Raw genomic sequence first — 227,104 nt, forward strand, 5'->3', positions numbered from 1 at the left:
GCAAAACCAATCGCGCCGTCGGCGATCCGGCCGCCGAACTTGATGGCGAGCGGCTTCTTGTTCAGATAGAGCGCGCTGGAAAAGATCAGCAGCAGCACGCCGATGCTCAGCTTGAACACTTTTGGATCGGCGGAGGCGACCATCATGATCCCGAGCGGTACGCCGATCAGTCCGCCGATCAGGAACGGCCACACCAGCGAGAGGTCAAAGCTCTTCCACATCGACGGCAGGGTCGAGATCTGCGCGATCACCGAGCAGATCAGCACCAGGGGCACCGCGAGCGAGGGCGGCAGCACGTAGAGCCAGATCCCGAGCGCCATCAGTGCCGTGCCGAAGCCGGCGAGCCCCGAGACGAAGCCGCCGGCCAATGCGCCAAACAGCAGCAGCGCGTAGGTGAGCGTTTCCAACAGATTGTCCTTGTCGCAATGGGCGATCCCGAACTGTTGATCGCCACTGCCCGCATAGCACAGCCACGGCCGTGGAGGTCAATTTCGAAACCGCACGCAAGCGTGATCCTCAACGGCGGGCGTTCGGGAAACACAGACCTACATGATGATCGTACTTCGATCTGGGGGGCTACTTGACGCAATTATGCGCTCCGAATGGCCTGTTCCCCGTACGAGATGATGGAGAAAGACCATGACCCGCAAGACCATTGCAATTGCCGCCGCGCTGTTGTCGGCCGCCGTCCTGATGCCGGCAGTGGCGCAGGCACAGCTTTCCGAGCCCGCGGCCTATCAGGCCGCCCATCCCGACCGCGATGTGCTCAATGGCGGCCAGCTGACGCCCGCAGGGCGTGCGGCCCGTGGCGAGACAGTGGCGCCGAGCGAAGCCTATGCGGCCTATCCGTCAGCTGTGACGCCGGTCGTTCGCCCGCGCCATCGCCGCCACCACCAGTAATTTGCGCCTAAACGATCTGCCTTGTGTCGGCGGGCTTGTGCAGCGCGCTGACCAGGATCCGCAATGCTTCCGTCAATTCGGATCTGTTGCGTGCCGCGCCCAGCGAGACGCGCGCCGCATGCGGCGGCGTCCCGTCCACGGCGAAGGCATCGCCGGCGACGATCGCTAGCCCATTGCGCAACAGATGCGCTGCGACGTCGGGCCGTCCTTCCGGCAGCCGTAGCCAGAGATGATGGGCAGCCGGTTTGGCCTGGAACTGAAAGCCTTTCAGTGCGCGCTGGGCGAGCTGCTGGCGGCCGATGGCCTCGTTGCGGATGGCGGTGATGATGCGATCGGCGATGCCGCTCTCGATCCAATGCGTCACCAGCGCGACCATCAGCGGCGCCGGCATCTGCACGGTCGCCTGCAAGCAGGTTCTCATGTCCTGCTGTGCAGCGTTGTCGGGCGTGACGAGATAAGCGACGCGGAGCGCCGGCGCGATGCATTTTGACAGCGTGGTCGCGAGATAAGTCCGCTCCGGAATGAGGTTGGCGATTGGGGATGCCGAACGATCGAGCAGCCCGTAGGCGTCGTCCTCGATCAATATCGTATCGGCATCGCGAATGATCTCAGCGATCGCGCGTCGCCGCTCGGCGGACAACGTCGCTGTGGTCGGATTGTGCAGCGTCGGAATGAGATACACGGCCTTGGGCTTGTGCGTGCGGCAGGCCTTCGCCAATGCATCGGGCAGGATGCCGCCGTCATCCATGGCGACGCTGACGAGCCTGACGCCGAGCTGCGCTGCGGCCGCCTTGATGCCGGGAAAGGTGAGGGCCTCCGTCAGCACGACGTCGCCGGGACGCGCGAGATATGCGAGCAAGTTGAACAGGATCGTCTGCGCGCCCGGGAAGATCACGAGCCTGTCGGCATGCGCGTGCGGAACGCGTGCGCGCATCCAGCGCGCCGCGACCTCGCGCTCATGCGCGCTGCCGCCGGGCGGCTGGTAGTTCAGGAATGCGGTCAACCCCGATTGCGCGCGAAGGGCTTCCATCCCGGCGATGATGCGCTCGTCGAGCTGCGCTTCCAGCGGATGCGGCGGCACGTTCATCGAGAGGTCGATCGCCACGGGATGCGGCAGGTCGACCGCGCGGCGCGCGCTGGTCTCCGACACGAAGGAGCCCTGGCCGACGCGGGCTTCCATGATGCCGCGGCGCCGCGCCTCGGTGTAGGCGCGCGTCACCGTGGTGAGGTCGATGCCGAGCGCTTTTGCCAGTGCGCGCTGCGTCGGCAGCTGCTGTCCCCGCACCAGCCGGCCGGCGGCGATATCGGCCTCCATGGCCTCGACGATGCGCTGATAGCGCGGCCCTGATAGCTCCGAGATTGTAGGAGTCCAATCCATGCAATTTAGACCCATATCCTTTGAATGTATGGATGCAAGATATTATTGTATGGATCAGCGAAAAGGAAGAGGTGCTGTGATGGCAACCGGTTCAGTCTCTCTCTCGAAGGCGATGTGGCGCGGTTTTCTTGGCAAGTGCCCGAACTGCGGCGAAGGACATCTGTTCGGCCGTTTCCTGAAGGTCGCGGATAGCTGCGATCATTGCGGCGAGGAGCTGTTCCACCAGCGCGCCGACGACTTCCCGGCCTATCTGGTGATGGTCGTGGTCGGCCATCTCGTGGTGCCGGCGATCCTCGCGGTCGAGACCGCCTATGCGCCCGCGGTCTGGCTGCAACTGGCGGTGTGGTTGCCGGTGACGCTGTTTGCTTCGCTCGCGCTGCTGCAGCCGACCAAGGGCGCCATCGTCGGCCTGCAATGGCAGATCGGCATGCACGGCTTTGAGGCGGGCAAGCTGCGGCGCGAGGCCGGTGGGTTTGCGCCGGTGCTCGTGAAGGCGGACACGCGCACGGCCTGAGCGGCCGCAGCGTTTACATCGCGCGCGCGGCCGCTACACTCCATCGTACAAGCAAGAACGATGGAAACGCCGATGGCCGCACGCGCGAAGACCTTTCTGCTCTGTCATGGCGCATGGTCCGGCGGATGGGCCTGGAAGAAGATGCATCCGCTGATGGCGCAGGCCGGCCACCGCCTGCTGGCGCCGACCTACACCGGGCTCGGCGAGCGCGCGCATCTGGCTAATCCCGCGATCGATCTGGACACGCACATCCAGGACATCCTCAACGTCATCAAGTTCGAGGATCTCAGCGACATCGTGCTGCTCGGCCACAGCTATGGCGGCATGGTCGCAACCGGCGTCGCCGATCGCGCGCGCGAGCGCGTGACGCAACTGATCTATCTCGACGCCTTCGTGCCGCGCGACGGCCAGTCGCTGTTCGATCTCCATGAGGGCGGACGCGAGCCGATGCGCAAGGCAGCAGGCTCGGGTGACGGCTACCGCGTTCCGCCGAACCCACCGCCGCCGGACACGCCGCAGGCCGATCTTGACTGGCTCAATGCGCGCCGCATCAACATGCCGATCAAATGTTTTGAGACGAAGCTGAAGCTCCAGCACGGCGAACCCGCGATGCCGCGCAGCTATATCTACTGCAAGCGCATCCCGCCGGGCGACGTGTTCGGGCAGTTTGCGAAGCGGACGAAGAGCGAGGAGGGCTGGCGCTATTTCGAGCTCGACGCGAGCCATGCGCCGAACGTGACGGCGCCGGAGGCGCTGATGGGCGTGTTACGGGAGGTTGTAGGTTAGCACCGTCGTCATTCCGGGGCTCGCGAAGCGAGAGCCCGGAATCCATTCCGCCACCGGATCTGCCGCCCGATGGATTCCGGGTTCGTGCTGCGCACGCCCCGGAATGACGGCGGTGAAAAATGGTGAGGGGTCCGGTGCGTTAGCATCGAACCCCTCGTCGCAAGATATCAGCCGGCCTGTAAGCCGGGTTCTGTAAGGCACCGTCCGCTTGCGCGAACGATACGTGACGGCCATTCCTCTGGGACCATGTTTGCACATGGCCTCGAGCAACCTACCCGGACGGCGGGTCTGACATCACCCCGCGGCGTTATCGCTTGCGCGAACAGCCCGCTACGCCGTCCCTATTCGGTTTTGCTCCCGGTGGGGTTTACCATGCCGGCTCCGTTGCCGGACCCGCGGTGCGCTCTTACCGCACCTTTTCACCCTTACCTGCCTATGCAGCTTGCGCTGCGAAGGCGGGCGGTTCGTTCTCTGTGGCACTTTCCCTAGGGTTGCCCCCGCCGGACGTTATCCGGCACCGTATGTCAAGGGAGCCCGGACTTTCCTCCCCGGCGGCCTTTCGGCCCTTGCCGGAGCGGCCGTCCGGCCGACTGACGGATAACGCATGGATCATTTGTGACGGTTCCGTCAAGCCGGTATCGCCGCGCACGCTTTGCCCGAATAATTTATCCTGAAGATGTCGTTTGGTGCGTGCCCGGTTCGACTGGATGTCGGTGATCCCCCGAACAACAGGAGTTGAGCGATGCAGTATCTGCTGCTGATCTATCGGAACGAAGCGGAATTGAGCAAGATGACCCCCGCAGACCGTCAGGCGATGTCGGCGGAGTATGGCACTTACACCCAGTCCATCGTCCAGAGCGGCCATTTCAAGGCCGGTGACGGGCTTCAGCCGACCACGACCGCGACCACCGTGCGTGTCCGCGACGGCAAGATCCTGACGACCGACGGTCCATTCGCAGAGACCCGCGAGCAGCTCGGCGGCTATTATCTGGTCGAGGCCAAGGATCTCGATGCCGCCATTGCACTGGCGGCGCGGATTCCCGGAGCCAGGGACGGGTCGATCGAAGTCAGGCCGGTCATGATCTACAAGTGATCTCTTCCTCGGACATCGAGACGATCTTCCGCGACGAGGCGGGGCGGGCGCTGGCCACGCTGATCCGCCTCGTCGGCGATTTCGATCTCGCCGAGGAGGCGCTCCAGGATGCCTTTACGGTGGCGCTGGAGCGCTGGCCAGCGTGCGATGTGCCCGACAATCCGCGCGCCTGGCTGGTCAATGTCGGCCGCAACAAGGTGATCGACCGCATTCGTCGGCAGGCCGTTTTCCGCGGCAAGCAGCAGGCGCTCGTGCATGAGCTCGAGCTGAACGCGCAAGCTGCCGACGAGCCGGCATTGATGCTCGACGATGACATGCTGCGGTTGATCTTCACCTGCTGCCATCCTTCGTTTGCACCCGAGGTCCAGGTCGCGCTGACGCTGCGCACCGTCTGCGGCCTCTCCACCGCGCAGGTCGCGCGTGCTTTTCTGGTCAGCGAGGAAGCGATGGCGCAGCGGCTCGTCCGCGCCAAGCAGAAGATCAGGCTCGCCGGAATTCCCTATGAAGTGCCCGAGCGCGACGCGCTGGTACCGCGGCTCGACGGTGTGCTCGCCGTGATCTATCTCGTCTTCACCGAAGGCTATGTCGCGACCGAGGGTGCGGATCTGATGCGGCCCGATCTCGCGGCCGAGGCCATCCGGCTCGGCCGCTTGGTCGACCGGCTGATGCCTGACCGCACCGGCATCAAGGGCCTGCTGGCGTTGATGTTGCTACACGACGCGCGCCGCGCCGGCCGCGAGACGTCGGCGGGCGACATCGTGCTGCTGGAAGAACAGGACCGCGCGCTCTGGGATCGCGCGCAGATCGATGAGGGTCTGCGCCTGGTGGACGACGCCCTGCGCATGCCCGGCCGGCCGCAACTCTATGCGGTCCAGGCCGCGATCGCAGCGCTGCACGCGCGTGCGGCGAGCTATGAACAAACCGACTGGCCGCAGATCGCCGGTCTCTACGAGGTCCTGCTGCGTATCAACCCGTCGCCGGTGATCGAGCTCAACCACGCCGCGGCGGTGTCGATGGTCGACGGGCCCGCGCGCGCGCTCGATCTCGTCGATGCGACCGCCGCGCGCGGGGGCTTGCGTGGCTATGAGCTGCTGCCCGCAGTGCGCGCGGATTTGCTGCGGCGGTTGGGCCGCAAGGAGGAGGCGCGCGAGGCGTATCGTGCGGCGACAGAGGCGACGCAGTTGGACCCGTTGCGAAGACTGTATGCGCGGCGCGTGAGGGAGATGGAGTAGCCGCCACACACTCCGTCATTGCGAGCGCAGCGAAGCAATCCAGAATCCCTCAGCGGAAAGACTCTGGATTGCTTCGTCGCAAGTGCTCCTCGCAATGACGGAGTACGTGGCTCGCGCCGTCACTTCGTTGCGACAGTTGTCGCTTCTTGAGGCAAGCTCGCCAGCAGCGCCTGCAAGGTCGACAGCGTCGAGTGATCCGCGACGCCATCGAGGCGCGCCGGGCGGAAATGGCGCTGGAAGGCGGTGACGACTTCCATCGTCGCGGCGTCGTATTTGCCGGTCAGCGGCACGCCATAGCCGTACCTTGCGAGTGCCTGCTGCAGGCTCAACACCTCGTCGCTGATGGTGCCGAGCATCAGGCTCTCGCCGCGCACGACCGGCGCCGGCGTCACCCAATGTCCGACGCCGGAATTGGCCAGCGAGTGCCACGGAAATTTTTCGCCGGGGTCCTTCTTGCGCGCCGGCGCGACGTCGGAATGGCCGAGCACCCGGTGCGCCGGCACTTTTCGGCGAAGCATGATGCCGCGGCACAGCGCGATCACGGCCGCGATCTGGCGCAGTGGATATTCCGGATAACCCCAGTCATGGCCGCGATTGACGATCTCGATGCCGATGGAACAGGAATTGATGTCATCCTCGCCGGCCCAGGCCGAAACGCCGGCATGCCAGGCGCGCCTCGCCTCGGGCACGCTCTGCACGATGCGGCCGTCCTCCAGCACGATGTAATGCGCCGACACTTCGGTGCCCGCCGTGCACAGCCGCGCCAGCGCGCCCTCGACGTCGGGCATGCCGGTATAGTGCAGCACGATCATGTCCGGCTGCCGTGCCCTGTTGCGCTCGCCATGGTTCGGCGAAGGGATGATGTCGGAGACGGTCGAGGAATCCGGTTCGAACGTCCGCATGCTCGCCGCGGCCTTGGGAACCGGGAGAACGCGTTGACGCTTCGAATCAGTTCCAGATGGCGTGGACGGACCGGACGACATAAACAGCTCAGAGTGGGACAGAAGGGTGGGGCCAAGCCCTTCTCTTTACTATTCCTTTACCCTCCCCCGCGCGCAATCGCGCGTCAGGGTTAACGGGTGCATTTTGGCCGGGTGTGTGGATGGGGCATCACCGGAGCGTCACCTTTTCGACTTGTAACGAGGCGATCAACGTTTTCTTAACGCTAAGGGCCGTTACTGAGAGATGAAGAGCCGACCCGCGTCCGGAGGCGGCCAAAGCGTATTTTGGCTCGAAATCCCATGGCTGCCCGACAAATTCCAAGGGGAATACTGGGTTGGCGGCCCGGGACCACCGGGCTCGGTCATCATGCTGGACAGGGGTTGGGTCGTGGAACCGCCGCGACGCGGAATTATTCGAGGCGTTATGGGCTCGCTCGTCTCCGAACTCGCATGTGCGTTCGGCAGGCGTTACGCATGAGTTCGGCTCCGCACATCCCCGTTCTCGGCCGCGAGGCTGTCGACCATCTCGCTCCGCGTGAGGGGGGCATCTATGTCGACGCCACTTTCGGCGCCGGCGGCTATAGCCGCACCATCCTCGATGTTCCCGGAACCCGGCTGATTGCCATTGATCGCGACCGCACCGCTATCGCAGGCGGCGCCGAGCTGGTCGAACACTCCGCCGGTCGGCTGACATTGGTTGAAGACCGCTTCTCCAATCTCGCCGAGGTCTGCGCGGCGCAAGGCGTCGATGGCGTTGACGGCGTCGTGATGGACGTCGGCGTGTCCTCGATGCAGCTCGACCAGGCCGGTCGGGGCTTCTCGTTCCGTCTCGACGGCCCGCTCGACATGCGGATGGGGCAGGCGGGGCCGACCGCGGCCGACGTGGTCGCGCGTGCCTCGGAAGGCGATCTCGCCGACATCATCTATCTCCTCGGCGAGGAGCGGCATTCGCGCCGCGTCGCCCGCGCCATCGTCGCGGACCGGCAGGAGACACCGTTCACGACCACGCGCGCGCTCGCCGATCTCATCGGCAGAGTCGTGCGCTCAAAATTCGGCGAGATTCACCCCGCGACGCGGACGTTCCAGGCCCTGCGCATCTTCGTCAACGAAGAGCTCGAGGAACTCCAGACCGCGCTGGCTGCGGCCGAGCGTGTGCTCAAGCCTGGTGGCCGCCTCGTCGTGGTCTCGTTCCATTCGCTGGAAGACCGCATCGTCAAGAATTTCCTGAGCGAGCGTTCGAAGACCGGCGGCGGCTCGCGGCATCTGCCGGAAGTGGCGCAAACTGCTCCAAGCTTCCAGCTGCTGACGCGGCGGCCTGTCATCGCCGGCGAAGAGGAAGTTGCAAACAATCCGCGCGCGCGGTCCGCAAAGCTGCGTGCCGCCGAGCGCACCGACGCGCCCGCGCACAAGGACGATGACTCCTCGTCCTGGCCAAAACTCTCCGACGTGATGAGGGGAAGCTAGCGCATGCGCTTCATCCACCTCCTCGTCATCGGCGCACTGATTTTTGCCGCGGCCTATGTCTACCGGATCAAGATGGATTCCACGGCGCGCACCGAGAGGGTGCTGCGGCTGCATGCGGAGATCCGCGAGCAGCGCGATGCGATCGCATCACTGCGCTCCGAATGGGCCAAGCTCGATGCGCCGTTGCGCCTGCAAGGCCTGTCCGAGCGGCATCTGCCGCTCAAGCCGGTCAACGGCACGCAATATGACACGCTGAAGAATTTGCCGGAGCGTCCGCCGCGGATGTTCAGGCCCGGCGAGCCCGATCCGATCGGAGCCATGCTCAACACCATCGAAGCCGCAAGCGATCCAGACACCGTAACGGGCTCGGTGCCTCAGCCCGAGGGCAAGCAATGAGCGCTGCGACTCCGGCCAAACCTGGTGAGAAGCCGACCGAGCCTTGGCGGCAGCGGCTGATCCGCAGCCTGCTCTATGGGCGCAATGTCGATCGCGCCGCGAAGGCGCGCGCGCGCGTTGGCCTCGCTATGCTGGCCTTCGCCTCGGTCTACGCCCTGATCGGCGGCCGGCTCGTGATGTTTGCGATCGGCGCCGACGCTCACAGTGCGCGCCGTGCGGCGTCGCAGGAGGTGGTTGCGACCGCGCGCCCCGACATCGTCGACCGCAACGGCGCTATCCTTGCGACCGACGTCAAGGCCGCGAGCCTGTTCGGCGAACCGCGCCGCATTATCGACAAGGACGAGGCGATCGAGCTTCTGACCGCGACGGTGCCCGACCTCGACGAGGTCGAGGTGCGCGAGCGCCTGTCGGGTCGAAAGGGCTTTGTCTGGCTCAAGCGCGAGATCACTGCGAAGCAGCAGCAGGACATCCACAAGCTCGGCATTCCCGGCATCGGTTTCCTGCGTGAGAACAAGCGCGTCTATCCGACCGGCAACGAGGTCGCCCACCTCATTGGTCTCGTCAACATCGACAACCAGGGCATCGCCGGCATGGAGAAGTGGCTCGACAACAACGGGCTCGCCGATCTCCACCGCGCCGGCTTCGCCACCGACCGGTTGCAGAAGCCGATCGAGCTCTCGGTCGATCTGCGCGTCGAGCACGCGCTGCGCGACGAGCTTCAGAAGGCCAAGGAAAAATTCCACGCCAAGGCGGCCTCCGGCATTATCTCCAACGTCAAGACCGGCGAGATCGTGGCAATGGTCTCGTTGCCGGATTTCGATCCCAACAATCCGAAGGAAGCGCACGATCCTGATCGCATCAATCGCCTGACCACCGGCGTCTACGAGATGGGCTCTACTTTCAAGTCGTTCACGCTGGCGATGGCGCTCGACTCCGGCAAGATCAATTTGAACTCGATGTGGGACGCGCGGGGAAATCTGCACTACGGCAAGTTCACCATCCATGACAGCCACTCGCTGGGACGCTTCATCAACACCAAGGAAGTGTTCACCTACTCGTCCAACATCGGCGCCGCCCGGATCGCGCTCAGTCAGGGCGTCGAGGCGCACAAGGCGTTCCTCGCCAAGTTGGGTCAGTTGACGCGGTTGCGCACCGAACTGCCGGAGAGCGCAGCTCCCCTGTTGCCGCGCCGCTGGAGCGAGCTGAATACGGTGACCATCGCGTTCGGTCAGGGCCTGTCCGTGGCGCCGCTCCAGGCGGTGATGGGCATCAACGCCCTGATGAACGGCGGCTACCTGATTCCTCCGACGTTCCTCAAGCGTAGCGAGGAAGAGGCGGCGGCGATGGCCAAGCGCGTGATCAAGCGGGAGACCAGCGACAAGATGCGGTACCTGATGCGGCTCAATGCCGAAATCGGCACCGCCAAAAGCGCCGACGTCAAGGGCTATTATGTCGGCGGCAAGACCGGCACGTCCGAGAAGGTCATCAACGGCCGTTATGCCAAGAAACGCGTGCTCAACTCCTTCACCGCGATCATGCCCTCCGACGATCCGAAATATCAGATCCTGATCATGCTGGACGAGCCGCAGCCGCTGAAGGAGACCTACGGCTTCATCACGTCCGGCTTTAATGCCGTGCCGACCGGCGGCAAGGTGATTGAGCGGATCGCGCCGCTTTTGGGCATCGAACCGCGGTTCGACCTGCCGCCGTCCGACCGCCTTATTCTTGCAGCATCCAGGACAACCCAGTAATCAACTGGGTGCGCCTTTACCGCGGCTGAGTCGGGGGTTTCCCCGAGATTCGGCTTTCCGGCACGGCATGTCGACTGGACAACCATGAAGCTGCGCGACCTCATAGGTCAGGACGTTCTGGGCAATGATGCCGCAATCGAGCCCGCTGTCGCGGCGCTCGAGGTGACAGGCGTTGCGCTCGATAGCCGCGTGGTCAAGCCGGGCGATCTGTTCTTCGCGCTGGCGGGCAGCAAGACCGACGGCGCGCGCTTCATCGATGCGGCGGTCGCCGCAGGCGCGGTGGCAGTCGTCGGCGACCATGCGCCCGCGGGCAGCAGGGTGCCGTTCATGACGGTGGCCAATCCGCGCCGCGCACTGGCGCTGGCCGCGGCAAAATTCTTCCCCGCTCAGCCCGCGACGATTGCCGCGGTGACTGGCACCAGCGGCAAGACCTCGGTCGCCGCCTTCACGCGCCAGATCTGGGAGCGGGTCGGGCATGCCTCCGCCAGCATCGGCACCATCGGCCTCGTCTCACCCAAGCGCACGGTGTACGGCTCGCTGACGACGCCGGATCCGGTCGCGCTGCATCGGCAGCTGGATGAGATCGCACGCGAGGGCGTGACGCATCTCGCCTTCGAGGCATCGTCGCACGGGCTCGACCAGTATCGCCTCGATGGCGTGCGTGTCTCCGCGGGCGGCTTCACCAATCTGTCGCGCGACCACATGGATTACCATCCGACCGTCGCGCATTATCTCGGAGCGAAACTCCGGCTGTTCCGCGAACTGGTCGCGCCCGGCGGCGCGGCGGTGATCTCGGCCGATCATGATTGCTCGGCGGAAGCGATCGAGGCGGCGAAGTCGCACGGCTTGCGCGTGATGGCGGTTGGCCGCAGCGGTGATGGGGCAGGCGAGGGTATTCGCCTCGCCGGTGCCGAGGTCGAAGGTTTCTCGCAAAAGCTCACGGTCGAGCATCACGGCAAGCGTCATGCGATCCGGCTGCCGCTGGTCGGCGAATTCCAGATCGAGAACGCGCTGGTGTCGGCCGGTCTTGCCATCGGCACCGGCAGCGACGCGGCAAATGTGTTCGCAAGCCTCGAACATCTCGAAGGCGCCAAGGGCCGGCTCGAGCGCGTCGGCGAGCGCAATGGTGCGCCGATCTTCGTCGACTATGCCCACAAGCCCGATGCATTGGCCAAAGCGTTGCAGGCGCTGCGTCCCTATGCGAAGCGCAGGCTCATCGTCGTGTTCGGCGCCGGCGGCGATCGCGATGCCGGCAAGCGTCCGATCATGGGCGAGATCGCGGCCGACAACGCCGACGGCATCATCATCACCGACGACAATCCGCGCAGCGAGAAGCCGGAAGCCATCCGCGCCGCGATCCTCGCCACCGCAAAGGGCGCCCGCGAGATCGGCGACCGCGCCGCGGCGATCCGCACCGCGATCGAGGAGTTGCAAGACGGTGATGCGCTGCTCGTCGCCGGCAAGGGCCACGAGACCGGGCAGATCGTCGGCGCAGAGGTGCTGCCCTTCAGTGATCACGAGGCGGTCGCCGCCGCATTGACGTCGAGGGTTGCATGAGCGGGCCGTTATGGACGGTTGCCGAAGTGGCGCGCGCGCTGGGCGCTGCCGGATCTTTCCCGGACACGCCGATCGATTTCGTCACGCAGGACAGCCGGCTGGTGAAGCCGGGCAGCCTGTTCGTTGCGCTGAGCGGCACGCCGAGCGGCGGCTTCATCTCGGCCTTCGCCAGCGTGCGCGACGGCTGGGAGTTCGCGGACAAGGCGGAGGCTTCGGGCGCCGTCGCGATGATCGTGCCGCACGAGATCGCGGGTATCCGCGTCCCGCAGATCGTCGTGAAGGACACGCTGATCGACGGCCTCTGGGGCCTCGCGCGTGCCGCCCGCGCCCGCTTCAACGGGCCGGTGATCGGCCTCACCGGCAGCGCCGGCAAGACCAGCACCAAGGAATTCCTCGCCGCTTATCCCAACGCCTATGCCAGCCCGTCGAGCTTCAACAATTTCTGGGGCGTGCCGCTGACGCTGTGCAATGCGCGGCCCGATGCCAGCCTCTGGGTCGTCGAGATGGGCATGAACCAAACCGGTGAGATCGCGCGGCTCAGCGAATTGACGCGGCCGACGGTCGCGCTCGTCGTCAACGTCCAGCCGGTGCATCTGGAAAAGCTCGGCTCGCTCGAAGCCATCCGCCGCGAGAAAGTGTCGATCGCGCTCGGCCTGCCCGAGGGCGGCGTGCTGGTGCTGCCGGCCGGGCTCAAGGCGTCCGAGTGGAAAGGCAAGGTGGTGCGCTTCGGCGAGCGTGCCGAGGTGCACGAGGTCAAGCATGCGCCGCATGGCGAGAGCTGGCAGGTCGTCGCCGCGATCGGCAAGAAGGAGATTGCCTTCAGCCTGACGCCGGGCGCGCCGCACCGCGTCCAGAATGCGCTGGCCGCGCTCGCCTCAGTTCATGCCGCGCGTCTCGACGTCGCGACCCTCGCGATCAAGCTCGACCGGGTCGGCATCATGACCGGCCGCGGCGTCGAGCAGGCGGTCGGCGGCGTCACCGTGATCGACGACAGCTTTAACGGCAATCCGGCCAGCGTCGCTGCTGCGCTGCAAAGCCTCCAGTCCCGCAACATGAGCGGCGGCCGCCGCATTGCGGTGCTGGGCGACATGCTGGAGCTGGGCGACGACGCGCCCGGCTATCACACTGGCCTTGCCAAGCATCTCGACGGCATCGACGGCGTCTACTGCGTCGGCCCCCTGATGCGTCATCTCTATGACGTATTGCCATCGGGCAAGGGCCTCGGCTGGCACGACGATCCGGCGACGCTTAAAGCCGGCGAGGTCGCAAATCTGCTGAAGGCAGGCGATGTCGTGGTTGTCAAGGGCAGCAAGAAGATGTTCTGGGTCAACAAGTTTGTGCCGGGCCTAGTGGCCGCCTTGCAGGCAAAGGCGTAAACTGCTTGGAAGGCGCTGCTCCCGAATCCCACCCCAGGATCAAGGCCAAGATCGAGGCCAAGCGCCGCGTGCATAGGCGCGATAGGACCGTCTGAATGTTTTACTGGCTGATCGAGCTCTCCAACACATTTCCGGGCTTCGGTGCCGTTCGCACCGCCCTCAACGTCTTCCGCTACATCACCTTCCGAACCGGCGGTGCCGTCGTCACCGGCGCGCTGTTCGTGTTCCTGTTCGGACCCTGGATCATCGACCATTTGCGCCTCCGCCAGGGCAAGGGGCAGCCGATCCGGGCCGACGGTCCCCAATCGCATCTCGCCAAGAAGGGCACGCCCACCATGGGCGGGCTGATGATCCTGTCCGGCCTCACGGTCGGCACGGTGCTGTGGGCCAATCCGCTCAACCCCTATGTCTGGATCGTGCTGGCGGTGACGCTCGGCTTCGGCTTCGTCGGCTTCTACGACGATTACCTCAAGGTGACCAAGCAGACCACGACCGGGTTCGGCAGCAAGCTTCGCCTGCTGATCGAAGCCGCGATCGCGCTGGTTGCCTGCTACGCGCTGGTGCGGCTGAACCGCGATCCCGCGTCGACCGCGCTGACGATTCCTTTCCTGAAGGACACCGTGCTGCATTTCGGCTGGTTCTTCGTCATCTTCGGCGCCTTCGTCATCGTCGGCTCCGGCAACGCGGTGAACCTCACTGACGGTCTCGATGGTTTGGCCATCGTGCCCGTGATGATCGCGACCGCGAGCTTTGCGATGATCGCCTATCTCGCCGGCAACGCGGTGTTCGCCGACTATCTCCAGATCAAATATGTCGCGGGCACCGGCGAGCTCGCCGTGCTCTGCGGCGCATTGCTGGGCGCGGGCCTCGGCTTCCTCTGGTTCAATGCCCCACCGGCCTCGATCTTCATGGGCGACACCGGCTCGCTCGCGCTCGGCGGCATGCTCGGCGCGATCGCGGTCGCGGTGAAGCACGAGATCGTGCTCGCGGTGATCGGCGGCCTGTTCGTGCTGGAGGCGGTCTCCGTCATCGTGCAGGTGGTGTCGTTCAAGCTCACCGGAAAACGCATCTTCCGGATGGCGCCGATCCATCATCATTTCGAGCAGCTCGGCTGGACCGAGCCGCAGATCGTGATCCGGTTCTGGATCATCTCGGTGATGCTGGCGCTGGCCGGCCTGTCGACGCTGAAGCTGCGCTGATGATCCCGGTCACCTCCTTTGGCGGCAAGACGGTCGCGGTGTTCGGCCTCGGCGGCTCGGGGTTGGCCTCCTGCCACGCGCTGAAGGCCGGCGGTGCCGAGGTGATCGCCGCCGACGACAATGCCGAGAACGTCGCCAAGGCCGCGCAGGCCGGTTTCATCACCGCAGATCTGCGCAACGTCTCCTGGGCGAATTTTGCAGCCCTCGTGCTCGCGCCCGGTGTGCCGCTGACTCATCCGGTGCCGCATTGGAGCGTGCTGAAGGCGCGCGAAGTGGGGTGCGAGGTGATCGGCGACATCGAGCTGTTCTGCCGTGAGCGCCGCCGGCACGCGCCGAACGCGCCGTTCGTCGCCATCACCGGCACCAACGGCAAGTCGACCACGACGGCGCTGATCGCGCACCTGACGAAAGTTGCCGGCTACGACACCCAGATGGGCGGCAATATCGGCACCGCGATCTTGTCGCTGGAGCAGCCAGGCATGGGCCGCGTCCACGTCATCGAGATGTCGTCCTACCAGATTGACCTCACGCCTTCGCTCGATCCCTCCGTCGGCATTTTGCTCAATGTCAGCGAGGACCATATCGATCGCCACGGCACCATCGCGCATTACGCCGCGGTGAAGGAGCGTCTCGTTGCCGGCGTGCAGGCGGACGGCACTGCGATCGTCGGCGTCGATGACGGTTTTTGCCGCGACATCGCCGACCGGCTCGACCGGGGCGGCAAGAACGTGGTGCGCATCTCGGTCAGGAATCCGCTCGCGAGCGGCATCCATGTTGAGCACGGCACCATCGTGCGCACCTCGGGCGGTGCCCGCAGCGAAGTTGCAAAGCTCGGCGGCATCGGCTCGCTGCGCGGCCTTCACAACGCGCAGAACGCGGCCTGCGCCGCCGCTGCCGCGCTCGCGATGGGCATCAGCCTTGAGGTGCTCCAGAACGGCCTGCGCAGCTTTCCCGGCCTTGCGCACCGGATGGAGCAGGTCGGCCGCCGCGGCAATGTGCTGTTCGTCAACGATTCCAAGGGCACCAACGCCGATGCCACCGCGCATGCGCTGTCGTCCTTTGCCGACATCTTCTGGATCGCCGGCGGCAAGCCCAAGGCGGGCGGTATCACCGGCCTCACCGGCTTCTTTCCGCGCATCCGCAAAGCCTATCTGATCGGCGAGGCGGCATTGGAGTTTTCGGGAACGCTGGGCTCGGTCGCGCACGAGATCAGCCAGACGCTGGACGTCGCGGTCGAGCACGCCGCGCGCGATGCGGAGGCCTCAGGTCTCACCGACGCGGTCGTGCTGCTCTCGCCCGCCTGCGCCTCGTTCGACCAATACCGCAACTTCGAAATCCGCGGCACCAAGTTCCGCGAGCTGGTGCAGGCGCTGCCGGGTGTGAAACCGGTGGTGTGAGGATGTCGCGGCGACGCTGGATCGGAATTGCCGTCGCTGCTCTTGCTGTTCCCATTGCCGCCGGTTTCTTCCTTGTTGTCGTCGTTGACAACGTCATGCGCGGATTCGGAGCGTGCCGCGTCGTTCGCCAGAAAGCATTCGCCTCCCCAAGCGGCAGTCAGCTGGTTGTCGTGGTCTGGAAGGCGTGCGGAGCGACGGTGCCCGACAGCACGCAAGCCAGCATCATGCCTCGCGGTCGGACGTTCTCGGCTGAGAGCACGCCGACCTTTGTCAGCGTGCGCGGGCATCTCGATGTAGTCGTTGCCTGGAGTAGCGAGCAGGCCGTCAGGATCGGATTCATTCCCGGGGCAGGCCAGATCTACAAGCGCGATCAACGCGCGGGGGATGTCACGATCAATTACGAATAAGGTTCTCGTGTCCCGGACGCGGTGCGGCACGAAGTGACGCTCCGCAGAGCCGGGACCCAGAATGCCGCAATCATGGGCCCCGGCTCAGCAGTGCACCGCAAGGGCGCTGCGCTGCGTCCGGGGCACGTACTATCGAAAACTTCATCAATTCCTTAACCCCCCGTAAACCAACCTCGGCGACCAATGGACCGACCTCTGTCCGAAAGCGGCCGCCCATGCTCTCCCGTGAAGAACGCACCCCCTTTTCCGAGTGGTGGTGGACCGTAGACAAGCCGCTGTTCGGCGCGATCCTCTTGCTGATGCTGACCGGCGTCATTCTGTCGCTGGCGGCGAGCCCGTCCGTCGCGACCCGCATCGGGCTCGATCCCTTCCACTTCTTCAGCCGCCATGTGATGTTCCTGGCGCCATCCTTCATGGTGCTGCTCGGAGTCTCCTTCCTGTCGCCGCGCGCGATCCGCCGCAGCGCGCTGATCATCTTCGCAGCCAGCATCATCCTGATCGTGCTGACACTCGCGCTAGGCCCCGAAGTGAAGGGCTCGCGGCGCTGGATCACGCTGCTCGGCGTCAACATCCAGGCCTCGGAAATCGCAAAGCCCTCGTTCGTCGTCGTGGCGGCGTGGCTGTTCGCGGAATCGACCAAGCGGCCCGAGATGCCGGCGACCTCGATGGCGCTGGTGCTGCTCTTGATGCTGGTGTCACTGCTGGTGATGGAGCCGGATTTCGGCCAAACCATGCTGATCCTGATGGTGTGGGGCTCGCTGTTCTTCATCGCGGGCATGCGCATCATCTGGGTCTTCGGCCTTGCCGGGATCGGCGCGGCCGGTCTGTTCAGCGCCTATCTCTTTGTTCCTCACGTGGCAGGACGCATCAAGCGCTTCATGAACCCGGCCTCCGGCGACACCTTCCAGGTCGATACCGCGATGGAGGCCTTCTACAACGGCGGCTGGTTCGGCCTCGGGCCGGGCGAGGGCATCGCCAAACGCAGCCTGCCGGACAGCCACACCGACTTCGTGTTCGCGGTCGCAGCCGAAGAGTTCGGCATCATCCTGTGCCTCGCCATGCTGGCGCTGTTCGCCTTCGTCGTCATCCGCACGCTGTCGCGCGCCTATGCCACGGAGGATATGTTCTCGCGCTTTGCGGCCTCCGGCCTAGCGATCCTGTTCGGCGTGCAGGCGGCGATCAACATGTCGGTCAACCTCCAGCTCATCCCCGCCAAGGGCATGACGCTGCCGTTCATCTCCTATGGCGGCTCCTCGATCGTGTCGCTCGCCTATGGCGTCGGCATGATGCTGGCCCTGACGCGCCTGCGCCCGCGCACCGAGGTTGAGGCAACCGGCCACGCCGACGCGATGCGCAGCTACGCGTAACCGCTCTCGTGTCCCGGACAAGCGAAGCGCAGAGCCGGGACCCAGAATGTCGCAACCATGGGCCCCGGTTCAGCAGCGCACCACGCCGCGGAGGGCGGCGCACTGCGCTGCGCCCGGGGCACAAACACCTTTGTTGCCGCGCTCGCAATGGCGAAAAACTCCCTGTAAAACTCCCTCACCATGGACAATTCCCCCCTGATTCTTCTCGCCGCGGGCGGCACCGGCGGCCATCTGTTTCCCGCCGAGGCGCTCGGCGTCGAGCTGATCCGGCGCGGCTTCCGCGTCCGCCTCGTCACGGATGATCGGGCGCTGCGCTATAGCGGGCTCTTCAGCAAGGACATGATCGACGTCGTCGCAAGCGAGACCGCGCGCGGCCGCAATCCGTTGCAGCTCGCCTATGCCGGTCTCACGCTCGCCACCGGTACGTTGTCCGCTTACAGCCTGATCAAGCGATTGAAGCCCGTCGCCGTTGTCGGCTTCGGCGGCTATCCGACGCTGCCGCCGCTGGTCGCCGCGAAATTTGCCGGTGTGCCCAGCATCATCCACGATGCCAACGCCGTGCTTGGCCGCGCCAACCGGTTTCTGTCGAGCCGCGTCCGCGCCATCGCGACATCCTTGCCCGGCGTGCTCGACCGCGATCCTGCGCTTGCGGCAAAGACCACGACGGTCGGCACGCCGATGCGTCCGGCGGTCCTCGCCGCGGCCGCTGTGCCATATGCCGCGCCCGAGGTGAATGGTCCGCTGCGCCTGCTCGTCGTCGGTGGCAGCCAGGGCGCGCGCATCATGGCCGACATCGTGCCAGGTGCGATCGAGCGGATCGAGCCTGCGCTGTGGAGCCGACTGATCCTCACCCAGCAGGTCCGCGACGAGGACATGAGCCGCGTGCGCGCGGTCTATGACAAGCTCAAGATCAAGGCCGAGCTGGCGCCGTTCTTCACGGATTTGCCGGCGCGGCTTGCTTCCAACCACCTGATCGTGTCGCGCTCCGGCGCGGGTACCGTGGCTGAGCTTGCCGCGATCGGCCGGCCCTCGATCCTGGTGCCGCTACCGGGGGCGATCGACCAGGACCAGTTCGCCAATGCCGGCGTGCTGGCCAAGGTCGACGGCGCCATCCGCATCCCGCAGACCGAGTTCACCTCCAACCGGCTGGCGTCCGAGATCTCCGCCTTCGCCGCCGAGCCCGCGCGCCTCGCCGCCATGGCCGCGGCCGCGAAGGGAGCAGGGCGGTTGGACGCCGCCGAGCGGCTCGCCGATCTGGTGGTCAAAGTCGCGGGAATCTGACGCGAAAAAGCCCTTGTCTTCGCCTTCTAAAGCGGGGCATCCAGTAAGAACGGCGCGGCTGATTTGGCCGTGACCTTTGCCAGATGCCGCCCGCGCAGGGCGGCGAGGTCAGGGAACAGAGCATGAGACTGCCGCGCGAGATCGGACCCATCCACTTCGTCGGGATCGGCGGGATCGGCATGAGCGGGATCGCCGAGGTGCTGCTCAATCTCGGCTATGCCGTGCAGGGCTCGGACGCCTCCGACAATTACAATCTCGACCGCCTCCGCAAGAACGGCGCAAAAGTCTCGGTCGGCCACAAGGCCGAGAATGTCGACGGCGCCGAGGTTGTCGTCGTCTCCACCGCGATCAAGCGCGACAATCCGGAACTGATGGCGGCGCGCGAGCGGCGCATTCCGGTGGTGCGCCGCGCCGAGATGCTGGCCGAGCTGATGCGGCTGAAGAGCTGCGTCGCGATCGCCGGCACCCACGGCAAGACCACGACGACCACGATGGTCGCGACGCTGCTCGACGCTGGTGGCCTCGATCCCACCGTCATCAACGGCGGCATCATCAACGCCTATGGCTCCAACGCGCGCCTCGGCGCCGGCGACTGGATGGTGGTGGAAGCCGACGAGAGCGATGGCACGTTCTTGAAATTGCCGACCGACGTGGCGATCGTCACCAATGTCGACCCCGAGCATCTCGATCACTTCAAGACTTTCGAGGCGGTGCAGGACGCGTTTCGAAATTTCGTCGAGAACCTGCCGTTCTACGGCTTTGCAGTGATGTGCATCGATCATCCCGTCGTGCAGAGTCTGGTCGGCAAGATCGAGGACCGCCGCATCGTCACTTACGGCGAGAATCCGCAGGCCGATGTGCGGTTCGTCGATATCACGCCGATGGGCGGTGGCTCCAAGTTCAAGGTCGCCTTCCGTGATCGCAAGACCGGCGCCGTGCACGAGATCCCGGATTTGATGCTGCCGATGCCGGGCCGCCACAACGCCTCCAACGCCACGGCCGCGATTGCGGTGGCGCGCGAGCTCGGCGTCTCCGACGATGCCATCCGCAAGGCGATCGCCGGCTTTGGCGGCGTCAAGCGCCGCTTCACCAAGACCGGCGAGTGGAACGGCGTCACCGTGATCGACGATTACGGCCATCACCCCGTGGAGATCGCAGCCGTGCTGAAGGCGGCGCGGGAATCCAGCAACGGCAAGATCATCGCCGTGGTGCAGCCGCACCGCTACACCCGCCTGCAATCGCTGTTCGAAGAATTTTGCACGTGCTTCAACGATGCCGATGCCGTGATCGTCGCGGATGTCTATGCCGCCGGCGAGACCCCGATCGACGGCATCGATCGCGATCATTTCGTCGTGGGCCTGCGTGCGCATGGCCATCGCGAGGTGGTGCCGCTGCCTGCAGCGTCGGAGCTTGCGGGCATTGTCAAAGGGCTCGCCAAGTCGGGCGATCTCGTCGTGTGCCTTGGCGCCGGTAACATCACGCAATGGGCGTATGCATTGCCCGGCGAATTGAAGGCGCTGGGGTAGCGAGCGGATGTCGTGCCATCGTCGATCACCGCCCGTGTGGCCACCCCTCTCCCTAACCCTCCCCCGCAAGGGGGGAGGGAACCCATCCGCCGGTGCCCCGCTGACTCTCGCAAAGGATCAGAGCGCAGCCGTGATGCTGGGTGAGGTGAGCACGCTGGTCAGGCTCCCTCCCCCCTTGCGGGGGAGGGTTGGGGAGAGGGGTAAGCTCCGGGCTCTGGCGGACGACGTTACGCGACGCAATCTCAACTCAGCTCGCATGTCGGTCGGCGCGCCATGAGCTTTCCCGACATCACGCCCGAGCTCAAAGCCGCGATGCCGCAACTGCGCGGCCGGCTGCTCGCCAACCAGTCGCTGGCCGAGCTCACCTGGTTTCGCGTCGGTGGTCCCGCGCAGGTGCTGTTCACGCCGGCGGACGAGGATGATCTCGCTTATTTCCTTGCGCATCTCGCGAGCGACATCCCGGTCTATGTCGTCGGCGTCGGCTCCAACCTCATCGTGCGCGACGGCGGCATTGCAGGCGTCGTGATCCGTCTCGCACCGCGCGCCTTTGGCGAGGCTGCCGCGAGCGGTGACATCGTCACGGCAGGCGCGGCCGCGCTCGACAAGCGCGTGGCGGAAGTCGCCGTGAGCGCCAATATCGGCGGGCTTGAATTCTACTTCGGCATTCCCGGCACCATCGGGGGTGCACTGCGCATGAATGCCGGCGCCAATGGCGGCGAGACCAAGGACGTGCTGATCGAGGCGCGAGGTGTGGCGCGCGACGGCAAGACGCATACGTTCTCCAATGCCGAGATGAAATTCGTTTATCGCAACAGCGGCGTCGATCCCTCCATCATTTTCACGTCGGCGCGCTTTCGCGGCGAGATCAGGGATGCTGACGCGATCCGCGCGCGCATGGCGGAGGTGCAGAGCCACCGTGAGACCGCGCAGCCGATCCGCGAAAAAACCGGCGGCTCGACCTTCAAGAATCCGCCCGGTCATTCCGCCTGGAAGCTGGTGGACGCCGCCGGCTGCCGCGGCCTGCGCGTCGGCGGCGCGCAGGTGTCGGAGATGCACTGCAATTTCCTGATCAACACGGGCGACGCCACCGCGCACGACATCGAGACGCTGGGCGAGACCGTACGCGAACGCGTGAAGGCGAATTCCGGAATTGAGCTGCACTGGGAAATCAAGCGGATTGGAATTCCCGGCTAATTTGGACAGGCGACGAGAGAACATGCGCATCACCATCCTCTTCGGCGGCTCCAACCGCGAGCGTCTGGTTTCGGTCGCCTCGGCCCAGGCGCTGCATCAGGCGTTGCCCGAGGCCGATCTCTGGTGGTGGGACGTCGAGGACAAGGTGCATGTGGTGCAGTCGAAGCAGCTGCTCGAACATGCCCGTCCGTTCGAGGACGAGTTCAAGCCCGGCACATCGGGCATTGCGCTTGCGCAGGCGCTCGACCAGGCCAGGGCGGAAGATCGCGTCCTCGTGCTCGGCCTGCATGGCGGGCGCGCGGAGAACGGCGAATTGCAGCTGATGTGCGAGGCGCGCGGCGTGCCCTTTACCGGCTCGGGCTCGGCCTCCTCGCATCTCGCCTTCGACAAGATCGCGGCCAAGCATTTTGCCTCGCTCGGGGGCGTGACGCCGCCGGCCAACATTGCGCTGGATCATATCGACGAGGCCTTCGCCGAATACGGACGGCTGATCGCCAAGCCGGCGCGGGACGGGTCGAGCTACGGCCTGATCTTCGTCAACGCGAAGCAGGATCTCGTCGCCGTCCGCAATGCCGCCAAGCACGAGGAGTACGTCATCGAGCCCTACATCGCCGGCGTCGAGGCGACCTGCGCCGTGCTGGAGCGCACCGACGGCTCGATCATCGCGCTGCCGCCGATCGAGATCATTCCGGGCGAGGGCAGTTTCGACTACGCCGCAAAATATCTCCTGAAGTCGACCCAGGAGATATGCCCCGGGCGTTTCGCCCCCGAAATCACCGCCGCGCTCAAGGCGCAGGCGATGCTGGCGCACCGGGCGATGTCCTGCACCGGCTATTCGCGCTCGGACTTCATCGTCTCGGCCAAGGACCTGATCTATCTCGAAACCAACACGCTGCCCGGGCTGACCAAGTCGTCGCTCTACCCCAAGGCGCTGAAAGCCGAGGGCATCGACTTCGTCGACTTCCTGCGCGGCCTGATCGAGCTCGCCGGACGGGGTGTGCGGAAATAATTAGGACTGGTTAACGGCCGCAGGGGCGAAACGGCCGGTTTTGGAACCCAAAACCGGTAAAATGCCGGAGATCGCGGCATAAATGCCTCACATGCCTGGGCAAAACGCATTCCGCGTTAACGAACTTTACCTTTTGTTTACCAGGACATCCGAAGGTTAACGCTGGCGGCGCATATGGCGTTTTGGCTGCCGGTGCGTGAGCTGTTTTGGGTGATGTCACCTGCAGCGAGCGCTTTGATGGGGAGAGGCTTCTTCTGCTGAAGACCAGTACCCGGCCCGGCAAGACCGAGACGTCATGTTCGCCAGGACCCGCGCGGTGTCGCGGGCAAACTGTTGACGAGCTCGTGCAATGGATCGTGCAGGAAGCCTCACCCGATCGGTTTTGAGATCGTTGAGGCCCCAAGCTGACCTGAAGGCGGCCGCTATCGGAGCGGTCGTGCTTCTGCGCGAGTGGGTCCAGGACAAGCGCGACGCCAAGCGCGACCAGAAGCGCGCTGCCGCTCAAGACAAGATCAAGACCAAGTTGAAGGCCAAGCCCGTCATCGAGCGGGAGCCGCCGCCGCGCGTGGTCGCGCTGGTCGAGCGCTATGCGCCGCGCCGGGTCGGGATCACCATGACCGTGCTGCTGCTGCTCGGAAGCTGCGGCTTCGGCATCGTCAAGGGCGGCCACCTCCAGGATTTCATCACCGCGGTCAGCGACGCCCGCAACGCGATGGCCAATTCCGCCGGCTTCCGCATCACCTCCGTCGCGATCAACGGCCGCAAGCAGCTCAGCCAGGACGAGATTCTAGCGATCGGCGGCGTCAGCGGCCGCTCCTCGCTGCTGTTCCTCGACGCCGACGTCGTGCGCGAGAAGCTCAAGGCCAATCCCTGGATCGCAGACGCGACTGTGCTGAAGCTTTATCCGGGCCGGCTGATGATCGACATCACCGAGCGCCAGGCGTTCGCGCTGTGGCAGGAGGCCGGCCGGCTCTCCGTCATCGCCGATGACGGCGCCGTGCTCGAACCCTATGTCTCGCGCCGGTTCCTGTCGCTGCCGCTCGTGGTCGGCAAGGGCGCCGACACGCAGGCGCGTGATTTCCTGGCGCTGCTGGCGCGCTATCCGCAGGTCAATGCCGTGACCAAGGCCGCGATCTATGTCGGCGAGCGGCGCTGGAACCTGAGGCTCAAGGACGGCCTCGACATCCGCCTGCCCGAGCAGGACGTCGGCAACGCGCTTGCGATGCTGTCCAAGCTCGACAAGGAGGACAGGCTGTTTTCTCGTGACATCGTCGCCGTCGACATGCGCCTGCCCGATCGCCTGATGGTGCAGCTGTCCGACGACGCCGCCAAGGCGCGCGAAGACCTGTTCAAGGACAAGAAGAAAAAGAAGGCCGGGGACGCCGCATGACCGGTCTTGATCGCACCCAGACGCCGAAGACGCGCCAGATGCCGCACAAGCGCGGCGGCCTCGTCGCCTGCCTCGACATCGGCACCAGCAAGATCGCCTGCATGATCGCGCGGCTGAAGCCGTCGGCGCCGAGCGATGCGTTGCGCGACCGCACCCATGCGGTGGAATTGATCGGTTACAGCCAGATCCAGTCGCGCGGCATGAAGGCCGGCGCGGTGGTCGATCTCAGCGAATGCGAGCAGGCGGTGCGCCAGGCCGTCGGGCTTGCGGAGAAAATGGCCAAGGTTCGCGTCGAATCCGTGCTGCTGTCGGTCTCCGGCGGCCGGCTCTCCGGCCAGCTGGTCGAGGCTGCTGCCGACATCCGCGGCGGCGCCGTGACGCCGGCCGATGTCAGCCGCGTCACCTCTACCGGCATGCGCCACGCCACCGGCGAGGGCCGCACCGTGCTGCATGCGCTGCCGGTCGGCTACACGCTCGACGGCGTCAAAGGCATTCGCGATCCCCGTGGCATGGTCGCCCATCAGTTTGGTGTCGACATGAACGTCGTCACCTGCGACGCCACCGTGGCGCGGAACCTGATGCTGGCGGTGGAACGCTGCCATATCAACGTCGAAGCCATGGCGGCGAGCCCCTATGTGGCTGGCTTGTCGGTGCTGACCGACGACGAGGCCGATCTGGGCGCTGCTGTCGTCGAGATGGGCGCGGGCACCACCACGATCGCGGTCTATGCCGGCGGTCGCTTCGTGCACGCGGCCGGTTTTGCGGTCGGCGGGCAACACATCACGATGGATCTTGCACGCGGACTCTCCGCGACCATTGCCGATGCCGAGCGAATCAAGACGTTATACGGGACCGTCATCACCGGCGGATCGGACTCGCGTGAGCTGATGTCTGTCCCGACAGCCGGTGACGAGCAGGATCTGCCGCAGATCGTCTCCCGCGCCACCATCGCCAACATCGTCAAGCACCGTGCCGAGGAAGTCTTCGAAATGGTTCGGGACAAGCTGAAGGATTCGCCCTTCGCCTCGGAGCCCAACGGCCGCGTCGTGCTCACCGGCGGCGCCTCGCAGCTGACCGGTCTCGTCGAACTCGGCACCCAGATTCTCGGCCGGCCCGTGCGGGTCGGTCGTCCGCTCGGCTTCGGCCGGCTGCCCAACGAGGCGAAGAACGCCGCGTTCGCGGTGCCGGCCGGCCTCCTCGTCTACCCGCAATATGTTCACCAGGAACATGTCGAACCGCGGCATACGCGGCAGCAGGTCAGGACAGGAACCGGCGGATATTTCGGAAAGGTCGGACGATGGCTACGCGAGGGCTTCTGATGACCGCTTTCCGCAATCTTCGATTTTCACCAACTCCCGCGGCCGTCGGCCGGGGCGAACCCACGCGCGCGTGATCGAGAGGCAAACATGACCATCAGCATCAATGTTCCTGATATTCACGAGTTGAAGCCCCGCATCACCGTGTTCGGCGTCGGCGGCGCCGGCGGCAACGCCGTCAACAACATGATCACGGCGGGCCTCCAGGGCGTCGACTTCGTGGTCGCCAACACCGACGCGCAGGCGCTGACGATGTCGAAGGCGCAGCGCATCGTGCAGATGGGCACGGCCGCGACGCAAGGCCTGGGCGCAGGCTCGCAGCCGGTCGTCGGCGCGGCAGCGGCAGAAGAGGTGATGGACGAGCTTCGCGACCATCTCTCGGGCGCCAACATGGTGTTTGTCACCGCCGGCATGGGCGGCGGCACCGGCACCGGTGCTGCTCCCGTCATCGCCAAGATCGCGCGCGAGATGGGCATTCTCACCGTCGGCGTCGTGACCAAGCCGTTCCACTTCGAGGGCGGTCGCCGCATGCGCACCGCTGAAGCCGGCATCAACGAGCTGCACAAGGTCGTCGACACGCTGCTGATCATCCCGAACCAGAACCTGTTCCGGGTCGCCAACGAGAAGACCACCTTCGCCGATGCCTTCGCGATGGCCGACCAGGTGCTCTACTCCGGCGTGGCCTGCATCACCGACCTGATGGTCAAGGAAGGCCTGATCAATCTCGACTTCGCCGACGTGAGAGCGGTGATGAAGGAGATGGGCAAGGCGATGATGGGCACGGGCGAAGCCTCAGGCGACAAGCGCGCGCTGACCGCCGCTGAAGCCGCGATCGCCAATCCGCTGATCGACGATAGCTCGATGAAGGGCGCCAAGGGCCTCCTGATCTCGATCACCGGCGGCAAGGACCTCACGCTGTTCGAGGTCGACGAAGCCGCGACCCGCATCCGCGAGGAAGTCGATCAGGACGCCAACATCATCGTCGGTGCGACCTTCGACGAAGCGCTCGACGGTCTGATCCGTGTGTCGGTCGTTGCCACCGGCATCGAGCAAGACGCGATCGCCCGCAACAGTAAGGGCACCAGCGCTCCGATCGCGAACGCGGCGCCGCAGCAGGTGCAGCAGGCTCCCGCTGCTCCGGCCGTTGCCGCCGAAAGCCGTCTCGCCGACCTGACCGCGCGCCTCCGCGCTGACAACCAGCGTTTGGCCGAACGTGCCCAGAAGCTGGAAGCGCAGATTCCGGCTGCCGCGCCGGTCGCGCCGCGTCCGAATGTCGAGCGCGCTGCGCTCGCCGCCATCGCCGCTGCCGTTGCCGAAGTCCCGCACGCGCCCGCGCCGATGCAGACCTATGGCGACGTCACCGTTCGTCCGATCGCGCAGAAGCCCACGCTGTTCCCGGAGCCTGAGCAGGCGCCTATGGCGATGCACGAGCCGATGACACCGGAAACCTTCATCCCGCCGCAGGCCGAGCGTGGGCCGATGCGTGCGCCGCGGATGCCGCGGATCGAGGAACTGCCGATGCCGGCCCAGGCCGAGATTCGTCAGGCCCGCGGTGAGATGGAAGAAGAGACCCCGCAGAAGAGCCGCCTGTCGCTGCTCCAGCGCCTCGCCAATGTCGGCCTCGGCCGCCGCGACGAGGAGAGCGAGCCGCCGATCGCCGCCCGCACCGCCGGTCCTGCGATGCCGCCGCTGCCCGATCGCCGCCCGCAGAAGTCTGTGGCGCAGCAGATGGCAGCCAGCGAGCCGGTATCGGAGTATGCCCGCCGTCCCGCGCCTCAGGGCCTGGACATGCATGGCCGCCCGGCGCCTGTTGCGCCGGCGCCACAGGGCGACGACCATCTTGATATCCCGGCCTTCCTGCGGCGTCAGGCGACCTGAGGATTGTTACAATAAGGCAGACGAAAAAAGGTCCCGGCAGCAAGCTTGCCGGGACCTTTCCTTTTGTCCCGTGCATATCCGGGTTGCGCGACCAAGCAACTGATTTTAAATCATTAATTACGTATTCAATGGTTCAGTAAAACTGCCGGAAGCGGCTCCAAAACTCGGCGCAATTTGGTTAAGCCTTGGCGCGAATACGGCAGGTTTGGGGTAACAATCGGTAAAAAAGCGTGAGTTGGCGCTGTTTGAGGCAGCAACTATGGTTTGCCGTGACTTGGGGATACGGATTCGGACGGCGGCCTTGGCCGCATGGTTCGGGTGAGTATAAGTCGCAGTGGTCGTAGTGGGGCGGGTTCCTGATGAAATTTAGCCGGCAAACAACGCTTCGTGCGCAAGCCACCGTGGCAGGCGTGGGCGTTCACTCCGGTCTTCCCGTCACTCTCACGCTTGGGCCTGCGCCTGTTGACGCAGGTTTTATTTTTGTCCGCACCGGGCTTGAGGGAAGTGACCGCGAAGTTCAGGCGATCGCCGACCAGGTGATCGCAACCGATCTCGCTACCGTCCTCGGTGATCGCAACGGTCCGCTGGTTTCCACCGCCGAGCACGTGCTTGCTGCGCTGCGGGGCATGGGCGTCGACAACGCCACCATCGAAATCGACGGTCCGGAAGTGCCGATCATGGACGGCAGCGCCGCGGCCTTCATTGCGGCGATCGATCAGGCCGGCATCGTCACCCAGCCGGCGCAGCGCCGCTTCATCCAGGTTTTGAAGCCGATCTCGGTCAAGATCGGCGACTCCTTCGGCGAGATCCGGCCCTATGCCACCGGTTTCCGCGCAGAGGTCGAGATCGACTTCACCAATCCCGTCATCGGCCAGCAGAGCTACGCTTTCGATCTGAGCGCGGAACGTTTCCGCCGCGAAGTCGGCCGCGCCCGGACTTTCGGCCTGATGAGCGACGTCGCCCGGCTCTGGAGTGCGGGCTACGCGCTCGGCGCCTCCTTCGACAACACCGTCGTGTTCGACGAAGAGCGGCTGCTCAACACCGAGGGCCTGCGCTACGCCGACGAATGTGCCCGCCACAAGGTGCTGGACGTGATCGGCGACCTCGCACTGGCCGGTCTGCCGCTGCTTGGCGCTTACCGTTCGGTGCGTGGCGGCCACAAGCTGAACCACGCCGTCCTGACCGCGCTGCTCGCCGACCGTACCGCGTGGCGGGTGGTCGAGGGCGAGGCGGTCCGCCGCACCACGCGCCCAGTGGCCGAAACCGGTCGCAGCATCGTCGGCGGCCGGATCGCGGCGGCCTACGGGCCGGACGTGTCCTGACCGGCTGCTCAAGGCCCTTGGCCGGCGCTTTCTCCGGGAAACTCCTGGTAACGATGATCGGCTAGGATTGCGGCGCATTCGCCTTAATCCGGGCGGAATGCCTGCCTATCCGGTTGGTTCAAGATCGTTTTTCGGTTACACCGGCGTGGTCGCATGGCAGGCGCCACGGCTACATTTCGCGCCCATGACGGGATTCATGGGCTGGCGGGCACCGCATCACATGGCGTCAGGGCTTAAACTCATGTCGGCACAGCGTAAGGCGCGCGGATATCTTCAGGTCTCGTCCCGAGTCCGCGGGCTGCTTCACGCCGCCGCCTTCGTCATGCTCGCGCTGCCGCTGGCCGGCTGCGGCACCGGCGCGCTCTGGGACAAGTTCACCGCCAAGGACGACACCTTCACCGAGGAGCCCGCCGACAAGATCTACAATGAGGGCCTGTACCTCATGAACGAGAAGAAGGACATGAAGGCGGCGAACAAGAAGTTCGAAGAGGTCGACCGCCAGCATCCTTATTCCGACTGGGCCCGCAAATCGCTGCTGATGTCCGCTTACGCCTCCTATCAGGGCGGAGACTTTGACGGCTGCATCGGCGCCGCCACCCGCTACGTCACGCTGCATCCCGGCAGCCCGGATGCGGCCTATGCGCAATACCTGATTGCCGCCTCGCATTACGACCAGATCCCGGACATCAGCCGCGACCAGAGCCGAACCGAGAAGGCGATCGCCTCCCTGGAAGAGGTGGTGCGCAAATATCCGACATCCGAATATGCGACCTCCGCCAAGGCCAAGATCGAGGGTGCTCGCGACCAGCTCGCCGGCAAGGAAATGAACGTCGGCCGCTATTACGCGCAGAAGCGCGACTACACGGCGGCGATCAACCGCTACAAGACCGTCGTCACCCAGTACCAGACCACGCGCCATGTCGAAGAGGCGCTCTACCGGCTGACCGAGTCCTATATTGCGATCGGCATCGTCGGCGAGGCCCAGACCGCGGCCGCCGTGCTTGGCCACAATTTTCCTGACAGCCGCTGGTACAAGGACGCCTATAATCTTGTAAAATCGGGCGGTCTCGAGCCGAGCGAGAATCAGGGGTCCTGGATGAGCAGGGCCTTCAAGAAGATAGGCCTCTAGTCTCGGCTAGGAAATTTGGTTCCATGCTGGCCCGTCTGTCGATCCGCGACATCGTCCTGATCGAACGGCTCGATATCGAATTCGCAACGGGCCTCGCGGTTTTGACCGGCGAGACCGGTGCGGGCAAATCCATCCTGCTCGATGCCTTTGCACTGGCGCTTGGCGGCCGCGGCGACGCCGGTCTCGTGCGCCATGGTGCGGAGCAGGGGCAGGTCACTGCCGTCTTCGATATCCCCAAAAATCACCCCGCGGCGAAGATCCTCGCCGAGAACGGTCTCGACGACACCGGTGAGATGATTCTCCGCCGGGTGCAGCTCGCCGACGGCCGCACTCGCGCCTTCATCAACGACCAGTCGATCAGCGTGCAGACGCTGAAGGCGGTCGGCGCCGCCCTGGTCGAGATCCACGGCCAGCACGACGAGCGCGCGCTGGTCGATGCCGCCACCCACCGCCGCCTGCTCGATGCCTTCGCCGGCCTCGAAAAGGACGTCGCGGCCGTCGAAACGCTCTGGGATGCCCGCCGGACGGCGAACACGGCGCTGGAAGAGCATCGCGCCGGCATGGAGCGCGCCGCGCGCGAAGCCGACTATCTGCGCCACGCCTCCGACGAGCTGAAGCAGCTCGCGCCCAAGGACGGCGAGGAGACCTCGCTCGCGTCACGCCGCACCACGATGATGCAGGGCGAGAAGATCGCCTCCGATCTGCGTGAGGCGCAGGAAGCGGTCGGCGGCCACCATTCGCCGGTCGCAACCCTGTCGGCTGCCGTGCGCCGGCTGGAGCGCCGGGGCGCCAGTTCGCCGGCGCTGGTCGAGCCCGCGGTCAAGGCGATCGACATCGCCATCAACGCGCTGGAGGAGGCCGATCAGCATCTCCAGGCTGCCTTGGCCGCGACGGACTTCGATCCCTCAGAGCTCGAACGCATCGAGGAGCGCTTGTTCGCGCTGCGCGCGGCCTCGCGCAAACATTCGACGCCGGTCGACGGGCTCGCCGCGCTCGCCGCCAAATATGCCGCCGAAATCGTGCTGATCGATGCCGGCGCCTCGCGCTTGAAGAAGCTGGAGCAGGCCGCGATCGAGGCCGATGCCCGCTATGCCACTGCCGCCAAGAAGCTGTCGCTGGTACGGCAGAAATCGGCCGAAAAACTCAACAAGGCCGTCAATGCCGAGCTTGCGCCGCTCAAGCTCGAACGCGCCAAGTTCATGACCCAGGTCGCGACCGATGAGGCAGCTCCAGGGCCGCAAGGGTTCGACCGCGTCGAGTTCTGGGTGCAGACCAATCCGGGCACCAAGGCGGGGCCGATGATGAAGGTCGCTTCCGGCGGTGAGCTCTCGCGTTTCCTGCTGGCGCTCAAGGTCGTGCTGTCCGACCGTGGCTCGGCGCCGACCCTGGTGTTCGACGAGATCGACACCGGCGTCGGCGGCGCGGTCGCGGACGCCATCGGCGCGCGGCTGGCGCGCCTTGCCGGCAAGGTGCAGGTGATGGCCGTGACCCACGCCCCGCAGGTCGCCGCGCGTGCCGACCAGCATCTGCTGATCTCCAAGGACGCCCTGGACAAGGGCAAGCGCGTCGCCACCCGCGTCAACGCGCTGGCCGCCGACCACCGCCGCGAGGAAATCGCCCGCATGCTCGCCGGCGCCGAGATCACGGCGGAGGCGAGGGCGGCCGCGGACCGGCTGCTCAAGGCGGCGACCGCGTAGGCCCCGTGTTGCAGACGCGGCGCGCTGCGCCGCATCCGTGGAACAAGCCCCCAACGTGCCTTTACCCTCCCGCCCGCTCCGTCGTATCCAAGCACCATGGCAAGAGCAGCAAAATCCAAACCGCTTCGTGACGTCACTGAGCTCACCAAGCCGCAGGCCAAAATCGAGCATATGCGGCTGTCGCTCGAGATCGAGGGGCACAACGAGCGCTATTATCAGGACGACGCGCCTGTCGTCACCGATGCCGAATACGACGCGCTGCGCCAGCGCTTCAACGCCATCGAGAAGCGCTTTCCTGAACTCGTCAGCGCGGAGTCGCCCTCGCAGAAGGTCGGCGCAGCACCGTCGGGGCGCTTCAGGAAGGTCCGGCACTCGGTGCCGATGCTGTCGCTCGACAACGCCTTTGCCGAAGAGGACGTGCGCGACTTCGTCGGCCGCATCGTGCGCTTTCTGAAGCTCGACGATGACAAGGTCGATTTCTCCGCCGAGCCGAAGATCGACGGCCTGTCGATGTCGCTGCGCTATGAGGGCGGCGAGCTCGTCACGGCGGCGACGCGTGGCGACGGCGCGGAAGGCGAGGATGTCACCGCCAACATCCGCACGCTCGAAGACGTGCCGAAGAAGCTGAAGGGCCGCAACGTCCCCGAAATCTGCGAGGTGCGCGGCGAGGTCTACATGACCAAGAAGGCGTTCCTCGCGCTCAACAAGAAGCAAGTCGAGGCGGGCGAAGCACCGTTCGCCAATCCGCGCAATTCGGCGGCGGGCTCCTTGCGGCAGAAGGACCCGACCATCACCGCCTCGCGCCCCCTCGGCTTCTTCGCCTATGCCTGGGGCGAGATGAGCGCGATGCCCGAAGAGACGCAGAGCGGCATGATCCACTGGTTCGAGCGCTGCGGCTTCACCACCAATCCACTGACGAAGCTCTGTCACTCCGTCGAGGAGTTGATTGCGTTTCACCAGAAGATCGAGGAAGAACGCGCAAAGCTCGACTACGACATCGACGGTGTCGTCTACAAGGTCGATCGCATCGACTGGCAGGAACGCCTCGGCTTCGTCTCGCGCACGCCGCGCTGGGGCATTGCGCATAAATTCCCGGCCGAGCGGGCCATGACCGTGCTGCGCGACATCGAGATCCAGGTCGGCCGCACCGGCTCGTTCACGCCGGTCGGCAAGCTGGAGCCGATCGGCGTCGGCGGCGTGATCGTGCAGAACGTCACGCTGCACAACGAGGACTACATCAAGGGCATCGGCAACAAGGGCGAGGTGCTGCGCGAGGGGCGCGATATCAGGATCGGCGACACCGTCGTGATCCAGCGCGCCGGTGACGTGATCCCGCAGATCGTCGACGTGGTCCTCGACAAGCGGCCCAAGAGCGCCGAGGAGTTCTCTTTCCCCAAGAAGTGCCCGTGCCCGCTGCACACCGACGTCGTGCGCGGGGAGACGGCCGCCGGCGAAGAGGAATCCCGCGCCCGCTGCACCGGCGAGTTCGCCTGCCCCTACCAGAAGATCGAGCACTTGAAACTGTTCGTGTCGCGGCGCGCCTTCGACATCGACGGTCTCGGCGAGAAGCAGCTCCAGTTTTTCTTCGACGAAGGTTTTGTGAAGGAGCCCGCCGACATCTTCACGCTGGAGAAGCGCAATTCAAAACTCAAGCTCGAGGAGATCGAGGGCTACGGCGAGACCTCGGTGCGCAATCTGTTCGGCGCCATCGAAAGCCGACGCAGAATCGCGCTGGAGCGCTTCGTCTATGCGCTCGGCATGCGCCATGTCGGCGAGACAACGGCGCTCGCACTCGCGCGCGGCTATGGCTCCTGGGATGCCTTCCACGATGCCTGCCTCAAGGTCGTCAAGGAAGACGAGGAAGCGATCGCGGAAATGGACGCGCTGGACCAGATCGGCGAGACCGTGATCAGGAGCATCGCCGATTATTTCGGCGAGAGCCACAATCGCGGCATCGTCGAGCGGCTGACGAGAGAAGTCGAAATCATCGACGCCGAGAAGCCGAAGAGCAATTCGGCCGTCGCCGGCAAGACCGTGGTGTTCACGGGCTCGCTGGAGAAAATGACGCGCGACGAGGCCAAGGCGACGGCGGAGCGGCTCGGAGCGAAGGTGTCGGGCTCGGTGTCGAAGAAGACGGATATCGTCGTCGCCGGCCCCGGTGCGGGCTCGAAGCTCGCGGAAGCCAACAAGCATGGCGTGACCGTGCTGACCGAAGACGAGTGGTTGAAGCTGATCGGGGAGTGAGCTCTCTCCCCGTCATTGCGAGGAGCCCTTGCGACGAAGCAATCCAGACTGCCAGCTCGGAGAGATTCTGGATTGCTTCGCTTCGCTCGCAATGACGGGGAGAGGGCGTACCGCCCCTCACGTCATCCCCGTCTCTTCCTCCTCGGCCTGCTCGATCAATTCCTCGCTCACCACCAATTCGCGGCGGGGGACGACGAAGATCATCGTGCAGGCGCAGAGCAGCGAGATCGCGAGCACCGCGGAGGTCAGCGGCAGCGTCGTTGCGGAATGGCCGCCGAGATAGGCGCCGAATTGCGACATCAGCGCGCCGATGCCCTGTTGGAGAAAGCCCATCGCGCCCGAGGCGGTGCCGGCGGCTTCGGGGCGGATGCTGATGGCGCCGGCGGCGGAATTCGCCATCACGAAGGCGTTGCCGACCATCACGATCATCTGCGTGCCGAACAACCAGCCTGGTGCCTCGTTCCAGCCGGTAAAACTCCAGAGCAGGTTCAACAGGCTGCCGCACAGTTGCAGGCCAAGTCCAAACCAGATCAGCCTTTCCAGCGAATGCCTGGGCGCAAAGCGCACGCAGAGCAGATTGCCGACCAGATATGCAAATCCCGTCGTCGCGAACCACGCGCCGTATTCGGCGCTGCTGCGGCCCATTTGCGTCACGACGATGTAAGGACCGCCGCCGGCGAAGGTGAAGATGATTTGCGAGGCCAGCACCTGGCACATCACATAGCCGATGAAGGCCCGGCTCTTGATCAGGGTGCCGACGTCACCGCGAAAGCCGCCGCTGCCGGCCGCGCGGCTGCGACGCGTCTCCGGCAACGCGATCGCGATGCCGACAGCAACCGCAAGGGCGCCGATCGTGACGGCGTAGAAAATGGCCCGCCAGCCGAACGCGGTCTCGATCAAGCCGCCGGTGAGTGGCGACACCATCTGCCCGATCATCAGGGCTGCGATCACGAGGCTGATCATCGAGGCGACGCGTTCGCGCGGATAGATGTCGCGAATGATGGCGCGGCTCACGACCATGCCGGATGCACCGCCGAGCGCCTGGAAGAAACGCGCGGCGATCAGCTGTGGCAGGGTCTCCGCGAAGATGCAGGCGATGCTCGCTGCGACCATCAGCGCGAGGCCGGACAGCAGCACCGGGCGCCGGCCGAATTTGTCCGACAGCGGCCCCATGATGATCTGCGACATCGCGATGCCGACCATGTAGAGCGACACCGTCATCTGCGCGATCGAGATGTCGCGGCCGAATGTCGTCGCCAGCACGGGAAGGGCGGGAACCAGGATGTAGAGCGAGATCGGCGCGATCCCGGTCATGACGACCAGCAGCAGCAACACCACGCGCGAGGTCGCGATGTTGGTGGCCGCTCCGGGCGGCTTGCTGATCATGCCGTGCATAATTGTCCGTCTCGTTGAAATTCGAATCGGACTGTAGCGTGCTCGCACAAGACGGATATCGGTGTTTCGGAATGCGGCTATACCGATTCCGGGACGGTTATGATGAGGGCACGTTGGCGACCGATTGGGCGCGTTGCCCGGAGCACAAATTCGGTGTCATCGCCCGGCTTGATCGGGCGATCCAGTACGCCGCGGCTTCTCCGCGTACGTTTGCTGTTTCTGGAATACTGGATTCCCCGCTTTCGCGGGGAATGACAGCGGGGGTGGAGAAAGAGCCTTGCGCAAATCGCGTAGCGCTATGCGCGGTAGAGCGACGACCTTATGCCTTCAGCTCTGCCGTTGCCTGATCGAGCCACGCCTTCGTCGCCTCATCCAGCGCCGGCCCTACCTCGGCCCTCACGCGCGAATGGTAAGCATTCAGCCAGGCGAGCTCGTCCTTGCCCAGCATCGTGACGTCGATCAGCCGGCGATCGATCGGCGCCAGGGTCAGCGTCTCGAATGCGTTCATCGGCTTCTCGGCGCCCTTGATACTGGCTTCGACCACCAGCTCGAGGTTCTCGATGCGGATGCCGAAGCCGTCGGTCTTGTAGTAGCCGGGCTCGTTGGAGAGGATCATGCCGCGCTTCAGCGGCGTGGTGCCGAGTTTCGAGATCCGCGCCGGCCCCTCGTGAACGCTGAGATAGCTGCCGACGCCGTGGCCGGTGCCGTGCTCGAAATCGACGCCGGCGGCCCAGAGATATTGCCGCGCCAGCGTGTCGAGCTGCGCGCCATTTGCGCCGTCGGGGAACACCGCGCGCGCGATCGCGATATGGCCGCGCAGCACGCGGGTGAAGCGGTCGCGCATCTCGTCCGTCGGCTCGCCGACGGCCATCGTCCGCGTGACGTCGGTGGTGCCGTCTTCATACTGCGCGCCGGAATCGATCAGCAGGAGATCGCCGGGCGCGATCCGCCGGTTGCTCTTGCGGGTGACGCGGTAGTGCACGATGGCGCCGTTCGGCCCGGTGCCCGAGATGGTCGGGAACGAGACGTCCTTCAGCGCGCCGGTGTCGCGGCGGAATGTTTCGAGCGCCTCGACTGCGTCGATCTCGGTCAGCTTGCCGCTCGGCGCCTCGCGATCGATCCATGCGAGGAAGCGCGCCAGCGCCACGGCATCGCGGCGATGCGCCGTCTGCGTGCCCTTGATCTCGGTCGCGTTCTTGACCGCCTTGAGCAGCGCGATCGGATCGCTGCCGCGCACTGGCTTGCCGCCGGCGCCCGCGATCAGCCGGCTCAGCGCATCGGCCGCGGTGGCATTGTCGAGCGCGATCGCGGCGCCGCTTTTTGCCAGCGCCATCAGCGTTGGCGCCATCGCATCGGGCTCGCGCACGTCGGCGGACTGCTCGAGGTGGTCGCGCGCGAGGTTGGAGAGCTTGCGATGGTCGATGAAGACGGTCGGACGTCCCTCCTTCGGCACCAGCGCGTAGGACAGCGGCAGCGGCGTATGCGCGACGTCGGCGCCGCGGATGTTGAAGGTCCAGGCCACGGCGTGGCTGTCGGAGAGCACCAGCGCGTCGACGCCGAGCTTGCCGATCTCGCCTCTGATCTGCGTGATCTTCTCGGCCTCGGCGACGCCGGCATTTTGCAGGCTGTGCACGGCGACCGGGGCGAGCGGCGGCTGCGGCCGGTCCTGCCAGATGGCGTCGACCGGATTGCTGTCGACCGCGACCAGCTCGGCGCCGGCCTTGGCGCAGGCCGCGGACAGGCGCTCGGCTGCCGAAGAAGTGTGCAGCCACGGATCAAATCCGAGGCGGTCGCCGGCTTTCAGGTGCACGGAGACCCAGCTCTCCGGCGGCGGATCGATCAGCGATTCCACCGCCCAGGCCTTTGCATCGACCTGCTTGGCGGCCTGGATCGTATAGCGGCCGTCGACGAAGACGGCGGCCTCATGCGTCAGCACCACGGCCAATCCCGCCGAGCCGGTGAAGCCGGTCAGCCAGGCCAGCCGCTCTTCCGATGGCGGGACATATTCATTCTGCTGCTGGTCGGCGCGCGGAATGACGAAGCCGGTCAGCTTGCGGCGGGCGAGTTCTTCACGGAGCGCGGCCAGCCGCGCCGTCAATGCGACGCCGGCCTCGGGCTCCTCGAATGTCTGGAAGTGTGCTTCGAACATGGCTCAGTTTAGGATCACGAGGATCAGTCCGCAATGTAGACGCATTTGAGGTCGCAACTGGCATGGACTGTGCTTGAAAAGGTTCCATTCGAATTGAGTGGAGTACAGGATGCAGCAGTTGCGCTTCGTCCGGATAACAGGGAAATTCGAGCAGGTGGTTCATCTCAATGGCGAGGGGACACACGATGCCAGCGTTCACGTTTGAGAAGATTTCGCCGCCGGCGCGCCGCGCCCCGGCCGCGGCACTCCCCAAGAAGCCGCGTGGCCTTATCAGCCAGATGATCAATCGTTTCGCCGAGCGACGCGCAAGGCGCGCCTTGCAAGGTGAGCCCGCGATGCCCCGGGACGAGAAGCCGGCGGAGTAGCGCGCTTACCCCATCTTCCGCAGCAACAAGCTGCTCCACCCCTCTATCCGCTGATGCCGCAGCGGCACTAGGCCACGCGCGCGGTAGGCGGCGATCACGGCTGGCGCCTGTTGCGTCAACAGGCCTGAGAGGATGACGCGCCCGCCTGGCGCAAGGTGCCGCGTCATCGGGCCCGCCAACTGCCGTAACGGATTGGCCAGGATGTTCGCCAGCACCAGGTCGAACGGGCCGCACCTCGCAAAATCCGGCGCGGCGAAGCCGGTGGCGCAGATCACCCGCACATGTTGACCTGTTTCATTCAGCGCCGCGTTCTCGGCCGCCACGCGCACCGAGAGGGGATCGATGTCAGAGGCCAGCACCGTGCGATGCAGCGCCTTCGCCGCGGCGATGGCCAGCACTCCGGTCCCGGTGCCCAGGTCGAGCAGGTTCCTCGGGTGGGAACTCTTCAGGACATGGTCAAGCAACAGTAAACAGCCGCGCGTGGTGCCGTGATGGCCGGTGCCGAAGGCGAGCGCCGCCTCGATCTCGATCCTGAGCTTGTTCGGCGCGACGCGGTCACGGTCATGGCTGCCGTGGACGACGAAGCGCCCGGCCGGGACCGGGACGAGATCTTCCAGGCTGGCCCTGACCCAGTCCCTGGCCTCGACCGTGTCGAAGGCAAGCGTCCCGGCGATCTCATTTCCTGTTGAAGTTGCAACGAGTTCGCGCAGCAATTCCTGGTCCGGTGCCTCGGCGAAATGCAGGGCGACGTCCCATTGTCCGTCCGGCCGCTCGAACGCGGCGACCGCCGCATCGCCTTCGAAAAAGACCTCGGTGAGCACGTCGACGACGCGCCTCGCCGCAGCCTCGGTGCCGATCGAAAAGCTGGCGCGATGGGTTGGAGAAGGCTGCATTTAGGGTTCCGTTGAGTTCAATTCGTGGAACTTTTGTTCCCAATTTTTCGCATAACTTGCAATTGCGGGCTTAACCTGACCGCAGGTTGTGCTCCGTATATTTCCGGATGTTGGAACTAACCAATACACCTTGGAATGGAAATGGAGGCGAGTCTTGAAGCGCATGGTTTTGAAGTTCTGGTCCGACGAATCAGGTGCGACCGCTATCGAATACGGCCTGATCGCGGCCGGTATCGCGTTGGCGATCATCACCGTGGTGAACAGCCTGGGCAGTACGATGAACGACAAGTTCGGTTCGATTAGCAGCTCCTTGAAGTAATTTCCGCCCCCCATTTCCCAGTGGGACTGATTTCTTCATAGGCTGTTCCTGACGATCGCCCGCACGGGGGAATTGGCCCCCGGCGGGCGAGGTCGTTTGGGCGGGCGTTTTCACAGGGATGCCCTGTAATGCTCAGTCTGAAATTTCCTTAGCCCAAAGCCTACCATCGGCAGTCATCGGATGACGGTAGTTGAACAAAAGTCTTGCCTCGACAGTGTGGTCTCCACAACCAGGCTCCCAAAGCAGCACAAGATCTCCGTCCTTTAAGCCGAGGTCGTTGATCTGATCGCTCAGATTTCGCCCTTCATGGAGAAGCACGAAATAGTAGCCGTCGCCGGGCGTGTCCTGAAAGCTAGTTTGAATGTGCAACATAGTGGTGTTGCCTCTCTTGCAAGGTTGGTCCCTTCCAGACTTAGACACACCGAATGCCCGCTAGGGTCTCAGTTCGAAATCTCGTCGCGATTTTGATGATTCGCATTTTTGCTATGGCGCGCATAAACCGGGAAGCGGATAGCAGCAAACGCTACCGCCCCTAAGGGAATGGCAAAATACCAATCCAGGCTCCCAAAGCGGGTGGCAGCCATAGCAACCGCTGCGCCAACCAGAATCGCGGCAGCTTGATTCCATCGGGCACCGATCTCGCCCACTTGCGTGGATGAGCGCAGGTAAATGGCGCCCGTCAGCGAAATGATCGCCACCGCTCCCGCACCAATAACTGGAATCCACGCGTCTTTCATCTCTCAGTACCCCTCCCTGGCGAAGCTTACCGCCAAGCCAACTGAGACACTACCGAATGCCCGGTGGTGCCTCAGTTCGAATTTGGTGGCCTAGAGCCGGAGATCGGCTGGATATGAATGTCTTGGGCGACGATCTGGCGCGCCCACTCAGCCTGATCTTCCGATATCAGTTTCGCGACCAGCAACTCGTCTACGATCGACGCGGCAACCTGCTCGCTCCAGCGGATGTCTTCTGCATTTCTCTTCTCGTCGATCATGCGATTCACTACCGGACGTCTACAGCCTGTCCACTCACTGTTCGGGTGCCATCCACCGTCTTATACCCTGCTTATCCCGCGCCTTTTCCACAGCTTGTGCCGGGGTATCTAGCCCGACAAGTCACCGCTTTCCGCACCGCTCTGCCAACAGCCGGTGCACAGCCCATCCACAGACCTATCCACGGCTTCCGAACAGCGAGCGGTGATCCCGCAAGATCGTCTGCGCGGCGTTGTGGCCGGGGGCGCCAGTGACGCCGCCGCCGGGGTGGGCGCCGGAGCCGCAATGATAGAGGCCCTTTAGGGGGCCGCGATAATCGGCATGGCCCAGCATCGGCCGCGCCGAGAACAGCTGGTTCAGGCTAAGAGCGCCGTGAAAAATGTCGCCCCCTAACAGGCCGAACTGCCGTTCGAGATCGAGCGGGGAGAGGATCTGACGGCCGAGCACGCTTGACGCAAAACCCGGTGCGTATTTGTCCACCGTCGCGATCATGAGATCGGCGACCTCGTCGCGATGATCGTCCCAGGATTTTCCATCGGGAAGCTCCGGCGCGACGTGCTGGCAGAACAGGCTCGCGACGTGTTTTCCTTCCGGAGCCAGCGTGTCGTCGAGCGTCGAGGGGATCAGCATCTCCACGATAGGTGACCTGCTCCAGCCTTGCGCGCGCGCATCGAGATAGGCGCGGTCCATGTAGCCGAGGCTGGGCGCCAGGATGATGCCGGAGGAGAGATGATCGCCGTCGCCGGGCAGCGCCGTGAAGGAGGGCAGGCGGTCCAGCGCCACGTTCATGCGGAAGGTGCCGGAGCCATTCTTCCAGTGCCGGATGCGGGTCAGGAAATCCTGGGGCAGGGCGTCGGCCGCGATCAGCCGCGTATAGAGCAGTTTTGGATTGACGTTGGCCGCGACATATTTGGCGCGGATCGTCTCGCCGTTTTCCAGCACCACGCCGACCGCACGGTCGCGCTCGACGATCACCTCGCGCACGCCCGCATCGGTGTCGATCGCGACGCCACGGTCGCGCGCGGCGCGTGCCATGGCTTGCGTGATCGCGCCCATGCCGCCGATGGCGTGGCCCCAGACGCCCTTCTTGCCGTTCACCTCGCCGAAGGCGTGGTGCAGCATCACATAGGCCGAGCCCGCCGCGTAGGGGCTGGCATAGTTGCCGACGATGGCATCGAAGCCGAACAGCGCCTTGACCAGATCGTGCTCGAACCGCTCGTCCAGCATCTCGCCGGCCGAGCGGGTGAAGAGGTCGAGCAGGCTGCGGCTTTGCTCCAGCGTCAGGCCGCGCAGGATGTTGGCGCTCTGCAATGCGTTCATGCCCTCGCGGATCGCATTCGTGCCAAAACCGTCAATGAGGTTCGGCGGCGCCCGCAGCACGAATTGCCTGAGCACGTCGGCGATCTCTTCCAGCTCGCGCGAGAAGCCGTCGAGCGCCTCCGCATCATGCGCGCTGAGCCGCGCCACCGACGCTTGCGTTCGCCCCTCGCCGGTGAGGAGGTAGGTGCCATCCGGCGCAGGCAAGAAATTCTGGGCGCGCCGTTCGACGACACGCAGGCCCTGTTCGGCGAGCTTGAGGTCACGGATGACCTGCGGATTGAGCAGGCTCACCGTATAGGCCGCGACCGAATTCCTGAACCCGGGATGAAACTCCTCGGTGACCGCGGCCCCGCCGACCACCTTGCGGCGCTCGACCACGCGCACGCGCAGGCCCGCCATCGCGAGATAGGCCGCGCAGGTGAGGCCGTTATGGCCAGCGCCAATGATGATGACGTCGGTTTCGGTCATGATGGATTCTTGCTGTTCCGCGGTCATTCCCGGCTGGTCCAAAAAACCAGACCCTGAATGACATCTGTATATCAGGCATTCCCCGCTGCAACATCACGAGCCCCTTTATTGCCCGTTCAGGCGCCGTGTGCTCCATTGCGCCCGTCCGGCGCCCGCCGGGGTTTTGCTGGAGCTTCCATGGATTCGATCGTGCAACCCGCCGCCGCGGAGCAGCCGTCCTCGTCGCGCAACCGGCTGCTGCTGACGGTCTACACCGCTGCGATCTTCGTCAGTGCGCTGCTGCTGTTCTCGGTGCAGCCGCTGTTCACGAAGATGGTGCTGCCGCGGCTCGGCGGCTCGCCTGCGGTGTGGTCGGTGGCGATGGTGTTCTTCCAGTCGCTGTTGCTGGCCGGCTACGCCTACGCGCACCTGCTGATGCAGGTCAGGAATCGCGTCGTTCCTGTCGTGGTGCATCTTCTGTTGCTGGTGCTGGCTTTCGTTACGCTGCCGCTCGGTGTCGCCACCGCCTATGGCGATCCGCCGGCTTCGGGCTATGCGTTCTGGCTGCTCGGTCTGTTCGTGGTCTCGATCGGGCTGCCGTTCTTCGCGCTCGCCGCCAACAATCCGCTGCTGCAAGCCTGGTTCGTCCGCACCGGCCATCCCGCCGGCCACGATCCCTATTTCCTCTATGCCTCCTCCAACATCGGCAGCTTCCTCGCGCTGTTGTCCTATCCGTTCCTGCTGGAGCCGATGTTCACGCTGCACACGCAGAACCGGTTCTGGACCGGCGGCTATGGCCTGCTGATTCTGCTGATTGCCGCTTGCGGCGTGCTGCTGCTGCGCTCGCCGAAGCTGGCGGTGGCCGATGCGCGAACCGAGGAGATCAACGCGCCGGCGCCAGGCCTCGTGACGCGGCTGCGCTGGATCTTCCTCGCCGCAGTGCCGTCGGGCCTGCTCATCGCCGTCACCGCGCACATTTCGACCGACGTCGCCGCTGCGCCACTGCTCTGGGTGCTGCCGCTGTCGCTGTATCTGCTCACCTGGGTGGTGGTGTTCCAGTCGCGGCCCTTGCTGCCGCACAAATGGATGCTGATGCTCCAGCCGGTCGCGATCGCGGGCGTCATTTTCCTGCTCGCCTTCGGCGGCGAGCAGAATCTGCTGCTGACGCTCGGCGGTCATCAATTGTGCTTCTTCGTCATCGCCATGGCTTGTCACGGCGAACTGGCGCGGACCCGCCCCGCAGCCAAATATCTCACCGGCTTCTATGTCGCGCTGTCGTTCGGCGGCATGGTCGGCGGCCTGTTTGCCGGCCTCGTCGCGCCCTTCACCTTCTCGTGGATCGCCGAATACCCGATCCTGATCGCGTTCGCGGCGCTGTGCCGGCCGTCGCAGAACGAGCGCCTCGCGCGCTTCATCAACGGCTACTGGCTCCTGCTCGTCGTGCTCGTGATCGCGCTGGTCGCGCCGTCCTATTCGACAGGCACTCTTTCGACCTGGTTCGAAGATCACCGCGTCTGGGTCGCCGGCTCCGTCGGCGTGCTCGCCGCGCTGCTGACGCTGGCGCTCAATGCCGGGCGCTGGAAGATTTTTGTCACCGTCGCGCTGGCGCTGGCGCTGATCCGGATATATCCGGCGGACGAGGGGCGCGTCACCACCGTGCGCAGCTTCTTCGGCGTGCACAAGATCGTGGAGACGCCCGGCGGCTATTTCCACGTGCTGATGCACGGCACCACGATCCACGGCGCCGAGCGCTTCCGCAACAACGACGGCACGCCGGTCACCGGCCGGCCCGAGCCGATCACCTATTACCACAAGGACGGCGGCATTGGTCAGGCCATCACCGCGATCCGCGAGCGCAAGGGCGCACCGCTCAAGGTCGCGGCGATCGGCGTCGGCTCCGGCACGCTCACCTGCGCCGCTGAGCCTGGCGAAAGCTGGACCTTCTTTGAGATCGACCAGTCCATGGTCGACGCCGCAAGCGACCCGAAGAATTTCCGCTACATCTCGAGCTGCATGCCGGGCCTGAAACCGGTGATCGGCGACGCCCGTCTCACCTTCGCCAAGGAGCCCGACGGCGCCTATGATTTGATCATCGTCGATGCCTATTCGTCCGATGCGATCCCGATTCATCTTGCCACCGAAGAGGCGATGAAGATCTACAAGGACAAGCTCGCGCCCCACGGCGCCGTGGTGATGCACGTCTCCAACCGGCACCTCGATCTCGAGACCGTCGTGGTCGGCATTGCCGACGCCAACGATTTGAAGAGCTGGGTCTACAACGAGGATTCCGGGCGCGACGCGGACTACATCTTCTCGACCGACGTCGTCATCTCCGCGCGCGAGGAAGCCGATGTCGGCAAGCTCGCCTCTTCGAAGGTCTGGGAGCTGACCGAAGCCGACGACAGGGTGCGGGTCTGGACCGACGATTATTCCAACATTCTTGGTGCGCTGTATCGGCGCTTGAGGGACGGGGAGTAGGCTTCGCGCCATTAACGGTCTCGTGCCCCGGACGCAGCGCAGCACGAAGTGATGCGCTGCAGAGCCGGGGCCCATCGCGGCTTTCTGGGTCCCGGCGCTGCGGAGCAGCGTTGCACGCTGCACCGCGTCCGGGACACGAGACCGAAGCTTACGGCTCGACCGGCGTCGCCGCCGGCAGCGCAATTCCCTTCTCGCCGGCGACCTGTCGCAGCAGGTCCGGCCTGTCCGAGATGATTCCGTCGACGCCGAGATCGATCATGCGCGCGATGTCTTCGGGCTTGTTGACCGTCCAGACCACCACGCGCAGTCCGAGCCCGTGGGCTTCAGTGATCAGCGCCGCCGTCACATCGCCGAAATAGGGCGACCAGATCGCGCCGCCCGCAGCCTTGATGGTGGCCGGCAGCGAGCCGCCGTGATCGGCCGGACTGAAACCCGCCGTCCAGTTGGTCGCCTTGTCGAGCGCGACGGTTTGGCCCGGGCCGCGCTGGAGTGTCAGGTACACCGTCGGCATATCAGGGGCCTGCTGCTGGACCAGCTGCAAGGTGCGCCAGTCGAACGACTGGATCATGACGCGGTCGGAGAATTTTTCGGTCTCGATCAGTCCCAGCAGCTTCGTGACGAAAGCTTGCGGGCCGAGCGACTCGTCCGGATGGTTCGGATCGATCTTGGTCTCGATGTTGAAGCGCACGCGCGTGTTGCCGGACTTGCGCACCAGCGCGAACAGCTGCTCCAGCGTAGGAATGCGCGTCCCCGGCACGGCGCGCTGTTCGGGGAATTGCTTGGCATAGGCGCTGTCGGGCCGGATCTGGCCGACGTCATAGCTCTTGATCTCTTCGAGCCGCAGCTTCACGAAGGGCGTACCGGGTGGCGCGATATAGCTACCGTTCACGTCCCGTGCGAGATCGGGATTGAGCCCGCGTTCATGCGAGATGACGACCCCGCCATCGGCGGTGATGGCGACATCGAGCTCCAGCGTGTCCACTCCCATCGACAGCGCGTTGGCGAAGGCCGGCAGGGTGTTTTCCGGCAACAGCGCCCGCCCGCCGCGATGGGCCTCGAGATCAAAGGCCACAGCTTGTAAGGTCATGGCTTGTCCTGCAGTGAGAACCGAGAGCACGGTCAGGATTGTCGTGGCACGTGACGGCATCAAGGTTCGGAGCCCAAATGAGAGGACGTGAAAGGAGGAGATTATGAAATGATTGCCGGGTTCGTCCAGCTTCGTAGTCGACAGGTGGTTGACGGCGGCCGTGGAAGGCGGAAACTAGCTCTCAAAAAAGAGCATCGGTTCAGGGAGCCATTCACATGCGGCACATCATCATCGCGATCATGACGGTTCTCATGACGGTTCTCATGGCCGGACAAGCAGCAGCCAAGGACGTGCTCTCCGGCGCCAGTCTCTACGAGGACGTGGCGCGCTATGCCTCCTTCGGCCTGCACCGATTCGGCTCGCCCGGTGACCGCGCGACCGCCGACTGGATCGCGGGCGAGATGAAGCAGGCCGGGTTCGACGTCAGCTTCCAGCCCGTCGTCCTCGGCCGGCAATATGTCGTCGAGCAGGCAAGTGCTGAGGCGACTGGCACGAGCGTCGAGGCGACGCCGTTCTGGTGGCCGCCGGAGGACAGAGCGAGCTTCCATCTTGCCGCGCCGCTGGCGCGCGACGGCGATGTCGCCGGAAAGATCCTTTTGCTCGACCTGCCGTTCGATCGCGGTGCCTATCTCGGCCCAAATCATCGCGCGGCGATCACGGAAGCCGCCGCGGAAAAGCCCGCGGCGATCCTCCTGATGATCGGTAATCCCGCCGATGAGCGCTTCGCCTACAATGTCACGCAGGAGGATGCGCCCTGGCCGGTGCCGGTGATCGTGGTCGGTGCCAAGTCGCGCGGTACGTTCGAGCGCGCGCTTGCGTCAGGCGCGGCAGTGACGTTGGACGTCAAGGGCCATTACGCGCGCGATGTCGCTAGCCGCAACGTCGTCGCAGAGATCGGCGCCGGGCCAGTCATCGTCGTCTCCACGCCGATGACCGGCTGGTACACTTGCGTTTGCGAACGTGGCCCCGGCATTGCCAATTTCCTCGCACTTGCGCGGACCGCCGCCGCCGAAAAATGGCCGGCCCATTTTGTCTTCATCGCCACCGCCGGCCACGAGATCGGCCATGGCGGCATGGAGCTGTTCCTGAAGAACGGCGCACCGGCGCCGAAGAATACGCTGGCGTGGATCCATTTCGGTTCATCGAACGCCTGCTATGCCTTTGCGGAAGGCGCCCGCATTGATCGGCCCGAGGAGGAGCGCTATCTCGTGCTGAGCAAATCCGCGGTCGCTCTGACCGATGAGGCTTTTGCAAAGGTCGCCGCAAAACATCTGGTGACGGAGAAGCAGGCAGTCGGCGAACTGCGCGACGTGCACGCGGCCGGCTACACCAATTTCCTCGGCATGGCGGGCCGCCATCGCACGTTCCACACGCCGTCGGACGATCTCACGGCGACCGGACCGGAAATCCTGGAGCCGGTCGCCCGTGCCTTCGTCGACGTTGTGCGAAAAATCGTCGAACGCGGCGACGCCGCGTTCAGATAGAATCAGTTCTGGTAGTAACCGCGCGGCTGATAAAACTGCCGGGGCTGGGGCTGATAATAGGTGCCCTGCTGGCCATTGCCCTGATTGTAGTACTGCTGCGGCTGCTGCTGTTGATAGACCTGCGCGTCATAGAGCGGGCGGCTGCCGCGCGGTGCCGGATAGCGCGCGCCGGTGTCGCTGCCGTCGGCGGGATAAATGTAGTTATCGTCCTGCGGCATGTAGCGGCGGGCGGGTGCGGCCTGCGGCGTCAGGTTCACGGGATCGCCTGATGTGGCGTACTGCTCTTCGGCAGGCTGCTGCGGGGCGCGGGCGACGGCTGTGGGGTTGCGGCCGCGCGGATTGCGGGCGAGCGCGACCTGCGCCGAGCCGGTCAGCGTCACCGTGGTGTTGAGCACGCCCTGCTGCTGCACCAGCGCGTACAGCGTCGAGGCATTCTGGCGCGACAGCCGTACGCAGCCATGCGAGGCCGGCGTGCCGAGACGGCCAACCGAGTCGGTGCCATGGATGGCGTGCCCGACCTTGGTGAAGAAGATCGAATGCGGCATCGGCGCGTCGTCGAATTCCTTGGAGTAGTGATCCTCTTCCATGCGGAAGGTGCGGAACGAGCCGCCCGGGGTCTCGCGCGAAGGGATGCCGGTCGACACCGGCCAGTGATAGCGCGCGACGCCGTCGACGGCGACGGTCATCTGCTGATTGTCCTTGTCGACGGTGATCTCGACCTTGGCCTGCGCGGTGCCGGCGCTCAAAAGCATCAGGGAGGTGAAAGCTATGAAATATGAACGCATCTGGAAACGCATTTGAGTTCTGGCCTCCGGCCTGTTCGTGCAAGGCGCCGCGGCTCTCCGTCCCCCGGCGTGCACTATGCCTGCAATCCGGCTTTCGTTCCAGCGGCCCGCAAAGCTAACCTTATTGCCATCGTTAACGCGATGCCGGGCGTAAGCAAGGCCGCTTTGTGCCGCGTGGCCGGCGGCAATGCTGACATTTTCGCGAGCGCGTCCGTTCATGATGGCGGCAATTTGTCATGAACACGCAACCAATTGGCCGCATAGGCGTTGAAAGCGAGCCCACCTTTGCCGGCGGCTTTCGCCGCGGGCTTACCCCTTAGGAAACGTGATGAACAAAGTTCGTGTCACCGCCGCGTCGTTGCCGGCCGGTTTACCCGGCCGCTTGCTCCTTGCAGGCGCCGCTATCGTTCTGACCCTGACGTGCCTGCCGCGTCCCGGCCACGCTCAAGGCATCGTGCGCGGCGCTCAGGATGGCGCCTATGAAGGCAACCGCATCGCCGGACCGGTGGGCGGCGCTGTCGGAGGCGTGGTCGGGGCCGGTGTCGGCGGAGCCGTAGGTGCCGTGGATGGTATCCTCGGCATTCCCTATCACGGCCATCGCCGCTGCCGCGGCTTTTACGACGGCTACAACCGCTTCCACTGTTACCGGTAACTTCCCGTCATTCCGGGCTCACGCATCGCGTGCCCCGGAATGACAATCAATTCTTCAGCCGGTACCCCGTCCGGAAAATCCACCAGATCACGGCAAGGCAAATCACCAGGAATGCCGTCGTCATGCAGATGCTGACGGCGACGCTGACATCGGCGATCTCGTAAAAGCTCCAGCGGAAGCCGGAGATCAGGTAGACGACCGGGTTGAGTAGCGCCACCGAGCGCCAGGTAGCCGGCAGCATGTCGATGGAATAGAAGCTGCCGCCGAGGAAGGTCAGCGGCGTCACCACCAGCATCGGGATCATCTGCAGCTTCTCGAAGCCGTCGGCCCAGATGCCGATGATGAAGCCGAACAGGCTGAACGTCACCGCCGTCAGCACCAGGAAGGTCAGCATCCAGAACGGATGCTGGATGTGCAGCGGCACGAACAGCCCGGCGGTCGCCAGGATGATCAGGCCCAGAATGATCGACTTGGTCGCGGCGGCGCCGACATAGCCGAGCACGATCTCGTAATAGGAGATCGGCGCCGACAGGATCTCGTAGATCGTGCCGGTGAATTTCGGGAAGTAGATGCCGAACGAGGCGTTGGCGATGCTCTGGGTCAGCACCGAAAGCATGATCAGGCCCGGCACGATGAAGGTGCCGTAGCTGACGCCCTCGACCTGGCTGATGCGCGAGCCGATCGCGGCGCCGAACACCACGAAATAGAGCGAGGTCGAGACCACAGGCGAGACGATGCTTTGCAGCAGCGTGCGCCAGGTGCGTGCCATTTCGAACAGATAGATGGCGCGGATGGCGCGGTGGTTCATGACGTCCTCACGAGGTCGACGAAGATGTCCTCGAGCGACGATTGCGTCGTATCGAGATCGTTGAAACGGATGCCGGCGGTGCGCAAATCGCTGAGCAGGCTGGTGATGCCGGTGCGCTCGCCCTTGGTGTCGTAGTCGTAGACCAGCGTCGCGCCGTTGTCGCAGAGGTCGAGCTCGTAATGGGCGAGGCTCTCCGGCAGCGCGGTGACCTTGCCCTGCAGATGCAGCGTCAGCCGCTTCTTGCCGAGCTTCGACATCAAGGTCGCCTTGTCCTCGACCAGCACGATCTCGCCCTTGTTGATGACGCCGATGCGGTCGGCCATCTCCTCGGCTTCCTCGATGTAGTGCGTGGTGAGGATGATGGTGACGCCGGATTGCTGCAGCGTGCGCACCACTTCCCACATGCCCTTGCGCAGCTCGACGTCGACGCCGGCGGTGGGCTCGTCGAGGAACAGGATCTGCGGCTCGTGCGACAGCGCTTTCGCGATCATCACGCGGCGCTTCATGCCGCCGGAGAGCGTGATGATCTTGCTGTCCTTCTTGTCCCACAGCGAGAGGTCCTTCAGCACCTTCTCGATGTGCGCAGGATTCTTCGGCTTGCCGAACAGGCCGCGGGAGAAGCTCACGGTCGCCCACACGCTCTCGAAGGCGTCGGTGTGCAGTTCCTGCGGCACCAAGCCGATCAGCGACCGCGCCTTGCGATAGGAGGTCTGGATGTTCTCGCCGCCGACGAGAACCTTGCCCTCGCTCGGATTGGCGATGCCGCAGATGATCGAGATCAGCGTGGTCTTGCCGGCGCCGTTGGGCCCGAGCAGCGCAAAGATCTCGCCGCGCTTGATGTCGAGATTGACGTTCTTGAGTGCCTTGAAGCCGGACCCATAGGTCTTCGACAAATTGGCGACGGAAATGATGGAGGACATGATGGCCGGTCGGGTGGGGAGGGGGAGGCTGGAACCTGCCCGGGCGGGCAGGTCAGCGGAGCCCTGAGATAGGAATGCCCTTGCCCGGTCGCAATTGGCCGGAGGAAAATGGTCTCAAAACAGGCCCTTCGGTGGCAGGTTTCGGGCAAGTGTTGCGCGATGGTCACGGGCTGTGGCTAAGATTGCCGTTCACGCGCCTCTTTGTTGCGTCTGCGAGCAGGCCATGGCTACGATTCCGGCCAATCGCAAAGCGTATGTCCCCAGGGAAAAGATCGATGAGACCGAACGGCCGTCACACCGCCGGCGCCAGCCAATTGCCCGCCCTCCGGATGTGGGCGATCTGCCTGCTCCTGCTGTCAGCTGTTGCCATCAGCCCGGCCCCTGCCAAGGCAGCGCCGAGCCAGGCTGCGGCCGCGACCACGCATGTCTACCTGCTCCGCGGCGTGCTCAACATCTTCTCGCTCGGGCTCGACACGATCGGCTCCCGCCTCCAGGCGCAGGGCATTCCGGTGACCGTCGCCAACTTCGTGTCCTGGTCCTCGCTCGCAAATGAAGCCGCGGCCGACTACAGGGCCGGCCGCGTCAGGACCATCATCCTGGTCGGCCATTCCTCCGGCGCGACCGCGCTGCCGGACATGATCGCCAAGCTCAACCAGCTCGGCGTTCCCGTGAAGCTCGCGATCGGCCTCGACTCCGTGTTCAAGACCAAGCTGTCGACCGGCGCCGAGCGCTACATCAACATCTATATCGGCGACGGCCCTGGCGAGCCGGTGCGGGCCGCGGCTGGCCTGCGCGGCAAGCTCGACAATGTCGACGTGCGCGGCACCGGCGTCGGCCACATCTCGATCGACAAGAACGAGACGATCCAGCGCCGCGTCATCGGCGAAATCGACGCCGCCATCATGCGCTCGCGCGCTCCGGCAGCTCCGATGGCCGAACCCGGCGCACCCGCCGCCCCGCGGCAGGCCCGGTCGGCGGCAGCAACCGCTCCGCGGAACTGAGCACTTCGCCGATAACGGCTGACCTCAACATGCCGCCGTCGACTCGATTGTCGACGGCGGCATTGCTTTATGCGGTCGAACTTATTTCTTCTCGGGCACCCAGGTTGTGCTGGCCTTGTCGTACTTGAAGCCCGGCGCCTCTTTGAGCGTGTCCTTGCTCTCGTCGATCGTCAGCCACCATTTGTCGTTCTTCTTGGTGGTCTTGACCGCGGTAAACGGCACGATGACGTCCTTTTCGCCAGCGCCCAGGAATCCGCCGACACCGAGAACGAGGCCAGTGATCTTGCCGGACTTGTCGACGAGCACGTCGTCGACGTCGCCGATCTTGCTTTCCTTAGGGTCGTAAACGGCCTGCTTGTAGTAATTGGTCACCGTCCAGCTTTCCGACGGCGCCGACTTCACAGTGGTTGTCGCGGCATGCGCGGCGGTGGCGGCTGCAACCGCAAGTGCACATGTGAGAGCGAGCTTTTTCATCTTGGTCCTCCTCAATCATCGATCGCGGTGCCAACAGGAAAATGCGGCAAAGGTTCCTCGATCGAGAACAAAGGAACCCGCCGTTCAATCCAGTGTTGTTGCACATGGATTGACGGCGGATCGCCTCGCGCGACTTTCGTTTTGGGACTGCGACGTATGAGAGAATTCCAGTGCCCGTCGTGTCGACATGCCGTGACGTTCGAGCACGTCGTGTGCGCGAACTGCGGCGACGGATTGCTGTTCGACCCCTCATGCATCGAGATGACGGAGCTTTCGCTCAAACAGTCCTGCCGGAATCGCGACGTCATCGGTTGCAATTGGTGCGCCGAGGAATCGGATCCGTATTGCGGCTCCTGCCGTCTCACGCGCACCATCCCGAATCTCGGCAGCCCCAGGAACATCATGCTGTGGCGTCGGATGGAGGAGGCCAAGCGCCGTCTTGTCTACGATCTCGCGCGTCTTCGGCTCCCGCTCACGCCGGGTGATGGCGCGCCGGTGGCATTCGACATCCTCTCGGATGAGACCAGTCCTATTCTCACCGGGCATCTTTCGGGTCTCATCACGCTCAACCTCGCGGAAGCCGACGATGTCGAGCGCGAGTCCCGCCGTGTGGCGTTTCGGGAGCCGTACCGCACTCTGCTGGGGCACTTCCGGCACGAGATTGGTCACTTCTATTGGGAGCTGCTCGTCAACGGCACGACACTCCAGGCGCCGTTCAAACTGATCTTTGGTGACGAAACGCAGGATTACCAGTTTGCGATCAACAGCTATCATGGCCGCTTCGATCGTTCCTACGATCGGATGGGGTTTATCAGCGAGTACGCGACGTCCCATCCCTGGGAAGATTGGGCGGAGACGTTTGCGCATTTCCTGCACATCGTCTCGACGCTCGACTCGCTCGCAGGTCTGCCGTTGTCGCTCGATGAGCGCTCGCGGCAGACCTTGACCGATCCTTATCTGGAGAGCGACTTCGAAGCGCTGCTCGCTTTGTGGATGCCGCTCGCCCGTGGCCTCAACGAGCTCAACCGCTCGCTGGGGATGAGTGACGCCTACCCGTTCGACATTTCGCCCGCAGTGAAGGGCAAGCTGCATCTCGTGCACATGGCGATCAGCGCGTTTCGCGAGCAGCAGAAGTCGGCGGGAGCGAGCGTCGCCAAAGTTTTCGCTCACGCGCAGTAGGGCGGGTCACCACGCATCTCATCCCAGGAACGTACGCATGGCGTTGGCAATCTCCCGTGCGTGCGTCTCCAGCGCGAAATGACCGGTGTCGAAGAATTGGACGACGGCGTTGGGATTGTCGCGCTTGAACGCCTCGGCGCCGGGCGGAATGAAGAACGGATCGTTCTTGCCCCAGACCGCGAGGAATGGCGGCTTGTGGGTGCGGAAATAATTCTGGAATGACGGATAAAGCGCCACGTTGCTCTTGTAGTCGCCCATCAAGTCGAGCTGCACGTCATCCGAGCCCGGGCGCGCGAGATAGAAATTGTCGAGGTTCTGGCCGTCCGGCGACACCAGGGCCGCGTCGGTGACGCCATGCGTGTATTGCCAGCTCGTGGCCTCCGGCGTGAGGAAGGCGCGAAGCGCCTCGCGGTTGGCTGGTGACGGATCCTGCCAATAGGCCTTGATCGGAGTCCAGCCGTCGCTCAGGCCATCCTCATAGGCGTTGCCGTTCTGCGAGATGATTGCCGTGATCCGCTCGGGATGGCTGAGCGCAAGCCGGAAACCAGTCGGCGCGCCATAATCGAAAACGTAAACCGCAAAGCGATCGAAGCCGATGACCTCGGTGAAGCGCTCGATCACGCGCGCGACATTGTCGAAGGTGTAGCGGAAGCTTTCGCGCGCGGGCATGTCGGACTGACCGAAGCCGGGAAGGTCCGGCGCGACGATATGGAATTTGTCCGCGAGCAGCGGGATCAGGTCACGGAACATGTGGCCGGCGCTCGGGAAGCCATGCAGCAGCAGGAGCTTCGGCGCACCGGCGGGGCCGGCCTCGCGATAGAACACCTTCAAGCCGTCGACGTTGGCGGTGCGATAGGTGGTTCGGGTCATGATCATCTCCACTGCTGGACGTAACCTGTTATCTCGTTCAGACAGGTTACTTATCTACCTAGTAACTTGTCAATTGCAATTTTACAGGTTACGTAAGTGTGCCGCTTTCAGTCCGGCCAGGGACCGCTCATGGACAGACCGCCCGCCATGTTCATCGCCGACTCGCCCGGGCTCGATTTCCTCAATTCGATCGCGACGCCGGTCGATACGCCCGTCGATTGGATCAATGATGGCGATGGCCTGATCGACTGGCTGGACCAGGCCAGGTTCGTTCCGTCTGACGAGCTCGATGCGATGAAAGCGCGGGCCTTGCCCGGCGAACTGGACAAGGTCGCGGATCAAGCCCGGGCCTTGCGCGAATGGTTTCGAGGCTTCGTTGTGCAGCATGCTGGCCGGCCGCTCACTGCGAAGGCGCTGCACGAGCTCGGGCCGCTCAACAGCCTCTTGGCGCGCGACGAGTCGTTTCGGCAGATCGTGCCACGTCACGACGAGGGCGGGCTTGCGCTGCAAAGGATGCGGCGCTGGCGATCGCCGGAATCCCTGCTGCTGCCGGTCGGCGAAGCGCTGGCGAAATTCGTCTGCGAGGAGGATTTTTCCGACGTGAAGGCGTGCGAAGGCCACAGCTGCACGATGCTGTTTGCCGATCACACGCGCAGGCGCGCGCGGCGATGGTGCATCATGGCGGTCTGCGGCAACCGTGCCAAGCAGGCAGCGCATCGCAGCCGGCTCAAGAGCAAGCAGTGATCGGCCCGGGGAGCGAGACTGCCGCACCTGGGGTACGCTCGGTGCGGTGGTGGCGGGCTGGGAGGCGGCGCTGATCAGGTGCCGCCGGGGCGTTCTGGGCGCGGCGTTGCCTTCCATCAGCGGATGGCGGCGCTCAGTCCTCGGATGAGTCCGCCTTCATGTCGCCGACGACCATGTCTCGCAGGGCGCCCCGCAGCACTGCGACATTCTTCGCGCCGTTCAACTGCTCGAATTCGCGCTGGGCACGCTGCCAGAGCGGGGCGGCCTTGCCGTGAAGACGCCGGCCGGCATCGGTGAGCTCGATGAGGCGGCTTCGGCCATCGGTGGGCGAGGGCCGGATTCGGACCAGGCCGTCGCGTTCCAGAAAGCCGACCATCTTGCCCATCGCCGTCCGCTCGATGTCGAGCCGCTCGGCGAGAGCATTGACGGCGGCGCCACCGACCTCGTTCAGCGCCGACAGGGTGAGGAATTGCGTGATGCGCAGGCCCGCCGGCTCGAGATGGGCGTCATAGAAGCGAGAGATCTGCCGGTTGGCCTTCCTCATGGCGGAGCAGTTGCATTGATCGATTCCCAGAGGCTTGCTCACCGGCAACATCTCCTTGTCCCGTCCATTTCCATCGAAGGCCCGCGCCACCAATATACGCGTGGCGCGGGCGCACCAGTATTCTCAAAGTCCCGGCGGCGGAGTGATATAGCCGGGCACCTCAGCTGCGAGCGTGCCCTTCAGCACCACCGTACCCTTGTCGGCCATCACCTCGCTCTTGCCGGCGATGAGGGCGTCATAGGTCTGGCGCACCACGTCCTCGGGGCTCGCTTTCGGCACGTCAATGCCGTTGGTCAGGTCGGTATCCACGAACCCGACATGCAGGCCGAGAACCTGGATGCCGCGCTCGCGCAGATGAAGACGAAGCTGGTTGGTATAGCTCCAGGCCGCCGCCTTTGACGCGGCATAGGGCGTCAAAATCGGCCGCGGCAGCCACACGATGTCGGAGAGCACGTTGATGATGGCGGCGTCAGGCTTCGCCGACAGGATCGGTTCGAAGGCCTGGGTGACGCGCACGACGCCATAATAATTGGTATCGAACATGCGCGCCGATTGTGCCACGACGTCGGCCGACAGGGGCCCGTCGATCAAGGCGGCGATGCCGGCGTTGTTGACGAGCAACGTCGTATCGTTGGCGATCTTGGCAGCAGCGTTGATCGAGGCCGGATCCGTCACGTCGATCTTCACCGGGATCATGCCGGGCTCGTTGAAGCCATCCGTGTTGCGCATGCCCGCGTAGACTTTCGCGGCCCCGCGGCGACGTGCCTCGCGTGCAAAGGCCAGACCCAGGCCGCGATTGGCACCGGTGATGAAGACGGTTGCGTTCTTGATGTCCATGATAAGTTACCTTTCCAGAGCCTCATGCCGCAGCGGGCTTATTCCCGCCGCCGGTCCGAGGACGTTCAGTTCACAGAAAAAGATCTGCCGGCAATTGCTTCGCGAGCTGGTCGCGCAGGCCGGCGGCAAGCTTCAGCACTGCGTCAAGCGGGCTCATTCGCACGCTGACGCGCGTCACCGATCCGTCGGGATTGTGGTCGACGATGACGGTTGCGCTCAGGCCCTCGCCGCTGGTCAGGGCGGCCTGGTATTCGAGCACGAGCCGCGAGCCGACATTCTGCCCATCTTGAGCAGCTCGTCGACGGCGGCGCCCCCGGTTCGTCCGGTCGCACCGCTGACCAGAACGGTTGCTTCGCTCATGACGCCGTTCCTTTGATCTATATGAGAGCATATGCTCTTACCAGCGTCAAAGTAAGTGCATATGCTCCTAAGTCAAGGCGTTTCGTTCGGCGCCTGGAGTGGGGAGGTTCACATCGCCGTGTGGCCGTCGCGTTGGCTGCCGTCTAGCGCTTCCTGACCAGCTTGAGCGGACGGCCGGTCTGCCTGCTTGGCTTGCTCGTGGCGCTCCGGGCTTCCGGCGGGCTCAGGAAGCGGACGAGCATCTTCTTCAGATGCGCCACGCTCTGCTTGATATCCAGCTTGGGATTTCGGATCGGCATCGCGCGGGATCCGTCGATCAGGGCGATCAGGATGTTCGCCGTCGCATCCGGGTCCAGTCCCGGATCGACCCGCCCCTGGCTTTGTGCCTGGCGCAGGAAGTCGCCCCACATGCGGCGTACCGCATCGGTGTGCCGCGCGATCATTTTAGCGAATTCCGGATTGCGGGCGGCTTCCGCGAGGCCATCGAGGTTGAGGGCCTGGGCGGGACGGAAACGCAGGCTGGTTTCCTCGATATCGGCGAGCAGCGCCTCGATCACGTCGGGGGCGGCCAGGATCTGCTCGAACCGTCCTGCCGCACGCGCGAGACCCATGTCGATCATCGTCTCGATGATCGCCTCCTTGCTCTCGAAGTAGTGATAAAGGTGGCCCGGGCTGATCCCGGCCTCGGTGCAGATGTCCGTCGTGCTGGCGCCGCGGAAGCCGTCCCGGGTGAAGCAGCGCAGCGCTGCGCCGATGATCTCGCCGCGCTTCAACTCGTGCTTGACCGGGTCGACTTTCCTCAAAACGCGCGTCTCCCATCCTCTTGAAGCCTCATTTAGCACGGGTGTCCGCCTCGATAAAATCAAAATTAGATAGTTCCATCTAATTATGTTGACGGGGTGCAGAGGGTGTGGGAGTGATTACTAGAGTGATCTATCTAATAACTCATCCGAACGTGAGTGGGACCATGCGCTTGCAACGGGCGGCCCTGATGTGCGTCACGTTCGCGCTGGGTGGGTGTGCAACTGCGCCGCTCGAACGAGCCGGTTCGCTCGGGAGCTACGACCGGATGTCGGACGCCAACGGGCTGGTCACCAAGTCCCGGATTCGCGTCAACAAAAAGGATTTGCTGGCGGCGAAGACGGTCCGGATCGCGACGACCGTCTTTCCCGCGCGCGGCGACGTCGCCCTGAATGAAAAGGAACGGCGCCTGGTCGCGAATGCCATCAGCCGCGAACTGTGTCTGCGCCTGAGCGAACGCTTCCGGATCGTTGCCGCCGAAGACGACGCCGACCTCACGGTTCAGGCCACGGTGACCCATGCAACGCCGACCAGCCCGACCGCCTCGGGCGCATCGAGAGCGCTGTCGATTGCCAAGACCGTTGCCCTCCCCGGCGTGCCTGTGCCCGTGCCGAGGCTTCCCGTCGGGCTCGGCACGCTCTCGGTCGAGGCGGAAGCGCGTGACTTCGCCGGATTTCAGAAGGCCGCCATGGTCTGGGCGCGTGGCGCCAACTCCATCACGAATTCTGCGCGGATTTCGGACGAGGGCGATGCCTACGATCTGGCCGCCGATTTCGGTGCCGACTTCGCCAAGCTGGTGACGACCGGGGAATCTCCGTTCGGCGGCATGCCTGCGCTGCCTCCGATGGACACCATCCCCGTGCGGCTCGGCGGCGCGCCGAAATATGTGGCGTGCGAGGCGTTCGGGCGGTTTCCCGGCCTGACCGGCATGGCGGGGCAGGGGCTCGGCCTGCCGCCCGGCTGGACGGATTCCGGCGCGAAGGGCAGTCCGGCCCCGGCGCCGGAGCCGGCTGCGAATTCAGAGCAGACGCTGACGCAATGAATTGGACGCGCTCCTGACTGGGTTCCTCGTGGCGTCCGTACTCAACATATTCGTAACCGACCAGAGTCATGACATGCTGACATCCCGAACAATTGGTCTCTCACAGCGCCCTCTGCGCGAAAGCGCCGCGCGCTCCGAAGCTCGCGCGAGCGCGGGGAGCGTTCCGCTGTTCACGGCCGACGAGACGTGGAGCCGAACCAAGTTGGATCGCCGTGTCGCCGGCGAGAAGGATGACCCGATCCTCGAGCCCGGCTTCTGGATGACGGCCCTGATCGCGTTCCTGCCCACGGTCGCGGGCTGTTTCTATCTCTTCCTGACCCAGGGGTGAGGCGCGCGGCGTCGGGGCAAGCGATGTATTTGCGATTTGAACTGGCGCGAAGGTCGGCCTTCGGCCGCCGCAGACCCCTGCAAGCCTTGTCCACTGTCTTGATACTCTTGTTGGCGGGGTGTGCGTCGAGCGCGAATCTGCCTCCCGCCTACCGGCCTGCGCACGCACCGAGCACCAAGGCGGTGCAGGAGGGCGTCAGGAAAGGGGCCACCGAGGCCAAGCTGACCGGGGGAATGGAGACAACCGCCGTCCGCCATACCGACCACGGGCCGGGATCGTATTTCGTCTGCCTGAGGCAGCACGGCCCGTCAGCCGGCAAACGCCCCGCCTATTCGGTGTTTTTCGACGATGATGCCTACAAGGGAATCCAGAGCTCGGTGATCTTCGACGCCTGCGAAGCCCAGCCATGGGTTCCTTTCAGTTGAATGGGTTCCGTTCAGTTGATGCCGGGCTGCCGCGGGGAGACTACGGGCCCCGACCGACGGGGTGTCGGCGGCTGGTTCCGTGCCCCAAAATCCACCCAATCGGTGGTCACTAAGCCCGCGGGGGAGGCGGCGGCCTCCCGTGGTGGGACTGCTGAACTGATGCTTGATCCAAGGCGAATTGTGGTGCTGGCAGCAATTGTGCTGTTCGCCTTGAGCACCGGCATGGCTGTTGCCTCACCTGCCAAGTCGAATGCCAAGTCGAAGCGCGCGGCGGTGACGGCCACCGCGCCGCCGCCTCCTGCTCCCGTCGAGCCGTTGCCGCCGCCAAAGATCTACCTGTTCCGCGGCGCCATGGGCCCGTTCTTCTCGACCGGCATGGACCGGCTCGAAGAGAAGCTGACGAAGGCCGGCTTCTCGGCCGACGTCAACGAATTCACCATCTGCCGGTGGATCGGCGATCGCGCCATCGCCAGCTACAAGGAAACGCCGGCGCCGATCGTGCTGATCGGCCATTCCATGGGCGGGCTGTGCTCGGTCATCATCTCCGAGATGGCGGCCAAGGAAAACATCCCGATCAGCCTCGTCATCACCATCGACCCCGCGCATGCGACCGACGACGTGCCACTCAATGTCGAGCGCTTCATCAATATCTTCCTCTCCGACAGCGTGCTCGGCGGCGGCAACGTGGTGGCGGTGCCGGGCTTCCGCGGCCATTATGCGAGCTACGACCTCAAGGAAAACAGCCGCGTCTCGCACATCAACATCGAGAAGTCCGACGACATCCATCGCCAGATCATCGAGATGGTGACGCAGCTGCCGCGCATTCAGCCGCAGGCCCAGGGCGACACCGTGCCGCTGCGCTATCTCGTGCCGGGGAATACGCTGGTGGAATTGTGGGACAGCGGCGTGCGGGTGCCGGTGCGTCCCGGCGACACCATGGAGAGCATTGCCGCCGCCAATCGCGTGCCGCTGTGGACGCTCGCGCAGAGCAATTCGCTGGCGGAGAACGCGACCCTCACGCCGGGCCAGTCCATCATCGTCCCGCGCCATCTGACCCCGCCGGAGCCGGCGGCCGCGATGGTGGTGCCGCAGGGGCGGCGATAGGAGCTCAGGAGCGAGGCCGGGATGCGCCGGCCAATGTCTGCCCCTGAGCGCAGTCGAGCCTCGTCCTGTCATCCACGTATCTGGTGCCGCGGCAGCCGCCTTCCAGCCGAGGTCGCCAAGGATGAGCGCGCCAAGGTCGGAGTCCGGCTCGCCAGGCGATAGGGCGCGGACAGGAGCATCAGAAACAGTGCTCTTTCAGCAGCATATTTCGCAGCCGGCCGACCGTTTTCCGATCCGTGCATGACGAGGCGCCCTTCCGTCGTGCACACGCGCCACCGCCAGGTCCTTCGGCCGCATTTCCTCAACGACATTTCGAAGGTCGGGAATTGATCAGGCATTGGATTGGCCGTGTCTGCTTGCTGCCTCTGGCATGGTTGCGTTCATGATCGCCCCGATCGGAATTTGAAAGGTCATGGGGAAGGTCGCGGCGGCGAGCTTTTCAATCGCGGACCGCTCCTCAGAGAGGCGCCTCTCAACGAAGCGCCGTTCGAACTCCGTCAGTTCGGTCTTGAGCAACCGGTGGTAACGGCTGATGTTGTTGCGGTGCGCGCGCAACAGGGCGAGCTTTTCATCCATCATCGTCGTCATCCGTTGAACAGTCGGTTTGCTAGGCTGCGAGGCCGGTCCGTGAGGTCGACCTCAAGCGTGCAGGCTTGCCACCGGGAGGGCCCTTCGGGTGGTGGTCCAGCATGGAGAGCGCTTCCAGAATCTCGTCGACGGTGACAATTCTGTTCGAGCCCGGCAGTTCTCTCAGCGCCGGGTTTGAGGCAACGCTGGCCGCGTCCGAAGCCCAGGATGCGAGGATCGCCCGCTTCTCGCCGATGGACAGAGCTGGATCCTCGACGACGTCGCGGGGATGATCGTAGACAGAACCGGGGTGCAATATCGCGTTCAGGTCGATGATGTTTTTGGCATGATCGATCATGAGAGGTCCTCCTTCTCCTTTCGCTAAAACCTCTGATTTGGATTTGCGCCGGGTGCGCGATCGAAGGCAATGGTCGATCCCGCCCGACGATAGGGCGGGATCACCAAGCCTCCGATCAATGAAGCTTCAGGCCGCCTTGCCCTCGAGTTGATGCACGACCCCGGACGGCGCGCCATTGATGGCAATTCGCCGCGGTTTCATCGCTTCGGGAATCTCCCGGATCAATTCGATCTTGAGCAGACCGTTCTCGAACGCGGCGCCCTGCACCTGAACATAGTCGGCCAGGTTGAACTGCCGCTTGAAGGGCCGCGCGGAAATGCCCCGGTAGAGATATTCGCGTTCGGCCTTGTCCGCCTTGTTGCCCTCGACGATCACCGCGTTCTGTTCGGCCGTCACCGAGATCTCGCTGGGCGAAAAGCCGGCGATCGCAAGCGAAATCTGGTAGCGATCCTCGCTGACGCGTTCGATGTTGTAGGGGGGATAATTGTCCTCGCCGGCACGCTGTGCCGTCTCCACGAGGTCGAAGAGGCGATCGAAGCCGATGGTCGAACGCCAGAGGGGAGAAAAGTCGTAAGTGCGCATAGCCAGATCCTCCAAGGAGCAAAATGGGTACGAGCGGCACCGGACAGGACCGGTGCCCGTCTCAGTCGTTCCCGACCCATCAGGCGCCGGGAACGCCACCTCTCGGCGGCAACGGAAAAATAAAAAAACACCGTTTTGGTTTCAAGAGGGGATGTCGAAAAATTTTAGACCCACCTGCGCCGCCTGGGAGGATCGACGCCCCTGAACCAAAAGGGGCGTCGTGTCTCTACCAAGGCTAATCGTCAGCTCCCGACAGCATGGTCGAGTGCAAGGCCGGTGTTGTTCGGCCTCCTACACATTCGCCCCATGGATCGCGTCGATCACGGCGTCCGTGACCTCCTTCGTCGTCGCCTTGCCGCCGACATCGGGTGTCAGCACGCCGGCCGCGCAGACGCGCTCGACCGCCGCCATCAGCCGCACCGCCGCGTCCTTCTCGCCGAGATGCTCGAGCATCTGCGCGCCGGTCCAGAACGTCGCGACCGGGTTGGCGATGCCCTTGCCGGTGATGTCGAAGGCCGAGCCGTGGATCGGCTCGAACATCGAGGGGAAGCGGCGCTGCGGATCGATGTTGCCGGTCGGCGCCACGCCGAGGCTGCCCGCGAGCGCGCCGGCGAGGTCGGAGAGGATGTCGGCGTGGAGGTTGGTCGCGACGATGGTGTCGAGGCTCTTCGGATGCAGCGTCATGCGCACGGTCATGGCATCGACCAGCATCTTGTCCCAGGTGACGTCAGGGAATTCGGTCGCCACCTCGGCTGCGATCTCATCCCACATCACCATGCCATGGCGCTGCGCGTTCGACTTGGTCACGACAGTGAGGAATTTGCGCGGACGTGATCGCGCGAGCTCGAACGCATAGCGCATGATGCGGGTGACGCCGACGCGGGTGAACACCGCGACCTCGGTGCCAACCTCTTCCGGCAGGCCCCTGTGTGCGCGGCCGCCCATGCCGGCATATTCGCCTTCCGAGTTCTCGCGCACGATCACCCAGTCGAGATCGCCGATTCCGACATTGCGCAGCGGTGAAGCGACGCCCGGCAGAATCTTGGTCGGCCGCACGTTGGCGTATTGGTCAAAGCCCTGGCAGATCGGCAGCCGCAGGCCCCACAGGGTGATGTGATCGGGTACATCGGGCGCGCCGACCGCGCCGAAATAGATCGCGTCGAACTTCTTCAGTTCAGCGAGGCCATCCGCCGGCATCATCACGCCGTGCTTCTTGTAATAGTCCGAGCCCCAGTCGAAGGTCTTGATGTTGAAGGCGAGATCGCCGCTGCGCTTTGCCAGCGCCTCCAGCACGCGGATTCCGGCCGAGATCACCTCGGGGCCGATGCCGTCGGCGGGGATGGCTGCGATCGAATGGGTGCGCATGAAGATGCTCCGTTTGAGATTCTAGCGGGATTGCGGGACGGGTTCGACGGGCGCGGTCTGCGCGCGCGACAATAGCAGGGTGATGACGGCCGAGAGAACGAGCAGGCCGGCAACGAAGTAAAGCCCGCCGACGAAGCTGCCGGTCTGGTCCTTGATCCAGCCGATCATGGCGGGACCGACGAAGCCGCCGAGATTGCCGATCGAATTGATGGTGGCGATGCCGGCCGCGGCCGCGGGGCCGGACAGGAACAGCGTCGGCATGCTCCAGAGCGGCGGTTTTGCCGAGGAGATGCCGATGTTCACGAGCGCCAGTGCAACCAGCACGGCAACGACGCCGGTCGCGAGGCCCGCATAGGCAAGCCCGGCCGCGGCGATCAGACAGGCGATGACGACGTGCCACGTGCGCTCCCCGGTGCGGTCCGAATGCCGTGCCCACAGCACCATGGCGACGACCGCGGCGGTTGCCGGCAGCGCATTGAGGAAGCCGACCTGGAGCGTCGACAATCCGAACTGCTTGATGATCTGCGGCGCCCAGACGCCGAGCGTGTAGAGGCCGGCCGAGGTGCCGAAATAAATCAGCGCCAGCGCCAGCACGCGCGGATCGGCGAGGCCGCGCCAGATGCTGTCGCTTGCGGTCGCGGCCTTGCTGGTGGTCTCGACGTTCATGGTCTCGACGAGCCAGCGGCGCTCGTCATCCGCGAGCCATTTCGCTTTCTCGGGGCGGTCGGTCAGGAAGGCCAGCACGACGAAGCCGAGCAGCACGGCCGGCAGCGCCTCCAGCACGAACAGCCATTGCCAGCCCTTGAAGCCGAGCAGGCCATCCATCTCCAGCAGCGCACCGGAGACCGGCGAGCCCAGCACGGTCGAGAGCGGTGCTGCGGCCATGAACAGCGCGGTCACCGCGGCGCGCTGGCGCGCCGGGAACCAGTAGGAGAGATAGAGGATGATGCCGGGAAAGAAACCGGCCTCGGCGACGCCAAGCAGGAAGCGCAGCGCGTAGAAGCTGGTTGGGCCCTTCACGAAGACCATTGCGGCCGAAACGATGCCCCAGGTGATCATCACCCGCGCGATCCAGATCCGTGCGCCGACCTTGTGCAGGATGATGTTGGAGGGCACCTCGAACAGGAAATAGCCCCAGAAGAAGATGCCGGCGCCGAAGCCGTAGACTGTGGGCGACAGACCGATGTCCTTGTTCATCGTCAGCGAGGCGAAGCCGATGTTGACGCGGTCGATGAAGGCCACGAAGTACAGCAGCATGATGAAGGGAACGATGCGCCAGGTGATCTTGCGCAGCACGCGCGTCTGAATCTCGCTCGCCACCCTGGCCTCCCAAGTTCCGGTTTGTTGTTGTGTCGGCGGCCCCGGAGGTCCACGCCGGTAATGAGCCTAGGCGGGCGGGGGAGGCATACTCAATTGGCGCTGGTTTATACAAAAAAATGATATAATCCGCGCCGGGCGAGACGAGAGGACCTTGGATGGAATTGCATCAGCTGCGATGCTTCGTGGCGGCGGCCGAGCAACTGCATTTCGGCCATGCGGCGCAGCATCTCCAGATGCTGCCCTCCGCACTCGGGCGCCAGATCAGGCTGCTGGAAGAGGATCTGGGCACGCGGCTGTTCGCGCGGACGACGCGCGCCGTCTCGCTCACGGAAGACGGTGCGACGCTGCTGCGCGATGCCCGCGCGATCCTCGCGCGGGTCGAGGCGGTCGAAAACAATCTGCGTAACCGTTCGCGCGCGAAGACCGCACGGCGGCTGCGGGTCGGCGCCATCGACAGCGCGGCGGCGGGGCTGCTGCCGCCGCTGCTGCGCGATTTCCGCGACAAGCATCCCGATATCGCGGTGCAGCTGCTCGAAGACAAGACCGTCCGGCTGCTGCCGAAGATTTTGACCGGCGCGCTCGATCTCGCCTTCGTCCGCCCGCCGGTTCAGCCGGACAAGCGGCTCGAATTCCGCGACCTGCTCCAGGAGACCGCCATCGTGGCGTTTCCGCAGCGCCACGCACTGGCCGAGCGCAAATCGATCACGCTGTCGCAGATTGCCGACGAGGCGATGCTGGTGCCGGACCGCCGCTCGCGACCGCATAGCCACGACCTCACCATAAAACTGTTCGAGCAGGCCGGCCTCACGCCGCGCATCGTGCAGGTCGCCGACGAGAAGCAGACCATCATCCATCTGGTGGCAACGAAGCTCGGCGTCGCCATCGTGCCGCGCTGGACCACGCGGATGGCGGTGACGGGCGTGCGCTTCGTGCCGCTGCGTCCGAAGCAGAGCGGCCCGGTTGGCCGGCTGCCGCTCGCCGCGGCATGGCTGCGCGGCTCGCGCGATCCCGCCCGCGATGCCATGCTGGCCGTGCTGGAGGCGCGCCTGCGCCGCTATGCGCGGGAGGCGTGAGCGGTTATGACATTGGCTTGGCGAGAGGGTGGGATGCGATGACTGCACAGAAAGCGTCGAACGAATTGCGCGTGGCTATCGCGGGCCTTGGCTCGATCGGCACCAAGATCGCAACCGCCCTCGATCAGGGCATCGAAGGCCTGACGCTGTCGGCGGTGGCCGTGCGCGATCCCGCCAAGCACCAGGCGTTTCTGGGTGGCCTGCGCCGCCCGCCGCAGATCATGCCCATCGATCAGCTCGGCGACGCCGCCGATATCGTCGTCGAATGCGCGCCGAGTAGTCAGCTGCGTGCGATCGTCGAGCCCGCGGTGAAGCGTGGCAAGGCCGCGGTGGTCGTCAGCGTCGGCGGACTGCTCGACAATTTTGATCTGGTCGATCTCGCGCGCGCCAATGGCGGCCGCATCATCGTGCCGACCGGCGCGCTGATCGGGCTCGATGCCGTCAACGCCGCCGCGGTCGGCACCATTCACTCGGTGAAGATGGTGACGCGCAAGCCAATAGATGGCTTGAAGGGCGCGCCGTTCATCGTCGAAAACAAGATCGACATCGACAATCTGCGCGAACCGCTCAAACTGTTCGAGGGCAGCGCGCGCGACGCGGCGAAGGGTTTTCCCGCCAACGTCAATGTCGCCGTTGCGCTGTCGCTGGCGGGCATCGGGCCCGATCGCACCCAGATCCAGGTTTGGGCCGACCCCACCGTGACGCGCAATGTTCACCGCATCGAGGTCGAGGCGGATTCCGCGCGCTTCTCGATGTCGATCGAGAATATCCCATCCGAAAATCCCAAGACCGGGATCATCACAGCTTTGTCCGTGATCGCGCTGCTGCGCAAGCAGCGCGCCACGCTCTGCGTCGGGACGTAACCTTTACGCGCCGGTGACGCGCCAGATCACGTTGCCGACGTCGTCCGCCATCAGCAGCGACTTCTTATCGGGGCCGATCACGACGCCAACCGGGCGGCCGTAAGATTCCTTCTCGTCCGGCGCCAGGAAGCCCGACAGGATGTCCCGGCCGGGGCCGGAGGGTTTTCCGTTCTCAAACGGAATGAACACCAGCTTGTAGCCTGAGAGCGTGCTGCGATTCCACGAGCCGTGCTGGCCGATCACCATGCCGTCAGGGAAGCCGGGCAGGGTCCCTGCGGGCATCCAGCACAGGCCGAGCGAGGCGGTGTGACCGCCGAGCGCGTAGTCCGGCGTCAGCGCCTTGGCAACCATCGCCGGATCCTGCGGCACGCGGTCGTCCACCGTCTTGCCCCAGTAGCAATAGGGCCAGCCGTAGAAGCCGCCGTCACGCACCGAAGTGAGATAGTCCGGCGGCGTCTCGTCGCCGAGACCGTCGCGCTCGTTGACGACGGTCCAGAGCACGTTCGTGTTCGGCTCCCAGGCAAGGCCAACGGGATTGCGCAGGCCCGCGCCAAAAATGCGATGCGTGCCGGCGGCAAGGTCGAGCTCGTAGACCGCGGCGCGGCCTTCCTCGACCTCCATGCCCATCTCGGCGATGTTGCTGAGCGAGCCGACGCCGGCATAGAGTTTTTTGCCGTCAGGGCTCGCGAGCAGGCTGCGCGTCCAGTGGCCGTTCGGCTTGAAGTTCGTGAGCCGCTTGCCCGGCGCGGTGATGCTGTCGGCATTGGCGACATAGGGGAAAGCCATCACGCCGTCGGTGTTGCCGACGTAAAAAGTTTCGCCGATCAGCGCCATGCCGAACGGCTGGCTGAGGTTCTCCATGAAGGCGCCGCGCACTTCGGCAACGCCATCGCCGTCCTTGTCGCGCAGCAGCGTGATGCGGTTGGCGCTGACGCCGAGCGCCGCGGCGCGTCGCATCGTTGCCTGCATCGCGTAGTGAAACACGCTCCTCGGCGCGCCCGCGATCTGCGTTGCCTCCGCGATCAGCACGTCGCCATTGGGCAGCACCTCGATCCAGCGCGGATGGTCGAGGCCGGCGGCAAAGGCATTGACCTTGAGGCCGGGCGCGGCGGTGGGTTTCTGGCCGTCGCTCCAGCCGCGCGCGGTCGGCATCTTCAGGGTCGGCAGAGCCCCTTGCGGTTTTGCTTCGGGAATAGCGGGCGCCTGGCCCCAGGCGGGGGCGGGCGCGGTGCCCGATAGCTTTCGCCATTGCAGCGCGACGCCGCCGACGAATGCGACGAACTGCGCAAAGATGCTGGAAAAATTCATGAAAATCACCTGTTGAACCCTGAGGCACAGTCCCACACCGGATCGCCCAAAGCCCCGCGCGGGCTCAGGCTTGTTCGTCGATCTCTCCAGATCCGCGATGGGATGTCGTCGTGCCTCGTTGCGCGCGCATCCAACTGGGTCGCGGCAAAAAGGTCAACATGCGCGGGCTTGCATCGGGCCGTTTGGACGTGCGCGGAATGGCAGCCGACCAAATTTGCATGGAGAGGAGATCAGCGGCCAATCTGGGCTCGTGCCCCGGACGCGGCGTAGCGCGTCTTCGCGGTGCGCTGCAGAGCCGGGGCCCATCTCACGGCATGCAATGAGTCGCCATCTGGGTCCCGGCTCTGCGCGGCAACGCTCGCGCGTTGCAGCGCGTCCGGGACACGAGAATGAGGGGAGCTGCTACGCCCTCAACGCGGCGACAAGAACGGAATGATCATCGGCACGCGGCGGCAGTAGGCGCCGTAGGCGTCTTCGCCGAGCTCCTTCGACAGGAACACCTCTTCCATCCGGCCCTTCTGCCACATGCCGAGCGAGATCAGGATGGCGCCGAGGATCGTCGTCACCAGGCCGATCGCAACGCCGGTCACCAGCATGCCGAAGATCAGCCCGGTGTAGATCGGGTGGCGCACGATGCCATAGGGGCCGGTGTCGATGACGCGATGGTCTTCCTTGTGGGTGATGGTGTTGGACCAGAACTTTCCGAGATGCAGCCGGCCCCACCATGCGAAGGCGATGCCGGCGACCGAGAGGACGGCAGCAATGGTGATGCCGGTGTTGCCGAGCACCCAGAGCGGCTTCCAGCCAAAGATCTCCGCAATAAAAGGCGTGTACAGGATGCCGCCGACCAGGATCGGCAAGCTATAGCGCTGCGACTCCAGCGTCATGACCTGCTTCTTGGTCTGCCCCTGCCAGAACGAGGCGCCGACCCAACTGGCGAGAAAAGCGAGCCAGATCAGGGCCAGGAGTTCGGTCGGCCAGGTCGTGGTCCAGCCGCCCCAGGCGACAGAGAGAAGCTTGCTGAAATCGAAGGACATGAAGGTTCTTTGCGTTGGGCGGCGGCTTTAGCTCGCGCGCGAGGACAGCGCGTGATGCTCGATGGCGCCGGAGGGCCGCTGGCCGTTGCGGGCGAGCAGATGGGTGATGGTTTCGCGCAAGACCGGTTCGATCGGGCGCGGCGAATAGCCGAGCTCGTTACGGGCCTTGCCGATCGAAAGATCGCTCGCGGCGAGCGCAATGCGCACGCCCTCGGCAGTGCCGTTGGGCGGACGGCGCGTGATGCGATCGGAGATGGATTCCAGCATGATCGCGGAGAGCTCGGCGATCCTGCCGGGCACGACGACTGGATACTGCCGGCGGCCGCTCATCGCCGACATCATCCGCAGGATGTTGCCGAGCGGCACGCAGTCGCCACCGAGGATGTAGCGCTGGCCGAGGCGGCCGCGCTCCATGGTCAGCACGAGCCCCAGCGCGACGTCGCGGACATCGACGAGATTGACCAGGAAGTTGAGATGCGGCTGCACCTTTTTCTGGAGGAAGTACCAAAGCATCGCCGTCGGCGGCGTCAGATTGTGGTCGGCAGCACCAATCGGCATGGTCGGCGTGCCGATGACCAGAGGGAAGCCCGCGGCCGCGGCCTTCGCGGCAAAATGCTCGGCGAGCGACTTCGACCGCGTATAGGCGCCGGGCATGGCGTCGGCCGGCTGCAGTGCCTCCTCGGCGGCAGCGCCGCCCAGGTCCGAATAGGGGAACAGGATCGATTCCGTCGAGCAGTGCAGGAAGCGCGACACGCCGCGCTTCATCGCGGCTGCGAGCACGATCTCGGTGCCGCGGCAATTGACGTCGTGAAAGTCCTGCTTGTTGGCGACCCACATGCCGGGCAGGCCGGCGAGGTGATAGACCTGATCGACACCGGCAAACGCGGCCTCGACCGCGGCACCGTCCAGCACCGAGCCGTAGGCATATTCAACGTCGGCATTGGCCGCGGCCGGGGGACGGACATCAAGTACGCGTACCCGCTGCCCACGGGCGCGGAGCGCTTCTACGAGGTGATGTCCGATGAAGCCGCTGCCACCGGTAACCAGTACGAGAGCCATGCAGAAGGTTTACTGTTTCGCTTCAGACTATCGGGTTGAAAGGGAATTGGCCGGAACAGGCGCCAAAATCGCGGCAAGGTCGCGACGGAAGCCCAGTGCAATGAATAATTTTGCCATGACAAACATTGGTCCAAGCAGGAAATGCGCGGGGTGGTCCACCATCGACGGCTGCCGTTCCTCGAAAACCCTGTGGCCGACGATCTGCGCTGCGACGCCAAACCCGATCAGCACCGCAAAAATCGACCACATCATGACCATCGAGACCTGATTGCCGATCGCGGTTGCGACCGATAGCAGCACGATCATCGCCGCGAGGATGCCGAGGCCAATCCCGGCGTCCAGCATCAGCCAGTAGACCAGCACCGGCAGGGCCAAAATTACCGCCAGGCTCACCTCGACCCCGAACACGGAGAAATGCACCAGGCTGAGCGGCAGCACGGCGCCGGTGAAGAGCAGGAGGATGCCGACCACGTGCATCGCGCAGTTCCAGGGATCGCGATGATATTCGACGTAATCGGCCAGTTGGCGTTGGAAATAGCCAGCCATCTCGGTCTCGTGCAGCGTGGGGGCGGGAAGGACGAACAGAGGCTATAGCACCGGATAGGGCAGTGCACAAACCGGCGCTATTGTCGCGCGAAACCATGCTGTCGCGCTGTGAGACAGGTCACAAAACGGTCAGAACTTCAAAGGGTTCCGTCAGACGCCGAGGCGTGTTTGCTCAGTGCCTTTTGGCGGGCTTTTTCGCCGCAGGCGCGGGAGCCGCAGCCGGATGCGCGGGCGCCTCGTCGGGGACCTTGGCAAAGGTTGCGATTTGCAGCTGGCTGTTGACGACGGAGGTCGGCTTCGCGCGGTCGAGAAACTGCTCCTCGCCGAGGCCGATCGGATGCAGCCGCTTGGTCGAGATCTTGAACGTATTCACCAGCACGTCGCGGATCGCGTCGGCCCGGCGCTGGCTCAGGATCGCATTGGCCTCGCGCGTCTTCGTGTTGGATTCGACATGGCCGACGATCAGGAACGTGTAGGGCAGCAGCGAGGCATGAACCAGCGCGTCCGCGATGCGGCCGACGGTCTGGTAGGAGCCCGGCTGGATGATCGGCGTATCGGCATCGAACTGGATCTGCGTGGTGAAGGTCGGCAGGTTGGCCAGATCAGGCGCGATCAGCGGACGGTTCACCGGACCGGGATCGTTCTTGATCCTGGCCTTGGCACGCTCCATCACCTGCGTCTTCAGGGCGGGAAGGTCGACCTCGGCGGCCTCTTCGAAATGGTTGAGCTTGCCGACGATGTCGTCGCGGGTTGGCGGCGTCGTCTGCGCGCCTGCTGCGCCCGCGAGCAGGGCAAAGCCAAAAGTAATACCAAGCGTGATGGCAATTCTGGTCGCGCGCATCAGCGGTACCCCGCGTCGTCGACGGCCTTCAGGCAGTTGTTGCTGATGCCCTTGGGCGTCGAGATCAGGCAGGGGATCGACTTGCTGGTTTCCTTGGTCGAGCCGCCGCAGACCTTGACGATCTCGCGCTGGCAGGCGTTCGCCACGGCGACGCGCGCGGCGACGCGCTTCTGGATGGCGTCGAAGGCGCCGAGATAGTCGCTCGCGCACTGCTGGGACAGCACGTCGCGGTTGCGCGACAGGCATTCCTTCAGCCGGGTCGAGTCCGGGTTGACGCCGCGGCAATTGGCGACGATTTCCGCGCCGCAGCTCTTGGCCAGCAGCCCGAGCGAATCGCCAAAGCTCATGGTCTCCGCCGCGCTGAGCGACGGCATCCCCAATACCAGCAAGATCAGTGTGATGGAGCCCCGGACCATGGGTGCATCTGATACGGGGAAGTTCGCGATGGTCAAGGGCTGTTCGGACCAGAACTGTCGAAGGTCCGGCCAGTGCGGCGAACAGTCCTCACTCCGTCGGGTCGGCGAGGGGCGGCCATTCGATCAGGGCGACCGTGTGGTTCCTGATGTCGTCGGCAAATTCGGGGTCGGCCTCAAGCTCAGCCAAGGTCCTCGGCGGAGGAAGCTCGCGACCGTCCTCGGTCAGCTCCTGCGCGTAGAACGCGATCGCCTCGGGCGCACTCTCCAGAGCCTCGTCGACGTCGTCGCCACCAGAGACGCAGCCGGGAAGGTCGGGAAACCACACGCCAACGGCATCGTCCGGGCCGGCGTCCTCAATGATGGCAATGTAGTGGGCCATGCAGGGCTGATGTCCTCGAAGGTTGTGCCGCCGGGTCTGATTCAATTATGACTACCTCATCTGGGAGGTCCGCAATTGAGCAAATTGACTCTGGCCGAAGGCGCCGGCTCATTCCTGTTTCGTGATGATGGTGCCGTCCCCTCGCCACGAACGATGCGGGTTTTCTCATTTTGTCCCCGATCGAGCAATCGGCACACACGCATCATCGTGGCGATGCATGGCGTTGATCGTGCCGCCGCGGCGTTTCGCGATCTTCTCGCACCTCAAGCCGAACGCAATGAGCAAATCGTGCTGGTACCGGAGTTCGATCCGGATCAGTTCCCGGGCGTCCACGCGTACAATTTCGGCGGAGTGCGATTGCCGCCGCCAGATAACACGGTTTTGCCGCGCGATCATTGGAATTTCGGGGGTATCGACCGGCTGTTTCACTATGTTCGACATGCGATCGGGTCGAGCCGGGACACCTTCGGCCTGTTCGGCAATTCCGCGGGCGCTCAATATGTCCTGCGCTATCTCGCACTCAACGAGGCCGCCTCCATCGATCTGGCCGTTGCTGCCAATTGCGGCTGCTACATGCTGCCGAACCTCACCACGGAGTATCCTGATGGCATGGGAGGGATTGGTCTCAGCGCAAGTCATTTGCGGGGGTATCTGGGACGCCCGCTTGTCCTCCTGCTAGGTGACGCCGACAACGATCCTGAAGCTCCCGACCTGCCTCGGTGGGACGAGGCGATGGCTCAAGGGCCTCATCGCCTTGCGCGGGGTCTCTGGCATTTCCAACACTGCACGGAGTTGGCCAAAAGCCTTGGCGTCGCGCTGGGCTGGAGACTCGAAATTGTGCCCGGGGCCGGGCACGTCGATCAGCCGATTTACGACCAGGGAGCCAACATCTTGGACAGTTGAGCGGAAGGCTTGCTCACGCCCGCTGCACGAAACTGTCCACGACCTTCTTCTCGCCGGCCTTGTCGAAATGGATCGTGAGCTTGTTGCCATCGATCCTGGTGACGTGGCCGTAGCCGAATTTCTGGTGGAAGACGCGGTCGGAGAGCGAGAATTCGGACGTCGTGCCGGTGGATTTGGCGACCAGCTCGCCCTCGATCGTCATCGGCCCGCGGCGGCGCGAGGCGAAGCTGCCGAAATCAGGGCCGGATGATGAGGAGGACGAGAACGTCGAAGCCTGCTCCTCGAACCCGCCACTTTCACCGCCGGTACGACCGCCGCCCCGGTTGCGGTTGGCTTGCGCGCGTTGCCAGCCCGGGGTCGAATAGGTCGAGCCGAACGCCTCCATGTCGTCGAAGCGCGAGGCGCCGTAGCCACCGGTGCCGCCCCAGGCCGAGCCGCCCTTGGATTCGGTGATCTCGACATTGGCCGCCGGCAATTCGTCGAGGAAGCGCGACGGGATCGTGGTCGTCCAGGTGCCATGGATCCGGCGGTTGGTCGCGAAATAGATCATGGCGCGGCGGCGGGCGCGGGTGATGCCGACATGGCCGAGCCGGCGTTCTTCTTCGAGGCCGGCGCGGCCCTGTTCGTCCAGTGTGCGCTGGCTCGGGAACAGGCCTTCCTCCCAGCCGGGCAGGAACACGTTGTCGAATTCGAGACCCTTGGCCGAATGCAGCGTCATCAGCGACACCGCGTCTTCATCGGCGCCGCTGTCGCGGTCCATCACCAGCGAGATGTGCTCCAAAAACCCTTGCAGGTTCTCGAACTCCTCCATCGAGCGCACGAGTTCTTTCAAGTTCTCCAGCCGACCGGCGGCGTCCGCCGAGCGGTCCTTCTGCCACATCTCGGTGTAGCCGCTCTCGTCGAGCACGATCTGGCAGAGATCAGTGTGCGCGGTGACCTCGCGCTGGGCGCGCCAGCGGTCGAAATTGGCAACGACATCGCGTAGCGAGCCGCGCGCCTTCGGCTTCAGCTCGTCGGTCTCGACCACCGCGCGCGCTGCCTCGAACAGCGGAATGCGGCGCTTGCGGGCGTGGTCGTGCAGCATCTGCACGGTGGCGTCGCCAAGGCCGCGCTTGGGCGTGTTGACGATGCGCTCGAAGGCAAGATCGTCGGCCGGCGAATTGATCACGCGCAGATAGGCGAGAGCGTCGCGGACTTCGGCGCGCTCGTAAAAGCGCGGGCCGCCGATGACGCGATAGGGCAGGCCGAGCGTGACGAAGCGGTCTTCGAACTCGCGCATCTGGTAGGACGCGCGCACCAGGATCGCGATCTCGTTGAGTTTGTCGCCCTTGCGCTGGATCTGCTCGATCTCCTCGCCGATGCCGCGGGCTTCCTCTTCGGAATCCCACGAGCCCGTCACCGTGACCTTCTCGCCGTCATGATCCTCCGTGCGCAACGTCTTGCCGAGCCGGCCTTCATTGTGCGCGATCAGATGCGAGGCGGCGGCGAGGATGTGGCCGGTCGAGCGATAATTGCGTTCGAGGCGGATGACTTTTGCGCCGGGGAAATCGTGGTCGAAGCGCAGGATGTTGTCGACCTCGGCGCCGCGCCAGCCATAGATCGACTGGTCGTCGTCGCCGACGCAGCAGATGTTTTTGACAGGGGCCTTTTGCTCCCTCTCCCCGTCCTTAACGGGGTCGCGACGAGCTTCGCTCGCGCTGAGAGGGTCGGGGTGAGGGGCTGCCTCCACGAGCGCGGTGCTGGGAGAGTCCCCCTCACCCGCCGCGCTCTGCGCGTCGGTCTCTCCCCGCGCGCGGGGAGAGGCGAAGGGAGCGGACGACGGCGCCTGCGACAGCAGCCGCAGCCACAGATACTGCGCGACGTTGGTGTCCTGATATTCGTCGACCAGGATGAATTTGAAGCGCTGCTGGTATTGCCGCAGGACATCCGGATGCTCGCGGAAGATCCGGATGTCTTCGAGCAGCAGATCGCCGAAATCAGCGGCGTTCAAGATCTTTAGCCGCTCCTGGTAGCTCGCATAAAGCTTGCCGCCCTTGCCGTTGGCGAAGACGGCGCCTTCGCCTGAGGGCACCTGCGACGGCGTCAGGCCGCGGTTCTTCCAGCCGTCGATCAGTCCGGCCAGCATGCGCGCCGGCCAGCGCTTGTCGTCGATGTTGTCGGCCTGAAGCAACTGCTTCAGCAGCCTGACCTGGTCATCGGTGTCGAGCACCGTGAAATTCGATTTGAGCTGCGCCAGCTCGGCATGGGCGCGCAGGATGCGGCCGCCGATGGAGTGGAAGGTGCCGAGCCACGGCATGCCTTCCACTGCGTGTCCCAGCATCTGGCCGAGCCGGTGCTTCATCTCGCGCGCCGCCTTGTTGGTGAAGGTCACCGACAGGATCTCGGCGGGGCGGGCGCGGCCCTGGCTCAGGATGTGGGCAATGCGCGTGGTCAGCACGCGGGTCTTGCCGGTGCCGGCGCCGGCCAGCACCAGGACCGGGCCGTCCAGCGTCTCGACCGCCTCGCGCTGCTCCGGATTGAGCCCGGAGAGGTATTTCGGGCCCACCGAGGCGCGCGCACGCGCAGCGATACCGCCGGCTGCGGGCTGGTGGTCGGGGACGCCAGTGATCTTGCTCGGTTCGGTCATGCGAATCATTTGGCCCCACGTTGGCACCGCGGGGTGGTGGAAGGGGAGCCTTCATAACAGGGATTGATGCCTATATGGGGCGCCGGCGAGGGGTTTTCCACGTGCGCGGCGGGACGATTTGTTCCTCGCAGGAGGACGAATTTCCGGCGGCAGGCGGCCGGAACCAATGTTCCGAGTTGGAGATTGTTTGGGCAAGTGAGGCGCGTCAGTCGCGCCGATCGTCACTCAAACAGAGGTTCGGATCATGCTTAGCTGGGTTGTGACGTTTCTGGTTATCGCCCTGATTGCCGCCATCTTGGGCTTCGGCGGCCTCGCCGGCGCATCGATCGAAATCGCCAAGATCATCTTCTTCGTCGCCATCATCCTGTTCCTGGTCTCGGCCGTGGTCGGCCTGGCCCGCGGCCGAAGAATCTAGCGCGGTTATCCTCATGGTGAGGAGCGCGGAACGCGCGTCTCGAACCATGCAGGCCCGACTGTGGCCTTGCATCCTTCGAGACGCCCGCTTCGCGGGCTCCTCAGGATGAGGGGTTAGAGCATCACCGCTTCGAGGGCATCGCGACGTTCCGGCCGATGCCCTCGGGCCGTGCTACGGCGCTGTGGGCTTTGGTGACCGTTGAGACGCGCTGCTGGACATCGGGCGGAAACGGCCCAACGCGCCGGGCCGTCATATCCATATGCAGCGACATGTTCTCCGAGGTGGCCGATAGCCAGCCCTCGGTGCCATGCCGCATCTCCTCGAACGTGTGCAGCCGCTTGTCGTCGGCCTCGAGTAGCCACACCAGAATCTGCACGGGATCGCCGAGATGGATCTCGCGCAAATAGCGCACATGGCACTCGGCGGTGAAGGTCGAGCCGTGACGCTCTTTCTTGTAGGCCGGCCCCATCCCGAGCTCGAGCCAGAGCTCGTCGATGGCACGGTCGAACATCACGTTGTAATAGGCCATGTTGAGATGGCCGTTATAGTCGATCCATTGTGGCTCGATCTGCATGATCGATGAGCGGAACGGCTCGGCCTTGGCGGCTGTGACGGCACTCTCCGGCATGTTTCATTCCCTGCTATGCGTCCGGTCGCTTGACTTGACCGGTGAGATGTCCTTTGCCACGGTTCATCTCGTCGGGAGGAATGACCGTGGGCACCACCATCACCAATAATCCGCCGCGGCCGGCGCCGAAAGTCCTCGCGAGCGCGCTGGAGCAGCTTGCCGCCCGCTTCGGCAACCGCCTGATCACCTCGCAGGCCGTCCGCGAGCAGCACGGCCATACCACCACATGGATCGTCAACCAGCCGCCTGATGGCGTGGTGATGGCGCAGGACACCGCCGACATCCAGGACGTGGTGCGGATCTGCGCCAAGAACGGCGTGCCCGTCATTGCCTTCGGCACCGGCACCTCGCTCGAGGGCCAGGTCAACGCGCCCGCCGGCGGCATCTCGATCGATTTGCGCGACATGAACAAGGTGCTCGCGGTGCATGCCGAGGACCTCGACTGCGTGATCCAGCCCGGCGTCACCCGCAAGGCGCTCAACGAGCATCTGCGCGACCAGGGCCTGTTCTTCCCGATCGATCCCGGCGCGGATGCTTCCCTCGGCGGCATGGCCTCGACCCGCGCCTCCGGCACCAATGCGGTGCGCTACGGCACCATGCGCGACAGCGTGATCGCGCTGAAAGTCGTGCGTGGCGACGGCGAGATCATCACCACGGGCACGCGCGCCAAGAAATCCTCGGCGGGTTACGATCTGACGCATCTGTTCGTCGGCGCCGAAGGTACGCTCGGCATCATCTCGGAGCTGACCATTCGCCTCCGCGGCATCCCCGAGACGATCGCGGCTGGCGCGGTGTCGTTCGAGACCGTGCAGGGGGCGTGTCAGGCCGTGATCCTGGCGATCCAGACCGGCATTCCCGTGGCGCGCATCGAGCTGCTCAACGCCGCGCAGGTGCGGGCCTGCAACGCTTATTCCAAGCTGACGCTGCCGGAGACGCCGCTGTTGCTGATGGAATTCCACGGCAGCGAGATCGAGGTCGCCGAACAGTCGAAGGCCTTCGGCGAGATCGCCAAGGATTGCGGCGGCGGCGATTTCTCCTGGACCACCAAGCCGGAGGATCGCACTAAACTCTGGCAAGCGCGGCACGATGCCTATTGGTCCGTCAAGGCGCTGCGGCCTGGCGACAGCATCGGCGTGGTCGCGACCGACGTCTGCGTGCCGATCTCGCGGCTTGCCGATTGCGTCAACGAGACCGAGGAAGACCTCAAGCGGCTCAATCTGTTGTCGCCGATCGTCGGCCATGTCGGCGACGGTAATTTCCACTGCTCGCTGGTGTGTGACACCAACGATGCGGACGAGATGGCGCGCGGCGAGGAATTCATGCATCGCCTGGTCGAGCGCGCCCAGGCGATGGACGGCACCTGCACCGGCGAGCACGGCATCGGCCAGGGCAAGCAGAAATATCTCAAGGCCGAGCTCGGCCCCGAGGCGATCGATGCGATGCGGGCGCTGAAGAAGGCGCTCGATCCGCAAAACATCTTCAATCCCGGCAAGATCGTGCCGGAGGCATAGCGCGCGCCGCTATCGCCGTTTATGCTCGATCCATCAAACGGAGCGGGCAATGCGCTGGTTCGCGCGAAAGACGCGACACGACATCTGGGATGAAGCGATCGAAGGACCGCTCGGTGACATCGAGGCGGCCGATCGCATCCGCGCGATCTGCGAAGCCGCGGCCGCGAGCGCGGCCGCCTGCAACGACAAGCGCGAAAGCGAGCGCTACGAGCGCGCGGCAAAAGTCGCGATGGAAATCGCGATGAAGATCTCCGACGCGCTGATGCGCGACGACGCGGTGCATCGCATCGTCGATCTCTGCATGAAGGCGGACGACCTCAAGACCGCGCAAATCCTGTTTCGCGCGATCCACGCCAGCTGGATCCGCGAGGCGGTCCAGCGGGATCACCCGACGCTCGCGCAGTGAAGGCGGTTATTTCGCCAACTTCCGCACGGCCTCGTCGACGCTGTGGAACACGTGCTCCCGGGGCAGCACATCGAACAATTTGAACCGCTCGAACGCGTCCTGCGCGCGGACTGACTCCAGCCGCGCCAGCGCGACCGTGGCGCCCTGTTCGCTGCACGCCTTGAACACGTCGAGCAGGATCTGCGCAGCGGTGAAGTCGATCTCGACCATGCCGCTGGCCTCCAGCACCAGCAGTTGCGGCGTCGATGTATTGAGCACCTTGGTCACGTCGCTGCGAAAGCCCGGCGCGTTGAGGAAGGACAGCGGCGCCTGCAGCCCGATCACGGCGACGCCGGCGATGCGCTCGCCGGTGATGTGCGGATGCGCCGGCCACCAGATCGTGGTGCCCGGCACGCGCTCGAACTCTATCAGCCTGGCGCGTGTGGTGCTCCAGATGCCGTGCAGCAGCGACAGCACGATGCCGAGGAATGCACCCTGCTGGATCGGCAGCACGATGATCAGCGCCGCGGTCGCGACGATCAGCAGGAATTCGCTGAAGGACTGCCTGTAGATCGTGACGATCTGCTTCACGCGGATGATGCGCAGCGCCACGAACAGCAGGATGCCGCCGAGGGCTGCGTCCGGAACGTGCTGCAACAATCCGGTGCCGAATGCGAGCAGCGCCAGCACGATTGCTGCGGCGGCAAGGCCCGCGAGCTGCGATTGTCCGCCGGTCTCGGCAACGATGCCCGTTCGCGGCGGGCTGGCATTGACGGGAAAAGCACCGAACAGGCCGGCCAGCACGCTGCCGGCGCCCGCGCCGAGGAAGTCGCGATCGACATCGGCGGGCTTGTCGGGATCGGATGGGAACGAGCGTGTCGTCGCCGCGGTCTGCACCATCACCACGACCGTGATGACGAAGGCGAGCGGCACGAGGCGTACCCATAATTCCGGCGCAAGCTCTGGGAAGGTCGGCCGCGGCAGCGTGCCCGGCACGGTGCCGACGACGTTGATACCCTTGCTTTCGAGGCCGAGCGCGATGGTGGCCAGCGTCGCGGCGACCAGCCCGATCAACGCGCCCGGAATCTTTGCGCTGATCTTCTCGGAGATGAAGACCACGGCCAGCACGCCGAAGCCGATGCACAGTGTGAACGGATTGCTGTGGCCGATTTCGCCGGCGAGCACGCCAATACGATCGAGCGTCGGGCCGCCCGGTGATGGAAGCCCGAGCACACCAGGCAATTGCGAGACGATGATGTGGACCGAGATGCCGGCGAGGAAGCCGACCATGACCGGCACCGACAGGAGGTTCGCGATACCGCCAAGACGGAAGGCGCCGCCGGCGAGCATCATCGCGCCGACCATCAGCGCCAGCGCAATCGCAAGGCCCTGATAGTCGGGTGAGCCGGTGGCAGCGAGCGCCGCAAGTCCGCCGGCAAAAATCGGCGTGATCGTGGAGTCCGCGCCGCAGGACAGGAAGCGGTTGCCGCCGAGCAGCGCGAAGCCGAGCGATCCGGCCATGAAGGCGAAGAAGCCGATCTGCGGTGCGAACCCGCCGAGCCGTGCGGTCGCCATCTGCTCGGGGATCGCGATCGCCGCCAGCGTCAGCCCCGCCATGAGGTCGCCGGGCAGGGAGTAGGACGCGAGCGAGCGGAATAGCGGCCAGGCATGCTTGGCGTGAGCGTCGTGCGGCATCGATGAGAAATCCCCGGAAAGGCTGGTGTCGGTGGATCAGACTACTGCAATTCCGGAAGGTGTGCGTGTCCCGGACGCGGTGCGGCACGAAGTGCTGCTCCGCAGAGCCGGGACCCATCATGCCACTCAGTTCGCTGTCGCATGGGCCCCGGCTCTGCAGCGCACCGCCGAAGTGGCGCTACGCTGCGTCCGGCGCACGAGAGACGAGCGAGCAATGAGCTCAATACCTGCTGCGATAATTGTCGCCGCGTCCGTAGCCGCCACCGCCGCGACCGCCCATGCCCATGCCGAGACCGATCCCGATTCCGATACCAACGGCTTCGGGCGGTGGGCCGGGGGGCGGCGCGCGCTCGTAGACGACTTCGTCCGGCGGAGGAGCCGCCCGGCGCTTCGGTGGCGCGTCGACGACCTTGCGCTTCGGCGGGGTGTCGTCGACGCGCTTCCTGATCACAGGCGCAACCGTTGGGTTGACCGGCGAGGCTGGCGGCGTGGGCGTCGAGCACGGGCAGGTCGGCGCCATGGCGACGGCGACCGGAGCAGGGATCGCAGCAGCTGCAACCGGCAAGGCATAGTTGCGGTTCTGCACGCGGAGCAGCAGCCGGCGCGCGGTTGCGGCGAGGTCGCTGTTGTCCCAGTTGGACAGATACGCCTCGAACGAGGCGCGGGTGTTGATCGCGGTGGCACGCTCCCAGGCCAGCATCTGGCGCCGGCGCTCCAGGATGGTGCGCAGGCGCGGCGTGTAGGAGGCTTGTGCGTAGAGCTCGATATAGGCCTGATAAGCCTCCACGGTGTCGTCGGTGATCACGAGCTCATAGGCGACCTTCGGCTCCTTGCCCTGCAAATCCTTGCGCCAGTCGGCTATGCTGCGCGCGCCGCTGGCGAGCGCCATGGAGGATGCGCCGGGAATGGGAGGCTGCTGGTTGCTGCTCTCGCCGCCGAAGAATTTGAAGTCGGTCGTCAGCGAGGAGCTTTCCCAGGGGATCTGGCGGCCGTCGGTCGATTGCGCAACCGAGATGCGGATGCGCTTGAACACTTCCTCGATCGGGATGTTCGGTTGTTTCGCGACGGAGAGCGCAGCGGTGGTGTAGGGGCTGTCGGCACCGGAGCCGTCTTCGGCCTCCGAACCGGGCGAGGTCGAATAGGAGATGAAGGAGCCGGGCGCGCCGGCCTTGGTGTCGACGATCGCAAGCCCGTGGCCGGCGCCGCTAAGGGCGGGGAACGGATTGTTGCGGCAGGCATCGAGCATGAAGATGCGCGCCCGCGTCGGCAGCGCACCGAGCGTGTTGAGCAAATCGTTCAGCCGCACGCCTTGCAGCGGAATGTCGGCCTCGCGCTTGGGATCGAGATCGACCGGAACCAGATAGTTCTCGCCGTCGATTTGCAAGCCGTGGCCGGCGTAGAACACCAGCGCGACCGTGTCGGCGCCGCTGGCGCTGACCTTGCCGGCGAAATCCGAGATCGCCTGACGCATGTCGTTCTGGCCGAGATTGGCCGCGCTGGTGACGGTGAAGCCGGCATTGCCGAGCAACTCCGTCATGCCTTTGGCGTCGTTGGCGGCGTTGGGCAGCTCCGGCACGGTGCGATAGGCGGATTGCCCGATCACCAGCGCGAGCCGCGCTTCGGCCGCGGCATCTGTCGGCGTCATCAATTGCGTAAGCGCAAGAAGGCTGGAGGCAAGGAATAAATTGCGAAGGACTGGACGGGGCATAGTGTCTCCTCCATCGGCAATGCGCGCGAGGATGTCACCTTTTCTAGATCGCCGCCACGAGTCTGTCTGTGCGCTATCTCACGCTGCGAGCTGCGGCAAAATGGGGCAGCGAGCCTGCCTGAGTTGGCGCGTCAGACCGTGCTTCGTCACAACAGTCCGCGGTCCCAGGGTGGATCAGGCGCAAAACGCGCGGCGAGAAAGTCGATGAAGGCGCGCACTTTAGCCGGTGGCCGGCGATCGGGCAGGTAGACGGCATGCACGGCCGAGGTCTGGATTTCCGGCTGGTCGAGCGGAAGCGCGACCAGCGTGCCGGCGTGCAGATCGTCGGCGATGATGAAGGTCGGCTGCCGCGCCAGCCCAAGGCCGGCCAGCGTCGCCGCGCGCAGCGCATCGCCATTGTTGGCGCGCAAGGTGCCGCTGATTTGGACGCGGATCTCGCCATCCGCGCCGAACAGCCATTCCGCCGCGCTCGCCTGCTGCGAGAGCGTGTAGCCGAGACAATTATGCGCGGCGAGGTCGGCGACGCTGCGCGGCGTGCCGTGCTTTTCGAGGTATGAGGGCGCGGCGCAGACCACCAGGCGGTTCGGTGCGAGCCGCCGGGCGACCATGCTGGAGTCGCGCAGCTTGCCGATGCGGATCGCGAGGTCCCAGCCTTCGTCGGCGAGGTCGACGAGGCGGTCGTTGAGGCCGAGCTCGACGGTGACCTCGGGATGCCGTTCCGAAAATTCGGCGATCGCAGGCGCGATCTGCCGCGTCCCGAATACGACGGGCACGTTGACCCGCAGCAGCCCACGCGGCTCGACGCGTTCGCGCGCGATCGCGGAATCGGCGGCCTCCATGTCGGCGAGGATGCGCTCGGAGGATTCCAGATAGCTCCGTCCGGCTTCGGTGATGGAGAGACGCCGCGTGGTGCGGTGGAACAGTTTGGTACCGAGCCGCGCCTCCAGCGCGGCGAGATGCTTGGTCACCATGGTCTGCGACAGGCCCATGGCCCGGGCCGCGCCCGAGAGGCTGCCGATCGCCGCCACCTTGGCGAAGACCTCCAGGCTGGTCAGCCGGTCGAGCATTCATCTCACTCTATTGGTGTGAAGTATAATTCCAAAATAGCTGATTATCATCTTAATGGGAATAGATCATAGCGCAGTGCAGCAAAGGAGACCGCCATGATCGATTCCCGTACCGCCCCCTACGCCGCGCTCGTGCTGCGCGTGACGCTGGGCGCACTCTTCCTCGCCCATGCCAGCCTGAAGCTGTTCGTGTTCACGCCCGCCGGCACCGCAAAGTTCTTCGGCAGCCTCGGCTTCCCGCCGGAGCTCGCTTATCTCATCATGACCGTGGAAGTGCTGAGCGGGTTCGCCCTGATCCTCGGCGTCTGGACCCGCTATGCGGCGCTGGCCGGCATTCCGATTCTGCTCGGCGCGATCTTCACCGTGCACGGCGCCGCCGGCTTCTTCTTCACCAATCCGAAGGGCGGCTGGGAATTCCCCGCCTTCTGGGCGATCGCGCTCGCGGCGCAGGCCCTGCTCGGCGACGGCGCCTATGCGCTGCGTCCCTCCCGCGATGTCGCGGCGGCAAGCGGGCAGCTCAGCGGCGCACATTCGCGCTGACGTCACCGCCTCGTTCGAACATGAGAGCTGCGGGGCACGAATCCCGCAGCTCTTTTTTTGCTGCGTCCAAATCCATCTGCGTTCGGCATTGATCCATACCGAAATTGGATCGATCTGCGTCAATCTTGCATGGCAGGCCTTGTCGCTGCCGTGCGGCATGATCGAAAACAGCTATAAATAGAGGCGTTCCGCTGCGGTCTCTGCCGATGCGCCGGCTGCTCGCGCTATCGTGGCACCCCGGCCGCGTCCCTTGCCTGTGCCGTCGCTTTGGCCATACAGTCCGCGCAACAGGCCACGGCAACGATCGCGGCCGTAAACAAAAATATCGGGGAGAGACCGCACCATGACCATCGTGCCCGTGAACCGTCGCGCGTTCATCAAGTCATCGGCGGCGGTCACCGCCGGCCTCGTGCTCTCTCCCGCGATCATCGGCCGCGCCGAAGCTGCGACACTGAAGCTGAAATGCTCCTCCTCGCTGCCGAACGATCCGAAATTCGCCAACGGCCGCGTCTATTACGACAACCTCGTCAAGAATTTGAAGGGCAACGGGCTCGGCGAGCAGGTCGAGGTCGCCTTCTTCCCGGACAATCAGCTTGGCCAGGAGATCGACGTCATCAATTCGGTGAAGCTCGGCGTCATCGACCTCATGGTGTCGGGCTCGTCGATCTCGGCCAATCTGGTGCCGCTGGTCGGCACCTTCGATCTCGGCTTTCTGTTCTCGAGCTTCCCGCAGCAGACCAAGGCGTTCGATTCCGGTGCCGCCAAGCCGATCGAGGACGCGCTGCTCAAGGGCAGCAACATCCGCATCATCGCCTGGGCCTACAATTTCGGCTCGCGCAGCGTGCTGGCGAGGAAGCCGGTGAAGACGCCTGAAGATCTCGCCGGCCTGAAAATCCGCACGCTGCCCAACCCCGTCATCACGGAATGCCTGCGACTGATGGGCGCTGCCGCGACGCCGCTGGCGTTCGGCGAAATCTACACGGCATTGCAGGCCGGCGTGCTGGATGGCCTGGAGCATGATCCGCCGACGATCCTCGCCAGCAAGTTCTTCGAGACGGCAAAATTCTATGCGCTGACGCAGCACAATTTCTCGCCGCTCGCGATCTACTTCAGCGACATGACCTACAACCGCATGGACCCGAAGCTGCGCGACGGCTTTCTCGATGCCGCCAAGAAGGCTGCGGTCGACACCCGTGCGCATGGGCTCGCGGTCGAGAAGGAAGCGCTGGCGGCCTTGACCGAGAAGGGCGTGACCGTGGCTGAATGCGACCGCGAAGCCTTCAGGAAGCGCGTGGCGCCGCAGCACGAGAACTTCATCAAGGCGCGGCCGGACTCCAAGGCCGTCATCGACATCATCCGCGCGACGCAAGCTTGAGATGACGATAACAGCCACCGTGCCGCTCTCGGGCGGCCGCCACGGGAGCATTGCGCTGCTGCTTCGCCTCTGCGACGCGATCGCGGCCATTCTGCTGGCCGCCGATCTCGCGGTCGTGTGCGGCTCCGTGCTGCTGCGCTTCTGCTTCAATGCGCCGGTCGAATGGTCGGATGATGTCGCGCGCGGCCTGATGGTCGGCTCCGCATTCTTTGGCGCTGCGAGCGCACTCGCGCGCGGCGAGAATGTCGGCGTGTCGTTCTTCCGCGACCTGTTGCCGCTACGGCTGCGCGCCCTGGTCGATGCCGCCGGCGCGCTGCTGATCGTGCTGATCTCGGGCTATGTCGCCACTAACGCGATCAAGCTGGGATCGCTCACCGCCGGCCAGACCACCGGCTCCGGCCTGCCGCTGGAATTGACCTTCTATCCGATGGGCGTCGGCGCGGTGTTCATGACGGTGTTCGCGATCGACCATCTCTGTGCGCGGCCGCTCCCCGACATCGTCAGGGGCCTCGTTGCGATCGTCATCGTCACCGGCCTTTATCTCACCTGGGATTATCTGTCGCCGTCGACGGTGCCGTCGGCGGGCACGCTGATGCTGATCGGATTCTTCGCAACCCTGTTCGGCGGATTGCCGATCGGCTTTGCGCTGGCGTTGGCCGCGCTGGTCTTCATCTGGGTCGAGGGCGCGCTGCCCGGCGTCATCTTCGCCCAGCAGATGGCGCGCGGCATCGACAATTTCGTGCTGCTCGCGATCCCCTTCTTCATCCTCGTCGGCTATCTGATGGAAGCCAACGGGATGTCGGTGCGCCTGATCGAGCTGTTGCAGCGCGGCGTTGGGCGCATGCGCGGCGGTCTGAACGTCGTGATGGTGGCCTCGATGGTGCTGTTCTCCGGCATCTCAGGCTCGAAGATGGCAGACGTTGCCGCGGTCGGCTCCGTGCTGATCCCGGCCGCGCGCCGCTCGAAGCAGAATCCGGGTGGCGCAGTGGCATTGCTCGCCGCGTCCGCGGTGATGGCGGAAACCATTCCGCCCTGCATCAATTTGATCATCCTCGGCTTCGTCGCAAACCTGTCGATCGGCGGCCTGTTCATGGCGGGGCTGCTGCCGGCGGCGCTGATGGCGCTGGTCCTGATCGCGGTGTCCATCATCTTCGGCAAGCCGCCGGCGGAGGCCGAGGACATCGAGCCCCAGGCACCCGTGTCGGGCCTGTGGAGCGGCGCGATCGCCGCGTTCGGCCTGATCTTCATGATCTTCTTCGGCTTCAAGAGCGGCTTTGCCACCGCGACCGAAATCTCCGCCTTTGCCGTGGCCTATGCGCTCGTCGTCGGCAGTCTCGTATTCCGCGAGCTCAGCTTCAAATCGGCCGCGCACAGTTTTGTCCAGGCCGCGACGCGCGCGGGACTCGTGCTGTTCATCGTCGCCGCCGCGCAGTCGCTGGCGTTCACGCTGACCCTGCAGCAGGTGCCGCATGCGGTCGGCGATTTCATGCTTGGATTGTCCAAGACGTCAGGCACCTGGCTGTTCATCCTGCTCGCGATCGGCGTGCTGATCGTGATGGGCTCGGTGCTGGAGGGCGCCGCCGCGCTGATCATCTTCGGGCCGCTGCTGTTGCCGGTCGCCGTGCAGCTCGGGATCGATCCCCTGCATTTCGGCGTAGTGCTCGTCATCGCGATGGGTATCGGCCTGTTCGCGCCGCCGCTCGGGCTCGGGCTCTACGGTGCCTGCCTGATCGGCAACGTGCCGATCGAGCAGACGGTGAAGCCGATCATGGGCTATCTTGGCCTGCTGACGTTGTGCCTGCTCGTCATCGCCTTCGTGCCATGGCTCTCGACCGCGCTGCCGCGGGCATTCGGCTACTGAAGGAGTTTTGCCGTGAAGGTCCTGCTCGCGCACACGCCGGAGATGCGGCGCAATTACTACGGCGATCGCAGCCTCAACGGTCTTCGCGCGACAGCGGAGGTGATCCTGCATGAGAGCGACGATACTCTCGACGCAGCCAGCCTCGTGCGTGCGGCGAAAGATGCCGACATCATCGTAGCCGATCGCATGACCGAAGGCCGCGGCGAGATCTTTGCGCAACTGCCGCGCCTGCGTGCCTTCGTCCGCTGCGCGGTTGATATCCGTAACGTCAATGTGGAATCAGCCTCGCAAGCCGGCGTGCTCGTGACCCGCGCCGGTCCCGGCTTTGTGCAGGCGGTGGCCGAGCTCGCGATCGGCTACATGGTCGATCTCTCCCGCGGCGTGTCGCGGGCGACGGCGGACTATCATGCCGGCCGCAAGGTCGAGGCGCGGATGGGCCGGCAGCTCGCCGGCAGCAAGATCGGCATCATCGGCTATGGCAGCATCGGGCGTTATCTTGCCGAGATCGCAAAAGTGATGCGCATGGAGGTGCTGGTCGCAGATCCCTTCGCTGACGTCAGCGACAGCGCCATCCGGCAGGTCAGTCTCGACGATCTTCTCTCTGCCTCTGACTATGTCGTCTGCCTCGCGGTCGCCAACGAGCAGACCGAGAATCTGATCGGCGAGGCGGCGCTGGCGCGCATGCAGACGCACGCTGTCTTCATCAATCTCTCCCGTGGCAATCTCGTCGATGAGGCCGCGCTCGCCAGGGCGCTGCGCGAGAATCGCATCGCCGGCGCGGCCATGGATGTCGGCCGTGCATCCGACCAGATGCCGGCACCGGAGCTGGCGATGCTTCCGAACGTCGTCGCCACGCCGCATGTCGGCGGCCTGACGCCGCAGGCGATCGAATATCAGTCGCTGGAAACCGTGCGGCAGGTGGAAGCGATCGTCAAAGGCGAGGTGCCGGTCGGTGCGGTCAATGCCGACCGCTGGACACGGCGGCCTTAAAGCCGGTCCACCGCCCTGAACGTCCCGTCTTTCTGGATCACCGTCAAAAACACTTTTGGCGGTGTGTCGATCGCACGGATGCCGACGGTGACGATGCTGCCGCTGATGTCGAAGCGGCCGACATCGTTGATGGCGCGCAAGAGGCTGGCGCGCGTCGGTTGCGGTCCGGCCTTTTCCAGCGCCGCGGCCGCGAGGCGGCCGGAGAGATAGCCTTCGAGCGACACGAAGTCCGGCGTCAGCGTCGGGTCGAACGCCTTTTGCGCCGCCTGGTAGTCGGCGACGAGTTTGAGCGAGCGATCCCAGGGAAACGGCACCACCTGCGAGACGATGACGCCTTCGCCATCGGGACCGAGCTCCTTGGCGAGCGCGTTGGCGCCGACGAAGGAGATGTTGACGAAGGTCGGATAGGCGCCGCTGCGATGCGCGAGCTTGATGAACTCGGCGCAGGGCCCGTAGGTGCCCACCATGACGATGGCCTCGGGCTCGGCGCGCTTGATCATCCGCCAGGCCGAGGCGACGGCGCGGGTGTTGCGCTCAAAAGTGCCTTCGGCGGCAAGCTCGAGGCCGCGCTTGGCAAGCGCGCGCTTCACGCCGGCAAGACCGTCACGGCCGAACGAATCGTCCTGGTAGAAGATGCCGATGCGGGTGAACTTGCGATCCTCGGTGAGGTGCTTGATCCAGGCCTCGGCCTCGGCGCCGTAGCTGGCGCGGATGTTGACGACATTGGCGAGCTCGAGGTCGCGCAGGAACTCGGCGCCGGTGAACGGACCGATGAAGGGAACGTTCCGGGCGCTGGTGATCGGTATCGTCGCCATCGCGGTCGGCGTGCCCACCGCGCCGATCAGCGCGAACACCTTGTCCTTCTCGATCAGCTGCAGCGTCTGCGCCACCGAGCGATCGGGATCGTAGCCGTCGTCACGGCTGATGAGCTGGAGCTTGCGGCCGTGGACGCCGCCTTTCTCGTTGATCTCGGTGAACGCCGCGACGATGCCCTGCCGCATCCGCTGTCCGAGCACGGAGGAGGGGCCTTCGAGCACGGCTGCCTGGCCGAACAGGATCGCATCGTCGCTGATGCCGGCCTCGTCGCCCTTCGCAGGCAGCATGGCCGTGGCCAGCCATGCGATGGTCAAGGCGAGGCATGTCGCGGATCGCGATCGTGTCATGAGAATGCTTGCCGGATGCAGGACGAATTCGGCGGAAACGATAGTTCTGCGGGCTGAACAGGTCGCTAAGGCGCGCCGTACCGGTGGTCCGTAAGACTCCGGGGAAAACCGGCAAATTATTTCCAGACTGCCGTGACTTGCAGGGCAATCATTAACTAAGTCGCGCAATGCGCAATACCCGCGTCCTGAAATTGTGCGGTTCTTAACTCCGATCCTTGTCCGATAGCGGTTCCGGTGGCTCAACCAGAAGTGGGCCGACGAGGGGGACGTGCGGATCAAGATGGGCGGTCGCGATCAGAACGATCAGGATCGGGAGCGGAAGACCGGATGGTGGCGCGCCGCGCCGCTGCTCGGGCTGTATCGCCCTGCGCTGGTCGCGATTGCTGTCGGCCTCCTGTTCTCGATCGTGGGCGCCGCTGCGGTCGCGCGATGGGAAGATCGCGTCAACAGGATCGAGTTCGAGAACGCGGCCGAGACCGAAGCGATCGTCATGCAGAACGGCATGGGCGAGTACATCTCCAGGCTGGTTGCGCTGCGCACGCTGTTCGAATCGACCAACGAGGAAATCACCCGCAGCGAATTCGAGACCTTCAGCGCCCGCCTGTTCGAGCGCCATCCCGGCATGTTGCGCATCGCCTGGGTGCCGCGCGTCAACCGCAAGGAGCGCGCCGAATACGAGGCCGCGGCGATCACGGACGGCGTATCGGGCTATCGCATCAAGTCGCTTCAGGGCGAGACCTTCGCCAGCGCGCCGCAGAGCGACGAATATTTCCCGGTGTTCTACTCGACCCAGCCGAAGACCTCGACGGTCTACGGCATGGATTACGCGACCATCCCGGAACGTCGTGCGGCGCTGGAGCGCGCGCGCGACAACGACGGGGTCGCGGCCATCCGCACCCGCCTTTACGAACCGAGGGAAGGCGGTCGGCTGCCCGACATCCTCGTTGCCATTCCCGTCTATGCCAAGGGGACGTCGCGCGAGACGGTCGCGGACCGGCGCCGCAACCTTGCCGGCTTCGTCGTCGGCGTCTTCGATCTGCCGCTGCTGATGCAGTCCATGCGCGTGACCACCGGCGCAAGCCCCGCGGTCAGCGTGAACATCTATCCGCCCTTCACGGGGCAGATCGTCAGCCTCGAGGAGATGCTGCCGGATTTTTCGTCGGCCGCCACGGCGCCGCAGTCGATGCGGGACGTCGCGCGGACACTGCACTGGTCGGGCGGTCTCAAGATAGGTGACACCGACTGGCAGGTGCGCGCCATGCCGACCGCCGGCGGTGCGCTGGAGACTGGCTACGACCGCGCGGCCGCGGTTCTCATCGTCGGCATGCTGCTCACGCTGTCGCTGTCGACCTACCTGATGCTCGCGAGCCGCAATTCACGGCGGCTGTCGCTGGCGAACCGCCGGGTGCTCGAGCTCGCCCAGACCGACATCCTGACGGGCTTGCCGAACCGTGCCTTCTTCCTCGCTCGGCTCGACGAGCTCAACGACCAGCTGAGCGATTCCGGTTCGACCTTCTCGATCCTGATGCTCGACCTCGACCGCTTCAAGAACGTCAACGACTCCCTCGGTCACGGCGCCGGCGATGTGCTGTTGCGCCAGGTGGCGCAGCGGCTGAGATCGGCGCTGCGCGTGAGCGACGTGCTGGCGCGGCTCGGCGGCGACGAATTCGCCATCATCCAGGAAGCTTGCGAGGATCAGCGCGCCTGCTCGACCGAGCTCGCGGCGCGGATCGCCAAGCTCGTCGCCGAGCCGTTCCTGCTGCCCGGACATCGCGTCGAGATCGGCACCAGCATCGGCATCGCGATCGCGCCGGATCACGGCAGCGACCAGGAGCAATTGCTGAAGAAGGCCGACCTCGCGCTCTACCGCTCGAAATCCGCGGGCCGCAACTGCTTCACCATCTACGACGAGGCGATGTCGGCGGAGCTCGAGGCGCGCAACACGCTGGAAGGTGACTTGCGCGACGGCATCGCGCGCTGCCAGCTCGAGGTGCACTACCAGCCCTTCGTCGATGCGCTCAGCGGCGCGCTGCGCGGCTTCGAGGCGCTGGTGCGCTGGCGGCATCCGACGCGTGGACTGATTCCGCCCGACCAGTTCATTCCGCTTGCCGAGGAGACCGGGCTGATCGTTCCGCTCGGCGAATTCGTGCTGCGCCGCGCCTGCGCGGACGCAGCCCTCTGGCCTTCCGACCTCGCGGTCGCCGTCAACCTGTCGCCGATCCAGTTCAAGGAGGCCGAACTGTTCCAGATGATCTGCGCGGCGCTCGCGGATTCCGGCCTGCCGCCGCAGCGGCTGGAGATCGAGATCACCGAATCAGTGCTGCTGGAGCGCGGGGTCGAGAACCTCGCCTTCATGGAACGGCTCAAGCACCTCGGCATCGAGCTTGCACTCGACGATTTCGGCACCGGCTATTCGTCGCTGAGCTATCTGACCACGTTCCCGTTCGACAAGATCAAGATCGACAAGTCGTTCATCCGCAACCTCACGCATCAGCCGCGCTCTTCCGCCATCATCGCCTCGATCGTGACGCTGGCGCGCGGGCTGGACATGTCCGTCACCGCCGAGGGCGTCGAGACGAACGAAGAGTTCGAACGCCTGACGGCGCTCGGCGTCAATTTCGCGCAAGGCTATCTGTTCGGGCGTCCGCAGCCGGTCGACCAGCTCACGTTCGACGCCCCCGTTCAGCCGTCGCAGCGCGACGCGGCCTGAGCCTGTGCCCAAATAGGGCATCTCGCGAAAATAGCTTGACCCAGGCTTCTCCGGATGGTCGGTATCACCATCTAGGGATGAAACAAGCACACCATGCGACTTCCGTTCTTCTACGGCTGGGTCGTGGTCGCCGTGACCTTCGTCACCATGGCCATCGGCGTCAACGCACGCACCGCCTTCTCATTGTTCTTTCCGCCGATCATCTCCGAGTTCGGCTGGGAGCGCGGCGTCACCGCGGGCGCCTTCTCCTTCGGTTTCGTGGTGTCGGGCGTGGTCAGTCCGCTGATCGGCCGCCTGATGGATCGCGCCGGTCCCCGCGCGGTGATGGAGCTCGGCGTCGTGCTGATGGGCGGGGGGCTGCTGCTCGCGCCGCTCACCAGCGAACCCTGGCATCTCTACGTGACCATCGGCGTCATGGTCGGCGCAGGCTCAGTGTGTCTCGGCTATTCCGGCCAGTCGCTGTTCCTGCCGAACTGGTTCATCCGCAAGCGCGGCTTTGCCATCGGCATCGCCTTTGCCGGCGTCGGCATCGGCTCGGTGACGCTGCTGCCCTGGGTGCAGCACATGATCGAGCAGACCGGCTGGCGCACCGCCTGCACTGCGATGGGCCTGCTCATCCTGATCGTGCTGGCGCCGATCAATTTGTTCCTGCACAAGCGCCCGGAGGATCTCGGCCTTCAGCCGGACGGCGATGCCGCGCCCGCCACGGGTGCCGCAAAACCAACCTCCAATGTGGTCGATCCCGTCTGGGTCAATACCGACTGGACGCTGAAGCGCGCGGTCGCAACTGCGCGGTTCTGGTGGATCGCGCTCGGCTATTTCTCCGGCCTGTACATCTGGTACGCCGTGCAGGTGCATCAGACAAAATTCCTGCTCGATATCGGCTTCAGTGCGAACGTTGCGGTGTGGGCGCTTGGCACCGTCAGCCTGCTCGGCATTCCCGGCCAGATCCTGCTCGGCCATGTCTCCGACCGGATCGGACGGGAGTGGGTGTGGGCGATCAGCTGCGCAGGCTTTGCGATCTGCTTTGCGGCGCTGATCGCGTTGAAATTCCAGCCGTCGCTGTGGCTGGTTTACGTCATGGTGTTCACGCAAGGCGCGCTCGGTTACGGCCTCACCTCGATCATGGGCGCGGTGGTGTTCGAGATTTTTCAGGGCAGGCACCAGGGCAGCATCTTTGGAATGATCATGCTGGCGGCATTGGCGGGTGGCGCGGCGGGTCCCTGGCTCACCGGCTTGCTCTATGATCGCACCGGCGATTACACGCTCGCCTTCGCCATCGCGATGGTCGTGAGCGGAGTGTCGGCGCTGTCGGTGTGGCGGGCATCGCCGGGCAAGGTGCGCGCCGTGGCCGGCCGGCTGCACAAGCTCCAGGGAACCGCAGCGGAATAGGTTCCGCACGCACCGGATTACCTGCGCAGCTTTCGCGAGATGTTAAGCATGTCGCGTCTTGGCCAAACGCGGCGGGATTGCAAAAACGTCTTGGACACCATCGGAGCGTTAGCTTCGGGCGGATTGCCTCTTCTTCCCGATGCTGCCGGGTCCACGATGTCTGCCTCCAATTGCCTTGTGACAGAAATTCCGGACGTGTTGCGAGCCGCGCTCGAATGCGCCGACGATGCCATCATCATCGTCGACGATGCGCATCGCATCACGCATTTCAATGCCGCAGCCGAGCGAATATGGAGGCTCGCGCGCGCTGAGGTGCTCGGTGGCGACGCCGCCGTTCTCACCCTCAAATGCCTTCAGGCCGATACGATCACGGATTTCCGCGACGAGATCAGCCTCGTGCGGCGCGACGGCAGCCGTATCAAGGCGCAGGTCGCGACGTCGTCCGTGACCGTCGTCGGCGCGACCCATCACATCGTGTTCGCGCGCGACGTCACCCTTGACGCGGATCGTCGCGTCAGGATCGGGCTGCTCCACGCCGTTTCCGACCAGACCAACCGCGCGGTGATCATCACCGACGTCGAACAGAACATTGTCTACGTCAATTCGGCGTTCACGACGCTGTTCGGCTATACCAGCGAGGAGGCCGAGGGCCGCCGCGCTGGCGAGCTCATCGCCGGCTGCCACACCGATCGCACGGCCATCGCGAAGCTCGTCAAGCGCCTGATGCATGGCGGCCGCCGTGGCGAGGCCGAGGTGCTCGCCTACGACAAGGACGGCGAGGAGATCTGGGTCTGTGCCCGGATCGATGCCTTCCGCGACAAGAAGGGCCGGGTCAAGCACATCTTCGCGCTGCTCGAGGACATCACCGAGACCAAGCAGCTGCGCTCGCTCCAGCAGCTCATCATGGGCTCGCTTGCCGACGAGGTTCCGATCACCGACATCGCCGACAGGCTGTGCCGCCGCGTCGAGGAGATCGCGCCCGATGTCGTCTGCTCGCTGCTCCACGTCGACGCTGCGGGCCTGGTCCATCCGCTCGGCGGCCCCAGCCTGCCCGAGGACTATTCCCGCGCACTGGACGGCATCGCGATCGGACCCAATGTCGGCTCCTGCGGAACCGCGGCCTTCTACGGCGAACCGGTGCTGGCAACCGATCTCGACACCGATCCGCGCTGGCAGCCCTACAAGGCAATGCCGCTCGAAGTGGGCCTGCGCGCCTGCTGGTCGACGCCGATCAAGGCCAAGGATGGCCGGGTCATCGCCACCTTCGCCTTCTATTTCCGTGAGTCGCGTGCGCCGAGCAAATGGCACCGGCGCATCGTCGATGCCTGCGTCAACCTCGGCGCCTTCGCGATCGAGCGCAAGGAAGCGCGCGCCGAGATCGCGCGGCTCGCCTATCACGACATCCTCACCGGCCTGCCGAACCGCGCGCAGCTGCGTCACCTGATCACCACCGCGATCGACGCCTGTCCGACCGGCAGCCATGTCGCGCTCGCCTTCCTCGACGTCGATCATTTCAAGGACGTCAACGACACGCTCGGTCACGCCGCAGGCGACGAGCTGCTGATCCAGCTCGCGCAGCGCCTGCGTGAGCACATCGGTCCCGAGGACATGCTGGGGCGGCTCGGCGGCGACGAATTCGTCATCCTGCTGCCGCAGCGCGCCGCCGAGGGCGCCGAGCGCGTCGCGGCCGGAATCACGGAGGCACTGTCCGCGCCTTTGAGGCTCGGATCAAAACTGATGCCGATGTCGGCCAGCATCGGCATCAGCCTCTATCCGGATCACGCCACCGACATCGACACGCTGATGCAGCAGGCCGACGCTGCCATGTACATGGCCAAGCAGGCCGGACGCTCGACCTATCGCCTGTTCAGCGCCGAGATGAACGGTCTCGCCGAGCAGCGGCTGGCGCTGATTGCGGCGCTGCGCAAGGCCATCGCGGAGGGCCTGCTGACGCTGAGCTACCAGCCGCAGATCCGCAGCTGCGACGGCGCCATTCACGGCGTCGAGGCGCTGGCGCGCTGGCACGATGCCGTGCTCGGCGATATCTCGCCGGCAAAGTTCATCCCGCTCGCCGAGGAGTGCGGCCTGATCGAGCAGATCGGCCTGTGGTCGGTGCGCGAGGCCTGCCGGCAGATGGCGAGCTGGCGCCGCGCCGGGCTCAACATCCCCAGCGTGTCGGTGAATTTGTCGCCGATCAATTTCCGCAATGTCACGCTGGCCGCGCGGCTCAAGGACATCCTCTCCGAATATGAATTGCCGTCGGATGCCCTGATGCTCGAGATCACCGAGGGCGCGTTCATGCAGGACAGCGTCGCCGCGCTCGAGACCATGAATGCGATCCGCGAGCTCGGCGTCGGCCTCTCGGTGGACGATTTCGGCACCGGCTATTCCAGCCTCAGCCGCCTCGCGCATCTGCCGATCCGCGAGCTCAAGATCGACCGCAGTTTTATGCGCGACATCGAGAAGGACGCGGGCGCCCTTGCGATCGCCACCGCCGTGGTGCGCGTTGGCCAGGGCCTCGGCATGACCGTCGTCGGCGAAGGCGTCGAGACCGAGGGGCAGCGCAAGGTGCTGTCCGAGCTCGGCTGCGACGTCGTCCAGGGCTTTCTCTATGCGCCAGCGCTAGCGCCAGTCGCCTTCGAGCGCTGGCTGATCGAGCATTGTGCCGAGCAGGCAAGGGCGATGCTGGGGCGGCTGGATCTTGCGTTGGTTGATAAAGTCGCGGCCAAGCGCTCAGCGTAGCCGAACAGTCTTGTCGGTTAGGCCGTAAGCAATCTCTGGCACGTTATTGCTTGGCCTTCGCGGGGAAAATCAGCGATTGATCATCAATATCCTGATCCGGAAGCCGGTGCACGCCCGCCATCGTATGCAGTTCTATCAGGGACGGCATCGCCGCGGTGGAGAGTTCGATCGCACGAGGCTGCCCCCTGAAGATCGTCGCGGCAGCGACGATCAGTGCCAGAACGACGAAAGAAGCGACCAGGAACCGGGTCATGAAAAATCTCCCACTTCGCCTATGTGGAGAACAAAAAGCTTAATAAACAACAACGTTGCCGTTAAACGCGGGCACTCGACTCGGCAAACGCCGTGGCAGCGGACTCCTGCACGAAACGCTCAAGGATAGCGGCGGCGCCGAGCGCGACGACAGCGGCGAAGAGACAGGCAATTGTGAAAACGCGCATGTTGTTGATCCCTGCATCTGCAACGTAGCACCTGTTTTGTGCATCTCTCGTACAAAACGCCGTGTTCAGGCCGGAAGTGCGAAGGCCTCCGCCTCGATATCGATGAACGTCCGTCCCAGCCCGCCGACGGCCGCATAGAAGTCCGCCGAACTCGCCCGCTCGAGATCAGCGAAAAAGCGCCTCATCCAGCGTGAGACATGCTCTTCAAAAAATATTCTTTCGGCGTCCGCTGACGCTGGAATGCTCCCGCCGGCCAAGCCTGACATGATCTCGCAGAGAAATCCCGCGTGATCTTCGGGCTCTGTACGCTCCGGAGCCTTTTGGAGGCCGAGACCCTGCAGAGTTTCCCTCAACCGCGCGAGCGGACGGCCATACAGGGTTTCCGATAAATAGTGTGACGCATAAGGCAGCAATGCCCCCTTGCCCAATCCTGCAAAGAGGGCGAAGAACTCGCGTGACGCGGCCTGCTCGTTTGTCCGGCGCGCTGCATCCGCCAGCGCAATGTGCGCCATACCGATCGGGCTCGCATCGCCGCGCAATGCGCAGATGCGGCTCAGCAGATGCGCGTCCGGGCTGCGCGTCAGCAAAGTTGCCAACAGCGCGTATTCCTGCGCCCGGGCGCGGTCGAATTCATCGACAGTACGCACTGAAGCGATCCTTGAGGCTTGATCCATCATCGTTCGATCGCGCAAGACATAAAATCCGACTGGCTGTTAGCGTGGCAACGCGCTGCCATGACGTCGTGTTCGCCGGGAGGGCGGCACTTCGGCGGCAGGACCGTCGGGCTGCATGCGTGGATTGCGGTCATGGTCCGGTCGCGCCGTGGCATCATTGGGCAGCGATTGAACCGCCGATGTCGAGTCGAGAACAGGCTGTTCCGCATCGCGCCGCCCTTGCGGAATTAACTCTGCCGGCGACGGCACGTCCGCGAGTGCGTCGCGCACCTGCTCCAGCCCGTTTGACATCTGCGCGAGGAGATCGGCGACGTTGTCTGCCGGATCAAGCGGGCCAAATCCTGGAATTGCGTTGGGATCGTTGAAATCCCACTGGTTCTCCGCGATCCCGATGAAGTCGCGAATCGCGGGATCGGTCGCCCAGGCTCGGCGCAATGCCAGGCGCTTCAATTCGGCCGGAACGCCCGTCTGCAGGAACGCTGCAATGTCGGTGTGAGCGGTGATGGATTCGATCGACGGCAAGCTGGCGAGATCGAAGGGCCGGTCGGTCTCGCCGTTCGCTACGGACAGCCCAGCAGCTTGCTCACCGTCGGTCGGAGCAGGTTCCGCGTCCAGGCTTCTCGAAGCTTGCTTGAGCCGCGCCCAGCGAACGAAGACGTTACTGTCTGCCACGGATCTCTCTCATGTCCTTGTTAACGGTTGCGTTGCCGTTTGATGAATGGCCGTTCGACATGGTGCTCGACGATGAAACGGCCGATGATTTCGGAGATGCCAATCGGCATCGGTACTGCTTCAATCAGATTACTGCCCGCGTCGGTAAACGCCTCGCCCTCGGCCGGATCGGCCGTGACAGCGAGCAGTTCATAAGGCGGTTCGGAGCCGGTGGGGCGCAAATTGACCCATAATTTGGGCGAGCCTGATGTCAGATTTTCGCGATAGTTGATGGTTTCGGTGCGATGCAGCTCGATCACGGCGTCACCTGCGTAGAACAACGTGACGTCGCCTTCGCCGCCGATCGGAGTCCACGGCGTTGCAGACGGTTCGCCCGCAAAGACCGACACGGGGCGCCACAGAAAATCGGCCCACACGCTCTTCGCTTTGCGTCGTTCGATTGCGACACCGACAGCAATGCGTGCAAGACTTGTCGATATCAATTTCCCGTCTCCAATCGAAGTGCGGTCTTTCGATACAGGGTCGCCTTTTGCGGCATGCGGAGTATATACTCTGAGGATAGTCCGGCCAGTAGGTGGCCGCTCTATTTTGGGAGCCGCGGGATATCGTGACCGTCGTACCTGAAACCAGCCGGCGCCTCCTGATCTGCTCATGCGAAGGGACGATGCCGCTCGACGCCGGCGCGATTAGCCGCGGCTGCCGTGGCAAAGCGACGGCCGCGACGCAACTCTGCGGTGCCGAGCTTGGTCTGTTCAAGGCTGTCGCGGCCGAAGAGGGGCCGCTCACGGTAGCCTGCACGCAGCAGGCGGCGCTCTTTTCAGAGGTTGCAGCCGAAAATAATCGTGCGAATTCGATACAGTTTGCCAATATCCGCGAGACCGCCGGCTGGTCCAGCGATGCCGACCGTGCGGGGCCAAAGATGGCCGCGCTGCTCGCCGCCGCAACTGAAGTCGCCGCACCCGCGCCAATGGTCCAGCTGGAAAGCAGCGGAACCATCCTGATCTATGGCCGTGACGAGGCGGTGATGCAGGCTGGCGATTTGCTCAAGGAGCACCTCGACGTCACCGTGCTGATTGCGCCACCAGCCGTGATCGCGCCGCCACGCAGCGCGGACTATCCGATTGCCAAAGGTCGGATAAGCGGTGTCAAAGGACATCTGGGCGCGTTCGAATTGGTGGTCGACGAGTTTGCCGAAGCGGCGCCGTCCTCGCGTCGCGCCCTGACGTTTGGCTCATCGCGCAACAACGCTCGTTCGACCTGCGACATCGTCCTCGACCTGACCGGCGGGCCTGCGCTGATCCCCGCCGACCTGCGCGACGGTTATCTGCGTGCTGATCCCGGTCATCCCTCAGCTATTCTCCAGGTCGTGCTGAAAGCACGCGATCTCGTCGGGACTTTCGAGAAGCCACGTTACATCACCTTTGATGCCGGGCTTTGCGCCCATTCGCGCTCGAAGCAAACCGGTTGCACTCGCTGCCTCGACAGCTGTCCTGCCGGCGCGATCACGCCTGCGGGCAACCATGTGGCGATCGATGCCGACATCTGCGCGGGCTGCGGTCAATGCGCGACGGCTTGTCCCACGGGTGCCGCGTCCTATGCCCTGCCGCCGGAGGATGCGCTGGTCAGAAAGCTGCGAGCGATGCTGCTCGCATATCGTCAGGCGGACGGCGAGCGGGCTGTTGTCCTCGTTCATGACGAAAGCCACGGCGCACCGCTGATCGATGCTCTGGCGCGGTTCGGCGACGGCTTGCCCGCGAACGTGCTGCCGTTTTCCGTCAACGAAGTCACGCAGGTCGGGTTGGAGAGCATCATTGCAGCTTTTGCCTATGGCGTGTCGGCGGTGCGATTCCTGCTTCGAGCCAAGCCGCGCCATGACGTCTCCGGGTTGACGCGAACGATAGCACTGGCCGATCCGATTTTGACCGGCCTTGGCTTCGGCCCGGACCGGCTTTCAGTGATAGAGACCGACGATCCGGATCACCTGATCGAGGCGCTCCGCGCGGCGCCGGCCCACGCACCGGCTCCGCGCCCCGCAAGCTTCCGCCCGGTGGGCGGCAAGCGCGATGTGCTTCGTTTTGCGCTGGCCGAACTGCACCGCGCAGCACCTGCACCCGTCGATGTCATTCCGTTGCCGGACGGGGCGCCGTTCGGCGCCGTCGAGGTCGATACCGCGGGCTGCACACTTTGCCTGTCCTGCGTGTCGGTCTGTCCGACGAGTGCCCTGCGCGACGACCCCGAGCGTCCGGCATTGCGTTTTGTCGAAGACTCCTGCGTTCAGTGCGGTCTGTGCCGGACGACATGTCCGGAGAAGGTCATCACGCTGGTCCCGCAAATCGACTTCCGCGCGAGCCGGGCGCCAACCCGGGTTCTCAAAGAGGAGGAGCCGTTCTGCTGCATCCGCTGCAGCAAGCCGTTCGGCGTCAAGAGCAGCATCGAGCGTGTGGTCGCGAAGCTCGAGGGCCAACACTGGATGTATTCAGGCTCGGCGCAGAGGCTCGACGCAATCAAGATGTGCGGCGATTGCCGGGTGAGCTTCGTCGCCGAACAAGGTTTTGAATCCTATGGCGCGCCGAGCCCAACCGTCCGCACCACCGACGATTATTTGCGTGAGCGGGAGGCGCAACAAGATCCGGACGGCCGCTCCAACTGAACTGCCCGGTTTCGGGCATGCTGCGCGGCATTGCTCTACTCTGCCGGTGTCGCCGAAGCTTGCCGGCCTTCCGCTTCGAGCTTTTCGGCGAGCCAGCGGTCGTGATGCTCTCTCGCCCAATTGATGTCGACCTCGCCCGTTCCCATGGCTTCGAACGCGCCTTCCATGCCGAGCGTGCCGATATAGATGTGTCCCAGGATCAGCGCGATGAAAAGGATTGCGATCACGGCGTGGGCGACCTGAGCGATCTGCATGTCCGCAATGTTGGTGCCGTAGAAGGGAAACAGCAGCACGAACCCTGATGCGGATACCAGGAGGCCTGCTGCGACCGACAGCCAATAGACCATCTTCTCGCCGAGATTGAAGCGGCCTGCAGGCGCATGCTTGGACTTGATGAAGCCGCCGCCCTGCTTGACCCAGTCAATATCGACTCTCTTGAAGAGATTGTCCCTGAAGAAAAGCACCGTGATCAGAGCAAGGCCCGCCACGAAGGCGAAGCTTGTGAAATTGTGCACGTACTTCGCGATCTGGGAGATGTCGGAGAATAGATCCGGGCCGACCAGCGGCCGCAGCAGGACCTTGCCGAAAGTAATGTTCAGGCCGGTCAATCCGAGGAGTACAAAAGAGACAGCCGTCAGCCAGTGAGAAAACCGCTCAAAAGCCTTGAAGCGGACGATCATCTCGCCGGAGCGTCCCGCCTCGATGCGTAGCCGGCCCATGATCAGATAGGCGAGCGCGAGCACTGCAAGCATACCGACGATCACCAGCGCGGCACCCCAATGCAGCAGGACCTCGTGGAAATAATCCCAGGTTCGTCCCATCGGCTGCATCAACACGCTTGCCTTGACGTCGGGAATGTCGATCCGGCCCTGGATGCGCGGCGCTTGCTCGAGAAGCGTCCTCTGATTGGTCACGCTTGCGGTCGGATTCGGTGCCCCATCGGGACCGAGTGTCTGGGCGAGCACCGAGGCTGTCGTGAGACCGAACAGCATCAACAAAAGCGCTGCGAAGCGAATGCGTGCGAAAGCCGTCATGACGGATACCCAATCTTCGTCCTCGATCGTCGCGCTTTCATCGGCCGTAAGCGCAGGTCCTGCTATTTCTTGACGTCCTCGTGATAGGCCGTCGTCCAGCCCCAGGCTCCGGAGCCATAGCCGCGTTTCTCGACACGTTCCTCGTAGAGTTGCGAGATGATGTCGCCGTCGCCAGCGAGCAGCGATTTGGTGGAGCACATCTCGGCACACATCGGCAATTTGCCTTCGCCGAAGCGATTCGATCCGTATTTTGCATATTCTTCGGCGCTTCCCGGCGCCTCCGGTCCGCCACCGCCGGCACAATAGGTGCACTTGTCCATCTTGCCCCGCGAGCCGAAATTCCCGACCTGGGGATATTGCGGTGCTCCGAACGGACAGGCGTAGAAGCAATAGCCGCAGCCGATGCACAAATCCTTGTCGTGCAGGACGATGCCGTCATCGGTCGGATAGATGCATTTGACCGGACACACCGACGCGCAAGGCGCGTCGGTGCAGTGCATGCAGGCCATCGACACCGACCGCTCGCCGGGCTTGCCATCATTGATGGTGACGACGCGACGTCGATTGATGCCCCAGGGCACCTCGTTCTCGTTCTTGCAGGCGGTCACGCAGGCATTGCAGTCGATGCAACGATCCGCATCGCAGAGGAATTTCATGCGTGCCATGGGTCTAACCTCTCATGCGGCTCTGATCTGACAAAGCGTGGCTTTCGGCTCCTGCATGCCGGTGGCAGGATCATAGCCATAGGTCGTCAGCGTATTGACGCTCTCACCGAGCACGATTGGATCGGCACCCGCCGGATATTTCGCCCGGAGATCCGCGCCCTCATACCAACCGGCGAAATGGAAGGGCATCCAGGCAACGCCCTTGCCAACGCGTTCGGTCACCTGCGCCTTCATCCGGGCGCGTGAGCTGTTCTCTGCGCCGGTCACCCAAACCCAGCCGCCGTCGACGATGCCGCGCTCGGCTGCGTCCGCCGGATTGATCTCGACGTACATGTGCTGCTTGAGTTCGGCGAGCCATTTGTTGGACCGCGTTTCCTCGCCGCCGCCTTCGTATTCAACCAAGCGGCCCGAACTCAGAATCAGCGGAAACTGCTTGGCGATCGCGCGATCGACTGCCGCCTTCTGCACGGAGAAGCCGATATTGGGCACGCGAAATTGCTTCGCATCCGGCAAGGTCGGATAGTCGGCAACGAGGTCGGGCCGCGGCGTATAGATCGGCTCGCGATGCACCGGAACCGGGTCGGGCAAATTCCACGCAATCATGCGGGCCTTGGCGTTTCCGTAAGGCGAGCACCCGTGTTCGATCGCGACCCGCTGGATGCCGCCGGAAAGATCGGTCGACCATGACACCTTGTCGGGATCGGCCGGCTTGATGCGCGCGATCACGTCGAACTCTTGCGCGGTGAGATCCTTGTCCCAGCCGAGCTTCTTCAGCACGCCAAGAGTGAACTCGGGATACCCGTCCTTGATCTCCGAACCGACGGAGTAGGAGCCCTCGGCAAGAAGATTATCGTGGTCTTCCCGCTCCACCTCCTGCCCGTTCTCCATCACCTTGCGCTTGACGACGCGTTCGACCCCGAACCGCGCGCGAAAGGTGCCGCCGCCCTCTTTCACGGGAAGGTTGGTGTTGTAGAGGATCGGCGTACCCGGATGTTTGAACTCCGGCGTACCCCAGCATGGCCACGGCAGGCCGTAATATTCCCCGCCAACCTCGGGATCGTCCTTCGGCGCCCGCAGTGTCACCAGATCGAACTTGTGCTGGTTCCTCATGTGGGCCTTGAGCCGCTCCGGCGACTGCCCGCAATATCCCGTCGACCATCCGCCGCGGTTGATCTCGCGGAGGATGTCCTCCGCCGAAACTGCGCCGTTCTCGACCTTGATGTTCTTGAACATCAGGTCGGCAAATCCAAACTTGCGGGCGAACATGTACATCATGTCGTAGTCGTTCTTCGCCTCGAAGACCGGATCGACGATTTTCTCACCCCATTGCAGTGAGCGATTGGAGTTGGTGCGCGAGCCCTCCATCTCGAAGCTCGTGCAGGCCGGGAGGAGGTAGGTGCCGTTCTTGCGCTCCGACAGCACCGACCACGCGGTCGGATAGGGATCGCAGACCACCAGCAGTTCGAGCTTCTCGATGCCCTTCACGGCCTCCGGCATCCGGGTGATGGTGTTGACGCCGTGTCCCATGATGAACATGGCCTGCACCGGGTTGGGCTGGCTGATCTGATTCTTCGGCAGCAAAGTTGCGTCAAACCAGCGCGTGCTCGGAATGCCAGGCGTTTCCATCAGCTTCTTGTCGGGGAAACGCGACTTCATCCAGTCGTAATCGATCTCCCATACCCGGCACCAATGTCGCCAGGCCTCCTCGGCGAGGCCGTAATACAATGGCAGCGAGGTGACATCGAGACCGAGGTCGGTTGCGCCCTGAACGTTGGTGTGGCCGCGGAAGATGTTGGCGCCTGCGCCGGGCTGCCCCATGTTGCCGGTGGCGAGCAGCAACAGGCAACTGGCGCGGACATTCGCCGTGCCGGTGGTGAATTGAGTCTGCCCCATCGCCCAGATCAGTGTGGCCGGCTTCTGCGTCGCGAACAGTTGAGCGATGTGTTTGACCTGTGCTTCGGGCAAGCCGGTCACGCGCTCGACCTCCTTGGGAGGCCACTTCGCGATTTCCTTTCGGACCTCATCGAGGCCATAGACACGCTGGCTGAGGAATTCCTTGTCTTCCCAGCCATTCTCGAAGATGTGCCACAGCATGCCGTAGATCGTGGCGATGTGCGTGCCGGGACGAACCCGGACGTATTCGGTCGCGTGCGCAGCGGTTCGCGTCATCCGGGGATCGACCACGATCATGTTGGCGCGGTTGAGCTCCTTGCCTTCAAGAATGTGCTGCAAGGAGACCGGATGCGCCTCGGCGGGATTGCCGCCCATCAACAGAATGGTCTTGGCGTTGCGGATGTCGTTGTAGCTGTTGGTCATCGCGCCGTAGCCCCAGGTATTGGCTACGCCGGTGACCGTCGTCGAGTGACAGATCCGCGCTTGGTGGTCGGAATTGTTGGTGCCCCAAAACGCGGCGAGCTTGCGATTGAGATATGCGGCTTCGTTGGTGAACTTGGCGGAGCCGAGCCAATACACCGAGTCGGGGCCGGCCTTCTGACGAATGTCCAGCAGCTTGTCGCCGATCTCGTCGATCGCCTTCTCCCAGGAGATGCGCGTCCATTGTCCGTTGACGAGTTTGACGGGATAGCGCAGGCGCCGCTCGTTCAGCACGTCGTCGCGAACCGCAGCGCCCTTGCAGCAATGCGAACCGCGATTGATCGGACTGTCGTAGTCGGGCTCCTGTCCGATCCATACGCCGTTGGCGACCTTGGCGATCACCGAGCAGCCGACCGAGCAGTGCGTACAGATATTCTTCCGGATCGTGACCGGTGCGCCGACCGGTGGTGGTGGACCAGCCTCGGCCTGACGTACGCCGTGCAGCGAGATTTCACCCACCGCGACCAATGCGCCTGCCGTGATGCCTGAGCGCTTCAGGAAAGTTCGCCGGTCTAAACCCGACGACGATGGGCCAGCGTCTGCATTGGAGAGCTTGGCACGCTCCGGACGACGCTCGGACTTCCTGATCAGCACGGAGGTCTCCTATCGAGCGGCGGGATAGCCGTTGACGCGGTAGAAGTTCCGAACTTCCTGAGAGTCAGCCTGGTAGCGAGCCCTGCGCTTTTGGTTCAAATCGACCGGCTTCGCAGAAGCCGGGGAGGGCAACAGCTCGCCGACACTGACTGCGCCGACGCCAATCATCGTCAGCTTAAGCAAGTCACGTCGAAGAACCTTTCGCGGAGGGTCACTCTTCAACGAACGATACTCCCGTTTCGGGTTAGCCCGTCGGTACGTTATCCGAGTTCGGCGCCGGACATCAATCACAACCCTGTATTGCTTCAGCAGCAGGGGCCGGTAATGCTGCAGCTTTCCGGTCGTTGCTCATCTCGGATTTGAAAATTGTCGTGCGAATTGGAAACGGTGAGTGGACATGTTCCAGCCACCCTCACTCCGAAGCCAACCCCGTCCTCCGCCGCAAATCCGTGATCGCCCGCAAAAAGCTGTCGGCGGGCGTCGTCTCCGGATCGATCAGCCGGTGCAGGCGAAAACCGTCTTCCAGCGCCAGCACGACGGAGGCCATCCAGGGCGGGTTGAGCGCGTCGTTCTTGCCGTTGCTCTTCAAGGTTGCCTCGACGATGTCGGCAACCAGCTTGCGCCGCGCGCGCAGGCGTTTTGCAAGCTCCGGCCGGCGCTTCTCGGCGCGCGCGACGAACAGGATCATCTCCATGTGGAGGAGGGGCGAGCGGCCGAGCGGGTCCTGCCTGGTGCGGTCCATCGCCTTCAGCGCCGCGATGAAATCGTCGAGATTGTCGTGCTGGGCGAGGATGTCCATGTTGCGCCGGATCGACTGGTCGACATGGTCCTCGAGCATGGCGATGATCAGCTCGTCCTTGCTCCTGAAGTTGGAATAGAACGCGCCGCGGGTGAAGCCTGCCGCCGCCGCAATCGCCTCGATGCTGGCGCCGCCGATGCCGTCTTCCTCGAACACGCGCGCGGCCGCCTCGAACAACTTGTCGCGCGTATCGTCCCTGGTCGGCCGTGTTCTCACCCTTGACATCGCGCCAGGTTAGGGCAGAATGCAACTCGATACAACAATGTATCGAGTTGATAATTTCAGGGATGGTTACGCCGGGCGTTGGGCTGCGCTCAGCGTATTCGTGTCATGCGGCAACCGGTTTGAGGTCACCATGAACGAGCAAGTGCAACCCACCCAAGTTGAACCTGCCGGCGGCGATCCGCTGTTCAACCCGCTGTCGCCGGACTTCATCCGCGATCCCTATCCGCATTATGACCGGCTGCGCGCGATCGATCCGATCCACGTAACCCCGTTCGGCCATTTCGTCGCCAGCCGTCACGCCGACGTCGGCCTCGTGATGCGCGACAAGCGTTTCGGCAAGGATTACGTCGAACGCTCCAAGCGTCGCTATGGCGACAAGATTATGGACGAACCGGTGTTCCGCAGCATGAGCCACTGGATGCTGCAATCCGATCCGCCCGACCACACCCGCCTGCGCGGCCTCGTCGTAAAAGCCTTCACCGCGCGCCGTGTCGAGGACATGCGGCCGCGGATCCAGGAGATCGTCGACCAGGCCATCGATGCTGTGATTGATCGCGGCCACATGGACCTGATCGAGGACTTTGCCTTCCGCCTGCCTGTCACCATCATCTGCGACATGCTCGGCATCCCCGAGGACCATCGCGAGACCTTCTACAAGAGCTCGCGCGACGGCGGCCGGCTGCTCGATCCCGTGCCGCTCACGCCGGAGGAGATCGCCAAGGGCAACGCCGGCAACATGATGGCGCAGATGTATTTTCAGCAGCTGTTCGAGCTGCGCCGCAAAACTCCCGGGGACGACCTCATCACCCAGCTGGTGCAGGCCGAGGAAGACGGCAACAAGCTCACCAATGAGGAGCTGACCGCCAACATCATCCTGCTGTTCGGCGCCGGCCACGAGACCACGGTCAATCTGATCGGCAACGGCCTGCTCGCGCTCCACCGCAATCCGGACCAGCTCGCGCTGCTCAAGGCGCGGCCGGAACTGATGGCGGGCGCGATCGAGGAATTCTTGCGCTATGATTCGTCGGTGCAGATGACCGGGCGCGTGACGCTCGAGGACATCGAGGATCTCGGTGGCAAGAAGATCCCGAAGGGCGAGACCGTGCTCTGCCTGCTCGGCTCGGCCAACCGGGACCCCGCGGTTTATCCCGATCACCCCGAGCGGCTTGACGTCGTCAGGCCAAACGTCAGGCCGCTGTCGTTCGGCGGCGGCATCCATTTCTGCCTGGGGGCCCAATTGGCGCGGATCGAGGCCGAGATCGCCATTGCGACGCTGCTCCGCCGGCTGCCAAACTTGCGCATCGACGACGTCGAGAACCCCAAATGGCGGCCGACTTTCGTGCTGCGCGGCCTGACGCAGCTCCCTGCCAGTTGGTAATCGCTGCCAATCCTCATCCTGAGGAGCGCGCTAGCGCGTCTCGAAGGATGACAGGCCCCCGCTGCATCCATGCGGCGATAGCCGGGCCTCGCCCTTCGAGACGGCCGCGTTCCGCGGCCTCCTCAGGGTGAGGGTCTCGCACCAGCGTTAACCTCCGCGCGCAACAGTCGCTGTGACTTCGCCACACTTCCCCCTATATAAGGGGCTGTTCCGGCGCGCCTGAGGCCCTCAGGTTTGGCCCGGGCCGGTTTGGCCGAGGGGAGACCCGTGCAGACGACGCTGCTCGGATTGGCGATTGCCTTTATTTTAGCGCTGCTAGCTGCGCTGATCGGGCCTTACTTCATCGACTGGAACCAGTTCAGGCCCCAGTTCGAGGCGGAGGCTGGCCGGATCATCGGCGTGCCGGTGCGGGTTGCGGGCGAGCTCGACGCGCGGCTGCTGCCGGCGCCGACCCTGCGGCTGCGTTCGGTTACCTTCGGCGGCAACAACGATCTCGGGCGCCTCCGCGCCGACAAGCTCGACGTCGAATTCAGCCTGAGCTCCCTGATGCGCGGCGAATGGCGCGCCACCGAGCTGACGGTCAACGGCATGGCGGTCGATCTCGGCCTCGATGCCAGGGGGCGGGTGGATCTGCCGTCCACTGCCAGCGGCACCTTTAACCTCGCCTCGCTCGCGATCGAGCGGCTGAACCTCACCGGCCGGGTCGCCCTGCATGATGCCGCCAGCCGTTCGACCTTGGAGCTGAACGACATCGCCTTCTCCGGCGACGTCCGCTCGCTCGCCGGCTCGGTGCGGGGCGACGGCAATGTCACGGTCGCAGGCACGCGCTACCCGTTCCGAATCTCCTCCGGTCCGAGCGCCGACGGCAGCGCCACCCGTCTCCATCTCAACATCGATCCCGGCGAGCGTTCTGTCTTGGCCGATCTCGAAGGCGTGCTCGCCTTCGACAACCGCCTGCCGAAATTCGACGGTGCGCTGACGCTGGCCGTTCCACCAACGAAGAAGGCGGGCGAGGCCGGGCCTATGCCCTGGAAGCTCACCGCAAAACTCAAGGCCGATCCGGCCGGCGCCAAGCTCGACCAGATCGATGCGAGCTTCGGCGTCGAAGACAACGCGCTGAAGCTCGGCGGCGTCGGCGACCTCAGGTTCGGCGCCTCGCCGCTGCTGCGCGCGGTGCTCTCGGCGCGCCAGATCGATGCCGACAGGCTGGCGGCCAAGGACGATGCCGAGCCGCTGCGTATCCTGCCGGCGTTGCGGGCGGGGCTGGCGGCGATCCCGCAGGCGCCGATCCCCGCGCAGATCGAGTTCAACTCCGACCAGATCATGCTCGGAGGCCGGCCGCTGCAGAACATCGCGGCTGAACTCAAGACCGACGGGCGATCCTGGACCTTCCAGCGGCTCGAGCTGCGCGCGCCCGGCATGACGCAGCTCTCGCTCAACGGCGCGACGCCCGGCGCCGACAGCTTTAGCGGCCGTCTCAGCGTTGAATCCTCCGATCCGGATACGCTGGTGGCTTGGCTCCAGGGCCGCAGCGAGGTCAACCGCCGCAGCACGCGGCCGCTGCGGCTTGCCGGCGACGTGACCATCGCCGCCAACCATCTCGCCATCGACAGGCTTAAGGCCGACATCGAAGGCGGCACGGTCGAGGGCCGCATCGGCTTCGTGCAAACCGGCGCAAGCAAGGGTTCGCGGATCGACGCCGATATCAAGGCCGACCGTCTAGACCTCGACGCCGCCGCGAGCTTTGTGCGCGCGCTTGCGGGACCGCAAGGCGAATGGCCGGAGGAAGCAAAGCTCTCGCTCGATATCGGCCGCGCCATCTCCGCCGGCCAGGAGCTGCGGCCGTTTGCGGCAAAACTCGGCTACGGCGCGAATTCCTTGTCGCTGGAGCAGTTGCGGTTCGGCCAGACCAGCGGCGTGACCACCGAGGCGAGCGGCAGTTTTGATCGTACCAAAGCCACCGGCAAGCTCGCGCTGAAATCTTCCGCGAATTCGCTGCGTGAACTGACCGCGCTGATCGAGCCGTTTGCGCCCTCGGTGCGCGCTCGCTTCGATGCGCTGCCGTCACTGCCGGGCGCGACCCGCCTGAAGCTCGATCTCAGCCTCGACAAGAACGCCGAGCACGCCGATCGCGGCGATGCCCGCGCCGTGCTCGATCTCGACGCGCCGCAGCTAAAGGCCACCGCGACGCTGATCGCGCAGACGCCGCTCGCGGCCGTCAACGGCATCGACATCGACCGTTTGCGCAACAGTGATTTTACGCTGGAGTCGAAAGTGTCGACGCCGCAGGCCGGCGCATTGCTGGCGCTGTTCGGCCTCGATCGCATGGTCGCCGCAGGCGAGGGCGCTTCGCAATTCGAAGGCAAGGTAAGCGGCGCCTGGCGGCAGCCGCTGCAATTGAACGCAAAGCTCAGCGGCGGCGGGCTCGACGCGGACGCGCAGGGCAGTGTCGAACTGTCGGAGCCGAAAGCCAACGTGAATCTGCGCGTGCGCAACGTCAACCTCGCGCCGCTGTTCGGCACTGGCACGGCGGACAAGTCGACGCAGAGTGTCAGCCTGTCGTCTCGCCTCACGCTTTCCGGAAATCGCCTGACCTTCGACGACCTCGACAGCAACGCGGCTGGCTCGCATTTGCGTGGCCATCTCGCGGTTACGCTCGATCAGGAGAAGAGCGTCGACGGCGAAGTGGGCCTCGATACGCTCGACCTTGCGCCTGCGCTGGCGATGGCGATCGGGGCGGCCGGACACGATGGCGGCGAGCCGCTGAGCGCAGGGCTGCTCGGTGGCTGGCGCGGCCGCATCGCCTTCCAGGCGTTGCGCGGCATATTGCCCGGCGGGCTCGAGCTGCGCCCCTTCGGCGGGACGATCCGGAGCGATGGCCAGTCGCTCGCGCTCGATGCCCTCAAGGGCGGCGTCGGCGGCGGCGAGATGTCGGCGAGTTTCGATGCGCGCAACGGCGCCAATGGCGTCGCGATGAATGCGCGTATCGAGCTCAGCAATGTCGATGCGACCACGCTGCGCTACCGCGACCTCGCGCTGCCGAAGGGACGCGCCTCGATGCAGATGGCGCTGACGAGCCAGGGCCGCAGCCTCGCAGCGCTCACGGGTGCGCTCGCCGGCAACGGCACGGTGACGCTGGACTCGGCCGAGATCGCTGGCCTCAACCCGCGCGCTTTCGAGATCGCCATCCGCGCCAGCGATGGCGGCCAGGTCGCCAACGACGACAGGCTGCGGCAGCTGGTCGAGCCCGCGCTGGCGGCAGGTCCGATCGCGGTTGCCTCGGCGCAGATCCCGTTCACGATCCGCGACGGGCGTTTGCGCGTCGGCGCGACGCCGTTGGAGGCCAAGAACGCTCGCGCCATCGTCTCCGGCGGCTACGACATTCCCGCCGACCAGGCCGACATCCGCGCCAGCCTGACGCCGATCATGACCGGGCTCTCCGGCGCCCCGCCGGAGATCCAGCTGTTTGCGGCAGGTCCCCCCGACAGGCTCAACCGCACCGTCGATCTGGCGCCGCTGTCCTCGTGGCTCGCGGTGCGCACGATCGATCGCGAGACGCGCCGGCTGGATGCGATCGAGCGCGGCGAGCCGCCACCGGCCACCGCCGCGCTGCCGACGCTGGTCTCGCCCGATCCCGCGCCGGAGCCGTCGCTGACCGACGTGCCGATGCCCGGCCGCGATCCGCGCCGCGCGCCACCGCCCAAGCCCAAGGCCGCACCGACGCCGAAGGCCCCGCAGGCCGCGCCCGCAGCGCCAAGCCCGCCACTCACAAGTCCGCCGCTCGCAAGTCAGCAGGTCGCCCCGCTCCCGCCGCCGATCGAGGTGCGGCCCGCTCCGGGTCCTGCGCCCGCAAAGCCCAGGCCGAAGCCGCCGCTGGTGCTGACGCCGTCGAATCCGTGAGGCGGGGTTAGTTCGGAGAGATCGAGCCGCGAGCTCCTCTTACCTCTCCCGCTTTCGGGAGAGGGAGCGCACCTGTTGCCCGCCGGTAAACCCATTCCTTCGCATTTTAACGAATTTTCGTCGACAAAACTGCTGCACCGGTTTTACCGGATCTGCGCGTTTGTTCCCTAGTCTCTCTCCCAGAGGAATTCGACATCGCGCCAGCACAGGCGGGATGGCTCGCCAAAGAACGACCAAGAACTGGGGTGATCGAGATGAACGGGGCGAAATCGCTTCTACAGGATCTGGACGACGCGATCGCGCGCGGCACAGACGAGAGCCGGGCGAAGGCGTTGTGGCATGCGACCGACATTCTGATCACCGGCCGCTATAGCGACGACGAGATCAGCATGTTCGGCGAGGTCATCGGCAAGCTCGCCGACGAGATCGAGGTCGCCGCGCGGGCGCAGCTCTCGGACGTGATGTCGGCGTGCGATCACGCCCCGCTCAACGTCATCGCAAAACTCGCCCTCGACGACGAGATCGCCGTCGCCGGCCCCGTGCTGCGCGACTCCAATCGTATCGACGAGAAGATGCTGGTTGAGAGCGCGATGACCAAGGGCCAGTCGCACCTGCTCGCGATCGCCCAGCGCAAGTCGATCGGCGAAGCCGTCACCGACGTGCTGGTCAAGCGTGGCGACCAGCAGGTCGTGACCTTCGTCGCCAAAAACGAGGGCGCGCGCTTTTCCGGTTCGGGCCTGCTGCACATGGTGCGCCGCGCCGAGGGCGACTCGATTCTTGCCGAACAACTCGGCCTGCGCAAGGACGTGCCGCGTCACGTCTTCCAGCAGCTGATCTCGAAGGCGTCGGAAGACGTCCGCCGCCGGCTCGAGATCGAGCGCCCGGAAATGATGGCGCAGATCCAGAGCTCGGTGACCGAGGTCACCGGCGATCTCCAGTCCAAATTCGGTCCGTCCTCGCGCAGCTATTTCGTCGCCAAGCGCGTGGTGACGACGCAGTACCGCCAGGGCAACCTCAACCAGGACTCGATCTCGAACTATGCCCGCCAGCACCGCCTCGACGAGGTGCAGATCGGCCTGTCGCTGCTCTCGGCGCTGCCGGTCGACGTGATCGAGCGCGCGATGATGGACCGCAACCGGGAGATCCTTCTGGTGCTGTGCAAGGCGCTCGATTTCTCCTGGGACACGACCATGTCGCTGCTGTTCCTCGGCGCCAAGGATCATCTGATCACGGCGCGTGAACTCCACGATAACGAGCGCGATTTCGGCAAGCTCAAGATCGAGACCTCACGCAGCGTTTTGAAATTCTATCAGTCGCGCAAGACCGGCGCGGGTGCCGATTCCACCACGGGCCGTCAGCCCGAGCTCCAGGTGCACTAAGCAGCTGCACTGAGCGAGAGGGGAGTATTTGCCATGTTGCCTCAATTCGGCACCGCCGTTCGCAAGACCAAAAGCCTCAACGCCGAGACCGGCGGATCGGCTCCTGAGAAGGCTTCCGTCGACGTCGCCTGGCTCGTGATGGAGGCCGCCAACGATCTCGGCGACCACGCCGCGATCGACGCCTGCCGTCGCGTCATCGACGCCGAGCTGAACGGCACGGTCGCCGGCAGTGCGGATATCGATCTGGTAATGGGTTATTTCAGGTAGGCGGCGATGGCGGTCCTGGCGCGCGTGTAGCACTCTCTCTTCCTGCGCGCCGGCGAGGCCTTCAAATTCTCGTGGCCCTCAAGTTCCGATGAGCTTCCGCAGCTCCGCAATCATCTTGTCGGACTGGAACGGCTTGGAAAAGAAGCGGCTGCCTTGCGGCAGTTCGTCTTGATCGACCTGTTTATGCCCCGAAACGACGACTATCTTCACCGGCGGCCAGCGATTGCGAACGGCGTGGGCGAGCTTCACGCCATCCATTGAACCCGGCATGTGGATATCGGTGAACAGCAGCGTGATGTCAGTGCGGCTTTCGAGAACAGCGATGGCCTCGTCAGCGTCCTTGGCCTCGATGGCGGTAAAACCTGCCTCTTCGACGATGTCGATGGCATGAAGGCGGAGAATGGCGTCGTCCTCGACGACGAGTACTGCGTAAGGTCTGGTGCCCGCGCTCATTTCGGTTCTTCGCTTTCCGCCAGCTCGGCTAATACGGTTTCGAACCGGCAAACGACGCCTTCAGGCCGATACTCGACTTTGACGGAACTTCCAAAATCGGATGACAATGTGCTTTCGATGAGACGGGAGCCGAAGCCGCGACGAGATGGCGGTGCAACGACCGGGCCGCCGGATTCGCGCCAGAGAAAGCAAAGGGAACGCGAGCTTCCCGAGGTGGTGCAATCCCAGGTCACATCGATCGTTCCACCGGGCACCGACAGCGCGCCGTATTTGGCCGCGTTAGTTGCCAGCTCATGAAGGGCGAGCGACAGCGAGAGCGCCTGCCTTGCGGTGAGGTCGACTGAAGGGCCCTTGGTGCGAATGCGTCCTTCGCCGGTTCGGTGAGGTTCAAGAGCTCCCTCGACGACGATCGGCATCGGCGCGCTGGTCCAGCTGGACTGCACCAGCACATCGTGAGCCTGGTTCAACGCGTGAAGGCGCGCATCGAAAATCGTCCGCGCTTCCTCCTTTGTCGTCGCCGTCCGAAAAGTCTGACTGGCTATGGCGCCTACCATGGCCATCGTGTTTTTCATGCGGTGCTCAAGCTCGCGCGTGAGAAGTTGTTGTTGCAGTTCAGCGCGCTTCAGTTTGCTGATGTCTCGGATGGTGCCGATAAACCGGGTTGCCGTGCCGTTCTCAAAAATGCCTTTGCCTTTGGCGGAGCACCATCGTTCTATGCCGTCCTCAAATCCGATCGTCCGATATTCAATATCGTATTCGCCAGCTCCGTCCGGCTGCATCGCGTCCAGGCAGGCCTTTTCCGTGGCCTCCCGGTCCTGGGGATGGATGCCAGCCAGGAATATTTCGAACGAAATCGGTCTGCCGGGTGTCAATCCGAATAGTTGGTAGCAGCGGTCATCCCAATTCAAGACGTTCGCCTGCGGATCGAAATCCCACGTTCCGATATCGGCGGCGCTGAGCGCGAACGCCAAACGCTGCTGGCTTTCGAACAGCTGCTCCTCGATTTCCTTCTGGTCGTCGATATCAGTGTTGGTGCCGACCCAGCGGGTGATCTTGTCGACCCCGTTTCTGATCGGAAGAGCGCGAGCCAGATGCCAGCGGAATGATCCGTCCGCGCGACGCAGCCGGAACTCGACCTGATAGGGCGTTCCGTTTTGCAGTGCTTTTTCCCATGCCGATGCCGCGAAGCCAATATCGTCGGCATGGACCATTTGCGGCCATTTGTTTCCAGCGAGATCATCAGAATCCAAGCCGCTGTAGGTGAACACCTGGTCATTGAACCAGTCGAGCTCTCCGTCCGGAGTGGCCGACCAGACCTGGTTTGGCATGGCCTGGGCGAAAGTCTTGAACCGGGTCTCGCTCTCCAGAAGCGCTTGCTCGGCGGCTTTGAGATCGCTGATGTCGAGAGACACGCCGGACATCTTGCCGGGTTGTCCGTTCAGATCCGGCACAAGCCGACCGCGGATCAGGACCCAACCGGATCGTTCGTTAGGTTTCAAGATCCGATACTCGATATCGTAATCGACGCCGGTTGCGATGGTGCGCTCGACCGCTTGCTTCATCCGTGCCCGGTCTTCCGGTGCGACGGCGTTGCAAAGGTCCTCATAGGTAAATTCGTCAGCGTCTACCCGGCCGAAATTTTCCTTGCAGACGTCGGAGGCCGTCAAGACGCCGGTTGTGAGATCGAGATCCCAATGGCCGAGGCGTCCCGCATTCAGTGCCATCCGCAAACGATGTTCGCTGTCCTTGAGCGCCTGGTCAGCCAGGCGTTGTTCGGTGATGTCACGCGAGACCGAGAGCAGCCGGTCTGGTCTGCCTTGGGCGTCCCGTATCAGGGTCACGGTGACGTCCCACCATTTCGGTGTCCCCGCCATTGTGGTCGCAAAACCCTGGAAGTGTCCAATTTCCCCGGTTTGCGCCTGTTTGACCGCAGCCTTGGCGGCGAAATTGCCTTCGTCTTGCCAGAGATCCGGCCATGAGCAGCCCTGGATGGCGCCGAAGTCAGAGACTTCCATGACGCGCTGACCAACCTCGGTCATGAAAATGAGATGGCCCTCGAGGTCGAGGATCTTGATGCAATCCCCGGACGAGCCGAGAAGGCTGCCAAGCAACGAGTTCAAATCGGAGACGGGAAGAGATGAAAGGCTCACTGCGCACTCAAATCATCATCACTCCAGAAGCGGGAGTGCTCTCAAAAAAACGTGGCACGCACGCGGGCAAAATGACAATGGCGCCGCCCCTTCAAAGTTCCATATCCTGGTGATTTTTCGACAGCGCTACCTAGCCCACGGCGTTCGGCCGGGCAATGGCCCGGCCGCCTGCTCTTCCGACCTCTAGGCGTTCGCGCCGCCGTCGACGGTCAATGTCGTGCCGGTAATGTACTTGGCCTTCGGGCTCGCCAGGAACGCCACGGCATTGGCGATGTCGTCCGTCGCGCCATACCGGCCCAGTGCCATGGCGCGAACACGCGCATCGCACGCAGCTGTGACCTAACGAACCTGCGGATGCAGGTAACGAGCGAAGCTCCTCTGCGTACAGCCTTCAGCGAGCGTATTTCGCAAGCTGCTGGTTGCACAATCCGGGGAGGCATTTTCGTATGAAAGGGTTCAATATCGCTGAGAACGGTGGCGGTTCTTATCGTCCGCTCGCCATTCTCCGCTGGGTCATGGTGATCATATTCGTATCGTTCGGAATGCAGAAGTTCACGCTGCAATCGGCACAGGGCATCGTCCAGTTCATCATCAACAGTCCATTCACCTCCTGGCTGTCGGTGTTCGGCCTGAGGGGAGAGGCCTATTTTCTCGGTGTCGCTGAATTCGTGATTGCCGCGCTGCTCGCGGCCGGCAGCTTCAACCCGATCCTGTCCGCGCTCGGCTCATTGATGGGCATGGTGACCTTCGCGATCACATGGTCGTTCTTCTTCACGACGCCCGGCGTGGTCACATGGAGCCTTTCAACCGATCCAATGGCATGGAATCTGACCGGCGAATTCCTGTTCAAGGATATCGTCCTGCTGTGCGTCTGTGCCGTGTTGTTTCTCGCCTCCCTGCCGCAATCGGTCGCCCGGCTGCGCACCGGCTGAGCGTTGGGTCGAAACCCATCATTGACTCCCGGCGTGTTGAGGCGTGATGGGTTTCGCTGCGCTCTACCCATCCTGCGGGCTGAACGCCAGACATGCAGTTTGGGCCGATCGACCGTCCTCGCGTGAGCGTCATCATCCCGGTCGATGTGTGAGCTCGAACACCTTCTTCTGGTGCGCAGCGGCCTGCTTTGCGCTTAGAGTCTGCGTCAGCAACTCGAGCCCACCTTCGTCATCATCATCACTGCGCGACAGGGCACGATCCCTGTATGCGAGACGGTTGGGATCACGGGAGATTTTAATGCCCAGAACGGCGAGACGCGACAGTGCAGCGATCGTGACGACTGTCTTGCGTGCAATCTCAAAAATCAGCTTCGGCCAGAACAACAGCGTGCTCTCGGCAGCCAGGCCCGGACGTCGTTCGGAGGGATGACGCAAGCGCAAGACCCCGCTTTGCAGCGGATGGACCTGCTCGAGTCTTTGCGTCAACGAGAACGTCAGCAGCAGCTTCACCAGGCTGCTCAGATTGACACCGGTCGCTGCGCCGCGGAGCAGCAGCGTTTTCATGTGCTCGGGCGTATAGTACAGTGCCCAGGCATCGCGGTAGATCGCCTTCCACTGGTCTTGCGACATGCGGGAATGCGCGGTGCAGACGTGCTCGAGGTCATAATTGTTGAGATCGGGATCCATCGGGATTTTGGCGGTCCAGAGCGTCTTGTGATCCTCCGAGCCTGGCAACGGGGTGAGGCAAAAGAACTCGAGGATATCGATCGGCAGCTCGCGTTGGATGATTTCAATATCATTGCGGATCGACTCGGGCGTATCGGCGGGGAATCCCAGGATATAGCCCGCGAGCGTGAGGATGCCCTGGTCTTTCCAGGCCAGAAGCATCTGGCGATATTCGGTGATCTTGTTTTGCCGTTTTTTCGCCGCCAGCAGATTGTCGGGGTTGATGTTCTCGAGCCCGATGAACACGCGCGTCACGCCCGCGCGTTTCGCCTTCTCGACAAAATTCGGGATCTTGTGACAAAGCGTATCCACCTGGATCAGAAGCCCAAGGGGAATGCCCTGGGATTCCCGCAGCCAGATCAAGCGATCGAGGATTTCCTCCCAATGCTTGTTGCGCGCAAAATTGTCGTCGGTGATGAAATATTTGTAGACACCTTGTTTCCAGTTGCTTCGGACCAGCGCCTCGACATCGTCGGGCGACCGGAAACGCGATTTGCGTCCCTGCACATTGATGATGGTGCAAAACGAGCATTGGTAGGGACAGCCGCGTCCGGCATCGAAGCTGGTACTCAGGCCCAGGGTCCGCCGCACGTTTTCAACGGGCAGGAAAGGCGTCGGCGTGCCGTCAATGCCTGGCAAGTCGTTGAGGAAATTGTAAGTCGGCTTCAACTGGCGGGCCACGGCGTCGTGCAGGACGATATCGAGGCGACCTTCCGCCTCACCGGCAAACAGAGAAACGCCCATGGCACGGCCGGCGTCCAGATCGACCGCGCTGCCGTCGAGCATCGCCAGGCAACCCGAGACGTGAAAGCCGCCGATCGCGACCTGAATGCCGGCTTTGCGCAGCGGACGGGCAATATCGAGCGCGCGAGGATACTGGTTCGACTGCACGCCGACGAGCATGACAACACCGAAATTGTCGTGCCCCGAAAAGCGTCCTATTAATTGTGGAATGTCGACCCAGGTGCTGAATTCGTCGATCGCCTCGATATCGATCTCGACGTCGGGTCCCAGCACGCGACGTGCCAGGCAATCCTGGGCAATTCCATAGACGCTGGCGAGCGAGTTCGAGGGAATTGTCGCCCGCCACCACCGGATCACATAGCCATCTTCGCCATAATGTGACGGTTTTATAAGCACCAGCTGGAATCGGCGTTTGGGGGGTAGGGCCGAAGCAGACATGGGTCACTTCCCGTTCTAGACCCCTTTAGCTAGCACGTTTCGGTCATTTGTGTTGCGACAGTGTGTGTCCGCTTCGGTTCAAATGCAGGCCTTGATGGCCGGTTAGCCCTTCAGGACGGTCCGTAGGATGGGTAGAGCGCAGCGAAGCCCATCCGACACGCCTGGGCCTCCCACCGCCGGATGCGGTAGATCACGACGTCCTCGCCGTGATGTGTCGTGGTCTTCTCGAGAAAATAGTTCGCCTTCTCCAGCACGCGGCGCGACGCGCCATGTGCGACAAAGACGAGGCCAATGAGCGACGGCAGTTTCAGCGGTGACGGTTGTATCTGCGCCTGATAGCCTTGCTTGAGGCACGGTCGAATGAGCTCACTGGTGCTCATGATTTCTAACACAACCTAACGAGCAATTTGTGCGGCGTCGGGCCAATGTCGCGGCATGAAATCGGCCGGCATTTTCAAAAAACACGATTATCGACGGGAGATCGCATGACGTCCAGGACGCAAATCGAATTGCTGCCACGATCGGCAAATGTTTCGCGCCGCGGCTTTGTGGGAGGCCTGTCGGCCGGTGTCCTAAGTGCGGTCGCGACTGAGGCGGCCGGCGCCGAAACGCTGGCCGAAATCCCCGATCGCGGGCCCGGCGCCGATCTGAGTGCTCACAGCGAGCGATCCCGGTTCGCCAAGATTGATCGCATTCCCGAGTCGACCCCCGGCAAGCGCAACATCGACCCCGGCGATGCCATCAATTCCAAGACGCCGCATCAGAAGCTGGTGGGCAATATCACGCCGACAGACCTGCACTACGAGCGCAGCCATTCCGGCGTGCCCGACATCGATCCCGCGCAGCACCGGCTTCTCATCCATGGCATGGTCTCGAAGCCGCTGGTCCTCAGCGTCGATGATCTCAAGAGGATGCCGTCGATCTCGCGAATCGTGTTCATCGAATGCACCGGCAACGGATGGGAGAACTGGAAGAAGGCCGATCCAGACATCACCGTCCAGAACACGCATGGCCTCGTCAGCACCAACGAGTGGACCGGCGTGCCGCTCAAATTCCTGATCGACCTCGTCGCCAAGGACAGGGCCTCGAGCTGGATGCTCGCGGAGGGCGGCGATGGGGCCGGCGTCGACCGCAGCATTCCCCTCACGGACGAGATCGTGAACGAGGCCTTCGTCGCCTATGGGCAAAACGGCGAGCCGCTGCGGCCCGCGCACGGCTTTCCGATGCGGCTGGTGATGCCGGGCTTCGAGGGCAATCTCAACATCAAATGGCTGCGCCGCCTCAAATTCGGCAACGCGCCCTGGATGACGCGCTGGGAGACCGCGCGCTACACGCAGTTGCTGGCCGACGGCAAGGCGCGGCAATTCCAGTTGAGGATGGAAACCAACTCCGTCATCACGCAGCCCTCCGGCATGATGCAGATCCAGCCGGGCTATAACCGCATCTCAGGTCTTGCCTGGAGCGGCCATGGCAAGATCGCCAAGGTCGATATTTCGACCGACGGCGCGAAGACCTGGAAGCAAGCGCAATTGAGCCAGCCGGTGTTGTCCAAGGCCCAGGTGCGTTTCCAGATGGATTGGGAGTGGGACGGCAAGCCGACGAAGATCGTGAGCCGCTCGGCTGACGATCAGGGCAATGTTCAGCCGGACCGGCAGTCTTTCATCGCCGCGATGGGGACAAATGCGCTGTTTCACTACAACGCCCAGCAGACCTGGAGCATCGACGAGGCCGGGAGGGTTCGCAATGTCCTCGCATAAGTTGGTTCTCACGGGCGTGCTGGCCATCGCCCTGCTCGCGGCACCCGCACTGGCCTTCGATTTTGGCCGTCCGGCGACACCGCAGGAGATCAAGCTGTGGGACATCGACGTCGGTCCGGACGGCAAGGGTTTGCCTGACGGCAGTGGTACGGCAATGCAGGGCAAGCAGATCTTTGCCGACAATTGCGCAGCCTGTCATGGCGACAACGGCCAGGGCGGCATCAAGGATCGCCTCGCCGGTGGACAGGGCACGCTCGCCTCCAACATGCCGGTCAAGACCGTCGGCAGCTTCTGGCCCTATGCGACGACCTTGTTCGACTATGTTCGTCGCGCGATGCCGTATCCGACGCCGGGCTCGCTCAGCACCGATGAGACCTACGCAGTCACCGCCTACATCCTCAGCCTGAATGGCATTGTCGCCGCGGACGGCAAGGTCGACAAGGACAGCCTGCCGAAGATCAAGATGCCCAATCGCGACGGCTTCATTCCGGAGCCGGAATTCGATCCGACCAAACTATTCCGGAAAAGTGAGCGGCGACGATGAGGATTTCGGCGCTGATCAAGATCCTCGCCCTGATCGTAGTGTTATGTTTATGGGAGACACAGGCCATGGCTACGGACGGACTCATCACCATCAAGAGCAGTTTCGGGCCCGAAGACACCATGAAGCGGCTGGAGGCCGAAGTGAAGGCGAAGGGCCTCACCGTGTTTGCCCATGTCGATCATGCCGCGGGCGCCGCCGCCGTGGGGCTGACGTTACGGCCGACTGATTTGCTGATCTTCGGCAACGCCAAGGGCGGCACGCCGTTGATGCAGCAGGCGCAGACTGCCGGCATCGACCTGCCGCTGAAGGCGCTGGTCTGGCAGGACGAGCAAGGCGCGACCTTTCTGTCCTACAACGACCCGGCCTATGTCGCGGGACGTCATGGTGTCGGCGAGCCGGCCAACGCCGCGATTGCCGCAATGACCGGCGCCCTGAATGCGATCGCAACCAAGGCGACTGCACCGTAGCGCGCGCTTGAGGAGAGCTCCATGAACAGCACCGACCTGCAACAGGCACCATCCGCTCCGTCAGGCGGCAAGCTCGCGAGATGGCTCGTCATCGCGCTGTTATGCGGGATGCTCGTGGCCGCGTGCGTTCTGGGCTATCTCGGCTGGACCAGCACGGACACCAGCGTGCCGGCGTCGGGCTATGTCGCGCTTGTGCTCGGCGTCGTGTTCTCGCTCATCGTCGGCGTCGGCCTGATGGCGCTGGTGTTTTACAGCAGTCGCAAAGGCTATGACGAGCCCGCGGTGCTGATCCCGGAGCCGGAGAGCGATGCGGAGGATGGACCCGGCCGCTCTTGATGAGGGGCCGGGCGATATCAGCGCCGGTGAGATCGCTTGGACTCCGTGTCGCGCTCCGCCTTCACCGCGCTGAGCGCCGCGGCCAGTTCGTCGATATGATAGGGTTTCGGCAAAATCTGGACACCCGCCAATTCAGCGTCATGAACTGCGGCCTCGGAGTATCCGCTGGTCAGGAGGACGGGTAAGTCGGTTCGCCGTCTCTTGATTTCCCGCGCCAACTCGACCCCATTCATTCCGCCGGGCATCATGATATCCGAAAAAACCAGGTCGACAGCGCGGCCGTCGGCCAGGGCACCAAGCGCGGCGGCGCCACTCGCAGCGTGCGTCACGTCGTAGCCGAGCTGTCCCAGCATCTCGCTCACCAGTGCTGCAACCTCGTCGTCGTCCTCGACCAGAAGGATTCGGCCGTGGTTGTTCTTTTTCGGCCGCACCATGTTGAGATCGATGAGGTGGCGCTCTCTGGAAGGCACGCTGAGCGATCGCGGCAAATAAAGTTCGATGCTGGTGCCTTTGCCGACTTCCGATCGAATGCGGACCGCACCCCGTGACTGGGTCGCAAATCCGTGGACCTGGGCAAGCCCGAGGCCCGAGCCCTTTCCGATCTCCTTGGTCGTGAAGAACGGCTCGAAAACGCGCGACAGGATCTCCGGCGCTATGCCGACGCCGGTATCGACGACGGACAGGCGCACGTAGTCCCCGGCGATCTGCTCGTCATTCAGGTCGGGCAGGTTTTCTCCTCGCACAACGATCGTGCCGCCATTGGGCATAGCGTCGCGGGCGTTGACGGCAAGGTTGAGGATCACGAGTTCGAGCTCGCCGGGATCGACCTCCACCGGCCAGAGCGTGTCCGGAAAGTCGAACTCGACGTGAACGTCGCCTCTCAGGCTGCGATCGAGCAATTCGCGCATGCCGCCCATTTGCGAGGCCACGTCGACGGGCTCCGGCCGGAGCGTCTGGCGGCGGGAGAACGCAAGAAGCTGCCTGGTCAGGCTGGCCCCACGCTGTGCGGCCTGCACCATTCCGTCCATCAAGCGGCGACGGCGGGCAGGGTCCGACTGACGGTCGAGCATGTCGAGTCCACCGGAAATGACCATCAGCAGATTGTTGAAGTCATGCGCCACCCCGCCGGTCAATTGGCCAATGGCTTCGATTTTCTGAGCCTGGCGGAGCGTCTCCTCGACCCGTGTGCGCTCGTTCATTTCGAGTCGCAATTGCTCGTTGGCTTCCTCGAGCGCCCGGGTGCGCTCGACCACGAGTTTTTCGAGCTGCTGGGCCGTCTGCTCGCGCGCTTCCAGCAAGGCCCGGATCTCATATTGTCGCCGCCGAGCCCGCATCGCCGATTGAATCGCGCTGGTCAGCGTGATCGGCTGAACCGGCCGTTCGAGCAGCGAAACATTGCGGAGGAGGGCGACGATGCCGCGGCGCCAGGCGACGACGGCCGGCTGCTCACGATGGCTGGTGAGGATGACAAAGGGGAGGTCGGACCACGGCGGCTGTCTCTCGATCCATTGCGCAAGCGGCGTCGTGTCCTGTCCGAACAGACCTTCCTCGGCAAGAAAAACGGTGCCAACCCCGGCGTTCATCTCGCTGACGAGATCAGGGAGATTCCGGCAGTTGATCGCTGGGAGTTTCGCACTACGGAAAAGTTCGGCGGAAGCCGGTCCGTCGCGTCCGATCGGAGCGAATATGAGAATCTGTTGATCCCGATCGGCGCTCATCCGGTGGATCCTTCCGGCATCGCCGCACCGGTGTAATGCGGATTGCCGGAAAAGATGCCGCTGAAGTCATGGAGCGGCGGGCCGAGCTTGATGCCTGCGCCGCTGAGGCTGAACTCGCGGATGGTATGCTCGTGATGGCCGCTGCGCTTCTTGACAACCGACAAGGCGCGCCGAACTGTTCCGCTCATCTCGAAATAGCGCAGCATGATGACGGCGTCGCTCAAATAGCTGATGTCGAGTGGCGAATCCATCGCCCCGACAAGCCCATGTTGAGCAAGTATCAAAATGGTCATCACGCCTTGCTGCGCCAGATAGCTCAGCAGCTCGTGCATTTGCAGGATGAGAAACCGCTCGTCCGGCATCGCGTTCAGGTACCCGTTCAGACTGTCGATGATGACGACGCGGGCACCGTCGACTTCGACGCTCCTCCGCACATTTGCGACGAACTCCCCTGGCGAAAGCTCTGCCGGGTCGATCTGTTGAAAACGGATATGTCCGGACTCGACATATTGTTCGAGAGGCAGGCCCAGCGTTCGGGCGCGTGCTTCGACCGTGCCGCGACCTTCGTCGAACGCGAAGAAGGCGGCATGTTCGCCACGTTTCGCTGCCGCTGTTGCGTAAGTGAGTGCAACGGACGACTTGCCGACTCCGGCCGAGCCAATGAGGAGCGCGTTCGTGCCACGCTCGAGGCCGCCGCCCAGGAGCTGGTCGAGCTCGGCGTTGCCGCTGGGAGTGCATTCACCGAGAAACGCCGTGTGATGTTCGGCGGCGACCAGCCGGGGAAAGATATTCAGGCCGCCGGCTTCGATCGTGAAATCGTGGAATCCGCCGCGAAACCTGATGCCGCGCATCTTGATCACGCGAAGCCGTCGCCGCTCCGATCCGTAGTCGATCGCAAGCTGTTCGAGCATCACCACGCCGTGGGCAATCGAATGCAGTTGCACGTCATCCTGGGACGACGAAAGATCGTCGAGCAGAATGACCGTGCAATTGCGTTTGGTGAAGAAATGTTTCAGGGCGAGAACCTGGCGCCGGTAACGCAGCGGGTTCTGGGCGAGGAGGCGCAGTTCGGACAGGCTGTCGAGGACCACGCGGGTGGGATTGATGCGTTCGACTTCCTTGAATATCAGATTGGTCGTTTCGGTCAGCTCCATTTCGGCGGGCTGGAAGACCGTGAGCTCGCGCTCCGGATCGAGCGTCGTCTCCGGCGGAACCAGTTCGAAGATGTCGAGGCCTTCGAGCGACCAGCCGTGCCGCCGCGCCACCAGGTTGAGTTCGCGTTTGGTTTCGGACAGGGAAATGTAGAGCACGCGTTCGCCACGACGGACGCCCTCCAGCAGGAATTGGAGCGCCATGGTGGTTTTGCCGGTGCCGGGCCTGCCCTCATAGAGGTACATCCGGTTGGCGTCGAAGCCTCCGCACAGGATGTCATCCAGTCCGTCGCTGCCTGTCGAGATCCGCGAATCTTCAAGCTCACTGTCGTCGGCGGTGCCGGACGTACTGTTCATTGAATAAACCCCCTGACGCTTCTCCACACAGGAGCGCTGCTCGTCCAGCATCGGTGGATAGGCTGACGGTCCGAGCCTGGACCGAAAGAAACACTCTCGGAGAAACGCCACTGGGGTCGCCGAGTTCCATGCGCCGACCATGTGCGCAAATCCACTGTTGCGGGGGGCGTTTCAGCCCAACGCAGCCGGATGCGGGTGCTACAAGTCTTCAGGTCAAGAAGATGATCAATCTCACTTGGGGAAGCGCCACAAGCCTGTGGCCCGGCTAACCAGCTCGCTTCTCGGTTCTACGATCCAGCGCATCAGCCTCCGCATCGAACTGCTTCGAGAGGTCGCGGAGCTTTCTCGCGTCTTGGATGCTGCCGATGGTGGTGGAGAGACGCTCTGCTCTGCGCGCCTTGTCCCGCAATTCGTCTGACGCTCTGCCCATTGAGACCGTATCCGTGGAATGTCGAGTTAACGAAGGATACGCGGAAAAGTTCCCTAGATTTCGCTGGCCGGCTTACCCGCTTTGCCGATGATGGCATTGTGCCAGTGTTTTGCCCGACGGTGCAACCAGCCCGTAGCCCGGATTGCGCCGCGCTCCATCCGGCTACGGCAGGATCATTTTTCACCCGCGTAAGCCATTGATTTCACAGCCCCGTCTACTGTGCATGGGGTTGTTTTCGCAGTTTTAGTTTCGAGAGGGACTACCCCGCCCCGAGCGCCACCGCGACGTTGTACGTCACGAGGCTCGCCGCATAGGCCAGCACCAGCATGTAGGTGAAGGTTGCCGCCATCCATCCCCAGCTTCCGGTCTCGCGCCGGATCACGGCGAGCGTGGAGGCGCATTGCGGGGCGAAGATGTACCAGGCCAGCATCGACAGCGCGGTCGCGAGCGACCATTTCGTCGCCAGCACCGAGCCGATCTGCTCGGCCGCTTCCTTGCCGCCTTCGATCGCATAGACGGTGCCGAGCGCCGCGACCGCGACCTCGCGCGCCGCCATGCCCGGGATCAGCGCGACCGCGATCTGCCAGTTGAAGCCGACCGGAGCGAGCAGCGGCTCGATCGCCTTGCCGATGATGGCGGCGAGGCTGAAGTCGATGGCGGGCTCGGTGGCGCCCGCGGGCGGCTGCGGGAAGGAGGCCAGAAACCAGATCAGCACCATCATCGAGAAGATCGTGGTGCCGGCGCGATGGAGGAACATCTTGGCCCGCGTGTAGACACCGAGTGCGATCGATTTCAACTGCGGCATCTTGTAGTCCGGCAGCTCCAGCATGAACGGCGCCGGCGCAAAGTCGCGCAGCATGAAGAACTTGATCAGGAACGAAACAGCGAGCGCGCTGACGATGCCGGTGGCGTAGAGGCCGAACATCACGAGGCCTTGGAGGTTGATGAAGCCCCAGACGTCCTTGGCGGGAATGAACGCGGAGATGATCAGCGTGTAGACCGGAATGCGCGCCGAGCAGGTCATCAGCGGCGCGATCAGGATCGTGGTCAGCCGGTCGCGCTTGTTGTCGATCACGCGCGTCGCCATGATGCCGGGAATGGCGCAGGCAAAGCTCGACAGCAGCGGAATGAAGGCGCGGCCGTGCAGGCCGGCGCCGCCCATGATGCGGTCCATCAGGAACGCTGCGCGCGCCATGTAGCCGAAATCTTCCAGCAGCAGGATGAACAGGAAGATGATGATGATCTGCGGCAGGAACACGATGACGCTGCCGACGCCCGAGATCACGCCGTTCTGAAGGAAGCTCTGCAACAGGCCGGCGGGCAGGGTGGCGTGCACGAACTCGCCGAGCGCGTCGAAGCCGTTGTTGAGCAGATCCATCAGCGGCTGCGCCCAGGCGAACACCGCCTGGAACATCACGAACAGGATGAGCGCAAGCACGATCAGGCCGCCGACAGGGTGCAGCACCACGGCATCGATCCGCGCGGTCCAGGTGTCGGGGCGAGCAGGCAGGCTGACGCAGTCGCCGATGATGCGGTCGGCCTCGCGCTGGGTGGCGCGCAGCTCGGCGACGCTGAGCGCGTGCCAATTGTTCTCCTGCGGCTCGGCGGCGAGCTTTGCCGAAATGTCATCCGTCAGCGCCAGCAGGTCGGCCGTGCCGCCCTTGCGCACCGCGATCGAGGTGACCACGGGCACGCCGAGCTCCCCGGCGAGCCGTTCGACGTCCACCGTGATGCCGCGGCGGCTGGCGATGTCGAACATGTTGAGCACGAGGATCATCGGCCGTCCCGTGCGCTTGAGCTCCAGCAGCAGGCGGATGGTCAGGCGCAGATTGGTGCTATCGGCCACGCACAGCACGAGGTCGGGCACGGTCTCGCCGGAGGCCTTGCCGAGCACGAAGTCGCGGGTGATCTCCTCGTCAGGGCTGCGGCCGCGCAGCGAATAGGTGCCGGGCAGGTCGACCACCGAGACCTGGCGTCCCAGGGGCGTGACGAAGAAGCCTTCCTTGCGCTCGACGGTGACGCCCGGATAGTTCGCGACCTTCTGCCGGCTGCCGGTCAGGGCATTGAACAGCGAGGTCTTGCCGCTGTTGGGCGTGCCGACCAGGGCGAGATGCAGCAAGGGTAATTCCATGTTTTTAAAGGCCTGGGATCAGATGTCCGGTCGCAATCTAAGCGACGATAATGGCCATGGCTTCACGACGGCGGACCGCGATCGTGATGTTGTCGACCCGCACGGCGATCGGGTCGCGCCCGACCAGCCCCTCGTGCAGGACCTCGACCCGGGCGCCCTCGACGAAGCCGAGCTCGATCAGCCGGCTCTCGAGCTCGATGTCGGAGAGCGCCGAGCCCGCGTCCTTGGCGGAGAGGTGCTGGATGATTCCGGTATAGCCGCGCTGGGCCAGGCCCAGCGGCATCTCGCGGCGCGTGTCATGGATATCGGTCATGCCCTGTATTTTCAACGCAGGGCATTGAGGTCAAGCGCGCTGGCACGCCGAAGCTGCACCTTAGAGTGATTTTAAAGTGCAGATCACGAAGCCGTGGGCAAAGCGCCCCGACGGCGACTAGGCCGGGACCTTGTCCGCCTGGATGGCGGCCATGGCGCGGCTCTTGAAGTAGTCGAGCACGAACAGGCGGATCGCCGAGGACAAATTGCCCTGCTGGCGGGCGCCATCGATCTCGCCGACCAGCTCGGACAGCGTCATGTTGCGCAGGCCCGAGATCTCCTTCATGCCGTTCCAGAACGCCTCTTCCAGGCTGACGCTGGTCTTGTGGCCGGCGACCACGATCGATCGTTTCACGACGGGCGACTTCATGACTGGTCCTCGTGATCGATCTGATGCTGGTCCAGGTGCGCCTTCGCCTTGTCCGCGCGCGTCTCCTCCGCCGACCGTTCCGCCTTCGTGCGGCCGAACTTCGTTCGGTTGACGTCCGCCTGCTTCGCCGAGGCTTCCCGCTCGGTGCGCTTCCTGAAACGATTCAGGCTGATGACGTTCCCCATGCCGCGTCTCCATCATCCGATCCTCCTCAGGCAGGATGAAACATTCAGAAACAGAGCGCCATGCTGCGCCCCACAAGACTTGATCGCCATTCGCTCGTCCTCGTCAATCGGCCGCTCGGGCCATCAAACGATGAATTAGCCCCGTCAAGGGCGGAGAGGCCGTGCGTAACATGCCGCCTCGCCGCAACATTGACGGTAATCAAATCCTGTCCTTTAAGCCTTATATTTATGAGCCTCAGGGCTCCGTATCATTACGGATGACTATCGGAATTCGGAATTCACCCGGGCCGCGTCATCTTCTCGGGTCGCACCAGGCGGTCGAATTCGTCGCTGGAGACGAAGCCGAGACGCAGCGCTTCTTCTTTCAGCGTGGTGCCGTTGGCGTGTGCGGTCTTCGCCACCTTGGCGGCGTTGTCGTAGCCGATCTTCGGCGCGAGCGCCGTCACCAGCATCAGTGAACGCTCCATCAGCTCCTTGATGTGCTTTTCGTCGGCGCGGATGCCGCTGACGCAATGCTCAGTGAAGGAGCGCGCCGCATCCGCCATCAGGCGGATCGAGTGCAGCATGTTGTAGGCCAGCACGGGCTTGTAGACATTGAGCTCGAAATGGCCCTGGCTGCCGGCGACCGTGATGGCGGTGTGATTGCCGAACACCTGGCAGCACACCATGGTCATCGCCTCGCACTGCGTCGGATTGACCTTGCCCGGCATGATCGACGAGCCCGGCTCGTTCTCCGGCAGAACGAGCTCGCCGAGGCCAGAGCGGGGGCCCGAGCCGAGCAGGCGGATGTCATTGGCGATCTTGAACAGGCCCGTTGCGACCGAATTGACGGCGCCGTGGACCAGCACATAGGCGTCGTTCGAGGCCAGCGCCTCGAATTTATTGGCGGCGCTGGTGAAGGGGAGTTTCGTGATCCCGGCAGCGTGCTTTGCGAACAGTTTTGCGAAGCGCGGCTTGGAGTTGAGGCCGGTGCCGACGGCGGTGCCGCCCTGCGCCAGCGGATAGATGTCCTTCACTGCGACCTTCAGTCGGGCGATGCCGCTCTCGACCTGTGCGGCATAGCCGGAGAATTCCTGGCCGAGCGTCAGCGGCGTGGCATCCTGGGTGTGGGTGCGGCCGATCTTCACGATCCTGGCAAACTCCTTTTCCTTCTTGCGCAGCGCGCGGAGCAGCTCACCGAGGGCAGGGACGAGATCGGCATTGATGCGGCTTGCGGCCGCGATATGCATCGCGGTGGGAAACGAGTCGTTCGACGACTGGCTCATGTTGACGTGATCGTTGGGATGCACCGGCTTCTTGGCGCCGAGCTCGCCGCCCAAGAGCTCATTGGCACGGTTGGCGATGACCTCGTTGAGGTTCATGTTGCTCTGGGTGCCCGAGCCGGTCTGCCACACCACCAGCGGGAAATGGTCGTCGAGCTTACCCTCGATCACCTCGCGCGCGGCGCGGATGATCGCGTTCGCGCGGCGCTGATCGAGCAGGCCGAGCTCGAGGTTGGACTGCGCGGCCGCAAGCTTGACGATGCCGAGCGCATGCACGAGTGAGATCGGCATGCGATCCGTGCCGATGCGAAAGTTCTGGCGCGAGCGTTCGGTCTGCGCCCCCCAATAACGATCGGCGGGGACCTCGATGGGTCCGAAACTGTCGGTCTCAGTGCGGGTGGCGGAGGGAGCGGTCTTTGGGCGGGCAGCTTTGGCCATGAGCACATCCATTCTGCCGCACGAAACGCCGCGCGGCCCTGTCATGTGCTTCTCTATATAGAGAGTTTGGCCCGGCGCGACGGCTTCGGGCCCAACCTAGATCATTTCTTGCGGAAACGATCGAGCCGCACAACCTCGGCGCCGCCCTGGTTCGGCGCGGTCGGCTCGTCGGCGCCGTCCGCCGCTTCAGTGGCGGGTGCGGGCACCGCTATGGCCGACGGCGCGGGAGCGGCCGGCAATGTTTCGGGCGCGGCGTCGGCGACATCGGAGGTTTCGAACTGGAGGCCGAATTTCACCGAGGGATCGAGGAAGCTCTTGATGGAGCTGAACGGCACGATCAGCCGCTCCGGAATGCCGCCGAACGACAGGCCGACCTCAAAACGGTCCTCGAGCACGGTCAGATCCCAGAACTGGTGCTGGAGGATGACCGTCATCTCTTCCGGGTACTGGGCCAGGAGCCGCGGCGAAATCTTCACGCCCTCGGCCTTCGAGACGAAGGTGATGAAGAAATGGTGCTCGCCCGGCAGTCCATGGGACGCCGCATCGGTCAGCACCTTCCGCAGCACGCCGCGCAGGGCGTCGCGGGCCAGCACATCGTATCGGATATGATCGGTCACTATCGTGGTCCTGTCGCATTCCAGGAGTTGGGCCCTGCCGGCCCGACTCGCCAAGCCGCAATAGTACCGCGCCTGACGGGTCAGCAGGAGTCCCCGCCGGGAAGGAAATTAAGAGGTAAGTGGAGGCTTCTGTTGCCAGGTGCCTCCGAACCCCGCCTAACGGAGCTTAACCCGTTAGGACTTCAGAATGGTTTTTCAAACTGCGTTACGCAGCCTGAGCAACCGGAGCAAAGTTGTCGTTGGCAACTATTGCATAGCCCGATAACGGCGGAACAATACCGAGAAAAAGAACGCCCTTTACGCCCTCGTCGATCCTATTTCGCCCCCGCCGAAGCTCACCTTTCGGTGGGCCAAGCCCCTTGTCGATGAGCTTTGGTGGAGGCGCCGGGTACCGCCCCCGGGTCCGAATGGTTTATTACGACGACCGTTTATTTCCATAGCCGGCGAACCGGCACCCCCAATATAGGGGGCAAAGGTTTCAAATGACAGGTGTTTCGAGCGGAGGCCTGCGGTTCCCTTGGGATAGGTTCCGAACGGCGATCCATATGACCTTGGCCCCGAAGCGGCCTGCGTTCTAAGCTCCTGACATGTCCCCGGATTCCGCACCGGCCGCGCAAGAGCCGGATATCCCCGCCGCCCATGCCCCACCGCCCGGCCTACTCGCGCTGTTCCTGGCCTTTGCCCGGATGTCGCTGGCCGGTTTCGGCGGGGTTTTGGTGTTTGCCCGGCACGCCATTGTCGACCAGCACCGCTGGATGACGGCGGAGGAGTTCAACGAGACCTTTGCGCTCTGCCATTTCCTGCCCGGACCCAACATCGTCAATTTGTCGATGGTGTTCGGCTCGCGGCTGCGGGGGATCGCGGGTGGGGTTGCCGCCTTTACCGGGCTGTTGCTGCCGCCGACGCTGATCATGACCGTGCTCGCGATCATCTATGCCCGGTTCGGCGATGTGGAGGTGCTGCGTCGTATTCTGGCAGGCATCTCCTGCGCCGCGGTCGGCCTCTTGATTGCGGTGGTCTTCCGCATGATGACGCCGTTGCTCAAGCGGATGGACGTCGTCGTGATCGTCCTGATGCTCGGCGTGTTCGTGGCGATCGGCGTGCTCCGCCTGCCGCTCCAGGCGGTGCTGCTGGTCGCGATCCCCGTCAGCATCGGCGTCACCTACGTGATGCGGCGGAAGGTAGCAGCATGAACAGCGAGAGCCCGATCTGGGCGCTGATCTCCACCTTTGGTCTAATGTCGCTGTTCGCCGTCGGCGGCGCCGCGGCGGCGGTGCCTGAGATGCATCGCATCGCGGTCGATGTGCATCACTGGATGACCGAGAAGCAGTTCGCCGACGCCTATGCGATCGCGCAGCTCTCGCCAGGTCCAAACGTGCTTATCGTGACGTTAATCGGCTATGCCGTCGCCGGCATCCCCGGCGCGCTGGCGGCAACGCTGGCGATGTGCCTGCCGACGGCGCTGCTTGCCTATTATGTCAGCCGTCTCCTGAGCCGGCCCAGCCAATCGCGCTGGCCCGCCCTGATTCAGGCTGCACTGGTTCCGCTTTCGATCGGATTGATGGCAGCCAGCGCCCTGATCCTCGCCCAGTCCACCGATCGGACTTTTGTTGCACTGCTTCTGACCGCGGCGGTTGCAGTTGTCGCATCCATCTCGCGCATCAATCCGCTGTGGCTTTTGCTCGCTGGGGGCCTGTTGGGTTTTGCTGGCATTGTGTAATGAAAATCGCTAGGCAGTGGGCCGGGCGGGGGGATCCTTTTTCCAGCCGATTAGAACAACAGTGCTCGTGACTTACAGGTCGCGGAGGAGACATGCATGGCCGATACAATGGGCCACTCGGCGACTGCCACCCGAAACACGTCGGTGGCGATCAGCTTCTGTCTGCTGGCCATAGCGCCGCAGATTTTTGAATTCATCTGGTCGTTCGGGACGATCTTTGGTTGGGGCGCCGGGCGCGGTCCGGCCACCGTCGTGATCAGCCATGCCACGGCGCTGCTGGCCGGCGCGCCCAGTGCGCTGATCGGGGCGATCGGTGGTGACACCAAGAAGGCGTCATCCGATGTGCTGCTGGCGCTGATCTATTCCTATCCGCTGTTTGCAGTTGCGATCCTCACGCTGTTCATGACGATCAGGTCGGCACAGGACTATGTCGGCGGGATCGTTCTGATGGCGCTCGCTCTGTTCGCGCTGTGGGCCTCGAGCGATTTGCAGGGCATGCGCGGCTTCTCGTTTGGGGCGGGCACGGCGCCGCGGATGTTTGGCGGGCTCCTGGTCGCACTTGGCGCCGGCATCGCTTTGACGGGGCTGTTGGTCGACGGGCCGGCGATGGCGCATTATTCCTGGCGCGGGCCGCTGTTCGTGATGATCTCGATCGTCTTCTTTGCCCTGGCGATTCGTCCGCTTGGGGTCGTGGTTACGGCGTTCGTGAGCTTCCTGCTCGCGGCGATGGGCACGCATGAGACGCGCTGGGTCGAAGCGATCATCGTCGGCGCCTGCCTGACGCTCGGCTGCGCGCTGCTCTTCCCCTACGTGCTCGGGCTGCCGATGCCGATGTTCCCGCGTTTCCTGGTTCAGTGAGGGTGTGATGCTCGATCTCTTCCACAATCTGAGCCTCGGTTTCGGTGTCGTGTTTCAGGTCTCCTGGTGGTCACCTTGGTGGCTCTACGGCCTGTCGCTCCCGATTTCGATCAATATTCTGATGTGCCTGATTGGCGCACTGGTCGGCACGCTTGTCGGTGTGCTGCCGGGCATTGGCACCGTCGCAACCGTGGCGATGCTCTTGCCGATCACGTTCGGATTGCCGCCGGTCGGCGCGCTGATCATGCTTGCCGGCATCTATTACGGCGCCCAGTACGGCGGCTCGACCACCTCGATCCTGGTCAACATTCCCGGTGAGGCAACATCGGTGGTCACCGCCATCGACGGTCACCAGATGGCCAGGCAGGGCCGTGCCGGCCCGGCACTGGCGATCGCGGCGATCGGCTCGTTCTTCGCCGGCTGCGTCGCGACCGTGCTCATCGCCGTGCTTGGCGCGCCGCTGACCAAGCTCGCGCTGGCGTTCGGTCCAGCCGAATATTTCTCGCTGATGGTGCTCGGCCTGATCTTCGCGGTCGTGCTGGCCAAGGGCTCGGTGCTGAAGGCGATCGCGATGATCGTGTTTGGCCTGCTGCTGTCGATGGTCGGCTCCGACATCGAGACCGGCGCCTCGCGCATGGCGTTCAACATTCCGGAGCTCGCCGACGGACTAGGCTTCGCGACGGTGGCGATGGGCGTGTTCGGCTTTGCCGAGATCATCCGCAACCTCGACGCCGGCGCCGAGATGAATCGCGATCTCGTGCAGCAGAAGATCACCGGCCTGATGCCGACCAGGAAAGACCTGATCGACTCGACGCCTGCGATCTTGCGCGGCACCGTGCTCGGCTCGATCCTCGGCATCCTGCCGGGTGGCGGCGCCGTGATCGCCTCCTTCGCGGCCTATACGCTCGAGAAGAAGATCGCCAAGGATCCGTCGCGGTTCGGCCGTGGCGCGATCGAGGGCGTGGCATCGCCGGAAAGCGCCAACAATGCCGCGGCGCAGACCTCCTTCATCCCGCTGCTGACGCTCGGTATCCCGCCGAACGCGGTGATGGCGCTGATGGTGGGTGCGATGACCATCCATGGCATCGTGCCGGGTCCGCAGGTGATGCAGAAGCAGCCGGAGCTCGTCTGGGGCATGATCGCCTCGATGTGGGTCGGCAATCTGATGCTGATCATCATCAACCTGCCGTTGGTCGGCATCTGGGTGCGGCTGTTGCGCGTGCCGTATCGGCTGATGTTCCCCTCGATCGTGATCTTCTGCGCGATCGGCATCTACTCGGTGAACAACGCGCCGGTCGACGTCATCCTCGCAGGCGTGTTCGGTCTGGTCGGCTACTGGCTGATCAAGCACGATTTCGAGCCGGCGCCGCTGCTGCTCGGCATGGTGCTGGGGCCGCTGATGGAAGAGAACCTGCGTCGCGCGCTGCTGATCTCGCGTGGCGACTGGAGTGTGTTCCTGACGCGTCCGCTGTCGGCCGTGCTGCTTGGGATTGCGGCGTTCCTCCTGGTGCTCACGGTGCTGCCTGCGTTGCGGGCCAAGCGCGACGAGGTGTTCACCGAATCCGAGAACTGAGGGTGATGGGCGACGCGCCTGCGTCGTCGCGGCGCCCTGCGTCCGCGCGCCGCATTCGGAAGTCGAATCGACTCCTGTGACGCCTTCGTGAAATGAAAATGCCGGCCCTTGTGGTCGGCATTTTTGTTTGTGTCCAGGAGATCGAGATGACCTTCATTCGCGCGCTTGCTGGTGCATGTCTCGCGTCGCTGTGCGGCTTTGTCGCACCGGCGCAGGCACAGACCTATCCGACGCGCAGCATCACCATGGTCGTGCCGTTCGCTGCGGGCGGTCCGACCGACGTGATCTCGCGCATCGTCACCTCGCATATGGCGCAGACGCTCGGGCAGAGCATCATCATCGAGAACGTCGTCGGTGCCGGCGGCACCACCGCGACCGCGCGTGCGGCGCGCTCCACCAATGACGGCTATACGCTCATCACCGGGCATATGGGCACGCACGCTGCGTCGGTGCCGCTCTATCCGAAGCTCGCCTATCATCCGGAGAAAGACTTCGAGCCGATCGCGCTGCTTGCGGGCACGCCGATCCTGATCCTGGCGCGCAAGGACTTTCCGCCGAAGGACCTGAAAGAGTTCGTCGCTTATGTGAAGGCGAATTCCGAGAAGGTGAACGCGGCGCATGCCGGCATCGGCTCGGTCTCGCACGTGTCCTGCGAGCTGTTGCACTCCATCCTCGACATCAAGCCGGTCGGCGTGCCCTTCAACGGCACGGGGCCTGCGATGAACGCGCTGGTGGCGGGCCAGGTCGATTACATGTGCGACCAGATCGTCAACGCCGTGCCGCAGATCAACGCCGGCACCATCAAGGCCTATGCGATCGCAACGCCGGAGCGCAATCCGTCGCTGCCGAACGTGCCGACGACCGCTGAAGCCGGCCTGCCGGCGTTCCAGGCCCAGGCCTGGAACGCGATGTTCGCGCCGAAGGGAACCTCGCCCGCGATCATTGCGATCCTGAACGCCGCCGCCATCAAGGCACTCGACGACGAGACCGTGAAGAAGCGCCTGCTCGAGCTCGGCAGCGTCATCCCGCCGCCCAAGGACCGGACGCCGGAGGCGCTTGCGACCCTCGTCAAGAACGAGATCGCGAAGTGGTCCCCGGTGCTCAAGCCGGCAACTTAGCCAGCAGTTTCAAGCCGATAGGTGAGGGGCGGAACGTCGCTTCCGCCCCTTGTCGTTTGCGCCGGGAGTACTCACTTTTTCCGGGTATAATCGGTGCGGACGGCGAATCGCCGCTGTCGCAGCGCCGGGGGCGCCGTTAAATTCGCCGCCTCCCCAAAGGCACATTGGCACATGCACCAGTATCAGGACCTGCTCGAGCGGATTCTTTCAGACGGCGCCGAGAAGACCGACCGGACCGGCACCGGCACGCTGTCGGTGTTCGGCCATCAGATGCGCTTCAATCTGTCCGCCGGCTTCCCGATGCTGACCACCAAGCGGCTTCCGCTGAAGGCGATCGTGCATGAGCTGCTGTGGTTCCTGAAGGGCGACACCAACATCAAATATCTGCGCGACAACGGCGTCACCATCTGGGACGAGTGGGCCGATGCCAACGGTGATCTCGGCCCGGTCTACGGTCATCAATGGCGCTCATGGCCCGCGCCGGATGGACGCAGCATCGACCAGATCGCGAACGTGGTCGACATGATCAAGCGCAATCCGGACTCGCGCCGCCTGATCGTCTCGGCCTGGAATCCGGCCGAGGTGGACAAGATGGCGCTGCCGCCATGCCACTGCCTGTTCCAGTTCTATGTCGCCAACGGCAAGCTGTCGTGCCAGCTCTACCAGCGCTCGGCCGACGTGTTCCTCGGCGTGCCCTTCAACATTGCCTCCTATGCGCTGCTTACCCTGATGGTCGCGCAGGTTACGGGCCTGAAGCCCGGCGACTTCGTGCATTCGTTTGGCGACACGCACCTCTATTCCAACCATCTGGAGCAGGCGCGGCTCCAGCTCACGCGCGCGCCGCGCGCGTTGCCGGTGATGCGGATCAATCCTGAGGTGAAGGACATCTTCTCCTTCCGCTACGAGGACTTTGAACTCGTCGGCTACGACCCGCATCCGCACATCAAGGCGGCGGTCGCGGTCTGACGCGGATGTCGCTCAACATCCGCCGCGCGCGTCCTGGCGAAGCCGGGCTTGTTCTCGCTTTCATCCGTGAACTTGCCGAGTACGAAAAGCTCTCGCACGAGGTTGAGGCGACCGAGGCTGACATCGCGGACGCGCTGTTCGGCGAGCGGCCGCAGCTCTATTGCGCGATCGCGGAGTGGGACGGCGAGGCGGTCGGCTTTGCGGTCTGGTTCGCCAATTTCTCCACCTTCAGCGGCCGCCACGGCATCTATCTCGAAGATCTGTATGTGCGGCCGTCGCATCGGAGCAAAGGCCTCGGCAAGGCGCTGCTGGTCTATCTCGCAAAGGAATGCGTCGACAACGGCTGGTCGCGCCTGCAATGGGCGGTGCTCGACTGGAACGCGCCGTCGATCGCGTTCTACAAATCGCTCGGCGCCCTGATGATGGACGACTGGACGCTGTGCCGAGTCACCGGGCCGGCGCTGACGCGGCTTGCCGGGAGCACGACCTGATGGAGATCGTCTTCGTCGTCGCCATTGCGGAGAACGGCGTCATCGGCGCCGGCAACGCGATCCCGTGGCGAATGAAATCCGACATGGCGCGCTTCAAGGCGCTCACGATCGGCAAGCCCGTGATCATGGGCCGCAAGACCTTCGAATCCCTGCGCCGGCCGCTTTCAAACCGCACCAACATCGTGATCACGCGCGACGCGGACTATCGCGCCGCCGGTGCCATCGTCACGACATCGTCCACCGATGCGGGCGCGGTCGCGCGCGGCGATGCCCTGCGGCGTTCGGTCACCGAAATCGCCGTGATTGGCGGTGCCGAGATCTATCGGCAATGGCTCGATCGCGCCGATCGCCTCGAAATCACCGAAGTACACGCGCGTCCCGAAGGCGATACGCATTTCGATATCGACAAGGCGGAATGGGATGAGGTCGCGCGCATCCGCCATCCCGCCGGACCCGACGACGGCGCCGACTACTCCTATGTGACATATCGTCGGCGGTCGCCCCATTAACCCCTTTCGCCAATGTTTACATTGACTTTTTCGTGCCCGAGCATAGCTCGGAGGACGGCGAGGGCTGCGTTGTAAGGGACCTGCCTGTCCCCTATAAAGCCGGACCGGACAATGCGGGCCGGATTAGTTCTAGTCCCGGTCTGCCGAGGAGAACGTCGAATGCCGTGGAAGAATCAGGGCGGTGGCCCATGGGGCTCGGGTCCGAAGGGACCATGGGGCAACGGCCCGCAACCAGTCGGGCCAAGGCCGCCGGATCTGGAAGACCTTCTGAGGCGCGGCCAGGATCGTCTCCAGCAGATGATGCCGGGCGGCTATTTCTCCGGCATCGGCATCACGCTGATCATCCTGCTCATCATCGCGTTCTGGCTGCTGTCGGGCTTCTTCCGCGTCCAGTCTGAAGAGCAAGGTGTCGTGCTGCGCTTCGGCAAGCACGTGCGAACCGTGGACCCGGGCCTGAACTATCATTTGCCCTATCCGATCGAAACGGTGCTGCTGCCGAAGGCGCTGCGCGTTTCCACCATTTCCATCGGCATGACGCTGATCGATGATCCGGCCCGGCGCGGTCGCTCCATCCGCGATGTGCCGGAAGAAAGCCTGATGCTGACAGGCGACGAGAACATCGTCGACGTCGACTTCACTGTGCTGTGGCGCATCAAGCCGAACGGTGTCGGCAACTTCCTGTTCAACATCCAGAACCCCGAAGGCACCGTGAAGGCGGTCGCCGAGAGCGCGATGCGCGAGGTGATCGGCCGTTCCGACATCCAGCCGATCCTGACCGGGGCGCGGACGCAGACCGAGACCACCGTGCAGGATCTGATGCAGAAGACGCTCGACGGTTATGGCGCCGGCATCCAGATCACCCAGGTGCAGATGCAGAAGGTCGATCCGCCGGCACAGGTGATCGATGCCTTCCGCGATGTTCAGGCAGCGCGCGCCAATTTGGAGCAGCTGCAAAACGAAGCGCAGACTTATGCCAACAAGGTCGTGCCGGAAGCGCGCGGCAACGCGGCGCGGATCATTCAGGCCGCCGAAGGCTACAAGGAGCAGGCGGTTGCCGAGGCCAAGGGCCAGAGCTCCCGCTTCCTGAAAGTTTACGAGGAATACAAGAAGGCGCCCGACGTGACCCGTGAACGAATCTATCTGGAGACGATGGAGCGCGTGCTCGGCGGCTCGGACAAGCTGATTTATGACGGAGGCTCGTCGGGCCAGGGCATCGTGCCCTATCTGCCGCTCAGCGAGTTGTCGGCCAAGAGGCCTACGACGACCGGCCCGCAGTCGAGCGGAGGCACGCGATGAGGTCTTCAGTTACTGGCATTGTCGCGCTGCTTGCAGCGCTTCTGGTCGCGATTGTCGCCTACATGTCGCTGTTCACCGTGCAGCAGACCGAACAGACCATCGTGCTGCAATTCGGCGCGCCGGTGGACGTCGTTACTGACCCCGGGCTGCACTTCAAGGCGCCCTGGAACTCCGTGATCAACGTCGACAAGCGGATCCTCGACCTCGAGAACCCTTCGCAGGAGGTCATTGCCTCTGACCAGAAGCGGCTCGTGGTCGACGCCTTTGCGCGCTACCGCATCAAGGATGCGCTGCGCTTCTATCAGAGCGTGGGCTCGATCCAGGCAGCGAACCTCCAGCTCACGTCGCTGCTGAACGCGGCACTGCGCCGCGTGCTCGGCGAGGTCTCGTTCATCACCGTGGTGCGTGACGAACGCGAGAAGCTGATGGGCCGCATCCGCGAGCAGCTCGATCGCGAGGCCGGCGGTTACGGCATCGAGGTCGTCGACGTCCGCATTCGCCGCGCCGATCTGCCGGAACAGAACAGCCAGGCGGTATACGACCGGATGAAGTCCGAGCGCCAGCGCGAGGCGGCCGAATTCCGCGCGCAAGGCGGCCAGAAGGCGCAGGAAACGCGTTCGAAGGCCGACCGCGATGTCACGGTGATCATTGCCGAAGCGAACTCGACCGCCGAACAGACGCGCGGCGTCGGTGACGCCGAGCGCAATCGCCTGTTCGCGGAAGCTTACGGCAAGGATGCCGACTTCTTCGCCTTCTACCGGTCGATGACGGCCTATGAGAACGGACTGAAGTCGGCCGACACCCGCTTCCTGCTGCGGCCGGATTCGAATTTCTTCCGGTATTTCGGTAACCCGTCCGGCAAGACGGCGACCGAGACGCCGGCGAAACCGTAAGCTAGACAGGGGCGGCAGTTCTGCCGCCCTTCGTCCAGACAAGAACAGCACAACGGGAGGTTCCAGTCCGATGAGGTCCATTGCGTTCGCCGACTTCCTCATCGGCTTGGGCATTCTGTTCGTGCTGGAAGGCTTGATGTTCGCGGCCAGTCCGAACTGGATGCGCAAGGCCATGAAGAGCGCGATCGCCACGCCGGACAATGTCCTGCGGGTGGTCGGGATCGGTTCGGCGGTAGCAGGCCTGATCCTGATCTGGGTGATGCGTCGTCCGATTTAAGCGTCGCGCCAACGCCAAAGTGAAGGCGAGAGGCCGGTTTTTGGCCATATTATCCGGGTCTTGAGGCCCGTTAAGGTCCGCGCTTGCGCCGTCCCCCCGTTCGAGCGCAGTCTGGCGCCGAATCTTTTTTCTGGAGATACCAATGACCGCAGCCATCATTGCCCCGTCCCGCTTGCGCTTAGGGCTGGCCGCGCTCGCTGTCGGTGCTTTCAGCGCGTTCGGCACGCCGGCTCAGGCGCGCGGACCGGAGGGCATAGCCGATGTCGCCGAGAAGGTGATCGACGCGGTCGTCAACATCTCGACCTCGCAGACCGTCGAAGCCAAGGGCGGCGGCAGCAACAGCATGCCGCAATTGCCGCCCGGCTCGCCCTTCGAAGAGTTCTTCGACGACTTCTTCAAGAACCGCAAGGGGCCCGGCGGCAGCAAGGGCGGCGACAACGGTCCGCCGCGCAAGACCAACTCGCTCGGAAGCGGCTTCATCATCGACACATCAGGCGTCGTCGTCACCAACAACCACGTCATTGCGGACGCCGACGAGATCAACGTCATCCTCAACGACGGCACCAAGATCAAGGCCGAGCTGGTTGGCGTCGACAAGAAGACCGACCTGGCGGTGTTGAAGTTCAAGTCGCCGAAGCCGCTGATCTCGGTGAAGTTCGGCGACTCCGACAAGCTCCGGCTTGGCGACTGGGTGGTCGCGATCGGCAACCCCTTCAGCCTCGGTGGCACCGTGACCGCAGGTATCGTCTCGGCCAAGAACCGCGACATCTCCTCGGGCCCCTATGACAGCTACATCCAGACCGACGCCGCCATCAATCGCGGCAATTCCGGTGGTCCGCTGTTCAACCTCGATGGCGACGTCATCGGCGTCAATACCCTGATCATCTCGCCCTCCGGCGGCTCGATCGGCATCGGCTTCGCCGTGCCGTCGAAGACGGTCGCGGGTGTCGTCGACCAGCTCCGCCAGTTCGGCGAATTGCGTCGCGGCTGGTTGGGCGTGCGCATCCAGAGCGTCACCGACGAGATCGCCGAGAGCCTCAACATCAAGCCGCCGCGCGGCGCGCTGGTTGCCGGCGTCGATGACAAGGGCCCGGCCAAGCCCGCCGGCATCGAGCCCGGCGACGTCGTCGTCAAGTTCGACGGCAAGGACGTCAAGGACCCCAAGGATCTCTCCCGCGTCGTCGCCGACACCGCGGTCGGCAAGGAGGTCGATGTCATCGTCATCCGCAAGGGCCAGGAGGAGACCAAGAAGGTCACGCTCGGCCGCCTCCAGGATCCCGACAAGGTGCAGGCCGCGGTGAAGACCGACGAGCCGGCGCCGGAGAAGCCGGTGACGCAGAAGGCGCTCGGCCTCGATCTCGCCGCGCTGAACAAGGATCTGCGCACGCGCTACAAGATCAAGGACAGCGTCAAGGGCGTGGTCGTCACCAATGTCGATGCCGGTTCGGATGCGGCCGAGAAGCGTCTCTCCGCCGGCGACGTCATCGTCGAGGTCGCGCAGGAATCTGTCGCAAGCGGCGCCGACATCCAGAAACGGGTCGACCAGCTCAAGAAGGACGGCAAGAAGTCCGTGCTGCTGCTGGTCTCGAATGCCGACGGCGAGCTGCGCTTTGTGGCGCTGAGCGTGCAGTAGGGGACGCACAGTCCCGTGGGGTGGGCAAAGCGAAAGCGTGCCCACCACCTTCTATCGTAGCAGCAAGAGCGGTGGGCACGGCGCGAGAGCGCCTTTGCCCACCCTACGGCTGGTGTGCGCGCAACAAGAGAGGCTACGCCTCCACGAACTCTTCCCGCCGATACCCCTGCGCATAAAGCAGCGCGGTGAGGTCGCCGTGGTCGATCTGCGCCGCTGCGGCAGCGGCGACCGCAGGCTTGGCGTGATACGCCACACCCAGCCCCGCCGCCTGGATCATCGCGAGATCGTTGGCGCCGTCGCCGACCGCCAGCGAGTCGATGTCGTCGAGATCGAACGACTCCATCAAATCTATCAGCGTCGCAAGCTTGGCGGCGCGGCCCAGAATCGGCTCCTTGACCTCGCCGGTGAACTTGCCGTCGCGCACGACGAGCTCGTTGGCGCGGTTCTCCTGGAAGCCGATCTTGGCGGCGACCGCGCTCGTGAACAGGGTGAAGCCGCCGGAGACAAGGCAAGTATAGGCGCCGTGCGCGCGCATGGTCGCGACCAGCGCGCTGCCGCCCGGCGTCAGCGTGATGCGTTCGGCCAGCACCTTGTCGACGACGCCGGCGGGAAGGTCCTTCAGGAGTGCGACGCGCTCGCGCAGCGCCGGCTCGAACTCGATCTCGCCGCGCATCGCGCGTTCGGTGATGCCGGCGACATGGGCCTTCATCCCGACGAGATCGGCGAGCTCGTCGATGCATTCCTGGCCGATCATGGTGGAATCCATGTCGGCGAGAAAAAGCTTCTTGCGCCGGACGCCTGTTGGCTGCACCACGATATCGATCGGCAGGTCGCCGCGAAGCTCGCGCAACCGCTGTTCGATGGCGTGACGGTCGGCTTCGAGGTTACTGTCGGCGCCGAAGGGGATGTCGACCGCAACCCCGTCGAACAACCAATGCGCGGGAGCCGCCTGAGGCAGCACGGCGCGGGCGCCGTCGACGATGGTCGAGTCGAGCGCGGGACTATCGGGATTGCAGATCAGCGTGGCGACGAGGGACATTTGAGGTTTTCGTGAGCGAGGGGCAAGTCAGCAGAAGCCATGTTGGCAAGGCCGTGCTTATCGCAGGCCCGACCGCCAGCGGCAAGTCGGCGCTGGCGCTGGAGCTTGCCCTCAGCGCGGGCGGCACCGTGATCAATGCCGATTCCATGCAGGTCTACCGTGACCTGCGCATCATCACGGCACGTCCCACACATGGCGACGAGGCGCGCGTTCCGCATCGCCTTTACGGCCATGTCGATGCGGCCGTGAATTTCTCGGCCGGTGCCTGGGTGAGCGACGCGGCAAAGTCTCTCGAAGAGGCCCATGCCGAAGGCCGGCTTCCGATCTTCATCGGCGGGACCGGGCTCTATTTCAAGGCGCTGACGGCGGGGCTCTCGGTGGTGCCGCCGATCCCCGCCGAGGTCCGCGACGACGTGCGCGCGCGGCTGGAGCGGAACGGCGTCGAGGCGCTGCATGCGGAACTCGCGCGGCGCGACCCGCAGGCGGCCGAGCGATTGAACCTGCGGGACCGCACCCGCGTCGCGCGCGCGCTCGAAGTGGTCGAGGCGACCGGGCGCTCGCTGCTCGACTGGCACCGCGAGGGCCAGCCGCCTTTGCTGCCGAAGGACAGTTTTCGCGCGGTGTTCCTCGCCCCCGAGCGCGACGAGCTTTACGCCCGTATCGACGCCCGCTTCGATGCCATGCTCGGCTCCGGCGCCTTGAGGGAGGTCGAGCGTCTCGCCGCCCGGCAGCTCGATCCGCTCTTGCCGGCCATGAAGGCCCATGGCGTGCCGGCTCTGATCCGGCATCTGCGCGGTGAGATGAGTCTGGACGAGGCGGCCACGATCGGGCGGGCGGATACCCGTCACTACGCCAAGCGGCAATTCACCTGGTTCCGGCATCAATTGCCGGAGTTCGAATGGGTGAAGCCGGAGGAGGCGAGGGGCTGGCTCGCTGCCATCGTCAACGCGGCCCGGGACCCCGGTTGACGTGGTTTTGTGCCGGCGCTCCCGCATTTACCTCTCGCCGAACCCCGGGAACGCCGCTACACTGCCAAAATCGCGCGGGAACGACCGCTTTGCCTTGACATCGGGGCTTTGGTCGCTATGTTTCGCGCAACCTTTGGGAAGCCGAGCGTCCACCATGCGCAACATTATTACCAAGCTCCTTATCGCCGTCGTACCCAGGCACACCGCCGGGGGTGGCTAGCTGCCATCCACATGACAGGCGGTGTGCAGGGTCCCTCTTCGGGGCCTTTTTTATTTCCTGAACCCGACACGAACGAAGCCGCTGGCAACAGCGCATCCGGAGCAAGCCAATGAGCGACAAGAGCCACGATCCGAACCAGATGACCGGCGCCGCGATGATTGTCCGCGCGCTCATCGATCACGGCGTGACCGACATTTTCGGCTATCCCGGCGGCGCGGTGCTTCCGATCTATGACGAGATCTTCCAGCAGAGCGAGGTCCAGCACATCCTGGTCCGCCACGAGCAGGGCGCAGGCCACGCCGCCGAGGGCTATGCGCGCTCGACCGGCAAGCCGGGCGTTGCGCTGGTGACCTCCGGCCCCGGCGCCACCAACATGGTGACGCCGCTGACCGACGCGCTGATGGATTCGATCCCGCTGGTGTGTATTTCCGGTCAGGTGCCGACGCATCTGATCGGCAACGACGCCTTCCAGGAATGCGACACCGTCGGCATCACGCGTCCCTGCACCAAGCACAACTGGCTGGTGCGCGACGTCAATGATCTCGCAAAAGTGCTGCACGAGGCGTTTTACGTTGCGACCACGGGTCGTCCGGGCCCGGTGCTCGTCGACGTGCCCAAGGACGTGCAGTTCGCGACCGGCACCTATCATCCGCCGCGCAAATCCGACGTGCACCGCTCCTACGCGCCGCGCGTGAAGGGCGATGCGACGCAGATCCGCAAGGCCGTGTCGCTGCTGGCGAACGCAAAACGTCCCGTGATCTACAGCGGCGGCGGCGTCATCAATTCCGGCCCTGAAGCGACGAAGCTGCTGCGCGAGCTGGTCGAAGTCACCGGCTTCCCGATCACCTCGACGCTGATGGGTCTTGGCGCGTACCCTGCGTCAGGCAAGAGCTGGCTCGGCATGCTCGGCATGCACGGCACCTACGAAGCCAACATGACCATGCATGATTGCGACGTCATGCTGTGCGTCGGCGCGCGCTTCGACGACCGCATCACCGGCCGGGTCGATGCGTTCTCGCCGAACTCGAAGAAGATCCATATCGACATCGATCCGTCCTCGATCAACAAGAACATCCGGGTCGACGTGCCGATCATCGGCGATTGCGCCAACATCCTCGGCGACATCCTCCAGGTGTTCAAGGCGGAGGCGAAGAAGCCCGACGTCAAGGCGTGGTGGCAGCAGATCGCGCAGTGGCGCGCCCGCAACTCGCTCTACTACCGGAAGAGCAACGACGTCATCCTGCCGCAGCACGCGATCCAGAGCCTGTTCGAGGCGACGCGCGGCAAGGATACCTACATCACGACCGAGGTCGGCCAGCACCAGATGTGGGCGGCGCAGTTCTTCGGCTTCGAGGAGCCGCATCGCTGGATGACCTCCGGTGGTCTTGGCACCATGGGCTACGGCCTGCCGGCCGCGGTCGGCGTGCAGGTGGCGCATCCGGACAGCCTGGTCATCGACATCGCGGGCGATGCCTCGGTGCAGATGACGATGCAGGAGATGTCGACGGCAGTTCAGTATGAATTGCCGATCAAGATCTTCATCCTGAACAACCAGTACATGGGCATGGTGCGGCAGTGGCAGCAGCTGCTCCACGGTAACCGGCTGTCGCATTCCTACTCGGAGGCGCTGCCGGATTTCGTCAAGCTCGCGGAGGCCTATGGCGGCGTCGGCTTCCAGGTGCACAAGCCCGGCGATCTCGACGGCGCCATCCAGGAGATGATCTCGGTCAAGCGTCCGGTGCTGTTCGACTGCCGCGTCGCGGCGCTCGAAAATTGCTTCCCGATGATCCCCTCCGGCAAGGCGCATAACGAGATGCTGTTGCCGGAGCAGGCCAACGACGAGGCCACGGCCAAGGCGTTCGCCGGCGGCAAGGCGCTGGTGTGAGGTTGGAAAATGTTCGACCTTGAGGAGCTGGAACGCGCCCACGAGATGGTTGGCACGGCCGTGCCGCCGACGCCTGCGCACAGCTGGCCGCTTCTTGGGCAGCGCCTGGGTACGCATGTCGTCGTCAAGCACGAAAACCACACGCCAACCGGCGCGTTCAAGGTGCGCGGTGGCCTCGTCTATCTCGACCGGCTGAAGCGCGAGCATCCGCACGTGAGAGGCATCATCACTGCCACGCGTGGAAATCACGGCCAGAGTCTTGCCTTCGCGGCGCGGCGCCACGGTGTGCCCGCTGTGATCTATGTGCCCAAGGGCAATTCGATCGAGAAGAATCATGCCATGCGTGCGTTCGGCGCCGATGTGGTCGAACATGGCGACGATTTCCAGTTGTCGCGGGAGGAGGCCGGACGCCGTGCGCAGTTCGAAGGCCTGCACATGGTGCCGTCGTTCCATCCGGATCTCATTCTGGGGGTGGCGACTTATGCGCTGGAGCTGTTCCGCGCGGCGCCCGATCTCGACGTGCTGTACGTTCCGATCGGGCAGGGCTCCGGAATCAGCGCCTGCATCCTGGTGCGCGATCTGCTTGGCCTGAAGACCGAGATCGTCGGCGTGCAGTCGACGGAAGCGCCGTCCTATGCGCTGTCATTCGCGGCAGGCCGCGTCGTGACCACCGAGACCAGCAACACGCTGGCCGATGGCGTGGCAACCCGCTTTCCGGATGAGGAAGCCGTTGCGCTCATTTGCAAGGGCGCCTCGCGCATAGTGCAAGTCACCGACGGCGAGGTCGCTGCCGCGATCCGCGCCTATTGGACCGACACCCACAATCTTGCCGAAGGCGCCGGTGCCGCCGCGCTCGCCGCGGCGCTTCAGGAAAAAGCAAAATTGTCAGGCAAGCGCGTCGGTCTCGTGCTGTCAGGCGGCAATATCGATTTCGATCTGTTCAAGCAATGGGTGGTCGCATGATCGCGCCAACGCTTGCCAATAACTCCGCTGTCATCGTCCGGCTTGACCGGACGATCCAGTACGCCGCGGCAGATATGGAAATCTCGACGCTGGTGATTACTGGATGCCCCGCCTTCGCGGGGCATGACAAGAAAGAATAGAGGGGACGACAATGAACCAGCCCGCATCAGCCTACTTCATCGAGGAGCGTCACGATCCCAACGAGACGCATACGCTCTCGGTGCTCGTGCAGAACGAGCCCGGCGTGCTCGCGCGCGTCATCGGCCTGTTCTCGGGGCGCGGCTACAACATCGAGAGCCTCACGGTCTCGGAGACCGAGAGCCAGAAGCATCTTTCGCGCATCACCATCGTCACCACGGGCACGCCGATGGTGATCGAGCAGATCAAGCATCAACTTGATCGCATGATCCCGGTCTACCGCGTCGTCGACATGACGCTGACCAAGCGTGCGATCGAGCGGGAGCTCGCCATGGTGAAGGTGCGCGGGCAGGGCGAGCATCGTGTCGAGGCGTTGCGGCTGGCGGATGCGTTCCGTGCCCGCGTGATCGACGCCACCACCGAGAGCTTCGTGTTCGAGATCACAGGCAATACCGACAAGATCAACCAGTTTATCGACCTGATGCGCCCGCTCGGCCTTGTCGAGGTGTCGCGCACCGGCGTTGCCGCGATCGGTCGCGGGCCTGAAGGGATGTAAACCATGCTGGCGCGCGACTGGTACTATAACGAGCGGAACCGGATGGGCATCGGGCCTACTGTGGCGTCGATCTATGACGCCCATGACGATGCCGATCTGCGCGCGCGCGCCGCGCTGAAAATGCTGGGCGTACAGCGGGGCTGGCGCATTGCCGATATCGGCTGCGGCAACGGTGTGCTGGCGACCGAAGCGTCGCTGATCGGCGCGCAGGTCGATGCCATCGACATCTCGCCGGCGATGCTGGCGCTCGCCGAAATCTATGCGCGGGATCGCAAGGCAAAGGTCGCGACGCAGTCGGCCGGCCTGCTCTCCTTCGCCTACCAGGCGGAATCCTACGACCTGATCGTCAGCGAGTTCACGCTACACCATCTGCCGGATTTCTGGAAGGCCGTGGCGATGTCGCGGATTTTTCGCGCGCTGAAGCCGGGTGCGACCTTCTATCTGCGGGACATCGTCTATGCCTCGATGCCTGACGCGATCGAGCGCGACGTCGAGCAATGGGCCGACTGCCAGATCAAGAACCACGATTTTTCGCGCGAAAGCGTCGTCACCCACATGCGCGACGAATATTCCACCTTCGGCTGGGTGATGGAGCGGATGCTGACCGACGTCGGCTTCACGCTGATCTCGGCCGACTACCACGCGCCGATGCACGGCACTTATTTGTTGCGGAAACCGAAAGCCGGCGAGCAAGGCTAGCCAGAAAGACCATGGAATTCGTTCGGCCGCATCGTCAGTGCACTTACTCTCCCGCCAGTGGGAGAGGGTCAAGAACTGCCTAGGCAAGCATGTCCCAGTCGCTGCTCTATGCTTTCATCATCTTCGCCCTCGTGATGTTCTTCACGCCGGGGCCGAACAACATCATGCTGCTGTCGTCGGGGCTGACTTACGGCTTTCGCCGCACCATTCCGCACATCGCAGGGATCACCATCGGCTTCGCCTTCATGGTCGGCGCCGTCGGCCTCGGGCTCGGGACCGTGTTCCTGGCCTATCCGATCCTGCAGAGCATCTTGAAATATGCCGGTGCCGCCTACCTGATTTACCTCGCCGCAATGATTGCCTTCTCCGGTTCGGCCAGGCCGGGCGAGGGGGATGGCCGCGGCCCGATGACCTTCTGGGGCGCGGCCATGTTCCAGTGGATCAACGCCAAGGGCTGGGTGATCGTGATCGGCACCATCACCGCCTATGCGGCGATTGCCCGGTTCCCGGTCAACATCGCGATCCAGACCCTGATCAGCCTGCTGGTCGGCACGGTCTCGACCGTGGTCTGGGCTTTCTTCGGCACTGCACTACGCCCGGTCCTGACCTCCGAGCGGCTGGTCCGCGCCTTCAATATCGTGATGGCGATCCTGCTTTTGGCATCGCTCTACCCCGTCTTCATGGATGCATGATGCCGCAGTTTTCCATGCAGAAACGGGTTTCCTTCGGGCGGCGAAATGCTCTAGACAGCCCCGGAAATCCGCAAATCTCACCGTCTGAGACCTGACCAACGGCCGATTCTGGCCATCTGAACGAGGAAACGACCATGCGTGTTTATTACGATCGCGACGCCGACCTGAACCTGATCAAGGGCAAGAAGGTCGTCATCGTCGGCTATGGCAGCCAGGGTCACGCCCATGCGCTGAACCTCAAGGACTCCGGCGTCAAGGACGTCGCCATCGCGCTGCGCAAAGACTCGGGTTCGGTCAAGAAGGCGGAAGCCGCCGGCTTCAAGGTGATGGAAGTCGCCGAAGCCGCCAAATGGGGAGACCTCGTCATGATGCTGACCCCGGACGAGCTCCAGGGCGACATCTACCGCGAGCACCTGCACGACAACATGAAGAAGGGCGCCGCTCTCGTGTTCGCGCACGGCCTCAACGTGCACTTCAACCTGCTCGATCCGCGCGCCGACCTCGACGTGCTCATGATCGCGCCGAAGGGCCCCGGCCACACCGTGCGCTCGGAGTATCAGCGCGGCGGCGGCGTGCCCTGCCTGATCGCGATCGCCAAGGACGTCTCGGGCAACGCCCATGACCTCGGCCTGTCCTACGCTTCCGCCGTCGGCGGTGGCCGCGCGGGCATCATCGAGACCTCCTTCAAGGAAGAGTGCGAGACCGACCTGTTCGGCGAGCAGGTCGTGCTCTGCGGCGGCCTGGTCGAGCTGATCAAGGCCGGCTACGAGACCCTGGTCGAAGCGGGCTACGCCCCGGAGATGGCCTATTTCGAGTGCCTGCACGAAGTGAAGCTGATCGTCGACCTGATCTATGAAGGCGGCATCGCCAACATGAACTACTCGATCTCCAACACCGCCGAGTACGGCGAGTACGTCACCGGTCCGCGCATCGTGACCGCCGAGACCAAGGCCGAGATGAAGCGCGTTCTCGCCGACATCCAGGGCGGCAAGTTCGCCCGCGACTGGATGCTCGAGAACAAGGTCAACCAGACCTCGTTCAAGGCGACCCGCGCCAAGCTCGCCCAGCACCCGATCGAGGAAGTCGGCGCGAAACTCCGCGACATGATGCCCTGGATCAAGAAGGGCGCGCTGGTCGACAAGTCGAAGAACTAAGCTTTGCGTCCCCCGGACGCAGCGCATCACGTCAGTGGTGCGCCTGGTCCGGGACAAGCGAGCGAAAGCACAAGCTTCGCTCGCCAAACTAAATCTTAAGCCTTCACGACTATATCTGAGCGAGATCGCAAACGGCGGTCTCGCTCTTTTCTTCTCGCGCGAAGCATTGCTGCTTCATTCAAATTCTTCGCGAGTTGATGCGCTCTCCGAGCAGCAAGAACTGACGCTTAAACCACATTCTTGGTCGCGCGCGGTTTTCAGAATTTTTTCAGAAGGTCACGATCGACAAAAGCGCAGCGTCTTCAGAGTCTAGGATTTGGCTCTTCATCCGCATTTTTAGGGCGTATTCAATCTCGTGCCGCGACCTTCGTGCGCCGCTTCATCTTAAGAACTGACACCAGCGGAGTCCCCTTGAGCGTTGGGCAGCATTGCGCACCAGCGCCTTTCTCCTCCATGATCGCGGAAACTCGAAGGGGAGGGGACCATGCGATCTGTCGTCGTCACCGGCGCGTCCACCGGCATCGGCTGGGCCATTGCGAAATTTTTGATCGGGCGCGGCTACCGCGTCTTCGGCAGCGTCCGCAAGCAGGCTGACGCCGATCGGCTTGCGGGCGAGTTCGGTGCGAACTTTACGCCGCTTTTGTTCGACGTCACCGACGAGGCAGCAGTTCTCGCTGCTGCGCGAAAAGTTCGGGAGGCGTTGGGCGGCGAGACGCTGGCCGGTCTCGTCAATAATGCCGGTGTTGCGGTCGCCGGTCCGGTGCTCGAATTGTCGGCAGACGACTTCCGCCGCCAGATGGATATCAACGTCATCGGCCCCGTGATCGCGACGCAGGCTTTTGGCCCGCTGCTCGGCGCGGACCCGTCGCTGAAGGGGCCGAAGGGCCGGATCGTGATGATCAGCTCGGTCGCGGGCAAGAACGGCAATCCGTTGTCGGCGCCCTATTGCACCTCCAAGCATGCCATCGAGGGGTTGTCGGAGAGCCTGCGCCGCGAGCTGATGCTGTTCGGCATCGACGTCATCATCGTCGCCCCCGGCGCGGTCAAGACGCCGATCTGGAGCAAGGCCGAGCAGTTCGATATGTCGGTCTACCAGAACTCGCCTTATCTGCCGGCGCTCAACAAGGTGATGGCGTTCATGATGAAGCTCGGCGAGACCGGGTTGCCGGCCGAGCGGATCGCCGAAATCGTCTTCGAGGCGCTCACGGCGGCAAGCCCCAAGGTACGCTACCAGATCACGCCGGACTGGATGCGGCATTTCATGACCACTGCGCTGCCGAAGCGCACGGTCGACCGCATCATCGCCAAGCGTCTCGGGCTGCTGCCGCAGGGTTGAGCGGGCGCTCAGCCCGCGACGGCTGCCCGTCCGCGCGGATGGGCGGCCATCGCGATCAGCCGCAGCGCCATCACGGCGAACAGCGGGATGAGGAAAGCGGCGTAGAGCGGCATCGCCGGCACGCGCTTGCCGAACGACACCATGAACTGGAACCAGAGGTAATAGCCGCCGATGAGGTGCAGCGCGCGCCAATTGCGCGGTCCGAGCAGCGCGGCGGTGCGGTCGAACGAGGTCGCGCCCATCGCGATGATGACGGCATAGCCGATGCCTCCGAAGATGTAGGAGACCGCCGATGTGGCCTCCGCAAAGCCGGCCGGATCCATATTGGCGAAGGCGACGATCGCGACCGCATGGATGGCGTGGGAGGCCGCGAAGCTCAGGCCCAGATAGCGGCGGTTGCGGCGCTGCCAGCGCGTCCAGGCGTTGGGCCAAAGCCGGGCCAGCGCCGCGGCACTGAACGCGAGGCAGAACAGCAGCAGCGAGCTTCGTGCCGTGAAGCGGATCACCATCCGAACGCCTTCGACCTCGAACTGCCGCATCGAGGCAATCCACAGGCTCAGCGCGATGAGGCTCAGGGTGAGGACGGCCAGCAGCCGCCAGCCTTCGAACCAGCTTTGACGTTCCGACATCGCGATCTCCTCCATCATGTAATCATCGATTACATCCGCAGCGGTGAAATCGTCAATGGTGTAATCGATGCTTACATTCACGTTCGGGTGATGCTAGGAAGCGCTATGCCCGCCCGACAGCCGTCCAAGCCCCGCGTCCGCCGCCAGACGCCCGAAGCCCGGCCCTATCACCACGGCGACCTCCGCCGCGTCCTCATCGATGCTGCGCTGCAATTGGCGGCGGAGGGCGCAGAGGTCTCGGTGCGCGAGGCTGCACGCCGCGCGGCCGTGTCGCCGGGGGCACCGTTCCGGCACTTTCCCAACCGCGATGCCCTGATGGCGGCGGTGGCCGAGGAGGCGCAACGGCGCTTCCGTGCCGAGATTGAAGCGACGCTGGGCGATGCTCCCGCCACCAACGCTCTGGCCCGCTTCCGCGCCTTTGGCGTTGCTTATCTGCGCTGGGCGATGCGCAACCCCGCGCATTTCGAGATCATCTCCACGGGGCGCTATTTCGCCCATGGCAGCTCCGCGGAGCTGACGCGCGACAACGCGGAGCTGGTGGCGATGACCGAGCAAATGCTGACGGACGCGGCCGAGCAGGGCCTGCTGAGATCGACCGACCTCAAGTGCATCCAGATCGCCGGCCGCGCCCTGGTCTACGGTTTTGCCCGGATGAATCTGGACGGCCACTTTCCGCGCTGGGGCGTGGAGGAGGCGGAAATCGAGCGGGTGGCGGAAGGGGTGATCGACCTGTTCATCGCCGGGATCGCGAAGCCGGGCAGAACTCCCTGACCCTCAGGGCGAGGGGATAGAGTTGGCCGTGCGGCACATTCGCTGCCCACTAACATTAAGCGAAGGTCGGACCGCGACACGCGTTGCTTGTCCGTGACCGTTCAATTACAGTTTTATGACACGGCGCAGGCTTCCGGCTGCCCGGACGCCCCTGGAGCGCCAGACGGCTTGGCATCAGCTGGCCGGACCTACCGTTTGCGTGTCGTCGATGGCGTCCGCGCCCAATCCAGGTCCTTCTGCCACCACCGCCGTCCTGGCCAGCGTTGCTGCGCTCGGTATCTGGCGGCTGCTCGCGGTTGCGGCGCCGCATCTGGCAGCGCTTTCGCTGATGTACGAGACCGAGACCGATTTCGGCTCGCGCCTCTCCTTCGTGCTCGCCTGGGGCATCCTCAATTTCTTCTGGATCATGCTGCTGCGGCGGCCGGCATTGTCGGGCGCGCTGTCCCTCACCATGGTCGTCGTGCTGGTGCTGCTGTCGCGGCTCAAGCACGACGTCGTGCAGATGACGGTCAACTTCATCGACCTGATGATGATCGACCGCGACACTGTCGCGTTCCTGTTCACGATCTTCCCGAATTTGCGCTGGTCGGTGATAGGCGCCGGCCTCGTCACGCTGCCGCTGATGTATGCGCTGTGGTGGCTCGATCCGTTCCGCATCCGCCGCCTGCCGGCGCTCGCCTCCATGCTCGCCTGTGTCGCCGCACTGGTCGGCTATTCGCTCTACCATCCCGATGAGGCCTGGCGCGGCTATTACGACGACGGCTATCTCTCGAAGTTCTTCCGCTCCGGCGTCAGCTCGGTGTCCGACTTCGCGCAATACGGCTTCATGGAATCGGCCGCCGCAACCAACGAACGGCTCAACATGCCGCTGGTCGATGCCTGCCATCCCGCTGGCCGCCGGCCGAACATCATCATGATCCATGATGAATCGAGTTTTGACATCCGCGCGGCGCAGGGGATCAAGGTCCCCCCGGGCTATGGTAGCCACTTCAAATCCTGGGACGGCAAGGAGCGCGCGTTCCTCGCCGAGAGCAATGGCGGGCCGAGCTGGTTCACCGAATACAACGTGCTCGCGGGCCTCTCCTCACGCTCGTTCGGCCGCTTCGCCTATTTCGTGACGCGCATCGCAACAGGCCGTGTCGAGCGCGGGCTGCCGCTGGCGCTGCGCCGCTGCGGTTACGATACGATGTCGCTCTATCCCGCCTATGGCGGCTTCATGGCTGCGCGCAGCTTCCAGATGACGACCGGCGTCGAACGCTTCCTCGACTCCAAGGATCTCGGCGCCAAGGATGTCGAGCCGGACTCTTTCTTCTACGACAAGGCGCTCCAACTGATGGGGCAACAGCCGCCGAACAAGCCGCTGTTCACCTTCATTTATCTCGGCGCCAATCATTTCCCCTGGGAGACACGCTTCCGCCCGGACCTGATGCCGAATTGGCGCGCGCCGGGCAATGTAGCGTCCATCGACGAATATCTGCGCCGGCAGGCCATGAGCGCCGAGCAGTACAAGGCGTTCGTCGCCGGCCTGAGGAAGACTTTTCCCGGCGAGCCCTTCCTGATCGTGCGCTATGGCGATCACCAGCCTGAGTTTGCGCCTGCTATCCTCGAGCCCGGGCTCGACGAGGGCGCGATCGGCAAGAAGCTCGACGCCTACGATCCGCGCCTCTACGGGACCTATTATGCGATCGACGCCGTCAATTTCGAGCCGGTGAAGAGCGAGGCCGTGATGGACACGGTCGACGGCCCCTATCTGCCGCTGGTGATCCAGGAAGCCGCGGGCATTCCGCTCGATCCGTCCTTCGCCGAGCAGAAGGAGATCATGCTCCGCTGCAAGGGCATGTTCTACGGCTGCAAGGACGGCGCCGAGGCGCGGCGGCTGAACCGGCTGCTGATCAATGCGGGGATGATCAGGGGGCTTTAGCCTGTATCACTGGCCTTGCGCTCTCCTCCGAACGAGGGATGTTATGAAAGACGACGCAGGCTAAGGGGGCGTTCGACAAACCGCCAACCTTAAGGAGAAGCAATTGGCAATTTCCGTGAAACAGATGCTTGAGGCCGCCAACGCCGCCGTGCCGAAGATCAGCCCGGCCGAGGCCAAGGAAATGATCGCCAAGGGCGCGCTCGTGCTCGACGTGCGCGATGCGCCGGAGATCGAGAAGAGCGGCAAGATTCCCGGCGCACTGAATATCTCGCGCGGTATGCTGGAGTTTCGCGCCGATCCGGACTCGCAGTATCACGACAAGACCCTCGCCAGGGACAAGACCGTGATCCTCTATTGCGCCTCCGGCGGCCGTTCTGCGCTGGCGGGCAAGCTGCTTCAGGACATGGGCTACAGCCATGTCTACAACGTCGGCGGCTTCAAGGATTGGGCCGACGCCGGCGGGGCCGTCGAGAAGGCGTAGCAAAGGCGGCGGTGTGGGGGAGGGCGCGCCCTAGTGCCCGCCCACCTTCCCCCACAGCCATTTCGCCACCGCATCCGGGGACGAATTCGCGTCATTGCCGGCCGCACGCAGATTAGCCTCGCGCATGGTGGCGATGTCGATCTTACCCAGCAGCGGCTGGAGCGCGGCCTGCAATCGCTCGTCGCCGGCGCGCTTCGGCGCCAGCAGCAGGATCGCATCGTATGGCGGGATCGCGTGCCTGGGATCGTCGAGCGCGACGAGGTCGTATTTCGCGATCAGGCCGTCGCTGGTGTAGCCGGCGATGACGTCGACCTCGCCGCTGGCGACAGCAGCATACATGAAGTCCGGCTGCATCTGGCGTTGCGCGCGGAACTGAAGGCCGTAGGCCTTTTGCAGCGCCGCCCATTCGGGGCGCGAGAAGAACTCGTAGTCACCGGCAATCGACAGCATCGATGTATGCGCGGCGAGATCGGCGATGGTGCGGATGCCAAGCGCCTCGGCGCGCTTTTTCGGCATCACCAGCGCATAGGCGTTCTCGAAGCCGAGCTCGCCGAGCATCGTGATGTTGTCCCTCGCGAGCGCCGTCTTCAAATCAGCGAGCAGCTCGGCGCGCGGCTTGATGTCGGTGCGATGCAGCTGGTTGGCCCAGAGCGTGCCGGAATAATCGACATAGAGATCGACATCGCCGGCCTTCAGCGCCTCGAAGATCACGCTGGAGCCGAGGCCCGAGCGCGCGGTGGCCGGCAGGCTTGCCGCCTGGAGGCGATCCCTGAGCAGGGCCGACAGCACATATTGTTCGGCAAAGGTCTTGGCGCCGACCACGTAGCCCTGCGACGAGCGCCCCATCGTCGGCACCAGCGTTGCCGCGACCAGTGCCGCGATGCCGATCGCGCCGAGCGCAGTGCGCGTACGACTGCGATGGCGCAGGCCGCTCTCGATCAGCCCGAGCAGCTGATCGACGGCGAGCGCCAGCAGGGCCGAGGCAAAGCAGCCGAACAGCACGAACACCCAGTTCTGGGTCTGAAGGCCTGCAAAAATGTAATTGCCGAGGCTGGTCTGCCCGATCGGCGTCGACAGCGTCGCGGTGCCGATCACCCACACCGCGGCGGTGCGGATGCCCGCCATCATCACCGGCAGCGCCAGCGGCAGCTCGACCATCACGAGCGACTGCCGCGCGGTCATGCCGACGCCTTTCGCGGCCTCGATCAATGCGGGATCGATGCCGTTGAGGCCGGTGATGCCGTTGCGCAGCACCGGCAGCATCGAGTAGAGCGCCAGCGCCAGCATCGCCGGCAGGAAGCCGAAGGCCGAGAAGGAGATTCCGAACCAGGCAAGCGTCACGGAAGCGGCCGCGAGCAGCAGCGGATAGAACAGTGCGAGCAGCGCCAGCCCCGGGACGGTCTGCACGATGCTGGCAAGCGCGAGCAGGACAGCGCGCGGCGCCGGGCGGTTGCGCGTCAGGATTGCCAGCGGCAGGCTGATGGCGAGGCCAAGCGCGAGCGCGGCGAGGCTCACCCGCACATGGTTGCCGAGATAGTCGGGCAGATGCGACAGCGCCTCGCCCCAGCGCGGATCGGTAAAGAGGCTCATGCCGCACCGCTCTGTGGCAGCAGCGCGTTCAGCCGTTCGACCTGGCGTCGCGGCGTCCGCAGCAGTTCGAGCACATAGGCATCGCTGTTGTTCGAAAGCTCCGCGGGCGTGCCCTGCGCCAGCAATTTTCCGCCGCGCATCACCGCGATGCGGTCGGCCAGCAAAATGGCTTCCGTCATGTCATGGGTGATCATCACGGTGGTCAGGCCGAGCTTGCGGTGCAGCTCGCGAAAATCGTCGCCGAGCGCATCGCGGGTGAGGGGATCGAGCGCGCCGAACGGCTCATCCATCAGTACGATGCGGGGTTTTGCGGCGAGCGCCCGCGCCACGCCGACGCGTTGGCGCTGGCCGCCGGAAAGCGCTTCGGGCAGCCGGTCGCGATGGGCAGCACGGTCGAGCTGGACGAGCTCCAGCAATTCGTCGACGCGTGCGGCGATGGCCGCCGCCGGCTCGCCGAGCAGTTTTGGCGTGATCCCGATATTGTCGGCGACGCTCAGATGCGGGAACAGCCCGCCACTCTGGAAGACGTAGCCGATCCGCCGCCGCAGCGCGACCGGATCGGCATTTCTCACGTCCTCGCCCTCGACCGTGATGGCGCCGCCGTCAGGCTCGATCAGCCGATTGGCGAGCCGCAGCAGCGTCGTCTTGCCCGAGCCCGAGCCGCCGACGATGGCCACAAACTCGCCCTCGGCGATGTCGAGCGACACATCGTCCACGGCCTTGAGCAGGCCGAAGTATTTAGTGACGTGGGCATAGCCAATCATCGGTCTGGGCGGCATCGGGCGGGGGCTCGCTTCGCTGGCCCGCCCGTGGAGGGTGGGGGTGACGAGGCCCATGCCTAGCACGCTTGGCGCCTTGATTGAACTTGGCCGCGCGAGCGGCTAAGGCATCAATCCGGGTTCGGAGGGAACATATGTCAACGCCCACAGCAGTGGCGCTGGAAGATGCCAAGGTTGCGTTCCATTTGGGGGACGGCCGGGTCTATACGGCGGTGGAGAAGGCGCATCTTTCGGTGGCGCAGGGCGAGTTCGTCGCCATTGTCGGCCCCACGGGTTGTGGAAAATCGACGCTACTCAATGTCGCGGCAGGCCTGCTCAAGCCCGCCGCCGGCAGCGTCAGGATTTTCGACCAGCCGCTTGCGGGGCTGAACCGGGATGCCGGCTATCTGTTCCAGGCCGACGCGCTGTTCCCCTGGAAGACCGCGCTCGACAATGTCGCGATCGGGCTCGAGATCGTGGGCACCTCGCGCGCCGAGGCGTTGGCGCGCGCGCAGAAATGGCTGACCTCGGTTGGCCTCGGTGCCTTCGCCAACCGTTATCCGCACATGCTTTCGGGCGGCCAACGCAAGCGCGTGGCGCTGGCGCAGGTCTTGATCCGCGATCCAAAGATTCTCTTGATGGATGAGCCGTTCGGGCCGCTCGATGCCCAGACCCGCCAGGTGATGGGCAATCTGCTGCTCGACCTCTGGAACGCCGACCGCAAGGCCGTGCTGTTCGTGACCCATGATCTCGAAGAGGCGATCGCGCTCGCCGACCGGGTCGTGATCATGTCGGCCGGGCCGTCCTCGCGCATCATCGGTGACTGGCGCGTGAGCTTGCCGCGCCCGCGCGACATTTTCGAGGTGCGGCTGGACAAGGAGTTCCATGCGCTTCACCGCGAGATCTGGAGCGTGCTCAAGGACGAAGTAATGAAGGGCTACGCGCAATCCACGCAAGCGGCGGAGGCGGTCTGATGTCGCGCCTCACGCTGCTTTCGCTGCAATTGCTGGTCGCCGTGGTCAGCCTCGTGCTGTGGCAGGTGCTCTCCAGCGTCCCGGTGTTCGGCAAGATCCTGCTGCCGCCGTTCTTCTTCTCCAATCCGGTCGACGTGTTCGAACAGATCGTGAAATGGTTTGCGTCCGGCGTGATCTGGAAACATTTGTGGATTACGCTGGTGGAGTCGCTGCTGGCCTTTGTGATCGGATCGGCGGGCGGCGTGCTGGTCGGATTCTGGTTCGCGCGCCAGCCGCTCGTGGCCGCGGTGTTCGATCCCTACGTGAAGATGGTCAACGCGCTGCCGCGCGTGGTGCTCGCGCCGATCTTCGCGTTATGGCTTGGACTCGGCATCTGGTCGAAGGTCGCGCTCGGCGTGACGCTGGTGTTCTTCATCGTGTTCTTCAATGTCTATCAGGGCGTCAAGGAAGTCAGCCGCACCGTGCTCGACAATGGCCGCATGCTCGGTATGAGCGAGCGGCAATTGATGCGGCACGTCTATTGGCCGTCGGCGCTGTCGTGGATGTTTTCCTCGCTGCACACCTCGGTCGGCTTCGCCGTGGTCGGTGCGGTCGTCGGCGAATATCTGGGATCGGCGGCGGGGCTCGGCTATCTCATCCAGCAGGCCGAAGGCATCTTCGACGTCGCCGGCGTGTTCGCCGGCATGTTCGTGCTCTCGGCCTTCGTCATCCTGATCGATTTTGGCGTGACGCTGGTGGAGCGTCGCCTGCTGGTGTGGCGGCCGACCGTGGACGGGCGTGGTTAATCTACCTCGATGGCCTGCTGACATTTATGTGATGGACCGGCCGGAATAGAACGCGCGCCCGCGCGTCATACCCCCATGCAACCACCTGCATGGGAGTTCAGGATGCACCGGTTACAGTTTCGCCGCTTCATTGCGGCGCTCGCAGGCAGATGCCGATGGCCAAAGCCCGGCCTCGGCACCGCGCTGATCGGCGCGCGCATTTTCGTCGCATTCGCGCTTCCCTCGCTCGTGCTCGCGCATGAATCCCTCCCGGCCAGTCCGCCGGCTGCGACGAGCGCCGAGGAACGTGCGTTCCTGGAAGAAAACGAAGCCGCGATGACCAAGATGATGGACGGCATGGCGGCCAAGCCGACCGGTGACGTCGATCGTGACTTTGTCGCAATGATGAATCCGCATCATCAGGGCGCAATCGACATGGCGATCATCGAATTGCGCTACGGCAAGAACGAGCAGCTGCGGCGCATCGCCCAGGAAATCATCGTCGACCAGATGCAGGAGATCGCAGCCATGAAGTTCGCGATCGGCGAGCCGGCGACCGACACGACGCCCGCCCCGACACAGTCGTCGCCTGTTCCTGTCGCAAACATTCATCATCATCCGGGCATGCAGATGGACATGTCCGCCGGAATGAAGAAGTAGGAGCCGTAGATGACGACGTCGCGTAGCAACATCATGAAGAGTGTTTTCCTGGCAGCTACGATGCTCGCCACCGGCTCAGTCGCTTGGGCAGGACAGGCGCCGGGCGCGCTGTCCGCCCCTGACATTCCGATCAGTCATCACGACCGCGTTTACGCGGCGGAGCAGTTCTCGAACACGGTCTCGGTCACGGATCCCGTCGACAATAAGCTGCTCGGCGTGATCCGGCTGGGCGACCCGCAACCCGGCAATTTCAGCCCGCTCTACAAGGGCCAGGTGCTCGTGCATGGCATGGGCTTCTCGCCCGACCACAAGACGCTCGCGGTGGTATCGATCGGCTCCAATTCGGTGACGTTCATCGACACCGCGAACAATGCGGTCAAGCACACGACCTATGTCGGGCGATCGCCGCACGAGGCGTTCTTCACGCCTGATGGTAGGGAGGTCTGGGTCACCGTTCGCGGCGAGAACTACATCTCCGTGATCGATGCGAAGAGTTTTGCGGAGAAGACCCGCATCACCACCCCGAACGGGCCGGGCATGCAGATATTCTCGCCCGACGGCAAATACGGCTACATCTGCTCGTCCTTCAATCCCGAGACCGATGTCGTCGACGTCGCCGAGCACAAGATCATTGCCAAGGTGAAACAGGAGAGCCCGTTCTGCCCGAACATCGCGGCGACGCCGGATGGGAATCAGGTCTGGTTCACGCTGAAAGACGTCGGCCGGACCCAGGTCTTCAATGCCAAGCCGCCGTTCAACGCGATCAAGATGATTGACACCGGCCCGATCACAAATCACGTCAACTTCGCGCACACCGCCAAGGGGACCTTTGCTTACGTGACGATCGGCGGCCTGAACGAAGTGAAGGTGTTCCGCACCGACGATTTCTCGCAGGTCGCGACGATCCCGGTCGGCAGTCTGCCGCATGGCGTCTGGCCGTCCGGCGACGGCACGCGCATTTATGTCGGGCTCGAGAACGCCGATGCCCTCACCGCGATCGACACTGCGACCAACAGCGTCGTGGCGAATGTCCCGATCGGCCAGGCGCCGCAGGCGATCGCTTATGTTCCAGGCGCAGCGCCCAACCCGGATGACCGCCAGAATCTGCAGTCGCTCGGCGTGGCCGGTCAGGTCGCTCATCTGTCGCTTGCGTCAAAGGATGGAAAGGACGCCAAGGCGCCGACCAGCGTCTCGCTGTTCGATCAGGGCCTGATCCAGATTCTGCAGGCTTCGGTGACGGGACTTCAGCCCAAGCAGAAATATGTGCTGGCGCTGGCGGAGCGCAGCGATGGGGGCGGCTCGCTACAGCCGCTGGCGACCTTCATGACCAATCCGGCAGGATCGGCTATCGTCAACGCAGCCGGTCCGATCCGGCAGATCGTCGACCAGTCCGCTGCGGCCGGAAAGCGCTACCTGGTGATCGCCGCAGGAGACGCGGCCGGGACCGGCGAGGCGGTCCAGATCGAGACGCCATGATCCGCCGCAGGGCGGCAAAGAAGGGCAGGCGGAGCGCCTCATGAAGGACATGCTGGTTCAGGTCGAACCACTGATCCCCGCGCTCCGCCGTTATGCGCGCGCGCTCGTGCGCGATCGTGCAGCCGCCGACGATCTGGTTCAGGATTGCCTCGAGCGCGCCGTCAGCCGCTGGCATCAGCGGCGCGACGGCAGCGTGCGTGCATGGCTGTTCACCATCCTCCACAATCTGGCGGTCTCTCAATTCCGCCAGGCAACATCGCGGGGCAGGCATATGCCGATCGACGATGCGGGCGAGCAGGAGCTCGTCAGCGCTGCCGCGCAGGAGCACAGGGTGATCTATCAGGATGTTCTGAACAAGCTTGCAAAGCTGCCGGAAGAGCAGCGGGCTGTGTTGTTGCTGGTTGCAGTCGAAGATCTGTCCTATGCGGACGCCGCGGCGGTGCTTAACATCCCGGTCGGGACCGTGATGTCCCGACTGTCGCGTGCGCGAGAGAGGCTCCTTCAGGAGATGGACGGCGTTGCGCCGGGAAACGTCGTCGCGTTGCGGGGTATGAAATGAGTCAGCGGCCGATCATGGAAGATGATCTCCACGCCTATGTGGACCACGCGCTCGCGCCCGAGCGTCGCGCGGAGATCGCATCCTATCTGGACGATCACCCGGATGTCGCCGGACGTGTCGCGGACTTTGCTGCCCAGCGCGAGCAGCTGCGCGGCGCGCTGTGGTCGATCGCCGGTGAGCCATTGCCGGTCGCGCTGAACCTGTCGCACATCATCGAGAGCAGGAAGCGGCGTCCGTTGCGGGCGTGGGCGGCGATTGCGGCGCTGTTGCTCCTCGGCATCGGGGGTCTCGGCGGCTGGACCATGCGCAGCCTGTTGCAGGACGGTTCGAGCGGACTGTCGGCGTTGGCGCAGGAGGCCGCCTACTCCTATAACGTCTATGCACCTGACCGCGTGCGACCGGTCGAGATACGGGCGTCCAACAGTTCCGAGCTCACGCAATGGGTGTCCAACCGGCTGAAGCAGCCGGTCAAGGTGCCGGATCTCTCCATCTCAGGTTATCGGCTGATGGGTGGTCGCCTCGTTGCAACCTCGCACGGCCCGGCCGCGATGTTCATGTACGACGACGATCATGGCGACCGCCTCGTCGTGCTGACGCGTCCGATGAGCAATCCCCGCCAGGATACGCCGATGCTGCCGCAATCGACCGGCGACGTCGCGGGCTTCGCCTGGGCGGACAGGGGCATGGGCTATACGCTTGTCGGCCAGCTTCCGGCGGACACGCTCAAGCCGATCGCGAACGAGATCCGGAAGCAGGCGCGCCCCATCTAGTCCGGAATTCGCGAAAAGGGGCCCGCGCCTCGGCGCGAGCCCGGAAGTGCTACGGCTCAATCCAAGAGCTTGGTATCGTCGGGCGCCTGCGGCGGGGTCTTGATCGCGATCGCCTTGACCTGTCCGCTGATCGGCTTGGTGCCGCCATGCGGCGTGCCCTTGGGGATGATCACGAGGTCGCCGGGCTTCACCGTCACTTCCTTGTCGCCGAGCCAGATCGTCCCGGTTCCGTCCAGGATGTACTGGATTTCGTTGGTGTTGGGATGCATATGCTTGGGCACGTTGCCGACCTGGATCGAGACGGTGGCGCCGTCGGCGCCCGCGAACATTTTTGAGCGGTAGCCGACATTGTTGGCGGGCCCGAGCGCGTCGCCCTCCATCTCGCCGGTGTGAATGATCTGCGCAGTGACGCTCTCAGCGGCGAGCGCCGGCCGGAGCAGCTGGTTGGCGCCGCATCCGGCGGCAAAGGCGGCGGCGATCGACAGTCCGGCAGCAAGGCGATTCATGGATGATCCTCCCCATCAAAGATTGTTGTTGTACGCCCATGCTATTGCGGCGAAAGGCCAATGGCCAGTGCCACTTAAGCGGTGCTTCTCAAGCCTGTCCCGCTGCTCTATGGTGCCGCCAGCCGAACGGAGGAAACCAATGAAGAACACGATTGCCAGGCTTGCCGGCGCGCTGCTGGCGCTGACGCTCACCACCGGCCTTGCCGCGGCGCAAAGCAAGGTCACCATCGCGATCGGCGGCGGAGCCTGCCTGTGCTATCTGCCCACGGTGCTGGCCAAGCAGCTCGGCGAATACGACAAGGCCGGCCTCAATGTCGAGCTGATCGACCTCAAGGGTGGTTCGGACGCGCTGAAAGCCGTGCTCGGCGGCAGCGCCGACGTGGTCTCCGGCTATTTCGACCATTGCGTCAATCTCGCCGCCAAGAAGCAGGAGCTTCAGGCCTTCGTGGTCTATGACCGCTATCCCGGCCTCGTGCTGGTGGTCTCGCCCTCGCATACGAACGAAATCAAGTCGATCAAGGATCTCGCCGGCAAGAAGGTCGGCGTCAGCGCACCCGGCTCCTCCACCGACTTCTTCCTGAAATATCTGCTCAAGAAGAACGGGGTTGATCCCGCCAGCACCGCGGTGATCGGCGTCGGCCTCGGCGCCACCGCGGTCGCGGCGATGGAGCAGGGCCAGATCGATGCGGCCGTGATGCTCGATCCCTCCGTGACCGTGCTCCAGGGCAGCCACAAGGATCTGCGCATCCTCAGCGACACCCGGACCCAGAAGGACACGCTCGAAACGTTCGGCGGCGAATATCCTGGTGGCGCGCTGTACTCGACGGTGGCCTGGATCAACGGCCACGAGAAGGAAACGCAGGCGCTCACCAACGCCATGCTCGCGACGATCGCCTGGATCCATTCGCATTCGCCCGAGGAGATCATGGCGAAGATGCCCGACGAGATGGTCGGCAAGAACAAGGACCTTTATCTCGCGGCGCTGAAGAACACGATCCCGATGTTCTCCGAAACCGGCAAGATGGACCCGAAGGGCGCAGACGCCGTGCTCGCCGTGTTCAGCGTCGGCTCGCCGGAGGTCGCCAACGCCAAGATCGACGTCAGCAAGACCTTCACCAACAAATACGTCGAGCAGGCCAAGAAGACCACGGGGAGCGCCAAATAACTGACGCGAAGGCGTTGTAATAAGACGTCATGACATCACTGGTCATTCATCGCGTAACGACGCTTGATCTTGCCGTGCGGCCGATCGTCTGGCCGTTCGCCGAAGAGCGCCGCGCCGAGATCGCGGCGCATTTCGCCGAGCAGCAGCGCGAGCGGCCGAAGATATGGAACGGCCGCGTCCTGCTCGGGCGCGATGCCGTTTTCACGGACGGTCACCTTTCTGCGACCTATTTTGAGACCGATTTCGCGAGCTTCCTCGCCTGGCGCGACTGGGGCTTTCCCGACAAGGCCGTGTTCAACGGGTTTGGCATGGGCGCGCTGCTCACATCCGACGGCGCCTTTGTCATGGGCGAGATGGCGCAGCACACCGCCAATGCGGGCCGCATCTATTTCCCCTCGGGCACGCCCGATCTCGACGATGTCAGGGAGGGGACGCTCGACATTCCCGGCAGTGTCGTTCGTGAGCTCGGGGAAGAAACCGGGCTGACCACAGCCGACTACTGGGCTGAGCTGGACTGGCACTGCGTCGTCACCGGGGCGGCGATTGCAATGATACAGGTCCTCAACCTGAATGTGCCGGGCGACGTGGCCCGCTCCCGGATCGAAGACAATCTCGCGCGTGAGGCCGAGCCGGAGCTATCGGCTATTCATCTCGTGCGTGGTGTGAGTGATCTCACTGCGTCCATGCCGCGATTTGTCACGGCCTTCGTCGAGAAGCAGTTCGCGTCGCGCTGACGCGCGAGGCTTGACATCGCTTCGCTCAGCCCATGTGATGGGCCAAAAAGCAAAAGCAAGAAGACTGCAATGCACAATCGTCCAGGGAGGTTTAGATGCGCCTGCGCATGGCTGCCCGCTTGGTACGTGGGCTGTTGGTCGCGATATCAGCGACGGGCTTGATGGCTTCGGCCCAGGCTCAAGAGAAAAAGATCAAGATCGGCGTCGTTTTCGATTTGACCGGACCACTCGCAGGCGGCGGGTCCGAGCTCAACTACGTCGGCGCCAAGATCATCCTCGACCATTTCGCCAAGACCGGCGTCGAGGGCTACAAGATCGAGGCGGTCTATGCCGACGCCCAGAGCAAGCCCGACATCGCCATCAACGAATCCGTTCGCCTGCTGGAGCAGGAGAAGGTCGACATGGTGCTCGGCTTCTTCTCCTCGGCGCAATGCGTGCCCGTGGCCGCGCGCGTCGAGCAACTCAAGAAGTTCATGTGGATGACGACCTGCATTTCGTCGGCCGTGTTCAACGAGAAGGGCTACAAATACGTCTTCCGGCCGCAGGCGAGCGGCGACCAGTTCGGCATGATGACGATGGATTTCATCGCCCAGAACGCCAAGGCGAAGTTCGACAAGGAGCCGAAGGACCTGCGGGTCGCCATCATCCACGAGGATGGCGCCTACGGTGTCGACGTGTCGAAGGGTAACGAAGTCGGCGCCAAAAAGGCCGGCTTCAACGTCGTGATGAAGGAAGGTTACTCCGCCACCGCGCCTGATCTCTCCGCGCTGGTGACCAAGCTGAAGCGCGCCAAGCCTGATGTGGTCTTCCACACCGGCTACAACCCCGACATCACGCTGCTACTGCGGCAGGCCCGCGAGCAGGGCCTTAAGTTCGGTGCGCTGATGGGGCATGGCGCGGGCTACGGCGTCTATGAAAAGCTGAAGGAGGGCATGGGCACGGATGCCGCCTACATCTTCAACACCGACCCGATTTCGATCTGGCTCGCCAACCAGAAGACCATGGACCCCAAACTGCCGCCCGTGATCAAGATGGTCGGCGAGGAGTTCGACAAGATCCGGCCCGGCGTCGCCATTCGTTCCGCCCATGTCGGCATCGGTGCCTCCAATACCTACGTCTTCATGTCCGATGTACTGCCACGCGCGATCAAGAAGTATGGCGGCGTCGATCCTGACGCGCTGCGCAAGGCGGCGCTCGATACCGATATCCCCGAGGGCGGGACCATGCTCGGCTTCGGCGTCAAATTCTATGGCGAGGGCACGCCGATGGCCGGGCAGAACGAGCGGTCATTTCCGGTCGTGATCCAGTATATCGACGACAAATCCTCCGTGGTGTGGCCCAAGAGCCAGGCGCAGCGCGAGGCCGTGCTGCCACTGCCGAAAGGCACCACCTATAGCAACCAGTAGCGGCGGAGAGCTGAGGTGCTGGAGGTCAGCGGACTGGTGAAGCGGTTTGGTGGCTTCACCGCCGTCAACAACGTGTCGTTCAGCGTCGGTCAGGGCGAGATCCTCGGCCTGATCGGCCCCAACGGTTCGGGCAAGAGCACGATCTTCAACATGCTCTCCGGCACGCTGGCGCCGACCTCAGGCTCGATCCTGTTCGCCGGGCATGAGATCGCGGGTCTCGCACCGCACCGGATCATCAACAGCGGCGTCGGCCGCACCTTCCAGATTCCGCGGCCGTTCCGCCGCCTGACCATTTTCGAGAACGTCGCGCTCGCCGGCTTCTACGGCCAGGGCCGACATAGTCGCATCAAGGCTGAGGAAGCGGCCGAGCGGTCGCTTGCGATGGTCGGCCTGCCGACCGATCGCCATGCCAGCGTCGACGGCCTCGGCGCGGCCGGCCTCAAGAAGCTCGAACTCGCGAAAGCGCTCGCCACCGCCCCAAAGCTGCTGCTCGCCGACGAGAGTCTCGGCGGCCTCGACGAGGCCGAGATGTACCAGGCCGCCGACATGCTGCGCAACATCCGCGATGAGCTCGGCATCACCATCATCTGGGTCGAGCACATCATGGGCGTGCTGATGCGCGTCGTCGATCGCGTGATGGTGCTCGACCACGGCGAGAAGATCTCGGAAGGTTTGCCGAGCGCGGTTGCCGGCGATCCGCGCGTCATCGAGGTCTATCTCGGCACCGATGCCGAGACCACACAGGCCGCGGCTGCCGAAGCGCGCCGCCGCGCGGGAGGGCAGTGATGCTGGAGCTTCGCGGCGTCAATGCCGGCTACGGCACCTTCCAGGCGCTGTTCGACGTCAATCTCGACGTCAAGGCCGGCGAAGCCGTCGGCGTGATCGGCTCGAACGGCGCCGGCAAGACCACCTTGATGCGCGTCATCTCCGGCCTGATTCGTCCCTCGCGTGGCTCGATCAGTATGGAGGGCGTCGATGTCGTGGCGACTCCGTCGCACAAGATCGTCAGCCTCGGCATCGCGCATGTGCCGGAGAACCGGCGGCTGTTTCCGCAGCTCACGGTCGACGACAATCTGAAAATGGGCGCCTTCATGAAGGAGGCACGCGGCCATTATGCGGAGCGGCTGGCGGTCGTGTTCGACCTGTTTCCGCGCCTGAAGGAGCGCCGTCATCAGATGGCCGGCACCATGTCCGGCGGCGAGCAGCAGATGTGCGCGATCGGCCGCGCGCTGATGTCCAAGCCAAAGCTGCTGCTGCTCGACGAACCGTCGGCGGGGCTGGCGCCGGTGGTGGTGCAGCAGGTGTTCGAGCTGGTGAAGCGGATCCGTGCAAGCGGCCTGACGGTGTTGATCGTCGAGCAGAACGTGCAGCAGGTGCTGAAAGTCGTCGACCGCGCCTATCTGATCGAGGCGGGCACGATCAGGGCGTCCGGCACCTCGGCCGAGATGCTCGCGAGCGACACGGTCAAGGAAGCGTATCTCGGAGTGTGAGGGGCAGGGCGAGGTTCATGCAGGCATGCAAGCATTTTTGGACATCTTTGACATCTACCTGCTGGAGGCCGTCATCAACGGCATCCTGCTCGGCGGCGTGCTGGCGCTGCTTGCGCTCGGGCTCAATCTGATCTTCGGCGTCATCGACGTGACCTGGATCTGCTACGCCGAGCTGGTGATGATCGGCATGTACGCCATGTATTTCCTGGTGCAGTATTACGGCATCAGCTATTTCATCGCCGCGCCGCTCACGATCCTGCTGGTCGCGATCCTCGGCGCGGCGCTGCACTACCTGGTGATCGCGCCGCTGCTCACCGCGCCGCCGATCAACCAGTTGCTCGCAACCGGCGGGGTGCTGTTCGTGCTCCAGAGCTTTGCCACCGTCGCTTTCGGCATCGACTTTCGCAATCTCGGCATCCGCCTGCCGGTGCTCGCCTTCGGCGAGATGCATTTCAGTTACGCGCGGCTGCTGTCGTTCCTGGCGGCACTGCTCGGCATGGTCGCGGTCTATCTGTTCATGACGAGAACCTTCACCGGCACGGCGATCCGCGCGATCTCGCAGGACCGGCAGATCATGGCGCTGATGGGTGTCGATACCAAGCGCATCTATCTCGTCACCTCCGCGATCGGCGGTGGGCTGGCCGGGCTCGCCGCCTGCCTGCTGGTGCTGCAATATGACGTGCATCCGTTCGTCGGCCTTTCCTTCGGTCCGATCACCTTCCTGATCTGCGTGCTCGGGGGACTCGGCAATTTCATCGGCGGCTTCATCGCCGCCTTCGTGTTCGCGGAGATCATTTCGCTCGGGGGCCTGTTCTCCGATCTCGAATGGGGCTACGTGCTCGCCTTCGCTTTCTTCATCGTCATGATGTTCATCCGGCCCGCGGGCCTGCTTGCGAGGCGCCGATGATGCGGCAGGGGCGGCTTGCAGCATGGGGGATCGGACTGGCGGTGCTGATCGCACTGCCCTTCGTCTATCGCGATCCCTATCATCTGCACATCCTGGTGTTGATCCTGATCTGGTCGTTCGCCTACACATCGTGGTCGATGATGGGACGGTTCGGTCTCGTCTCGCTCGGCCATGGCGGCTTCATGGGGATCGGCGCGTATGTCACGGCGCTCTTGTGGAATCACCTCGGCTGGTCGCCCTGGATCGGCATTCCCATCGGCATGGTCGCGGCCGGCGCGCTGGCGCTGATCGTCGGCTATCCCTGCTTCCGCTTCCGCATCACCGGGCACTATTTCGTGCTGGTGACGCTGGCGCTCTCGGGCATCGTGCTTCAGGTCATCACGGCGACGCGCGACTATACCGGCGGCTCGCTCGGCTATACGCCGAACCGCGCCTCGGGCAACAAGGCGCTGGCACTGCAATTCGACGACAAGATCACCTGGTACCTGATCGCGCTCGGCGTCTGGCTGTTCGGCATCGTGGTCTGGCACTGGGTCGACCGCAGCATGGCACGCTATGCGCTGGAGGCGATCTCGGAGGACGAGGACGCCGCAGCCGCCGCCGGCGTCGATGTCACCGCGGAGAAGCTGAAGATCACCCTCCTCAGCGCGGTGATGACGGCGCTCGCGGGCGCGGTTTACTGCCAGTACCAGATGTTCATCACCCCGGACACGGTCAGCGGCATCGCGGTGTCGCTCCAGATGGTGTTCGCCGCCATCGTCGGCGGCCTGTTCGTCTCGCTCGGCCCGACTGTCGGCGCTGTTATCACCATCCTGCTGGCCGAGACCTTGCGGATCGGCTTCGGCACCAAGGCGGTCGGCTGGGACAACCTCGTCTACGGCGTGCTGCTGGTGCTTTTCATCATATTCCTTCCCAAGGGTATCCTTGGTAGCGTGCTCGACCGACTGAAGCCGCAACGCAAGGTGCCCCGCGCTCATGAGCAAGAAGCCGTCCAAATCGCTCGCCCAGGAACTTGACCGCTACATCACGCCGTTCCGCTACGATGGATCGGGCAAGTTCCACCTGAAGGAGCACAAGACCGACGAGAAGGGCGATCTCGACAAGGACAAGGCGCAGGAGATTCTCGACGCCAACAAGAAGCGTCTCGTCGAATTCCAGGAAAAGCTCTACGCCCAGGATCGCTGGTCGATCCTGATCATCTTCCAGGCCATGGATGCGGCCGGTAAGGATTCCGCCATCAAGGCGATCTTCGAGGGCATCAATCCGCAGGGCTGCGAGGTTTCCGCCTTCAAGGCCCCGAGCAGCAAGGAGCTCGATCACGATTTCCTCTGGCGCCACGTGATCGCATTGCCGGAGCGCGGCCATATCGGCATCTTCAACCGATCCCATTACGAGGAATGCCTGGTGACGCGCGTGCATCCGGAGATCCTCGCCAAGGAGAAGCTGCCGCAGAAACTCCTCACCAGGAACATCTGGAAGGAACGGTTCGAGGACATCTCGGCCTTCGAGCGCTATCTCAGCCGCAACGGCACCGTGGTGCTGAAATTCTTCCTCAATCTCTCCAGAGAGGAACAGCGCGAGCGCTTCCTCGACCGGCTGGAGATTCCTGCCAAGCAGTGGAAATTCTCCATGGACGACATCAAGGAGCGCGCGCTGTGGCCGCGCTATCAGGCGGTCTATCAGGACATCGTCCGCCACACGGCAACGTCTCATGCGCCGTGGTATGTCGTGCCCGCCGACCACAAATGGTTCGCGCGCGTCGTCATCGGCTCGGTGATCAATGCCACGCTCGAAAAGCTCGACCTGCGCTTTCCCCGCGCCGACAAGGCCTCGCTGGCGGAATTCGACGAGGTGCGCAAGGCGCTGGAGAAGGAGGGGAAAGGGAAGCGGACGAAATGAAAACGCGAAACAACCCCATGCACAGTAGGCGGCGATAGTGAAATCAACGGCTTGATCGCCGCGCGTCGTGCATCTACGGATTTTACGAAATTCGTTTGACGCGTCGGGCAAAACAGGGGTATGGTGTCATCATCGCGAGTGTCCCCATAGCCCGTCGATAGCAGCCAGATCACCGACGACGTAGGTGGGCAAAGCGAAGCGTGCCCACCTATCGTCATGATGAGATAGGTGGTGGGCACGGCGCAAGGGCGCCTTTGCCCACCCTACGATTTCAGAGCAAGACGCCGCTTAGTACCCGCGGCCCCACCAGTAGCAGAAGCGCTCGATGTTGGCGGGCAGGCTCGCCTCGTAGTTCGCCCATTTCTCGTATTTCGGCAACTTCACGTCCTTCATCGCGGTGTCGAAGCATTTGCCGGCGTCGGCGGCTTTCTTTACCTCGGCGGAGAGGTCCTCCATGTAGGCGACATCGTCCTCGATGTCCTTCTTGGTGCCGAGGCGGCCGCCGGCATAGGGATGGCCGGGGATCATCCGCTCCCAGTCGAGCGAGCCGAGCTTCTTCAGCGAGGCGATATATTCGACCGGCGAAGCGTTGTCGGGGATGTTGCGGAACTGCACGGATTCGATCGGCGCGAAGTCGACGACGAAGACGATCTTCTCCTTCGGCAGCCGCATCACCAGCGAATTGTCGGAATGGTTGCGGCCGACATAATCGAGTTCGAGCGTGGTGCCACCGAGCTTGATGATCTTCTGGTCATCGACCACCTGGTCCGGCATCACAACATCGGCCAGCAGCGAATTCTGCTTCTTCAGCTCGAGCAGCCGCTCCTTGGTGCGCCGGTGCGCGATGAAGGTGGCGCCGAGATCCTTGAAGGGTTGTCCGCCGGCGATGTGGTCGTAATGGTGATGGCTGTAGATGACGTATTTGATCGGCTGGTCGGTGACCGCCTTGATCGCGTCGATATAGGGCTTTGCGGGGCGCAAATACGAAATCGGGTCGGTCGCGATCACGCCCTTGGGCGTCACCACGAACATCGACTGATGGCCGCCGTAGCGGAAGATGTAGACGTTGTCGGTACCGTCGACCTTCCTGGTCGAGGTCTGCGGCGGCGTCTGCGCGAACGCTGATCCGGTCACGAGGGCCGCGAGTACGGCGATGCAAAATGATGCTTTCATCTCTGGCTTTCTGGAAATGAAGAGAGGCGGGAGAGGGACTATCCCTTCGACACAAACGCTGCGTCGAGGGATTTATTCCGCCCTTTCGCACAGCCAAACTGTCGCGGAACAGCGGGGAACACGTCGCCAAATGTGATTTGAAAGCCAGTGATCTCGCTTGACAGTTTTATGTCACGGGAGGACCATGCGTGTGGTCGCAAACAAGCGACGCGCAACGTCCACCTCATGAGCAAGGGGAGGTCTATGACTCCACCTCCGCAAATCCAGCCGCGTTAAGTGCGATGGAGCTCGTTCGGACTATCGCATAGCGGCTAAAACCGCGAACGGCACGCCGGGTTAAGGTTTAGTGGGCTGCATCAGCGAGGCATAGCCCCTACCTGCCCGGCGCTGTGCGTTTTGAGAACGGCCGCTTTATACTTTCTTCTGCACGCTGAAGAGATCACCGAGCCATTGATAGTAGACCGGCTGCTTGTCGTGCAGCGTCGCGCGGTTGAACGGCGGCTCGCTCAGCGTATGGATTCTTGTCGTGCGGCCTCCGCGCGAGCGGCCGATTGCAGTTCACTGCTCGAAGGTCAAGGGGTTGTTGATCTCGGCGTCGGTGAACGAGGCCGCCATCGGCCGGCGTACGCCGGGCAGCACCGCGACATCGTACAACTCCGTCACCGCGCCCTCGATGCGGATCCATTGCACGATGTCGCCGGAGGCGAGGTTCACGACCTGGACGCCGCACCAGCCGTCGGCATCGCGCTTCTTCATTTCGTCATCGAGCGCCAGCCCGGAAAATGATCCGTCGCGCGACAGCGACAGGCCGACCACGGCGTGGCCATTGTGGAACGCCAGCCCGCGCAGGAAGCCCGGGCAGAACGCGCGCGGCGCGAAGCTGCCGCTGGCGAGATCGACGGTGCCGAGATGTCCGGTGCCGGAGTTCAGCACCCAGAGCTGGTCACCGTGCCAGCGCGGCGAGTGCGGCATCGAGAGTTTCTCGGTGACGACCGCGCCGCTCGCCACGTCGATCACGATGCCGCCTTCGGCCCGCCGCGCCCGCCAGCCATTGACGACGTCGCTGCGGCTGGTCGCGGTGACGAAGGCCGCCTCGCCGTCCCTGACCGCAAGGCCATTGAGATGGCAGCGATCCTCGGCCGCCAGTTTCGAGATGAAGGACGGCTTCCAGAACACCCGGAAGGCGTGCACCGGGGATAGCAGCGACAGGCATGAATAGAGCGTATTGACGAATACGATGCGGCCGTCGCCGAGCACGCTGACATCGTGAATGTCGAGCTCGCCCGTGGTGTGCGCGACGCGCGGCACATAATAGCGGTCGGCGCCATCAGCAGTCTGGCCGGCCGCCAGGACGTTTTCGAAACGCCAGACCTGGAACGGTGTCGCCAACACCAGGCGCTGCGGATCGGCCCACACGCCCATGGCGCGGCCGGTGCCGACCTCGTGAATGGCGAGCCCTCCGGCCCCATCGACGCCCACGAGATAGAGCCGGCCGGTCTGATAGGAGGTGAAGACCAGGCTGACCTGATTGGCCTGGAGCCAGCCCGCCATGCCACGCGAACAGGTGATGTGCGCCGCCGTCAGTTGCGGCAGCCTGGCGTCTGATGAGGTGGGGCTGGTGGGCGCGTCGCTCAATGATTCAGGTCCTTGATTCTCGGGAACGCGCCGTTCGTGCAGCAACATCGGGCGGCGTCTCGCTCAGGCAAGTCTTGTTCCGGCAAGTCTCGCTATGCGGCATCTCTTGCTGCGAAGCAAGTCTCGCGATCGGACTCGTCCTGCTGTGTGGCACGGTCTGGAAGCGCGATTCATCTGACCATTTCTGGGTGTCGGACGATCGCGTTGGTGATCGGGCATCGAGGCGCGGCAACGTCCCCGCAGCCCTTTCCAAAGGCAGCCCGCCTTGATACATACGCCCCGCACCCGACGGGCTTTGCCCCGGTTGCCTTCCAAGCAAGCCTTTGGGACGGACGAAGCAAGCCACGCGAACAGCGTCGGCCCTCCATCCACCGTCCCCGGCATTCTGGCCAAGGCAAAACAACGGTTTAACGCGGGATGGAGCAGCCCGGTAGCTCGTCAGGCTCATAACCTGAAGGTCATAGGTTCAAATCCTATCCCCGCAACCAAATTCGGAATGACCGGTTCGATACGAAAATGGCCCGCATCATGCGGGCTGTTTTTGTTTGTGGGGTATGGTCGCTGAACCGTCTGGACTTCTGGTCGCCAGTGAATTGAGTGCATTGCTTCTTTGTGCTTGCGACAGAGCCATTGACGAGAATACTAGCCTTCGGCCGACATCTGGTTGATTGCTTTTTGGGGTTGGGAAGTGGAGAAGGCACAGGGACTTCGTTTCGGGGATATGGTCCTTGACGAAACATGCCTCTTCGCGCACCGTAACGGACGGAAGATTCAATTCACCAGAAACGAGCGCGCGCTGCTGCTGGCTCTGACGCGCAACCCTCGTCGCCTGATGCCCCGCGACCGTCTGCTCGACGAGATCGCGTCGGAATCCAACGTATCCGACCGCAACATCGATTTTCTGGTCAACAGGTTGCGGGCCAAGCTCGGCGATAGCGCCAAATCGCCGAATTTTATCGCCACACAATATGGCGAGGGTTACGTCTGGATCGCCGTTCCATCTTCGGTAGCGCCAATAGACGCTCTCCTGGTCATCGCACCGGCTTTCGGGCTGCCCGGATCTCCCTTCAGCCGGCAGGCGTCTTCGCTAATCGATCAGCTACGCGAGATGATTGCTGAGGGTGTTGGCGATGGCCACAACGTCATCGTTGCCGAGGACTGGACCCCCACCGACAGGCTGCGTTATTTCCTGCAAGTGAGCTTTTTTGCCCGCAACGGGCACCTCGATTGCGCGGCCACCTTGAGGGAAATGCCGTCGAGGCGGATCGCAAAAGCATTGCGGCTCCAACTCGACATGGCCGACGCCGCATCGATCACGAATGAGGCCAGCCGGGTTTCGAATGGCGTCATCGAAGTGCTGCGCAAGGCGCTCGGCCACGCCTCGACGGGGCTCGGTATCCGCGCCGAGGAACCAGCTGAAACGCGCCTTCAAAAGGCTTCGAGCGTGTTGCTGTCGACCAATCCGAGGTGGGTGGAAGGTGGCGAGCAACTGGACAGGGACCGCAAGCAGGATCCTGACAATGCGGATATCGCCCTGCAATGGTGCCTGCATCTGTTCACGCGCCTCACGACGACCAATCCGTTCGGCGAGATGAGCCTTGAAGAACGCTACCGCATGGAAAGCGAGATCGACGCCACGGTGCTGGACTGCCTGCCAGCCATCGAGGCGAACCCGCTACTGATGCTGGCAGCCGCCAAGTTGCTGTACTTCATCGATCGAGGTCATCTCGAATTGGCGGAAGATATCGTCCAGCGCGCCTTCGCCCGAACAACGGACTTTGCCGCGGCCTTGCCGGTCATGGGACAATTGCGCTATGCGCGCGGTCAATTCGACGAAGCTGTCCAATGCTTTGACCGCGGCATCGCGATGGTCGAACTGAACCCTCTGTACCACATCCATATCCGGGTCCTGAAATGCCTTGCCCTCCTTGCTGCCGGCAACCATGCGGCGCTTGAGGGCGCCGTCCCCACGATCGATCCCGAGATACCTTGCCCGCCCGAAATCGCCATGATGATTGCCTGGACGTTCGCGCCGGCCGATCAGGAATTGCCGCGGGCGTCCGCGGATGCGCTTGCCGCGATCGGCCCCGAGGGCGCGATCGGCGCGGTCGAATATCTCTATTTCACGTCGGCGCGTCACCTCGTTTCGGAGCAGGCGCGGGCCAACCTCATGCGTAACCTGATCGCGCATGTGACGAGGCGTTACGGCGAGCAGGTGATTCCTGCCTTTGTTCTCCGGAGCATCGGCAAGGTCTCTCCGGCTGAACACGCTCACGGACAAACGCCACCCGAGGCGGATATGGCCGTGCCCCTCAAATATTGAGCAAACAATTGCTTGATAGAGCATGTCTGGGTGCGGCTCGATGTTTCTTCGGTTGCAATGCAGATATCGTGGTGGGCTGAAGCATGAAGCGTCGGGGCAGACTTGAACGAATTTCGAAGCCTGAGACCACGCAGCAAGCCAATCCAGCCTTCGATCGCGGTGTCGACACGCTGACGCGGCGGCTCGTGCGCTGGCCCGGCGCGAGCTCGCGCGCGGCGCTGCTCGGCACCGCTGCCGTCGGCGCGCTCTGCTTCGCGATCGGCGACCCGGCTGCGGCGGCGCCGACGCCCTGCGTGATCAGTGGCGCGGTCGCGACCTGCAGCGGCGATCAATCCGCCGGCATCGCCAACGGGACCGATTTTTCGGTCCCGCCGGTCACCACGCTGAACGTCAACAATCTCACCAAGGCCATCGCGCCCGCCAGTGGAACCTCCGGCATCAGCTTCAACTCCCCCACCGCCAACCTCACCATCGGCAGCGACACCGGTGCCTTCGGCATCACCACCGGGGGCGACAACGCGAGCGGGATTTATGCCGGCGGCCTACGCGGGATAACGCTGACCTCGACCGGGAGCATCACCACCAAGGGCGCCTACGCGCATGGGATTCTGGCCGACGGCGTCGACTTTGTAACGCTGACCTCGACCGGTGACGTCAGCACCGCGGGCAAAGGCGCACGCGGGATTTTTGCTTTCTCTTCACAAGATGTCACGGTGACCTCGACCGGCAACATCACCACGGCGGGCGACGACGCGCGGGGGATTGTTGCCGAGGCCAACAGCTTCGGCTCCGGCGTGGCGACGGTGACCTCGATCGGCAACATCACCACCACGGGCGCTGGGATTTTTGCCGGGGGCGGCCCCGTGGTGGTGGTGACCTCGACCGGCGACATCACCACCACGGGCGGCGGCGCGCAGGGGATTTATGCCTACGGCGGCAAGGCGACGGTGACCTCGACCGGCAACATCACCACGACGGGCGTCAACGCGCGTGGGATTGAGGTCAGCGCCCACAGCCACAACAATGTGTATGTGACCTCGACCGGCAGCATCACCACCACGGGCGCCGGGATTTTTGCCCAGAGCGAGGGCGGCAGGATGCTGGTGACCTCGACCGGCAACATCACCACGACGGACGGGTTCTCGAACGGGATTTATGCCGGCGGCGGCAGCCTTGTCATGCTGACCTCGACCGGCAACATCACCACGAAGGGCGACTTCTCGAGCGGGATTGGGGCCGTCGCCAGCCTCCTCCCGGTGGGCGTCCCGTTGTACGGCCCGTTGACGGTGACCTCGGTCGGCGACATCACCACCGCGGGCAAGGCCGCCCACGGGATCTATGCCGCGAACAACTCGCGCTACGGCACGGCGGCGTCGGTGACCTCGACCGGCAGCATCGCCACCACGGGCGCCGGCGCGAACGGGATTTTTGCCCAGAGCAACGGCGCGGTGACGGTGACCTCGACCGGCGACATCACCACCATGGGCGACAACTCGCGGGGGATTGTTGCCCTGGCCAACAGCTCCGGCGTGGCGACGGTGACCTCGATCGGCAACATCATCACTGGTGGCGCCGGCTCGAACGGCATTTCTGCCCAGAGCAACGGCGCAGTGACGGTGACCTCGACCGGCGACGTCACCGCTACGGGCTCCGACGCGAGCGGGATGTCCGCCCAAAGCGTGGGCGGGCCGATCGCGGTCACCATCAATTCAGGCACGGTGTCCGGCGGCACCGGTTCCGGAACGGGTGTCTCCTTCATCGGCGGCACCGACAACACGCTGGTCAACCACGGTACCGTGACGGCCTTGTCGGGGCTGGCGATCGCGGCCAGCACGGGCAATGACGCCGTCAGCAATTTCGGCACCGTGACTGGCAATGTAGATCTTGGCACCGGCACCAACGTCTTCGACAACACGGCGGGCGGCCTGTTCAATTCCGGCGCCACCGTCAGTCTCGGCGCCGGCAACGCGCTGACCAATGCCGGCACCCTGTCGCCCGGCGGCGCCGGGACGGTCCTGACCACGGCCTTGACCGGCAACCTGGTGCAGACCGCGACCGGGCGCCTGGCGATCGATTTCAACATGGCCGGCGGGGGCAGCGCTGACCGGGTCAACGTGTCGGGAGCCGCCAACCTGGCGGGCACCGTGCAGCTGCGCCTGTTGAACGCGCAGGCTGGCGTGTACCAGCAGACCATCGTGTCGGCCGCGGGCGGCGTCACAAACAGCGGCTTGTCGCTGCAGGCGCTGCAGGAGAGCCCGGTCCTGCACATCGAACTGGTCTATCCCAACGCCAACGACGTCGCGATCAGGAGCTCCATCAACTTCGTGACCTCCGGCCTCAGCGGCAACCAGACCTCGCTCGCTAACGGCTTGAATGGGGCGACGACCGCAGGCCTGGGCGGGCCGATCCTCAACCTGTTGCTCAACGGTCCCACCTCGCTCGACGGCTACCGCAGCGTTCTCAACCGGCTCTCCGGCGAAAGCGCGACCGGCGCCCAGCAGGTCACCTTCGATGCGATGAGCCAGTTCCTCGGCCTGATGCTCGATCCCTCCAATCGCGGCACGGCGGCGCCGGCTGGCAGCGGCGTCAGCGGCTACGCCTCAGAAGGCGAGGCCGGCGCCTATGCCTCGGTCGGGCGGCAACGCACCGCGGCCGAGCGCGAGGCCTATGCGATGGTCACCAAGGCGCGATCGCTGGACTTCGCGGCGCGCTGGAACGTCTGGGCCGCCGGCTTCGGCGGCTCGCAGACCACCGACGGCAGTGCCACAGTCGGCAGCAGTTCGACCGCCAGCCGTATCGCGGGCGGCGCCGTCGGCGCCGACTATTTGATCGCGCCGAACACGGTGGCCGGTTTCGCGCTCGCCGGCGGCGGCACCAGTTTCTCCGTTGCTGGCGGTCTCGGCAGCGGCCGCTCCGACCTGTTCCAGGCCGGTGCCTATGTCAGGCATACGATGGGGGCGGCCTATGTCGCGGCCGCACTGGCCTATGGCTGGCAGGATGTCACCACCGACCGCACCGTGACGCTGGCCGGCCTCGACCAGTTGCAGGCACGGTTCAAGGCCAACGCCTATTCGGGCCGGCTCGAAGGCGGCTATCGCTTCGTCAGTCCCTGGATGGGGGTCGGCATCACGCCCTATGCGGCCGGTCAGTTCACCACCTTCAACCTGCCGGCCTATGCCGAAGCGGCGGTGATCGGCACCGACACGTTCGCACTCCGCTATGGCGCCAAAGACGTCACGGCCTCGCGCTCGGAGCTCGGCTTCCGCACCGACAAATCCTGGGCCCTCATGGGTACGCTGCCGGGGACGATGCTGACCCTGCGCAGCCGTTTCGCCTGGGCGCACGATTATTCCACCGACCGCTCCGTCGGCGCCACCTTCCAGTCGCTGCCGGGCGCCTCCTTCGTCGTCAACGGCGCGGCCCAATCGGCCGACAAGGCGCTGACGTCACTGGCCGCCGAACTCGCCTGGCGCAACGGCTTCTCGCTGGCCGGCACCTTCGACGGCGAGTTCTCCGGCAATTCCAGCAGCTACGCCGGCAAGGCCGTCGCGCGATACCAGTGGTGACGGCGGCCGAAGGCTTTTTTAACCGCTACAATCCGCTATCCAATCCCGTCACCGCAAAATATTCCTGCACGTTCTTCAGCACGTAGGCATCCGGCGGATAGAGTTCGTTCCGTCGTGCGATGCCGTAGAAGCGCAGCAGGTCGGGGTTCTATGGAGCAGCTCGTGCAGCAGCACCGGCGTCTCGGGCGACGGCAATGCCGCGATAGGTGAAGGTCTGTCCGTTCTGCGCGATCGCGGATCGCGTGCCGAGCAGGATCGCAGCTTCCGCAAGCACGAGCCGGCGCCGATCGAAATCTGTCATGTGATGCCCGAATTCCCGCCGGCAATCGCGCATGCTTTCGCGGCGTTCACCACCGCGCGGTTCCATCACATCTGCGTTGGGCAAATGCCAAGAGATGGTCGCCTGATCGGCAAACTTCCGACACATGGTCGGGGCGAATAGCCCCGATCCGACATGACGCAGTGCTTCGCGCGGTCCACGATTCCGCCGGCGCATTTCATTTATTTTGGGGAATCCTCGTGTCGCATAAGCTTGCCTCCGCGCTTCTCGCAGCGTTCTTCCTTGCCATTCTTGCTCTCTCCCCGGCGCGCGCCGAGCCGCCTGCGCCGGCCGCCAATCATGCGGCTGCGCTGTCGTCGGACGAGGCCAAGCGCGCGCTGGAGACGCTTCAGGACGACAAGAAGCGCACGCAGATGATCGACACGTTGCGTGCCATCGCCAATGTCTCGGGCCCGCAGCAGCCTGCGCCGCCCGCGCCGGAGCCGAAATCGCCGATCCCGCTGTCGGCCGACGGTCTCGGTGCGCAACTGCTGCTGACGGTGTCGGAGGAGATCGGCGAGATCTCGCGCGAGGTCGCCGACATGGCGCGAACGCTCACGCATTTCCCGGCGTTCTATTACTGGATCATGCGCACCGCCAACGATCCCGCCGCCTACAATCTCCTGATCGAGATCGCCTGGAAGCTGGCGCTGGTGCTCGGCTGCGCGCTTGCGGCGGAGTGGGTGATCTTCCGCCTGATCCGGCGGCCTGTCGCGTTCCTGGAAGGGCGCATGCCGCAAACCGCGCAGCTGCCGGCGCAGGTGCTGCCGATTGCCGATCCGCCCTCGTCGGTGGCCGATGTCACCCCCGCACCGGACCTGCACAGGCGTCGTCACAATCTGGCGCGGATCTGGCAAGTGATGCTGCGGCTGCCCTTCGTGCTCGGCCGCCTCGTGCTCGAGCTGCTTCCCGTGTTCGTCCTCATGGGCGTCGCCACCGCGCTGCTCGGAACGGAGATCGGCGAGCCCGCGACCGTCCGCCTCGTGATCCTCGCGGTTGCCAACGCCTATGCGTTCTCGCGCGGGCTCATTTGCGTGGTCCGGGCGCTGGCGGGACCGTTCGGCCTGTTTCCCGTTCGCGCCGAGACGGCGGCCTATATCGAGATCTGGGCGCGCCGCATCGTCGGTGTCGGCGTCTCCGGCATCGCCTTTGCAAATGTGGCGCTGCTGCTCGGCCTGCATCGCGCAGGATATGCGGCGCTGCTGCGCATGGTGATGCTGATCGTGCATCTCTTCATCGTCGTCATCATTTTGCAGTGCCGCCGCCAGGTCGCCGAAGCCATCCGTGCACCGGCGGACCGGCAGGGCATTGCGGCCCGGATGCGCAACCGCATCGCCGGCGGTTGGCATTATCTTGCCATCGCGCTCGATCTCGCGCTGTGGGCGGTGTGGGCGCTCAACATCCGCAACGGTTATTCGCTGCTGCTGCAATATTTCGTCGGCACTATCGCCGTGGCGCTGCTCACGCGCGTCGCCATCATGCTGACGCTGGGCCTGATCGACCGCGGCTTCCGCATCAACCCGGAGATCCTTCAGCGCTTTCCGGGCCTCGAAGTCCGCGCCAACCGCTATCTGCCGCTGCTGCGCAAGATCGTCTCCAGCGTGATCGCCTTCATCGGCTTCGTCGCCGTGCTCGAAGTCTGGGGCGTCGATGCCATCGTCTGGTTCTATGGCGGCCAGATCGGCGGACGGCTGATCTCCGCCGTGGTGACGATCGGCATTGCCGTGTTCATCGCTGCCGCGATCTGGGAAATCAGCAATGCGCTGCTGGATCGTCAGATCAATGCGCTGTCCCGCGACGGCCACTATGCCCGCGCTGCGCGCCTGCGCACCTTCCAGCCAATGCTGCGCACCGCATTGTTTTGTCTGATCGCGACCATTGTTGGCCTCACAGCGCTGAGCGAGATCGGCGTCAATGTCGCCCCGCTGCTCGCGGGCGCCGGCATCGTCGGCATCGCCATCGGCTTCGGCTCGCAAAAGCTGGTGCAGGATCTCATCACCGGCCTGTTTTTGCTGCTGGAGAACACCGTGCAGGTCGGCGACACCGTCAGCGTCTCCGGGCTCTCGGGCGTGGTCGAGAACGTCTCGATCCGGACCATCCGCCTGCGCGCCGGCGACGGCGCCGTGCATATCGTGCCGTTCAGCGCGGTCACGACCATCACCAATGCCAGCCGCGGCGCCGGCAATGCCTCGGTCAGCGTCAACGTCGCCTACAAGGAGGACACCGACCGCGCCGGCCAGATCCTCAAGGACATCGTCGAGGAGATGCGCCGCGAGCCTGAGTTTCGCGCGGCGATCCGGGGTGACCTCGAGCTCTGGGGCATCGACAAGGTCGATGGCGCCATGGTCTCGATCGTCGGCCAGATCCGCTGCACCGAGGCCGGCCGCTGGCCGGTCCAGCGCGAATTCAACCGCCGCATGAAGCAACGCTTCCAGCAGAACGGCATCGAGGTCGCATCCGCCACCCAGACCATTTTGATGCACGTCGCGCCGCCGGCGGACAACGCGACTCATTTGACGCCAAGGCGGGCGGCTGGATAGGCGCTCCGCAAAAATTCCGGCTTGCCTCGGCTCACTCGGCAGCGTTCACTCCGGCTCCAGCCTGCTGACAACATGCGGGCGGCAAAAAGGGTAGGAGTGATTAATGCGGGGGCTGTGGGCCGGATTGCGCGGTCATGTGATTGTCGCATGCGCGTTGATGGGATGTGCGGCGTGGACTGCGCCGGGAGGTGCCCAGCCGTTTCCGTCCCGCCCCATCACCCTCGTGGTGCCGTTCGCGGCGGGCGGCCCGACTGACACGCTTGCGCGAATCCTGTCTGAGCGGATCGCGGCCGAATTGCACGTGACGGTCGTGGTCGAGAACGTCGCCGGCGCCTCCGGCAGCATCGCCGGTGCCCGCGTCGCGCGCGCAACGCCTGACGGCACCACGATCACGATCGGTCATTGGGGCACGCATGTGCTGAACGGCGCGATCTTCAAGCTGCCTTATGACGTTATCGCCGATTTCGAACCGGTCGCGACCATCGCGATGGGGACGCAGCTGATCGTCGGTCGGAAGTCGCTCGAGGCCAATAATCTGAAAGAGATGATCGCCTGGCTGAAGGCCAACCCGGGCAAGGCCACCGCCGGGACGGCCGGCGCCGGCACCGGCGCCCATGTCGCCGGCGTTTTCTTCAAGGAGAAGACCGGGACCGACTTCCAGTTCGTGCCCTATCGCGGCGCCGGGCCCGCCATGATCGATCTCGTTGCAGGCCAGATCGACATCATGTTCGATCAGGCCTCGAACTCGCTGCCGCAATACAAGAATGGTGCGATCAAGGCGTTCGCCGTGACCTCGCCGACAAGGCTTGCATCCGCGCCTGATATTCCCACCGTCGACGAAGCGGGCTTGCCCGGTCTCTACATCTCCTACTGGCACGGCATCTGGGCACCGAAGAACACGCCCAAAGAGATCGTCACAAAGCTGAATGCCGCGATCGTCGCCGCCCTTGCCGATCCGTCGGTGAAGCAGCGCTTTGCCGAATTGGGGCAGGAGATTCCGCCGCCCGATCAGCAGACGCCCGCGGGGCTCGCGAGCTTTCAGAAGGCCGAGACCGAGAAATGGTGGCCGATTGTGAAGGCCGCCGACATCAAGCCGGAGTAGTTGCGCTGTTGCGCATGCACTGCTCCTCATCCTGAGGAGGCCGCGCAGCGGCCGTCTCGAAGGATGGCCGCGGGCGAGATAGGGGCCTTCATGGTTCGAGACGGCGCTCACGCGCCTCCTCACCATGAGGGGCAAGAGTCTTGCGACGTTAACCTTTCGTCTCGCGCCAATCTCGCTGCGGTGCGAGATCACAATCGCGGCCGAAATTTCTAATTCCTTGATCTCGGGGGACCGCTGGCCGACAATGCCTGCCGTTCAATAAGAAACTCCCTGGGGGAATTCGTGAATAGACCTGCTCGGGTCAGCGCCCATACGACGTCATCCGATCCCGCGCATGGCATGACGCTGCTGCGCGATCCCTTGCTCAACAAGGGCACCGCCTTCACGGAAGCGGAGCGCGCTGCGCTCGGCTTGCGCGGCCTGCTGCCGCCTTGCGTGCTGACGATGGAGACGCAAGTCGAGCGCGTCCTCACCAATCTGCGCACGCTGCCGACCGACCTGGAAAAATTCGTCGCGCTGAACGCGCTGCATGACCGCAACGAGGCGCTGTTCTTCCGCGTCGTCGTCGACAATATCGACGAGATTCAGCCGATCATCTACACGCCGACGGTCGGGCTCGCCTGCCAGAAATACGGCCTGATCTACCAGCGGCCGCGCGGCATGTTCATCTCCTCGCGCGATCGCGGCCAGATCGCGGACATCCTGAAGAACTGGCCTAATCCCGCAAAACTCATCGTCGTGACCGACGGCGAGCGCATCCTTGGTCTCGGCGATCTCGGCGCCAATGGCATGGGCATTCCGGTCGGAAAGCTCTCGCTCTATTCGGCATGTGCCGGCGTGCATCCCGAGCATTGCCTGCCGATCGTGCTCGACGTCGGCACCAACAACGAAGAGCTGCTCAACGATCCCTATTATCTGGGCCTGCGCGAGCGGCGGCTCACGGGCGAGGCCTATGACAGCTTCGTCGACGAGTTCATGGTCGCCGCGCGAAAAACCTTCCCAGGCGTGCTGATCCAGTTCGAGGACTTTGCCAATCACTCGGCGTTCAAGCTGCTGCACAAATACCGCGACGAGGCCTGCGTCTTCAACGACGACATCCAGGGCACCGCGGCGGTGGCGCTGGCCGGTCTGTTCTCAGGCTTGCGCATCAACGGCGGCAAGCTGAAGGATCAGAAAATCCTGTTCCTCGGTGCGGGCGAGGCCGCGACCGGTATCGCCGATCTCGTCGTCTCAGCTATGATGGCGGAGGGCGCGTCGGAAGCGGAAGCGCTCCGGCGCAACTGGCTGGTGGATTCCCGCGGCCTTGTCGTCAGTGGCCGTGAAGGCCTCTCCGGCCACAAGCTCCGCTATGCCCATGCCGATCAGGCGCCGATCGCGGATTTCCTCACCGCGATCAAGACGCTGAAGCCGACGGTGATCATCGGCGTTGCTGCAGTCGGCGGCGCCTTCACGCCCGAGGTGCTCAAGGCGATGGCCGAGCTCAACGAGCAACCGATCATATTCGCGCTGTCTAACCCCACCTCGAAGGCCGAGTGCTCGGCGGAGGATGCCTACCGCTACACCGAGGGCCGCGCGCTGTTCGCCTGCGGCAGTCCCTATGATCCGGTGAAGTTGAACGGTCGCACCTTCGTGCCGCGCCAGGGCAACAATTCCTACATCTTCCCCGGTGTCGGGCTTGGTGTCATCGCCAGCCGCTCGCGGCTGGTGACGGACGAGATGTTCATGGCGGCCGCCCACACCCTTGCCAATTGCGTCGGCAAGGACGACCTCGCCCAGGGCAGCCTCTATCCGGCACTCCCTCGGATTCGCGAGGTTTCGGTCCGCATCGCCGCCGCGGTCGCAGACGTCGCCTTCCAGCGCGGGCTCGCGGACGGCCCCGCGCCCAACGATGTGAAGGGGCTGGTTCAGTCGCAGATGTACGAGCCGAAGTACTGACTGTCACAATCCGCACCGGACTCGTGGAGACGGCCCCTCACCCCACCCTCTCCCCGTAAGAACGGGGCGAGGGAGTGAGAGAGGGTGCCTCCCTAACCTCTCCCCGCTCTTCTGCGGGGAGAGGTCGGATCGCGTTAGCGATCCGGGTGAGGGGCCGGGCAACCCGCTAGCCAGATCCAAAGTCCGTCCGACTCACAAAGCCTCGTTAGCCTGGCACGCCGCCATTTCCGCCGGAATCGCCGTTGCTTGGCGCTGCCGCATATGCGACAATCGGTAACGTTACAAGAAAATCCAACCGCAAGGTAAGCCGCCATGGACGATCGTTTGCCCGACCTGGGCGACCTCGAGCACGAGGTCATGCAATTGGTTTGGGCTCATGGTCCTGTCACGGCTGAGGTGGTGCGGGAGCGGCTGTCACGGCGTCTGAAGGAATCCACGGTGCGCACGGTGCTGCGCCGGCTCGAGGAAAAGGGCTATGCTAACCACACCGTGGACGGACGCACCTACGTCTACCACGCTGCCGAAGAGCGCTCACGGGTTGCAGCCAAGGCGGTGCAGCGCATCGTCGACTGGTTCTGCAACGGCTCGATGGAGGAGGTCCTCGTCGGCATGGTGGACAATGCGATGCTCGACCAGCAACAATTGCGCACGCTGGCCGACCAGGTGGCCAAGGCGAAGAAGGCGAGGGGAGTGAAAAAAGAATGATCGCAACTCTGGCGGAGGCGGCGCTGCGCTCCCTTGTGCTGGGAGGCGTCGTCTGGTTCGGTCTCAGTTTGTTTCGCGTGCGCAATCCGCACGTTCACATGACGGCGTGGGTCGTCGTGCTCGTGGCCTCGCTCGCGATGCCGTTCGTGATGCATTGGCCGACGCTCACCATCGATCGGCTGCCTTTGTCCGTGCCGGTGCCGGATGAAGTGTGGCAGGCCGATATCTCGTCGCTGGAGACGCCGCAGCCGGCGCTGCCGATTCCGCCCGGCGCGGCCGTTGCGCCGCTGGTGAAAAGCGCGGCCTCCATCGACTGGTGGCTGGTGGCCTCCGTCGTCTATGCCGGCGTTGCCGGCCTGTTGCTGCTGCGGCTCGCGATCGGCCTCGGCCTGACCTGGCGCCTGGCGCGCGCGGCGAAGCCGATGCAGATCATCGACGCCGACGTGCGCGTCAGCCGCGATGTCGGCGGCCCCGTCACTTTCGGCTCGACCATTCTGGTGCCGCCGCAATTTTTCGGCTGGGACGCGAAGAAGCGTCTCGCGGTGCTCGCGCATGAAGGCGCTCATGTCGCCAACCGCGATTTCTACGTCCTCCTGCTCGCGGCGCTCAACCGTGCGGTGTTCTGGTTCAGCCCGTTCTCGTGGTGGCAGCTCGCGCGTCTTGCCGAGCTCGCCGAGATCATCAGCGACGCGCAGGCGATCGAGGTTATCGACGACCGGCTGTCCTACGCGGAAATCCTGCTCGATTTTGCAAGCAGCGTGAAACCGCGCCCCGTGGAGCTCGCGATGGCGCGCGCCTCGACCGTGCGCGCACGCGTCGAGCGCATCATCGCGGCTGCCGCGATGCCGGCCGCGGTCGGCTGGCGCAAGCGGCTGTGGATCGCGGCCGCGATCGTTCCTGTCGTGATCGTGTCCGCCGGCATGATCGCCTATCGCACGCCGGACCCCGCGCCCGGCGTCGCTGACCTTGGCGAGGTGCCGGCCCAGCACTACCGCCCCTTCGTCAATTTCTACGCCATGGGCCCGGCCTCGGTGTTCGCGATCTTCCGCGAGGGCGACGAGCTCTACGGCCAGCTCACCGGGCAGCGCAAATTGCGTCTGACGGTGGGCAGTGACGGCACCGCGTCCTACACGGCCTCGTCCGGCGAGATCAATTTCCCGCTCGATGCGGAGCGCCGCTCCGCCGGGCTGATGCTGCACATGAACGGCCGCGACATCCGCGCGGTGCGCGTCGCCGAGATGCCGACGACGGCCACCAATTCCGGATCACTCGACCAGTATGTCGGCTGGTACAGGGTTGCGCCGAACCGGGTGCTCACCGTGCGCCGCGACGGGGACCGGCTTCAGGTGCAGGAGACCGTGCAGGGCCAGGCGGCGCTCCTCGCCGAGGGCGCCGACGTCTTCTCGATCCATGGCGACAATCTCCTGATCTTCCTGCGCGACGAGCAAGCGAGGGTCTCGCGTGTGCTGGTCCAGAACGCGCTGTTCGGCGCCCGTCTCGCGCCGCGGATCGACGCGGCGCAGGCGCAGGCGATCGAGGCCGATTTCGCGCGCCGTGTCGCGGAAGTTCCGGATCGCTTCCGGGAGCAGGTCCCGATGACCGGCGGCAAGGAGATGATTCTGCGAGGGATCGAGGATCTGCGCCGGGGCACGCCGAACTACGATCGCATGAGCGCGCCGCTGGCTGCCAAGATCCACCGTCAGCTCGATGAAACGCAGGCGACATTCGTGGCGCTCGGCGCGGTCGAGTCGATCTTTTTCCGCGGCGTCGGCCCCGGTGGCTACGACATCTATGGCGCCAAGTTCGACAACGGCACCGCCGAATTCCGCCTGCTGCTCGAGCCCGACGGCAAGGTCGGCGACGTCCTGTTCCGGGCCGATGGCAATGACGAGCTCGGCGGCATCGTGCCTTGCGCAGATGAGGCGAATGTGCGCGGTCGCGCCGGCACCTCGCCGATCCGGATCATGGCCTACAACGAGATGGGCGACGACATCCGCGTCTTCAATCTCGATGCCGACGGCCATCGCAAGGCCGAGAGCGTCGTCAGGCCCAACATGAGCTGGGCTGTCACGACCACCGTGAACAATCCCTGGGTGATTGCCGACAGATCGGGGCGGTGCCTTGAAGTGTTGGTGCCGGGCCGGCAGACGCGCTTCCACAACGTCGAGGCCTCGAACATCGGCGCAAGGCCGGGACGCGCGGCACGCCGCGCCGTTCCGATCGCCAATGGCGAGGAGGTGCTGCGCGGCTACATCGAGGGTGTCGGCAAGGGACAACCCGATTACGAGCACATGACGTCGGAAGTCGCCGACATCACGCGCCAGCAGCTTCCGTTCGACCAGGCGATCCTGGCGCGGCTTGGCGCGCTGCGTGCGGTCTCGTTCCGCGGCGTCACCGCGCTCGACAGCGACATCTACATCGCCCAGTTCGCCAACGGCTCGGCGGAATGGCGGATCGGTGTCAGGAACGGCACGATCACCAAGATCGCGCTCGGGCCCAATTTCTAGGATCGTTGCGGCCGCCCGTCCGTCACGTCGGATCGGCGGCTCGCGATACAAGGACGGAGATGCCTCAATCTCCGCTTGCGGAGGTATGCTCGAAGTGTTACGTTATGTAGCATTACGGTTCGTAGCTTCGTACGGCTTGGCGCCGACAGGCTCGAGAGATTTGGGCGTTCGCCATGAGCAATTCTGCAAAGGCCGAAGCGGTGCTGGCGCTTCATCGCTTCGGCATGGGGCCACGGCCGGGATCGCTTGCCGCTGTCGGCACCGACCCGCGCGGTGCACTGATCGCCGAGCTCGACCGGCCGCTCACGCTGACCGCCGCCGCAATCCTTCCCGCGAGTGCAAAAGCGTATCGTACTGTTGCCGACGACAATGCGCGGCGGGCGGCGCGGGCCAAGCAGGCGCAGCAGCAGGCCAAGAAGCAGCAGACGGCCGCGGCGCCGGTAATGTCGGAAGACCAGACGCAAACCCAGGGCCAAGCTCAAGGTCAGGACAAGGACGCTGCCGAGATGGCGGCCAAGCAGGCGGCCGAAGCCGTTCCCGATCCCGGGCGTCCGATCTATTTGCAGGAAGCCAAGCTGCGCACGGAAGCAGCCCTTGCGGCCGACATCGGCTTTGCCGAGCGGCTGGTGTGGTTCTGGTCCAACCATTTCTGCATCTCGGCCTACAAGATCCAGAGCATGTCGGGTGCTTACGAGCGCGAGGCCGTTCGCGCCAATGCGCTCGGTCACTTCGTCGATCTTCTGTTGGCGGTCGAAGGCCACCCGGCGATGCTGTTCTATCTCGACAATCTCGGCTCGATGGGTGCGAACTCGATCGCCGGCATCAACCGCAGCCGCGGCCTCAACGAAAACATTGCGCGCGAGATCATGGAATTGCACACGCTGGGTGTGAGGACCGGCTACACCCAGGACGACGTGATCAGCTTCGCCAATGTGTTGACGGGATGGACGCTTGTTCCGCCCGGAGACAATCCCGAGCACGGCGGCGAATTCATCTTCAATCCGCGGCTGCACGAGCCCGGCGGGCAGACCGTGCTCGGCAAGCGCTACGAACAGGAGGATGCCGAGCAGGGCCGCGCGGTGCTGCGCGATCTCGCCGCGCATCCGGCCACCGCGACCCATGTCGCGACCAAGCTCGCACGGCATTTCGTGGCCGACGAGCCGCCTCCGGCACTGGTCGAGCAGATGGCGAAGATTTTTCGCGACACCGAGGGCGATCTCAAGCAGGTCGCGATCGCCATGGTGTCGTCGGACGAGGCGTGGCGCGGGCCGCCGTCTAAACTCAAGCGTCCGAGTGAATGGGGCGTTGGCATGGTGCGCGCGACCGGCATCACGGCCGTCGATCCCGTCCGCTTCACCGGCGGCCAGGAGCTGCTCGGCGAAGGGCTGTGGCGGCCGTCGGCGCCCAAGGGCTATCCGGATGACGAGGCAAGCTGGATCGACGGCGTCGGCCGGCGGCTCGACATCGCCAACAATTTTGCCGAGCGCGTGGCAGCCACTGCTGATCCGCAAGCGATCATCGAGGACGTCTTTGCATCCGAGATCGCACCCGAGGTGAAGCAGGCGGTCGGCCGTGCCGAGAGCCGGCAGCAGGCGCTGGCGCTGCTGTTCATGTCGGCGGATTTTCAGAGGAGGTGAGCATGGGCTTTGACAATCATTTGCCCACGCGGCGCGAGCTTCTGGTCGGCTCCGGCGCGCTGTTCGCATGGAGCCAGATGCCGCGGATCGCGCGCGCGGAAGGGCGCGATCCGCGCCTGCTCGTCGTCATCCTGCGCGGTGCGCTCGACGGCCTCGGCGCGATTGCACCCGTCGGCGATCCCGACTGGATCTCCTTGCGCGGTGATCGCGCGCTGGTGCTGGACGGCAAGCCGCCGGCGCTGCCGCTCGATTCCTTCTTCGCGCTCAATCCGGCGATGCCGAACCTGCATCGGCTCTACAAGACCGGCAAGGCCGCGATCGTCCATGCCACCGCGACGCCCTATCGCGAGCGCTCGCATTTTGATGGCCAGGACGTGCTGGAGAGCGGGCTCGTCAAGCCCGGCATGACCAGCTCGGGATGGCTCAACCGCGCGCTGTTGGCGATGGAATCAGGCGGCCGTGTAGACCCGCGCGGCAGCCGCGCGCTCGGCATCGGCTCGGTGACGCCTCTGGTGGTGCGCGGCTCGGCGCCCGTCATGACATGGGTGCCGCAAAGGCTCTTGCCGGCGAGCGAGGACACGCAGAACCGCCTGCTCGATCTTTACCAGCACACCGATCCGAAGCTCGCGACCGTGCTCCAGGCGCGCATGAAGCTCGCCTCGCTCGGCGGTGCGCCCGGCGCCGGTGATCCGATGTCCGACGATCCGACGCTGATGCCTCCGGGCATCGCGCGCGTGCGCGCCTATTTTGCCGAAGCCGCCGGCACCGCCGCGCGCTATCTCGCAAAGCCCGACGGTCCGCGCGTCGGCGCGATGGGTTTTGTCGGCTGGGATACGCACATCGCCGAAGGCGCGGCGTCAGGCCAGCTCTACAATCTGCTCGGTGCGCTCGACGGTGCATTTGCTGCGATCGAAAGCAACATGAGCGAAGTGTGGCACGAGACGGTGGTCGCGGTCGTCACCGAGTTCGGACGCACCGCGCGCATCAACGGCACGCAAGGCACCGATCACGGAACGGGCACGGTCGCGTTCCTCATCGGCGGCGGCCTCACCGGCGGCCGCGTGATCGCGGACTGGCCGGGCTTGAAGCCGGCGCAGCTGTTCGAGGATCGCGATCTCAAGCCGACCACGGATTTGCGCGCCGTGCTGAAGGGGCTGCTCAGGGATCATTTGCGCGTCGACGAGAAGATTCTGGCTGAGACGGTCTTCCCCGGCAGCGCCGATGTCAAACCGATGGGGGGCCTCGTCGGCTGACGGCGCGGCGCTCGCAACCGGATCGGGTTCATGATGTGCACACTGACACAACGAGAGCTCAACTTTCTCGCCAGCCTGAAAACCGGCTGGCGGCGACTCTATCGGCGTGAGCTGATGCGGCTCCTGAGGGGCGATGCCGAGCCTGGCGAGGACCAGCCGGGCACGCGCCCGATCGTCTGGCGCATCGTATCGGGCTGATCTCTTCGCGAGCTTGTCCCGATTCAGGACATCGAGTGTGATGGAATCGCCACAGCGGGCGCGAAACGGCCGCAGCCTCGGACCCGCTTTCCTTCAGCCAAGGTTCTGCCCTCATTGCCCACCGAAACTCAGGCGTGTTCAGAGGGCGCATCATGTCTCGCTTTGCAAGTGCCGAAACTGCCCGGATTTCGCTGGCAAGCTCGAGCCGGTTGCTGCTGGCCATCGTCGGCGCTGCATCGCTCGCCGCGTGTGCACAATCACCGGTCGGTCGTCAGAAGGCTGATCTCGGCACCAGCCGGCAGGCCACGGTCGAGCGCCCGCACAGGGTCGCGGCTCTGCATCCGCGGCCGACCAGCCGGGTGCGCATTCCTGACGGTGATGAAAAGCAGACCGCATCGCATGGCGTCGCCAGCTTCTACTCGGATACGGAGACTGCGAGCGGCGAGAGGTTCGACAAGAACGAATTGACCGCGGCCCATCCCTCGCTGCCGTTCGGTACGAAGCTCCGCGTCACCGATGTCTCCTCCGGCCGCTTCGTCACCGTCAGGGTCAACGATCGCGGCCCCTATGTTCACGGGCGCGTCGTCGACATCTCGCCTTCTGCCGCCGAGGCGCTCGGCATGGTCGACAAGGGCGTCGCCAATGTGAGGCTCGATGTCGTGCGATAGGGCTGCGATTCATCGACCTGAGCCGACGCGCTTAACCGGCTGTTAGCTGCTCTGCCGCACCATGGGCGTCCAAACAATTCGGGGCCCAAATCGGGGTTCATGGGGGGCGGCGTTTGAACACGATCCAGTATCTCGAAGATCAGGCCGCACGCGCCGAGCGGCTCGCCAGACGGATCACGGATACGCTGACGATCGAAAAGCTCCTGACCTTCGCCGGCGAACGCCGCCGCGAGATCGAGGTCATCACCGGCAGGCGTCGCCACGCCTAACTCTCCTAAACCATGCAACGAACGCATTCGGCCTCGCTTTGAGGCGCGGAACTTCTTCTCGTCTCCTGCGTCATGTCAGTCATGAACATGGAGGAGGAAGTCATGGGCTTTGGTCGAGGTGCTTTGCTTTGGTTGATTGGCGTGCCGCTGCCGATTGTTCTGCTGCTGGCACTGTTCTGGCACCACTGAGTTCGCAAAACGAAAAGCGCCGCGGAAGCGGCGCTTTTTTGTCGGCTGCGATTTGAAGAGTATCAATGAGATCGATACACGTTCAGCTGTGGCTCTCGACGAAGTCGCTGAGATAGTCCGGCAGCGTCACGCCATCGATATCGCAGCGCGAGCGAATCTCGCTGGCGATCTCGGTCGAGATGTCCTTCATCCAGTGCTCGAGCGTGTTGAACGAGATCACCTTGATCGGATCGTTGAAGCAACCGGCGACGAGCTCGCCGATTGTGGCTTCGAGATCGCTGCGCTCGATGCGGATCTCAGTCGCCTTGTCGCGGCGGTCGATCACTACGAATAAAGTCTGGTCTGCCCCATAAGGCACGACCCGGGATGGCACGCCAGCTTCAAGCATCTCAGACACCCTTCGCTTCAGACACCCTTGGCTTCCGATCTCCGTTAACGGGAAAAGCCGGAAGAAGGTTCCGTCTGGATGAGAAGCTTGTCGTGCGCGTGCAGCTCCGACGTCTGCACGCAATCAGAGAAATTCCCTCAGCCGCGATAGCTCGGTGACGTGCTCGGGCGAAAGAATATCCGTGACCAGCGACGGCTGCGCCGCCGTGTGGATCTCATAGAGATGCCTGGTCGTCGCCGGCTTCTCCATGAAAGCCGAGATGCACTCGTCGAGCGTGCCCTCGCTCACCTGATAGGAGTCTCTGTCCGGCTGGCGCTGGTTCGCAAGCGACGGCCATTTATGCAGCGCGGCGAGCGCGCCGAAATCGACCTTTGAATCCGCAACCACGTCGCCCATCGCCTCGCCTCACGCAACAAAACCCCAGCCCGCAAAGGTTTGCGTGCCGGGGCCAACACCAATCGCTGCATCCCAATGCCACGCGCATCCAACGCGCCGGCCGGGAATTTGTTCCCCGCCAATCCGCCACGGCGTCAGGCTCAACCGCCGGGAATTTTCGGAATCCGCAATACCCAGTCGACGAACGCCTTCACGCGGCGATCTTGGGCCATTGCCGCGGGCCAGCGCACGATCTGGGTCTTGCTCGATGGCAAATCCCACGACTGCGGGAGCACGCGCACCAGCCTCCCGTCCCTGAGCGCATCCTGAACCAGTAGCGAGCGTGCGAGCACGATTCCGTTGCCCGCGAGGGCGGCGGCGATGGCGGTCGCTATTGTTGCAAAACGGATATCCGCAGGTGGAGGGCGGCCTAGCCCCAATCGCTCGAACCAGGTCGTCCATGACCACTCGACCCCACTGTCTTCGCCCGCTCGGCCCTTGTGCAAGAGCGGCAGGGACCTCAGCCGCGTGACGTCGGCCAGTGGTCGCCGACCTGGCAGCAGGCGGGGGTGGCAGACGGGGTACACGTGCTCACGGAATAACAAGCGCTGGGTCGACGTTGCTCTCAAGCCCGCCGCCGGTTGCCACAGCACCGTGACGTCGAGATCTGCCGACCTTGCGTGTGCGTCACCTTGGAGAATGGCAAGCTCGACCGTTATGCCGGGATGGGCTTCCACAAAATAGGGCAAACGGCGCACGAGCCAGTAGTCGGCAAGCGCTGCGCCGACGCCCACTTTCAAGGCCGGAGGCGGCGCGGCAGCGCGGCACAGCGCACGAAAATCGGCCATCCGCTCGAGTAAGCCGGCCAACTCGTTCGACAGAGCTATACCGGCGGGTGTGGCGCTCAAGCCGTTGGGTTGTCGCACGAGCAGAGGCATGCCGACGAAGTCTTCGAGCTTGCGAAGGCGATGACTGACCGCGCTCTGTGTCAGCCCGAGTTCTGCGGAGGCGCGCGTGACGCTCGCATGTCGCAGGGCGGCCTCGAACGCGATCAGGCCATCGAAAGGAGGAAATGAACGCATCTCATCACCATGAATGAATTTCATGGCGATGTGAACAGCTCGCATTGGCGTACAGCCCGCGCCGGCGTGCATATCGGGAGAGACGCTTTCACGATTGGAAAACGATGGCCAGGACCGAACTCCACACGCAGCCGCTGAGCTGTTGGCGCGACCTGCTGCCGGCGGCGGTGCTCGGCATGGCGGCCTTCTTGACGCAATTCGACGTGACTGCGGTCGTCGTCGCCATGCCGGCCATGGCGGCCGAGCTCGGTTTCGGCGTCGCCGCCTATGCCTGGGTCATGGATGCCTACAGTCTGGCTTTTACCGGAGGACTGCTGGCCGCCGGTGCGCTTGCCGACCGGTATGGGCGACGACGCGCCCTGCTCGGCGGCAACATCGTGTTCCTGGCCGGCTCGGTCGCTTGCGGCTTTGCGACGGGAGGTCCGGAGCTGTGGGCAGCTCGTGCAGTTCAAGGCCTTGGTGCAGCGTTCGTCATGACCGGAGGCATCGCGCTGCTCGCGAGCACCTATACCCGGCCCGACGAGCGCGCCCGCGCATTCGCACTGATGGGTGTGATCTCGGGTACAGCCATGGCTCTCGGGCCGACGCTCGGAGGGCTGGTCTCGACCTGGATCGGGTGGCGCTGGATTTTCCTGGCCAATACCCCACTTTGCCTGCTCGCTATTCTGGCCGTCCCGCGGCTGGTCGCAGAATCGCGCGGTCCTGCCGGCCGTCCGCTGGATTGGAGCGGGGTCATTCTTCTCACGTTTGCTCTTGGTCTTGCGATCGAGAGCCTGTTGATGGGGCGTGCTGCACCGGTCCGGGTTGCGGTCGGTCTCGGGGCAAGTGTGTGTCTGCTCGCCATCTTCGCGATGCAGCAGCGGCGCCGGCCTGCGCCGATGTTCGACCCGGCTGTATTCGGTCGGCCGGTCATGATCGGAATTTCGTCGTTGCTGATTGCCGTCTCCATCGGATACTGGGCCGTCCTCGTCTACCTGCCGCCGTTTCTGGGCGCAGCGTTTGGCTGGACGGGCTCATCGGTCGGCTTCGCATTGCTCTGCGCGACCTTGCCGATGCTTCTGCTGCCGCCCTATGGTGCCCGTTTGGCAAAACACTGGGGCTGGCGTCGGCTGTTCGCGACCGCGATGCTGGTGCTGCTGGCGGGCAATCTCACTTTGATGCTGGTCGCGAGTGGCTGGCTCCCGAACACGGGCGTTATTCTCGCCGCGGCGGCGACCGCGATGCTGTTGATAGGGCTTGGCGCGGTGCTTGCGCACCCGCAACTGTCGGGTGCTGTCGTCGCCTTGGTGCCTCCGGACCAGACCGGCATGGCTTCGGCAGTGACCGTGGTCATGCGCCAAGGCGGCTTCGCACTGGGCATCGCGATGCTCGGTGCATCGCTGCCGTATGAGGCCACGGCTGCCGGCTACGCATGGCCCTGGCTTCTTGCGGCTGTTGCATCCGCAAGTGGCCTCATCGCAGCCTCGACGTTGTTGCCGGACCACCAGCCCCAGCTGCTCAGCTGACAACGCAGGCCGGCTCAGCGCCGTCGCGGCTGGTCCAATGAGCGTGGATACCGGGACCACACCAATCACCGTATCGGCCGGGAGAGTGGCTCCCGGCCGGTCCGCCGCCGCTCAGCTCGCGGCTGCCGCGATCCTGTGCCCCGGACTGACATGACCTTGGCTGTGCTCGTCGTCGCGACTGAGCTCCGGCGGAAGCCCGGCGAAGCGTCGCAGGGCTTGCGCCATCTGCACTCGACCCGGCGCGCTGGTGATGATCACGTCCACCATCGCAAAGGACGAGTGGAAATGGCCGCGCGCCTTGAGCTGCTCGACCGGGACGCCGGCGGCTGCCATCGCCTCTGCATAGGCGATGCCCTCGTCGCGCAGCGGATCGAACTCGCAGGTGACGACGAAGGCCGGCGGCAGGCCCGCGACCTTGCCCCGCAGCGGCGAGACACGCGGATCGGTGCGGTCGGCCGGCGAGCAGTAGAGGTCCTGGAACCAGTACATCAGCGAACGCGTGAGGAAGTAGCCGGTCGCATTCTCGGTGTAGGACGGGTGGTCGATGCTGCAGTCGGTGACCGGGCACACCAGCAACTGACCGGCGATGTCAGGCCCGCCGCGATCGCGCGCGAGCTGGCAGGTGACGGCGGCGATGTTGCCTCCGGCGCTCCAGCCGGCAACCTGCACCGGACCGGGCTTGCCGCCGAGCTCGGTTGCATGCTCGGCGATCCAGCGCGTCGCCGCATAGCCGTCTTCCGCGGCGGTCGGGAAGCGGTGCTCCGGCGCGTGGCGATAGCCGACGCTGACGAACATCATGCCGGTCCGCCGCACCATGTCGCGGCAGAACGGTTCGTCGGACTGCTCGTCACCGAGCACCCAGCCGCCGCCGTGGAAATAGACCACGACCGGATGTGGCCCCGGCGTCGCGGGCTTGTAGACGCGGTACGGCAGCGGACCGTCGGTGCCCGGTAGCGTGCCGTCGACGATGTCGCCGATCGGCCGTCCGGCGGGACGGCCCTTGTTGAACTCGTTGACGAAGGCGCACGCGCCTTGCGCGCCCATCGACTCGATCGGCGGCAGGTTCAGCGACGCGAGAAAATTCAGCACCAGCCGCACGTCCGGCTGCAGCTGCACGACCTCACCGTCATTGCATTGCGCGGCGATGTTGGGGCCTGTCAGCTTGAAGCCGAGCATGCCGCGGCTGGTGACCTCGTCGCAGATGCTGCGATAGGGGCCGACGCCGCCGGTATAGGGCATCAGGCCCTGCACCTTGCCGGGCACGTTCGCGCCTGTGTACCAGGTGTTGGCGAGCCGGTGCAGCGTGACCATCGAGCAGTCCGTCATGTGCCGGCTCCAGCCGGCCTGTGCCGTCTCGGTCGGCTCGATCGTGGTGAAGCCGGCATCGCGCAGCGCGGCAAGGCGATCCACCACCCAGTCGACATGCTGCTCGATCGACACCGCCATGTTCGACAGCACCGACGGACTGCCGGGCCCGGTGATCATGAAGAAGTTCGGAAAGCCCTCGACCGTGAGCCCGAGATAGGTCTGCGGCCCCTGCGCCCAGACATCGGTGAGCGACTTGCCGTCACGTCCCGTGATCGGATGCACGGCGCGGATCGCGCCGGTCATGGCATCAAAACCGGTCGCGAACACGATCACGTCGACATCGACGCTACGTTTGCCGGTGGTGATGCCGCTTGCGGTGATCGCCTTGATCGGTTCCTGCCGCAGATTGACTAGCGTGACGTTCGGCCGGTTGTAGGTGGCGTAGTAATTGGTATCGAGACAGGGGCGTTTGGCGCCGAAGGGATGGTCGTGCGGCATCAGCGCCGCCGCCGTTTCCGGATCCTTCACGGCGGCCGAGATCTTCTCGCGGATCAGCTCGCCGATCAGCGCGTTGCCGTCGAAGTCGACGCCCTGGTCGGCCCAGAGCTGGGTCAGGATATGAACGAGGTCGCCGGCGGCCCAGGCGCGTTCAAAACGCTCGCGACGCTCAGTGTCGCTCAACTGCCAGCTCACCACCGTCTGCTGCGGATAGGGTACGCCGGTCATCGACTGGCGCGCTTGATCGCGATAGGCGGCGCGGTCGCTTTCGAAGAAGGTCCTGCGATCCTCCGGCGCCGGACCGTTACCGGCGGGCAGCGCGAAATTCGGCGTGCGCTGGAACACGGTCAGATGCGCGGCCTGTTCGGCGATCAGCGGGATCGATTGGATTGCCGACGAGCCCGTGCCGATCACCGCAACGCGTTTTCCCGCGAGGTTGACGCCGTCATGCGGCCAGCGGCCGGTGAAATAGACCTTGCCCTCAAAATCCTTGACGCCGTCGATCTCCGGCGGTTTTGGCGCCGAGAGGCAGCCGGTGGCCATGATGTAATGGCGGCAGGAGACCGGCGCGCCATTGTCGGTGGAGAGCTGCCAGCGCTCGGCTTTCTCGTCCCATCTGGCTTCGGTGACTTTGGTCTTGAAGCGGATGTCGCGGCGCAACTCATAGCGGTCGGCGACGAAGCCGAGATAGCGCAGGATCTCCGGCTGGGTCGCGTATTTCTCCGACCAGGTCCAGATCTTGTCGAGTTCCGGATCGAAGGTGTAGCTGTAGTCGATGGTCTGGATATCGCAGCGCGCACCGGGATAGCGGTTCCAGTACCAGGTGCCGCCGACATCGCCGGCCTCTTCGAGGCCGACTGCCGTGAGGCCCGCCTTGCGCAGGCGATGCAGAAGATAAAGGCCGGCAAATCCGGCGCCGACCACGGCGACGTCAATCTGTTGGGCTGTTCCACTCGCCGCCTTGGACTCACGTGCGGCAACCATCGCTTCCGGCATGGTATTCCTCCCGTGTATTTTGTTTTGCCGGCAGGCTATCGCCGAAGGTCCGGCTTGTCATCAGAACAAGTGCAATCTTCGGTAGTTTGCGGCGTCATCGTGGCGGCGCGAAGGTTGCGTCGATGCACGCATCGCGACGCACAATGGCCGTGATTGCCCGGGCTAATCATGCCCGATCCGCCTGTGTATGCTTGCGGCTACAAGCCACGCGTACTGACCGGGCGTCATGACAGAGTTGAATGAGCGAACCAAAGCCAACATGGACGTCGTCCTGGAGGAGACGTGCCGCCAATTGCCGCACGGCGGCGATCACGACAGCCGCAGGATCATCGCCGAGCGCCTGATCGAGGCGGCGCAGGCGGGACACTCGACGCTCGGTGAGCTCGGCATCATCGCAAGGCGCGCGCTGGCGGAGATCATCGCCAAGGGCGGTTAGGCTTGCCTCGCCGACGGTCTCGGACATAACCTCGCGGGGAACCTTTCCGCGCATCGGGATCTCCAAGATGCGGTCCCTGTTTCCACTCGTCGTTGCCTTCTCGTTGCTTTGCCTCGCGGGCCCGGCCGTGGCCCAGCCGGTCGGACAGTTTCCGTTCGCGCTGACCCGCGAAGGCCAGATGCTGGGCGATGTCGAAGGCGAGGTGGCTTTCTTCAAGGGGCTTGCTTATGCAGCCCCACCGGTCGGCGCGCTGCGCTGGCGGCCACCGCAGGCAACGGTCGAGAGTTCCGAGATGCGCACCGCCTACGATTACGGTGCGCCTTGCCTCCAGCCGTCGCGGCGAGATGCGAGCGAGGATTGCCTCACACTGAACGTGTTCCGCCCCTTCGGCGTTGACGGCCCGCTGCCGGTGATGGTGTTCATCCATGACGGCGGCTTCGTCAGCGGCACTGCGAACGATCCGCTGTTCGACGGCGCAAAACTCGCGCAGGCCGGCCTCATCGTCGTGACCGTGAATTATCGCCTCGGCGCACTCGGCTGGCTCACCCATCCCGCGCTGTCGGAAGGTGGCTCCGGAAATTACGGGCTGATGGACCAGATCGCAGCGCTGCATTGGGTCCACGACAACATCGCGGCGTTCGGCGGCGATCCTGACAATGTTACCCTGTTCGGCAGCGGCGCGGGGGCGACGTCGATCGCGCTGTTGATGCTGTGCGACGAGGCGCGCGGTCTGTTCCAGAAAGCCATTTTGCAATCGGTGCCCGGCCGCGTCCGCTTGCGCTCGCGGCAGGAGGCAGAGGCTGCGGGACTGCAATTCGTCGCAACGCTCTCGCAGGCTGACCCGCGCACGATCGCGCCCGCAGGGCTGCTTGCGGCCGAACAGAAGCTGCTCGCGAAATCACCGCACGGCTTCGCGCCAGCGATCGATGGGGTTCATGTCACGGAAGATATTGCCACAGGCTTTACGGCCGGACATGAAAGCCGGATTGCGCTGATCATCGGCTGCAACGATGACGAGACGGATTTCGACAGCGAGCCCGACATCGCGAGGGAGCTCGCATCGTCCGGCATCACCATCGATGAATTGCGCAAGCTCTATCCGGATGTCGCCAAGGCTTCTGTCGTCAAGGCTTCGGACCTGGCGGCAAGGTTTTATACCGACAAGGTCTTCGCCGAGCCGGCGAGGCTGCTTGCGCGTCTGCATGCCGCGCGCGGCATGCCGGTCTTCCGCTATCGCTTCGCCTATGTGCCCGAGGCGCGGCGCGCAAATCCGGAAGGCGGTCACGGGCGGGAGTTGCAATTCATCTTCGGCGTGGAAGGCGTGCCTGGCGCGGGCATCTTTTCACGGCACGACCGCGAGGTCGCAAGCCGCATGCGCGCCTACTGGATCAATTTTGCCAAGAATGGTGATCCCAACGGCCCGGATCTGCCGCATTGGGATGCGACCGCAGGCGGCGATCGTCTGCTGCTGATGACGAACGAGCGCATCGCGAGCGGCGACGATCCGTTGGCGGAGCGTTTCGACCGGCTCGCGCGCTAGCGCGACGATAAGGAGTTGGAGTTAGGCCGCGAGCTCGACGCGCGGGGCCGGCGTCAGCCGGTGTTCCTCGAGGTGGTCCATCGCACCGTCCTTCTCGACGGCATAGAACTGCTGGCCTTCCCTGGAGCGGTAGGCGGCGCGAACGACGCCGCGGCGGCCCTTGTCACTGTTGACGACGTCCCCCAGCGCAAACTTCTTCATCTTACGTCCTTAGGTCTTCTGGCCGACTCCTTCGGCCACGCCGGGGATTGTGGGCGGCAAATCGTTAACGACTTGCTAACCATACCGGGTTGCCTATGCTCGTCGCCGAAAGCGCGACTGTTACATGCGCCTGTTGCCAACGAGACGAGCCTTCGCCCATGACGCGATTTCCGACTCTGTTCCTGTCGCATGGCGGCGGCCCCTGGCCGTTCATGGAGGACAGGCGGGTGCAATATGCCAAGACCGCTGCGGAGTTCGGCCGGCTGCCGCAGCTTCTCCCCGAGAAGCCGAAGGCGGTGCTCGTCATATCAGGACATTGGGAGGCCGACGCCTTCACCGTCTCGACCTCGGCGCATCCGCCGATGGTGTACGATTATTACGGTTTCCCCGAGCATACCTATCACCTCAAATATCCGGCGCCGGGCAAGCCTGAGCTTGCCGCGGAGGTGAGGGCGCTGCTCGAGCACGCGGGCCTCGATTGCCGGGAGGATCCAAACCAGGGTTTTGATCACGGCACCTTCGTGCCGCTCGGCCTGATGTATCCGAACGCCGACATGCCGATCGTGCTGCTGTCGCTGAAGTCGAGCTACGATGCGGCCGAGCACATCAAGGTCGGGCAGGCGATCGCCTCGCTGCGGGACGAAGGCATTCTGATCGTCGGCAGCGGGCTGACCTATCACAACATGCGCGGGTTCGGGCGTGCGGAGTCCAAGCCCGTCTCGTATGATTTCGAGGCCTATCTGAACGAGGCGATCGGCAATCCGGATCCGGCGCGCCGCAACGCGATGCTGGTCGACTGGGAGAGCGCGCCGAGCGCACGCCTTGCGCATCCGCGCGAGGACCATCTGCTGCCGCTGATGGTCGCGGCCGGTGCTGCCGGCAGCGACGCGGGCAAACGCGTCTTCGTCGACGAGGTCGCGAACGTCGCGATGGCGTCGTATGTGTTTGGAGAGTGATTCTTCCTTCTCCCCTTGTGGGAGAAGGTGGCGCGAAGCGCCGGATGAGGGGTTGCCTCTGCACATTCAAATCGTGAGAGGTGGATTCGCGGAGAGAACCCCTCACCCGTCTCGCCGCTATGCGGCGAGCCACCCTCTCCCACAAGGGGAGAGGGTTCAAAGCTCACCCGTATTTCAGCTTCATCACCAGAATGCCGCCGGCGAGCAGCATGGTGATGGCGTTGGCGGCGACGAGGGGCGCGTCGCCCGAGAGCAGGCCGTAGACGAGCCAGAGCGCCAGGCCCAGCACCATGATGAGAAACATGCCGAGCGAAATGTCGCGTGCCGAGCGGGTCTTCCAGACCTTGATGACCTGCGGCGCGTAGGCGACGGTGGTGCAGGTGGCGGCGGCAAAGCCGATCAGCTTGATCGCGAGGGGGTCCATATCGGCTCTATAGCATGGATTCGACGATGGTCATGGCTCAGGCGCGGCGGGATGCCGTCAGATCGCGATAGAGCGCGGCGTACTCGCCCGCCCGATGACGCCAGGAGACGTCGGTCGCAAGACCCGTCCGCTGCAACTGCCGCCACGCCGCCTTGTCGTGGAAGGCGAAGCTCGCGCGCCGCAGTGCCGCCGAGAGGTTTTCGGATGAGACCGGTCCGAACGTAAACCCGGTCGCGGGCTCGCTGACGGTATCCGCGAGGCCTCCGACGCGCGACACGATGGGCACGGCGCCATAGCGCAGTGCGCAGAGCTGGGTCAGGCCGCACGGCTCGAACCGCGACGGCACGAGAAGAGCGTCAGAGCCCGCCTGGATGAGGTGCGCGAGCGCTTCGTCATAGCCGATCACGGCCGCGATCCGCCCCGGATAGGCCCGGGCGGCGCTCTGGTAGCGATCCTGCAAATCGGCATCGCCGCTGCCGAGCAGCGCCAATTGCATGCCCTCGCCGAGGACGATCGGCATGGCCTCGAGCAGGAGATCGAGCCCTTTCTGCCACGACAGTCGGCTGATGACACCGAGCACCAGCGCATCCGGCCGCGGATCGAGGCCGAGCCGCTGTTGCAGCGCCGCCTTGTTGGCCGAACGAAACGACAGCTCTTCCGAACTGAAGCGATAGGCGATGTGCGGATCGGTCTGCGGATTCCACACGGAAATATCGATGCCGTTGAGGATGCCGCTGAGCACGTCCGCGCGTTCGCGCAACAGGCCGCCGAGCCCCATGCCGCCTTCGTCGCTCTGGATTTCGTGGGCATAGGTGGGCGAGACCGTGGTGATGCGATCGGCGAGTTGCAGGCCGGCCTTCAGGAAACTGATGCCGCCGAAATATTCGAGGCCGTGAACGTCGAACGAGGCCTCCCGGGGCAGACCGATCGAACCGATCAGCTCAGGAGCGAACTTGCCCTGATAGGCCATGTTGTGAATGGTCATCACGGTGCCTGGCCGTGGACGGTTGTCGTAGTGCAGGTAGGCCGGCGTGAGGCCTGCCTGCCAGTCATGAGCATGCACGATATCGGGCACGAATGCCGGAACGAGGCCATGGCCGATGTCGGCGGCGATGCGCGACAGCGCCGCAAAGCGGACGCCATTGTCCGGCCAGTCGACGCCATCAGGCGTGACATAGGGGTTGCCCGGCCGCGCATAGAGATGGGGCACGTCGAGCACGAACAGATCAAGCCCGTCGTGCGAGCCCGCGAGCAGGCGTCCGGGGCCACCGAAATAATCCGGCCAGCGCCGGATTTCTTCGGCTCCCGCGAGCAACCGCATCGTTTCGGGATAACCCGGCATCAAGGTGCGCATCTCGACACCATGCGCTTTCAGCGCAATCGGCAGCGCCCCGGCGACATCCGCGAGGCCGCCGGTCTTGATGATGGGATAGACTTCGGAAGCGACCGCGAGGACGCGAACAGGCGTCATGTATTGAGCCTGTCGATCATCGTCTGGGTGATCAGCGAGATACCCTGCTCGGTGGTGCGGAAGCGTTTGGCGTCGAGCTCGGGATCCTCGCCGACGACAAGCCCTTCCGGGATCTCGATGCCGCGGTCGATCACGACGTTCTTCAGCCGTGCGCCGCGGCCGACGTTCACATAAGGCATGATCACGGCGTTCTCGACGCTGGCATAGGAGTTGATGCGCACGCCGGTGAACAGCAGCGAGCGGCGCAGCGAGGCGCCGGAGATGATGCAGCCGCCCGAGACCAGCGAGCTCACCGCCGAACCGCGCCGGGTCTCCTCGTCATGGACGAATTTCGCGGGCGGCGTGATCTCCGAATAGGACCAGATCGGCCAGGCGCGGTCGAACAAATCGAGCTCCGGCACCACGTCGGTGAGGTCGATATTGGCGGCCCAATAGGCGTCGACCGTGCCGACGTCGCGCCAGTAGGCGCGGGGGTCATCGCCCGTGCGGACGCAGGAGGTCGAGAACTGGTGCGCGATCGCGCGGCCGTTCTTGACGATGTAGGGAATGATGTCCTTGCCGAAATCGTGGTTGGAGTTCGGGTCCTCGGCGTCGCGCTTCAGCTCGTCGAACAGGAATTTCGCGTCAAACACATAGATGCCCATGCTGGCGAGCGAGACATCCGGCTTGCCCGGCATCGGCGGCGGATCGGCGGGCTTTTCCAAAAATTCCTGGATCCAGCCGTTCTCGTCGATGTGCATGATGCCGAAGCCCGAGGATTCGGCGCGCGGCATTTCGAGACAGCCGACGGTGACGTCGGCGCCGCTGTCGACGTGCTGCCGCAGCATCACCTCGTAATCCATTTTATAGATATGGTCGCCGGCGAGCACCACGATGAAGCGGGCGTTGTGCGACTCGATGATGTCGATGTTCTGGTAGATCGCATCCGCCGTGCCGACATACCACATGTTCTCCGACACGCGCTGGCTCGCGGGCAGGATGTCAAAACTCTCGTTGCGCTCGGGGCGGAAGAAGTTCCAGCCCATCTGAAGATGCCGGATCAGGCTGTGCGCCTTGTATTGGGTGGCGACCGCGATGCGGCGGATGCCGGAGTTCACCGCGTTCGACAGCGCGAAATCGATGATGCGGGACTTGCCGCCGAAATACACTGCGGGCTTGGCGCGCCGGTCGGTCAGCTCCAGGAGCCGGCTGCCGCGTCCGCCAGCCAGGACGAACGCCAGCGCCTGACGGGCAAGCGGCTCATTTCCGGCGGCACTCATGTCAATCCTCCCACTCTCTGGCGCAAGCCGGGGCCTTTGCGAGATGCCTCTCGGCCGCGCACCATTGGAACCGATAGTAACGGTACGAATAGTCAATCGGGAAGGTGGTTGTTGGTTGCGAACGCGCGGGAAGCTTAATGCTTTGCCGTGGTCCACGGCCTCCGGCGTCGTCGTATCGGTGTCATATCGGCGCGATCCCGCCTGACCACAATTGAGGCACGCACGGGCTCTGTTGTGCGCCGCACGCTAAATCGAGGCTTTGACTTGGCGCTGGGATGCCCGATCATGACGTTGCGATCCTTTTCCAAATGACACGTCAAACAGGGAGCAAGACGATGAGGATCTGGAAAACTGCAATTGCCTGTTCGCTGGCGGCGGCGGTGATGGCCGGCCAAATCGAGCAGGCTGCGGCCGCGCCGCTGCCGACCCATGTCGCGACCATGAAGGCCGCGGTCGGTGACGACGTCACGCAGGTGTATTGGCGCGGCCGGGGCTTTGGATGGGGCATCGGCGGCCTTGCGGCCGGCGCGATCATCGGCGGTGCCATCGCCAGCAGCGGGCCTTATGGCTACGGCTATGGCGGCGGCCCGTATTACGGCGGCTACGGTTATCCGGGGCCGGGCTACGGGTATGCGCCCGCCTATTATGGCGGCGGCTATGGACCGGGTTACGGTTATGGCTACGCGCGCCCCCGCTACTACGGCTATCGCGCCTATCGTCCGTATTACGGCCCTCGCTACGGCTACTACCGGCCGTACCGGGCCTATCATCGCGGATATTGGTGATCCTGCGCGGCTAAAGCGAGAGCCACACGATCAAGCTCATGCACGCAAAGTGCGCGAGCACGATCACGGCGAGATGCAGCGGGCCGGCCTTGGGGTGAAGCCTGCGCATCCCGCCGCCTCCGTTTAGTTTGATCCGGCCGCCGCAGCCGTGAAGCTGCGGTCGACGGCTTTGCTGACGTCGAGCGTCTTCGGCAGGATGCCGTAGCGCGTCGAGCGATCCGACGCCGCCTGGATCTCCTTCACCACAGTCTCGTCGATCACGATCGGGCTGGTGCGCTGCGCGGTGTAGGCGGACAGCAGCACGTCCTCGGGCAGCTTGGTTAGCTCGGCCGTGCTCCTGGCGTATTCACTGATGTGATCCAGCGACCACAGCCGTGCCTTGTTCAGCCGCTGCACAAGGTCCTGCACCGCGGCGCGCTTGGTGGCGATGGCGTTGTCGGAGGCGACGATGAAGGTGATGGTCGGCGTCAGGCCTTCGCCGTCGGCGATCACGCGGGCCCTGTCCTTCAGCGTCGCGAACGAGACATAGGGCTCCCATATCGCCCACGCGTCGATCGAGCCCGCGACCAAAGCGATCTTGGCATCGACCGGGCCGAGCGGCGCGAAGGTCGCGTCCTCGAGCTTGATCTGCGCCTTCTCCAGTGTCGCGTCGATCAGGAACTGGCCCCAGCCGCCGCGCGTGCCGGCGAGACGCTTTCCTTTGAGGTCGGCGGCCGAATTGATCGGTGAATCCTGGCGCACCAGGATCGCTTGCGTCTTCGCATCCGAACGCGTGCCGCCGATCGCCTTGATCGGCGCACCGGCCGCGTAGACCGAGAGGAAGGAGAGATCGCCGGTATAGCCGACGTCGAGCGCGCCGGCGTTGAGCGCTTCCAGGATTGGTGCTGCGGCAGGGAATTCCGACCATTCGATTTTGTAGGGCAAATCCTTTGCGTAGCCAGAGATTTCGAGCAGCGAGCGGTTGCCGCCCTTCTGGTCGCCGACGCGCAGCACGACCGTGTCGGCGGCGAAGGACGCTGCAGCGGTCGACAACGTAATCGCAGCGGCGAACAGCGATGCGGCGAGCCTGCGGGTGATGGAATGATCGTCGGAGTTGATGCTCATGTGATCCGTCTTGTTGCTTTGCTCACAATGCGTGAGCAAACGATGCTGCGAGACGGTCAAGTCTATGATCGCGCGATGCGCAGTCAATGAAATGGCCGTCCGTATTGCGCGCGCATCGGGCAAGGACGTTTCAGCGAAGCACTGCTTTCGAGAATGTGCGCCGTGCGTGTTGCGTAGATGCGCAAGAATGAAGCAAGGAAGGGAGCCGCACCGCGCTCTGCCGATCGAGGCACCAGCGAAAATCGTTTCATCGTTCCCGCTTGCGCGGATGGAGAGAATGACTTCGCTTCGCGCTACATTCGAAATTCCATTTCATTGACGATGCAGCGACTGCGCCGCATGATTTGGGCATCGCATCAAAACGGCGCGTGAAGCGTCGGCGAAAAATATTCTCTCAACGCAGCTCCGTACGGAACATGCGCAACGCGAAGCGCTGCGCGAATGGCGGAGCTGTGCCAATGCAGGAGTGGGGCTGATGGACAACGACAACAAGCGCAGCGGATTGGGTCTCGACCGGCGTCGTGTGCTCCAGGCGGGATTGGCTGCGACGTTCGCCGCGCCGCTTGGTGCTTTTGGTGCAGCACAGGCCTTTGCGCCGCAGGCGATCGTGCCCGGTGTCGACCTCTCGGAGTTTCCGCTGTGCCGGACGGCCTCGGACGCACCCGCGCTCACGGGCGCCCCGCGTAAGCTAAAGCTGTCGTGGAATGCCGGCGCGGTGTGCCTCGCGCCGGTGCCGGTTGCCATCGAGCACGGCTTCTTCCAGAAGCACAATCTCGACATCGAGCTCATCAACTATTCCGGCTCGACCGACCAACTGCTCGAAGCGATCGCAACCGGAAAAAGCGATGCCGGTCTCGGCATGGCGCTGCGCTGGCTAAAACCGCTGGAGCAGGGCTTTGATGTCAAGATCGCCGCCGGCACCCATGGCGGTTGCATGCGCGTGCTGACCCGCGCCGACTCCAGCGTGAGCAAGCTCGCCGACCTCAAGGGCAAGATCGTCGCGGTCGGCGATCTCGGCGGTCCCGACAAGAACTTCTTCTCGATCCAGTTGGCCAAACTCGGCATCGATCCCAACAAGGATATCGACTGGCGCGCCTATCCCGGCAATCTCCTCAACGTCGCGGTGGAGAAGGGCGAGGTGCAGGCCTTCCTGTCGTCGGACCCGCTGGGTTATCTCTGGCTCAAGGACAGCCAGTACAAGGAGGTCGCCTCGAATCTCGACGGTGAATATCGCGACAAGAGCTGCTGCATCCTTGGCCTGCGCGGCTCGCTCGTGCGCGAGGAGCCGCAGGTCGCGCGCGCCCTCACGCAGGCGCTGCTCGATGCCGCGATGTTCACCGCGCAGAATCCGTCTGTGACGGCAAAATCGTTCCAGCCTTACGCGCCGAAGACGGCATCGCTCGCCGATATCGAGGGCATGGTGCGCTACCATACCCACCACCATCATCCCGTCGGCGAAGTGCTGAAGCGTGAGCTGAAGGCCTATGCCGACGATCTCAAGAGCGTGCAGGTCTTCAAGCAGAGCACCGATACGGCCAAATTCGCGGAGCGCATCTATGTCGACGTATTCGCTGTCTGACGGCCTCGCCTCCGGCGCGCCGCGCCTCTCGCGCACTCCGGTTCTTGCGAGTTGGCTCCGGGAATCCGGCGTCGGCGTGCTCGCCAGCATTGCCTGGATGGCCTTTGGCCTGTCCTGCCTGTGGTGGGAGGACCTCGGCGACTGGTCGCGCACCCATTCGCTCGGCATTGCCGCCTTCATCGTCGCCGCAATCGCCTTGTTCGGCACGGTCGGCGCCGATTATCTGGGCTCCGCGGGCAAGGCCTTGCGCCAGCGCGCGCCGTGGCTCGTTGCGCTCGGTGCGTTCCTGACGTTGTGGGAAGTTGCCACCGCAAAATTCGCATGGCTGCCGCTGCCGTTCTTTCCGCCGCCGCAATCGATCATCGAGGTCTATACCGATGATCTGCCAAAGCTGCTCGACAGCGTGTTTGCCTCGGTCAAGCTTCAGCTCGGCGGCTATCTGATCGGCGCGACGGTTGGCTTCCTGACCGGCGTCTCGATCGGCTGGTCGCGTGCGGTCGGCTATTGGGTGCATCCGGTGCTGCGCTTCATCGGCCCGCTGCCGGCAACCGCCTGGCTGCCGATCGCCTTCTTCACGTTTCCATCGAGCTGGAGCGCCTCGACCTTCCTGATCGCGCTCGCGACCGGCTTCCCCGTCACCGTGCTGACCTGGTCGGGCGTCGCAAGCGTCAGCAACGCCTATTACGACGTCGCGCGCACGCTGGGGGCAAAACCGTCCTTCCTGGTGCTGAAGGTTGCCATCCCCGCAGCACTCCCACACGTGTTCGTCGGCCTGTTCATGGGGCTCGGCTCGTCGTTCGCCGTGTTGGTCGTCGCCGAGATGATCGGCGTTAAGGCCGGCCTCGGCTGGTACCTGCAATGGGCGCAGGGGTGGGCCGCTTACGCCAACATGTATGCGGCGCTGATCGTGATGTCGCTGCTCTGCTCCGGCGCGATCACGCTGCTGTTTTCGATCCGCGACCGCCTGCTGGTCTGGCAGAAGGGGACTGTGAAATGGTAGCCGCAACTGCACTGGCCGAAATCACGACACCGCCGGCCGCCGGCGCCGCGCTCGACATCGAGCAGGTCAGCCACGCCTTCGACATCGATGGTGTCGAGTTGCCGGTGCTCAGCGACGTCAGCCTCTCCGTCGAGCCCGGCGAGTTCGTCGCGCTGCTCGGCCCGTCCGGCTGCGGCAAGTCGACCTTGCTGCGGCTCGTTGCTGGCCTCGACAAGCCCGGGGCGGGAAGCTTGCGCGAGGACGAGGTTCGCATCAGACGCCCGCATCCCTCGCGCGTCGTCGTGTTCCAGGATCCGACGCTGTTTCCGTGGCGTACGGTCTGGGACAACGTCGCGCTCGGGCTCGAAGCGCAGGGCATTTTGAAGAGCCAGCGTCATCGCGTGGACGATGCGCTCGATCTCGTCGGGCTATCGGACTTCTGCACCGCCTATCCGCACCAGCTCTCCGGCGGCATGGCGCAGCGCGTCGCGCTGGCGCGGGCGCTGGTCAACGATCCCAAAATCCTCATCCTCGACGAGCCGCTGGGAAAACTGGACTCGCTGACCCGCATCACCATGCAGGCCGAGCTGGTCTCGCTCTGGCAGCGCAAGGGTTTCACCACGCTGCTGGTGACGCATGACGCCGAGGAAGCCCTGGTGCTCGCCAACCGCGTCATCGTGTTCAGCGATCGTCCCGCGCGCGTGAAGGCCGACATCCGCGTCGACCGGCCCTATCCGCGCCATCGCGGCGATCCTTATTTGGCCGATCTGCGCCGCCAGATCCTCGGCTTGTTGGGGTTGGACGCCACATGGTGACATCCGTAGCCAAAGGGCGCACGCCCCATAGCGAACCCGATTATATCGCCCGCGCGGAAGCGCTGGCCGAAGGCTTTGCTGTGCGTGCGGCTGAGCACGACCGCACCGCGAGCTTCCCTTTCGAGAATTTTCGCGAGCTCTCCGAAGCTGGCCTATTGTCTCTGACGGTGCCGGCGGCCTTCGGCGGCGCCGGTGCCGGTGCGAGATACGCCGCACGCGTCCTCGGCATCGTCGGCAAGGCCTGCGCATCGACGGCGCTGGTGCTGTCGATGCACTACATCAATCATTTCGTGATGGCACGTAGCCCGGCCTGGCCGGTGCGACTGTCACGCAAGCTCGCCCACGAGACCGTTGAAGGTCTTGCGCTGATCAACGCACTCCGCGTCGAGCCGGAGCTCGGCTCGCCCGCGCGCGGCGGCCTGCCGGCGACCATCGCGCGCCGTACCGAGACGGGGTGGCGCCTCTCCGGCCACAAGATCTATTCGACGGGGTCGCCGATCCTGAAATGGTATCTGGTCTGGGCGCGCACGGACGAGGCCGAGCCGCGCGTCGGACAGTTTTTGGCGCCGGCGGGCCTGCCGGGCACGCGCATCGTCGAGACCTGGGATCATCACGGCCTGCGCGCCAGCGGCAGCCATGACGTCATCTTCGACGACGTCGTGATCCCGCTCGATGCCGAAATCGATGTCCGCAAGCCCCAGGAGTGGCGTGCACCGGATCCGGTGCAGGCGACCGTCCACACTATTTTCGTCGCGGCGATCTATGACGGCATCGCGCGAGCGGCGCGGGACTGGCTGGTCAGCTTCCTGAAGACGCGGGCGCCGGCCAGTCTCGGCGCTCCGCTGGCGACCTTGCCGCGCGCCCAGGAAATCCTCGGCGGCATCGAGGCGCGGCTCGCCGTCAACGCACGTTTGATCGACAGTTTTGCCTCCGATTTCGACGACGGCTTGCAGCTGAGCGCGATCGAGTCCAACATCGTCAAGCTGACGGTGACCAATAACGCCGTGGCCGCAGTGGAGGACGCCTTGTCGCCGACCAGCAATCACGGTCTGTCGCGCAAAAATCCGCTGGAGCGGCATTACCGGGACGTGCTCTGCGGCCGCGTCCACACCCCCCCAGGACGACACCACGAAAATCACTGCCGGGCGCATTGCGCTCGGTATCTAGCCAATCATCACATGGAGTTCCCGGATGTCGGTCGAGTTCATCGGCTTTATCGCTAACAGCAATGCTTCCGAGACCATCGTGCGCCAGGGGCCGGTGCTCGATCCCGCCTATATCGAGACGGTCGCGAAGGCGCATGAGCTCGCCGGTTTCGACCGCGCGCTGCTGGCGTTCCATTCGACCACGCCGGATGCGCTCCAGATCGCCCAGCACGTGCTGACCATCACCAGGAAGCTCAAGGTGATGATCGCGCAGCGGCCGGGTTTCACGGCGCCGACGCTGCTGGCGCGCCAGCTCGCCACGCTCGACCAGCTTTATGAAGGCCGCGTCTCGCTGCACGTGATCACCGGCGGCAACGCGATCGAGCTGCGCCAGGACGGCAACACGCTCGACGACAAGGACGAGCGTTACGCCCGGACCAGCGAATTCCTCGATGTGGTGCGGCTGGAATGGACCAGCGAGAAGCCGTTCAACTACAGCGGCAAGTATTACAACGTCGAGAACGGTTTTTCGCAGGTGAAGCCGCAGCAAGCGGGCGGCATCTACACCTTCGTTGGTGGTGGCTCCGATGCCGCGATCGAGGTCTCGGGCAAGCATGCCGACACCTTTGCGCTGTGGGGCGAATCCTACGCACAGGTGCGCGACGTCACCGCGCGGGTGCGTGTGGCGGCGGCGAAGCATGGAAGGCCGGCGCCCCGTTTCAGCCTGTCGGTGCGGCCGATCCTCGCCGACACCGAGGAGAAGGCCTGGCAGAAGGCCGAGACGATTCTGGAGCGGGCCACTGCGCTGCAGGACCAGACCGGCTATCGCCGGCCCAATCACGCAACCGAGGGCGCCAAGCGGCTGCTGGCAGCGGCCGACCAAGGCGCGCGCATCGACAAGCGGCTGTGGACCGAGATCGCGAAGCTCACCGGCGCCAACAGCAACACCACCGCGCTGGTCGGAACGCCCGAGCAGGTCGCCGAGGTCTTCGCCGACTATTACGACCTCGGCGTCAGCCACTTCCTGATCCGCGGCTTCGATCCGCTGCCCGATGCCATCGACTACGGCCGCGAGCTGATCCCGCTGACGCGTGAGCTGATTGCCAAGCGTCAGTCCGTTCGCGGCGAGGCGGCGGAATGATGGTCTCGTGTCCCGGACGCGGCGCAGCGTGCAACGCTGCTCCGCAGAGCCGGGACCCATGCCGCACACAATGCTCTTGGTTAGATGGGCCCCGGCTCTGCAGCGCACCGCTGAAGAAGCGCTGCGCTGCGTCCGGGGCACGAGATCTCAGTAACTTATCAAGAGCCCGTGAGATGAGGACGAGTGTCCCGCATCGCTGCTATCCCCGAAACGTTCCTTCTGCATTCCTCGCTTTCCACAACACTCCCATTGCTATTTGCACGGCCTCCCTTGCGCCGCGCCGCATCCCCGCAAAAATCATTCAGACGACCACATCGGGAGACCGGCCATGGGCCTGCAAGAAACAAAAATCGAATCGCTTCCCTTCGTCACCGCCGAACTCAACTACCTCGCACCCGTTTCCGGCAAACCGCGCACCTACGCGTTCGATCCGCCGCCCGGCGAGCCCAAGAGCACGTCGTTGGCGGAGCCGCATCGGGTGCCGATCTTCGATGCGCGCCTGATCGCGCAAAACATCTCGCTCGATCGCGAGGGCTTTGCGCTGGTGCGCCATCCGAACCAGGTGAAGGATTTTTACGACGAGGCGGAGATCAAGGCGGTCTACTACCCGGCCGTCGAAGCCTTTCTTCGCGCGACGCTGAAGGCCGATCGCGTCGTCATCTTCGACCATACGGTGCGTCGGCGCGTTGAAGGCGCCGCTGACATTCGCGACGGCGGCCCGCGTCAGCCCGCGACGCGCGTCCATGTCGACCAGACCGACGTCTCCGGCGCCAACCGCGTGCGCGAGCATCTCGCCGACGAGGCTGATGAGCTTTTGAAGGGACGCGTGCAGGTAATCAATCTCTGGCGGCCGATCCGTGGGCCGCTGCGCGATTCACCGCTGGCGATGGCGGACGGCAGCACGGTCGCGCCTGACGATCTCGTTGCCTCCGACCTGATCTATCCCAATCGCCGCGGCGAGACCTATTCGGTGAAATACAATCCGAACCACCGCTGGTTCTATTTCCCCGAGATGACGCCGGACGAGGCGCTGCTGCTCAAATGCTATGATTCCGCAACCGACGGCCGCACCCGCTTCGGGCCGCACACGGCCTTCGTCGATCCGACCACGCCGGCGGATGCCGCGCCGCGCGAAAGCATCGAGATCCGTGCGTTGGTGTTTCACAAACAGTAACAAAGTGTGATGGCGTTGCCGGGCATCGCCCGGCAGTTCCTGGAACTCAGGGGAACAAAGCGACGTTTGCGGCGCGGGGCAGGGCCAAACCGGGAGCGGTGCCGTGCGAGCGCAGACAACACTACTGCTTTGTCTTACGACTTCATCTCTTGCCTTCATCTCCGCTGCAAACGCCGAGAGCGGGCTTGCCTCGTATTACGGATATGGAAACGCCGGCAAAGGCGAGTTGACCTGCGCTCACCGCACGCGGCCGTTCGGCAGCGTGCTCAGGGTGTCCTATAGCGGGCGCACCATCCAGTGCCGTGTCAATGATCGCGGCCCGTTCATTCGTGGGCGGATCGTCGATCTCTCGGTGCCGGCGGCACGTGCGCTCGGCATGATGAGCGCCGGCGTGGTGCGCGTCTCGGTGGAATAGGCCTGATAGCGCGCTATAGTGCCGCCCACAGCAAGGGGGCGCTATGGCCAAAATCAGGGTGGGACTCGTCGGCTGCGGCTTCGTGTCGGAGCTGCACATGTACGCGTTCCGGCGCGTCTATGGCGTGGACGTCGAGGTCGCGGCGGTGGCCGCGCGCGGTGACCATGTCGTCGAATTCGCCAACCATCACAAAATCCCGTGCGTCTATCGCAGCTTTGCCGAACTGATCGCGGACCGCGAGCTCGATGTCGTCGACATCTGCACGCCGCCCAATCTTCACGCCGAGATGATCATCGCCGCCATGCAGGCCGGCAAGCACGTGATCTGCGAAAAGCCGTTCGCCGGCTATTTCGGCCGCGAGGGCGACGCGCAGCCGATCGGCAAACATGTGCCGAAGGCGCTGATGTATGAGCGCGTGCTGGAGGAGATGGATGCGACCCGTGCCGCGATCGAGCGCACCGGCAAACTCTTCATGTATGCCGAGGACTGGATCTACGCCCCCGCGGTGACCAAGACCGCGGAGATCATCAAGGCGACGAAGGACAAAATCCTGTTCATGAAGGGCGAGGAGAGCCATTCCGGCTCGCACGCCGCCCATGCCGCGCAATGGGCGATGACCGGCGGCGGCTCGCTGATCCGCATGGGCTGCCATCCGCTCTCGGCGGTGCTTTATCTCAAACAGGTCGAGGCCAAGGCGCGCGGCGAGACCATCCGCGTCGCTAGCGTCACCGGCGATGTCGGCAACGTCACGGCTGGCCTGAAGCCGGAGGAGCGCACCTACATCAAGGCCAATCCGGTCGACGTCGAGGATTGGGGCACGCTCACCGCCACCTTCTCGGACGGCACCAAGGCGACCGTGTTCTCCGGCGACATGATCATGGGCGGCGTGCGCAATCTGGTCGAGACCTACACCAGCGGCGGCTCGCTGTTCGCCAACATCACGCCGAACAATCATCTGATGAGCTACCAGACCTCCGAGGAAAAGCTCGCCAGCGTCTACATCACCGAAAAGGTCGACCGCAAAACCGGCTGGCAATATGTCTGCCTCGAGGAGGAATGGACGCGGGGCTATTTGCAGGAGATCCAGGATTTCATGGAATGCGTCGCGACGGAACGGCAGCCGCTGTCGGACCTCGCGCTGGCGTATGAGACGATCAAGGTGAACTATGCCGGCTATTGGGCGGCGGAGGAGGGGCGGCGGGTCGTGTTGTAAGACGCCGAGCTCACTGACGACCTATTTCTTGACGCGCTTCAATCCCGGCTCGTACTGCGTGCCCATGCTGCCGGAGTCATCCGGATCGGCGGGGTCTTCATCTGCCTGCAAGAGTTCCGGATGCTTGCCCGTGAGCAGAAGCTGCTTGCGCATTTCAGCAAGACGCGCGCGGCAAAATTCCTTGTAGAGCAATTCGAATATGGCGGGCATTGTCACCCCCATCGCTGGAATTCACGGTCTGGAAATGTCTGATACCCGCTGGACGGCTTCGAAATGCGAGCCGGCTTGCCGGTTACGCCAACCAAAATCCGGATGGCTGATCTGCTTATACGTACGAAAACGAAGCAGGGTGAATTATCTACATCACACAGTCTAAAAGGCTTTTGTTTCAATAAGACTTCGTCTCACAACCTGCGCGCGCTGCTGCAGGGCGAAAAATCCAACTACAGCGTGAAAAGGCTTACCGGTAGGTGCAAGCACCGTCCGCTGCAACGGCCCCTCACCCAGCCCTCTCAGCGCGAGCGAAGCTCGTCGCGGCCCCGTAAGAATGGGGCGAGGGAGGGCCGCGCTGCTCGTGGCTTGCACTACGTCCCGTAGGTGGATCCCTTCGGCAGCGGGAACACCGGGTCTTGCGTCCGGATGTTGGTCGGCCACACCACAGAGATGTGCTCGCCAGCGTTCTGCATCACCACCGGTGTCGAGCGCTCGTTCTGGCCTGACATCGGCGTGCCCGGCGGGAAGAATTTGACGCCGTAGCCCTGGATGGTGCCGCCGGCGGGGATGTCGACGTCGAGCGCGGCCTTGCGAATGGCCTCGGGCTCGAAGCTGCCGTACTTCTCCTTGGCGACCGGCAGCACGTTGTTGAGCAGCACCCAGGTCTGGTTGAAACCCATCGAGCAGTGTGGAGGTACGTCGGTCGCGCCGGTCTTGGCCTTGTAGCGCGTGACCATGGCGTTGGTCAGATCGCCGACACCCGGTGCGAGCTTTGCCGGATCGAGCAATTGCGCCGGCACCGGATCGATGTTGCAGAAATTGTCGATGTCGGGACCGAAAGTCGCGCGCAGCTTGTCGAGCTGGCTGTAGCCGGCGCCTGCCCCGAACAGCATCTTGAAGCGCAATCCGCTCTCGCGCGCCTGGCGCAGGAACAGGGTGATGTCGGGGTTGTAGCCGGCATGCGAAATCACATCGACCTTGGCGCGCTTGAGCTTGGTCACGAGCACCGAAAGGTCGGGCGCGGAAGCCGAATAGCCCTCGCGCATCACCACCTGAATGCCGGCCTGCTTGGCATAGGCCTCGTCGGCCGCCGCAACGCCGACGCCATAGGGACCGTCCTCGTGGATCAGCGCGACCTTGACCTCGCCCGGCTCCATGCCGAGTTTTGTCTTTGCGTGCTCGGCGATGAAGCCGGCGAAGGCCTGGCCGTATTGGTCGGAGTGGATCTGCGCGCGAAACACATATTGCAGGTTCTTGTCCTTGAACACGGCGGTCGAGACCGCGGTCGTGATCCAGAGGATCTTCTTCTGCTGCTCGACCTTCGCCGCCATCGGCACCGCGTGCGCGCTGGAATAGACGCCGTTGATGATGTCGATCTTTTCCTGGCTGATCAGCCGCTCGGCCTCGTTGATCGCGACGTCGGCCTTGCTCTGGGAGTCCGCCGCAACAGGCACGATCTTGGTCTTGCCGCCGATGCCGCCCTTCTCGTTGACGAGATCGATGGCGATCTGCGCGCCGACCGAGGAGGCGACCGAGCCGCCGGCAGCGAATGGTCCGGTGAGATCATAGATCAGGCCGATGCGCAAATTCTCGGCTTGCGCCTGGGCGCGTGTCCAATCGAGGCTGAGTGCAGCGGCGGCAGCCGCCGAACTCTTCAGCAGCTGCCTGCGTGAAGTCGGCATCCTATCCTCCCTCAAAACCGTCTGGTGATTGTTCCGGTTATTTTTGCGCGAAGTATTGGGAGGGGAGTGCGGAAAGTCAACATCGCACAAGGTCGATACGAGGCCGGTGGCCGCACAGAACGCATCTGCGAGAGGCAAAGAAAAAGCCCACCGCCCGCAAGCGGACGATGGGCCTTGCTCCGGTGCGAACCGGTTACTGCGACAGCTTCACGAAGCTCGGAAACTTCAGCTTGCCTTCGGCGATCTTCTCGGGCCAGACCACGACCTGCTTGGAGTCCTGCCACTGGAAGACGAGGCCGGACACCGCGCCGGGGCCGGACTTGATGCCGTGGGTGAACTCGTCGTCCTTGCCGTAGAACTGGATTTTGCCGATCGTGCCCTCGTAGTCGGTCTTCTCGAGTTCAGCGACCATCTTGTCGGGATCGGTTGAGCCGGCGCGCTTGATGGCGTCGGTGATGAAGTAAACCTCGTCATAGGCGGTGTAGCCGGTGTAGGCCGGCGGCATGCCGAACTTGGCCTTGAAGGCGGCCGCGAACGGTTTTGTCTTCGAGGTCACGGCGACGTCGGGTGTCGCCACGGCCAGCGACGGCACGCCGTCGGCGGCGCCATTGGTGTCTTTCCAGAAGGTCGGGCTCAGCGCCTGCGCGCTGATGCCGAACATCGGGATCGGCACCTGCTGGTTCTTCCACTGCACCGTCGGCTGCACGCCGACATGCGAGATGCCTGTCACGATCACATCCGGCTTCTTGCCCTCGATGTTGTTGAAGATCGGGGTGAAGTCGGTGGTGTCAGGCGAGAAACGGACATGCTCGACGACCTTCAGGCCGGCCTTGGGCAGGCAGGCCTCGTAGCCGATATCGAGCGGCTTGGTCCAGGCTGCGTCCTCGCTCATGATCGCGACGGTCTTGAACTTGAGCTTGTCGACGAGGAGATCCTTGGCCGCGTCGCAGACGAGCTGCGCTTGCGCTGCCGAGGTCAGATAGCCGTGGAAGGTATACTTGTTCTTCTCATAGTCGTTGTGGATCGCCTTGGTGATCTCGTTCGAGGCCGCACCAGGCGTAATCAGCGGCATTTTCAGCCGCGCCGCCCACGGCTCCAGCGCCAGCACGACCTCGGAGATGTAGCTTGCGATCACGGCGGAGACCTTGTCCTCGCTCACCGCGCGCTGGAAGGCTCGCACCGAATCGGCCGAGGAGCTCTTGTTGTCATAGGTGACGATCTCGACCTTGCGGCCGAGGATGCCGCCCTTGGCGTTGATCTCGTCGGCGGCGATCTGCGCGCCGCCCGGCGTCGCGGCTCCTGCGATCGACTGCACCTCGGCGATGATTCCGATCTTGATCGGATCGCCCGACTGCGCGTAGGCCGGCGCGGCAAGGCACAGTGCCATCGCGGAGGTGAGGAGGCTGCTGCTGAGAAGCGTCGATCGTATCATGGTCGTTTCCCTTTGCTTGTTTTGTTGTTGGTACGCGAACTAGAGAAAATCGGCGCCGGCCTCGCTCGCGAAGCGGCCGGGATCGCCTTCCCAGACGATCCTTGCGTGCTCCAGCACATAGACGCGGTCGGCATGCGGCAGCGCGAAGGTGACGTTCTGCTCGCCGAGCAGTACCGTGATAGACGTCGTCTGCCGCAGCTTCGTCAGCGCCTTGGACAATTGCTCGAGGATGACGGGGGCGAGGCCGAGCGTCGGCTCGTCCAGGATCAGGATCTGCGGCTGCATCATCAGCGCCCGTCCGATCGCGAGCATCTGCTGTTCGCCGCCAGACAATGTCTGCGCCATCTGGCCCTGGCGCTCCCTAAGGATCGGAAACAGCTCGAACAGCCAGGCGAGCTGCGCGGCGCGCTTGTCGTCGGCCAAATGTTGCCCGCCGAGATCGAGGTTTTCCCGCACGCTCATCTCGCCGAACAGCTCGCGCGATTCCGGGCATTGCACGAGACCGCTGCTGGCGATCTTTGCCGGGCTGGTGCCGCGCAGCCTGTCGCCGCCGCGCACGATCTCGCCGCTATAGGGCAGGAAGCCGGAGATGGTGTTGAACAGCGTGGTCTTGCCGGCGCCGTTGAGGCCGACGATCGAGACGAACTCGCCCTCGTGGACGTGGATCGAGACGTTCTCCAGCGCCTGCGCCTTGCCGTAGAACACGCTGACATTCTCGACCTGGAGCAGCGGCACCTTGTCCTTGAAGCTGGTCTCGGGCCGCGCATGGGTTTCGATGGCGCCGCCGAGATAGACCCGGCGCACGGTCTCGTTCTTCATGACGTCCTCGGCGTTGCCGGTGACGATCTCCTCGCCGAGATACATCGCGAGCACGCGGTCGACCAGCGCGGCGACGCTCTTGACGTTGTGGTCAACCAGCATCACCGCGCGGCCGTCGTCGCGAAAGCTCCGGATCAGGTCGGAGAAGACGTCGACCTCGGCGCGCGTCAGTCCGGCGAAGGGCTCGTCCACCAGCACGACTTTTGGATCGCGCGCGATCGCTTTCGCAAGCTCCAGCCTTCGCAGATCGGCGAACGGCAGCGTCGGCGGCCGGCGGTTCATGACATTGCCGAGGCCGACGCGGTCGGCGATCCATTTGGCGCGCTCAACCAGCGCCTTGTCGGGGAACAGCATGAACAGACTGTCCGGCAGCAGCGCGACCAGGATGTTCTCCAGCACGGTCTGCCGGTTCAGCGGCCGCGAGTGTTGGAACACCATGCCAAAGCCTTTTCGCGCGATCTTGTGCGCGGGCAGACCTGCAACGTTCTCGCCCTCGAAGATCACCTCGCCTGATGTCGGGCGCTCGATGCCCATCACGCTCTTCATCGCGGTCGACTTGCCCGAGCCGTTCGGCCCGATCAGCCCGAAGATCTCGCCACCATTGACCTCGAAGCCGAGGTTCTTCACCGCCGTCAATCCGCCGAAGCGTTTGGTCAGGCCGCGGACTTCGAGCACCGCTCTGTTTGACGTTCTCATATCCATCACGAGCGTGCCTCACGCGAGAGGGCTGCCCCGAGGAAGCCGCCGGGGAAGAACAGCACGACGAGGAGGGCGACGGCCGAGACGATGAAGGTCGCGAGCTCGCCGGTCGGCCGCAAAAATTCGCCGGCGACGATCAGGAAGATCGCGCCCAGCGCCGCGCCAAGCACCGTGCGCCGGCCGCCGAGCACGGCCGAGACGATGACGTTGACGCCGACCGCGACGTCGACGACGGTGCCGACCGAGGCGGTGCCGAAGTAGAACACCAGCAGCGCCCCTGACAGCCCAGAGAAGAACGCGCTGACGATGAAGGCGGCGAGCTTGTGCTTGACGATGTTGAAGCCGAGCGCGCCGGCCTGCACCGGATCCTGGCCGCTGGCTTGCAGCACAAGGCCAATCGGCGATTGCGACAGGCCGTAGAGGATCGCCGCCGAGATCGTCATGAAGCCGAGCGCGATCCAGTAATTGGCGCCGGCATTGATGGTGATGACATCAGGGATGGTCAGGCCGATCTCGCCGCCGGTAAGATCGGCGAACACGACGATGAAGTTCTGCAGCATCAAGACCGCGACCAGCGTGGTCAGGCCGAAATAGGGGCCGCGGACCCGTAGCGCCGGCAGCGCCAGCACGAGGCCGGCGATGACGGAGGCGAGCGCGCCCAGCACGATGCAAGGATAAACCGACCAGCCAAATTGCGCGTTGAGGATGCCGGCGGTGTAGGCACCGACGCCGATCAGGAAGGTCGGCCCAAAGTTCACTTCCCCCGCGAATCCGAACAGCAAGTCCCAAGACATCGCGAACACACCGAAATAGAAGGCGACGGTGAGCAGGCCCAGCACATAGCCGGAGACATAGAGCGGCAATGTCGCCGCGATCACGACGAGCGCGAGCGAGATGAAGAACAGGCGCGAGGTGAAAAAGCTGGACATCTCAGCGCCTCCCCAGAAGGCCCTGGGGCCGGATGTACATCACGAACACGAGCAGCAGCAGCGCCGGAATGGTGCGGTAGGCCGGCGAAACAAGATAGGCCGTCAGTGTTTCGAGATAGCCGACCACGAAGGCCGCGATCAGCGAGCCTGAGACGCTGCCGAGCCCGCCGAGCACGACGATCGAGAACGCGCTCGCGGTCAGTGGTCCGACGCTGTAGGAACTGACGCCCAGAAACATCCCGAGCAGCACGCCGGCAATGCCGGCGAGGATGCCGTAGATCGCCCACACCACGACGTAGATGTTGGTGAGCTCGAGCCCGAGCAGGGTGACGCCGCGCGGGTTCATCGAGGCCGCCAGCACGGCCTTGCCGGTGCGGGTGCGGTTCACCAGCAACCACAGCAGCGCGATGACGAGGCAGCACACGATCGCGGTGAAGATCTCGTTCTTCGGTGTGCGGACGCCGAGGATCTCGACCACGCCCTCGACGATCGGCAGCACCGTCTTGGCGTTGTTGGTGAAGAAATACGCGATCACTTCCTGGATCATGATGCCCCACAAGAGCGTGCCGGTGAGGACGAAGATTTCCTTTTCCTCATTCGGGATGCGCCGGGAGTCCTGAATGGGCTTCACCACCGCGAAATAGGTGGCAAACGCCGCGACCAGAGCGACCGCGACTCCGATCAGCGCGCCGGCATAGGTACCGACGTTGAAGATGCTGGCGGCGGCCCAGGCCGCCACTGCTGCCGCCACCATGATGGCACCGTGGGAGAGGTTGAGCACGCCGGAGACGCCGAAGATCAGGGTGAAGCCGGTGGCACCGAGAGCGTAGAGAGCGCTGATGGCAAAGCCATCGATCAGAATCTGGAAAGCTCGCATTGATGATTGGCCAGACAATCTTGCTGGAGGAACGTATTGCGGGGCGCCGCATGCGGAAGCTCCCGGGAGGCGGTCCCGGGAGCATGTCCTGCTAGTTGCTGAGCTTGATGAAGCTCGGGAACTTGATGTCGACCTTGGCGACATCCTTGGGCCAGACCGCGCTCTGCTTGCCGTCCTGCCATTGCAGCATCAGCCCGGTGATCAGGCCCTTGCCGTATTTGATCGAGTGGGTGAACGGATCGTCCTTGCCGTAGAACTGGACACGGCCGATCGTGCCTTCCCAGTCAGTCGCCTCCAGCGCAGTGACCAGCTTGTCGGCGTCGGTCGAGCCCGCGCGCTTCACCGCATCGGCAATGTAATAGACCTCGTCATAGGCGGTGTAGCCGGCATAGGACGGATAATTGCCGAACTTCTTCTTGAAGTTTTCCGCGAACGGCACCGATTTCGGCGTCACCGCGACGCCGGGGCCGGAGACGCCCTGATAGAGCACGCCTTCGGCGGCCTGGTTGGTGTCCTTGCCGAAGGTCTCGTTGGTCGCCTGCGAGGAGATGCCGAACATCGGGATCGGCACCTGCTGGTTCTTCCACTGCACCGTCGGCTGCACGCCGACATGGGAGATGCCGGTGATGATCACGTCGGGTTTTGCGCCCTCGATCTTGTTGAAGATCGGTGTGAAGTCGGTGGTATCGGGCGAGAAGCGGATATGATCGAGCACCTTCAGCCCGATCCTGGACAGGCATTCCTCGTAGCCGATATCGAGCGGCTTGGTCCAGGCGGCGTCCTCGCTCATGATGACCGCGGTCTTCATGTGCAGCTTGTCGACCAGCAAATCCTTGGCGCCGTCGCAGACCGAGAGCGCGAGCGCCGCCGAGGTCAGATAGCCGTGGAAGGTGTATTTGTTCTTCTCGTAATCGGAATGGACGCTCTTGCTGATCTCGTTGGAGGCAGCACCAGGCGTGACGAACGGCGTTTTCAGCCGCGAGGCCCAGGGCTCCAGCGCCAGCACCACTTCGCTGATATAGCTGGCGATGACCACGTTGACCTTGTCCTCGTTGACCGCGCGCTGGAATGCACGCACTGAATCCGCCGAGGAGGAGTGATTATCGTAGCCGATGATCTCGATCTTGCGGCCGTCGACGCCGCCATTGGCGTTGATCTCGTCGGCAGCAAGTTGCGCCGCCTGTGGAATCGAGGCGCCGGCAATCGCCTGCGCTTCCGCGATTACGCCGATCCTGATGGGATCAGCCGCAAGTGCCGCGCTTGAGGCTGCCATCACCGCGCCCGCCGCGGCTGCAGCAAACGCCATTCGCAATGCAACAGAGGGTGCATTATTCATGTTGTTCTCTCCCTTCGAACAGGCCTCTTGTGAGCCATTATGTCGCAACTATAACGGCGAGGGCTCTCCCGGCAAGTGAAACCGCGTTCAGGATTGTGAGAGACGAACTAAAGTCTAGCGCTGCGCAAATTGCGGGCAGACAAGCTGTTGCGCTCGTTTCAGCGCGCAGGCATGCAGATTTTGGCGATGGGCATGCGCGTGCGTTGAGGGCGCACACCGAGCAGCCGCGAGACCGCCTAGCTCGTGTAACCCCGTTCCAGGGATTGCCGTTGCCGGTACCGGTCCAGCGCCTGATCGACCAGGCGCGTCAGCAGTTCTGCGTAGGGCACGCCCGAGGCTTCCATCATCTTCGGATACATGCTGATCGAGGTGAAGCCGGGCAGGGTGTTGATCTCGTTGAAGCAGAATTTTCCGGTTTGGCGGTCGAGGAAAAAGTCGACGCGCGCGAAGCCGCTGCATTCGAGCGCCGCGAACACCTGCGTCGCCAGCGACCGCACGCGCTCCATCTGTGGCGCGTCGAGCCTGGCCGGCAGGTCGACCCGGGCGCCGTCGGGATCGAGATATTTTGCTTCGTAGGAATAGAACTCGTGTTGGGCGTTGGGGTTCAGCTCGCTGGCGACGCTCGCGAACAGCGTCTCGCCCTCGAGCACCGCGACCTCGATTTCGCGCGCGTCGATGCCCTGTTCGACCAGCACCTTGACGTCATAGCGAAACGCATCGTCGAGCGCAGCTCCAAGCGCATCCCAATTCTTCACCTTGTGGATGCCGACGCTGGAGCCCATGTTGCACGGCTTGACGAACACCGGCAGGCTCAGGCCCTCGACCGCCTTCGCAAGCGATGCGGACCGGTCCTGCACGAAGGCCTTGCGATTGAGCACGCGATAGGGCGCGATCGGAATGCCGGCGAATTCAGCGAGCCGCTTGGCGACATCCTTGTCCATGCTGACGGCGGAGGCGAGAACGCCTGAGCCGACATAGGCGACATCAGCCAGCTCCAGCAGGCCCTGCACGGCGCCGTCCTCGCAAAGGGGGCCGTGCATGACCGGAAAGACGACGTCGATCTCGATCGGGGCTCCCGGCGTGATCGGCATGAGAGCGCCGCGCCCGTCAGGTCCTCTGGCGAGCCGCATCTCCGGCGCATCGGGCAGGATCGGCAAGGATGCCGCGTTCGCCTGATCGAGCGTGTGAAGATCGTTCCATTGCCACCGGCCCTCCTTGTCGATCGAGACCGGGATCACTTCGAAGCGGGTGCGGTCGAGGTGATGGAGCACGGAGGCCGCCGATTTCAGCGAGACCTCATGCTCACCGGACCTGCCACCATAGAGAACAACGACGCGAATTTTGTCTGCCATGGTTCAAATTATCACGCGCTTTGTGCGGAAGTCACCTCTGTTGCTCCGGCATCGACAAGGCGGCCAATACAAAACGGCGCCGGCGAGGCACGCCGGCGCCGTGTTGCAATTAAGAGCTCGTGCCGCTCAGCCCGGCCCCGCGCCTTGCGTCGCAGTGAAGACCGCATAGAGCGACTGGCTCGCCGCCATGAACAGGCGGTTGCGCTTCGGTCCGCCGAAGCAGATGTTGCCGCAGACTTCGGGTAGGCGAATGCGGCCGAGCAGCTTGCCGTCCGGCGACCATGTCGTCACGCCGTTATAGCCGACCGCGCGGCCGGCATTGCTGGAGGCCCAGACATTGCCGTTGACGTCGCAGCGCACGCCGTCCGGTCCGCATTTCACGCCGTCGATCGTGCAGTCCGCGAAGCGCTTTGGGTTGGTGAGCTTGTTGTCCGTGCCGACGTCGAACACGAAGATCTCGCCCTTGCCACCGGGGCCGGTGTCGCCCGGTCCCTTGCCGGTCGAGACGACATAGAGCTTCTTGAAATCGGGCGAGAAGCACAGTCCGTTGGGATCAGGCACCTGGTCCTCGGTGACGACGAGGTCGATGCGGCCTGAGGGGTCGATGCGATAGCAATTGGTCGGCAGCTCGCGCTTGCCCGGCACGAAGCCGGCCGGTTGCCCGATCCGCGGATTGAGCTTGCCGCCCGCATTGCTCGGGCCGCCCGCGGCGTCGGGCTCGCCCTCGTAGAGTTGGCCGCCATAGGGCGGGTCGGTGAACCAGTAGCTGCCGTCGGGATGCGCGACGACATCGTTCGGCGAATTCAGCCGCTTGCCCTGATAGGAATCCGCGAGCACCGTGGCGGTGCCGTCGTGCTCGTAGCGCGTCACCCGGCGAGTCAGATGCTCGCAGGAAAGCTGGCGGCCCTGGAAGTCGAAAGAATTGCCATTGGAATTGTTGGAGGGCGAGCGGAACACGCTGACGCGGCCGTCGTCCTCGCTCCAGCGCATCTGTCGGTTGTTGGGGATGTCGCTCCAGAGCAGATAGCGGCCTTGCGCACTCCACGCCGGGCCTTCGGCCCACAACAGACCGGTGTGCAGGCGCTTGATCGCGGTGTTGGGCTGCGCAAGATCGTTGAAGGACGGATCGACCGCGAGGATGTCGGGGTCCCAGAAATAAGTGGTCGGTGCGCCATGGGGGCCGAAATCGCGCGGCGGAGTAGTGATCGTCGTCGGCGGTGCGGCAGGTCCGGTCTGGGCCAGTGCGGGGCCCGCCATCGTGGCGGCGGCGCCGAGCGCAAGCCCCCGGACGAGTGTTCGTCGTGAAAGCGCAGCATCCTGTTCACGCTGCTGTTGGCGTGTCATTCGCGTCCTCCCGGTCATGTTCGGCTAGCCGGTTGATCCGGCTGAGCAACCTGAGGTTAGTCCGGTCCGCGTCGGGTTGCGAGGGGCAGGTTCGCACCCTCTGTGCGATGCCGCGAGAACGCCGCAACATCGCCGCATTGCGGCTCTGCGAGGCGCAGGGGCGACAATTCGTCTCGCCCGCGCGCGGTTAACCGGGACAGGTTTTAGGGCCTGTCAAGCCTTGACCTCGCCCGCGATGCTGGCAGAACACGTTGCGGGGACTAAAGGCCGGAGTGTATCGTGCAAGGCGTCGTCGTACTGATCATATTGCTCGGGATCGCTTTTGCGGCCGGCTATTTTACGCGCGACTACATCTCCAGGAAGCGGCGGGAGCAAACACGCCGTTGGCGCGATTACGTTGAGCCCGATTGGCTCCGGGCGAGCCAGCCGGCCAACACCAACGAAGTCACGGCCGTCAATCAGATGGTGCCGCCAACTCCGGCCAATGGTGAACTTGGCCAGATGCTCGACCGCTGGGAGGGCAGGGCCCGCGCCCGCCGCATGGGGTAGCCGCCACTGGCTCGTCGCCCGGATGGAGCCAACGGGGCGTGCGAATGCGCGCCCAGTGACAAGCGCAATCCGGCACATGACGCGGAAGCTCCAACCAGGTCAGTCTACCTGACCATCTTTTGGCGTTGCAGTTGCGCCCGTTTCTCGTCTAGAAGCAGGCTTATCGAGCCTCCCGGCAACCAACCGTCAACGGTTTTGACCGAGGATTTGAGGGCTCAACAGGGTCTGGCAATGCTGATTCGCGGCCAAATCGATGGGATTTTTGGGGAGGTGGCTTTGGCCGCCGCCACGATCCCGGCCGCGCTGCCCACCCTCCTTCTTGGCGGACTCCTTCTTAGCTGCCCCTGAGGGCCGGCTGGGCGCATGCGCCTGGGCGCTCAGGGGTTGGTCGAGATCACCGGACACCTCAAGCGCCCAGACCTCTGACGGCGCAAAAGCTCAAAAGGAAATTTGCCATGACCACCGCGAACAAGTCCGACAAGGACCGCGTCATCATTTTCGACACCACGCTGCGCGACGGCGAGCAGTGCCCCGGCGCCACCATGACCTTTGAGGAGAAGCTCGAAGTTGCGGAGATGCTGGATGATATGGGCGTCGACGTCATCGAAGCCGGCTTTCCCATCACCTCCGAAGGCGACTTCCAGGCGGTCAGCGAGATCGCGCGCCGCTCCAAGAACGCCGTCATCGCTGGCCTCGCGCGCGCTCATCCTGCCGACATCGACCGCTGTGCCGAGGCGGTGAAATTTGCAAAACGCGGCCGCGTCCACACCGTGATCGCGACCTCTCCGCTGCATATGCGGGTGAAGCTGAACAAGACGCCGGAGCAGGTGCTCGAGACCTCGGTCGCCATGGTCGCGCGCGCGCGCAACCAGATCGACGACGTCGAATGGTCAGCCGAGGACGCCACCCGCAGCGAGATGGATTATTTGTGCCGCATCGTGGAAGCCGTCATCAAGGCCGGCGCCACCACGGTGAACATCCCCGACACCGTCGGTTACACCACGCCCGAGGAATACACCCATTTCATGCGCACGCTGATCGAGCGCGTGCCGAACTCGGACAAGGCGGTGTTCTCCGTGC

At 64.2% G+C, this 227,104-nt stretch carries 206 protein-coding genes, 1 tRNA gene, 2 other RNA genes and 5 pseudogenes (2 of these 214 running past the window's edge); 126 read left to right on the forward strand and 88 right to left on the reverse strand.

Annotated elements, in window-relative coordinates:
• Positions 1-407, reverse strand: partial view of a sulfite exporter TauE/SafE family protein gene (locus BMW89_RS01085; protein ID WP_092021839.1) — the 5' portion only. 337 nt of this gene lie to the left of the window's left edge; only the first 407 of its 744 coding nucleotides appear in the window; its start codon is at positions 405-407; its stop codon lies off the left edge, out of view.
• Between the two features lie 232 nt (positions 408-639).
• Between BMW89_RS01085 and BMW89_RS01090 the strand changes: the two genes are divergently transcribed.
• Positions 640-900: a hypothetical protein gene (locus BMW89_RS01090; protein ID WP_092021841.1), complete on the forward strand. Its 261-nt coding sequence runs from the start codon at positions 640-642 to the stop codon at positions 898-900.
• A 7-nt stretch (positions 901-907) separates the two neighbouring features.
• Here the strand turns inward: BMW89_RS01090 and BMW89_RS01095 are convergent, their stop codons facing one another.
• Entirely contained in the window at positions 908-2,278 is a 1,371-nt protein-coding gene (locus BMW89_RS01095) for an aminotransferase-like domain-containing protein (RefSeq protein ID WP_177195760.1), read from the reverse strand.
• Positions 2,279-2,327: 49 nt separating this feature from the next.
• Here BMW89_RS01095 and BMW89_RS01100 point away from each other — a divergent pair, with 49 nt between their 5' ends.
• Positions 2,328-2,792: a DUF983 domain-containing protein gene (locus tag BMW89_RS01100; protein ID WP_177195761.1), complete on the forward strand. Its 465-nt coding sequence runs from the start codon at positions 2,328-2,330 to the stop codon at positions 2,790-2,792.
• A gap of 72 nt (positions 2,793-2,864) precedes the next feature.
• Entirely contained in the window at positions 2,865-3,578 is a 714-nt protein-coding gene (locus tag BMW89_RS01105; RefSeq protein ID WP_177195762.1) for an alpha/beta fold hydrolase, read from the forward strand.
• Positions 3,579-3,741: 163 nt separating this feature from the next.
• Here BMW89_RS01105 and rnpB read toward each other — a convergent pair.
• An RNA gene (gene rnpB / locus BMW89_RS01110) (RNase P RNA component class A) lies at positions 3,742-4,172 on the reverse strand.
• A gap of 148 nt (positions 4,173-4,320) precedes the next feature.
• Between rnpB and BMW89_RS01115 the strand changes: the two genes are divergently transcribed.
• The gene (locus tag BMW89_RS01115) at positions 4,321-4,671 is read left to right on the forward strand and encodes a YciI family protein (RefSeq protein ID WP_092021852.1); all 351 of its coding nucleotides are present in this window, start codon (positions 4,321-4,323) and stop codon (positions 4,669-4,671) included.
• Positions 4,668-5,903 carry an RNA polymerase sigma factor gene (locus tag BMW89_RS01120; protein ID WP_092021854.1) on the forward strand — a complete coding sequence of 412 codons (1,236 nt, stop codon included), beginning with the start codon at positions 4,668-4,670 and terminating at the stop codon, positions 5,901-5,903. Before BMW89_RS01115 ends, BMW89_RS01120 begins: the two co-directional genes overlap by 4 nt.
• Positions 5,904-6,022: 119 nt before the next feature.
• On the opposite strand, the gene BMW89_RS01125 is transcribed toward BMW89_RS01120, so the two are convergent.
• Positions 6,023-6,805 carry an N-acetylmuramoyl-L-alanine amidase gene (locus BMW89_RS01125; RefSeq protein WP_092021856.1) on the reverse strand — a complete coding sequence of 261 codons (783 nt, stop codon included), beginning with the start codon at positions 6,803-6,805 and terminating at the stop codon, positions 6,023-6,025.
• Between the two features lie 513 nt (positions 6,806-7,318).
• Between BMW89_RS01125 and rsmH the strand changes: the two genes are divergently transcribed.
• The 20 genes from rsmH (at position 7,319) to ligA (ending at position 33,744) form a co-directional block, all read left to right on the forward strand.
• Positions 7,319-8,308, forward strand: coding sequence for a 16S rRNA (cytosine(1402)-N(4))-methyltransferase RsmH (gene rsmH, locus BMW89_RS01130; protein WP_177195764.1), 990 nt, complete (start codon positions 7,319-7,321; stop codon positions 8,306-8,308).
• A gap of 3 nt (positions 8,309-8,311) precedes the next feature.
• On the forward strand, positions 8,312-8,704 hold the full coding sequence (gene ftsL / locus BMW89_RS01135; protein WP_092021860.1) for a cell division protein FtsL: 393 nt from the start codon (positions 8,312-8,314) through the stop codon (positions 8,702-8,704).
• On the forward strand, positions 8,701-10,455 hold the full coding sequence (locus tag BMW89_RS01140; protein WP_092021862.1) for a peptidoglycan D,D-transpeptidase FtsI family protein: 1,755 nt from the start codon (positions 8,701-8,703) through the stop codon (positions 10,453-10,455). The genes ftsL and BMW89_RS01140 overlap by 4 nt, the downstream gene beginning before the upstream one ends.
• An 84-nt stretch (positions 10,456-10,539) precedes the next feature.
• Positions 10,540-12,012 carry a UDP-N-acetylmuramoyl-L-alanyl-D-glutamate--2,6-diaminopimelate ligase gene (locus tag BMW89_RS01145; protein ID WP_092021864.1) on the forward strand — a complete coding sequence of 491 codons (1,473 nt, stop codon included), beginning with the start codon at positions 10,540-10,542 and terminating at the stop codon, positions 12,010-12,012.
• The gene (locus BMW89_RS01150; protein ID WP_092021866.1) at positions 12,009-13,388 is read left to right on the forward strand and encodes a UDP-N-acetylmuramoyl-tripeptide--D-alanyl-D-alanine ligase; all 1,380 of its coding nucleotides are present in this window, start codon (positions 12,009-12,011) and stop codon (positions 13,386-13,388) included. Before BMW89_RS01145 ends, BMW89_RS01150 begins: the two co-directional genes overlap by 4 nt.
• A 95-nt stretch (positions 13,389-13,483) precedes the next feature.
• The gene (gene mraY / locus BMW89_RS01155; RefSeq protein ID WP_092021868.1) at positions 13,484-14,587 is read left to right on the forward strand and encodes a phospho-N-acetylmuramoyl-pentapeptide-transferase; all 1,104 of its coding nucleotides are present in this window, start codon (positions 13,484-13,486) and stop codon (positions 14,585-14,587) included.
• Positions 14,587-15,984: a UDP-N-acetylmuramoyl-L-alanine--D-glutamate ligase gene (gene murD, locus BMW89_RS01160; RefSeq protein WP_092021870.1), complete on the forward strand. Its 1,398-nt coding sequence runs from the start codon at positions 14,587-14,589 to the stop codon at positions 15,982-15,984. The genes mraY and murD overlap by 1 nt, the downstream gene beginning before the upstream one ends.
• 2 nt (positions 15,985-15,986) lie before the next feature.
• On the forward strand, positions 15,987-16,391 hold the full coding sequence (locus BMW89_RS01165) for a hypothetical protein (protein WP_092021872.1): 405 nt from the start codon (positions 15,987-15,989) through the stop codon (positions 16,389-16,391).
• Positions 16,392-16,606: 215 nt separating this feature from the next.
• The gene (gene ftsW, locus BMW89_RS01170) at positions 16,607-17,758 is read left to right on the forward strand and encodes a putative lipid II flippase FtsW (RefSeq protein WP_092021874.1); all 1,152 of its coding nucleotides are present in this window, start codon (positions 16,607-16,609) and stop codon (positions 17,756-17,758) included.
• Positions 17,759-17,938: 180 nt separating this feature from the next.
• Complete coding sequence (murG, locus tag BMW89_RS01180) at positions 17,939-19,039, forward strand: undecaprenyldiphospho-muramoylpentapeptide beta-N-acetylglucosaminyltransferase (protein ID WP_092021878.1); 1,101 nt, start codon at positions 17,939-17,941, stop codon at positions 19,037-19,039.
• 122 nt (positions 19,040-19,161) lie between these two features.
• Positions 19,162-20,565 (forward strand): UDP-N-acetylmuramate--L-alanine ligase, encoded by a 1,404-nt coding sequence (gene murC / locus BMW89_RS01185; RefSeq protein WP_092023290.1) that lies wholly within the window; start codon positions 19,162-19,164, stop codon positions 20,563-20,565.
• A 273-nt stretch (positions 20,566-20,838) separates the two neighbouring features.
• A complete protein-coding gene (gene murB / locus BMW89_RS01190) occupies positions 20,839-21,759 on the forward strand; it encodes a UDP-N-acetylmuramate dehydrogenase (protein ID WP_092021880.1) in 921 nt (306 codons plus the stop codon).
• A 22-nt stretch (positions 21,760-21,781) separates the two neighbouring features.
• Positions 21,782-22,768: a D-alanine--D-alanine ligase family protein gene (locus BMW89_RS01195; protein ID WP_092021882.1), complete on the forward strand. Its 987-nt coding sequence runs from the start codon at positions 21,782-21,784 to the stop codon at positions 22,766-22,768.
• A gap of 349 nt (positions 22,769-23,117) precedes the next feature.
• Positions 23,118-24,158 (forward strand): cell division protein FtsQ/DivIB, encoded by a 1,041-nt coding sequence (locus tag BMW89_RS01200; RefSeq protein WP_092021883.1) that lies wholly within the window; start codon positions 23,118-23,120, stop codon positions 24,156-24,158.
• On the forward strand, positions 24,155-25,477 hold the full coding sequence (gene ftsA / locus BMW89_RS01205; RefSeq protein ID WP_092021885.1) for a cell division protein FtsA: 1,323 nt from the start codon (positions 24,155-24,157) through the stop codon (positions 25,475-25,477). The genes BMW89_RS01200 and ftsA overlap by 4 nt, the downstream gene beginning before the upstream one ends.
• Before the next feature lie 87 nt (positions 25,478-25,564).
• Entirely contained in the window at positions 25,565-27,352 is a 1,788-nt protein-coding gene (gene ftsZ / locus BMW89_RS01210; RefSeq protein ID WP_092021887.1) for a cell division protein FtsZ, read from the forward strand.
• Between the two features lie 359 nt (positions 27,353-27,711).
• A complete protein-coding gene (gene lpxC, locus BMW89_RS01215; RefSeq protein WP_092021889.1) occupies positions 27,712-28,674 on the forward strand; it encodes a UDP-3-O-acyl-N-acetylglucosamine deacetylase in 963 nt (320 codons plus the stop codon).
• Between the two features lie 241 nt (positions 28,675-28,915).
• The gene (locus BMW89_RS01220; protein WP_092021891.1) at positions 28,916-29,803 is read left to right on the forward strand and encodes an outer membrane protein assembly factor BamD; all 888 of its coding nucleotides are present in this window, start codon (positions 28,916-28,918) and stop codon (positions 29,801-29,803) included.
• Positions 29,804-29,826: 23 nt separating this feature from the next.
• A complete protein-coding gene (gene recN / locus BMW89_RS01225) occupies positions 29,827-31,500 on the forward strand; it encodes a DNA repair protein RecN (RefSeq protein ID WP_092021893.1) in 1,674 nt (557 codons plus the stop codon).
• Positions 31,501-31,596: 96 nt separating this feature from the next.
• Entirely contained in the window at positions 31,597-33,744 is a 2,148-nt protein-coding gene (gene ligA / locus BMW89_RS01230) for an NAD-dependent DNA ligase LigA (protein ID WP_092021894.1), read from the forward strand.
• A gap of 117 nt (positions 33,745-33,861) precedes the next feature.
• On the opposite strand, the gene BMW89_RS01235 is transcribed toward ligA, so the two are convergent.
• Both BMW89_RS01235 and BMW89_RS01240 read right to left on the reverse strand, forming a co-directional pair.
• On the reverse strand, positions 33,862-35,139 hold the full coding sequence (locus BMW89_RS01235; RefSeq protein WP_092021897.1) for a multidrug effflux MFS transporter: 1,278 nt from the start codon (positions 35,137-35,139) through the stop codon (positions 33,862-33,864).
• Positions 35,140-35,458: 319 nt separating this feature from the next.
• The gene (locus BMW89_RS01240) at positions 35,459-37,288 is read right to left on the reverse strand and encodes an aminopeptidase P family protein (RefSeq protein WP_092021899.1); all 1,830 of its coding nucleotides are present in this window, start codon (positions 37,286-37,288) and stop codon (positions 35,459-35,461) included.
• A gap of 185 nt (positions 37,289-37,473) precedes the next feature.
• On the opposite strand from BMW89_RS01240, the gene BMW89_RS01245 reads away from it, so the two are divergent.
• On the forward strand, positions 37,474-37,653 hold the full coding sequence (locus BMW89_RS01245; protein ID WP_092023292.1) for a hypothetical protein: 180 nt from the start codon (positions 37,474-37,476) through the stop codon (positions 37,651-37,653).
• A gap of 5 nt (positions 37,654-37,658) precedes the next feature.
• On the opposite strand, the gene BMW89_RS01250 is transcribed toward BMW89_RS01245, so the two are convergent.
• Entirely contained in the window at positions 37,659-38,546 is an 888-nt protein-coding gene (locus BMW89_RS01250) for a 50S ribosomal protein L11 methyltransferase (RefSeq protein ID WP_092021901.1), read from the reverse strand.
• Positions 38,547-38,709: 163 nt separating this feature from the next.
• Between BMW89_RS01250 and BMW89_RS01255 the strand changes: the two genes are divergently transcribed.
• Positions 38,710-38,865: a Flp family type IVb pilin gene (locus BMW89_RS01255; RefSeq protein ID WP_092021903.1), complete on the forward strand. Its 156-nt coding sequence runs from the start codon at positions 38,710-38,712 to the stop codon at positions 38,863-38,865.
• A gap of 440 nt (positions 38,866-39,305) precedes the next feature.
• Here the strand turns inward: BMW89_RS01255 and BMW89_RS01265 are convergent, their stop codons facing one another.
• From BMW89_RS01265 to BMW89_RS01275, 3 genes are all read right to left on the reverse strand, one after another.
• Positions 39,306-39,602 carry a hypothetical protein gene (locus BMW89_RS01265; protein ID WP_092021907.1) on the reverse strand — a complete coding sequence of 99 codons (297 nt, stop codon included), beginning with the start codon at positions 39,600-39,602 and terminating at the stop codon, positions 39,306-39,308.
• Between the two features lie 71 nt (positions 39,603-39,673).
• Complete coding sequence (locus BMW89_RS01270) at positions 39,674-39,859, reverse strand: hypothetical protein (protein ID WP_092021909.1); 186 nt, start codon at positions 39,857-39,859, stop codon at positions 39,674-39,676.
• A gap of 175 nt (positions 39,860-40,034) precedes the next feature.
• On the reverse strand, positions 40,035-41,645 hold the full coding sequence (locus BMW89_RS01275; protein WP_177195766.1) for a phytoene desaturase family protein: 1,611 nt from the start codon (positions 41,643-41,645) through the stop codon (positions 40,035-40,037).
• 177 nt (positions 41,646-41,822) lie between these two features.
• Between BMW89_RS01275 and BMW89_RS01280 the strand changes: the two genes are divergently transcribed.
• Positions 41,823-44,102 carry a spermidine synthase gene (locus BMW89_RS01280; RefSeq protein ID WP_092021913.1) on the forward strand — a complete coding sequence of 760 codons (2,280 nt, stop codon included), beginning with the start codon at positions 41,823-41,825 and terminating at the stop codon, positions 44,100-44,102.
• 148 nt (positions 44,103-44,250) lie between these two features.
• Here the strand turns inward: BMW89_RS01280 and BMW89_RS01285 are convergent, their stop codons facing one another.
• Complete coding sequence (locus tag BMW89_RS01285; RefSeq protein WP_177195767.1) at positions 44,251-45,249, reverse strand: glycerophosphodiester phosphodiesterase; 999 nt, start codon at positions 45,247-45,249, stop codon at positions 44,251-44,253.
• Between the two features lie 155 nt (positions 45,250-45,404).
• On the opposite strand from BMW89_RS01285, the gene BMW89_RS01290 reads away from it, so the two are divergent.
• Positions 45,405-46,673, forward strand: a complete 1,269-nt coding sequence (locus tag BMW89_RS01290; RefSeq protein ID WP_244547478.1) for a zinc-binding metallopeptidase family protein — start codon at positions 45,405-45,407, stop codon at positions 46,671-46,673.
• 2 nt (positions 46,674-46,675) lie between these two features.
• On the opposite strand, the gene BMW89_RS01295 is transcribed toward BMW89_RS01290, so the two are convergent.
• Positions 46,676-47,458 carry a L,D-transpeptidase gene (locus tag BMW89_RS01295; protein ID WP_244547479.1) on the reverse strand — a complete coding sequence of 261 codons (783 nt, stop codon included), beginning with the start codon at positions 47,456-47,458 and terminating at the stop codon, positions 46,676-46,678.
• 328 nt (positions 47,459-47,786) lie between these two features.
• Between BMW89_RS01295 and BMW89_RS01305 the strand changes: the two genes are divergently transcribed.
• The gene (locus BMW89_RS01305; protein WP_092021919.1) at positions 47,787-48,110 is read left to right on the forward strand and encodes a hypothetical protein; all 324 of its coding nucleotides are present in this window, start codon (positions 47,787-47,789) and stop codon (positions 48,108-48,110) included.
• Positions 48,111-48,156: 46 nt separating this feature from the next.
• On the opposite strand, the gene BMW89_RS01310 is transcribed toward BMW89_RS01305, so the two are convergent.
• Together BMW89_RS01310 and BMW89_RS01315 are read right to left on the reverse strand one after the other, a co-directional pair.
• The gene (locus BMW89_RS01310) at positions 48,157-48,918 is read right to left on the reverse strand and encodes an ABC transporter permease (RefSeq protein ID WP_092021921.1); all 762 of its coding nucleotides are present in this window, start codon (positions 48,916-48,918) and stop codon (positions 48,157-48,159) included.
• Positions 48,915-49,838, reverse strand: a complete 924-nt coding sequence (locus BMW89_RS01315) for an ABC transporter ATP-binding protein (RefSeq protein WP_092021923.1) — start codon at positions 49,836-49,838, stop codon at positions 48,915-48,917. The genes BMW89_RS01310 and BMW89_RS01315 overlap by 4 nt, the downstream gene beginning before the upstream one ends.
• A gap of 275 nt (positions 49,839-50,113) precedes the next feature.
• Here BMW89_RS01315 and BMW89_RS01320 point away from each other — a divergent pair, with 275 nt between their 5' ends.
• Entirely contained in the window at positions 50,114-50,839 is a 726-nt protein-coding gene (locus BMW89_RS01320; RefSeq protein WP_092021925.1) for a hypothetical protein, read from the forward strand.
• A gap of 81 nt (positions 50,840-50,920) precedes the next feature.
• On the opposite strand, the gene BMW89_RS01325 is transcribed toward BMW89_RS01320, so the two are convergent.
• Positions 50,921-51,313 carry a PRC-barrel domain-containing protein gene (locus BMW89_RS01325; RefSeq protein ID WP_092021927.1) on the reverse strand — a complete coding sequence of 131 codons (393 nt, stop codon included), beginning with the start codon at positions 51,311-51,313 and terminating at the stop codon, positions 50,921-50,923.
• A gap of 156 nt (positions 51,314-51,469) precedes the next feature.
• Here BMW89_RS01325 and BMW89_RS01330 point away from each other — a divergent pair, with 156 nt between their 5' ends.
• On the forward strand, positions 51,470-52,492 hold the full coding sequence (locus BMW89_RS01330; protein ID WP_092021929.1) for a zinc-binding metallopeptidase family protein: 1,023 nt from the start codon (positions 51,470-51,472) through the stop codon (positions 52,490-52,492).
• Between the two features lie 18 nt (positions 52,493-52,510).
• Here BMW89_RS01330 and BMW89_RS01335 read toward each other — a convergent pair whose 3' ends face one another.
• Positions 52,511-53,362, reverse strand: a complete 852-nt coding sequence (locus BMW89_RS01335) for an alpha/beta fold hydrolase (protein ID WP_092021932.1) — start codon at positions 53,360-53,362, stop codon at positions 52,511-52,513.
• A 129-nt stretch (positions 53,363-53,491) separates the two neighbouring features.
• Between BMW89_RS01335 and BMW89_RS01340 the strand changes: the two genes are divergently transcribed.
• A complete protein-coding gene (locus tag BMW89_RS01340) occupies positions 53,492-54,106 on the forward strand; it encodes a CGNR zinc finger domain-containing protein (RefSeq protein ID WP_092021934.1) in 615 nt (204 codons plus the stop codon).
• A 133-nt stretch (positions 54,107-54,239) separates the two neighbouring features.
• Here the strand turns inward: BMW89_RS01340 and BMW89_RS01345 are convergent, their stop codons facing one another.
• From BMW89_RS01345 to BMW89_RS01360, 4 genes are all read right to left on the reverse strand, one after another.
• Complete coding sequence (locus BMW89_RS01345; protein WP_092023296.1) at positions 54,240-54,701, reverse strand: MarR family winged helix-turn-helix transcriptional regulator; 462 nt, start codon at positions 54,699-54,701, stop codon at positions 54,240-54,242.
• A gap of 72 nt (positions 54,702-54,773) precedes the next feature.
• A complete protein-coding gene (locus tag BMW89_RS01350; protein WP_092021936.1) occupies positions 54,774-55,487 on the reverse strand; it encodes an SDR family oxidoreductase in 714 nt (237 codons plus the stop codon).
• 70 nt (positions 55,488-55,557) lie between these two features.
• Complete coding sequence (locus BMW89_RS01355) at positions 55,558-55,746, reverse strand: hypothetical protein (RefSeq protein ID WP_210187552.1); 189 nt, start codon at positions 55,744-55,746, stop codon at positions 55,558-55,560.
• A gap of 244 nt (positions 55,747-55,990) precedes the next feature.
• Complete coding sequence (locus tag BMW89_RS01360) at positions 55,991-56,650, reverse strand: TetR/AcrR family transcriptional regulator (RefSeq protein WP_092021938.1); 660 nt, start codon at positions 56,648-56,650, stop codon at positions 55,991-55,993.
• Between the two features lie 188 nt (positions 56,651-56,838).
• Between BMW89_RS01360 and BMW89_RS01365 the strand changes: the two genes are divergently transcribed.
• The 4 genes from BMW89_RS01365 to BMW89_RS01380 all read left to right on the forward strand — a co-directional run bounded on the left by BMW89_RS01365 (position 56,839) and on the right by BMW89_RS01380 (position 59,547).
• Positions 56,839-57,690, forward strand: coding sequence for a DUF3313 domain-containing protein (locus BMW89_RS01365; RefSeq protein WP_092021940.1), 852 nt, complete (start codon positions 56,839-56,841; stop codon positions 57,688-57,690).
• A 73-nt stretch (positions 57,691-57,763) separates the two neighbouring features.
• Entirely contained in the window at positions 57,764-58,018 is a 255-nt protein-coding gene (locus BMW89_RS01370; RefSeq protein WP_092023298.1) for a hypothetical protein, read from the forward strand.
• A 23-nt stretch (positions 58,019-58,041) separates the two neighbouring features.
• Positions 58,042-58,443 carry a hypothetical protein gene (locus BMW89_RS01375; protein ID WP_244547481.1) on the forward strand — a complete coding sequence of 134 codons (402 nt, stop codon included), beginning with the start codon at positions 58,042-58,044 and terminating at the stop codon, positions 58,441-58,443.
• A gap of 159 nt (positions 58,444-58,602) precedes the next feature.
• On the forward strand, positions 58,603-59,547 hold the full coding sequence (locus BMW89_RS01380) for a LysM peptidoglycan-binding domain-containing protein (protein WP_092021942.1): 945 nt from the start codon (positions 58,603-58,605) through the stop codon (positions 59,545-59,547).
• 330 nt (positions 59,548-59,877) lie between these two features.
• Here BMW89_RS01380 and BMW89_RS01390 read toward each other — a convergent pair whose 3' ends face one another.
• The 5 genes from BMW89_RS01390 to BMW89_RS01410 all read right to left on the reverse strand — a co-directional run bounded on the left by BMW89_RS01390 (position 59,878) and on the right by BMW89_RS01410 (position 63,739).
• On the reverse strand, positions 59,878-60,126 hold the full coding sequence (locus tag BMW89_RS01390) for a hypothetical protein (RefSeq protein WP_092023300.1): 249 nt from the start codon (positions 60,124-60,126) through the stop codon (positions 59,878-59,880).
• Between the two features lie 28 nt (positions 60,127-60,154).
• Positions 60,155-60,472: a hypothetical protein gene (locus BMW89_RS01395; protein WP_092021946.1), complete on the reverse strand. Its 318-nt coding sequence runs from the start codon at positions 60,470-60,472 to the stop codon at positions 60,155-60,157.
• 126 nt (positions 60,473-60,598) lie between these two features.
• A complete protein-coding gene (hspD, locus tag BMW89_RS01400) occupies positions 60,599-61,054 on the reverse strand; it encodes a small heat shock protein HspD (protein WP_092021948.1) in 456 nt (151 codons plus the stop codon).
• Positions 61,055-61,345: 291 nt separating this feature from the next.
• Positions 61,346-62,419, reverse strand: coding sequence for a tartrate dehydrogenase (locus tag BMW89_RS01405; protein ID WP_092021950.1), 1,074 nt, complete (start codon positions 62,417-62,419; stop codon positions 61,346-61,348).
• Positions 62,420-62,440: 21 nt separating this feature from the next.
• Entirely contained in the window at positions 62,441-63,739 is a 1,299-nt protein-coding gene (locus BMW89_RS01410) for an MFS transporter (RefSeq protein WP_092021952.1), read from the reverse strand.
• A gap of 155 nt (positions 63,740-63,894) precedes the next feature.
• On the opposite strand from BMW89_RS01410, the gene BMW89_RS01415 reads away from it, so the two are divergent.
• Together BMW89_RS01415 and BMW89_RS01420 are read left to right on the forward strand one after the other, a co-directional pair.
• Entirely contained in the window at positions 63,895-64,812 is a 918-nt protein-coding gene (locus BMW89_RS01415; RefSeq protein WP_092021954.1) for a LysR family transcriptional regulator, read from the forward strand.
• Between the two features lie 38 nt (positions 64,813-64,850).
• Positions 64,851-65,675, forward strand: coding sequence for an aspartate dehydrogenase (locus BMW89_RS01420; protein ID WP_092021956.1), 825 nt, complete (start codon positions 64,851-64,853; stop codon positions 65,673-65,675).
• Positions 65,676-65,678: 3 nt separating this feature from the next.
• On the opposite strand, the gene BMW89_RS01425 is transcribed toward BMW89_RS01420, so the two are convergent.
• From BMW89_RS01425 to BMW89_RS01450, 7 genes are all read right to left on the reverse strand, one after another.
• Positions 65,679-66,983 carry a PQQ-dependent sugar dehydrogenase gene (locus tag BMW89_RS01425; RefSeq protein WP_092023301.1) on the reverse strand — a complete coding sequence of 435 codons (1,305 nt, stop codon included), beginning with the start codon at positions 66,981-66,983 and terminating at the stop codon, positions 65,679-65,681.
• Positions 66,984-67,393: 410 nt separating this feature from the next.
• A complete protein-coding gene (locus BMW89_RS01430) occupies positions 67,394-68,020 on the reverse strand; it encodes a methyltransferase family protein (protein ID WP_092021958.1) in 627 nt (208 codons plus the stop codon).
• A 27-nt stretch (positions 68,021-68,047) separates the two neighbouring features.
• Positions 68,048-69,079, reverse strand: a complete 1,032-nt coding sequence (locus tag BMW89_RS01435) for an NAD-dependent epimerase/dehydratase family protein (RefSeq protein ID WP_092021961.1) — start codon at positions 69,077-69,079, stop codon at positions 68,048-68,050.
• 27 nt (positions 69,080-69,106) lie between these two features.
• Entirely contained in the window at positions 69,107-69,625 is a 519-nt protein-coding gene (locus tag BMW89_RS01440; RefSeq protein ID WP_092021963.1) for an Mpo1 family 2-hydroxy fatty acid dioxygenase, read from the reverse strand.
• 172 nt (positions 69,626-69,797) lie between these two features.
• A complete protein-coding gene (locus BMW89_RS37680) occupies positions 69,798-70,466 on the reverse strand; it encodes an OmpA family protein (protein WP_177195768.1) in 669 nt (222 codons plus the stop codon).
• Positions 70,466-70,882 carry a hypothetical protein gene (locus tag BMW89_RS37685; RefSeq protein ID WP_177195769.1) on the reverse strand — a complete coding sequence of 139 codons (417 nt, stop codon included), beginning with the start codon at positions 70,880-70,882 and terminating at the stop codon, positions 70,466-70,468. The genes BMW89_RS37680 and BMW89_RS37685 overlap by 1 nt, the downstream gene beginning before the upstream one ends.
• Before the next feature lie 88 nt (positions 70,883-70,970).
• Positions 70,971-71,261, reverse strand: coding sequence for a type II toxin-antitoxin system HicB family antitoxin (locus BMW89_RS01450; RefSeq protein ID WP_092021967.1), 291 nt, complete (start codon positions 71,259-71,261; stop codon positions 70,971-70,973).
• A gap of 75 nt (positions 71,262-71,336) precedes the next feature.
• On the opposite strand from BMW89_RS01450, the gene BMW89_RS01455 reads away from it, so the two are divergent.
• Positions 71,337-72,164, forward strand: a complete 828-nt coding sequence (locus tag BMW89_RS01455) for a hypothetical protein (RefSeq protein WP_143062686.1) — start codon at positions 71,337-71,339, stop codon at positions 72,162-72,164.
• 13 nt (positions 72,165-72,177) lie between these two features.
• On the opposite strand, the gene BMW89_RS01460 is transcribed toward BMW89_RS01455, so the two are convergent.
• On the reverse strand, positions 72,178-74,799 hold the full coding sequence (locus BMW89_RS01460) for an ATP-dependent helicase (protein ID WP_092021971.1): 2,622 nt from the start codon (positions 74,797-74,799) through the stop codon (positions 72,178-72,180).
• A 235-nt stretch (positions 74,800-75,034) separates the two neighbouring features.
• Here BMW89_RS01460 and BMW89_RS01465 point away from each other — a divergent pair, with 235 nt between their 5' ends.
• Positions 75,035-75,205 carry a DUF1328 domain-containing protein gene (locus BMW89_RS01465; RefSeq protein WP_092021975.1) on the forward strand — a complete coding sequence of 57 codons (171 nt, stop codon included), beginning with the start codon at positions 75,035-75,037 and terminating at the stop codon, positions 75,203-75,205.
• A gap of 121 nt (positions 75,206-75,326) precedes the next feature.
• Here the strand turns inward: BMW89_RS01465 and BMW89_RS01470 are convergent, their stop codons facing one another.
• The gene (locus BMW89_RS01470) at positions 75,327-75,833 is read right to left on the reverse strand and encodes a thioesterase family protein (protein WP_092021977.1); all 507 of its coding nucleotides are present in this window, start codon (positions 75,831-75,833) and stop codon (positions 75,327-75,329) included.
• An 86-nt stretch (positions 75,834-75,919) separates the two neighbouring features.
• On the opposite strand from BMW89_RS01470, the gene BMW89_RS01475 reads away from it, so the two are divergent.
• Positions 75,920-77,344, forward strand: a complete 1,425-nt coding sequence (locus BMW89_RS01475) for an FAD-binding oxidoreductase (RefSeq protein ID WP_092023303.1) — start codon at positions 75,920-75,922, stop codon at positions 77,342-77,344.
• 49 nt (positions 77,345-77,393) lie between these two features.
• Positions 77,394-77,750 (forward strand): hypothetical protein, encoded by a 357-nt coding sequence (locus BMW89_RS01480; RefSeq protein ID WP_092021979.1) that lies wholly within the window; start codon positions 77,394-77,396, stop codon positions 77,748-77,750.
• A gap of 6 nt (positions 77,751-77,756) precedes the next feature.
• Here the strand turns inward: BMW89_RS01480 and BMW89_RS01485 are convergent, their stop codons facing one another.
• From BMW89_RS01485 to BMW89_RS01495, 3 genes are all read right to left on the reverse strand, one after another.
• The gene (locus BMW89_RS01485) at positions 77,757-79,424 is read right to left on the reverse strand and encodes a SulP family inorganic anion transporter (RefSeq protein WP_092021981.1); all 1,668 of its coding nucleotides are present in this window, start codon (positions 79,422-79,424) and stop codon (positions 77,757-77,759) included.
• 220 nt (positions 79,425-79,644) lie between these two features.
• The gene (locus BMW89_RS01490) at positions 79,645-81,132 is read right to left on the reverse strand and encodes a caspase family protein (protein ID WP_092021983.1); all 1,488 of its coding nucleotides are present in this window, start codon (positions 81,130-81,132) and stop codon (positions 79,645-79,647) included.
• Positions 81,133-81,278: 146 nt separating this feature from the next.
• Positions 81,279-82,199, reverse strand: coding sequence for a LysR family transcriptional regulator (locus BMW89_RS01495; protein WP_092021986.1), 921 nt, complete (start codon positions 82,197-82,199; stop codon positions 81,279-81,281).
• A 96-nt stretch (positions 82,200-82,295) separates the two neighbouring features.
• Here BMW89_RS01495 and BMW89_RS01500 point away from each other — a divergent pair, with 96 nt between their 5' ends.
• The 4 genes from BMW89_RS01500 (at position 82,296) to BMW89_RS01515 (ending at position 86,965) form a co-directional block, all read left to right on the forward strand.
• Entirely contained in the window at positions 82,296-82,739 is a 444-nt protein-coding gene (locus BMW89_RS01500; protein ID WP_092021988.1) for a DoxX family protein, read from the forward strand.
• Positions 82,740-83,082: 343 nt separating this feature from the next.
• Complete coding sequence (locus tag BMW89_RS01505; RefSeq protein ID WP_092021990.1) at positions 83,083-84,114, forward strand: TRAP transporter substrate-binding protein; 1,032 nt, start codon at positions 83,083-83,085, stop codon at positions 84,112-84,114.
• A gap of 1 nt (position 84,115) precedes the next feature.
• Positions 84,116-85,975, forward strand: coding sequence for a TRAP transporter large permease (locus BMW89_RS01510; protein WP_092021992.1), 1,860 nt, complete (start codon positions 84,116-84,118; stop codon positions 85,973-85,975).
• A gap of 12 nt (positions 85,976-85,987) precedes the next feature.
• Positions 85,988-86,965: an NAD(P)-dependent oxidoreductase gene (locus BMW89_RS01515; RefSeq protein ID WP_092021994.1), complete on the forward strand. Its 978-nt coding sequence runs from the start codon at positions 85,988-85,990 to the stop codon at positions 86,963-86,965.
• Here the strand turns inward: BMW89_RS01515 and BMW89_RS01520 are convergent.
• Positions 86,962-88,128, reverse strand: coding sequence for an ABC transporter substrate-binding protein (locus tag BMW89_RS01520; RefSeq protein ID WP_092021996.1), 1,167 nt, complete (start codon positions 88,126-88,128; stop codon positions 86,962-86,964). The two genes, BMW89_RS01515 and BMW89_RS01520, sit on opposite strands and share 4 nt — an antisense overlap.
• Positions 88,129-88,408: 280 nt before the next feature.
• Here BMW89_RS01520 and BMW89_RS01525 point away from each other — a divergent pair, with 280 nt between their 5' ends.
• From BMW89_RS01525 to BMW89_RS01535, 3 genes are all read left to right on the forward strand, one after another.
• Positions 88,409-90,838, forward strand: coding sequence for a bifunctional diguanylate cyclase/phosphodiesterase (locus BMW89_RS01525; protein WP_092021998.1), 2,430 nt, complete (start codon positions 88,409-88,411; stop codon positions 90,836-90,838).
• A gap of 93 nt (positions 90,839-90,931) precedes the next feature.
• The gene (locus BMW89_RS01530; protein WP_092022001.1) at positions 90,932-92,230 is read left to right on the forward strand and encodes an MFS transporter; all 1,299 of its coding nucleotides are present in this window, start codon (positions 90,932-90,934) and stop codon (positions 92,228-92,230) included.
• Positions 92,231-92,386: 156 nt separating this feature from the next.
• Complete coding sequence (locus tag BMW89_RS01535) at positions 92,387-94,972, forward strand: EAL domain-containing protein (RefSeq protein ID WP_177195770.1); 2,586 nt, start codon at positions 92,387-92,389, stop codon at positions 94,970-94,972.
• A gap of 43 nt (positions 94,973-95,015) precedes the next feature.
• On the opposite strand, the gene BMW89_RS01540 is transcribed toward BMW89_RS01535, so the two are convergent.
• The 5 genes from BMW89_RS01540 to BMW89_RS01555 form a co-directional block, all read right to left on the reverse strand.
• Positions 95,016-95,225 (reverse strand): hypothetical protein, encoded by a 210-nt coding sequence (locus BMW89_RS01540; RefSeq protein WP_092022005.1) that lies wholly within the window; start codon positions 95,223-95,225, stop codon positions 95,016-95,018.
• Between the two features lie 61 nt (positions 95,226-95,286).
• The gene (locus tag BMW89_RS38540; RefSeq protein WP_283805319.1) at positions 95,287-95,412 is read right to left on the reverse strand and encodes a hypothetical protein; all 126 of its coding nucleotides are present in this window, start codon (positions 95,410-95,412) and stop codon (positions 95,287-95,289) included.
• Positions 95,413-95,477: 65 nt separating this feature from the next.
• On the reverse strand, positions 95,478-96,089 hold the full coding sequence (locus BMW89_RS01545) for a TorD/DmsD family molecular chaperone (protein ID WP_244547482.1): 612 nt from the start codon (positions 96,087-96,089) through the stop codon (positions 95,478-95,480).
• A gap of 36 nt (positions 96,090-96,125) precedes the next feature.
• Entirely contained in the window at positions 96,126-96,758 is a 633-nt protein-coding gene (locus BMW89_RS01550) for a DUF3306 domain-containing protein (protein ID WP_092022007.1), read from the reverse strand.
• Between the two features lie 20 nt (positions 96,759-96,778).
• Entirely contained in the window at positions 96,779-97,240 is a 462-nt protein-coding gene (locus tag BMW89_RS01555) for a DUF3305 domain-containing protein (RefSeq protein ID WP_092022009.1), read from the reverse strand.
• A 182-nt stretch (positions 97,241-97,422) separates the two neighbouring features.
• Between BMW89_RS01555 and BMW89_RS01560 the strand changes: the two genes are divergently transcribed.
• A complete protein-coding gene (locus BMW89_RS01560; RefSeq protein WP_092022011.1) occupies positions 97,423-99,408 on the forward strand; it encodes a 4Fe-4S binding protein in 1,986 nt (661 codons plus the stop codon).
• A 35-nt stretch (positions 99,409-99,443) separates the two neighbouring features.
• Here the strand turns inward: BMW89_RS01560 and BMW89_RS01565 are convergent, their stop codons facing one another.
• The 4 genes from BMW89_RS01565 to BMW89_RS01580 form a co-directional block, all read right to left on the reverse strand.
• Positions 99,444-100,442, reverse strand: a complete 999-nt coding sequence (locus BMW89_RS01565) for a formate dehydrogenase subunit gamma (protein WP_092022013.1) — start codon at positions 100,440-100,442, stop codon at positions 99,444-99,446.
• A gap of 62 nt (positions 100,443-100,504) precedes the next feature.
• Entirely contained in the window at positions 100,505-101,107 is a 603-nt protein-coding gene (gene fdh3B, locus BMW89_RS01570; protein WP_092022015.1) for a formate dehydrogenase FDH3 subunit beta, read from the reverse strand.
• A gap of 12 nt (positions 101,108-101,119) precedes the next feature.
• A complete protein-coding gene (locus BMW89_RS01575; RefSeq protein ID WP_092022017.1) occupies positions 101,120-104,074 on the reverse strand; it encodes a formate dehydrogenase subunit alpha in 2,955 nt (984 codons plus the stop codon).
• Between the two features lie 412 nt (positions 104,075-104,486).
• Positions 104,487-105,098 (reverse strand): TetR/AcrR family transcriptional regulator, encoded by a 612-nt coding sequence (locus BMW89_RS01580; protein ID WP_092022019.1) that lies wholly within the window; start codon positions 105,096-105,098, stop codon positions 104,487-104,489.
• Positions 105,099-105,228: 130 nt separating this feature from the next.
• On the opposite strand from BMW89_RS01580, the gene BMW89_RS01585 reads away from it, so the two are divergent.
• Positions 105,229-106,476, forward strand: coding sequence for a cytochrome P450 (locus BMW89_RS01585; protein WP_092022021.1), 1,248 nt, complete (start codon positions 105,229-105,231; stop codon positions 106,474-106,476).
• 267 nt (positions 106,477-106,743) lie between these two features.
• Positions 106,744-107,106, forward strand: a pseudogene (locus tag BMW89_RS38660) (AsmA family protein); the annotation flags it as partial.
• 1,089 nt (positions 107,107-108,195) lie between these two features.
• On the opposite strand, the pseudogene BMW89_RS38665 reads toward BMW89_RS38660, so the two are convergent.
• Positions 108,196-108,402 (reverse strand): annotated as a pseudogene (locus BMW89_RS38665) (hypothetical protein); the annotation flags it as partial.
• Positions 108,403-110,630: 2,228 nt separating this feature from the next.
• On the opposite strand from BMW89_RS38665, the gene BMW89_RS01595 reads away from it, so the two are divergent.
• Both BMW89_RS01595 and BMW89_RS01600 read left to right on the forward strand, forming a co-directional pair.
• Positions 110,631-111,755, forward strand: coding sequence for a DUF2336 domain-containing protein (locus tag BMW89_RS01595; protein WP_177195771.1), 1,125 nt, complete (start codon positions 110,631-110,633; stop codon positions 111,753-111,755).
• A gap of 33 nt (positions 111,756-111,788) precedes the next feature.
• Positions 111,789-112,022, forward strand: a complete 234-nt coding sequence (locus BMW89_RS01600) for a hypothetical protein (RefSeq protein WP_092022027.1) — start codon at positions 111,789-111,791, stop codon at positions 112,020-112,022.
• 78 nt (positions 112,023-112,100) lie between these two features.
• On the opposite strand, the gene BMW89_RS01605 is transcribed toward BMW89_RS01600, so the two are convergent.
• From BMW89_RS01605 to BMW89_RS01615, 3 genes and pseudogenes are all read right to left on the reverse strand, one after another.
• A complete protein-coding gene (locus BMW89_RS01605; protein WP_092022029.1) occupies positions 112,101-112,475 on the reverse strand; it encodes a response regulator in 375 nt (124 codons plus the stop codon).
• Complete coding sequence (locus BMW89_RS01610) at positions 112,472-114,625, reverse strand: PAS domain-containing sensor histidine kinase (RefSeq protein ID WP_092022030.1); 2,154 nt, start codon at positions 114,623-114,625, stop codon at positions 112,472-112,474. The genes BMW89_RS01605 and BMW89_RS01610 overlap by 4 nt, the downstream gene beginning before the upstream one ends.
• 183 nt (positions 114,626-114,808) lie before the next feature.
• A pseudogene (locus BMW89_RS01615) lies at positions 114,809-114,931 on the reverse strand (SDR family oxidoreductase); the annotation flags it as partial.
• A 140-nt stretch (positions 114,932-115,071) separates the two neighbouring features.
• On the opposite strand from BMW89_RS01615, the gene BMW89_RS01620 reads away from it, so the two are divergent.
• A complete protein-coding gene (locus tag BMW89_RS01620) occupies positions 115,072-115,557 on the forward strand; it encodes a YkgB family protein (protein WP_092022032.1) in 486 nt (161 codons plus the stop codon).
• A 132-nt stretch (positions 115,558-115,689) separates the two neighbouring features.
• On the opposite strand, the gene BMW89_RS01625 is transcribed toward BMW89_RS01620, so the two are convergent.
• Together BMW89_RS01625 and BMW89_RS01630 are read right to left on the reverse strand one after the other, a co-directional pair.
• The gene (locus BMW89_RS01625; RefSeq protein WP_092022034.1) at positions 115,690-117,465 is read right to left on the reverse strand and encodes a B12-binding domain-containing radical SAM protein; all 1,776 of its coding nucleotides are present in this window, start codon (positions 117,463-117,465) and stop codon (positions 115,690-115,692) included.
• Positions 117,466-117,575: 110 nt separating this feature from the next.
• Positions 117,576-117,776 (reverse strand): annotated as a pseudogene (locus BMW89_RS01630) (hypothetical protein); the annotation flags it as partial.
• Positions 117,777-117,950: 174 nt separating this feature from the next.
• Between BMW89_RS01630 and soxC the strand changes: the two are divergent.
• Genes soxC through BMW89_RS01650 form a run of 4 tightly spaced genes read left to right on the forward strand, consistent with a single transcriptional unit; the run spans position 117,951 to position 120,569 of the window.
• On the forward strand, positions 117,951-119,222 hold the full coding sequence (gene soxC / locus BMW89_RS01635; protein WP_092022036.1) for a sulfite dehydrogenase: 1,272 nt from the start codon (positions 117,951-117,953) through the stop codon (positions 119,220-119,222).
• Positions 119,209-119,766, forward strand: coding sequence for a c-type cytochrome (locus tag BMW89_RS01640; protein WP_092022038.1), 558 nt, complete (start codon positions 119,209-119,211; stop codon positions 119,764-119,766). Before soxC ends, BMW89_RS01640 begins: the two co-directional genes overlap by 14 nt.
• A complete protein-coding gene (locus BMW89_RS01645; protein ID WP_092022039.1) occupies positions 119,763-120,233 on the forward strand; it encodes a DUF302 domain-containing protein in 471 nt (156 codons plus the stop codon). Before BMW89_RS01640 ends, BMW89_RS01645 begins: the two co-directional genes overlap by 4 nt.
• A gap of 21 nt (positions 120,234-120,254) precedes the next feature.
• Entirely contained in the window at positions 120,255-120,569 is a 315-nt protein-coding gene (locus BMW89_RS01650) for a hypothetical protein (protein ID WP_092022041.1), read from the forward strand.
• A 17-nt stretch (positions 120,570-120,586) separates the two neighbouring features.
• On the opposite strand, the gene BMW89_RS01655 is transcribed toward BMW89_RS01650, so the two are convergent.
• The 9 genes from BMW89_RS01655 to ssrA all read right to left on the reverse strand — a co-directional run bounded on the left by BMW89_RS01655 (position 120,587) and on the right by ssrA (position 130,032).
• Positions 120,587-122,287 (reverse strand): response regulator, encoded by a 1,701-nt coding sequence (locus tag BMW89_RS01655; RefSeq protein WP_092022043.1) that lies wholly within the window; start codon positions 122,285-122,287, stop codon positions 120,587-120,589.
• Positions 122,284-123,795 (reverse strand): ATPase domain-containing protein, encoded by a 1,512-nt coding sequence (locus BMW89_RS01660; RefSeq protein WP_092022045.1) that lies wholly within the window; start codon positions 123,793-123,795, stop codon positions 122,284-122,286. The genes BMW89_RS01655 and BMW89_RS01660 overlap by 4 nt, the downstream gene beginning before the upstream one ends.
• A 689-nt stretch (positions 123,796-124,484) precedes the next feature.
• Positions 124,485-126,356 (reverse strand): ferrous iron transporter B, encoded by a 1,872-nt coding sequence (feoB, locus tag BMW89_RS01665; RefSeq protein ID WP_092022047.1) that lies wholly within the window; start codon positions 126,354-126,356, stop codon positions 124,485-124,487.
• 37 nt (positions 126,357-126,393) lie between these two features.
• Complete coding sequence (locus tag BMW89_RS01670) at positions 126,394-126,669, reverse strand: FeoA family protein (RefSeq protein ID WP_092022049.1); 276 nt, start codon at positions 126,667-126,669, stop codon at positions 126,394-126,396.
• A gap of 117 nt (positions 126,670-126,786) precedes the next feature.
• Positions 126,787-127,038, reverse strand: a complete 252-nt coding sequence (locus tag BMW89_RS01675; protein ID WP_092022051.1) for a ribbon-helix-helix domain-containing protein — start codon at positions 127,036-127,038, stop codon at positions 126,787-126,789.
• The gene (locus tag BMW89_RS01680) at positions 127,035-127,223 is read right to left on the reverse strand and encodes a DUF4169 family protein (RefSeq protein ID WP_092022053.1); all 189 of its coding nucleotides are present in this window, start codon (positions 127,221-127,223) and stop codon (positions 127,035-127,037) included. Before BMW89_RS01680 ends, BMW89_RS01675 begins: the two co-directional genes overlap by 4 nt.
• Positions 127,224-127,501: 278 nt before the next feature.
• Positions 127,502-128,935 (reverse strand): class II fumarate hydratase, encoded by a 1,434-nt coding sequence (gene fumC, locus BMW89_RS01685; protein WP_092022055.1) that lies wholly within the window; start codon positions 128,933-128,935, stop codon positions 127,502-127,504.
• 89 nt (positions 128,936-129,024) lie between these two features.
• Positions 129,025-129,543 carry an SspB family protein gene (locus tag BMW89_RS01690; RefSeq protein ID WP_092023307.1) on the reverse strand — a complete coding sequence of 173 codons (519 nt, stop codon included), beginning with the start codon at positions 129,541-129,543 and terminating at the stop codon, positions 129,025-129,027.
• A 115-nt stretch (positions 129,544-129,658) separates the two neighbouring features.
• Positions 129,659-130,032: a transfer-messenger RNA gene (gene ssrA / locus BMW89_RS01695) on the reverse strand.
• Positions 130,033-130,127: 95 nt separating this feature from the next.
• Between ssrA and BMW89_RS01700 the strand changes: the two genes are divergently transcribed.
• The 12 genes from BMW89_RS01700 (at position 130,128) to BMW89_RS01755 (ending at position 140,874) form a co-directional block, all read left to right on the forward strand.
• On the forward strand, positions 130,128-130,733 hold the full coding sequence (locus BMW89_RS01700) for a chromate transporter (RefSeq protein WP_092022057.1): 606 nt from the start codon (positions 130,128-130,130) through the stop codon (positions 130,731-130,733).
• On the forward strand, positions 130,730-131,260 hold the full coding sequence (locus tag BMW89_RS01705; protein WP_092022059.1) for a chromate transporter: 531 nt from the start codon (positions 130,730-130,732) through the stop codon (positions 131,258-131,260). The genes BMW89_RS01700 and BMW89_RS01705 overlap by 4 nt, the downstream gene beginning before the upstream one ends.
• 96 nt (positions 131,261-131,356) lie before the next feature.
• Positions 131,357-132,118 (forward strand): tripartite tricarboxylate transporter TctB family protein, encoded by a 762-nt coding sequence (locus BMW89_RS01710; RefSeq protein ID WP_092022061.1) that lies wholly within the window; start codon positions 131,357-131,359, stop codon positions 132,116-132,118.
• A 7-nt stretch (positions 132,119-132,125) separates the two neighbouring features.
• Positions 132,126-133,691 carry a tripartite tricarboxylate transporter permease gene (locus tag BMW89_RS01715; protein ID WP_092022063.1) on the forward strand — a complete coding sequence of 522 codons (1,566 nt, stop codon included), beginning with the start codon at positions 132,126-132,128 and terminating at the stop codon, positions 133,689-133,691.
• A gap of 146 nt (positions 133,692-133,837) precedes the next feature.
• A complete protein-coding gene (locus BMW89_RS01720; RefSeq protein ID WP_092023309.1) occupies positions 133,838-134,809 on the forward strand; it encodes a tripartite tricarboxylate transporter substrate binding protein BugD in 972 nt (323 codons plus the stop codon).
• A gap of 171 nt (positions 134,810-134,980) precedes the next feature.
• A complete protein-coding gene (locus BMW89_RS01725) occupies positions 134,981-135,775 on the forward strand; it encodes a thymidylate synthase (protein ID WP_092022065.1) in 795 nt (264 codons plus the stop codon).
• Positions 135,776-135,780: 5 nt separating this feature from the next.
• Complete coding sequence (locus BMW89_RS01730; protein ID WP_092022067.1) at positions 135,781-136,266, forward strand: GNAT family N-acetyltransferase; 486 nt, start codon at positions 135,781-135,783, stop codon at positions 136,264-136,266.
• The gene (locus BMW89_RS01735; protein ID WP_092022069.1) at positions 136,266-136,775 is read left to right on the forward strand and encodes a dihydrofolate reductase; all 510 of its coding nucleotides are present in this window, start codon (positions 136,266-136,268) and stop codon (positions 136,773-136,775) included. The genes BMW89_RS01730 and BMW89_RS01735 overlap by 1 nt, the downstream gene beginning before the upstream one ends.
• A 159-nt stretch (positions 136,776-136,934) precedes the next feature.
• Positions 136,935-138,071 carry an FtsH protease activity modulator HflK gene (gene hflK / locus BMW89_RS01740; protein ID WP_092022071.1) on the forward strand — a complete coding sequence of 379 codons (1,137 nt, stop codon included), beginning with the start codon at positions 136,935-136,937 and terminating at the stop codon, positions 138,069-138,071.
• Positions 138,068-138,964: a protease modulator HflC gene (hflC, locus tag BMW89_RS01745; protein ID WP_092022073.1), complete on the forward strand. Its 897-nt coding sequence runs from the start codon at positions 138,068-138,070 to the stop codon at positions 138,962-138,964. Before hflK ends, hflC begins: the two co-directional genes overlap by 4 nt.
• 70 nt (positions 138,965-139,034) lie before the next feature.
• Complete coding sequence (locus BMW89_RS01750) at positions 139,035-139,241, forward strand: DUF2065 domain-containing protein (protein WP_092022075.1); 207 nt, start codon at positions 139,035-139,037, stop codon at positions 139,239-139,241.
• A 142-nt stretch (positions 139,242-139,383) separates the two neighbouring features.
• Positions 139,384-140,874, forward strand: coding sequence for a Do family serine endopeptidase (locus BMW89_RS01755; RefSeq protein WP_092022077.1), 1,491 nt, complete (start codon positions 139,384-139,386; stop codon positions 140,872-140,874).
• 133 nt (positions 140,875-141,007) lie between these two features.
• Here BMW89_RS01755 and serB read toward each other — a convergent pair whose 3' ends face one another.
• Positions 141,008-141,913, reverse strand: coding sequence for a phosphoserine phosphatase SerB (gene serB, locus BMW89_RS01760; protein ID WP_092022080.1), 906 nt, complete (start codon positions 141,911-141,913; stop codon positions 141,008-141,010).
• Positions 141,914-141,924: 11 nt separating this feature from the next.
• Between serB and miaA the strand changes: the two genes are divergently transcribed.
• The 9 genes from miaA (at position 141,925) to BMW89_RS01800 (ending at position 150,524) form a co-directional block, all read left to right on the forward strand.
• The gene (gene miaA / locus BMW89_RS01765; protein WP_092022082.1) at positions 141,925-142,881 is read left to right on the forward strand and encodes a tRNA (adenosine(37)-N6)-dimethylallyltransferase MiaA; all 957 of its coding nucleotides are present in this window, start codon (positions 141,925-141,927) and stop codon (positions 142,879-142,881) included.
• Positions 142,882-143,210: 329 nt separating this feature from the next.
• The gene (locus BMW89_RS01770; RefSeq protein WP_092022084.1) at positions 143,211-144,986 is read left to right on the forward strand and encodes an acetolactate synthase 3 large subunit; all 1,776 of its coding nucleotides are present in this window, start codon (positions 143,211-143,213) and stop codon (positions 144,984-144,986) included.
• A gap of 9 nt (positions 144,987-144,995) precedes the next feature.
• Positions 144,996-145,949 carry a threonine dehydratase gene (locus BMW89_RS01775; RefSeq protein ID WP_092022086.1) on the forward strand — a complete coding sequence of 318 codons (954 nt, stop codon included), beginning with the start codon at positions 144,996-144,998 and terminating at the stop codon, positions 145,947-145,949.
• Positions 145,946-146,089 (forward strand): hypothetical protein, encoded by a 144-nt coding sequence (locus tag BMW89_RS37690; RefSeq protein WP_177195772.1) that lies wholly within the window; start codon positions 145,946-145,948, stop codon positions 146,087-146,089. The genes BMW89_RS01775 and BMW89_RS37690 overlap by 4 nt, the downstream gene beginning before the upstream one ends.
• Before the next feature lie 11 nt (positions 146,090-146,100).
• On the forward strand, positions 146,101-146,643 hold the full coding sequence (gene ilvN, locus BMW89_RS01780; protein WP_092022089.1) for an acetolactate synthase small subunit: 543 nt from the start codon (positions 146,101-146,103) through the stop codon (positions 146,641-146,643).
• 3 nt (positions 146,644-146,646) lie between these two features.
• Positions 146,647-147,342, forward strand: coding sequence for a class I SAM-dependent methyltransferase (locus tag BMW89_RS01785; protein WP_092022091.1), 696 nt, complete (start codon positions 146,647-146,649; stop codon positions 147,340-147,342).
• An 89-nt stretch (positions 147,343-147,431) separates the two neighbouring features.
• On the forward strand, positions 147,432-148,034 hold the full coding sequence (locus tag BMW89_RS01790) for a LysE family translocator (protein ID WP_092022094.1): 603 nt from the start codon (positions 147,432-147,434) through the stop codon (positions 148,032-148,034).
• Positions 148,035-148,168: 134 nt separating this feature from the next.
• Positions 148,169-149,188: a ketol-acid reductoisomerase gene (gene ilvC, locus BMW89_RS01795; RefSeq protein WP_092022096.1), complete on the forward strand. Its 1,020-nt coding sequence runs from the start codon at positions 148,169-148,171 to the stop codon at positions 149,186-149,188.
• Between the two features lie 484 nt (positions 149,189-149,672).
• Complete coding sequence (locus tag BMW89_RS01800; protein WP_092022098.1) at positions 149,673-150,524, forward strand: SDR family oxidoreductase; 852 nt, start codon at positions 149,673-149,675, stop codon at positions 150,522-150,524.
• An 8-nt stretch (positions 150,525-150,532) separates the two neighbouring features.
• Here the strand turns inward: BMW89_RS01800 and BMW89_RS01805 are convergent, their stop codons facing one another.
• Positions 150,533-151,153, reverse strand: a complete 621-nt coding sequence (locus BMW89_RS01805; RefSeq protein WP_177195773.1) for a hypothetical protein — start codon at positions 151,151-151,153, stop codon at positions 150,533-150,535.
• Between the two features lie 105 nt (positions 151,154-151,258).
• Between BMW89_RS01805 and BMW89_RS01810 the strand changes: the two genes are divergently transcribed.
• The 3 genes from BMW89_RS01810 (at position 151,259) to BMW89_RS01820 (ending at position 154,326) form a co-directional block, all read left to right on the forward strand.
• Positions 151,259-151,924 (forward strand): TetR/AcrR family transcriptional regulator, encoded by a 666-nt coding sequence (locus BMW89_RS01810; RefSeq protein ID WP_244547483.1) that lies wholly within the window; start codon positions 151,259-151,261, stop codon positions 151,922-151,924.
• A 208-nt stretch (positions 151,925-152,132) separates the two neighbouring features.
• The gene (locus BMW89_RS01815; RefSeq protein WP_092022102.1) at positions 152,133-153,845 is read left to right on the forward strand and encodes a sulfatase-like hydrolase/transferase; all 1,713 of its coding nucleotides are present in this window, start codon (positions 152,133-152,135) and stop codon (positions 153,843-153,845) included.
• A 103-nt stretch (positions 153,846-153,948) separates the two neighbouring features.
• Complete coding sequence (locus BMW89_RS01820; RefSeq protein ID WP_092022104.1) at positions 153,949-154,326, forward strand: rhodanese-like domain-containing protein; 378 nt, start codon at positions 153,949-153,951, stop codon at positions 154,324-154,326.
• Positions 154,327-154,356: 30 nt separating this feature from the next.
• On the opposite strand, the gene BMW89_RS01825 is transcribed toward BMW89_RS01820, so the two are convergent.
• Positions 154,357-155,916: a glycine betaine ABC transporter substrate-binding protein gene (locus BMW89_RS01825; protein ID WP_092022106.1), complete on the reverse strand. Its 1,560-nt coding sequence runs from the start codon at positions 155,914-155,916 to the stop codon at positions 154,357-154,359.
• Positions 155,913-156,695, reverse strand: a complete 783-nt coding sequence (locus BMW89_RS01830; protein WP_092023313.1) for an ATP-binding cassette domain-containing protein — start codon at positions 156,693-156,695, stop codon at positions 155,913-155,915. The genes BMW89_RS01825 and BMW89_RS01830 overlap by 4 nt, the downstream gene beginning before the upstream one ends.
• Before the next feature lie 134 nt (positions 156,696-156,829).
• Here BMW89_RS01830 and BMW89_RS01835 point away from each other — a divergent pair, with 134 nt between their 5' ends.
• The 6 genes from BMW89_RS01835 (at position 156,830) to BMW89_RS01860 (ending at position 161,877) form a co-directional block, all read left to right on the forward strand.
• The gene (locus BMW89_RS01835) at positions 156,830-157,648 is read left to right on the forward strand and encodes an ABC transporter ATP-binding protein (RefSeq protein ID WP_092022108.1); all 819 of its coding nucleotides are present in this window, start codon (positions 156,830-156,832) and stop codon (positions 157,646-157,648) included.
• Positions 157,648-158,433 (forward strand): ABC transporter permease, encoded by a 786-nt coding sequence (locus tag BMW89_RS01840; RefSeq protein WP_092022110.1) that lies wholly within the window; start codon positions 157,648-157,650, stop codon positions 158,431-158,433. Before BMW89_RS01835 ends, BMW89_RS01840 begins: the two co-directional genes overlap by 1 nt.
• Positions 158,434-158,535: 102 nt before the next feature.
• A complete protein-coding gene (locus BMW89_RS01845) occupies positions 158,536-159,072 on the forward strand; it encodes a DUF305 domain-containing protein (protein ID WP_177195774.1) in 537 nt (178 codons plus the stop codon).
• A 9-nt stretch (positions 159,073-159,081) separates the two neighbouring features.
• A complete protein-coding gene (locus tag BMW89_RS01850; RefSeq protein WP_092022114.1) occupies positions 159,082-160,548 on the forward strand; it encodes a YncE family protein in 1,467 nt (488 codons plus the stop codon).
• Between the two features lie 40 nt (positions 160,549-160,588).
• Positions 160,589-161,107 carry a sigma-70 family RNA polymerase sigma factor gene (locus BMW89_RS01855; protein WP_092022116.1) on the forward strand — a complete coding sequence of 173 codons (519 nt, stop codon included), beginning with the start codon at positions 160,589-160,591 and terminating at the stop codon, positions 161,105-161,107.
• Complete coding sequence (locus BMW89_RS01860) at positions 161,104-161,877, forward strand: anti-sigma factor family protein (RefSeq protein ID WP_092022118.1); 774 nt, start codon at positions 161,104-161,106, stop codon at positions 161,875-161,877. Before BMW89_RS01855 ends, BMW89_RS01860 begins: the two co-directional genes overlap by 4 nt.
• 56 nt (positions 161,878-161,933) lie before the next feature.
• On the opposite strand, the gene BMW89_RS01865 is transcribed toward BMW89_RS01860, so the two are convergent.
• Positions 161,934-162,383, reverse strand: coding sequence for a cupin domain-containing protein (locus BMW89_RS01865; protein ID WP_092022120.1), 450 nt, complete (start codon positions 162,381-162,383; stop codon positions 161,934-161,936).
• Positions 162,384-162,522: 139 nt separating this feature from the next.
• Here BMW89_RS01865 and BMW89_RS01870 point away from each other — a divergent pair, with 139 nt between their 5' ends.
• From BMW89_RS01870 to BMW89_RS01905, 8 genes are all read left to right on the forward strand, one after another.
• Positions 162,523-163,548 carry an ABC transporter substrate-binding protein gene (locus BMW89_RS01870; protein ID WP_177195775.1) on the forward strand — a complete coding sequence of 342 codons (1,026 nt, stop codon included), beginning with the start codon at positions 162,523-162,525 and terminating at the stop codon, positions 163,546-163,548.
• Between the two features lie 29 nt (positions 163,549-163,577).
• Positions 163,578-164,282 (forward strand): hypothetical protein, encoded by a 705-nt coding sequence (locus BMW89_RS01875; protein WP_092022124.1) that lies wholly within the window; start codon positions 163,578-163,580, stop codon positions 164,280-164,282.
• A 95-nt stretch (positions 164,283-164,377) separates the two neighbouring features.
• Positions 164,378-165,688: an ABC transporter substrate-binding protein gene (locus tag BMW89_RS01880; RefSeq protein ID WP_092022126.1), complete on the forward strand. Its 1,311-nt coding sequence runs from the start codon at positions 164,378-164,380 to the stop codon at positions 165,686-165,688.
• Between the two features lie 15 nt (positions 165,689-165,703).
• Positions 165,704-166,474: an ABC transporter ATP-binding protein gene (locus tag BMW89_RS01885; RefSeq protein WP_092022128.1), complete on the forward strand. Its 771-nt coding sequence runs from the start codon at positions 165,704-165,706 to the stop codon at positions 166,472-166,474.
• On the forward strand, positions 166,474-167,178 hold the full coding sequence (locus tag BMW89_RS01890; protein WP_092022130.1) for an ABC transporter ATP-binding protein: 705 nt from the start codon (positions 166,474-166,476) through the stop codon (positions 167,176-167,178). The genes BMW89_RS01885 and BMW89_RS01890 overlap by 1 nt, the downstream gene beginning before the upstream one ends.
• Before the next feature lie 25 nt (positions 167,179-167,203).
• Complete coding sequence (locus BMW89_RS01895) at positions 167,204-168,085, forward strand: branched-chain amino acid ABC transporter permease (RefSeq protein ID WP_092022132.1); 882 nt, start codon at positions 167,204-167,206, stop codon at positions 168,083-168,085.
• Positions 168,082-169,101, forward strand: coding sequence for a branched-chain amino acid ABC transporter permease (locus BMW89_RS01900; protein ID WP_092022134.1), 1,020 nt, complete (start codon positions 168,082-168,084; stop codon positions 169,099-169,101). The genes BMW89_RS01895 and BMW89_RS01900 overlap by 4 nt, the downstream gene beginning before the upstream one ends.
• Entirely contained in the window at positions 169,061-169,984 is a 924-nt protein-coding gene (locus tag BMW89_RS01905; RefSeq protein WP_092022136.1) for a polyphosphate kinase 2 family protein, read from the forward strand. Before BMW89_RS01900 ends, BMW89_RS01905 begins: the two co-directional genes overlap by 41 nt.
• A gap of 288 nt (positions 169,985-170,272) precedes the next feature.
• Here the strand turns inward: BMW89_RS01905 and BMW89_RS01910 are convergent, their stop codons facing one another.
• Both BMW89_RS01910 and BMW89_RS01915 read right to left on the reverse strand, forming a co-directional pair.
• On the reverse strand, positions 170,273-171,157 hold the full coding sequence (locus BMW89_RS01910; RefSeq protein ID WP_092022138.1) for an MBL fold metallo-hydrolase: 885 nt from the start codon (positions 171,155-171,157) through the stop codon (positions 170,273-170,275).
• Positions 171,158-171,715: 558 nt separating this feature from the next.
• Positions 171,716-172,792, reverse strand: a complete 1,077-nt coding sequence (locus BMW89_RS01915; RefSeq protein WP_092022140.1) for a TIGR03032 family protein — start codon at positions 172,790-172,792, stop codon at positions 171,716-171,718.
• A 411-nt stretch (positions 172,793-173,203) separates the two neighbouring features.
• On the opposite strand from BMW89_RS01915, the gene BMW89_RS01920 reads away from it, so the two are divergent.
• From BMW89_RS01920 to BMW89_RS01930, 3 genes are all read left to right on the forward strand, one after another.
• Positions 173,204-173,280, forward strand: a tRNA-Met gene (locus BMW89_RS01920).
• Between the two features lie 200 nt (positions 173,281-173,480).
• Positions 173,481-175,115 carry a winged helix-turn-helix domain-containing protein gene (locus BMW89_RS01925; RefSeq protein ID WP_143062687.1) on the forward strand — a complete coding sequence of 545 codons (1,635 nt, stop codon included), beginning with the start codon at positions 173,481-173,483 and terminating at the stop codon, positions 175,113-175,115.
• A gap of 83 nt (positions 175,116-175,198) precedes the next feature.
• Positions 175,199-178,681, forward strand: coding sequence for an autotransporter outer membrane beta-barrel domain-containing protein (locus tag BMW89_RS01930; protein WP_092022144.1), 3,483 nt, complete (start codon positions 175,199-175,201; stop codon positions 178,679-178,681).
• Positions 178,682-178,829: 148 nt separating this feature from the next.
• Here the strand turns inward: BMW89_RS01930 and BMW89_RS37695 are convergent, their stop codons facing one another.
• On the reverse strand, positions 178,830-178,982 hold the full coding sequence (locus tag BMW89_RS37695; protein WP_177195776.1) for a hypothetical protein: 153 nt from the start codon (positions 178,980-178,982) through the stop codon (positions 178,830-178,832).
• 218 nt (positions 178,983-179,200) lie between these two features.
• Between BMW89_RS37695 and BMW89_RS01940 the strand changes: the two genes are divergently transcribed.
• The 10 genes from BMW89_RS01940 (at position 179,201) to BMW89_RS37705 (ending at position 191,814) form a co-directional block, all read left to right on the forward strand.
• Positions 179,201-181,540: a mechanosensitive ion channel domain-containing protein gene (locus tag BMW89_RS01940; RefSeq protein WP_177195777.1), complete on the forward strand. Its 2,340-nt coding sequence runs from the start codon at positions 179,201-179,203 to the stop codon at positions 181,538-181,540.
• A gap of 103 nt (positions 181,541-181,643) precedes the next feature.
• Complete coding sequence (locus BMW89_RS01945) at positions 181,644-182,642, forward strand: tripartite tricarboxylate transporter substrate-binding protein (RefSeq protein WP_092022150.1); 999 nt, start codon at positions 181,644-181,646, stop codon at positions 182,640-182,642.
• 282 nt (positions 182,643-182,924) lie between these two features.
• Positions 182,925-184,577, forward strand: coding sequence for an NAD-dependent malic enzyme (locus BMW89_RS01950; RefSeq protein ID WP_092022152.1), 1,653 nt, complete (start codon positions 182,925-182,927; stop codon positions 184,575-184,577).
• Positions 184,578-184,889: 312 nt separating this feature from the next.
• Positions 184,890-185,282 (forward strand): BlaI/MecI/CopY family transcriptional regulator, encoded by a 393-nt coding sequence (locus BMW89_RS01955; protein WP_092022154.1) that lies wholly within the window; start codon positions 184,890-184,892, stop codon positions 185,280-185,282.
• Positions 185,279-187,789, forward strand: a complete 2,511-nt coding sequence (locus BMW89_RS01960) for a M56 family metallopeptidase (RefSeq protein ID WP_092022156.1) — start codon at positions 185,279-185,281, stop codon at positions 187,787-187,789. The genes BMW89_RS01955 and BMW89_RS01960 overlap by 4 nt, the downstream gene beginning before the upstream one ends.
• Before the next feature lie 173 nt (positions 187,790-187,962).
• Positions 187,963-189,426, forward strand: a complete 1,464-nt coding sequence (locus tag BMW89_RS01965) for a DUF1800 domain-containing protein (RefSeq protein WP_092022158.1) — start codon at positions 187,963-187,965, stop codon at positions 189,424-189,426.
• Positions 189,427-189,428: 2 nt separating this feature from the next.
• Positions 189,429-190,679 (forward strand): DUF1501 domain-containing protein, encoded by a 1,251-nt coding sequence (locus tag BMW89_RS01970; RefSeq protein WP_092022160.1) that lies wholly within the window; start codon positions 189,429-189,431, stop codon positions 190,677-190,679.
• A 30-nt stretch (positions 190,680-190,709) separates the two neighbouring features.
• A complete protein-coding gene (locus tag BMW89_RS37700) occupies positions 190,710-190,877 on the forward strand; it encodes a hypothetical protein (RefSeq protein ID WP_177195778.1) in 168 nt (55 codons plus the stop codon).
• 152 nt (positions 190,878-191,029) lie between these two features.
• Positions 191,030-191,545 (forward strand): septal ring lytic transglycosylase RlpA family protein, encoded by a 516-nt coding sequence (locus BMW89_RS01975; protein WP_092022161.1) that lies wholly within the window; start codon positions 191,030-191,032, stop codon positions 191,543-191,545.
• Between the two features lie 113 nt (positions 191,546-191,658).
• Positions 191,659-191,814, forward strand: coding sequence for a hypothetical protein (locus BMW89_RS37705; RefSeq protein WP_177195779.1), 156 nt, complete (start codon positions 191,659-191,661; stop codon positions 191,812-191,814).
• 271 nt (positions 191,815-192,085) lie between these two features.
• On the opposite strand, the gene BMW89_RS37710 is transcribed toward BMW89_RS37705, so the two are convergent.
• The 3 genes from BMW89_RS37710 to BMW89_RS01990 all read right to left on the reverse strand — a co-directional run bounded on the left by BMW89_RS37710 (position 192,086) and on the right by BMW89_RS01990 (position 193,872).
• On the reverse strand, positions 192,086-192,391 hold the full coding sequence (locus tag BMW89_RS37710; RefSeq protein ID WP_177195780.1) for a hypothetical protein: 306 nt from the start codon (positions 192,389-192,391) through the stop codon (positions 192,086-192,088).
• 123 nt (positions 192,392-192,514) lie between these two features.
• On the reverse strand, positions 192,515-192,787 hold the full coding sequence (locus BMW89_RS01985) for a hypothetical protein (RefSeq protein ID WP_092022162.1): 273 nt from the start codon (positions 192,785-192,787) through the stop codon (positions 192,515-192,517).
• Between the two features lie 140 nt (positions 192,788-192,927).
• Positions 192,928-193,872 carry a LysR substrate-binding domain-containing protein gene (locus BMW89_RS01990; protein WP_244547484.1) on the reverse strand — a complete coding sequence of 315 codons (945 nt, stop codon included), beginning with the start codon at positions 193,870-193,872 and terminating at the stop codon, positions 192,928-192,930.
• A gap of 80 nt (positions 193,873-193,952) precedes the next feature.
• On the opposite strand from BMW89_RS01990, the gene BMW89_RS01995 reads away from it, so the two are divergent.
• On the forward strand, positions 193,953-195,353 hold the full coding sequence (locus BMW89_RS01995; protein WP_092022163.1) for an MFS transporter: 1,401 nt from the start codon (positions 193,953-193,955) through the stop codon (positions 195,351-195,353).
• Between the two features lie 111 nt (positions 195,354-195,464).
• On the opposite strand, the gene BMW89_RS02000 is transcribed toward BMW89_RS01995, so the two are convergent.
• The gene (locus tag BMW89_RS02000) at positions 195,465-198,155 is read right to left on the reverse strand and encodes a flavin-containing monooxygenase (RefSeq protein WP_092022164.1); all 2,691 of its coding nucleotides are present in this window, start codon (positions 198,153-198,155) and stop codon (positions 195,465-195,467) included.
• A gap of 226 nt (positions 198,156-198,381) precedes the next feature.
• On the opposite strand from BMW89_RS02000, the gene BMW89_RS02005 reads away from it, so the two are divergent.
• The gene (locus BMW89_RS02005) at positions 198,382-198,591 is read left to right on the forward strand and encodes a hypothetical protein (RefSeq protein ID WP_092022165.1); all 210 of its coding nucleotides are present in this window, start codon (positions 198,382-198,384) and stop codon (positions 198,589-198,591) included.
• A 67-nt stretch (positions 198,592-198,658) separates the two neighbouring features.
• Positions 198,659-200,131: a carboxylesterase/lipase family protein gene (locus BMW89_RS02010; RefSeq protein WP_177195781.1), complete on the forward strand. Its 1,473-nt coding sequence runs from the start codon at positions 198,659-198,661 to the stop codon at positions 200,129-200,131.
• A gap of 21 nt (positions 200,132-200,152) precedes the next feature.
• Here the strand turns inward: BMW89_RS02010 and BMW89_RS02015 are convergent, their stop codons facing one another.
• A complete protein-coding gene (locus BMW89_RS02015; protein ID WP_092022169.1) occupies positions 200,153-200,332 on the reverse strand; it encodes a hypothetical protein in 180 nt (59 codons plus the stop codon).
• A 158-nt stretch (positions 200,333-200,490) separates the two neighbouring features.
• Between BMW89_RS02015 and BMW89_RS02020 the strand changes: the two genes are divergently transcribed.
• Positions 200,491-201,288: a DODA-type extradiol aromatic ring-opening family dioxygenase gene (locus tag BMW89_RS02020; protein ID WP_092022171.1), complete on the forward strand. Its 798-nt coding sequence runs from the start codon at positions 200,491-200,493 to the stop codon at positions 201,286-201,288.
• A 163-nt stretch (positions 201,289-201,451) separates the two neighbouring features.
• Here the strand turns inward: BMW89_RS02020 and BMW89_RS02025 are convergent, their stop codons facing one another.
• From BMW89_RS02025 to glgC, 3 genes are read right to left on the reverse strand one after another with little or no spacing between them, the layout of a single operon-like run.
• Positions 201,452-201,712 carry a SemiSWEET transporter gene (locus BMW89_RS02025; protein WP_092022173.1) on the reverse strand — a complete coding sequence of 87 codons (261 nt, stop codon included), beginning with the start codon at positions 201,710-201,712 and terminating at the stop codon, positions 201,452-201,454.
• 37 nt (positions 201,713-201,749) lie between these two features.
• Positions 201,750-203,183: a glycogen synthase GlgA gene (gene glgA, locus BMW89_RS02030; protein WP_092022175.1), complete on the reverse strand. Its 1,434-nt coding sequence runs from the start codon at positions 203,181-203,183 to the stop codon at positions 201,750-201,752.
• The gene (gene glgC, locus BMW89_RS02035; RefSeq protein WP_092022177.1) at positions 203,180-204,442 is read right to left on the reverse strand and encodes a glucose-1-phosphate adenylyltransferase; all 1,263 of its coding nucleotides are present in this window, start codon (positions 204,440-204,442) and stop codon (positions 203,180-203,182) included. Before glgC ends, glgA begins: the two co-directional genes overlap by 4 nt.
• 335 nt (positions 204,443-204,777) lie before the next feature.
• Between glgC and BMW89_RS02040 the strand changes: the two genes are divergently transcribed.
• A complete protein-coding gene (locus tag BMW89_RS02040) occupies positions 204,778-205,227 on the forward strand; it encodes a hypothetical protein (RefSeq protein WP_092023317.1) in 450 nt (149 codons plus the stop codon).
• A gap of 123 nt (positions 205,228-205,350) precedes the next feature.
• Here the strand turns inward: BMW89_RS02040 and BMW89_RS02045 are convergent, their stop codons facing one another.
• Entirely contained in the window at positions 205,351-206,331 is a 981-nt protein-coding gene (locus BMW89_RS02045; RefSeq protein WP_092023319.1) for an ABC transporter substrate-binding protein, read from the reverse strand.
• 475 nt (positions 206,332-206,806) lie between these two features.
• On the opposite strand from BMW89_RS02045, the gene BMW89_RS02050 reads away from it, so the two are divergent.
• The 8 genes and pseudogenes from BMW89_RS02050 to BMW89_RS02085 all read left to right on the forward strand — a co-directional run bounded on the left by BMW89_RS02050 (position 206,807) and on the right by BMW89_RS02085 (position 214,792).
• Positions 206,807-207,910, forward strand: coding sequence for an ABC transporter substrate-binding protein (locus BMW89_RS02050; RefSeq protein WP_092022179.1), 1,104 nt, complete (start codon positions 206,807-206,809; stop codon positions 207,908-207,910).
• On the forward strand, positions 207,888-208,910 hold the full coding sequence (locus BMW89_RS02055) for an ABC transporter permease (protein WP_092022181.1): 1,023 nt from the start codon (positions 207,888-207,890) through the stop codon (positions 208,908-208,910). The genes BMW89_RS02050 and BMW89_RS02055 overlap by 23 nt, the downstream gene beginning before the upstream one ends.
• Entirely contained in the window at positions 208,904-209,704 is an 801-nt protein-coding gene (locus BMW89_RS02060; RefSeq protein ID WP_092022183.1) for an ABC transporter ATP-binding protein, read from the forward strand. The genes BMW89_RS02055 and BMW89_RS02060 overlap by 7 nt, the downstream gene beginning before the upstream one ends.
• Positions 209,698-210,871 (forward strand): annotated as a pseudogene (locus tag BMW89_RS02065) (acyl-CoA dehydrogenase family protein). The gene BMW89_RS02060 and the pseudogene BMW89_RS02065 overlap by 7 nt, the downstream one beginning before the upstream one ends.
• 24 nt (positions 210,872-210,895) lie before the next feature.
• Entirely contained in the window at positions 210,896-211,990 is a 1,095-nt protein-coding gene (locus tag BMW89_RS02070) for an LLM class flavin-dependent oxidoreductase (RefSeq protein ID WP_092022185.1), read from the forward strand.
• A 328-nt stretch (positions 211,991-212,318) separates the two neighbouring features.
• Positions 212,319-213,164, forward strand: coding sequence for a CmcJ/NvfI family oxidoreductase (locus BMW89_RS02075; RefSeq protein ID WP_092022187.1), 846 nt, complete (start codon positions 212,319-212,321; stop codon positions 213,162-213,164).
• 103 nt (positions 213,165-213,267) lie between these two features.
• Positions 213,268-213,579 (forward strand): septal ring lytic transglycosylase RlpA family protein, encoded by a 312-nt coding sequence (locus BMW89_RS02080; protein ID WP_092022189.1) that lies wholly within the window; start codon positions 213,268-213,270, stop codon positions 213,577-213,579.
• A 43-nt stretch (positions 213,580-213,622) separates the two neighbouring features.
• Positions 213,623-214,792 carry a Gfo/Idh/MocA family protein gene (locus BMW89_RS02085; protein WP_092022192.1) on the forward strand — a complete coding sequence of 390 codons (1,170 nt, stop codon included), beginning with the start codon at positions 213,623-213,625 and terminating at the stop codon, positions 214,790-214,792.
• A gap of 21 nt (positions 214,793-214,813) precedes the next feature.
• On the opposite strand, the gene BMW89_RS02090 is transcribed toward BMW89_RS02085, so the two are convergent.
• From BMW89_RS02090 to BMW89_RS02130, 9 genes are all read right to left on the reverse strand, one after another.
• Positions 214,814-215,002 (reverse strand): hypothetical protein, encoded by a 189-nt coding sequence (locus BMW89_RS02090; protein WP_092022194.1) that lies wholly within the window; start codon positions 215,000-215,002, stop codon positions 214,814-214,816.
• 374 nt (positions 215,003-215,376) lie between these two features.
• Complete coding sequence (locus BMW89_RS02095) at positions 215,377-216,687, reverse strand: ABC transporter substrate-binding protein (RefSeq protein WP_092022196.1); 1,311 nt, start codon at positions 216,685-216,687, stop codon at positions 215,377-215,379.
• A 193-nt stretch (positions 216,688-216,880) separates the two neighbouring features.
• The gene (locus BMW89_RS02100; protein WP_092022198.1) at positions 216,881-218,119 is read right to left on the reverse strand and encodes an ABC transporter substrate-binding protein; all 1,239 of its coding nucleotides are present in this window, start codon (positions 218,117-218,119) and stop codon (positions 216,881-216,883) included.
• Between the two features lie 39 nt (positions 218,120-218,158).
• Positions 218,159-219,640 carry an ATP-binding cassette domain-containing protein gene (locus tag BMW89_RS02105; protein WP_177195831.1) on the reverse strand — a complete coding sequence of 494 codons (1,482 nt, stop codon included), beginning with the start codon at positions 219,638-219,640 and terminating at the stop codon, positions 218,159-218,161.
• Positions 219,640-220,566 (reverse strand): branched-chain amino acid ABC transporter permease, encoded by a 927-nt coding sequence (locus BMW89_RS02110; protein WP_092022202.1) that lies wholly within the window; start codon positions 220,564-220,566, stop codon positions 219,640-219,642. The genes BMW89_RS02105 and BMW89_RS02110 overlap by 1 nt, the downstream gene beginning before the upstream one ends.
• A gap of 1 nt (position 220,567) precedes the next feature.
• The gene (locus BMW89_RS02115) at positions 220,568-221,443 is read right to left on the reverse strand and encodes a branched-chain amino acid ABC transporter permease (RefSeq protein ID WP_092022204.1); all 876 of its coding nucleotides are present in this window, start codon (positions 221,441-221,443) and stop codon (positions 220,568-220,570) included.
• Positions 221,444-221,534: 91 nt separating this feature from the next.
• Entirely contained in the window at positions 221,535-222,779 is a 1,245-nt protein-coding gene (locus BMW89_RS02120; RefSeq protein WP_092022206.1) for an ABC transporter substrate-binding protein, read from the reverse strand.
• A gap of 236 nt (positions 222,780-223,015) precedes the next feature.
• Complete coding sequence (locus BMW89_RS02125; protein WP_092022208.1) at positions 223,016-224,131, reverse strand: D-alanine--D-alanine ligase family protein; 1,116 nt, start codon at positions 224,129-224,131, stop codon at positions 223,016-223,018.
• A gap of 126 nt (positions 224,132-224,257) precedes the next feature.
• Positions 224,258-225,475: an SMP-30/gluconolactonase/LRE family protein gene (locus BMW89_RS02130; RefSeq protein WP_092022210.1), complete on the reverse strand. Its 1,218-nt coding sequence runs from the start codon at positions 225,473-225,475 to the stop codon at positions 224,258-224,260.
• A gap of 279 nt (positions 225,476-225,754) precedes the next feature.
• On the opposite strand from BMW89_RS02130, the gene BMW89_RS02135 reads away from it, so the two are divergent.
• Positions 225,755-226,024 (forward strand): hypothetical protein, encoded by a 270-nt coding sequence (locus BMW89_RS02135; protein ID WP_092022212.1) that lies wholly within the window; start codon positions 225,755-225,757, stop codon positions 226,022-226,024.
• Positions 226,025-226,479: 455 nt separating this feature from the next.
• Positions 226,480-227,104 carry the start of a 2-isopropylmalate synthase gene (locus BMW89_RS02140; protein WP_092022214.1) on the forward strand. It continues 938 nt past the right edge of the window, so only the first 625 of its 1,563 coding nucleotides appear in the window; it begins with the start codon at positions 226,480-226,482; its stop codon lies off the right edge, out of view.

Source organism: Bradyrhizobium sp. OK095 (assembly GCF_900109945.1).
Taxonomy (GTDB): Bacteria; Pseudomonadota; Alphaproteobacteria; order Rhizobiales; family Xanthobacteraceae; genus Bradyrhizobium.

Bases quoted from the DNA above. Each gene is read 5' to 3' on its own strand.
- BMW89_RS01090 (WP_092021841.1), top strand. From the start codon at position 640: ATGACCCGCAAGACCATTGCAATTGCCGCCGCGCTGTTGTCGGCCGCC.
- BMW89_RS01095 (WP_177195760.1), bottom strand. From the start codon at position 2,278: ATGGATTGGACTCCTACAATCTCGGAGCTATCAGGGCCGCGCTATCAG.
- BMW89_RS01100 (WP_177195761.1), top strand. From the start codon at position 2,328: ATGGATCAGCGAAAAGGAAGAGGTGCTGTGATGGCAACCGGTTCAGTC.
- BMW89_RS01105 (WP_177195762.1), top strand. From the start codon at position 2,865: ATGGCCGCACGCGCGAAGACCTTTCTGCTCTGTCATGGCGCATGGTCC.
- BMW89_RS01115 (WP_092021852.1), top strand. From the start codon at position 4,321: ATGCAGTATCTGCTGCTGATCTATCGGAACGAAGCGGAATTGAGCAAG.
- BMW89_RS01125 (WP_092021856.1), bottom strand. From the start codon at position 6,805: ATGCGGACGTTCGAACCGGATTCCTCGACCGTCTCCGACATCATCCCT.
- rsmH (WP_177195764.1), top strand. From the start codon at position 7,319: ATGAGTTCGGCTCCGCACATCCCCGTTCTCGGCCGCGAGGCTGTCGAC.
- ftsL (WP_092021860.1), top strand. From the start codon at position 8,312: ATGCGCTTCATCCACCTCCTCGTCATCGGCGCACTGATTTTTGCCGCG.
- BMW89_RS01140 (WP_092021862.1), top strand. From the start codon at position 8,701: ATGAGCGCTGCGACTCCGGCCAAACCTGGTGAGAAGCCGACCGAGCCT.
- BMW89_RS01145 (WP_092021864.1), top strand. From the start codon at position 10,540: ATGAAGCTGCGCGACCTCATAGGTCAGGACGTTCTGGGCAATGATGCC.
- BMW89_RS01150 (WP_092021866.1), top strand. From the start codon at position 12,009: ATGAGCGGGCCGTTATGGACGGTTGCCGAAGTGGCGCGCGCGCTGGGC.
- mraY (WP_092021868.1), top strand. From the start codon at position 13,484: ATGTTTTACTGGCTGATCGAGCTCTCCAACACATTTCCGGGCTTCGGT.
- murD (WP_092021870.1), top strand. From the start codon at position 14,587: ATGATCCCGGTCACCTCCTTTGGCGGCAAGACGGTCGCGGTGTTCGGC.
- BMW89_RS01165 (WP_092021872.1), top strand. From the start codon at position 15,987: ATGTCGCGGCGACGCTGGATCGGAATTGCCGTCGCTGCTCTTGCTGTT.
- ftsW (WP_092021874.1), top strand. From the start codon at position 16,607: ATGCTCTCCCGTGAAGAACGCACCCCCTTTTCCGAGTGGTGGTGGACC.
- murG (WP_092021878.1), top strand. From the start codon at position 17,939: ATGGACAATTCCCCCCTGATTCTTCTCGCCGCGGGCGGCACCGGCGGC.
- murC (WP_092023290.1), top strand. From the start codon at position 19,162: ATGAGACTGCCGCGCGAGATCGGACCCATCCACTTCGTCGGGATCGGC.
- murB (WP_092021880.1), top strand. From the start codon at position 20,839: ATGAGCTTTCCCGACATCACGCCCGAGCTCAAAGCCGCGATGCCGCAA.
- BMW89_RS01195 (WP_092021882.1), top strand. From the start codon at position 21,782: ATGCGCATCACCATCCTCTTCGGCGGCTCCAACCGCGAGCGTCTGGTT.
- BMW89_RS01200 (WP_092021883.1), top strand. From the start codon at position 23,118: ATGGATCGTGCAGGAAGCCTCACCCGATCGGTTTTGAGATCGTTGAGG.
- ftsA (WP_092021885.1), top strand. From the start codon at position 24,155: ATGACCGGTCTTGATCGCACCCAGACGCCGAAGACGCGCCAGATGCCG.
- ftsZ (WP_092021887.1), top strand. From the start codon at position 25,565: ATGACCATCAGCATCAATGTTCCTGATATTCACGAGTTGAAGCCCCGC.
- lpxC (WP_092021889.1), top strand. From the start codon at position 27,712: ATGAAATTTAGCCGGCAAACAACGCTTCGTGCGCAAGCCACCGTGGCA.
- BMW89_RS01220 (WP_092021891.1), top strand. From the start codon at position 28,916: ATGTCGGCACAGCGTAAGGCGCGCGGATATCTTCAGGTCTCGTCCCGA.
- recN (WP_092021893.1), top strand. From the start codon at position 29,827: ATGCTGGCCCGTCTGTCGATCCGCGACATCGTCCTGATCGAACGGCTC.
- ligA (WP_092021894.1), top strand. From the start codon at position 31,597: ATGGCAAGAGCAGCAAAATCCAAACCGCTTCGTGACGTCACTGAGCTC.
- BMW89_RS01235 (WP_092021897.1), bottom strand. From the start codon at position 35,139: ATGCACGGCATGATCAGCAAGCCGCCCGGAGCGGCCACCAACATCGCG.
- BMW89_RS01240 (WP_092021899.1), bottom strand. From the start codon at position 37,288: ATGTTCGAAGCACACTTCCAGACATTCGAGGAGCCCGAGGCCGGCGTC.
- BMW89_RS01245 (WP_092023292.1), top strand. From the start codon at position 37,474: ATGCCAGCGTTCACGTTTGAGAAGATTTCGCCGCCGGCGCGCCGCGCC.
- BMW89_RS01250 (WP_092021901.1), bottom strand. From the start codon at position 38,546: ATGCAGCCTTCTCCAACCCATCGCGCCAGCTTTTCGATCGGCACCGAG.
- BMW89_RS01255 (WP_092021903.1), top strand. From the start codon at position 38,710: ATGGTTTTGAAGTTCTGGTCCGACGAATCAGGTGCGACCGCTATCGAA.
- BMW89_RS01265 (WP_092021907.1), bottom strand. From the start codon at position 39,602: ATGAAAGACGCGTGGATTCCAGTTATTGGTGCGGGAGCGGTGGCGATC.
- BMW89_RS01270 (WP_092021909.1), bottom strand. From the start codon at position 39,859: ATGATCGACGAGAAGAGAAATGCAGAAGACATCCGCTGGAGCGAGCAG.
- BMW89_RS01275 (WP_177195766.1), bottom strand. From the start codon at position 41,645: ATGACCGAAACCGACGTCATCATCATTGGCGCTGGCCATAACGGCCTC.
- BMW89_RS01280 (WP_092021913.1), top strand. From the start codon at position 41,823: ATGGATTCGATCGTGCAACCCGCCGCCGCGGAGCAGCCGTCCTCGTCG.
- BMW89_RS01285 (WP_177195767.1), bottom strand. From the start codon at position 45,249: ATGCCGTCACGTGCCACGACAATCCTGACCGTGCTCTCGGTTCTCACT.
- BMW89_RS01290 (WP_244547478.1), top strand. From the start codon at position 45,405: ATGCGGCACATCATCATCGCGATCATGACGGTTCTCATGACGGTTCTC.
- BMW89_RS01295 (WP_244547479.1), bottom strand. From the start codon at position 47,458: ATGCGTTCATATTTCATAGCTTTCACCTCCCTGATGCTTTTGAGCGCC.
- BMW89_RS01305 (WP_092021919.1), top strand. From the start codon at position 47,787: ATGAACAAAGTTCGTGTCACCGCCGCGTCGTTGCCGGCCGGTTTACCC.
- BMW89_RS01310 (WP_092021921.1), bottom strand. From the start codon at position 48,918: ATGAACCACCGCGCCATCCGCGCCATCTATCTGTTCGAAATGGCACGC.
- BMW89_RS01315 (WP_092021923.1), bottom strand. From the start codon at position 49,838: ATGTCCTCCATCATTTCCGTCGCCAATTTGTCGAAGACCTATGGGTCC.
- BMW89_RS01320 (WP_092021925.1), top strand. From the start codon at position 50,114: ATGAGACCGAACGGCCGTCACACCGCCGGCGCCAGCCAATTGCCCGCC.
- BMW89_RS01325 (WP_092021927.1), bottom strand. From the start codon at position 51,313: ATGAAAAAGCTCGCTCTCACATGTGCACTTGCGGTTGCAGCCGCCACC.
- BMW89_RS01330 (WP_092021929.1), top strand. From the start codon at position 51,470: ATGAGAGAATTCCAGTGCCCGTCGTGTCGACATGCCGTGACGTTCGAG.
- BMW89_RS01335 (WP_092021932.1), bottom strand. From the start codon at position 53,362: ATGACCCGAACCACCTATCGCACCGCCAACGTCGACGGCTTGAAGGTG.
- BMW89_RS01340 (WP_092021934.1), top strand. From the start codon at position 53,492: ATGGACAGACCGCCCGCCATGTTCATCGCCGACTCGCCCGGGCTCGAT.
- BMW89_RS01345 (WP_092023296.1), bottom strand. From the start codon at position 54,701: ATGTTGCCGGTGAGCAAGCCTCTGGGAATCGATCAATGCAACTGCTCC.
- BMW89_RS01350 (WP_092021936.1), bottom strand. From the start codon at position 55,487: ATGGACATCAAGAACGCAACCGTCTTCATCACCGGTGCCAATCGCGGC.
- BMW89_RS01365 (WP_092021940.1), top strand. From the start codon at position 56,839: ATGTGCGTCACGTTCGCGCTGGGTGGGTGTGCAACTGCGCCGCTCGAA.
- BMW89_RS01370 (WP_092023298.1), top strand. From the start codon at position 57,764: ATGCTGACATCCCGAACAATTGGTCTCTCACAGCGCCCTCTGCGCGAA.
- BMW89_RS01375 (WP_244547481.1), top strand. From the start codon at position 58,042: ATGTATTTGCGATTTGAACTGGCGCGAAGGTCGGCCTTCGGCCGCCGC.
- BMW89_RS01380 (WP_092021942.1), top strand. From the start codon at position 58,603: ATGCTTGATCCAAGGCGAATTGTGGTGCTGGCAGCAATTGTGCTGTTC.
- BMW89_RS01390 (WP_092023300.1), bottom strand. From the start codon at position 60,126: ATGATGGATGAAAAGCTCGCCCTGTTGCGCGCGCACCGCAACAACATC.
- BMW89_RS01395 (WP_092021946.1), bottom strand. From the start codon at position 60,472: ATGATCGATCATGCCAAAAACATCATCGACCTGAACGCGATATTGCAC.
- hspD (WP_092021948.1), bottom strand. From the start codon at position 61,054: ATGCGCACTTACGACTTTTCTCCCCTCTGGCGTTCGACCATCGGCTTC.
- BMW89_RS01405 (WP_092021950.1), bottom strand. From the start codon at position 62,419: ATGCGCACCCATTCGATCGCAGCCATCCCCGCCGACGGCATCGGCCCC.
- BMW89_RS01415 (WP_092021954.1), top strand. From the start codon at position 63,895: ATGGAATTGCATCAGCTGCGATGCTTCGTGGCGGCGGCCGAGCAACTG.
- BMW89_RS01420 (WP_092021956.1), top strand. From the start codon at position 64,851: ATGACTGCACAGAAAGCGTCGAACGAATTGCGCGTGGCTATCGCGGGC.
- BMW89_RS01425 (WP_092023301.1), bottom strand. From the start codon at position 66,983: ATGAATTTTTCCAGCATCTTTGCGCAGTTCGTCGCATTCGTCGGCGGC.
- BMW89_RS01430 (WP_092021958.1), bottom strand. From the start codon at position 68,020: ATGTCCTTCGATTTCAGCAAGCTTCTCTCTGTCGCCTGGGGCGGCTGG.
- BMW89_RS01435 (WP_092021961.1), bottom strand. From the start codon at position 69,079: ATGGCTCTCGTACTGGTTACCGGTGGCAGCGGCTTCATCGGACATCAC.
- BMW89_RS01440 (WP_092021963.1), bottom strand. From the start codon at position 69,625: ATGGCTGGCTATTTCCAACGCCAACTGGCCGATTACGTCGAATATCAT.
- BMW89_RS37680 (WP_177195768.1), bottom strand. From the start codon at position 70,466: ATGCGCGCGACCAGAATTGCCATCACGCTTGGTATTACTTTTGGCTTT.
- BMW89_RS37685 (WP_177195769.1), bottom strand. From the start codon at position 70,882: ATGGTCCGGGGCTCCATCACACTGATCTTGCTGGTATTGGGGATGCCG.
- BMW89_RS01450 (WP_092021967.1), bottom strand. From the start codon at position 71,261: ATGGCCCACTACATTGCCATCATTGAGGACGCCGGCCCGGACGATGCC.
- BMW89_RS01460 (WP_092021971.1), bottom strand. From the start codon at position 74,799: ATGATTCGCATGACCGAACCGAGCAAGATCACTGGCGTCCCCGACCAC.
- BMW89_RS01465 (WP_092021975.1), top strand. From the start codon at position 75,035: ATGCTTAGCTGGGTTGTGACGTTTCTGGTTATCGCCCTGATTGCCGCC.
- BMW89_RS01470 (WP_092021977.1), bottom strand. From the start codon at position 75,833: ATGCCGGAGAGTGCCGTCACAGCCGCCAAGGCCGAGCCGTTCCGCTCA.
- BMW89_RS01480 (WP_092021979.1), top strand. From the start codon at position 77,394: ATGCGCTGGTTCGCGCGAAAGACGCGACACGACATCTGGGATGAAGCG.
- BMW89_RS01485 (WP_092021981.1), bottom strand. From the start codon at position 79,424: ATGCCGCACGACGCTCACGCCAAGCATGCCTGGCCGCTATTCCGCTCG.
- BMW89_RS01490 (WP_092021983.1), bottom strand. From the start codon at position 81,132: ATGCCCCGTCCAGTCCTTCGCAATTTATTCCTTGCCTCCAGCCTTCTT.
- BMW89_RS01495 (WP_092021986.1), bottom strand. From the start codon at position 82,199: ATGCTCGACCGGCTGACCAGCCTGGAGGTCTTCGCCAAGGTGGCGGCG.
- BMW89_RS01500 (WP_092021988.1), top strand. From the start codon at position 82,296: ATGATCGATTCCCGTACCGCCCCCTACGCCGCGCTCGTGCTGCGCGTG.
- BMW89_RS01505 (WP_092021990.1), top strand. From the start codon at position 83,083: ATGACCATCGTGCCCGTGAACCGTCGCGCGTTCATCAAGTCATCGGCG.
- BMW89_RS01510 (WP_092021992.1), top strand. From the start codon at position 84,116: ATGACGATAACAGCCACCGTGCCGCTCTCGGGCGGCCGCCACGGGAGC.
- BMW89_RS01520 (WP_092021996.1), bottom strand. From the start codon at position 88,128: ATGACACGATCGCGATCCGCGACATGCCTCGCCTTGACCATCGCATGG.
- BMW89_RS01525 (WP_092021998.1), top strand. From the start codon at position 88,409: ATGGGCGGTCGCGATCAGAACGATCAGGATCGGGAGCGGAAGACCGGA.
- BMW89_RS01530 (WP_092022001.1), top strand. From the start codon at position 90,932: ATGCGACTTCCGTTCTTCTACGGCTGGGTCGTGGTCGCCGTGACCTTC.
- BMW89_RS01535 (WP_177195770.1), top strand. From the start codon at position 92,387: ATGTCTGCCTCCAATTGCCTTGTGACAGAAATTCCGGACGTGTTGCGA.
- BMW89_RS01540 (WP_092022005.1), bottom strand. From the start codon at position 95,225: ATGACCCGGTTCCTGGTCGCTTCTTTCGTCGTTCTGGCACTGATCGTC.
- BMW89_RS38540 (WP_283805319.1), bottom strand. From the start codon at position 95,412: ATGCGCGTTTTCACAATTGCCTGTCTCTTCGCCGCTGTCGTCGCGCTC.
- BMW89_RS01545 (WP_244547482.1), bottom strand. From the start codon at position 96,089: ATGATGGATCAAGCCTCAAGGATCGCTTCAGTGCGTACTGTCGATGAA.
- BMW89_RS01560 (WP_092022011.1), top strand. From the start codon at position 97,423: ATGCCGCTCGACGCCGGCGCGATTAGCCGCGGCTGCCGTGGCAAAGCG.
- BMW89_RS01565 (WP_092022013.1), bottom strand. From the start codon at position 100,442: ATGACGGCTTTCGCACGCATTCGCTTCGCAGCGCTTTTGTTGATGCTG.
- fdh3B (WP_092022015.1), bottom strand. From the start codon at position 101,107: ATGGCACGCATGAAATTCCTCTGCGATGCGGATCGTTGCATCGACTGC.
- BMW89_RS01580 (WP_092022019.1), bottom strand. From the start codon at position 105,098: ATGTCAAGGGTGAGAACACGGCCGACCAGGGACGATACGCGCGACAAG.
- BMW89_RS01585 (WP_092022021.1), top strand. From the start codon at position 105,229: ATGAACGAGCAAGTGCAACCCACCCAAGTTGAACCTGCCGGCGGCGAT.
- BMW89_RS01595 (WP_177195771.1), top strand. From the start codon at position 110,631: ATGAACGGGGCGAAATCGCTTCTACAGGATCTGGACGACGCGATCGCG.
- BMW89_RS01600 (WP_092022027.1), top strand. From the start codon at position 111,789: ATGTTGCCTCAATTCGGCACCGCCGTTCGCAAGACCAAAAGCCTCAAC.
- BMW89_RS01605 (WP_092022029.1), bottom strand. From the start codon at position 112,475: ATGAGCGCGGGCACCAGACCTTACGCAGTACTCGTCGTCGAGGACGAC.
- BMW89_RS01620 (WP_092022032.1), top strand. From the start codon at position 115,072: ATGAAAGGGTTCAATATCGCTGAGAACGGTGGCGGTTCTTATCGTCCG.
- BMW89_RS01625 (WP_092022034.1), bottom strand. From the start codon at position 117,465: ATGTCTGCTTCGGCCCTACCCCCCAAACGCCGATTCCAGCTGGTGCTT.
- soxC (WP_092022036.1), top strand. From the start codon at position 117,951: ATGACGTCCAGGACGCAAATCGAATTGCTGCCACGATCGGCAAATGTT.
- BMW89_RS01640 (WP_092022038.1), top strand. From the start codon at position 119,209: ATGTCCTCGCATAAGTTGGTTCTCACGGGCGTGCTGGCCATCGCCCTG.
- BMW89_RS01645 (WP_092022039.1), top strand. From the start codon at position 119,763: ATGAGGATTTCGGCGCTGATCAAGATCCTCGCCCTGATCGTAGTGTTA.
- BMW89_RS01650 (WP_092022041.1), top strand. From the start codon at position 120,255: ATGAACAGCACCGACCTGCAACAGGCACCATCCGCTCCGTCAGGCGGC.
- BMW89_RS01655 (WP_092022043.1), bottom strand. From the start codon at position 122,287: ATGAGCGCCGATCGGGATCAACAGATTCTCATATTCGCTCCGATCGGA.
- BMW89_RS01660 (WP_092022045.1), bottom strand. From the start codon at position 123,795: ATGAACAGTACGTCCGGCACCGCCGACGACAGTGAGCTTGAAGATTCG.
- feoB (WP_092022047.1), bottom strand. From the start codon at position 126,356: ATGGAATTACCCTTGCTGCATCTCGCCCTGGTCGGCACGCCCAACAGC.
- BMW89_RS01670 (WP_092022049.1), bottom strand. From the start codon at position 126,669: ATGACCGATATCCATGACACGCGCCGCGAGATGCCGCTGGGCCTGGCC.
- BMW89_RS01675 (WP_092022051.1), bottom strand. From the start codon at position 127,038: ATGAAGTCGCCCGTCGTGAAACGATCGATCGTGGTCGCCGGCCACAAG.
- BMW89_RS01680 (WP_092022053.1), bottom strand. From the start codon at position 127,223: ATGGGGAACGTCATCAGCCTGAATCGTTTCAGGAAGCGCACCGAGCGG.
- fumC (WP_092022055.1), bottom strand. From the start codon at position 128,935: ATGGATGTGCTCATGGCCAAAGCTGCCCGCCCAAAGACCGCTCCCTCC.
- BMW89_RS01700 (WP_092022057.1), top strand. From the start codon at position 130,128: ATGTCCCCGGATTCCGCACCGGCCGCGCAAGAGCCGGATATCCCCGCC.
- BMW89_RS01705 (WP_092022059.1), top strand. From the start codon at position 130,730: ATGAACAGCGAGAGCCCGATCTGGGCGCTGATCTCCACCTTTGGTCTA.
- BMW89_RS01710 (WP_092022061.1), top strand. From the start codon at position 131,357: ATGGCCGATACAATGGGCCACTCGGCGACTGCCACCCGAAACACGTCG.
- BMW89_RS01715 (WP_092022063.1), top strand. From the start codon at position 132,126: ATGCTCGATCTCTTCCACAATCTGAGCCTCGGTTTCGGTGTCGTGTTT.
- BMW89_RS01720 (WP_092023309.1), top strand. From the start codon at position 133,838: ATGACCTTCATTCGCGCGCTTGCTGGTGCATGTCTCGCGTCGCTGTGC.
- BMW89_RS01725 (WP_092022065.1), top strand. From the start codon at position 134,981: ATGCACCAGTATCAGGACCTGCTCGAGCGGATTCTTTCAGACGGCGCC.
- BMW89_RS01730 (WP_092022067.1), top strand. From the start codon at position 135,781: ATGTCGCTCAACATCCGCCGCGCGCGTCCTGGCGAAGCCGGGCTTGTT.
- BMW89_RS01735 (WP_092022069.1), top strand. From the start codon at position 136,266: ATGGAGATCGTCTTCGTCGTCGCCATTGCGGAGAACGGCGTCATCGGC.
- hflK (WP_092022071.1), top strand. From the start codon at position 136,935: ATGCCGTGGAAGAATCAGGGCGGTGGCCCATGGGGCTCGGGTCCGAAG.
- hflC (WP_092022073.1), top strand. From the start codon at position 138,068: ATGAGGTCTTCAGTTACTGGCATTGTCGCGCTGCTTGCAGCGCTTCTG.
- BMW89_RS01750 (WP_092022075.1), top strand. From the start codon at position 139,035: ATGAGGTCCATTGCGTTCGCCGACTTCCTCATCGGCTTGGGCATTCTG.
- BMW89_RS01755 (WP_092022077.1), top strand. From the start codon at position 139,384: ATGACCGCAGCCATCATTGCCCCGTCCCGCTTGCGCTTAGGGCTGGCC.
- serB (WP_092022080.1), bottom strand. From the start codon at position 141,913: ATGTCCCTCGTCGCCACGCTGATCTGCAATCCCGATAGTCCCGCGCTC.
- BMW89_RS01770 (WP_092022084.1), top strand. From the start codon at position 143,211: ATGAGCGACAAGAGCCACGATCCGAACCAGATGACCGGCGCCGCGATG.
- BMW89_RS01775 (WP_092022086.1), top strand. From the start codon at position 144,996: ATGTTCGACCTTGAGGAGCTGGAACGCGCCCACGAGATGGTTGGCACG.
- BMW89_RS37690 (WP_177195772.1), top strand. From the start codon at position 145,946: ATGATCGCGCCAACGCTTGCCAATAACTCCGCTGTCATCGTCCGGCTT.
- ilvN (WP_092022089.1), top strand. From the start codon at position 146,101: ATGAACCAGCCCGCATCAGCCTACTTCATCGAGGAGCGTCACGATCCC.
- BMW89_RS01785 (WP_092022091.1), top strand. From the start codon at position 146,647: ATGCTGGCGCGCGACTGGTACTATAACGAGCGGAACCGGATGGGCATC.
- BMW89_RS01790 (WP_092022094.1), top strand. From the start codon at position 147,432: ATGTCCCAGTCGCTGCTCTATGCTTTCATCATCTTCGCCCTCGTGATG.
- ilvC (WP_092022096.1), top strand. From the start codon at position 148,169: ATGCGTGTTTATTACGATCGCGACGCCGACCTGAACCTGATCAAGGGC.
- BMW89_RS01800 (WP_092022098.1), top strand. From the start codon at position 149,673: ATGCGATCTGTCGTCGTCACCGGCGCGTCCACCGGCATCGGCTGGGCC.
- BMW89_RS01805 (WP_177195773.1), bottom strand. From the start codon at position 151,153: ATGTCGGAACGTCAAAGCTGGTTCGAAGGCTGGCGGCTGCTGGCCGTC.
- BMW89_RS01810 (WP_244547483.1), top strand. From the start codon at position 151,259: ATGCCCGCCCGACAGCCGTCCAAGCCCCGCGTCCGCCGCCAGACGCCC.
- BMW89_RS01815 (WP_092022102.1), top strand. From the start codon at position 152,133: ATGGCGTCCGCGCCCAATCCAGGTCCTTCTGCCACCACCGCCGTCCTG.
- BMW89_RS01825 (WP_092022106.1), bottom strand. From the start codon at position 155,916: ATGAGCCTCTTTACCGATCCGCGCTGGGGCGAGGCGCTGTCGCATCTG.
- BMW89_RS01830 (WP_092023313.1), bottom strand. From the start codon at position 156,695: ATGCCGCCCAGACCGATGATTGGCTATGCCCACGTCACTAAATACTTC.
- BMW89_RS01835 (WP_092022108.1), top strand. From the start codon at position 156,830: ATGTCAACGCCCACAGCAGTGGCGCTGGAAGATGCCAAGGTTGCGTTC.
- BMW89_RS01840 (WP_092022110.1), top strand. From the start codon at position 157,648: ATGTCGCGCCTCACGCTGCTTTCGCTGCAATTGCTGGTCGCCGTGGTC.
- BMW89_RS01845 (WP_177195774.1), top strand. From the start codon at position 158,536: ATGCACCGGTTACAGTTTCGCCGCTTCATTGCGGCGCTCGCAGGCAGA.
- BMW89_RS01850 (WP_092022114.1), top strand. From the start codon at position 159,082: ATGACGACGTCGCGTAGCAACATCATGAAGAGTGTTTTCCTGGCAGCT.
- BMW89_RS01855 (WP_092022116.1), top strand. From the start codon at position 160,589: ATGAAGGACATGCTGGTTCAGGTCGAACCACTGATCCCCGCGCTCCGC.
- BMW89_RS01860 (WP_092022118.1), top strand. From the start codon at position 161,104: ATGAGTCAGCGGCCGATCATGGAAGATGATCTCCACGCCTATGTGGAC.
- BMW89_RS01865 (WP_092022120.1), bottom strand. From the start codon at position 162,383: ATGAATCGCCTTGCTGCCGGACTGTCGATCGCCGCCGCCTTTGCCGCC.
- BMW89_RS01870 (WP_177195775.1), top strand. From the start codon at position 162,523: ATGAAGAACACGATTGCCAGGCTTGCCGGCGCGCTGCTGGCGCTGACG.
- BMW89_RS01875 (WP_092022124.1), top strand. From the start codon at position 163,578: ATGACATCACTGGTCATTCATCGCGTAACGACGCTTGATCTTGCCGTG.
- BMW89_RS01880 (WP_092022126.1), top strand. From the start codon at position 164,378: ATGCGCCTGCGCATGGCTGCCCGCTTGGTACGTGGGCTGTTGGTCGCG.
- BMW89_RS01890 (WP_092022130.1), top strand. From the start codon at position 166,474: ATGCTGGAGCTTCGCGGCGTCAATGCCGGCTACGGCACCTTCCAGGCG.
- BMW89_RS01895 (WP_092022132.1), top strand. From the start codon at position 167,204: ATGCAAGCATTTTTGGACATCTTTGACATCTACCTGCTGGAGGCCGTC.
- BMW89_RS01900 (WP_092022134.1), top strand. From the start codon at position 168,082: ATGATGCGGCAGGGGCGGCTTGCAGCATGGGGGATCGGACTGGCGGTG.
- BMW89_RS01905 (WP_092022136.1), top strand. From the start codon at position 169,061: ATGAGCAAGAAGCCGTCCAAATCGCTCGCCCAGGAACTTGACCGCTAC.
- BMW89_RS01910 (WP_092022138.1), bottom strand. From the start codon at position 171,157: ATGAAAGCATCATTTTGCATCGCCGTACTCGCGGCCCTCGTGACCGGA.
- BMW89_RS01930 (WP_092022144.1), top strand. From the start codon at position 175,199: ATGAAGCGTCGGGGCAGACTTGAACGAATTTCGAAGCCTGAGACCACG.
- BMW89_RS37695 (WP_177195776.1), bottom strand. From the start codon at position 178,982: ATGACAGATTTCGATCGGCGCCGGCTCGTGCTTGCGGAAGCTGCGATC.
- BMW89_RS01945 (WP_092022150.1), top strand. From the start codon at position 181,644: ATGCGGGGGCTGTGGGCCGGATTGCGCGGTCATGTGATTGTCGCATGC.
- BMW89_RS01955 (WP_092022154.1), top strand. From the start codon at position 184,890: ATGGACGATCGTTTGCCCGACCTGGGCGACCTCGAGCACGAGGTCATG.
- BMW89_RS01960 (WP_092022156.1), top strand. From the start codon at position 185,279: ATGATCGCAACTCTGGCGGAGGCGGCGCTGCGCTCCCTTGTGCTGGGA.
- BMW89_RS01965 (WP_092022158.1), top strand. From the start codon at position 187,963: ATGAGCAATTCTGCAAAGGCCGAAGCGGTGCTGGCGCTTCATCGCTTC.
- BMW89_RS01970 (WP_092022160.1), top strand. From the start codon at position 189,429: ATGGGCTTTGACAATCATTTGCCCACGCGGCGCGAGCTTCTGGTCGGC.
- BMW89_RS37700 (WP_177195778.1), top strand. From the start codon at position 190,710: ATGATGTGCACACTGACACAACGAGAGCTCAACTTTCTCGCCAGCCTG.
- BMW89_RS01975 (WP_092022161.1), top strand. From the start codon at position 191,030: ATGTCTCGCTTTGCAAGTGCCGAAACTGCCCGGATTTCGCTGGCAAGC.
- BMW89_RS37710 (WP_177195780.1), bottom strand. From the start codon at position 192,391: ATGCTTGAAGCTGGCGTGCCATCCCGGGTCGTGCCTTATGGGGCAGAC.
- BMW89_RS01985 (WP_092022162.1), bottom strand. From the start codon at position 192,787: ATGGGCGACGTGGTTGCGGATTCAAAGGTCGATTTCGGCGCGCTCGCC.
- BMW89_RS01990 (WP_244547484.1), bottom strand. From the start codon at position 193,872: ATGAAATTCATTCATGGTGATGAGATGCGTTCATTTCCTCCTTTCGAT.
- BMW89_RS01995 (WP_092022163.1), top strand. From the start codon at position 193,953: ATGGCCAGGACCGAACTCCACACGCAGCCGCTGAGCTGTTGGCGCGAC.
- BMW89_RS02000 (WP_092022164.1), bottom strand. From the start codon at position 198,155: ATGCCGGAAGCGATGGTTGCCGCACGTGAGTCCAAGGCGGCGAGTGGA.
- BMW89_RS02005 (WP_092022165.1), top strand. From the start codon at position 198,382: ATGACAGAGTTGAATGAGCGAACCAAAGCCAACATGGACGTCGTCCTG.
- BMW89_RS02010 (WP_177195781.1), top strand. From the start codon at position 198,659: ATGCGGTCCCTGTTTCCACTCGTCGTTGCCTTCTCGTTGCTTTGCCTC.
- BMW89_RS02015 (WP_092022169.1), bottom strand. From the start codon at position 200,332: ATGAAGAAGTTTGCGCTGGGGGACGTCGTCAACAGTGACAAGGGCCGC.
- BMW89_RS02020 (WP_092022171.1), top strand. From the start codon at position 200,491: ATGACGCGATTTCCGACTCTGTTCCTGTCGCATGGCGGCGGCCCCTGG.
- BMW89_RS02025 (WP_092022173.1), bottom strand. From the start codon at position 201,712: ATGGACCCCCTCGCGATCAAGCTGATCGGCTTTGCCGCCGCCACCTGC.
- glgA (WP_092022175.1), bottom strand. From the start codon at position 203,183: ATGACGCCTGTTCGCGTCCTCGCGGTCGCTTCCGAAGTCTATCCCATC.
- glgC (WP_092022177.1), bottom strand. From the start codon at position 204,442: ATGAGTGCCGCCGGAAATGAGCCGCTTGCCCGTCAGGCGCTGGCGTTC.
- BMW89_RS02040 (WP_092023317.1), top strand. From the start codon at position 204,778: ATGAGGATCTGGAAAACTGCAATTGCCTGTTCGCTGGCGGCGGCGGTG.
- BMW89_RS02045 (WP_092023319.1), bottom strand. From the start codon at position 206,331: ATGAGCATCAACTCCGACGATCATTCCATCACCCGCAGGCTCGCCGCA.
- BMW89_RS02050 (WP_092022179.1), top strand. From the start codon at position 206,807: ATGGACAACGACAACAAGCGCAGCGGATTGGGTCTCGACCGGCGTCGT.
- BMW89_RS02055 (WP_092022181.1), top strand. From the start codon at position 207,888: ATGTCGACGTATTCGCTGTCTGACGGCCTCGCCTCCGGCGCGCCGCGC.
- BMW89_RS02060 (WP_092022183.1), top strand. From the start codon at position 208,904: ATGGTAGCCGCAACTGCACTGGCCGAAATCACGACACCGCCGGCCGCC.
- BMW89_RS02070 (WP_092022185.1), top strand. From the start codon at position 210,896: ATGTCGGTCGAGTTCATCGGCTTTATCGCTAACAGCAATGCTTCCGAG.
- BMW89_RS02075 (WP_092022187.1), top strand. From the start codon at position 212,319: ATGGGCCTGCAAGAAACAAAAATCGAATCGCTTCCCTTCGTCACCGCC.
- BMW89_RS02085 (WP_092022192.1), top strand. From the start codon at position 213,623: ATGGCCAAAATCAGGGTGGGACTCGTCGGCTGCGGCTTCGTGTCGGAG.
- BMW89_RS02090 (WP_092022194.1), bottom strand. From the start codon at position 215,002: ATGCCCGCCATATTCGAATTGCTCTACAAGGAATTTTGCCGCGCGCGT.
- BMW89_RS02095 (WP_092022196.1), bottom strand. From the start codon at position 216,687: ATGCCGACTTCACGCAGGCAGCTGCTGAAGAGTTCGGCGGCTGCCGCC.
- BMW89_RS02100 (WP_092022198.1), bottom strand. From the start codon at position 218,119: ATGATACGATCGACGCTTCTCAGCAGCAGCCTCCTCACCTCCGCGATG.
- BMW89_RS02105 (WP_177195831.1), bottom strand. From the start codon at position 219,640: ATGGATATGAGAACGTCAAACAGAGCGGTGCTCGAAGTCCGCGGCCTG.
- BMW89_RS02110 (WP_092022202.1), bottom strand. From the start codon at position 220,566: ATGTCCAGCTTTTTCACCTCGCGCCTGTTCTTCATCTCGCTCGCGCTC.
- BMW89_RS02115 (WP_092022204.1), bottom strand. From the start codon at position 221,443: ATGCGAGCTTTCCAGATTCTGATCGATGGCTTTGCCATCAGCGCTCTC.
- BMW89_RS02120 (WP_092022206.1), bottom strand. From the start codon at position 222,779: ATGAATAATGCACCCTCTGTTGCATTGCGAATGGCGTTTGCTGCAGCC.
- BMW89_RS02125 (WP_092022208.1), bottom strand. From the start codon at position 224,131: ATGGCAGACAAAATTCGCGTCGTTGTTCTCTATGGTGGCAGGTCCGGT.
- BMW89_RS02130 (WP_092022210.1), bottom strand. From the start codon at position 225,475: ATGACACGCCAACAGCAGCGTGAACAGGATGCTGCGCTTTCACGACGA.